General features: G+C 72.8%; 172 protein-coding genes, 7 tRNA genes, 1 other RNA gene and 3 pseudogenes (1 of these 183 running past the window's edge). 72 read left to right on the top strand and 111 right to left on the bottom strand.

Translation table 11 applies throughout. The features are described 5' to 3' along the window. The 22 genes from ACYVJE_RS07030 to dacB all read right to left on the bottom strand — a co-directional run. Nucleotides 1–1,587 (bottom strand): Clp protease N-terminal domain-containing protein (locus ACYVJE_RS07030; protein WP_461143780.1); only part of this gene is annotated, 1,587 nt, incomplete at its 3' end. 451 nt (nucleotides 1,588–2,038) lie between these two features. Continuing rightward, a complete protein-coding gene (locus ACYVJE_RS07025; protein ID WP_459158038.1) occupies nucleotides 2,039–2,872 on the bottom strand; it encodes an ABC transporter ATP-binding protein in 834 nt (277 codons plus the stop codon). 8 nt (nucleotides 2,873–2,880) lie between these two features. Further along, nucleotides 2,881–3,960 carry a FecCD family ABC transporter permease gene (locus ACYVJE_RS07020; protein WP_461143800.1) on the bottom strand — a complete coding sequence of 360 codons (1,080 nt, stop codon included), beginning with the start codon at nucleotides 3,958–3,960 and terminating at the stop codon, nucleotides 2,881–2,883. Nucleotides 3,961–3,965: 5 nt separating this feature from the next. Then, complete coding sequence (locus ACYVJE_RS07015; RefSeq protein WP_461143779.1) at nucleotides 3,966–5,087, bottom strand: FecCD family ABC transporter permease; 1,122 nt, start codon at nucleotides 5,085–5,087, stop codon at nucleotides 3,966–3,968. A 596-nt stretch (nucleotides 5,088–5,683) separates the two neighbouring features. Next, entirely contained in the window at nucleotides 5,684–6,043 is a 360-nt protein-coding gene (locus ACYVJE_RS07010) for a histone-like nucleoid-structuring protein Lsr2 (RefSeq protein ID WP_459158036.1), read from the bottom strand. A 553-nt stretch (nucleotides 6,044–6,596) separates the two neighbouring features. After that, complete coding sequence (gene lysS / locus ACYVJE_RS07005) at nucleotides 6,597–8,051, bottom strand: lysine--tRNA ligase (RefSeq protein ID WP_461143799.1); 1,455 nt, start codon at nucleotides 8,049–8,051, stop codon at nucleotides 6,597–6,599. 179 nt (nucleotides 8,052–8,230) lie between these two features. Continuing rightward, nucleotides 8,231–9,124, bottom strand: a complete 894-nt coding sequence (locus tag ACYVJE_RS07000) for a type III pantothenate kinase (protein WP_461143778.1) — start codon at nucleotides 9,122–9,124, stop codon at nucleotides 8,231–8,233. 93 nt (nucleotides 9,125–9,217) lie between these two features. After that, complete coding sequence (gene panD, locus ACYVJE_RS06995; RefSeq protein WP_461143777.1) at nucleotides 9,218–9,736, bottom strand: aspartate 1-decarboxylase; 519 nt, start codon at nucleotides 9,734–9,736, stop codon at nucleotides 9,218–9,220. Nucleotides 9,737–9,767: 31 nt separating this feature from the next. Continuing rightward, complete coding sequence (gene panC / locus ACYVJE_RS06990; protein WP_461143776.1) at nucleotides 9,768–10,667, bottom strand: pantoate--beta-alanine ligase; 900 nt, start codon at nucleotides 10,665–10,667, stop codon at nucleotides 9,768–9,770. A gap of 45 nt (nucleotides 10,668–10,712) precedes the next feature. Continuing rightward, nucleotides 10,713–11,648 carry a Rossmann-like and DUF2520 domain-containing protein gene (locus ACYVJE_RS06985; RefSeq protein ID WP_459158032.1) on the bottom strand — a complete coding sequence of 312 codons (936 nt, stop codon included), beginning with the start codon at nucleotides 11,646–11,648 and terminating at the stop codon, nucleotides 10,713–10,715. Between the two features lie 122 nt (nucleotides 11,649–11,770). After that, the gene (locus ACYVJE_RS06980) at nucleotides 11,771–13,105 is read right to left on the bottom strand and encodes a PrsW family intramembrane metalloprotease (RefSeq protein WP_459158031.1); all 1,335 of its coding nucleotides are present in this window, start codon (nucleotides 13,103–13,105) and stop codon (nucleotides 11,771–11,773) included. 147 nt (nucleotides 13,106–13,252) lie between these two features. Continuing rightward, entirely contained in the window at nucleotides 13,253–14,389 is a 1,137-nt protein-coding gene (locus tag ACYVJE_RS06975) for a DUF6779 domain-containing protein (RefSeq protein WP_461143775.1), read from the bottom strand. A 135-nt stretch (nucleotides 14,390–14,524) separates the two neighbouring features. Next, complete coding sequence (locus tag ACYVJE_RS06970) at nucleotides 14,525–15,034, bottom strand: DUF3180 domain-containing protein (protein WP_461143774.1); 510 nt, start codon at nucleotides 15,032–15,034, stop codon at nucleotides 14,525–14,527. A gap of 216 nt (nucleotides 15,035–15,250) precedes the next feature. Further along, complete coding sequence (folK, locus tag ACYVJE_RS06965; protein WP_459158028.1) at nucleotides 15,251–15,745, bottom strand: 2-amino-4-hydroxy-6-hydroxymethyldihydropteridine diphosphokinase; 495 nt, start codon at nucleotides 15,743–15,745, stop codon at nucleotides 15,251–15,253. Between the two features lie 13 nt (nucleotides 15,746–15,758). Then, the gene (gene folB / locus ACYVJE_RS06960; protein WP_459158027.1) at nucleotides 15,759–16,145 is read right to left on the bottom strand and encodes a dihydroneopterin aldolase; all 387 of its coding nucleotides are present in this window, start codon (nucleotides 16,143–16,145) and stop codon (nucleotides 15,759–15,761) included. Between the two features lie 100 nt (nucleotides 16,146–16,245). Further along, on the bottom strand, nucleotides 16,246–17,088 hold the full coding sequence (folP, locus tag ACYVJE_RS06955; RefSeq protein WP_461143773.1) for a dihydropteroate synthase: 843 nt from the start codon (nucleotides 17,086–17,088) through the stop codon (nucleotides 16,246–16,248). A gap of 1 nt (nucleotide 17,089) precedes the next feature. Then, nucleotides 17,090–17,710 (bottom strand): GTP cyclohydrolase I FolE, encoded by a 621-nt coding sequence (gene folE / locus ACYVJE_RS06950; RefSeq protein WP_461143798.1) that lies wholly within the window; start codon nucleotides 17,708–17,710, stop codon nucleotides 17,090–17,092. A 122-nt stretch (nucleotides 17,711–17,832) separates the two neighbouring features. Then, nucleotides 17,833–20,223: an ATP-dependent zinc metalloprotease FtsH gene (gene ftsH / locus ACYVJE_RS06945; protein WP_461143772.1), complete on the bottom strand. Its 2,391-nt coding sequence runs from the start codon at nucleotides 20,221–20,223 to the stop codon at nucleotides 17,833–17,835. Nucleotides 20,224–20,476: 253 nt separating this feature from the next. Further along, nucleotides 20,477–21,031 (bottom strand): hypoxanthine phosphoribosyltransferase, encoded by a 555-nt coding sequence (gene hpt / locus ACYVJE_RS06940; protein ID WP_461143771.1) that lies wholly within the window; start codon nucleotides 21,029–21,031, stop codon nucleotides 20,477–20,479. 80 nt (nucleotides 21,032–21,111) lie between these two features. Then, the gene (gene tilS / locus ACYVJE_RS06935) at nucleotides 21,112–22,101 is read right to left on the bottom strand and encodes a tRNA lysidine(34) synthetase TilS (protein ID WP_461143770.1); all 990 of its coding nucleotides are present in this window, start codon (nucleotides 22,099–22,101) and stop codon (nucleotides 21,112–21,114) included. Nucleotides 22,102–22,157: 56 nt separating this feature from the next. Then, entirely contained in the window at nucleotides 22,158–23,216 is a 1,059-nt protein-coding gene (locus tag ACYVJE_RS06930; RefSeq protein WP_459159881.1) for a zinc-dependent metalloprotease, read from the bottom strand. A gap of 97 nt (nucleotides 23,217–23,313) precedes the next feature. Beyond that, nucleotides 23,314–25,842, bottom strand: coding sequence for a D-alanyl-D-alanine carboxypeptidase/D-alanyl-D-alanine endopeptidase (dacB, locus tag ACYVJE_RS06925; RefSeq protein ID WP_461143769.1), 2,529 nt, complete (start codon nucleotides 25,840–25,842; stop codon nucleotides 23,314–23,316). Nucleotides 25,843–25,990: 148 nt separating this feature from the next. Between dacB and ACYVJE_RS06920 the strand changes: the two genes are divergently transcribed. After that, entirely contained in the window at nucleotides 25,991–26,482 is a 492-nt protein-coding gene (locus tag ACYVJE_RS06920; RefSeq protein ID WP_459158020.1) for an inorganic diphosphatase, read from the top strand. A 105-nt stretch (nucleotides 26,483–26,587) separates the two neighbouring features. Here ACYVJE_RS06920 and ACYVJE_RS06915 read toward each other — a convergent pair whose 3' ends face one another. Further along, entirely contained in the window at nucleotides 26,588–27,592 is a 1,005-nt protein-coding gene (locus ACYVJE_RS06915) for a hypothetical protein (protein ID WP_461143768.1), read from the bottom strand. A gap of 227 nt (nucleotides 27,593–27,819) precedes the next feature. Then, nucleotides 27,820–28,623, bottom strand: a complete 804-nt coding sequence (locus tag ACYVJE_RS06910) for an SLATT domain-containing protein (RefSeq protein WP_461143767.1) — start codon at nucleotides 28,621–28,623, stop codon at nucleotides 27,820–27,822. A 1,365-nt stretch (nucleotides 28,624–29,988) separates the two neighbouring features. Here ACYVJE_RS06910 and ACYVJE_RS06905 point away from each other — a divergent pair. The 4 genes from ACYVJE_RS06905 to ACYVJE_RS06890 are packed head-to-tail and all read left to right on the top strand — an operon-like array spanning nucleotide 29,989 to nucleotide 32,523. Then, entirely contained in the window at nucleotides 29,989–30,438 is a 450-nt protein-coding gene (locus ACYVJE_RS06905) for a YbaB/EbfC family nucleoid-associated protein (RefSeq protein WP_461143766.1), read from the top strand. Nucleotides 30,439–30,441: 3 nt separating this feature from the next. After that, nucleotides 30,442–30,756 carry a type VII secretion target gene (locus ACYVJE_RS06900; protein WP_461143765.1) on the top strand — a complete coding sequence of 105 codons (315 nt, stop codon included), beginning with the start codon at nucleotides 30,442–30,444 and terminating at the stop codon, nucleotides 30,754–30,756. 1 nt (nucleotide 30,757) lies between these two features. Further along, the gene (locus ACYVJE_RS06895; protein ID WP_461143764.1) at nucleotides 30,758–31,852 is read left to right on the top strand and encodes a WXG100 family type VII secretion target; all 1,095 of its coding nucleotides are present in this window, start codon (nucleotides 30,758–30,760) and stop codon (nucleotides 31,850–31,852) included. After that, on the top strand, nucleotides 31,849–32,523 hold the full coding sequence (locus ACYVJE_RS06890; protein ID WP_461143763.1) for a hypothetical protein: 675 nt from the start codon (nucleotides 31,849–31,851) through the stop codon (nucleotides 32,521–32,523). The genes ACYVJE_RS06895 and ACYVJE_RS06890 overlap by 4 nt, the downstream gene beginning before the upstream one ends. A gap of 336 nt (nucleotides 32,524–32,859) precedes the next feature. Here the strand turns inward: ACYVJE_RS06890 and ACYVJE_RS06885 are convergent. Then, a tRNA-Thr gene (locus ACYVJE_RS06885) sits at nucleotides 32,860–32,933 on the bottom strand. A 132-nt stretch (nucleotides 32,934–33,065) separates the two neighbouring features. On the opposite strand from ACYVJE_RS06885, the gene ACYVJE_RS06880 reads away from it, so the two are divergent. Then, nucleotides 33,066–34,745 (top strand): hypothetical protein, encoded by a 1,680-nt coding sequence (locus ACYVJE_RS06880; protein ID WP_461143762.1) that lies wholly within the window; start codon nucleotides 33,066–33,068, stop codon nucleotides 34,743–34,745. A gap of 213 nt (nucleotides 34,746–34,958) precedes the next feature. On the opposite strand, the gene ACYVJE_RS06875 is transcribed toward ACYVJE_RS06880, so the two are convergent. The 3 genes from ACYVJE_RS06875 to ACYVJE_RS06865 form a co-directional block, all read right to left on the bottom strand. Next, nucleotides 34,959–36,176, bottom strand: a complete 1,218-nt coding sequence (locus ACYVJE_RS06875; RefSeq protein ID WP_461143761.1) for a DNA polymerase III subunit delta' — start codon at nucleotides 36,174–36,176, stop codon at nucleotides 34,959–34,961. 59 nt (nucleotides 36,177–36,235) lie between these two features. After that, nucleotides 36,236–39,187, bottom strand: coding sequence for a type I DNA topoisomerase (gene topA, locus ACYVJE_RS06870; RefSeq protein WP_461143760.1), 2,952 nt, complete (start codon nucleotides 39,185–39,187; stop codon nucleotides 36,236–36,238). Nucleotides 39,188–39,772: 585 nt separating this feature from the next. Then, nucleotides 39,773–42,070, bottom strand: coding sequence for a sodium-translocating pyrophosphatase (locus ACYVJE_RS06865; RefSeq protein ID WP_461143797.1), 2,298 nt, complete (start codon nucleotides 42,068–42,070; stop codon nucleotides 39,773–39,775). A gap of 546 nt (nucleotides 42,071–42,616) precedes the next feature. Between ACYVJE_RS06865 and ACYVJE_RS06860 the strand changes: the two genes are divergently transcribed. After that, a complete protein-coding gene (locus ACYVJE_RS06860) occupies nucleotides 42,617–45,121 on the top strand; it encodes a DEAD/DEAH box helicase (protein WP_461143759.1) in 2,505 nt (834 codons plus the stop codon). Between the two features lie 138 nt (nucleotides 45,122–45,259). Here the strand turns inward: ACYVJE_RS06860 and ACYVJE_RS06855 are convergent, their stop codons facing one another. From ACYVJE_RS06855 to ssd, 8 genes are all read right to left on the bottom strand, one after another. Further along, a complete protein-coding gene (locus ACYVJE_RS06855; RefSeq protein WP_461143758.1) occupies nucleotides 45,260–45,958 on the bottom strand; it encodes a bifunctional DNA primase/polymerase in 699 nt (232 codons plus the stop codon). Nucleotides 45,959–46,224: 266 nt separating this feature from the next. After that, a complete protein-coding gene (locus tag ACYVJE_RS06850) occupies nucleotides 46,225–46,698 on the bottom strand; it encodes an Rv3654c family TadE-like protein (RefSeq protein WP_461143757.1) in 474 nt (157 codons plus the stop codon). Nucleotides 46,699–46,839: 141 nt separating this feature from the next. After that, nucleotides 46,840–47,199 carry a TadE family type IV pilus minor pilin gene (locus tag ACYVJE_RS06845; RefSeq protein ID WP_461143756.1) on the bottom strand — a complete coding sequence of 120 codons (360 nt, stop codon included), beginning with the start codon at nucleotides 47,197–47,199 and terminating at the stop codon, nucleotides 46,840–46,842. Next, nucleotides 47,196–47,474: a DUF4244 domain-containing protein gene (locus tag ACYVJE_RS06840; protein ID WP_461143755.1), complete on the bottom strand. Its 279-nt coding sequence runs from the start codon at nucleotides 47,472–47,474 to the stop codon at nucleotides 47,196–47,198. Before ACYVJE_RS06840 ends, ACYVJE_RS06845 begins: the two co-directional genes overlap by 4 nt. A gap of 75 nt (nucleotides 47,475–47,549) precedes the next feature. Next, complete coding sequence (locus ACYVJE_RS06835) at nucleotides 47,550–48,260, bottom strand: type II secretion system F family protein (protein ID WP_461143754.1); 711 nt, start codon at nucleotides 48,258–48,260, stop codon at nucleotides 47,550–47,552. Then, on the bottom strand, nucleotides 48,257–49,105 hold the full coding sequence (locus ACYVJE_RS06830; protein ID WP_459158003.1) for a type II secretion system F family protein: 849 nt from the start codon (nucleotides 49,103–49,105) through the stop codon (nucleotides 48,257–48,259). Before ACYVJE_RS06830 ends, ACYVJE_RS06835 begins: the two co-directional genes overlap by 4 nt. Then, nucleotides 49,099–50,346, bottom strand: a complete 1,248-nt coding sequence (locus tag ACYVJE_RS06825; protein WP_461143753.1) for a TadA family conjugal transfer-associated ATPase — start codon at nucleotides 50,344–50,346, stop codon at nucleotides 49,099–49,101. The genes ACYVJE_RS06830 and ACYVJE_RS06825 overlap by 7 nt, the downstream gene beginning before the upstream one ends. Nucleotides 50,347–50,567: 221 nt before the next feature. Then, the gene (gene ssd, locus ACYVJE_RS06820; protein WP_461143752.1) at nucleotides 50,568–51,674 is read right to left on the bottom strand and encodes a septum site-determining protein Ssd; all 1,107 of its coding nucleotides are present in this window, start codon (nucleotides 51,672–51,674) and stop codon (nucleotides 50,568–50,570) included. A 273-nt stretch (nucleotides 51,675–51,947) separates the two neighbouring features. Between ssd and ACYVJE_RS06815 the strand changes: the two genes are divergently transcribed. The 5 genes from ACYVJE_RS06815 to ACYVJE_RS06795 all read left to right on the top strand — a co-directional run bounded on the left by ACYVJE_RS06815 (nucleotide 51,948) and on the right by ACYVJE_RS06795 (nucleotide 59,370). Beyond that, nucleotides 51,948–52,775 (top strand): HAD-IB family hydrolase, encoded by an 828-nt coding sequence (locus ACYVJE_RS06815; RefSeq protein WP_459158000.1) that lies wholly within the window; start codon nucleotides 51,948–51,950, stop codon nucleotides 52,773–52,775. Between the two features lie 828 nt (nucleotides 52,776–53,603). After that, on the top strand, nucleotides 53,604–55,373 hold the full coding sequence (locus ACYVJE_RS06810; protein WP_461143751.1) for a glycoside hydrolase family 3 protein: 1,770 nt from the start codon (nucleotides 53,604–53,606) through the stop codon (nucleotides 55,371–55,373). 5 nt (nucleotides 55,374–55,378) lie between these two features. Then, nucleotides 55,379–56,614, top strand: a complete 1,236-nt coding sequence (locus tag ACYVJE_RS06805) for an exo-beta-N-acetylmuramidase NamZ family protein (RefSeq protein ID WP_461143796.1) — start codon at nucleotides 55,379–55,381, stop codon at nucleotides 56,612–56,614. 9 nt (nucleotides 56,615–56,623) lie between these two features. Then, on the top strand, nucleotides 56,624–58,348 hold the full coding sequence (locus tag ACYVJE_RS06800) for a serine hydrolase domain-containing protein (protein ID WP_461143750.1): 1,725 nt from the start codon (nucleotides 56,624–56,626) through the stop codon (nucleotides 58,346–58,348). A 107-nt stretch (nucleotides 58,349–58,455) separates the two neighbouring features. Beyond that, on the top strand, nucleotides 58,456–59,370 hold the full coding sequence (locus ACYVJE_RS06795) for an N-acetylmuramic acid 6-phosphate etherase (RefSeq protein WP_459157997.1): 915 nt from the start codon (nucleotides 58,456–58,458) through the stop codon (nucleotides 59,368–59,370). 15 nt (nucleotides 59,371–59,385) lie between these two features. Here the strand turns inward: ACYVJE_RS06795 and ACYVJE_RS06790 are convergent, their stop codons facing one another. Together ACYVJE_RS06790 and ACYVJE_RS06785 are read right to left on the bottom strand one after the other, a co-directional pair. Beyond that, complete coding sequence (locus tag ACYVJE_RS06790; protein WP_459157996.1) at nucleotides 59,386–60,339, bottom strand: nucleoside hydrolase; 954 nt, start codon at nucleotides 60,337–60,339, stop codon at nucleotides 59,386–59,388. Nucleotides 60,340–60,528: 189 nt separating this feature from the next. Then, a complete protein-coding gene (locus ACYVJE_RS06785) occupies nucleotides 60,529–61,272 on the bottom strand; it encodes a Fic family protein (protein ID WP_461143749.1) in 744 nt (247 codons plus the stop codon). A 330-nt stretch (nucleotides 61,273–61,602) separates the two neighbouring features. Between ACYVJE_RS06785 and acs the strand changes: the two genes are divergently transcribed. From acs to ACYVJE_RS06770, 3 genes and pseudogenes are all read left to right on the top strand, one after another. Beyond that, nucleotides 61,603–63,588 (top strand): acetate--CoA ligase, encoded by a 1,986-nt coding sequence (acs, locus tag ACYVJE_RS06780; protein WP_461143748.1) that lies wholly within the window; start codon nucleotides 61,603–61,605, stop codon nucleotides 63,586–63,588. A gap of 621 nt (nucleotides 63,589–64,209) precedes the next feature. After that, nucleotides 64,210–65,436, top strand: a pseudogene (gene nhaA, locus ACYVJE_RS06775) (Na+/H+ antiporter NhaA); the annotation flags it as partial. A 264-nt stretch (nucleotides 65,437–65,700) separates the two neighbouring features. Further along, nucleotides 65,701–66,213 carry a phage holin family protein gene (locus tag ACYVJE_RS06770; RefSeq protein WP_459157993.1) on the top strand — a complete coding sequence of 171 codons (513 nt, stop codon included), beginning with the start codon at nucleotides 65,701–65,703 and terminating at the stop codon, nucleotides 66,211–66,213. A 202-nt stretch (nucleotides 66,214–66,415) separates the two neighbouring features. Here ACYVJE_RS06770 and ACYVJE_RS06765 read toward each other — a convergent pair whose 3' ends face one another. From ACYVJE_RS06765 to nth, 4 genes are all read right to left on the bottom strand, one after another. After that, entirely contained in the window at nucleotides 66,416–67,603 is a 1,188-nt protein-coding gene (locus ACYVJE_RS06765) for a MarP family serine protease (RefSeq protein ID WP_461143747.1), read from the bottom strand. A gap of 107 nt (nucleotides 67,604–67,710) precedes the next feature. Further along, on the bottom strand, nucleotides 67,711–68,427 hold the full coding sequence (locus tag ACYVJE_RS06760; RefSeq protein WP_459157991.1) for an NUDIX hydrolase: 717 nt from the start codon (nucleotides 68,425–68,427) through the stop codon (nucleotides 67,711–67,713). A gap of 161 nt (nucleotides 68,428–68,588) precedes the next feature. Then, nucleotides 68,589–69,260, bottom strand: coding sequence for a TlpA family protein disulfide reductase (locus tag ACYVJE_RS06755; protein ID WP_459157990.1), 672 nt, complete (start codon nucleotides 69,258–69,260; stop codon nucleotides 68,589–68,591). After that, nucleotides 69,257–70,012, bottom strand: coding sequence for an endonuclease III (nth, locus tag ACYVJE_RS06750; protein ID WP_459159878.1), 756 nt, complete (start codon nucleotides 70,010–70,012; stop codon nucleotides 69,257–69,259). The genes ACYVJE_RS06755 and nth overlap by 4 nt, the downstream gene beginning before the upstream one ends. A gap of 222 nt (nucleotides 70,013–70,234) precedes the next feature. Here nth and ACYVJE_RS06745 point away from each other — a divergent pair, with 222 nt between their 5' ends. Both ACYVJE_RS06745 and ACYVJE_RS06740 read left to right on the top strand, forming a co-directional pair. Further along, complete coding sequence (locus ACYVJE_RS06745; RefSeq protein ID WP_459157989.1) at nucleotides 70,235–70,489, top strand: hypothetical protein; 255 nt, start codon at nucleotides 70,235–70,237, stop codon at nucleotides 70,487–70,489. A 93-nt stretch (nucleotides 70,490–70,582) separates the two neighbouring features. Continuing rightward, the gene (locus ACYVJE_RS06740) at nucleotides 70,583–71,257 is read left to right on the top strand and encodes a Crp/Fnr family transcriptional regulator (RefSeq protein ID WP_184725400.1); all 675 of its coding nucleotides are present in this window, start codon (nucleotides 70,583–70,585) and stop codon (nucleotides 71,255–71,257) included. A 910-nt stretch (nucleotides 71,258–72,167) separates the two neighbouring features. On the opposite strand, the gene ACYVJE_RS06735 is transcribed toward ACYVJE_RS06740, so the two are convergent. From ACYVJE_RS06735 to ACYVJE_RS06710, 6 genes are all read right to left on the bottom strand, one after another. Further along, on the bottom strand, nucleotides 72,168–72,974 hold the full coding sequence (locus ACYVJE_RS06735) for an MBL fold metallo-hydrolase (protein WP_459157988.1): 807 nt from the start codon (nucleotides 72,972–72,974) through the stop codon (nucleotides 72,168–72,170). A 48-nt stretch (nucleotides 72,975–73,022) separates the two neighbouring features. Next, entirely contained in the window at nucleotides 73,023–73,985 is a 963-nt protein-coding gene (locus tag ACYVJE_RS06730; protein ID WP_459157987.1) for an NUDIX hydrolase, read from the bottom strand. A 74-nt stretch (nucleotides 73,986–74,059) separates the two neighbouring features. After that, on the bottom strand, nucleotides 74,060–75,433 hold the full coding sequence (locus ACYVJE_RS06725) for a hypothetical protein (RefSeq protein WP_461143746.1): 1,374 nt from the start codon (nucleotides 75,431–75,433) through the stop codon (nucleotides 74,060–74,062). A 44-nt stretch (nucleotides 75,434–75,477) separates the two neighbouring features. After that, the gene (locus tag ACYVJE_RS06720) at nucleotides 75,478–76,173 is read right to left on the bottom strand and encodes a hypothetical protein (RefSeq protein ID WP_461143745.1); all 696 of its coding nucleotides are present in this window, start codon (nucleotides 76,171–76,173) and stop codon (nucleotides 75,478–75,480) included. Nucleotides 76,174–76,467: 294 nt separating this feature from the next. Next, nucleotides 76,468–76,926, bottom strand: coding sequence for a RidA family protein (locus ACYVJE_RS06715; RefSeq protein ID WP_459157984.1), 459 nt, complete (start codon nucleotides 76,924–76,926; stop codon nucleotides 76,468–76,470). A 3-nt stretch (nucleotides 76,927–76,929) separates the two neighbouring features. Then, nucleotides 76,930–77,088: a DUF4177 domain-containing protein gene (locus ACYVJE_RS06710; RefSeq protein WP_152528303.1), complete on the bottom strand. Its 159-nt coding sequence runs from the start codon at nucleotides 77,086–77,088 to the stop codon at nucleotides 76,930–76,932. A gap of 117 nt (nucleotides 77,089–77,205) precedes the next feature. Between ACYVJE_RS06710 and ACYVJE_RS06705 the strand changes: the two genes are divergently transcribed. Further along, entirely contained in the window at nucleotides 77,206–78,207 is a 1,002-nt protein-coding gene (locus ACYVJE_RS06705; protein ID WP_461143744.1) for an ArsA-related P-loop ATPase, read from the top strand. 16 nt (nucleotides 78,208–78,223) lie between these two features. Next, the gene (locus ACYVJE_RS06700) at nucleotides 78,224–79,360 is read left to right on the top strand and encodes an ArsA family ATPase (protein WP_461143743.1); all 1,137 of its coding nucleotides are present in this window, start codon (nucleotides 78,224–78,226) and stop codon (nucleotides 79,358–79,360) included. A 19-nt stretch (nucleotides 79,361–79,379) separates the two neighbouring features. Here ACYVJE_RS06700 and ACYVJE_RS06695 read toward each other — a convergent pair whose 3' ends face one another. Next, nucleotides 79,380–79,694 (bottom strand): WhiB family transcriptional regulator, encoded by a 315-nt coding sequence (locus ACYVJE_RS06695; protein WP_461143742.1) that lies wholly within the window; start codon nucleotides 79,692–79,694, stop codon nucleotides 79,380–79,382. Between the two features lie 261 nt (nucleotides 79,695–79,955). On the opposite strand from ACYVJE_RS06695, the gene ACYVJE_RS06690 reads away from it, so the two are divergent. Next, on the top strand, nucleotides 79,956–82,274 hold the full coding sequence (locus tag ACYVJE_RS06690) for a transglycosylase domain-containing protein (protein WP_461143741.1): 2,319 nt from the start codon (nucleotides 79,956–79,958) through the stop codon (nucleotides 82,272–82,274). A gap of 10 nt (nucleotides 82,275–82,284) precedes the next feature. Here ACYVJE_RS06690 and ACYVJE_RS06685 read toward each other — a convergent pair whose 3' ends face one another. Then, the gene (locus ACYVJE_RS06685; RefSeq protein ID WP_459157979.1) at nucleotides 82,285–82,755 is read right to left on the bottom strand and encodes a GatB/YqeY domain-containing protein; all 471 of its coding nucleotides are present in this window, start codon (nucleotides 82,753–82,755) and stop codon (nucleotides 82,285–82,287) included. Nucleotides 82,756–82,871: 116 nt separating this feature from the next. Here ACYVJE_RS06685 and ACYVJE_RS06680 point away from each other — a divergent pair, with 116 nt between their 5' ends. From ACYVJE_RS06680 to ACYVJE_RS06670, 3 genes are all read left to right on the top strand, one after another. After that, nucleotides 82,872–83,759, top strand: coding sequence for a metallophosphoesterase (locus ACYVJE_RS06680; RefSeq protein ID WP_461143795.1), 888 nt, complete (start codon nucleotides 82,872–82,874; stop codon nucleotides 83,757–83,759). A gap of 241 nt (nucleotides 83,760–84,000) precedes the next feature. After that, nucleotides 84,001–84,074: transfer RNA gene (locus ACYVJE_RS06675), tRNA-Pro, on the top strand. Nucleotides 84,075–84,251: 177 nt separating this feature from the next. Next, the gene (locus ACYVJE_RS06670) at nucleotides 84,252–86,096 is read left to right on the top strand and encodes a prolyl oligopeptidase family serine peptidase (RefSeq protein WP_461143740.1); all 1,845 of its coding nucleotides are present in this window, start codon (nucleotides 84,252–84,254) and stop codon (nucleotides 86,094–86,096) included. 258 nt (nucleotides 86,097–86,354) lie between these two features. Here ACYVJE_RS06670 and ACYVJE_RS06665 read toward each other — a convergent pair whose 3' ends face one another. Continuing rightward, the gene (locus tag ACYVJE_RS06665; RefSeq protein WP_461143739.1) at nucleotides 86,355–86,714 is read right to left on the bottom strand and encodes a hypothetical protein; all 360 of its coding nucleotides are present in this window, start codon (nucleotides 86,712–86,714) and stop codon (nucleotides 86,355–86,357) included. A 46-nt stretch (nucleotides 86,715–86,760) separates the two neighbouring features. Then, complete coding sequence (locus ACYVJE_RS06660) at nucleotides 86,761–86,892, bottom strand: hypothetical protein (RefSeq protein WP_461143738.1); 132 nt, start codon at nucleotides 86,890–86,892, stop codon at nucleotides 86,761–86,763. A 198-nt stretch (nucleotides 86,893–87,090) separates the two neighbouring features. Between ACYVJE_RS06660 and ACYVJE_RS06655 the strand changes: the two genes are divergently transcribed. Next, nucleotides 87,091–88,155: an NADH:flavin oxidoreductase/NADH oxidase gene (locus ACYVJE_RS06655; RefSeq protein WP_461143737.1), complete on the top strand. Its 1,065-nt coding sequence runs from the start codon at nucleotides 87,091–87,093 to the stop codon at nucleotides 88,153–88,155. Nucleotides 88,156–88,183: 28 nt separating this feature from the next. On the opposite strand, the gene ACYVJE_RS06650 is transcribed toward ACYVJE_RS06655, so the two are convergent. Both ACYVJE_RS06650 and ACYVJE_RS06645 read right to left on the bottom strand, forming a co-directional pair. Next, nucleotides 88,184–88,678, bottom strand: a complete 495-nt coding sequence (locus ACYVJE_RS06650) for a Dps family protein (RefSeq protein ID WP_459157975.1) — start codon at nucleotides 88,676–88,678, stop codon at nucleotides 88,184–88,186. A 213-nt stretch (nucleotides 88,679–88,891) separates the two neighbouring features. Then, a complete protein-coding gene (locus ACYVJE_RS06645) occupies nucleotides 88,892–89,449 on the bottom strand; it encodes an NADPH-dependent FMN reductase (protein WP_461143736.1) in 558 nt (185 codons plus the stop codon). A 163-nt stretch (nucleotides 89,450–89,612) separates the two neighbouring features. Between ACYVJE_RS06645 and ACYVJE_RS06640 the strand changes: the two genes are divergently transcribed. Beyond that, on the top strand, nucleotides 89,613–90,689 hold the full coding sequence (locus ACYVJE_RS06640) for an alpha/beta hydrolase (RefSeq protein ID WP_461143735.1): 1,077 nt from the start codon (nucleotides 89,613–89,615) through the stop codon (nucleotides 90,687–90,689). A 150-nt stretch (nucleotides 90,690–90,839) separates the two neighbouring features. Here ACYVJE_RS06640 and ACYVJE_RS06635 read toward each other — a convergent pair whose 3' ends face one another. Together ACYVJE_RS06635 and ACYVJE_RS06630 are read right to left on the bottom strand one after the other, a co-directional pair. Then, a complete protein-coding gene (locus ACYVJE_RS06635; RefSeq protein ID WP_461143734.1) occupies nucleotides 90,840–93,446 on the bottom strand; it encodes a helix-turn-helix transcriptional regulator in 2,607 nt (868 codons plus the stop codon). 40 nt (nucleotides 93,447–93,486) lie between these two features. Continuing rightward, the gene (locus ACYVJE_RS06630; RefSeq protein ID WP_461143733.1) at nucleotides 93,487–94,917 is read right to left on the bottom strand and encodes an Hsp70 family protein; all 1,431 of its coding nucleotides are present in this window, start codon (nucleotides 94,915–94,917) and stop codon (nucleotides 93,487–93,489) included. A 326-nt stretch (nucleotides 94,918–95,243) separates the two neighbouring features. Here ACYVJE_RS06630 and ACYVJE_RS06625 point away from each other — a divergent pair, with 326 nt between their 5' ends. From ACYVJE_RS06625 to ACYVJE_RS06615, 3 genes are all read left to right on the top strand, one after another. Next, the gene (locus ACYVJE_RS06625; protein WP_461143732.1) at nucleotides 95,244–97,505 is read left to right on the top strand and encodes an IniB N-terminal domain-containing protein; all 2,262 of its coding nucleotides are present in this window, start codon (nucleotides 95,244–95,246) and stop codon (nucleotides 97,503–97,505) included. Nucleotides 97,506–97,645: 140 nt separating this feature from the next. After that, the gene (locus ACYVJE_RS06620) at nucleotides 97,646–99,457 is read left to right on the top strand and encodes a dynamin family protein (protein ID WP_461143731.1); all 1,812 of its coding nucleotides are present in this window, start codon (nucleotides 97,646–97,648) and stop codon (nucleotides 99,455–99,457) included. After that, nucleotides 99,454–100,911, top strand: coding sequence for a dynamin family protein (locus ACYVJE_RS06615; protein WP_461143730.1), 1,458 nt, complete (start codon nucleotides 99,454–99,456; stop codon nucleotides 100,909–100,911). Before ACYVJE_RS06620 ends, ACYVJE_RS06615 begins: the two co-directional genes overlap by 4 nt. Here ACYVJE_RS06615 and ACYVJE_RS06610 read toward each other — a convergent pair. The 11 genes from ACYVJE_RS06610 to ACYVJE_RS06560 all read right to left on the bottom strand — a co-directional run bounded on the left by ACYVJE_RS06610 (nucleotide 100,886) and on the right by ACYVJE_RS06560 (nucleotide 113,856). After that, nucleotides 100,886–101,011 (bottom strand): hypothetical protein, encoded by a 126-nt coding sequence (locus tag ACYVJE_RS06610; protein WP_461143729.1) that lies wholly within the window; start codon nucleotides 101,009–101,011, stop codon nucleotides 100,886–100,888. The two genes, ACYVJE_RS06615 and ACYVJE_RS06610, sit on opposite strands and share 26 nt — an antisense overlap. A gap of 97 nt (nucleotides 101,012–101,108) precedes the next feature. Next, nucleotides 101,109–101,510 (bottom strand): type II toxin-antitoxin system VapC family toxin, encoded by a 402-nt coding sequence (locus ACYVJE_RS06605; protein ID WP_461143728.1) that lies wholly within the window; start codon nucleotides 101,508–101,510, stop codon nucleotides 101,109–101,111. Continuing rightward, complete coding sequence (locus ACYVJE_RS06600; RefSeq protein ID WP_461143727.1) at nucleotides 101,507–101,737, bottom strand: hypothetical protein; 231 nt, start codon at nucleotides 101,735–101,737, stop codon at nucleotides 101,507–101,509. Before ACYVJE_RS06600 ends, ACYVJE_RS06605 begins: the two co-directional genes overlap by 4 nt. A 238-nt stretch (nucleotides 101,738–101,975) precedes the next feature. Next, the gene (locus tag ACYVJE_RS06595; protein WP_461143794.1) at nucleotides 101,976–103,430 is read right to left on the bottom strand and encodes a catalase; all 1,455 of its coding nucleotides are present in this window, start codon (nucleotides 103,428–103,430) and stop codon (nucleotides 101,976–101,978) included. Continuing rightward, nucleotides 103,424–103,918: a Fur family transcriptional regulator gene (locus tag ACYVJE_RS06590; protein ID WP_459157967.1), complete on the bottom strand. Its 495-nt coding sequence runs from the start codon at nucleotides 103,916–103,918 to the stop codon at nucleotides 103,424–103,426. Before ACYVJE_RS06590 ends, ACYVJE_RS06595 begins: the two co-directional genes overlap by 7 nt. 270 nt (nucleotides 103,919–104,188) lie before the next feature. Next, nucleotides 104,189–105,634, bottom strand: a complete 1,446-nt coding sequence (locus ACYVJE_RS06585; RefSeq protein ID WP_461143726.1) for a GntP family permease — start codon at nucleotides 105,632–105,634, stop codon at nucleotides 104,189–104,191. A 266-nt stretch (nucleotides 105,635–105,900) separates the two neighbouring features. Next, entirely contained in the window at nucleotides 105,901–107,298 is a 1,398-nt protein-coding gene (locus ACYVJE_RS06580) for a GntP family permease (protein WP_461143725.1), read from the bottom strand. A 168-nt stretch (nucleotides 107,299–107,466) separates the two neighbouring features. Then, the gene (locus ACYVJE_RS06575; RefSeq protein ID WP_461143724.1) at nucleotides 107,467–108,954 is read right to left on the bottom strand and encodes a gluconokinase; all 1,488 of its coding nucleotides are present in this window, start codon (nucleotides 108,952–108,954) and stop codon (nucleotides 107,467–107,469) included. A 210-nt stretch (nucleotides 108,955–109,164) separates the two neighbouring features. Then, nucleotides 109,165–111,213 carry an OPT family oligopeptide transporter gene (locus ACYVJE_RS06570; RefSeq protein ID WP_461143723.1) on the bottom strand — a complete coding sequence of 683 codons (2,049 nt, stop codon included), beginning with the start codon at nucleotides 111,211–111,213 and terminating at the stop codon, nucleotides 109,165–109,167. A gap of 325 nt (nucleotides 111,214–111,538) precedes the next feature. Beyond that, nucleotides 111,539–112,591, bottom strand: coding sequence for an aspartate-semialdehyde dehydrogenase (locus ACYVJE_RS06565; protein ID WP_461143722.1), 1,053 nt, complete (start codon nucleotides 112,589–112,591; stop codon nucleotides 111,539–111,541). Continuing rightward, the gene (locus ACYVJE_RS06560) at nucleotides 112,591–113,856 is read right to left on the bottom strand and encodes an aspartate kinase (RefSeq protein WP_461143721.1); all 1,266 of its coding nucleotides are present in this window, start codon (nucleotides 113,854–113,856) and stop codon (nucleotides 112,591–112,593) included. The genes ACYVJE_RS06565 and ACYVJE_RS06560 overlap by 1 nt, the downstream gene beginning before the upstream one ends. Nucleotides 113,857–114,159: 303 nt before the next feature. On the opposite strand from ACYVJE_RS06560, the gene ACYVJE_RS06555 reads away from it, so the two are divergent. Both ACYVJE_RS06555 and ACYVJE_RS06550 read left to right on the top strand, forming a co-directional pair. After that, nucleotides 114,160–115,401, top strand: a complete 1,242-nt coding sequence (locus tag ACYVJE_RS06555) for a mannosyltransferase family protein (RefSeq protein ID WP_461143720.1) — start codon at nucleotides 114,160–114,162, stop codon at nucleotides 115,399–115,401. Between the two features lie 254 nt (nucleotides 115,402–115,655). Then, nucleotides 115,656–116,279, top strand: coding sequence for a nitroreductase family protein (locus ACYVJE_RS06550; RefSeq protein WP_459157959.1), 624 nt, complete (start codon nucleotides 115,656–115,658; stop codon nucleotides 116,277–116,279). Nucleotides 116,280–116,472: 193 nt separating this feature from the next. Here the strand turns inward: ACYVJE_RS06550 and ACYVJE_RS06545 are convergent, their stop codons facing one another. Further along, entirely contained in the window at nucleotides 116,473–116,823 is a 351-nt protein-coding gene (locus ACYVJE_RS06545) for a hypothetical protein (protein ID WP_461143719.1), read from the bottom strand. A gap of 290 nt (nucleotides 116,824–117,113) precedes the next feature. Between ACYVJE_RS06545 and ACYVJE_RS06540 the strand changes: the two genes are divergently transcribed. From ACYVJE_RS06540 to ACYVJE_RS06525, 4 genes are read left to right on the top strand one after another with little or no spacing between them, the layout of a single operon-like run. Beyond that, entirely contained in the window at nucleotides 117,114–117,509 is a 396-nt protein-coding gene (locus ACYVJE_RS06540) for an SAV_915 family protein (protein WP_461143718.1), read from the top strand. Between the two features lie 10 nt (nucleotides 117,510–117,519). Continuing rightward, a complete protein-coding gene (locus ACYVJE_RS06535) occupies nucleotides 117,520–117,801 on the top strand; it encodes a hypothetical protein (protein ID WP_461143717.1) in 282 nt (93 codons plus the stop codon). 8 nt (nucleotides 117,802–117,809) lie between these two features. Then, nucleotides 117,810–118,958 carry a hypothetical protein gene (locus tag ACYVJE_RS06530; protein WP_461143716.1) on the top strand — a complete coding sequence of 383 codons (1,149 nt, stop codon included), beginning with the start codon at nucleotides 117,810–117,812 and terminating at the stop codon, nucleotides 118,956–118,958. Between the two features lie 11 nt (nucleotides 118,959–118,969). Beyond that, nucleotides 118,970–119,833, top strand: a complete 864-nt coding sequence (locus ACYVJE_RS06525) for a hypothetical protein (protein WP_461143715.1) — start codon at nucleotides 118,970–118,972, stop codon at nucleotides 119,831–119,833. Nucleotides 119,834–120,044: 211 nt separating this feature from the next. Here ACYVJE_RS06525 and ACYVJE_RS06520 read toward each other — a convergent pair. The 3 genes and pseudogenes from ACYVJE_RS06520 to ACYVJE_RS06510 all read right to left on the bottom strand — a co-directional run. Next, nucleotides 120,045–120,161 (bottom strand): annotated as a pseudogene (locus ACYVJE_RS06520) (DUF397 domain-containing protein); the annotation flags it as partial. Next, entirely contained in the window at nucleotides 120,158–120,727 is a 570-nt protein-coding gene (locus ACYVJE_RS06515; protein ID WP_461143793.1) for a DUF5753 domain-containing protein, read from the bottom strand. The pseudogene ACYVJE_RS06520 and the gene ACYVJE_RS06515, both read right to left, overlap by 4 nt. A 72-nt stretch (nucleotides 120,728–120,799) precedes the next feature. Further along, nucleotides 120,800–121,012: pseudogene (locus ACYVJE_RS06510) on the bottom strand (helix-turn-helix domain-containing protein); the annotation flags it as partial. 132 nt (nucleotides 121,013–121,144) lie between these two features. Between ACYVJE_RS06510 and ACYVJE_RS06505 the strand changes: the two are divergent. The 3 genes from ACYVJE_RS06505 (at nucleotide 121,145) to leuA (ending at nucleotide 124,709) form a co-directional block, all read left to right on the top strand. Further along, entirely contained in the window at nucleotides 121,145–121,468 is a 324-nt protein-coding gene (locus ACYVJE_RS06505; RefSeq protein WP_461143792.1) for a zinc finger protein, read from the top strand. After that, complete coding sequence (locus tag ACYVJE_RS06500) at nucleotides 121,465–121,833, top strand: hypothetical protein (protein WP_461143714.1); 369 nt, start codon at nucleotides 121,465–121,467, stop codon at nucleotides 121,831–121,833. The genes ACYVJE_RS06505 and ACYVJE_RS06500 overlap by 4 nt, the downstream gene beginning before the upstream one ends. 1,085 nt (nucleotides 121,834–122,918) lie before the next feature. Continuing rightward, nucleotides 122,919–124,709, top strand: coding sequence for a 2-isopropylmalate synthase (leuA, locus tag ACYVJE_RS06495; protein ID WP_461143713.1), 1,791 nt, complete (start codon nucleotides 122,919–122,921; stop codon nucleotides 124,707–124,709). A gap of 217 nt (nucleotides 124,710–124,926) precedes the next feature. On the opposite strand, the gene ACYVJE_RS06490 is transcribed toward leuA, so the two are convergent. The 4 genes from ACYVJE_RS06490 to ACYVJE_RS06475 all read right to left on the bottom strand — a co-directional run bounded on the left by ACYVJE_RS06490 (nucleotide 124,927) and on the right by ACYVJE_RS06475 (nucleotide 127,294). Next, nucleotides 124,927–125,823: a LysR family transcriptional regulator gene (locus tag ACYVJE_RS06490; RefSeq protein WP_461143712.1), complete on the bottom strand. Its 897-nt coding sequence runs from the start codon at nucleotides 125,821–125,823 to the stop codon at nucleotides 124,927–124,929. A gap of 59 nt (nucleotides 125,824–125,882) precedes the next feature. Beyond that, nucleotides 125,883–126,074 (bottom strand): hypothetical protein, encoded by a 192-nt coding sequence (locus ACYVJE_RS06485; protein ID WP_459157943.1) that lies wholly within the window; start codon nucleotides 126,072–126,074, stop codon nucleotides 125,883–125,885. A gap of 202 nt (nucleotides 126,075–126,276) precedes the next feature. Then, a complete protein-coding gene (gene recR / locus ACYVJE_RS06480) occupies nucleotides 126,277–126,876 on the bottom strand; it encodes a recombination mediator RecR (protein ID WP_459157942.1) in 600 nt (199 codons plus the stop codon). A 19-nt stretch (nucleotides 126,877–126,895) separates the two neighbouring features. After that, on the bottom strand, nucleotides 126,896–127,294 hold the full coding sequence (locus ACYVJE_RS06475; protein ID WP_461143711.1) for a YbaB/EbfC family nucleoid-associated protein: 399 nt from the start codon (nucleotides 127,292–127,294) through the stop codon (nucleotides 126,896–126,898). A 145-nt stretch (nucleotides 127,295–127,439) separates the two neighbouring features. On the opposite strand from ACYVJE_RS06475, the gene ACYVJE_RS06470 reads away from it, so the two are divergent. After that, nucleotides 127,440–129,302 (top strand): S9 family peptidase, encoded by a 1,863-nt coding sequence (locus ACYVJE_RS06470; protein WP_461143710.1) that lies wholly within the window; start codon nucleotides 127,440–127,442, stop codon nucleotides 129,300–129,302. 8 nt (nucleotides 129,303–129,310) lie between these two features. Here the strand turns inward: ACYVJE_RS06470 and ACYVJE_RS06465 are convergent, their stop codons facing one another. After that, a complete protein-coding gene (locus ACYVJE_RS06465) occupies nucleotides 129,311–130,807 on the bottom strand; it encodes a GAF domain-containing protein (RefSeq protein ID WP_461143709.1) in 1,497 nt (498 codons plus the stop codon). Nucleotides 130,808–131,077: 270 nt separating this feature from the next. Between ACYVJE_RS06465 and exaC the strand changes: the two genes are divergently transcribed. Both exaC and ACYVJE_RS06455 read left to right on the top strand, forming a co-directional pair. Continuing rightward, a complete protein-coding gene (gene exaC / locus ACYVJE_RS06460) occupies nucleotides 131,078–132,601 on the top strand; it encodes an acetaldehyde dehydrogenase ExaC (protein ID WP_459157938.1) in 1,524 nt (507 codons plus the stop codon). After that, the gene (locus ACYVJE_RS06455) at nucleotides 132,601–132,978 is read left to right on the top strand and encodes a DUF779 domain-containing protein (RefSeq protein ID WP_459157937.1); all 378 of its coding nucleotides are present in this window, start codon (nucleotides 132,601–132,603) and stop codon (nucleotides 132,976–132,978) included. Before exaC ends, ACYVJE_RS06455 begins: the two co-directional genes overlap by 1 nt. Nucleotides 132,979–133,141: 163 nt before the next feature. Here the strand turns inward: ACYVJE_RS06455 and ACYVJE_RS06450 are convergent. From ACYVJE_RS06450 to ACYVJE_RS06430, 5 genes are all read right to left on the bottom strand, one after another. Further along, a tRNA-Ser gene (locus ACYVJE_RS06450) sits at nucleotides 133,142–133,227 on the bottom strand. 219 nt (nucleotides 133,228–133,446) lie between these two features. Next, complete coding sequence (locus tag ACYVJE_RS06445; RefSeq protein ID WP_461143708.1) at nucleotides 133,447–134,001, bottom strand: DUF6346 domain-containing protein; 555 nt, start codon at nucleotides 133,999–134,001, stop codon at nucleotides 133,447–133,449. After that, on the bottom strand, nucleotides 133,998–134,930 hold the full coding sequence (locus tag ACYVJE_RS06440) for a WXG100 family type VII secretion target (protein ID WP_461143707.1): 933 nt from the start codon (nucleotides 134,928–134,930) through the stop codon (nucleotides 133,998–134,000). Before ACYVJE_RS06440 ends, ACYVJE_RS06445 begins: the two co-directional genes overlap by 4 nt. After that, nucleotides 134,923–135,264, bottom strand: coding sequence for a type VII secretion target (locus tag ACYVJE_RS06435; RefSeq protein ID WP_461143706.1), 342 nt, complete (start codon nucleotides 135,262–135,264; stop codon nucleotides 134,923–134,925). Before ACYVJE_RS06435 ends, ACYVJE_RS06440 begins: the two co-directional genes overlap by 8 nt. Next, nucleotides 135,264–135,713: a YbaB/EbfC family nucleoid-associated protein gene (locus ACYVJE_RS06430; RefSeq protein ID WP_461143705.1), complete on the bottom strand. Its 450-nt coding sequence runs from the start codon at nucleotides 135,711–135,713 to the stop codon at nucleotides 135,264–135,266. Before ACYVJE_RS06430 ends, ACYVJE_RS06435 begins: the two co-directional genes overlap by 1 nt. A 140-nt stretch (nucleotides 135,714–135,853) precedes the next feature. On the opposite strand from ACYVJE_RS06430, the gene ffs reads away from it, so the two are divergent. The 4 genes from ffs (at nucleotide 135,854) to ACYVJE_RS06410 (ending at nucleotide 140,107) form a co-directional block, all read left to right on the top strand. Beyond that, nucleotides 135,854–135,947: signal recognition particle sRNA small type (gene ffs / locus ACYVJE_RS06425), an RNA gene on the top strand. Nucleotides 135,948–136,057: 110 nt separating this feature from the next. Then, nucleotides 136,058–138,376, top strand: a complete 2,319-nt coding sequence (locus tag ACYVJE_RS06420) for a DNA polymerase III subunit gamma and tau (protein ID WP_461143704.1) — start codon at nucleotides 136,058–136,060, stop codon at nucleotides 138,374–138,376. Between the two features lie 339 nt (nucleotides 138,377–138,715). Further along, nucleotides 138,716–138,931, top strand: a complete 216-nt coding sequence (locus ACYVJE_RS06415; RefSeq protein ID WP_459157931.1) for a hypothetical protein — start codon at nucleotides 138,716–138,718, stop codon at nucleotides 138,929–138,931. Nucleotides 138,932–139,153: 222 nt separating this feature from the next. Then, nucleotides 139,154–140,107 carry an alpha/beta fold hydrolase gene (locus ACYVJE_RS06410; RefSeq protein ID WP_461143703.1) on the top strand — a complete coding sequence of 318 codons (954 nt, stop codon included), beginning with the start codon at nucleotides 139,154–139,156 and terminating at the stop codon, nucleotides 140,105–140,107. On the opposite strand, the gene ACYVJE_RS06405 is transcribed toward ACYVJE_RS06410, so the two are convergent. The 5 genes from ACYVJE_RS06405 to ACYVJE_RS06385 all read right to left on the bottom strand — a co-directional run bounded on the left by ACYVJE_RS06405 (nucleotide 140,102) and on the right by ACYVJE_RS06385 (nucleotide 142,405). Next, nucleotides 140,102–140,186: transfer RNA gene (locus ACYVJE_RS06405), tRNA-Ser, on the bottom strand. The genes ACYVJE_RS06410 and ACYVJE_RS06405 overlap by 6 nt on opposite strands. Nucleotides 140,187–140,308: 122 nt before the next feature. Beyond that, the gene (locus tag ACYVJE_RS06400; protein WP_461143702.1) at nucleotides 140,309–140,869 is read right to left on the bottom strand and encodes an RNA polymerase sigma factor; all 561 of its coding nucleotides are present in this window, start codon (nucleotides 140,867–140,869) and stop codon (nucleotides 140,309–140,311) included. A gap of 172 nt (nucleotides 140,870–141,041) precedes the next feature. Beyond that, entirely contained in the window at nucleotides 141,042–141,269 is a 228-nt protein-coding gene (locus tag ACYVJE_RS06395; protein ID WP_459157928.1) for a CsbD family protein, read from the bottom strand. A 180-nt stretch (nucleotides 141,270–141,449) separates the two neighbouring features. Further along, on the bottom strand, nucleotides 141,450–141,920 hold the full coding sequence (locus tag ACYVJE_RS06390) for a nucleoside deaminase (RefSeq protein ID WP_459157927.1): 471 nt from the start codon (nucleotides 141,918–141,920) through the stop codon (nucleotides 141,450–141,452). Then, nucleotides 141,917–142,405 carry a tRNA adenosine deaminase-associated protein gene (locus ACYVJE_RS06385; RefSeq protein WP_461143701.1) on the bottom strand — a complete coding sequence of 163 codons (489 nt, stop codon included), beginning with the start codon at nucleotides 142,403–142,405 and terminating at the stop codon, nucleotides 141,917–141,919. The genes ACYVJE_RS06390 and ACYVJE_RS06385 overlap by 4 nt, the downstream gene beginning before the upstream one ends. 114 nt (nucleotides 142,406–142,519) lie before the next feature. Here ACYVJE_RS06385 and ACYVJE_RS06380 point away from each other — a divergent pair, with 114 nt between their 5' ends. Next, the gene (locus tag ACYVJE_RS06380) at nucleotides 142,520–143,488 is read left to right on the top strand and encodes a prephenate dehydrogenase (protein WP_461143700.1); all 969 of its coding nucleotides are present in this window, start codon (nucleotides 142,520–142,522) and stop codon (nucleotides 143,486–143,488) included. Between the two features lie 61 nt (nucleotides 143,489–143,549). On the opposite strand, the gene ACYVJE_RS06375 is transcribed toward ACYVJE_RS06380, so the two are convergent. Then, nucleotides 143,550–144,872 (bottom strand): MFS transporter, encoded by a 1,323-nt coding sequence (locus ACYVJE_RS06375; protein ID WP_461143699.1) that lies wholly within the window; start codon nucleotides 144,870–144,872, stop codon nucleotides 143,550–143,552. A 777-nt stretch (nucleotides 144,873–145,649) separates the two neighbouring features. On the opposite strand from ACYVJE_RS06375, the gene ACYVJE_RS06370 reads away from it, so the two are divergent. Together ACYVJE_RS06370 and ACYVJE_RS06365 are read left to right on the top strand one after the other, a co-directional pair. Further along, nucleotides 145,650–145,862, top strand: coding sequence for a hypothetical protein (locus ACYVJE_RS06370; RefSeq protein ID WP_459157923.1), 213 nt, complete (start codon nucleotides 145,650–145,652; stop codon nucleotides 145,860–145,862). 303 nt (nucleotides 145,863–146,165) lie between these two features. Next, the gene (locus tag ACYVJE_RS06365) at nucleotides 146,166–146,762 is read left to right on the top strand and encodes an NPCBM/NEW2 domain-containing protein (RefSeq protein WP_461143698.1); all 597 of its coding nucleotides are present in this window, start codon (nucleotides 146,166–146,168) and stop codon (nucleotides 146,760–146,762) included. Nucleotides 146,763–146,810: 48 nt separating this feature from the next. Here ACYVJE_RS06365 and ACYVJE_RS06360 read toward each other — a convergent pair whose 3' ends face one another. Both ACYVJE_RS06360 and ACYVJE_RS06355 read right to left on the bottom strand, forming a co-directional pair. Beyond that, nucleotides 146,811–146,939 carry a hypothetical protein gene (locus tag ACYVJE_RS06360; protein ID WP_461143697.1) on the bottom strand — a complete coding sequence of 43 codons (129 nt, stop codon included), beginning with the start codon at nucleotides 146,937–146,939 and terminating at the stop codon, nucleotides 146,811–146,813. 152 nt (nucleotides 146,940–147,091) lie between these two features. Next, nucleotides 147,092–147,724 carry a DUF5313 family protein gene (locus tag ACYVJE_RS06355; RefSeq protein ID WP_461143696.1) on the bottom strand — a complete coding sequence of 211 codons (633 nt, stop codon included), beginning with the start codon at nucleotides 147,722–147,724 and terminating at the stop codon, nucleotides 147,092–147,094. 99 nt (nucleotides 147,725–147,823) lie between these two features. On the opposite strand from ACYVJE_RS06355, the gene ACYVJE_RS06350 reads away from it, so the two are divergent. Then, nucleotides 147,824–148,291: a MarR family winged helix-turn-helix transcriptional regulator gene (locus ACYVJE_RS06350; RefSeq protein WP_461143695.1), complete on the top strand. Its 468-nt coding sequence runs from the start codon at nucleotides 147,824–147,826 to the stop codon at nucleotides 148,289–148,291. A gap of 741 nt (nucleotides 148,292–149,032) precedes the next feature. Here the strand turns inward: ACYVJE_RS06350 and erm are convergent. Continuing rightward, entirely contained in the window at nucleotides 149,033–149,851 is an 819-nt protein-coding gene (erm, locus tag ACYVJE_RS06345) for a 23S ribosomal RNA methyltransferase Erm (protein WP_461143694.1), read from the bottom strand. A 327-nt stretch (nucleotides 149,852–150,178) separates the two neighbouring features. Here erm and ACYVJE_RS06340 point away from each other — a divergent pair, with 327 nt between their 5' ends. Next, nucleotides 150,179–150,994, top strand: coding sequence for a ZIP family metal transporter (locus tag ACYVJE_RS06340; protein WP_461143693.1), 816 nt, complete (start codon nucleotides 150,179–150,181; stop codon nucleotides 150,992–150,994). A gap of 159 nt (nucleotides 150,995–151,153) precedes the next feature. On the opposite strand, the gene ACYVJE_RS06335 is transcribed toward ACYVJE_RS06340, so the two are convergent. The 5 genes from ACYVJE_RS06335 to ACYVJE_RS06315 all read right to left on the bottom strand — a co-directional run bounded on the left by ACYVJE_RS06335 (nucleotide 151,154) and on the right by ACYVJE_RS06315 (nucleotide 155,517). Further along, nucleotides 151,154–151,600, bottom strand: coding sequence for a VOC family protein (locus ACYVJE_RS06335; protein ID WP_461143692.1), 447 nt, complete (start codon nucleotides 151,598–151,600; stop codon nucleotides 151,154–151,156). Between the two features lie 387 nt (nucleotides 151,601–151,987). Then, nucleotides 151,988–152,060 (bottom strand) — tRNA-Arg (locus tag ACYVJE_RS06330). Nucleotides 152,061–152,091: 31 nt separating this feature from the next. Continuing rightward, a tRNA-Ser gene (locus ACYVJE_RS06325) sits at nucleotides 152,092–152,180 on the bottom strand. Nucleotides 152,181–152,769: 589 nt separating this feature from the next. Beyond that, entirely contained in the window at nucleotides 152,770–154,767 is a 1,998-nt protein-coding gene (locus ACYVJE_RS06320) for an acetoacetate--CoA ligase (protein WP_461143691.1), read from the bottom strand. A gap of 57 nt (nucleotides 154,768–154,824) precedes the next feature. Continuing rightward, complete coding sequence (locus ACYVJE_RS06315) at nucleotides 154,825–155,517, bottom strand: dienelactone hydrolase family protein (RefSeq protein ID WP_459157898.1); 693 nt, start codon at nucleotides 155,515–155,517, stop codon at nucleotides 154,825–154,827. A gap of 181 nt (nucleotides 155,518–155,698) precedes the next feature. Here ACYVJE_RS06315 and hisC point away from each other — a divergent pair, with 181 nt between their 5' ends. Further along, nucleotides 155,699–156,751, top strand: a complete 1,053-nt coding sequence (gene hisC, locus ACYVJE_RS06310; RefSeq protein ID WP_461143690.1) for a histidinol-phosphate transaminase — start codon at nucleotides 155,699–155,701, stop codon at nucleotides 156,749–156,751. A 218-nt stretch (nucleotides 156,752–156,969) separates the two neighbouring features. On the opposite strand, the gene ACYVJE_RS06305 is transcribed toward hisC, so the two are convergent. Next, nucleotides 156,970–157,461 carry a hypothetical protein gene (locus tag ACYVJE_RS06305; protein ID WP_461143689.1) on the bottom strand — a complete coding sequence of 164 codons (492 nt, stop codon included), beginning with the start codon at nucleotides 157,459–157,461 and terminating at the stop codon, nucleotides 156,970–156,972. Nucleotides 157,462–157,526: 65 nt separating this feature from the next. Further along, nucleotides 157,527–158,351, bottom strand: a complete 825-nt coding sequence (locus ACYVJE_RS06300; protein ID WP_459157895.1) for a L,D-transpeptidase — start codon at nucleotides 158,349–158,351, stop codon at nucleotides 157,527–157,529. Nucleotides 158,352–158,725: 374 nt separating this feature from the next. Between ACYVJE_RS06300 and ACYVJE_RS06295 the strand changes: the two genes are divergently transcribed. After that, nucleotides 158,726–159,823, top strand: a complete 1,098-nt coding sequence (locus ACYVJE_RS06295) for a hypothetical protein (protein ID WP_461143688.1) — start codon at nucleotides 158,726–158,728, stop codon at nucleotides 159,821–159,823. A gap of 55 nt (nucleotides 159,824–159,878) precedes the next feature. Here ACYVJE_RS06295 and ACYVJE_RS06290 read toward each other — a convergent pair whose 3' ends face one another. The 4 genes from ACYVJE_RS06290 to ACYVJE_RS06275 form a co-directional block, all read right to left on the bottom strand. Then, nucleotides 159,879–160,649 (bottom strand): hypothetical protein, encoded by a 771-nt coding sequence (locus ACYVJE_RS06290; RefSeq protein ID WP_461143687.1) that lies wholly within the window; start codon nucleotides 160,647–160,649, stop codon nucleotides 159,879–159,881. Then, on the bottom strand, nucleotides 160,646–161,158 hold the full coding sequence (locus ACYVJE_RS06285) for a DUF6114 domain-containing protein (protein ID WP_461143686.1): 513 nt from the start codon (nucleotides 161,156–161,158) through the stop codon (nucleotides 160,646–160,648). The genes ACYVJE_RS06290 and ACYVJE_RS06285 overlap by 4 nt, the downstream gene beginning before the upstream one ends. Nucleotides 161,159–161,179: 21 nt before the next feature. Further along, the gene (locus ACYVJE_RS06280) at nucleotides 161,180–161,791 is read right to left on the bottom strand and encodes a DUF6230 family protein (RefSeq protein ID WP_459157891.1); all 612 of its coding nucleotides are present in this window, start codon (nucleotides 161,789–161,791) and stop codon (nucleotides 161,180–161,182) included. A 189-nt stretch (nucleotides 161,792–161,980) separates the two neighbouring features. Continuing rightward, nucleotides 161,981–162,448, bottom strand: coding sequence for a hypothetical protein (locus ACYVJE_RS06275; RefSeq protein WP_461143791.1), 468 nt, complete (start codon nucleotides 162,446–162,448; stop codon nucleotides 161,981–161,983). 325 nt (nucleotides 162,449–162,773) lie between these two features. Between ACYVJE_RS06275 and ACYVJE_RS06270 the strand changes: the two genes are divergently transcribed. After that, complete coding sequence (locus ACYVJE_RS06270; RefSeq protein ID WP_461143685.1) at nucleotides 162,774–164,420, top strand: cation:proton antiporter; 1,647 nt, start codon at nucleotides 162,774–162,776, stop codon at nucleotides 164,418–164,420. 99 nt (nucleotides 164,421–164,519) lie between these two features. Here the strand turns inward: ACYVJE_RS06270 and ACYVJE_RS06265 are convergent. Then, a tRNA-Ser gene (locus ACYVJE_RS06265) sits at nucleotides 164,520–164,604 on the bottom strand. 71 nt (nucleotides 164,605–164,675) lie between these two features. After that, complete coding sequence (locus ACYVJE_RS06260; protein ID WP_461143684.1) at nucleotides 164,676–165,188, bottom strand: MarR family winged helix-turn-helix transcriptional regulator; 513 nt, start codon at nucleotides 165,186–165,188, stop codon at nucleotides 164,676–164,678. 223 nt (nucleotides 165,189–165,411) lie between these two features. Here ACYVJE_RS06260 and ACYVJE_RS06255 point away from each other — a divergent pair, with 223 nt between their 5' ends. The 9 genes from ACYVJE_RS06255 (at nucleotide 165,412) to ACYVJE_RS06215 (ending at nucleotide 176,661) form a co-directional block, all read left to right on the top strand. Then, nucleotides 165,412–166,386: an ABC transporter ATP-binding protein gene (locus ACYVJE_RS06255; RefSeq protein ID WP_461143683.1), complete on the top strand. Its 975-nt coding sequence runs from the start codon at nucleotides 165,412–165,414 to the stop codon at nucleotides 166,384–166,386. Beyond that, nucleotides 166,383–167,156, top strand: a complete 774-nt coding sequence (locus tag ACYVJE_RS06250; RefSeq protein ID WP_459157886.1) for an ABC transporter permease — start codon at nucleotides 166,383–166,385, stop codon at nucleotides 167,154–167,156. The genes ACYVJE_RS06255 and ACYVJE_RS06250 overlap by 4 nt, the downstream gene beginning before the upstream one ends. Before the next feature lie 174 nt (nucleotides 167,157–167,330). After that, nucleotides 167,331–168,311: an NAD(P)H-quinone oxidoreductase gene (locus ACYVJE_RS06245; RefSeq protein ID WP_461143682.1), complete on the top strand. Its 981-nt coding sequence runs from the start codon at nucleotides 167,331–167,333 to the stop codon at nucleotides 168,309–168,311. Between the two features lie 236 nt (nucleotides 168,312–168,547). Then, nucleotides 168,548–169,090, top strand: a complete 543-nt coding sequence (locus tag ACYVJE_RS06240) for a bacterial proteasome activator family protein (RefSeq protein ID WP_459157884.1) — start codon at nucleotides 168,548–168,550, stop codon at nucleotides 169,088–169,090. 333 nt (nucleotides 169,091–169,423) lie between these two features. Beyond that, nucleotides 169,424–170,275 carry a galactan export ABC transporter permease subunit Wzm/RfbD gene (gene wzm, locus ACYVJE_RS06235; RefSeq protein WP_461143681.1) on the top strand — a complete coding sequence of 284 codons (852 nt, stop codon included), beginning with the start codon at nucleotides 169,424–169,426 and terminating at the stop codon, nucleotides 170,273–170,275. Nucleotides 170,276–170,288: 13 nt separating this feature from the next. Continuing rightward, nucleotides 170,289–171,197: a galactan export ABC transporter ATP-binding subunit Wzt/RfbE gene (wzt, locus tag ACYVJE_RS06230; protein WP_461143680.1), complete on the top strand. Its 909-nt coding sequence runs from the start codon at nucleotides 170,289–170,291 to the stop codon at nucleotides 171,195–171,197. Nucleotides 171,198–171,313: 116 nt separating this feature from the next. Next, complete coding sequence (gene glfT1, locus ACYVJE_RS06225; RefSeq protein ID WP_461143679.1) at nucleotides 171,314–172,246, top strand: galactofuranosyltransferase GlfT1; 933 nt, start codon at nucleotides 171,314–171,316, stop codon at nucleotides 172,244–172,246. A 671-nt stretch (nucleotides 172,247–172,917) separates the two neighbouring features. After that, nucleotides 172,918–176,271, top strand: coding sequence for an arabinosyltransferase domain-containing protein (locus ACYVJE_RS06220; RefSeq protein ID WP_461143678.1), 3,354 nt, complete (start codon nucleotides 172,918–172,920; stop codon nucleotides 176,269–176,271). A gap of 129 nt (nucleotides 176,272–176,400) precedes the next feature. After that, nucleotides 176,401–176,661 (top strand): hypothetical protein, encoded by a 261-nt coding sequence (locus tag ACYVJE_RS06215; RefSeq protein ID WP_459157879.1) that lies wholly within the window; start codon nucleotides 176,401–176,403, stop codon nucleotides 176,659–176,661. Between the two features lie 388 nt (nucleotides 176,662–177,049). On the opposite strand, the gene ACYVJE_RS06210 is transcribed toward ACYVJE_RS06215, so the two are convergent. Then, on the bottom strand, nucleotides 177,050–177,481 hold the full coding sequence (locus tag ACYVJE_RS06210; RefSeq protein WP_459157878.1) for a GtrA family protein: 432 nt from the start codon (nucleotides 177,479–177,481) through the stop codon (nucleotides 177,050–177,052). A 254-nt stretch (nucleotides 177,482–177,735) separates the two neighbouring features. Here ACYVJE_RS06210 and ACYVJE_RS06205 point away from each other — a divergent pair, with 254 nt between their 5' ends. After that, on the top strand, nucleotides 177,736–179,100 hold the full coding sequence (locus ACYVJE_RS06205) for an FAD-binding oxidoreductase (RefSeq protein WP_459157877.1): 1,365 nt from the start codon (nucleotides 177,736–177,738) through the stop codon (nucleotides 179,098–179,100). 68 nt (nucleotides 179,101–179,168) lie between these two features. Beyond that, nucleotides 179,169–179,924: a decaprenylphospho-beta-D-erythro-pentofuranosid-2-ulose 2-reductase gene (locus ACYVJE_RS06200; protein ID WP_459157876.1), complete on the top strand. Its 756-nt coding sequence runs from the start codon at nucleotides 179,169–179,171 to the stop codon at nucleotides 179,922–179,924. A gap of 410 nt (nucleotides 179,925–180,334) precedes the next feature. Here the strand turns inward: ACYVJE_RS06200 and ACYVJE_RS06195 are convergent, their stop codons facing one another. Next, a complete protein-coding gene (locus ACYVJE_RS06195; protein WP_461143677.1) occupies nucleotides 180,335–181,921 on the bottom strand; it encodes an alkaline phosphatase D family protein in 1,587 nt (528 codons plus the stop codon). A gap of 415 nt (nucleotides 181,922–182,336) precedes the next feature. Here ACYVJE_RS06195 and ACYVJE_RS06190 point away from each other — a divergent pair, with 415 nt between their 5' ends. After that, on the top strand, nucleotides 182,337–182,798 hold the full coding sequence (locus tag ACYVJE_RS06190) for a YbaK/EbsC family protein (protein ID WP_461143676.1): 462 nt from the start codon (nucleotides 182,337–182,339) through the stop codon (nucleotides 182,796–182,798). A 375-nt stretch (nucleotides 182,799–183,173) separates the two neighbouring features. Here ACYVJE_RS06190 and ACYVJE_RS06185 read toward each other — a convergent pair whose 3' ends face one another. The 4 genes from ACYVJE_RS06185 to glf form a co-directional block, all read right to left on the bottom strand. Then, the gene (locus ACYVJE_RS06185; RefSeq protein WP_461143790.1) at nucleotides 183,174–184,130 is read right to left on the bottom strand and encodes a decaprenyl-phosphate phosphoribosyltransferase; all 957 of its coding nucleotides are present in this window, start codon (nucleotides 184,128–184,130) and stop codon (nucleotides 183,174–183,176) included. A 196-nt stretch (nucleotides 184,131–184,326) separates the two neighbouring features. Then, nucleotides 184,327–184,794 carry a phosphatase PAP2 family protein gene (locus ACYVJE_RS06180; RefSeq protein ID WP_461143675.1) on the bottom strand — a complete coding sequence of 156 codons (468 nt, stop codon included), beginning with the start codon at nucleotides 184,792–184,794 and terminating at the stop codon, nucleotides 184,327–184,329. Between the two features lie 162 nt (nucleotides 184,795–184,956). Beyond that, nucleotides 184,957–186,852 carry a glycosyltransferase gene (locus ACYVJE_RS06175; protein ID WP_459160121.1) on the bottom strand — a complete coding sequence of 632 codons (1,896 nt, stop codon included), beginning with the start codon at nucleotides 186,850–186,852 and terminating at the stop codon, nucleotides 184,957–184,959. Between the two features lie 64 nt (nucleotides 186,853–186,916). Next, on the bottom strand, nucleotides 186,917–188,104 hold the full coding sequence (gene glf / locus ACYVJE_RS06170; protein WP_459157872.1) for a UDP-galactopyranose mutase: 1,188 nt from the start codon (nucleotides 188,102–188,104) through the stop codon (nucleotides 186,917–186,919). A 436-nt stretch (nucleotides 188,105–188,540) separates the two neighbouring features. On the opposite strand from glf, the gene ACYVJE_RS06165 reads away from it, so the two are divergent. The 4 genes from ACYVJE_RS06165 to ACYVJE_RS06150 all read left to right on the top strand — a co-directional run bounded on the left by ACYVJE_RS06165 (nucleotide 188,541) and on the right by ACYVJE_RS06150 (nucleotide 194,243). Continuing rightward, nucleotides 188,541–189,893, top strand: coding sequence for a glycosyltransferase 87 family protein (locus ACYVJE_RS06165; RefSeq protein WP_461143674.1), 1,353 nt, complete (start codon nucleotides 188,541–188,543; stop codon nucleotides 189,891–189,893). 472 nt (nucleotides 189,894–190,365) lie between these two features. After that, entirely contained in the window at nucleotides 190,366–191,628 is a 1,263-nt protein-coding gene (locus ACYVJE_RS06160) for an MFS transporter (RefSeq protein ID WP_461143673.1), read from the top strand. After that, entirely contained in the window at nucleotides 191,625–192,488 is an 864-nt protein-coding gene (locus ACYVJE_RS06155; RefSeq protein ID WP_461143672.1) for a sugar phosphate isomerase/epimerase family protein, read from the top strand. The genes ACYVJE_RS06160 and ACYVJE_RS06155 overlap by 4 nt, the downstream gene beginning before the upstream one ends. 876 nt (nucleotides 192,489–193,364) lie before the next feature. Then, nucleotides 193,365–194,243, top strand: a complete 879-nt coding sequence (locus tag ACYVJE_RS06150) for an LLM class flavin-dependent oxidoreductase (protein ID WP_461143671.1) — start codon at nucleotides 193,365–193,367, stop codon at nucleotides 194,241–194,243. Nucleotides 194,244–194,309: 66 nt separating this feature from the next. On the opposite strand, the gene serS is transcribed toward ACYVJE_RS06150, so the two are convergent. Further along, entirely contained in the window at nucleotides 194,310–195,575 is a 1,266-nt protein-coding gene (serS, locus tag ACYVJE_RS06145) for a serine--tRNA ligase (protein ID WP_461143670.1), read from the bottom strand. Nucleotides 195,576–195,708: 133 nt separating this feature from the next. Here serS and ACYVJE_RS06140 point away from each other — a divergent pair, with 133 nt between their 5' ends. Both ACYVJE_RS06140 and ACYVJE_RS06135 read left to right on the top strand, forming a co-directional pair. Then, nucleotides 195,709–196,710, top strand: a complete 1,002-nt coding sequence (locus ACYVJE_RS06140) for a septum formation family protein (RefSeq protein ID WP_459157866.1) — start codon at nucleotides 195,709–195,711, stop codon at nucleotides 196,708–196,710. Between the two features lie 78 nt (nucleotides 196,711–196,788). Next, nucleotides 196,789–197,139 (top strand): metallopeptidase family protein, encoded by a 351-nt coding sequence (locus ACYVJE_RS06135; protein ID WP_461143669.1) that lies wholly within the window; start codon nucleotides 196,789–196,791, stop codon nucleotides 197,137–197,139. 16 nt (nucleotides 197,140–197,155) lie between these two features. On the opposite strand, the gene pheA is transcribed toward ACYVJE_RS06135, so the two are convergent. Beyond that, the gene (pheA, locus tag ACYVJE_RS06130; RefSeq protein ID WP_461143668.1) at nucleotides 197,156–198,091 is read right to left on the bottom strand and encodes a prephenate dehydratase; all 936 of its coding nucleotides are present in this window, start codon (nucleotides 198,089–198,091) and stop codon (nucleotides 197,156–197,158) included. A gap of 266 nt (nucleotides 198,092–198,357) precedes the next feature. Between pheA and ACYVJE_RS06125 the strand changes: the two genes are divergently transcribed. Together ACYVJE_RS06125 and ACYVJE_RS06120 are read left to right on the top strand one after the other, a co-directional pair. Beyond that, entirely contained in the window at nucleotides 198,358–198,978 is a 621-nt protein-coding gene (locus tag ACYVJE_RS06125) for a macro domain-containing protein (protein WP_459157863.1), read from the top strand. 67 nt (nucleotides 198,979–199,045) lie between these two features. Continuing rightward, nucleotides 199,046–199,302: the 5' portion of a DoxX family protein gene (locus tag ACYVJE_RS06120; RefSeq protein WP_461143667.1), read on the top strand. It continues 334 nt past the right edge of the window; the window shows 257 of its 591 coding nt (coding positions 1–257); its start codon is at nucleotides 199,046–199,048; its stop codon lies beyond the right edge, outside the window.

Below are 199,302 nucleotides of genomic sequence, written 5' to 3'. Positions count from 1 at the left end.
GATCGCCTGCGACACGGCCTTGACCGCGTCGTCCTGGCCGATGACCCGCTTGTGCAGCTCGTCCTCCATCCGCAGCAGCCGGGAGGTCTCCTCCTCGGTCAACTTGAACACCGGGATGCCGGTCCAGCTGGCCAGCACCTCCGCGATCTGCTCCTCGTCGACCTCGGCGACGACGTCGAGGTCACCGGCCTTCCACTGCTGCTCCCGCTCCTCCTTCTGCGTGATGAGCTGCTTCTCCTCGTCACGCAGGCGAGCGGCGCGCTCGAAGTCCTGACCGTCGATCGAGGACTCCTTCTCGCGGCGGACCTCGGCGATCTTCTCGTCGTACTCGCGCAGGTCCGGCGGAGCGGTCATCCGGCGGATGCGCATCCGCGCACCGGCCTCGTCGATGAGGTCGATCGCCTTGTCCGGCAGGTACCGGTCGTTGATGTAGCGGTCGGCCAGGCTCGCCGCCGAAGCCAGCGCCCCGTCGGTGATGGACACGCGGTGGTGCGCCTCGTAGCGGTCGCGCAGCCCCTTGAGGATCTCCACCGAGTGCTCCAGGGACGGCTCGCCGACCTGGATCGGCTGGAAGCGGCGCTCCAGCGCCGGGTCCTTCTCGACGTACTTGCGGTACTCCTCCATCGTGGTGGCGCCGATGGTCTGCAGCTCACCCCGCGCGAGCATCGGCTTGAGGATGCTGGCCGCGTCGATCGCGCCCTCGGCCGCACCGGCACCGACGAGCGTGTGGATCTCGTCGATGAACAGGATGATGTCCCCGCGGGTCTTGATCTCCTTGAGCACCTTCTTCAGGCGCTCCTCGAAGTCGCCGCGGTAGCGCGACCCGGCCACCAGCGAGCCGAGGTCCAGCGTGTACAGCTGCTTTTCCTTGAGCGTCTCGGGAACGTCGCCCTTGACGACCTGCGCGGCCAGGCCCTCCACGACGGCGGTCTTGCCGACGCCGGCCTCACCGATGAGCACCGGGTTGTTCTTCGTGCGCCGCGAGAGCACCTGCATGATGCGCTCGACTTCCTTCTCCCGGCCGATGACCGGGTCGAGCTTGCCCTCGCGCGCGTTCTGGGTGAGGTTGCGGCCGAACTGGTCCAGCACCAGCGACGAGGACGGGGTGCCCTCGCTGCGGCTGCTGCCGGACTCCGCCGGCTCCTTGCCCTGGTAACCGGACAGCAGCTGCAGCACCTGCTGCCGCACCCGGTTGAGGTCGGCGCCGAGCTTGACCAGCACCTGCGCGGCCACGCCCTCGCCCTCGCGGATCAGGCCGAGCAGGATGTGCTCGGTGCCGATGTAGTTGTGGCCGAGCTGCAACGCCTCCCGCAGCGACAGCTCGAGGACCTTCTTCGCCCGCGGGGTGAACGGGATGTGCCCGCTCGGTGCCTGCTGGCCCTGGCCGATGATCTCCTCGACCTGCTGGCGCACGCCCTCCAGCGCGATTCCCAGCGACTCCAGCGCCTTGGCGGCGACACCCTCACCCTCGTGGATCAAGCCCAGGAGAATGTGCTCGGTGCCGATGTAGTTGTGGTTGAGCATCCTGGCCTCCTCCTGGGCCAGGACGACCACCCGCCTCGCGCGGTCGGTGAACCTTTCGAACATTCGCACTCCCTGACTGCTGCGCCGGCGGTCTCGTACCGGGACACGGCCACCGCCTCCCGGGGTCGACTACCGAAGGTCGACGAGCCGATGTCCACGACGGGTATCAGCGTTTCCTGCGACCACTGTAGTAGGCCGGCCCGGTAGCGGTCCGTGCCCGACGGCGGCTGACAGCACACATTCTGCTACGACGACGCGAACAACGGCCCACTGACCAGCGGCATTCCCGCAGGTTCCAGGAGCGGACCGCGATGTCCGCCCAGCGCGAACAGCACCCGCGTCGCGGACGTGCCGTCCGCCCGCTCACCCGCCGCACCGCACGGCCCCGACCGCGGCCCGACCCGGGCGGGTGCGGGGACTCCGAAGAGGGCAGCTCTCCGCCGAGACTACGCGCGCACCCCCGCCGGAGGCCCGCGCATCGCCCGATCGGAGCAGTCCCGAGCGCCGGGCGCGATCACCCGCTCGCGGACCGGCGCCCCGCGACGGGCACCACCAGCGGGCCGCCCGCGACCGGATCGGTGATCACCCTGGCCTCCAGCCCGAACACCTCGGCCAGCAGCGGCTCGGTGATGACCTCCTCCGGAGCGCCGGCGGCGACGACCTCCCCGTCGGCCATGGCCACGAGCCGCTGCGCGTAGCGCGCGGCGAGGTTCAGGTCGTGCAGCACCATCGCCACCGTCCGCCCGCTCCCGGCGTGCAACGACTCGATCAGCTCGAGCACGTCCACCTGGTGCGACAGGTCCAGGTACGTCGTCGGCTCGTCGAGCATGAGCAGATCCGTGCCCTGGGCCAGCACCATGGACAACCAGGCGCGCTGGCGCTGCCCGCCGGAGAGCTCGTCCAGCGGGCGGTCGGCCAGCTCCGCGATGCCGGTCAGCTCCAGCGCCTCGGCCACCGCCCCCTCGTCGTCGGAGGACCACTGCCGGTACCACGCCTGGTGCGGGTGCCGGCCGCGCGCCACCAGGTCCGCCACCGTCAGACCCTCCGGGGCCACCGGCGACTGCGGCAGCATGCCCAGCACCTTCGCCACCTGCTTGGTGGACATGCCGTGGATCTGCGCGCCGTCCAGCAGCACCTGCCCCGACCGGGGCCGCAGCAGCCGCCCCAGGGCGCGCAGCAGCGTGGACTTGCCGCACCCGTTCGGCCCGATGATCGCGGTGATCGCCCCGTCGAGGACGTCGAGGTCGAGCCCGTCGACGACGACCCGCTCGCCGTAGGCCAGCTGCAGGTCGCGGGCGCGCAGCCGCGCGTCGGTGGTCGTGGCCGCGGCCACCTGTTCGGATGCCATCGAACTCGTCATACTCGGGCCTCCCGGTACCGGCGAACGAGCAGGTAGATCAGGTACGGCGCGCCGAGGACCGCGGTGACGACCCCCACCGGCAGTTCGATCACGCCGAAGGCGGTGCGGGCGATGAGGTCGGAACCGACCACCAGCACCGCACCGAGCACCGCCGAGGTCAGCAGCGGCGGCCGGGGTGTGCGCGCCAGCCGCAGCGCGATCTGCGGCGTGGCCAGCGCGACGAACACGATCGGGCCCGCCGCGGCCGTGGCCACCGAGGCCAGCGCCACCGCGCCGAGCAGCAGCGCCCCGCGCGCGGTGTTCATCCGCACGCCGAGACCGCGGATGGTGTCGTCGTCGAACTGCAGCGCACCGAGCACGTGCGCGCCGACGAGGCTCAGCGGGACGATCACCGCGAGCGCCAGCGCGACCGGCCCCACGTCCTCCCAGCCGCGCGCGTTGAGGCTGCCGGTCAGCCACACCATCGCGCGGCCGGCGTCGTTGACGTCGCCGAGCGAGAGCAGCCAGAACGTGGCGTTGCCGGTGAACGCGCTGGCGCCGACGCCGACGAGGACGAGCCGGTAGGAGTCCACCCCGCGGCGGTAGGCCAGCAGGTACACCGCCAGCCCGGTGCCGAGGCCGCCGAGCAGCGCCACCGCGGGCAGGCCGAACGTGGCCACCAGGCCGGTGGCGGTGCCCGCGCTGCCGCCGAAGACGATCACCGCGGTCGCGGCGGTTCCCGCCCCCCAGGTGATGCCCAGCATGTCGGGGCTGGCCAGCGGGTTGCGCAGCAGCGCCTGCATGATCGCGCCGGACAGGCCCAGCGCCGCGCCGACGAGCAGCCCCACCAGCGACCGCGGCAGGCGCAGCTCGGTCACGATGACCTGCGAGGCCGGGTCTCCCCCGCCGAACAGCGCGAGGAACACCCGCCCCGGACCGAGGGGGTAGTCACCGAGGCCCACGTTGAGCAGGAACATCAGCAGCAGCACCGCGGCCGAACCGAGCAGCGCCAGCAGCGGGCGCCAGCGCAGCACCCCGGACAGCGCGCCGAAGCGCACCGGGCGCCGCCCGGGCACGCGCGCGGCCTCCTGCACCATCCGGGTCACAACCGCACCAACTTCCTGCGCCGAACCAGGGCGATGAAGAACGGGGCGCCGACCATCGCCAGCATCACGCCGACCTGCACCTCGGCGGGCCGGGCGACCACGCGGCCCACCACGTCGGCCAGCAGCACCACCGCCCCGCCGAGCAGCGCGGAGAACGGCAGCACCCACCGGTAGTCGGCGCCGGTGAAGAACCGCGCGACGTGCGGCACGATCAGCCCGACGAAGCCGATCGGCCCGCACAGGGCCACGGCCCCGCCCACGAGCACCGCGATCGCCAGGATGCCGAGGCGGCGGGCCCAGGCGATCCGGTGTCCGAGCGAGCGGGCGACGTCCTCGCCGAGGGACAGCGCGTTCAGGGCGGGGGCGTTGCCGAGGGCGATCACGATGCCCACGAGCAGCAGCGGCAGCACCTGCAGCGCCACCTCGGGGTTGTCGATCGCGATGGAGCCGACCTTCCAGAACCGGTAGGCGTTGAGGCTCTCCTGGTCGGTGAGCACCAGCCCCGAGGTGATGCCCTGCAGCAAGTAGCTGATCGCCATGCCCGCCAGCGCGAGGGTGACGGGGCTGGGCGCGCCGCGACCGCCGAGCGTGCCGATGACGAACACCGCCACGGATCCGAGCAGCGCCCCGGCGAAGGCGAACCACACCGAGCCGAGCAGCGAGCTGATGCCGAAGACGTAGGTGGCGAGCACGACGCCGACCGCGGCGCCGTGGGTGATGCCGAGGATGCCGGGGTCGGCGATCGGGTTGCGCGTGTGGCCCTGCATGAGCGCACCGGCCAGCCCCAGGCACGCCCCGACGAGCGCGCCGAGGAGCGTGCGCGGGACGCGGAGCTCCCGCACGATCAGCACGTTCTCCGCGGAGACGCCGGCGCCGCCGGTCAGCGCGCGCCACACCTCGGCGACCGGGATCGTCTTCGCGCCGATGGCGATGCTGAGCACCGCGCCGAACGCGAGCAGCAGGGCGAGGACGCCGAGGCCGGTGAGCCGTCGCCGCCGCCGCTGCTGCACCCCCGACCGGTCCGGTTCCGGTCGCGCGCGCCGCTGCTCCGGTTCCGGTTCCGGCGGGGAGTCCACCGGCCCTCGTTGGTGCGCGCCGGCGGCCACGCTGCGCTTCACATCCGTCTCCTGACCACTCACCGAACTCGCCCCGGTTAGGTTAGGCCCACCTAACGGACACCCGACAGGGTGGGTGAGGATGTCGGAGATCACACCCCGGTCACGGGATCCGCGGGAGCCGGATGCGAGCACACCGCCGGCACCTGCGGCCCGCCCCGCCTGAGCCACGGAGCGCCCGGAACGCCCCCGCGGGAGCACCCGGAACACCCGGGGCGGGGAGCGCGGAAAGCAGCGGGGTCCGGGCGTGCAGCCCACCACGCGCGGAGAGATCACCGGATCGGGTGGTGCGTGCATTTCTCGAGAAATGCACGCACCGCTGGTCAGCGGGCACTGAGCGCGACCGCGGAGGCGGGAGAACGGGATCGGATCACGCGGTGGAGGAGCGGGCGCGGCCGACCGGGTGCGACTGGCCGGGTGCGACTGGGCGGGTGCCGGCCGGAGGGACGTGCGGCGCGCACGTTTCGCGGGTAGGAGGCGCCCCGGAGGATCCCGGAACGCCTCCCACCCGCCGGTGGCCCGCCGGGGAAAATGGCGTGACGACGAGCGGACCGCGGCGGAGACGGCCGCGGCCCGCTGTTCGATTCAGCGCACCGCGCTCAGTGCGCCTTGTGGTACTGCTCCACGATGTCGGCGGGAATCCGGCCGCGATCCGAGACCTTCAAACCGCGCTTGCGCGCCCATTCCCGAATCGCCTGATTCTGCTCCCGGTCGGCCGTGGTGGCCGAGCCGCTGGACTTGGAGCGGGAAGGAGTCGACGGCTTCGGCCCCGGCTTCTTCCGCCCGCCGGCGCGCCGCGCATTGGAGACGTAGTTCGCCAGGGCGTCCCGCAACTCGGCGGCGTTGTCCTCGGACAGATCAATCTGGTAAGAGACACCGTCCAAACCGAACTCCACGGTTTCCACGGCCTCGCCGCCGTCCATGTCGTCCACCAGCTGGACCGTGACCTTCTGTGCCATCCTCGAAGTCCTCCCCGGGTTATTTCAGCAATAGCGGGACAGCGACCATCTCCTCGGGACATCTCCGCGGGAAGGCGCTCCCGGAGATGCGCGCCCGAGGCAGATCTCCCTCGCAGGGGTGGCAAAGCCGTCGCCGACGATTATTCGTACGGCTAGGCTAGCGCAAGAACTCCGATTACGCACTCACCCGGGGCGGATTCCCCGCCCGCAGGCTCCGTTCCCATTCCGCCGCCGCGGCGGCCGCGGTGTTTCCCGCCGCGTTTTCGCCCGCACCTTTCCTCCCGCGCGGGCGGCATCCCGCCCGCGGGCCCCTTCCCGCACCCGGTCCTGCCGCGCCGCAGAACCGGCGGCGGAGCACGCGCACTCCGCCGGGGATCTCGCAGTTCCGCCGGGCCGGCGCGGATGCGCCGGCCCGGCGGTGCGCGTGCCGACCCGGTGCAGCCGAAACCCGGTGCAGCTGAAACCCCGTGCAGCTGAAAGCCCGCGCGGGCGAAACCGGCGCGGAACCCGGAAAACCGCGGAACGGCCCGTCCCGCCCGCGCCGAGGGGACCGCTACTCCGGCCGCACCAGCGGGAACAGGATCGTCTCGCGAATCCCGAGTCCGGTCAGCGCCATCAACAACCGGTCGATGCCCATGCCGACACCACCGCTCGGCGGCATCCCGTACTCCAGCGCGCGGAGGAAATCCTCGTCCACCGGCATCGCTTCCTCGTCACCCGCGGCCGCCAGCCGCGCCTGCTCCTGGAGGCGCTGCCGCTCCACGACCGGGTCGACGAGTTCGGAATACCCGGTGGCGAGCTCGACCCCGTGCACGTAGAGGTCCCATTTCTCCGCGACGCCCGACCGCTGCCGGTGCTGCCGCGTCAGCGGGGAGGTCTCCACCGGGAAGTCGCGGACGAACGTCGGCACCGTGATGTGGTCACCGATGAGGTGCTCCCACAACTCCTCGACGAGTTTGCCGTGCCCGTGCTGCGGATCGACCGACATTCCCCGCGCCGAGGCGTGCTCGCGCAGCTCCTGCACGGAGGTTTCCGGGGTGATTTCGGTTCCGAGCTCTTCTGACAACGATCCGTACATGGTCAGCCACGGCCACTCCCCGGAAAGGTCCACCTCGGTGCCGTCGAACCACGTCACCCGCTGACCGCCGGTGACCGATTCGGCGGCCTCCTGGATGAGTTCCCGGGTGAGCCGGGCCATGTCCCAGTAATCGCTGTAGGCCTCGTAGAACTCCAGCATCGCGAACTCCGGGGAGTGGGAAGAATCACTCCCCTCGTTGCGGAAGTTCCTGTTGATCTCGAAAACCTTCTCGATACCGCCGACGACGCACCGCTTCAGATACAACTCCGGCGCGATGCGCAGGTACAGGTCCATGTCGAACGCATTTGAATGCGTCACGAACGGGCGCGCGGCCGCACCCCCCTGCAACGTCTGCAACATCGGGGTTTCCACTTCGAGGTAGCCGCGGCTGTGGAACGAATCGCGCAGCGCCCGCTGGGTCGCGGCCCGGATGCGCACGGTGTCGGCGGCCTGCTGCCGCACGATCAGGTCGACGTAGCGCTGCCGCACCCGGGTCTGCTCCCCCAGGTCCTTGTGCATCACCGGCAGCGGCCGCAGCGCCTTGGCGGCCATCCGCCACTCGCCGACCAGCACCGACAGCTCCCCGCGGCGGGAGGTGATGACCTCGCCGTGCGCGAAGACGTGGTCGCCCAGGTCGACATCGCTCTTGAACGCCTCGAGGTCCTCCTGGCCGACCTGCTGCAGGCTGAGCATGGCCTGCAGCTCGGTGCCGTCCCCGGCGCGGAGCGTGGCGAAGCACAGCTTGCCGGTGTTGCGCATGAAGATGACCCGGCCCGCCACGCCGACGAAGTCGCCGGTGGAGGTGTCCGCCGGCAGATCCGCGTGGGCGGCGCGCACGTCCGCGAGATCGTGGGTGATCGGCAGTTTCACCGGGTACGGGTCGACCCCGGAATCCAGCAGTCGCTGGCGCTTCTCCTGCCGGACGCGCATCTGCTCCGGCGTGGTGTCGGCGGCTTCCGCGGCGGCCTCGTTCGCGGGCTCCTCGGCGGTGGGACGGTCCTGGTCAGTCACGCCCCAAGGGTACGTTTCGGCTCGCGCACGGCCGTAACCAGGAGGGCCCTCCCCGCCGGCCCCGACCACCCGCCCGCAACGGCCGATCCGCAGACCCCTCACGCACCGAAGTTGCGCTCGTAGACCAGACGCAGCCCCAGCAGTGTCAGCTCCGGCACGTTCGCCGAAATCGTGCGCGATTCCGACACGACCAGCGGGGCCAGGCCGCCGGTGGCGAGCACGGACGTCGAGCCGCCGTAGGTGCGCTCCAGCTCCGCCACGATGCGCTGCACCAGCCCGTCGACCTGGCCGGTGAACCCGTAGAGGATGCCGGACTGCAGCGCCTCCACCGTGTTCTTGCCGATGACCGACCGCGGCGGCTGCAGTTCCACCTTGCGCAGCTGGGCGGCGCGCGCGGCCAGCGCGTCCAGGGAGATCTCCACACCGGGCGCGAACGCACCGCCGAGGAACTCGCCCTTGGCCGAGATCGCGTCGATGTTCGTCGACGTGCCGAAGTCGACGACGACGCAGTTGACGTGGTGCAGGTGGTGCGCGGCCAGCGTGTTGATCACGCGGTCGGCGCCGACCTCCTTCGGGTTGTCCACCAGCAGCGGAACGCCGGTGCGCACACCCGGTTCCACGACGACCCGCGGCAGGTCGGGCCAGTACCGGTCGAGCATCACGCGCAGCTCGCGCAGCAGCGCGGGCACTGTGGACAGCGCGGCCACGCCGGTGATCCGCTCGGCGTACTCGCCGAGCAGGCCGCGCATCGTCAGCGCCAGCTCGTCGGCGGTCATCCGCGGCTCGGTGCGCATGCGCCAGGTGCGCACCGGCCACCCGGACGGTTCCGGACCGGCCGGGCTCCCGCCCGCGGTGCTGCGAACCCCGACGTCCCGGCCCGCGGTGCCGCGGTCCACACCGGATGCCCCCGACCCGGCGGGGTGTTCCGCCTCGCCGTCGGCGAACGCCCCGAGCATGATGTTCGTGTTGCCCACGTCGATGGTCAGCAGCACCCGTGTCCTCCCGCTCCTGCCGCGGTCCTCCGCCCGCGGGAGCCTCCGGCCGGCGGCGGCTCCCGCGGATGATCTCGTCGTCCGAGGTCCTGCTTACTGCTCGCGCGGCAGCGCGTCCAACCGGGCGGCGCCCCCGGCCGGGCCGTCCGCCTCCGGACCGGTGGCACCGGGCGGCGCGACGGCCTCGCCGGACTCGGTGCGAGCACCGCTGCGCAGGCCGGACTCCACCGCTCCCGCCGGCACCGCGGAGGGGTCCCCGCCGCGGTCGACGATCCTGTTGTCCGCGTCGACGAACAGCACGCGCGGGCTGCGCGTGCGCGCCTGCTGCTCGTCCATGACACCGAACGCCAGCAGGATCACCAGGTCACCGGGGTGGATCAGGTGCGCAGCGGCCCCGTTGATGCCGAGCACGCCGGAACCGGCCTCGCCGGTGATCACGTAGGTCTCCAGCCGCGCCCCGTTGGTGACGTCGACGATCTGCACGAGCTCGCCCTCGAGCAGGTCGGCCTCGCGCATCAGGTCGGCGTCGATGGTCACCGAACCGACGTAGTGCAGATCCGCCTGGGTCACCGTCGCCCGGTGGATCTTGGATTTCAGCATGGTCCGCCACATGACCGGCACCTCCCAGCCGAGCCCCGCGGGCTCACTCCATCCCGCCGCCGAGGGTCGCGCCCACGTTGTCGATCAGGCGCGTCCCGCCCGCGCGCACCGCGGCGAGCAACCGCGCTTCGCCCTCCTCCGGGGCGGGGCCGAGATCGCGGGAGCGCAGTTCGACGTACTCCACCTCGAGCCGCGGCTCCTCGGCCAGCACCTCCCGCACGGCCGAGAGCACCGCCGCGGCACCGCCCGACCCGGCGTGCGAGCCGGCCGCCAGCGCCGCCGAGAGCACCGCCGCGGCGGAGCGGTGCTCCGCGTCCAGGTAGGCGTTGCGCGAGGACAGCGCCAGGCCGTCGGACTCGCGCACCACCGGCACGCCGAGCACCTGCACGTCCAGGTTGAACTCGCGCGCCATGCGGTTGATCAGCACCAGCTGCTGGTAGTCCTTCTCCCCGAAGAACGCCTGGTCGGGGCGGACGATGTTGAGCAGCTTGAGCACCGCGGTCAGCACACCGGCGAAGTGCCCGGGCCGCGCCGCGCCCTCCAGCTCCTCGCCGAGCGGTCCCGGGTGGACGGACAGCTGCGGGTCCGACCCGTACATCGCCTCGGTGTCCGGGGCGAACACCAGCTCCACGCCCGCTTCGCGGCAGGCCTCGACGTCGGACTCGAACGTGCGCGGGTAGCGCTCGTAGTCCTCGCCCTCGCCGAACTGCAGCGGGTTGACGAAGATCGACACCACGGTGATGTTGCCGGGCACCGCGCGTGCGGCGCGGATGAGCTCCATGTGCCCCTCGTGCAGCGCCCCCATGGTGGGCACGAGGGTGATCGTGCGGCCGGTGGACCGCAGCGCCCGGGTCACCTTCGCCAGCTCCTCCGGCCGGCGGTGCACCGTCACGTCGTTCGGGGTGTACCCGGGACCGGCACCGACCTGGTGCGACGCCTTCATTTCTCGCTCCTGCTCATCGGGTGTCAGCGGGGATCGGGGACGTCCTCACTCCGGATCTGCTCCGGTGCCGGGCGCCGCGCCCGGCCCGTCGAGCACCGCCCGCACCGCGTCGGCGTCCTCCGCGCGCAGGATCCCGGCGCGCTCGGTCCGCCGGGCGGTGCGCCGGGCCAGTTCCCGGTACCCGGCGAGGACCTCCGGATCGGCCTCGCCCAGCGCGTCCAGGTGCGCGGCCACGGTGCCCGCGTCGCCCCGCACCACCGGACCGGTGGTCGCGCGGTCGCCCAGCCGCAGGGAGTTGTCCAGCGCGGCCGACAGCAGCGGGCCGAGCAGCTGCTCCGCCGGCTCCACCCCGGCGGTGCGCAGCAGTTCGACGCACTCGTTGACCAGCGTGACCAGGTGGTTCGCGCCGTGGGTGAGCGCGGCGTGGTACAGCCCGCGGGCGTGCTCGGGCACGCGCACGGGTTCCATGCCGGTTTCCAGGGCGAGGGCCTCGGCGACCGGCCAGCCCGGTGCGTCCTCCTCCGCCCCGGCGTCCGCGGCGGTGATCGCCATGCACGCCGACGGCAGGCGCTGCACGTCCTCGGCGCGACCGGTGAACGTCATCGCGGGGTGCATCGCCACGGGCAGCGCGCCCGCCTCCGCCGCGGGGTCGAGCACGTGCACGCCGTGCGCACCGGAGGTGTGCGCGACGATCTGCCCCGGCCGCAGCGAGCCGGTCGCGGCCAGACCGCGCACCAGCCCGGGCAGGGCGTCGTCGGGCACCGCCAGCAGCACCAGGTCGGCCGCGCCGACGACCTCGTCGGGCGAGCGCACGGGCACGCCGTCGAGCAGTTCCGCGGCGCGCCGCAGGGAAGCGTCCGAGACCCCCGACACGCCGGTGATCTCGTGACCCGCCCGGCGCAGCGCCGCACCGAGCACGCTGCCCACGCGTCCCGCGGACACGATGCCGACCCGCAGGCGGGGTCGCTGCGCGTGACCCACGTCGTCCTCCTCAGCCGTTCCAGTCCCATCCGGGTACCGGACGTCCACTGCGAGCGTAGAGCGCACCCGGCGGTGCACCGGGCCGGGGGTGTCGCATCACACTGATCGGCGGTGCCCGCGGGTCACTGCGGGCGGCGCGGCTGGCGCGGTCGCTGCACCCGCATCTGGGTCAGCTCGTCCAGCTTGAGCTTGGCCGTCCGGATGGCCTGCTGCGTGCCGGCGGCGGAGCGCCGCGCCTGCTTCAGCTCGGCGACGAGCTGCTCGCGCCGTTCGCGGCGTGCCGTGCTCGTCGTCCACCCCTGCTGGGCGCGGTGCTGCAGGAACGCCAGCTCGGTGACGGCGATCTGGTAGTCCCGCACCCCCTTGGCGGCCTCCTTGCCGGCGCTGCGCCGGACCGTGCGCAGCCACCCGCGGCGGGCGGCGAGCGTGACCAGCAGCTCGCGCTCGTTCTCCACGATCAGCCCGGCGCGCTGCAGCACCGGCAGCTGCTCGACGACGATGCGCTGCTCGCGCTTGCGCTGCCACCACACGAGCCACCCGGTACCGGCGAAGACCGGCACCATGATGAGGAAGTAGATCACGAGGAAGCGCTCCCCGCCGAGCGTGGTGGAGGCGTTCCACACCGCGTGCAGCGCGACCGCCAACAGGTAGCCGGCCGCGGGCCAGAGCACCCGCGGGGCCCGCGCGCGGCTGCGGGCCGCCAACCCGATCCCGATGCCCACCATCGCCGTGAACAGCGGGTGGGAGAACGGGGCGAGCACGCCCCGGAGGATGAACACGGCGACCACCCCGCCGCTGACGCTGCCGAAACCGCCCTCGGCGAAGGCCTTTCCGAAGTACAGGATGTTCTCGATGAACGCGAAACCGGCTGCGGTCAGCGCGGCGTAGACGATGCCGTCGACCATGCCGTTGAACTCGGAGCGGCGGCGGAACCACAGGGCCACGACGAACAGCGCCTTCGCCCCTTCCTCCACGACCGGCGCGGTGAGCACGAGGGCGAAGAACCGCTGGTCGCTCCGCGCGAAGAGCATGTCGCCGAGGTCGGTGACGGCGTCGTTGAGCAGCAGCGCCGAGGCGGTCGCCCCGCCCGCGCCCCAGAGGAACGCGCCGAGCAGCAGCTTCGGCGGCTCCGGTTCCCACCGGTCGATCCAGATGGTCGCGGCGAAGACCGCGCCGACCGGCAGCAGCGCAGCGGTCGCGCCCACGAGTCCGGGCAGCAGGCCGACGCGGGAGGTGGTGACGCCGAGCATCGCCAGCCCGCACAGGGACAGGACGAGCAGCCCGGCGACCGGCCAGCCGACCTGGTGGTGCTTGCGCTGCTGCAACCGGCGCGCGGCGGAGACGTCGTGCTGGGCAACGCCGAGATCCCCGGAACCGCCGGCGGAATGCGCCGGGCCCGCCGGGTGGGGATCGTGGGCGTTCCCGCCTCCGGGAACGTGACGATCACGGTGTGGCACGTCCCAAACCCTAGATTGCTCCCCCCGCAACGGGACGTGCACCCGCGCGGGGACGCCGCGGTGCCGCGCCGAGGTGGTGAGCACTCCCCGCGCGATGTCCACCCCGGAACCGCGGGAGCGGCGCGCGTCCCTCCGGGGAGGCGGGTCTCAGCCGCGCCGGCGTCGGCGGCCGGGGCGCGTGCCCGTGTCGCCGTAGGCGGCGAGGAGCTCGGTCACCGAGGTGCCCGCCGTGTGCGCGCCGGCCTCCGGATCGTCGGCGGAGTTCCCACCACCGCTCGCCTGCGCCTCGACGTCGTCCGTCCCGGTACTGCTCGAAGGGGCCGCGGTGCCGCTCGGCTGCGCCCCGGGCGACTCCGCGCCCGGACCGCGGGCGCCCGTGCCCGCCGGGAAAGCCCCGGCAGCGGACGCGCCGGCAGCGGCACCGTCGTGACCGGGTGCCGCGATCCCCGGGTACGACCACTCGTTGCCGACCGCCTGGCGCGGCGGCTCCGGCACCCGCCCCGGACGCCCCGGAGCCGGGTGCGCCGGGGGCGCCGCTGCCTGCCCCCGCGCCCCCCGGTCCGGGGGCGGCGCGACCGGGACCATCCCGCTCCCCGAGGCCTCCGCGCTGCGCGCGCGGCCCTCCGCTCCCGGGCGCGCCTCGGCGAACGGGGGTGCCTCCGCCCGCGGGGCCGCCTGCGCCCGCGGGGCCGCGTCCGCGCGCCCCGGCACAACGGCCGGCAGTTCGTGCGTGTCCGCGGCGCGCACGACGAGCGCGTGCCGGTCGGCGGCCGCACCGTCACCGCTGCGCTGCCCATCCGCCTCGGCGGGCAGCGCCAGCCGCACCCGGTCGTCCCCGCCGACGTGGTGCGCGGCCTCCCGGAACCGCTGCAGCTCGCGCAACTCCTCCTCGTACTCGGCCGCGACCTCCCTGCGGGCCTCCTCGGCCACGCGGGACTCGAACTCGCGGCGCGCGGCGGTCTCCCGCTCCAGCTCGCGCTCGTAGGCGCGGCGCTGCTCCGCCACCCGGCGTTCCTGCGCGGACAACCGGTGGCGCGCACGCGCCACGGCGAACGCGCAGAGCAGTGCGGCCCACAGCGCGGTGACCACCCCGAGCCGCAGCAGCCGCACGTCATCGCTGAGGATCAGCACCCCCGCGGCCGCCGCCGCGAGGAACACGGCGGCCGCCTTCGGCGCCTGACGGCCCCTCGGCGTCTGGCGACGCAGCCCCGGTCCCGGATCGGGATCGCCGCCCGCGGCTGATCCCGCCCCGGATTCCGCAGGGGGGTGATCACGCTTCGCCATGGCCTCACGATACCCGCGCGGCCTCGGCACGAGGACCCGCATGACCCGTCCGAACCGTCCGCGAGCGCGGTGAAACCGGCAACAACGCCCGGTCTCCGCAGGGCACACTCACCACTTCGGACGAGTGGAATTCGATCACTCGCGGTAACCCTCCGGGTCGGACTCCGCCTCGTCGCGGTCCTGCGGTTCGTCCGGGTTGCGCAGTCGGCGTTCCAGGAACAACCCGGCACCGAGCAGCAGCAGCGCGCTGATCAGCCCGACCACCGCCGCGCCGCTGTCCGAACGCGCCTCGGCCACGCTGGAGGCCTGCGGCACGAGGTAGCCGAGCATGCCGACCCACACGCCGCTCATGATCGCGCCCGCCGCGGACGACGCCTTCGCCAGCGCGAGCGCCCGCGCGGCCGTGAGCGCGTCCTCCGGGCCCCGGGCCTCGCGCCGCTGGATCCGCCCGCCCAGGGTGAACGCCACGCCCAGGTCGACGGCCGCGACGACGAGCAGCGTCGCCCCGGCGAACAGGGGCAGCGGCGGGAGCGAGCCGTAGGACACCCGGACGAGCCCGAAGACGACGATCGCGGCGATGGCTCCGACGAGGACCAGGTGCCGCGCCTGGGTGTAGGTCATGCCGTTGTGCTGCCGAGGTGCCACGCGCCCAGGATCGCACCCGCGGCCGCCTCCGCCCAGGCCGGCCGCGGGAGGCGGCGTCTCCCGGCGGCACCGACGACCGGAGCGGCCACGGGTGCAGGCGCTACCGGGTCGCTGAGCACCGCCACCAGTCACTCGCCTGGTCCGGCTCGTCGATCTGTTCGCTGCGAACCCGTCGGCTCGGACGCCGACGGCGGCGAGCACCAGCCACCGCGAGTGCTAGACCAACGCCAGGTCGTCGCGGCGGTGCACCCCGGCGCGCTCCTCCTCCGACAACCGCTCCAGCAGCTCGGCCACCGGCCCGTGCCCCGGCAGGTGCGCCTGCGGATCCGCGGCCAGCCACGGGACGAGCACCGTCGCCCGCTGCGGTGTGCCCGGGTGCGGCAGCAGCAGCTGCGGGTCATCGCTGCGCACGTCGTCCACGGTGACCACGTCGACGTCGAGGGTGCGCGGGCCCCACCGCTGCTCGCGCTCGCGCTCGGCCCGCTGCTCCAGCTCCTGACCGCGGCGCAGCCAGTCCCACGGGCCGAAGTCCGGCGAGGACACCAGCAGCACCGCGTTGAGGAAGTCCGGCTGGTCGGTCACCCCCCACGGCGCGGTCTCGTACACCGGTGAGGCGGTGCGCAGCTCACCGGCGAACCCGTCCGCGGCGAGCTGCAGGAAACCCAACCGGTCGCCCAGGTTGGACCCCAGCGACAGGACCGCTGCGCTCATCGGCAGCCCCCTCTCAGCACTGCCCGCCGCGGCCGCCGCGGCGGGAACGCCGGATCGTCACCGCGACATCGCCGAACGGCACCTCGATCGGCGCCTGCGGTTTGTGGATCGTCACCTCGGCGGCGTGCACCTGCCCGTGCGTGGCGAGGACGTCGTCGGCCGCCTCGGCCGCCACCGACTCGATGAGATCGCGCGGCTTCCCCCCGACGATCCCGGTGACCCGGTTGGCCAGCTCGCCGTAGTGCACCGTGCTGCGCACGTCGTCGGTCGCGGCCGCCTCACCGAGGTCGACCCACAGCGTCACGTCGACGAGGAACTCCTGCCCGTCACGCCTCTCGTGCTCGTGCACCCCGTGCCGGGCCCACACCCGCAGGCCGGTCAGTGCGATCCGGTCGGCCACCTGTCCTCCTCGTCCTCGGCTGTCACGGCTCTCGGAGCCCTCGGATCCGACGGACCCGCGAGGCACCCCGGCCTCGGACACCACGCCGCGGTCGCGGCGGTCACGCCACCCCGCCCGCGTTCCACGCCGCGGTCACGGCGATCGCGTCCCGGGAGGCCCGCACGTCGTGCACCCGCACGCCCCAGGCCCCGCGGTCGGCCGAGAGCGCCGAGATCACCGCGGTCGCCGTCTCCCGCCCGGCCGGCGGCCGCGGGTTGCCCTCCGCGTCCGCCAGCAGGCGCCCCAGGAACCGCTTGCGGGAGGCGCCGACGAGCACCGGGTACCCCAGGTCCAGCAGCACGTCCAGCCGGTTGAGCAGCTGCCAGTCGTGCTCGCCCGTCTTGGCGAACCCCAGACCGGGGTCGAGCACGATGCCGCTCTCGTCCACGCCCGCCTTCACCGCGGCCTCGACGCGCTCGGCGAGCTCGGCGCGCACCTCGCCGACCACGTCCTCGTAGCGGGCGAGCTCGTTCATGTCGCGGCTGTGCCCGCGCCAGTGCATGAGCACGAACGGCGCGCCGGCCTCGGCCACGACCCGCACCATGTCCGGGTCGGCCAGCCCGCCGGAGACGTCGTTGACGATGGCGGCACCGGCCTCGAGCGTCTCCTCGGCGACCCGCGCCCGCATCGTGTCGACGCTGACCGGGATGCCGCGGTCGACGAGCTCGCGCACCACCGGCAGCACGCGGTCCAGCTCCACCTCGGCGTCCACGCGCTCCGCGCCCGGGCGGGTCGACTCGCCGCCCACGTCGACGATGTCCGCACCGGCCTCGACGAGCTCCTCGGCGTGCCGCACCGCGGCCCCGTGGTCCAGGTAGAGCCCGCCGTCGGAGAACGAGTCCGCGGTCACGTTGAGCACGCCCAGCACGGCGCACCGGCCCGGCGTGGCCAGTCGGGAATGCATGTCAGTTGCCCCTTATCAGTGACAGAGCCTCGGAGCGCGAGGACGCCGAGCTGCGGAAGATGCCGCGCACCGCGGAGGTCGTCGTCGTGGAACCGGCCTTGCGCACGCCGCGCATGCCCATGCACAGGTGCTCGGCCTCGATCACGACGATCACCCCGCGCGGTTCCAGCCTGCGCGCCAGCGCATCGGCCACCTGCGAGGTCAACCGCTCCTGCACCTGGGGGCGCCGCCCGTAGAGGTCCACCAGCCTGGCCAGTTTGGACAGACCGGTGACGCGGCCCTGCTCGTTCGGGATGTAGCCGACGTGCGCGTAGCCGTGGAACGGCAGCAGGTGGTGCTCGCAGAAGCTGTACACGGGGATCTCGCGCACCAGCACGAGCTCCTCGTGCGCCTCGTCGAAGGTCTTGTCCAGCACTTCGTCCGGGTCGGTGTAGAGCCCGGCGAACAGCTCCTGGTAGGCGCGCGCCACCCGCGCCGGGGTCTCCTGCAAGCCCTCGCGGTCCGGGTCCTCACCCGCGGCGAGCAGCAGTTCGCGGATCGCCGCCTGCGCCCGCGCGTGGTCGAACCGCGGAGCGGCGGCACCCTCCTCCGCGAACCCGTCCGGGTCCGCGCTGCCCGAGATGGGCTCCGGAGCACCCGGGTCCGGCGGGCCGTCGATCGTGGACACTCGCTCTTTCCTCCACCCCTGGCCCCGCCCCCGGCCGAGGAGCGTGCTCGGTCACCGGGTGCGGGGCTCGCCGCGGGTCAACGGTTCGCGGAACCGTTCCCGTTCTCCTGGCCGCCCTCGGCGCCGGAGGTACCGTCCGAATCGGACCCGCCGTCCGCGGAGTCCTGCCCCGGCGTCCCGTCCGGGCCCGGTGCGGACCCGCGCTCGGCCGGCGCCGGGCCCTGCTGGCCGCGCTCCCACGAGGGCAGCCAGTTGTACTGCTGGGACTGGCCGCTCGACGGGTAGTTCGCCCCCGGCGAGGTGGCCGGGGTCCACCCCGGCGGCGCGCCGTAGTTCGGCGGGACCGCCGACGCCGGCCCGCCGGACTGGCCGGAACCGTCGGACTGGCCCGACTGCTGACCCGGCGCGGGGAACTGCACCGTCCCCTGCGTCGCGCCCGCGCCGGCCGGCTGCTGCTCCTGCTGCGGGCCGGAACCGTTCGTCGGCTGCCACACCTGGTCCGGCGCGGGACCCTGCGGCTGCTCCTGCGCGGGCTGCTGGTCCGGATCGTGCTGCTTGGACAGCTCGCTCGGGATCGTCACCGGCGGCTTCTCCGAGGGGGTGCGGCCGCCGAAGTCGTTGAACGCCGTGATGCGCGGGCGCTTGGTGACGTCGGCGAAGATGCGCTCCAGGTCGCGCCGGACCAGGGTCTCCTTCTCCACCACCTCGAGGACGAGGTCGTCCAGCACGTCCCGGTAGGTGTTCAGGATCTCCCACGCCTCGGTGTGCGCGGCCTCGATGAGCTTGCGCACCTCCTCGTCGATCTCGTGGGCCACCTCGAGCGAGTAGTTCGGCTGCTGCCCCGCGGTGCGGCCGAGGAACGGGTCGCCCTCCTCCTTGCCGTACTTGACCGCGCCGAGCCGCGCCGTCATGCCGTACTCGGTGACCATCGACCGCGCGATCTTCGTGGCCTGCTCGATGTCGCTGGACGCGCCGGTCGTGGGCTCGTGGAAGACCAGCTCCTCCGCGGCTCGGCCGCCCAGGGCGAACACCAGCCGGGCGATCATCTCCGAGCGGGTGAGCATGTCCTTGTCGTCCTCGGGCACGGTCAGGGCGTGCCCGCCGGTGCGCCCGCGCGGCAGGATCGTCAGCTTGTACACCGGGTCCAGGTCGGGCATGGCCCACGCGGCCAGCGCGTGCCCGCCCTCGTGGTAGGCGGTGATCTTCTTGTCCTGGTCGGAGATGACCTTGGTCTTGCGGCGCGGTCCGCCGATCACGCGGTCGACCGCCTCCTCCAGCGCGGGGCCGGTGATCTGCTGCTGGCCCTCGCGGGCGGTGAGCAGCGCGGCCTCGTTGACCACGTTCTCCAGGTCGGCACCGGAGAAGCCGACCGTGCGCTTGGCCAGGCCCTCCATGTCCGCGCCCGGGGCGATCGGCTTGCCCTTGGCGTGCACGTTCAGGATCGCGCGGCGGCCGCGCAGGTCCGGCGCCGGGATCGGGATCTGCCGGTCGAACCGGCCCGGGCGCAGCAGCGCCGGGTCGAGGATGTCCGGTCGGTTCGTCGCGGCGATGAGGATGATGCCGCCGTGCGAGTCGAAACCGTCCATCTCCACCAGCAGCTGGTTCAGCGTCTGCTCGCGCTCGTCGTGGCCGCCGCCCATGCCCGCGCCGCGCTGGCGGCCGACCGCGTCGATCTCGTCGACGAAGACGATGCAGGGCGCGTTCTGCTTGGCCTGCTCGAACAGGTCCCGCACGCGGGAGGCGCCGACACCGACGAACATCTCGACGAAGTCCGAACCGGAGATCGAGTAGAACGGCACGCCGGCCTCGCCCGCCACGGCCCGGGCCAGGAGGGTCTTGCCCGTACCCGGGGCGCCGTAGAGCAGCACGCCCTTCGGGATCTTCGCGCCCAGCTGCTGGTACCGGCCGGGCTGCTGCAGGAAGTCCTTGACCTCGTGCAGCTCCTCGACGGCCTCGTCCGCACCCGCGACGTCCGGGAACAGCGTCTGCGGCATGTCCTTGGTGAACTGCTTCGCCTTGGACTTGCTGAAGTTCAGGATGCGGTTACCGCCGCCCTGCATGTTGCTCATCATGAACCACAGCAGCAGCAGCACCAGGCCCAGCGGCAGCAGGTAGATGAGCAGCGTCGACCAGATGGACTCCTGGGTGACCTTGGTGTTCCAGTTGTTCAGGTCGCCGTCCTGGATGGCGCTGACCAACTGGTTCGTCTCACCGGCCGGGTACTCGGCGATGAGCATGTTGTTGCCGTTGAACTCCTGCCCCTCCTTGAGGGTCAGGCGAACCCGCTGCTCCTTGTCCTCGATCGTGGCCTCGGCCACCTTGCCCTGGCGAATCTGGCTCAGGGCGTCCGAAGTGGAGACGTCCTCGTAGGCGCGGGTCTCGTCCATGAGCATGCTGACGCCGGTGACCAGCAGCACGACGACGAGTATCCACAGCAGCGGGTTGCGGAGCAGGCGCTTTCGGTCCATTCACTTGCGGCCGGCGAGCGGCCTCGACCCTCCCTGACTGTCACTTGGGCAACGGCACGCTCGGCTGACACGGACATTCGGGTGGCCGTCGACCCTTCCGACCAGCGTACCGGCAGACGCGACCGCGCCACCACGCCGAGCACGACGCGGGACGACCAGCCTACTCCCGGCGAGACGCCGGTCACGCGGTCAGCCCCCGAGCGCTCGCGCACGAGATCCACGCGAGCACGCTCCGCGGTCAACCGTGACCGCCTCACACACCCGACGTATACACCTTCGGGTCCAACGTGCCGATGTACGGCAGATCGCGGTAGCGCTCCGCGAAGTCGAGGCCGTAGCCGACCACGAACTCGTTCGGGATGTCGAAGCCGACGTACTCGACGGGCACGTCCACCCGCACCGCGTCCGGTTTGCGCAGCAGCGTGCACACCCCCAGCGAGGCCGGGTCGCGCGCCTGGAGGTTCTTCAGCAGCCAGGACAGCGTCAGCCCCGAGTCGATGATGTCCTCCAGGACGAGCACGTGCTGGCCCGCGATGTCCCGGTCCAGGTCCTTGAGGATGCGCACCACCCCGGACGAGGACGTCGACGATCCGTACGAGCTGACCGCCATGAACTCCAGCTGCGACGGTCGCGGGAACGCGCGCGCGAAGTCCGTCATGAACAGGACCGCGCCCTTGAGCACACCGACCAGCACCAGATCCCCCTGGGCGCCCTGGTAGTCCGCGGCCACCCGCCCGGCCAGCTCGGACACCTTCTCGCGGATCTGCTGCTCGCTGATGAGCTCGGACGCAATATCGCCGTCGTACACGGCCCGGGTTCCCCTCTTGTCTTGATTCGCTCTCTGCACCCCGCACCCGCGCGAGCGCCGCGGCCGCACCACCGCGATGATCACCCGTTCGGCGGCTTGCGGTCCGCTCCTTCCACGAAGAGCGTGCCATGTTCCCTGCGGACGACCAAGCCGCCGGGGAGGAGGTGGCCCCCCTGGCCCCGCCAGTCTCCCACCAGCCGGTCCGCCGCGCGCAGGTGTGCGTCCGTCAACGCGCCCGCACCGCGCCCGCGGAGCCAGTCCCGCAACACCCTGCGCCGCAACGCCGCTGGACAGCGCGCCAGAGCGGAGGCGTCGAGGCCGTCGTCCGTCGCCACCCGCCCGAGCGTCTCGGCCGCCCAGGCGTCCAGCGCGTCGGCGTCCTCGCGCAGCTGCTCCGCGGTGCGCCCCAGCGCCGCGTGCACCCCGCCGCGGAGGATCCCGTCCAGCAGCGGCAGTGCCTCTGTGCGCAATCGCACTCGGGCGAAACGGGCGTCGGCGTTGTGCGGGTCCTGCCACGGCCGGAGCCCCAGCGCCGCGCACGCCGCCGCCGTCGTCTCCCGGCGCACCCCCAGCAGCGGCCGCACCCACGGCGGGTCCCACGCGCGCATGCCCGCCAGCGACCGGGCCCCGGAGCCGCGCCCGAGCCCCAGCAGCACCGACTCCGCCTGGTCGTCCAGCGTGTGCCCCAGCAGCACCAGCGAGCCCTCCGGCCGGGCCCGCCGCAGCGCCGCGTACCGGGCGCGCCGCGCCGCCGCCTCCAGCCCGCCGGAGCCGGTCACCTCCACCGGCAGCACCCGCACCGCGGTGCACCCCGACTCGCGCAGCTGCTCGGCGGCGCGCTCGGCCACCGCGGCCGAACCGGACTGCAGGCCGTGGTCCACGACCAGGCCGTGCACCTCGCGGCCGCGCGCCTCGTGCACCGCAGCGGCCGCCAAGGCCAGCGAGTCCGCACCGCCGGAGCAGGCCACCGCCAGCGGGGCGGTGCGGTACTCCGCCGGGACGCGGGAGCGGCCGAGCAGGCGGCGCACGGCCGTGCGGATCGCGCTGACGGACGCGGCTGGAGCAGGCACGCGACCATTCTGGCGCGGCGGTCCGGCGCGGATGCGCTGGGCGGCGCGGTCCGCACTCAGCCGTGGACCCGGCTGATCCACCGCTCCGGCGCGACGATCTCGGCCCGCGTGGGCAGGTTCTCCGGCCCCTGCCACACCGCGTTGAAACCCGCCATGCCCACGCGGTCCACCACGTTGCGGGTGAACTCGGCGCCCCGGGCGTACTGCTGGATCTTGGCGTCCATCCCGAGCAGGCTGCGCAGCAGGCGGTCGAGCACCCCGCCGCCTTCCCGGCGGCGCGTGAACCGCTCGCGGATCGTGGCCACGCTCGGGATCACGCGCGGCCCGACCGCATCCATGACGTGGTCGGCGTGCCCCTCCAGCAGGGTGGACAGGGCGATGATGCGGTCCAGCGCGGCCCGCTGCTCGGGGGTCTGCAGCACTTCCAGCACGCCGAGCACGCCCGGGCTGGCGCCCGCGGAGTGGCGGCCGGAACGCAGCTCGCGCACCGCCGAGGGCAGGCGGCTGAGCACCTGGGAGGCGGAGTCGGTCATCTCGGACAGCAGCTCGCCGAGGCTCGTCGCGAAGTGGTCGCGCAGCCACGGCACCGCGTTGAACTGCAACCGGTGCGTCGACTCGTGCAGGCAGACCCACATGCGGAAGTCCTCCACCGGCACGGCGAGGGCGCGCTCGGCGGCGACGACGTTCGGCGCCACCAGCATCAGCCGCCCGTGCTGGCCGGGCACGCCGGACTGCCCGAACGGGTCGAACTGCCCCAGCACCTTGCCGCCGAGGTAGGCCAGCACCACGCCGGTCTGCACACCGGCGCTGCGCGCGCTCCACCCGGGCAGCAGGCGGTCCTGGGAAGCACCGCGGGCCTCCGCGATCGCGGCCGCGGTCCCGGTCAGCTCGTTCAGCCCCTGCGCTGCGGCGCGCACCCAGTCCGGCCGGTCCAGCACGGCGCCCTCCAGCACGGGGAGCTCGCGCCCGAGCCCGGTGATCTCGCGGACGTGGGCCTCCGCCTCGGTGCTGAACCGCCGGAGGTCGCGCACGGCGCGCTCGGCCTCGTCCCGCGGTACTTCCGGACCCGGTTTGAGCAGCCGGGTCCCCGTGGCCACCGCCGTGTTCCAGTCCATGGTGGCGGGGCCGGTGCGCGTGTCTACCGGATGAGCCTGCACACAGCCGACCGTACGCCGTCAGCAGCCCGCGCGGGCACCTCACCGTTCGGGTGTTTCACCGGCAGCCGCAGCCGCGCAGCCCCGCCGCCACCGCGTCCAGCGCGGGGCGCGCCTCGGCCGGGCTGGGGCCGTTCGACATGAGGGCGAACACGAGCACGCGCCCGTCCGCGGTGAGCACCGTGCCCGCCAGGCTGTTCACCCCGCTGAGCGTGCCGGTCTTCGCGCGCACCCAGCCGCGGCCGTCGCTGCCCTGGTAGCGGTCCTCGAGGCTGCCGCTGCCGCCGGCCACGGGCAGCCCCGGAAGCAACCCGCGCAGCTTCGCCGTGTCGGCGGGCACCGAGCCGTTCCGCCCCGGCCGGGCGAGCAGGTGCAGCACGCTGCCCAGCGTCCGCGGGGTGATGCGGTTCTGCGTGGACATGCCGCTGCCGTCGGCGAGGTCGGTCCCGCCGAGGTCGACGCCGTGCCGGGCGAGCACCGAGCGCACCGCCTGCGTCGCCCCCTCGAAGGAGGGCTCGTGCCCCGTGGCGATCGCGACCTCGTGGGCCATGACCTCGGCCATGATGTTGTCCGAGTGCTGGAGCATGTTCTCCACCAGCTCGCGCACCGTCGGCGAGCGCACCTCGCCCAGCACGCGGGCGTTCTCCGGCGCCTCCCCCTCGCTGACCTGCAGCCCGTGCAGGCCCAGGCGGGAGGCCAGGCCGTGCGCCACCTGCAGGGCGGGCTGCTGGGTGCGCCTGCTGCTCTCCGCGGTCGGGTCGGCGCGCCCGCCGTCGAGCATCATCGGCTCGATCGGGGTGATGTAGCCACCGGCGATGTCCGCCGGGTCCCAGGCGGGCCCCATCGGATCTCCCGCGTAGCGCGAGGTGTCGAACCGCACCGACTCGACGTCGCCGCCGGCGGCCCGCTCGACCTGCGCGGCCAGGTCGTCGAGGTGTGCGACCTCGCCGTAGACCGACTCGCGGCCCGCGGGCAGCTTGCTCAGCGTCGGATCGCCGCCGCCGACGAGCACCACGCTGCCCGGCTCGCCGCCCTGCACGACCTTCGTGGTGAAGCGGTGGTCCGGGTCGAGCGTGAGCAGCGCCGCCGCGGCGGTGAGCACCTTGGCGGTGGAGCCGGGCACCATCCCGCGCCCCGGTTCCCGCGCCCACAGCGTCTCGCCCGTGCGGGCGTCGACCACGGTGCCGGAGAAGGTCCCGAGCGCGGGGTTGCGCAGCTCCCCGGACAGCTGCGCCTCGATGCCCTGCCTGGTCGGCGTGGGCGCTCCGGCGCCGTCGACGGGGTTGACCGCCGGGTTCAGCTGCACCGGCGCCGGAGGTGGTGCCGCCGGGCCGGAGCCGAACAGCCCGGGCAGGAAGGCCGCACCCAGCACGAGGACCGCCACGAGCGCCGCCGCGCCGACCAGCAGGACGGGGCGCCGCTTGCCCGCGGCGGGCTCGCCCTGCGCTGGTGCGGTCTGCGCCGGTGCGGCCTGGGGCGGCTCGTTCTGGGGCGGCTCGACCGGGTCAGGCGCGCCCGTTCCGGGACCCGCCGCTTCGCCCGCGGGCCGGGAGGCCGGTCCGGCCGGGGAGTGCGCCGCGCGCTCCGGCGGGCTCGCGGGCTCCGCGGGCGGGGTGCCCCGCTCGCCGGTGCGGACCTGGGCGCCGGTGTCGTCCCGGGGGGTCTCGCCCCGGGCCGCGGGACCGGCCGGCGGAGCGCTCGCGCCGAAGCCGAAGTCCTCCGGGCGCGCCGCGGCGGGCGCGGCACCGGGGTCGAGGCGCGGAATGTACTGCGTCGGCTGCGCATCGCCCGGGGGCTGCTGGTCCTGCTGCTGGGGATGGTTCCGGGGCTGCGACGCGGGAGGTCGGACGGCGTGCGGCTGGGTGCCCCCGGATCCCGGCTGCTCACCCGGCACGACCGGGATGTTCGCCGTGCGCTCGGCGTCCGACTCCTCCCCGGCCGGTCCTCCCCCGACCGCGCTCCCGCCCGCCTGCGGGGCGGCCGTACCGGGGGCGGCCGCCTCCGGCGGCACGACGGGGAGGCGCCGGGTCTGCTCGGACGAGCTCTCGTCCTCCACGCCCGCCCCGGTCTCGCGCGCCGCGTCCTCGACGGGCGCGATGCTCCGGGTGCTCTCCGCCGCCGCCTCGGCGGGCGCCCCCGGCGCACCTGGCGCGTCCGTCCCCGGGGTTCCGCCCGCCCCGGCGGAACCGGCCACCGCACCGCCGGAGCGTCCTGTGGCGTTCGTCTCACCCGCGCCCGTCCCGGCGGCGTCGATGGGGAGGCGATCCGTCCCGGCGGTCAGGCCGCTCGCATCTGGTCCGGTCTCGGCCGCGCGGGCGGTGTCCTCCTCCGTCGGCCACACCACGCCCTCATCGGCGGCCCCCGCGGTGCCGTCCTCCGAACCGGCGCCGGTCGGGGTCGCGCCCCCGGGAGCCGCACCCGCCTCACGCGTCCCGCCGGAGTCCTCGCCGCCCTGCTCGGCCCGCTGCTCCCCGGAATCGTTCGAGACCTCGTTGACCTGCTCGGACGCTTCGCCGCGGGCTGCTTCCCCCGTGTCCGGAACGCTGCCGTCGGGCCCGTCGCCCCCGGGGACCTGGGGTTCGGCCACGTGCTCCTCCTTGCCCGGTCGCCACCCTGCCGGATTGCGAGCTGTCACACTGCGGTGGCGCCCACGGCGCCACCGTGGTCCACACTAGACGTGGCCGCGCGCGGGAAGACCGCGCCCGCATTGCACACCGAGGACTAGTGAGGAACGCGTGGACTTCGACGTCGTGATCGAGATACCCAAGGGGTATCGGAACAAGTACGAGGTGGACCACGAGTCCGGGCGGATCCGCCTGGACCGGACCCTGTTCACGGCCACCCAGTACCCGGCGGACTACGGGTTCATCGAGCACACGCTGGGCGAGGACGGCGACCCGCTGGACGCCCTGGTGCTCATCCAGGAACCCACGTTCCCGGGCTGCCTGGTCACCGCCCGCCCCATCGGCATGTTCCGCATGCGGGACGAGAAGGGCGGCGACGACAAGATCATCGCGGTGCCCTCCGACGACCCGCGTCAGGAGCACCTGCGGGACATCCACCACGTGCCCGAGTTCGACAAGCTGGAGATCCAGCACTTCTTCGAGGTGTACAAGGACCTCGAGCCGGGCAAGAGCGTGGAAGGCGCCACCTGGGCCGGCCGCGCCGAGGCCGAGGAGGAGATCAACGCCTCCTACAAGCGCGCCAAGGACCAGGGCGCGCACTGACGCCGACGGCGCACGCCCGGGAGCTCGCTCCCGGCACGAACAAGACCCCGGCCAGCTGGCCGGGGTCTTGTTCGTCCGGACCCGAACGAGTAGCGCGGTGGTTCGTCAGCCGAGGCTGTTCAGCGGGCCGTTCTGCACGACGTCGCCGACCGCGCCGACCGCGTCGGTGTGCAGCGGGCTCTCGCTCTTCGGGGCGTCCACCGGCAGTTCACCGGTGAGCCGCTGCGGGACCTCGCTGACGTTCTCCGGCGTCGGGTTGTCCACCGGGATCTCGCCGGTGACCCCGCCCACCAGGCCGTCCTCGCTGGTCAGACCGTTGAGCGGACCGACCTGCGGCTGCTCCGCGCCGTCGGTCTCCGAGGCCTGCGCGGGCGCGGGCACGCTCTCGGCGCTGTGCTGCGCGGTGTCGGCGGCCTGCTGCGCGGTTTCGGTACCGGGCACCGACCGGGGAGCGGAGCGCTCGCCCTGCTCGGCGGGCAGGGTCGGGCCGACCGGAGCGAGGTCCTCGACCGGCAGGTCACCGGTGATCTGGTCGGTGGGCAGGCCCGGGCTGCCGAGGCTGCGGCTGTCGCTGCCACCGAGCGCCTCGGTGAGGCCGGTGACGGGGCTGTGCCCCTCGCCGAGCAGGCCGTTGACCTCACCGAGGGGGTTGCCGAGGGGGTTGCCGAGGGGGTTGCCGAGGCCGCTGCGGGGCGCGGAGTCGCCGGTCAGCTGGCCGGCCACCTGGTCCACCGCCGGTACCTGCGAGGTGGCCGAGTCCAGCGTGCCCGTCACCTCGTCGGGCAGCGCGTCGGCGGACTTCTGCTGCTGTTGCTGCGCGAGGCCGGTGACGGTGCCGACGACCTTCTCGAGCAGGCTGGTCACGGGGGCCAGCGGGTCCTGCGCCTTGGCGCCGGTGGCCAGCTCCTCCGGAGCCGAGACGACGTCTCCGACGGTCTGCGTCGCGGAGTGCACGGCACCTGCCGTGTGCAGCGCCGCTCCGGTGGCGTTCTGGGCGGCGACCTCTTCAGCGGACTGGTCGGCCGGTGCGGCGAGGGCCGCGGCGGGGAAAGCGACCGCGCCCGCGCCGCCGACCACCACCGACGTCGCCGCGCTCAGCGTGCGTTTCATCGCCTAGCTCCTTCCTGCAGGCGGTTAGGTGTGCGCGGCGCCGAAGATTACGGAAACTCGCTCGGACACCATTCAGCGATCACGTACTCGGCGAATTCGCACGCACCGTCACGAATCGCGCGGGAAGCGCATCGCACTTTCGGGGACATGCGGCGGATTTCACCGTTCAGCCACTCCGCTGCGTCATGTCCCCTGTCGCCGCCCCCGTCGCTGCCACCGCGTCGCCGTCACGTGACGTCGACATCGGCACCCGGCGAGCGCAGCGCCGGACCGCGCAGCGCGAGGACCGCGTCGGCGAACTCGGCGTAGGCGTCGCGCTCGTCCCCGAACCGGCGGTAACGCCCGACCCGCAGTTCCACGGCCTCGTACTCGCGCTCCAGCGCGTCGGCCGTGCGCTGCCACGTGGACGCGCGCTCGCGGAACTGGCCGTGCCCCGCGAAGGCCGCCGCCACGGCGACCAGCAGGCTCAGCACCACTGCCCCCCAGTGCGCCCCGGCCAGCGACAGGGACAACCCGCTCGTGGTGGCCGCGATGATCGAACCACCGATCACCACGCTCTGCAACAGGGCGTCCTTGCGCCGGTCCTCGCGGGCGGCCGCGCGGTACCGGCCGATGATCTCGGGCAGTTCCGCGCGGTAGCGCTTCTGCGTGCCGAGCAGGTCGTCGGAGTCCACCTCGGCCAGGCGCTGCTCGCGGTAGGCCGTCTCCAGCGTGCGCAGCTCCGCCCGCACCGAGCGCACCCGCAGGTGCTGCAGGTAGGCCAACCGCCCACCGATCGCGCCCGAGACGACCAGCACCGTGAACCCGGCGACCGGCAGGAGTGGCGAGGGCCAGGTCATCACCGTGCCGACCAGCGTGCACAGCACCAGCAACGCGTTGCCCGGGTACACCCAGAGCAGGAGGAACCGGCGCAGCAAGCGTGCGCGGTACAAGCGCTCGGAGCGCTCGGCGATCCGCCGTTCCCAGTCCTGCGTCGTGACGTCCTCGGTGATTAAGCCACCACCGACGATTCCCGCGTCCACTCGCTCCATGGAGTTCGATCCTTCCGGCATCACTGCGATCGAAATGGTCCCCGAGCACGGCGACAATCGGCCATGGGGGTGATGCCCGGGTAGGCCACACGGGGGCTGGTCCGCGTGCCGCGGATGAAACGGACACGGCAGACGAGACCGCAACACCGCCAGCGCTCGGTCGGACACGGCCACACGCCGCTCGATTCGGGGGCTGCCACTGTGACAGCACGCCGGATCCGGCTCGCAACTGGGTGCATCCGCCCTGCGAGTGATCGCTGACACGGAGTAAGTGGAATATTCCGCGGGCATGATCGTTCCGCGGAGCTCGCGGGGTTGACACGCACGGTGACCGAACCCGCCCGCGGATGCCGTGCGGACGCGGGCGCGGAGGCGCCGCGAGCGCCGTCGCGCGGGCGTGCGGCGGCTCGGCGGACCGGGAGGGCGCGGAGTGGCGCGCACGCGCCGGGCCGGGGAGGCCGGCCCCGGGGGTCAGGCCGGGGGAGAACGCCGCCGCGCGGCGGGGGACGAGGCGCCTCCCCCGCGGCGCTTCCGCACTGCGCCGACCGCCAGCCGCGGCTCTGCGTTGTCCACTGTAGTCGATCAGGGACGTTCGTCTCCCCGCTGCTCGCGGGTGTTCACGCCTCCGCCGGCCCGAGCAGTACCGCCGGTTGACCGGACACAGTGGAAGGAATCGTTCGACACCCCGGAATTGCGGATCCGGAATCCCCGGGGCAGACGACGGTGGAGAGCACGGACCGCTGCACGTGCTGTTCCGACGTGGACGGAGGTAACTCGACAGCGGCGAACCGCAAGGCGATCAGCGGCCACGCGATCGCAGCTCCGATGCCGCACAGCAGCACGATCACCGCCGATGCGGCCAGCGCACCGAGCACTCTCTTCCGCTTTTCCGCCATCGTGGAGTTCACTCCTCGGGCGTCGAACGGGTCTTCGTCCCGCGACGGGAGGGACGTTGCCGCGGCCGCTCCAGCGACCACAGTGGACCTTAGGGACGCCCGCGACGGCGCGCACTTCGATCGCGCGCCGAACGGGCCGGATCCGGCGCGCCACCCCTTCCGCGGGGGAGCGAGCGCTCGCCCACAGGAACACGCCGTTTCCCGGTGCGGACACGCTACGCGCACGACGAGCCGCAGCGTCAGCCGCCGGAACCAGACCGCGCAGCGGCGGGCGGACATTTCGCCCTACGGCGCGTCACTGCCCCATCGTGTGATGACGCAGCACTGGCGCGAAAACGAGCGCTCCTCCCTCCCCGAGTCGGACGCGTGACCCGCGCCACTCGCGCACCCGGTGCGCGCGAACCCGTCCAACCGGCCTCCCCGATCCCTTAGAGTCCCCGGAAGAACGACCCGGAACCCCGGAGGCACGATGTCCGATCCGACCGATCCCGACCAGTTGCTGGCGGACTACCAGAACAAACTGCGCGAAGCGGAAGCGAAGAGCCAGCGCATCAACGAGGCGATCGGGGGCGTGCAGGTGACCGAGCGCAGCGGCGACCGCGAGGTCTCGGTCACCGTCAACAGCTCGGGCAACCTCGTCGACCTCTCCTTCGGCAGCGGCATCAAGCGCCGCGACCCGGAGGGACTGGCCCAGGAGGTCCTCGACTGCGTCAACCGCGCGCAGACGCGGGCGAGCGAGCAGCTCCGCGAGGCCGTCCAGCCGGAGATGGGCGACGGCGCGGCGTTCGACTTCATGCTGAACAGCGTCACCAGCGCCCCCTCCGGCAGCGACCAGGGTGCCCAGCAGGACACCCGCCCCGGTCCGGAGGACCCGGACGAGGACGAGGACTTCGGCGACGGCACGTGGCTGCGGGGGTGACCGGTGGGCGAGAACGGATTCCAGGCCTCCCCGGAACAGCTGCGGCGGCACGCGGGGGCCGTCGACGACGTCGCCGGCACGTTCGACGCCGCGGCGCAGGCAGCTGGGCAGACCACGCTCAACACCGACGCCTTCGGCGTGATCGGCCAGTTCCTCGCCTCGGCCGTCATCGCCAAGGAGGCCCAGGTGACGGGCATGGTCCAGCAGCTCGCGGAGTCCACGAAGTCCCTCGCGGACGACGTGCGCAGCACCGCCGACGACTACGAGAACTCCGACGGCGCGGCCGTCGACGCGCTCAACCAGGTCCGGCAGGGGTGACATGAGCGAGAACGACCTGATCGAACAGCCGCGCAGCAAGGGTGACGGGCCTTGGATCGGCAAGGAATCCATAACCAACGGGGCCGGTCCCATCGACTCGGCGTCGAAGACCGTCGACGCCTTCGGCAGCGGCGACTGGGCGGAGGGACTCGCCCAGGGCGCCGGCACGGCCCTCGACGGGGTCGCCGGACTCGCCGATCCCCTCGCCATGCTCGCGTCCGCCGGCGTCGGCTGGGCGATGGAGCACGTGTCCTTCCTGCGCGAACCGTTGGACTGGCTCGCCGGGGATCCCCCCGCGATCGACGCGATGAGCCAGACGTGGAAGAACATCGGCCAGGAGATCGACGACGGCTCCCAGCAGTTCCAGAACGCGGTCAAACAGGCCACCGGCGACTGGGCCGGCCCGGCGGGCGAGGCCTACCGGGCCACGGCCGATCAGCAGAAGCAGCTGCACGCAGCCGTGGGCGCGGCGTGCTCCTCGATGGCCGCGGGTGTGAAGACCATCGGCACGGTCATCTCCGTGGTCCGCGGAATCGTGCGGGACATGATCGCCCAGGCCGTCGGCGAGATCATCGCGGCCGCAGCAGAATGGGCGATCGCAGGCCTCGTCAGCGCCGGTCTCGCCGCACCCGCCGCCATCGCCGACATCGTGCGCCGGGCCACGAAATGGGCCGGCAAGATCAGCGAGTGGATCTCGAAGATCGTCTCCGCCTTCAAGAAGGCCTGGAACGCGCTCGAGGAGTTCGGGCACGGCATCGGCCAACTTGCCACCGGCATGCGCAAGGGAGCCGCTGCTGTAACCGGGACGACGGGAATGCACCGCGGCCAACTCACCAAGACGGGTGTTCCTGGGTATCACGGACAAGGGTCTCTCGATGAGAGTGCCGCAGTCGGGAAGTTCTCACTTCCCACTCCGTTGCGCGAGCAACAGAGCTTCGGCTGGCACGTGGACACGGGCAACGACGCGGCCAAGCTCGGCTGGGAAGGCGTGAAGAAGACGACCGAGCTGGACAACGCCCCACCGGACGAAACGGGCCAGCACGACGGGACGAAGCGCCCGGAGAACAAACCGACGGGTTGGAGCGGAACACTGTGACGGACCCCCAACAGCAGAACACGCCCTCGCTCGCCGCACGGCAGAACGCGGTCACCATCACCTTCGGCGGACCCCCATCGACGTTCATCAAGGCAGGTCTGGGTCTCTCCCTCCTCCTGGGAACGGCGCTCATCGTCACCGCCGTCTACGGCTTCGCCACCGGTGACGGACAAGGGTTCCCGCCCACCCCGATGCAGACGGGCGCGGCGATCGTCACGCTGCTCATCGGCCTGTTCCTCGGAGCTCCGGGCTACATCACCGTGATCTTCTGGAAGGCGATGACCGGCAAACGTCACCTCACCTTCGACCGCACCGGCGTGCGGTTCCAACCCCCGACGAGGCCGGGTTTCGCCGTGCGCTGGGAGGAGCTCTCCGCCGCTCGTCTCCGCGTGAGCACCCCGCTGCGCGTCAGCAACGTCGAGCACCCCATCTACTTCAAAGCCGACCGCACCAGCATCTCACTGGAACTCCAAGCACACAGTCCCGAACCCTTCGGCCAGGCCCACCCGAACATGAGGGGCTACTGGTCGCTGAAGGAAGAACCCGGCCTATACCGGCTACCGCTGCCCGTAGCCAGCCAGCAACTGCCGCACATGGCCGATGCCATCTTCACCTACGCACCCCAGACCTACGGCGGCGTCGTCTCCGGGAAGCGAGGGCCCCTCTCGTGACTCCGGAACTCGTCCCCGCCACACAGCACCACGCATAACACCGCGTTCAACGCGGCAGAAACGAGCAGTCCGAACAGGACGGACTTCGGGAACGCGCGGTTGCCCGCCGCACCTGTCCGCGCCCCGGAGAAACGACCGCCGGCCGCTGCGGACGTCGCTGCGGACACCAGCAGCGGCGGGCACCCGCCACACCGGGGAGACGCTCGGGACGCGCACCGGTCGGGCGCGGGGTCGAGCGGGCCGATCAGCCGCGAGACCCCGGACGCACCGGGCGAGCGGTGCCCGAAACGCGAGCAGGCCCCTCCCGACTCGCGGAAGGGGCCTGCTCGGCACCGGAGCCGCCGAGGGGATTCGAACCCCTGACCTACGCATTACGAGTGCGTCGCTCTGACCGTCTGAGCTACGGCGGCGTTGCGCGCACGAGTCTACCCGGCCGCCCCGCGGCGCCGCGCACCACCCCCTCGCGTCACCCGCACGCCCCCGGCTCGTTGTGAGATCACGTGACGCTCGTCACCGTGCCGTCCGTCATGGAGGGGAGCCGGATGAGCGCAAACCGGTCCGCGCGGAGCCATCGCACCACCGCACGTCACCTCGTCGCCCTCATCGCCGTCCCGGTGGTGTGCGCCGCGCTCGGCGCACCAGCCGCTGCGGCCCAGTCCGCCCCGCCGACGACCCCCGTGCCGGAGCCGGCCGATCCCGACCAGCCACCGGCCTCCGAGCCGCGGACGCAGCCACCGGTGCTCGGCGAGGCGGGCGCGATGCTCGGCGGGGTGCGGATCCTGCCGCGCACGGTCACGCCGGACACGATCATGAACGACCCGGAGTTCGAGGGGACGCTGCCGAAGCAGTCCGTCGCCGCAGTCGGGTTCGGCATCACCAGCGCCACGGCCAACTCGGAGGCCTTCCTCGCGAGCGAACGCGCCAAGGCCCGCGCGGCACCGGTCGCGGTCGGGCTGGGCGGCAGAGCCCCGCGGCTGCCCGGCACGGTCCTGCAGGCGGCGGTTCCCGACAACGCGCAGCCGGAAGTCACCGGGCTGCGGATGCCGGAGCAGGCCCGCGGCGAGGTCGATGCGGCCGGGTTGTCCGGCAGGGCGCACGCGCGCTGGAGCGAGCAGCGCGGGCCGTGCGTCGACCCGATCGCCGACGCTCGGTTCTCCCTGGGCCAGGCGGCGGCGGTGAACGAGCTGCCCGCGACGCAGGGCGTCGATCCGCGGTTGCAGGACCTCGGCGGGCTGCTGGGCGCGCCGTCCGGATCGCTGGTGCGCATCCCCGACGTCGCGCACAGCCACTCCACGGTGCGCCTCGTCGACAACCCGGCGGGGCCCGGCAAGGCCGTGCGGTCCACCTCGCGGATCAGCCTGGGCAGCGTCCGCCTGTTCGCCGGCACGGACCGGGAGATCGGCGTGGACGTCGTGCACCGGCCGGTGCTGTCGGTGACCGCCACCGGCGACCCGGAAGAATCCACAGTGGACTACGAGGCACCGGTGCTGCGGATCACCCGCGGTGGCGAGGAGGTCGCCACGCTCGACGCGGCGAACCCGAGCGCCGAGCTGCCGATCGGCCCCGCGCCGCGCAGCGGCCCCGGCCTCCCGCCGCTCGACCTCGGGGTGCTCCGGTTGAGCATCGGCGAGCTGCGCGAGGGCGCGCTGGGCGACGGGCAGACGGGCGCCGCGGCGAAGCTGCTCGACCTGCGCGTGCTGCCGCACCTGCCCGCGGACCGCGCCGCGCTCGCGCAGGTCACCATCGGCGAGCAGACCGTCCGCGCGAAGGCCCCGGAAGGCGGCGTGCGCTGCGGAGAACCCGGGACCGCGACGGGCTCGCGTTCCGGCGGCGGTGCGCCCACCCCCGGCCCCACCGCGGATCCGGACCCCGGTCCCGGCGGGGGCGCTGTGAACCGGCCCGCCGAGGAGCGGAGCAGCACACCGCCCGGTGCCGCGCCGGAGCCCGGCGGCATCGGCGGCGCCGAGCGGGCCGACGGCGGGGCGACCGAGGGCGCCGCCGATGCGGCCGGTGGCACGAACCCGAGCGGTGCGCACCGGAACATCGAGGCGCAGGGCGAGCTGCGCCCCGGGGCCTTCACCGACGAGGGTGCCCAGCAGCGCAACGCGGTTTCGCCCGCCGCCAGCAGCGGCCTCTCCCCCACCCCGCTGTTCTGCGCCGGCGCCGCCCTGCTCGTGCTGAGCACCGCCCTCGTCCTCGCCCTGCGCCCCCGCCGCGGGTGACCCGTGCCCGCGTGGTGACAGCTCCTGCTGCAAACGTGTGGGGACAGTTCGCAATTTTCATGAAAATTGCGAGCTGTCCCCACGCTGGCGGGTGGAAAACGCACCGCTCACCGATTCGTCCGCGGGGCGGTGCATCACCCCCGGCGGCTCCTCGGGGCATCAAGCGGGCCGCCGAGGGGCGCGGTGGTCGCGAGCACGGGGCCGCCGGAGGGCTCAGCCGCGGTGGAGGGCGGCCACCATGGCCTCGACGGCCACGGCGGGTTTGACGTTGCGCCCCAGCGCGCCGCGGCACTCCAGCACGGCCTCCAGCCGCCGCAGCGCCGACTCCGAGGTCCACTCGTGCGCCGCGCGTTCCGCGTCCCCGCGGAAGTCCGGGTGGTTCAACGGCACGTCCGCACCGGCCCGCAGCACGAGCACGTCGCGGAAGAAACCCGCCAGATCCACCAGCGCCAGGTCCAGCGCGTCCCGCTGCGAACGCGTCGCCCGCGACTTCTGCTTCTTCTCCAGCTCCTTCAGCGCCGCGTTCGCGCCCTTGGTCGCCTGCGCCGTGCCCTTGCCGGTACCGCCGGCACCCATCGCGGTGCGCAGCTGCTCCTTCTCCTCCTCGTCGCGCTCGGCGTTCGCCGCCTGCGCCTCGGCCTCGGCCGAGCTCACCAGCTCACCGGAGGCGGCGAACACCTCGGAGAAGCGGTTCAACCGCGCCGGGACCCGCAGCACCCGCTCGCGGCGCTCCCGCGCGTCCGCGTCCGTGGCGAGCCGCCGGGCGCGCCCGATGTGCCCGCCGCACACCGACGCCGCCCACCGCGCGCGCTCCGCGTCCACCCCGTCGCGCTCGCGCAGCACCTCGGCGATCGCCCCCGGCAGCGGGGTGCGCAGGTGCACCACGCGGCAGCGGGAGCGGATCGTCACCGACACGTCCTCGGGGTGGTCGGACGGGGCGCACAGCAGGAACACCGTCCGCGCCGGCGGTTCCTCCACGACCTTGAGCAGCGCGTTCGCCGCTCCTTCGGTGAGCCGGTCGGCGTCCTCGATGAGCACCACGCGCCACTGGCCGGTGGACGGCCTGCGCGCCGAGGCCTGCACGAGCGAGCGCATCTCCGAGACCGAGATGGACAGTCCTTCGGGCACGACGACGCGCACGTCCGCGTGCGTGCCGCCCTCCGTCGTGCGGCAGGCGGAGCACTCCCCGCACCCGGGCCGCTCCGGATCCGTGCACTGCAGCGCGGCGGCGAACGCGCGCGCCACCACCGAGCGGCCGGAGCCGGGCGGCCCGGTGAACAACCACGCGTGCGTCATCGCACCGCCGACGTCCGGTTCACCCGCAGCGGCGCGCCGCGCGGCCCGCACGGCGGAGGTCAGCGTCGCCACCGCGTCCGGTTGGCCGACGACCTCCGCCCACACGCCACCGGCCACGTCCGTGCCGGTCGTCATAGGTTCGCGCTCCCTCCGCTCCGGCACCCCGCGCGGCTGTCACCACGCGCACCCGACCGTCAGGCCGACTGCGCGGTGCCGGTCCTCGCTGAGCCGGAACTCTTCGACGACTTCCCGCTCGACGACTTCCCGTTCGGGGACTTCCCGCTCGCCGACTTCGACGAGCTGCCCGTGCTCTTGGCAGAGCCACCGCCGCTCTTGGTCGAGCCGCTCTTGGTCGAGCCACCGCCGCTCTTGGTCGACCCGCTCGCCGACTTCGACGACCCGGACTTGGCGGAGGACGAGGACGACTTCGACGACGTGCTCTTCTTGCCGGCGGACTTCTTCTTCGGCGGCGCCTTCGCCCGCCGCTCCTGGACCAGCTCCACCGCGCGCTCGAGCGTCAGCGACTCCACGTCATCGCCCTTGCGCAGCGAGGCGTTCGTCTCCCCGTCGGTGACGTACGGGCCGAACCGGCCGTCCTTGACGACGAGCTGCTTGGACGTGTCCGGTTCCTCGCCCATCTCCCGGAGCGGGGCCGCCGGGGCGCGCCGCCCGCGCTGCTTCGGCTGCTGGTACAGCTTCTTGGCCTCGTCCAGGGTGACCGTGAAGATCTGCTCCTCGGACTCCAGCGACCGCGAATCGGAGCCGCGCTTGAGGTACGGGCCGTACCGGCCGTTCTGCGCGGTGATCTCCTCCCCGGAGTCCGGGTCGGTGCCCACCACGCGCGGCAGCGACAGCAGCCGCAGCGCGTCCTCGAGCGTCACGGTGTCCAGCGACATCGACTTGAACAGGCTGCCCGTTCGGGGTTTGCTCCTGTCGCCCTCCGGCAGGACCTCCGTGACGTACGGGCCGAAGCGGCCCTCCTTGGCCACCACCTCGTGCCCTGTCTCCGGGTCGGTGCCGAGGCTGCGGCCCTCCATCGGCGTGGCGAACAGCTTCTCCGCCACCTGGGCGGTGAGCTCGTCCGGCGGCAGGTCCTCCGGCAGGTTCGCCCGCTGCGCGGAACCGTCGGCCAGCGGCCGCTCCAGGTACGGCCCGTAGCGGCCCACCCGGACGTAGACCGTGCGGTCCTCCTCGTCGGTGAACATGGGGATCGAGTTGACCTCGCGGGCGTCGATCTCCTCCACGCCGGAGCCGACGAGCTTCTTCAGCCCGCCCGCGCGGCCGATGGACCCCTCCGGGCCCACGTCGCCGCCGAAGTAGAACCCGTTCAACCAGCGGCTGCGCTCCTGCGCGCCCTCGGCGATGCGGTCGAGCTCGTCCTCCAGCGCGGCGGTGAAGTGGTAGTCCACGAGCCGGCCGAAGTGCTTCTCCAGCAGGCCGACCACGGCGAAGGCGATCCACGAGGGCACCAGGGCCGAGCCCTTGCGCCACACGTAACCGCGCTCCTGGACCGTGCTGATGATCGACGCGTACGTCGACGGACGGCCGATGCCCAGCTCCTCCAGCGCCTTGACCAGGCTCGCCTCGGTGTACCGGGCGGGCGGGCTGGTCGAGTGCCCGTCCGGGTCCATCCCCGCCGCGGTGATGGCCTGGTCCTGCACCAGCGCGGGCAGGCGGGACTCCTGGTCATCGGCGACACCGCCGGCCTCCGAGTCCACCGACTCCACGTAGGCCTTGAGGAACCCGGGGAAGGTGATCGTGCGGCCCGAGGAGGCGAAGGTGCACTCCTCCCCGCTGGAGGCGGTGCCGGTGACCCGCACCGACAGCGTGGTGCCCTTCGCGTCGGCCATCTGCGAAGCGATCGTGCGCTGCCACACCAGCTCGTACAGCTTGTACTCGTCGGTGTCCAGCTCGGCGGCGACCTCCCCCGGCGTGCGGAAGGTGTCCCCCGCCGGGCGGATCGCCTCGTGCGCTTCCTGCGCGTTCTTGACCTTGCGGTTGTACTGCCGCGGCTGCCCCGACAGGTAGCTGTCGCCGTAGAGGTCGCGCGCCTGGTTGCGGGCCGCCGCGAGCGCCGTCTCGGACAGCGTCGTCGAGTCGGTCCGCATGTAGGTGATGTAGCCGTTCTCGTACAGCCGCTGCGCGGTGCGCATCGTCCGGTCCGCGGAGAACCGCAGCTTCCGGCTCGCCTCCTGCTGCAGCGTGGAGGTCATGAACGGCGCGTACGGCTTGCGGGTGTAGGGCTTCTCCTCGACCCGCGAGACGTGCAGGTCGGCCTCGGCGAGCGCCCCGGCGATCCGGCCGGCCTCCGCCTCGGTGAGCACGACCGCGTCGTCGCTCTTGAGCTGCCCGTCCGGGCCGAAGTCGCGTCCCGCGGCGAGCTTGCGGCCGTCCACGGAGACGAGGCGGGCGCTGAAGCGCCGCGGGTCGGCCTGCGCGCCCGCGTCCAGGGTGGCGGCGATGTCCCAGTACTCGGCGGGGACGAAGCTGATCCGCTCCCGCTCCCGCTGCACCACGATGCGCGTGGCCACGGACTGCACCCGGCCCGCCGAGAGCTTCGGCATGACCTTCTTCCACAGCACCGGGCTGACCTCGTAGCCGTACAGGCGGTCGAGGATGCGGCGGGTCTCCTGCGCGTCGACCATGTTCTGGTCCAGTTCGCGCGGGTTGGCCGCGGCGGCCCGGATGGCCGACTCGGTGATCTCGTGGAACACCATCCGGTGCACCGGGACGTTCGGCTGCAGCGTCTCCAGCAGGTGCCAGGCGATCGCCTCGCCCTCGCGGTCGCCGTCCGTGGCGAGGTAGAGCTCCTCGGCGCCGTCCAGCGCCTCGGACAGCTCCGAGACCGTGCCCTTCTTGTCGGCCGTGACCAGGTAGAGCGGTTCGAAGTCGTTGTCCACGTCCACGCCCAGCCGCGCCCAGGACTGGCCCTTGTACTCGGCGGGGACGTCCGCGGCTCCGCGCGGCAGGTCGCGGATGTGCCCGCGCGAGGACTCAACGACGAAGTCCGACCCGAGATAGGACGCGATCTTGCGCGCCTTCGCCGGGGACTCGACGATCACCAGCCGGTGACCGCCCGCCCCGTTCTGGGATGCGGAGGTCCTCGGAGTACCCCCGTTCTTCTTCGTCCGTGTCGACCCAGCCACGCTTACCTGCTCTCTTCTCGCGGAGGCGTTCGATCCTCCCTGTACTCAGCGGCATCATCGCCCGTCGGAGTGCGAGGCCCCCGGCTGCGGGGAGCGGTGCACCGGCGCATCCGTCGAATACCGCATGTCCCTTCCGTTCACTCGAGCGCACACCCGAACCACGAGTGCCGCGCGACCACGCGGGCGCCTCGACGGTCCTCAGTGTGCCCTCGCCAGGTGTGCCCCACTCTGCCGGGAACGCACAGGGTTGCACACAACACGACCCACGTCGCGCCCCGTACGAACGTAACGGGACACGTTCGGATTCCGATGCGTGACCCAGCGTGATGTGCGTCAAAGCGCGCCGGCCGCGGCCGGGTGCACCGCGGCGGTCGTGCAGCGCGGTGCTGCCGCCCGCCCCGCCGGGCCGCAACCGCGCGAGCGGGACGCGCCCGCCGGCTACCGCAGCGGGCCGGCGCCGAAACGCGCGAACCCGCCGCGGCACGGCGCGCGTGAGCATCCGCGCAGCGCAGTCGTACCACTGCACCACGCGGCGGCCCCGCGTGCGGGACACGCGGGGCCGCCGGGAGCGCTGCTCGCAGGACGTTACGCCGCCCCGTCGGGGAGCCGGTTCGGTGACTCCTCGTCGATCGCGGTGCTGCGCCGCTTCGACACGACGATGGCGGCGAGGATGACGAGCACGGCGACGACGGCGATGCTCACCCGCAGCGGGACCGAGGCCGCGTCACCGACGGTGACGGCCACCACGGCCGGCGCCACGAGCACCGAGACGAGGTTCATCACCTTCAGCAGCGGGTTGATCGACGGACCCGCGGTGTCCTTGAACGGGTCCCCGACGGTGTCGCCGATGACGGTCGCGGCGTGGGCCTCGGAGCCCTTGCCGCCGTGGTGGCCGTCCTCGACGAGCTTCTTCGAGTTGTCCCAGGCGCCGCCCGAGTTCGCCAGGAAGATCGCCATGAGCGTGCCGGTCGCGATCGCACCGGCGAGGTAGCCGGCCAGGGGCCCGACGCCGAGGCCGAAGCCCACGGCCACGGGGGCGAGCACGGCCAGCAGGCCCGGGGTGGCGAGTTCGCGCAGCGAATCGCGGGTGCAGATGTCCACCACCCGGCCGTACTCGGGGCGCTCGGTGCCGTCCATGATCCCGGGCTTGGCGTGGAACTGCCGCCGCACCTCGTAGACGACCGCCCCGGCCGCGCGGGACACGGCGTTGATCGCCAGACCGGCGAACAGGAACACCACGCCGGCGCCGATCACCACGCCGACGAGCACGTTCGGCGCGTACACGAGGTACTCGCCGGGGCTGAGCGCACCGCCGATGCCGGCCAGCGCCTGCCCGATCGCGTCGGTGTAGGAGCCGAACAGCGCGGTCGCGGCGAGCACGGCCGTGGCGATCGCGATGCCCTTGGTGATCGCCTTGGTCGTGTTGCCGACGGCGTCGAGCTCGGTCAGCACCTGCTCCCCCTCGCCCTCGAGCTCGCCGGACATCTCGGCGATGCCCTGGGCGTTGTCGGCGACCGGGCCGAAGGTGTCCATGGCGACGATGACGCCCACCGTGGTGAGCAGGCCGGTACCGGCGAGCGCCACGGCGAACAGCGCCACCGCCAGCGACCCGGACAGCAGGAACGCGGCGAACACGGCCGCGGCGATCACCAGCGCGGTGTACACGGCCGACTCGAAGCCGACGGAGATGCCGGAGAGGATGACGGTCGCCGGCCCCGTGCGGGAAGCCCGACCGACGTCCCGCACCGGCCGCGTCTCGGTGGCGGTGAAGTAGCCGGTGAGCTTGAGGATGACGACGGCGAGCACGATGCCGATGACCACGGCGCTCAGCGCCACCACCGCGGGGTTGCCGGCGGTGGCGGTGATCTCCGGGGGCACGCCGGTCAGCCCGGAGAAGGAGTGCGGCAGGTAGATCAGCGCCGCCGCGGCCGAGGCCACCGCCGCGATCGCAGCGGAGATGTAGAAGGAGCGGTTGATCGCGGTCAGCGCTCCCTCGTCCCGGCGCGCCCGGGTGATGTACACGCCGAGCACGGCGGTGACGACGCCGATCGCCGGCACGATCAGCGGGAACAGCAGCCCGTGCATCCCGAAGGCCGCGGTGCCGAGGATCAGCGCGGCCACCAGCGTCACCGCGTAGGACTCGAACAGGTCGGCGGCCATGCCGGCGCAGTCACCGACGTTGTCGCCCACGTTGTCGGCGATCGTGGCCGCGTTGCGCGGGTCGTCCTCGGGGATGTTGTGCTCCACCTTGCCGACGAGGTCGGCACCGACGTCGGCGGCCTTGGTGAAGATCCCGCCACCGACACGCATGAACATGGCCAGCAGGGCGGCGCCGAAGCCGAACCCTTCCAGCACGCGCGGCGCGTCGCCGGCGTAGACCAGCACCACCAGCGCCGCGCCGAACAGCCCGAGCCCGACGGTGGTCATGCCGACGACACCGCCGGTGCGGAAGGCGATCCGCATGGCGCGCTCCCGCGCCCCCGCGGACTCGCGGGCCGCCGCGGCCACGCGCAGGTTCGCGCGGGTGGACAGCCACATGCCGAGGTAGCCGATGAGCGCGGAGAAGGCCGCACCGGCGAGGAAGAACAGCGAGCGGCCGATGCTCTCGGCCACGCTTTCGGCGGGCAGCGCGAACAGCGCGAAGAACACGATGACGGCGAAGACCGCCAGGGTGCGGAACTGCCGGTTGAGGTAGGCCGAGGCGCCTTCCTGGACGGCCGTGGCGATGTCCTGCATCCGCGGGGTGCCCTGGCCGGCGGCGAGGACTTCGCGGATGAGCAGGTACCCGAGGGCGAGGGCGCCCAGCGCGATGACCATGACCACGCCGACGATCGTGTAGTCGGCGCCGCCGAGGGCGATCGGTGCGTGCTGGGCGAGATCCATCCGGGGGTGCGAACTCGGTGGTGCAGCGCCCTGAGCCCAGCCATCGAGGCCCGCAGCGGGGCCCGGCCGCGGCTCGGCCGGCATCAGCAGGGACATCCGTCCTCCTGGTTCGTGCTCGGTTCGGTGCCGGTGTCGCACGTGCGCGGCGCCCGCCGGCGCGTGCGAGACGCCCTCGCCCGGTGCGACCGCAGGTCGACCGCGGCGACGTCGTGATCGCGCAGTCTATGCCGGAATCAAGTGTCATACCTCACCGTGTGATAGCTCACTCGCCCTGACGTGGGCATTCAACCGCAATTGATCGATTCAGCACCGCCGCTTATCCCTCGAAAGCAGTGCTCGTGATTTGGTCCGAACGGGTGTCATGAGGTATCGAGGGCCGCTCCGCGTGTCCGCGGAGGCTCGGACAGCGCGTCCGCACCCCCGCAGCGCCGGCCCGCACCGATCCCGCCGCGGCGCGAACAATGCCGGATCGAGTGAGTTCCCGCGGCCCGCACCGGCCGCCCGGCGCCGCACACCGCGCACCCCCGCTGTGCGAGGCTGCTGACCGTGCGCACAACCAGCGACGAACACGGCCGGCGGTTACTGGACCGCGTCCTCGCGGGGGCCCGCGCCGAGGACACCGCCGAGGCGGAGGGCCCGCTGCGCCACGTCGCCGACCTCCCCCCGCGCCCCGCCCGCCACGCCGACTGGCCGGACTGGGCGCCCGCCGAACTCGTCGACGCGCTGAACGCCCGCGGCACCGCACGCCCCTGGACCCACCAGCGCGCCGGCGCGGACACCGCCCGGGCCGGGCAGCACGCCGTCATCGCCACCGGGACCGCGTCCGGCAAATCCCTCGCGTACCAGCTGCCGATCCTCTCCGCCCTGCACGACGACGAGGCGGCCACGGCGCTGTACCTGGCCCCCACCAAGGCCCTCGCCGCCGACCAGCTGCGCGGCGCCCGCGAACTCGACCTGCCCGGAACCCGGCCCGCCGCCTACGACGGGGACACCCCGCGCGGCGAGCGCGACTGGGCCCGGGCGCACGGGCGGTGGATCTTCACCAACCCCGACATGCTGCACCACGGCGTCCTCCCGGGGCACCAGCGCTGGGCGCGGTTCCTGCGCAACCTGCGCTACGTCGTCATCGACGAGTGCCACGGCTACCGCGGCGTGTTCGGCTCCCACGTGGCGCTGCTGCTGCGCCGCCTGCGCCGCGTGGCCCGGCACTACGGCGCCGAACCGGTGTTCGTGCTCGCCTCGGCCACCGTGGCCCGGCCCGAGGAGATGGCCGCGCGGCTGACCGGCGTCGACTGCACCGCGATCACCGAGGACGGATCACCCCGGGGACAGCGGACCGTGGCCTTCTGGGAACCCCCGCTGCTGCCCGACGTCACCGGGGAGAACGGCGCACCGGTGCGCCGCGGGTCCGGCACCGAGGCCGCGCGGCTGATGACCGATCTCGTCGTCGAGGACGCGCGGACCCTCGCGTTCGTGCGCTCCCGGCGCGGCGTGGAGACCGCCGCGCTCACCGCGCGCCGCGCGCTGGGCGAGGTGGCACCGGAACTGCCCGAACGCGTCGCCTCCTACCGCGGCGGCTACCTGCCGGAGGAGCGCCGCGCGCTCGAGCAGGCGCTCGTCTCCGGCGAGCTCCGCGCCGTGGCCACGACGAACGCGCTCGAGCTCGGCGTGGACATCGCCGGGCTCGACGCCGTGCTCATCGCCGGCTACCCCGGAACGCTCGCCTCCTTCTGGCAGCAGGCCGGACGCGCCGGCCGCGAAGGGGCCGGGGCGCTGGTCGTCTTCATCGCCCGGGACGAACCGCTGGACACCTACCTCGTCGGCAATCCGGGCGCGATCCTGGACCGCCCGGTGGAAACCACCGTGCTCGACCCGACCAACCCGTACGTCCTCGAACCGCACGTGGTCTGCGCCGCCGCGGAGCTGCCGCTCGGGCGGGAGGACCTGGCCGTCCTCGGCGGGGAGGCCGCGGAGTCCGCGGTGTCCGCGCTCACCGCCGACGGGGTGCTGCGCGCCCGCCCCCGCGGGTGGTTCTGGACCAGCCGGAAACGACCGCACGGCGACGTCGAACTGCGCGGCACCGGTGGGCAGCCCGTCGCCGTCGTGGAAGCCGACACGGGGCGGATGCTCGGCACCGTCGACCCCGGATCGGCCTGCTCCACGGTGCACGAGGGCGCGGTCTACCTGCACCGCGGCGAGTCCTTCGTCGTCGACGAGCTCGACCTCGACGAGGGCATCGCCCTGGTGCACGCGGAGAATCCGGAGTGGACCACCTCGCCGCGGGAGACCACCGACATCTCCGTGCTGCGCACCGTGGACAGCCGCGTCCCCCGCCGCGATGCGCGCGCGGGGGCGAGCGCCGGGGAGGGCGCCCGCAGCGCGGCCGCGCCGGAGGGCAGCGCCGGTGGGGGCGGTGCCGCCGCGGACAGCGTCACCGAGGAGGGCGCCGCCGGGAGGAGCGCCGCCGGGGAGGGCGCGGTCGCGGTGAGCCTCGGCGAGGTCGACGTCACCTCGCAGGTGGTGGGCTACTTGCGGAAGCTGCCGTCCGGCGAGGTGCTCGACCAGGTGGCGCTCGACCTGCCGGAGCAGACCCTGCGCACCCGAGCCGTCTGGTACAGCGTTCCCCAGGAGCTGTTGATGAGCAGCGCGCCGGGGGGCGCCGGTCTGGAACCGGCGCGCCTCCCCGGCGCGCTGCATGCCGCCGAGCACGCGGCGATCGGCCTGCTACCGCTGTTCGCGACCTGTGACCGCTGGGACATCGGCGGAGTGTCCACCGCCGTGCATCCGGACACCGGGGAGGCAACGGTGTTCGTGCACGACGGGCATCCGGGCGGTGCCGGATTCGCCGATCGCGCTTACGCAGCGATCGTCCCGTGGTTGGCCGCGACGCGGGAGGCGATCGCCTCCTGCGAGTGCCCGGCCGGCTGCCCGTCCTGCGTTCAGTCGCCGAAGTGCGGAAACGGCAACGAACCGCTGGACAAGGCAGGGGCAGTGGCCGTCCTCGACACGGTGCTGGCCGCTTGGGGAGAGCCGGTCGCGTCCGGGGGTTGAGTCACCGGTGTGCGGCTCCGTGGCCGTTGCGGCGGAATGAGCACGGGAGGGGAAGCGCGTTCATCCCGCATCGGCCACGTCGGGGGTGAGCCGGGTGCGCGGTGTCATCGGCGACTCACGCGACCGACCGGCCCCCCGTCAGCGACCTGCCATGAGGAGGTCGACCACATCGGTGGCCTGTTCTGTTGTGGATGGGTTCATGGCCGCGCACAGCGCGTTGCGCACGTACTCCGCGGAGGGCAGCTGCCACCCGCACAGCTCCGGCTGGACGCGCCAGTGCACGACCCCGTGCGGGAAAGCACTGGGAGGCAGGGGGATCCAGCTGCCGCCCCCGTGGATGCCGATCCGCTCATCCCGTTCCTCGGCCAGCTCGTCCAGCAGGTGCCCGACGAGCTCCTCGTCGCGGGTGAGGAAGTACCACCGGCCCAGCGGGTTCGCCGCGATCGGCGCCGGCGAACCGGCGGCGCGCAGGTACCCCGCGGCGCGGCGGCCGAGATCGGCGTCGACCTCGAACGCGTTGGCCCCCCGCCCGGTGGCCAGCAGCAGGCTGTACGGACGTTCCGCCCACCACTCGGCCAGTTCGGTCGCGGACAGCTCGGGGAAACCCGCCCAGTCCGCGTGCACCGGCTCCGGGAGGCCGGCCCGGCTGCTTCCCGCCGGGGAACCGGGGTTCCCGCGCCGCTCGCCGTGCTGCGGGAGGGTTCCCGGCCGGATCGCCCAACCGCGCGTCGCCAGTTCGATGGCCTGGACGCGCAGCTCGATCCGGTCCGAGGTCAGCCCGGCCGGGGATGCCGGGACGCTGCGGACGGCGTGCTGCCACTCCGCCGACGAATCCATGTCTTCCAGCCTCCTTGCGCGAAAGCGCACCCCGCCGGTGGTTCGACGCCCCGCGTGGTGCCGGGGCGGCGTCGGGGAACCACCTCGCTGCGACGTCGTTGTCGCACCTTCCAACGGCGTGCCCACACCCTTACTGAACGGCATCGGCCCCGGGCCTGTGTAGAGGCCCATCGACGACCGGTCGGGTTCCCGCGACGAATGCGCCCGGCCGCTCAGACGCGCCGAAGAGGCGCACCGCGGTTCAGCGGCGGAGCACTCACCGCTCATCACGGCCTCCTCGGCGTCCGCGACCGTTCATCGTCGTCACCCGCCCGCTCGTCGTGGCCGCGGCGGTGCCCGCCCGGTCTGCCGTGCGGTGCACCTTCGGGCCCTCCGATCGGCTGCGCCCGCACCGGTCCGGCTCGCGCTCGCGCGCCGATCAGGCCCCAGTCTCCACCCGAGGAGCCCCGCCCACCGCGCACGTGCACCCGCGCGTCCCGAGAGGACACCGAGCACTCGGTGAGCACTCCGCCCATCCGGTCCACCACCCCCGCCGCCCGCGCGCAGGCCAGTTCGGGCCCGAACGGGGCGTGCGCCGCCGCGGCGATCGCGGCCAGGTCGGCCGCCCCCGCGATGCGGTGGCGCTGCCACAGCGCCGCGGCCGCGTGCAGCACGAGCACGAGAACACCCGCCATCGCGAGGGCGAGCACCGCGGCGACGACCGTGGCCGCGCCGCGGTCCCCGCGCAGCGTCACCTTCACCTGCAGCACACTCCTTCCGTTGCAGTACGCGTGGCACCGCGCCCGCGCCGACGCGAGCGCGGTGCGGGCCTGCGGTGCGGGGCTGCCGTGCAGGCCCCGTGGTGCGGGGCCGCAACTGCCCGGACGGGCCCGCCCGCCGCGCTACGGGGAGGGCGCACCCGGTTCCCGGGCCGCCACGGCCTCGGCGGTCACGCGCAGGTCCAGCACCCCGGTGGGCGCTGGTACCACCACCTCGGCCCGCACGTACTCGACATCGCCGGAGAAGCGGAGGCTCGCCCCTTCCGGAGCGAGCTGCGCGAGCGCCGCGTGCGCGCGCTCGCGGTCCCCGCGCGCCGCCATCCGCGCCGCCTCGACGGCGGCGTCGGTGCACCGCAGCTGGGCGACGGCGGCGCCGACGCCCAGCAGGAGCAGCGCGAAAACCGCCACGACGGCGCAGATTCCCACCGCCGCTTCGACGGTGACCGCGCCGCGGTCGGAGCCCGCTGCTGCGCGGCGCGTCATACCGGCACGTCCTGCAAGCCGCGCTCGATCAGGGAGGTCACCGCATCCCGCACGCCGTCGCTGGTGACAACCGCGTAGAGCACGGAGGCGAAGGCCGCCGCGGCGATGGTCCCCATCGCGTACTCCGCGGTGCTCATGCCCGCGTCCCCGCGCAGCGCACCCGCCGCGGCGCGCACCGCGGACCGCCACCCGGCGATGATCGTCCACAGCGGACGGATGCGTGCCTCCGCCGCGGAGCGGTGGATCCACCTCGCGCTGCGCGAACGCGCGCGCACAACGCGCACTCCACGCACATCCCGAACGTTCACCTCGTCCTCCTCTTCGGACTCCTCGTCACGACCTTCGAGCTCTCACAGCTCACCCACGCGTCGAAGCATGCCCAGCACCGTGGGAGCGATGCCGAGGCAGAAGAAGCTCGGCAGGAAGCACAGCCCCAGCGGGGCAGAGACCCACACGGCGGCGCGCCGCGCGCGGGCGTGCTCGCCGTCGTGCGCACGCGCCCGGGCGCGTGCGGCGAGCTCGGTGACCACCGCGGCCAGCGGACTCCCGGTGCGCGCGGTGCGCCGCGCCGCGCGGGCGATCTCCGCCGTGTCGCGGCACCGCAACGCCGGTTCCCACGCCTCGGCCGCGTCCGCTCCCAGCGCGATCCGCTCGGCCACGGCACCCAGCGCCCGGCGGGCGGGCCCGGCGAACTCCCGGGCCACCGCGGTCAGCGCCGCGGGCGCGCTCAGCCCCGCCCGCAGCGCGGCCGCGAACAACTCGTACCCCGTGGCCAGGTCCATCGGGCCGGTGCCCTCCTGCCGCCGCCGGGCCCTGCGGACCAGCGCGGCGCACGTCCCGCCGGCGACGAGCACCGCGAGCCCGACCGCGGGTCCCGCCGCCAGGGCCACCGCACCGAAGGAACCCCCCGCCGCGACCCCCAGCACGCGGCGGGGTGGAACCCCCGGTGCGCCCCGTCGCCTCCGCCCGGCCGGCGCCAGGCGCACCACCCGCCTGCGCACCGGCGCCTCCGGCACGAGCAGCAGGCCCACGCCCACCAGGGCTGCGCAGGCGGCGATCACGAGGCACCCGCCTCGGTCAGGCGCAGCGTCCACGCGGCACCGCAGCCGGCCAGCGCCACTCCGAGCACGAGCAGCAGCTGGCCCCAGGGCGTATCGCGGAGGACGGCGAGCGGCTCGGCGCCGGAGGCCTCGCCGAGCGCGAGGCCGAACACCGGCAGCACGGCCAGGACGAGCGCCGTCGCGCGCGGGCCCGCCATGTCCGCCTGCGCCCGGTGCTGGAACGCAGCGCGGTTCTCCAGGTCGCACCGCACCGCGTCGAGCAGTTCCGCCAGCCCCGCTCCGTGCCGTTCCGCCAACCGCCACGCCCGCGCCATGCTCGAGCACGGACCGCCGAGGGAGCCGGTGCGGTGCTCGGCGGCCAGGGCGGTGGGGACGTCCCCGCCGAGCCGCGCGGTCATCGCGATCTCGCGGAACAGCGCACCGGTGCGACCCGGGGACTCGGCCGCGACCCCTTCGGCCGCTCGGGCGGGGTGCGCGCCCGCCCGCAGCTGCGCGACGAACAGGTGCAGTCCCGCGGCCAGCTCCTCCCACCCGCGGCCTCGCCGGCGCTGCCGATCCCACGCGCGGTAGCAGTGCCCTCCGGCGCCGGCGGCGAGGAGCGCGGCGACCGCTCCACCTGCCCCCGCGGCCCAACCGCCGAGGAGCACCAGGGCAGCGGCGAGCGCGGCCGCCCCGCTCCGACGAGGACTGCCGCGGAACCACCGCAGCACCGGGAGACCCGCGCTGCGGGGAGGAGCGCCACCGGCCGCGCCCCGGCGGCGGAGAGCGGCGAGGCGCGAACGCGGTCCCCGGCCGGGCCAGCCGAGCAGCGCGAGCGCGGCGAGCGCGCAGGCCGCGGTCACCACCCCGCCTCCTCCGCCGTCGCCCCGGTGAAGGACGCCCGCTCACCGCCGAGCAGGTGCACCAGGTGCTCGCGCCCGGGCTGCCACCCGTCGTCGTGGCGCCACGCGGGTTGCACCTGCACCTGCCCACCGGTGCGCCGCACCACGCCGATCTCGGACAGGCAGCGCCCCGGTCGGGCAGCGCTGCCCTTCCGGACGTGCAGCACGAGGTGCACGGCGGGGCCGAGCTGGCTGTGCAGCGCCTCGCGGGAGAGCCCGCCGAGCGCGGCGAGCGCTTCCATCCGGGCGGGCACCTCGGCGGGGGAGTTGGCGTGCAGCGTTCCCGCGCCGCCCTCGTGGCCGGTGTTCAACGCGGCGAGCAGCTCGCACACCTCCGACCCGCGCACTTCCCCGACCACCACCCGGTCGGGCCGCATCCGCAGGGCCTGGCGCACGAGGTCGTGCAGGTGCACCCCGCCGACGCCCTCGACGTTCGCCGGGCGCGTCAGCAACCGCACCACGTGCGGGTGGCGCGGGTGGAGTTCGGCGGCCTCCTCCACGCTCACGATGCGCTCGTCCGCCGGAACCTCCCCGAGCATCGCGGCCAGCAGCGTGGTCTTGCCCGCCGCCGTGCCACCGACGACGAGGAAGGCCAGGCGTGCGGCGATGATGCGGCGCAGCACGCCGGTGATCACAGGGGGGAACATGCCCGCCGCGGCGAGCGCGTCGAGGTCGTGGTCCGCGGCGCGCAGCACCCGCAGCGACACGCAGGTCCCGGCGGCGGCCACGGGAGGCAGCACGGCGTGCAGACGCACGGGGCTGTCCGCGCGGCCCCGCGGCAACCAGGCGTCCACCCACGGCTGGGCGTCGTCGAGCCGGCGTCCGCTGGCGAGCGCCAGCCGCTGCGCCAGGCGCCGCACGCTCTCCTCGTCACCGAAGGCCACGTCCGCGCGCACGAGGCCGTGGCCGCGGTCGACCCAGACCTCGTCGGGGGCGGTGACGAGCACGTCGGTGACCGCGGGATCGCGCAGCAGCGGTTCGAGCGCACCGGCACCGAGGAACTCCTGGTGCACCCTCCGCAGCGCGGTGAGCACGTCGCCGTCGGCGACGAGACCGCGGGTCTCGGCCCGCACGGCCTCGGCGACCGAGTCGGGGGTCACCTCCTCTCCGCTGTCGACGATCCGGTTGCGCACGCGCTCCAGCAGCGCCTCGTCGATCGGCCCGGTCGTCGGGCCCGCTGCGGCGGTGGAAGGGATGGGGGACATGCCGTGCTCCGTGGAGGTCGCCACCGGCTGCCCGCGGCCTGGGCGGCCGCGGGCGGTACCGGCGGGGCGGGGGTGGACTCGGGGTTCGGAGTGGACTCGGGGTTCGGGGTGGGCTCGGGGACTGGGGAGGACCTCGCAGCCGGAACGCACCGGACCCGGTGGGGCCCGGAGCGGTGCCGGACGGCTCGGGCAGTGCCGACGGCTCGGGCGCCGCGGGCGACTCAGGCGGTCTGCCCGTCGACCTCGGCGTCGAGCAGGTCGAGCACCGCGGCCGCGCTGCGTGGTAACGGCCCGCGGGTGGACGCGGAGGAGGTGCCGATGCCGCGCCGGTCGGCGGCGGCCGCGAGTTCCGGCTGGTCGCGGATCACCGCGAGCGGCTCCACCCCCACCACCTGCCGCACGTCCCCGGCGCGCATCCCCGCGGCCGGCCCGGAGCGCACGAGCAGGCACGCGGGCGCGGAAGCGGCGCCGCGCACGCGCCCGAGCACCGCGGCCGCGGCCGCGCACGCGCGCAGCTCGGCCCGCGCGACGAGGCAGACCAGGTCGGCGTGCCGCAGCACGGCCTCCGCCGCGTCCGCGAGGTGGCGGGAGACGTCGCAGACGACGGTGTCGCCGGCCTGCCGCGCCGCGCCGAGCACGGACCGCGCGGCCGCGGCGGTGAACCCGGAGTCCGGGTTCTCGCGGTCGCAGGCGAGCACGGCCAGCGTGCCGGCCCCGAGCTGCTGCGCGGGCAGCGCCTCGTGCAGGGTCCCCGCGGTGACGCGTCCGCTGCCGATGCTGACGTCGCCCCAGCGCAGTCCGGGCACGTCCTCCCAGCCGAGGACGACGTCGAGGCCGCCGCCGACGGGGTCGCCGTCGAGGAGCAGCACCCGGCCGCCCCGCCGCGCCGCGGTCGCGGCGGTCTCCGCCGCCAGCAACGAGGCCCCGGCCCCGCCGGACCCCCCGAGCACGGCCAGCACGCGGCCGACTGCCGCGGGGCCGGCGGAGCCGTCCGCCTCCGGTGGCGCGGTGAGCAGGTCGACGACGCGGTGCTCCTCGCTCGCCAGGTCGACCACGTCCTGCGCGCCGAGGGCGAAGGCCGCCTGCCACGTCCCCTCCGCCGGTGCCCGGACCAGGAGGTAGACCTCGCGCCTGCAGGGCAGCCCCGACTCCAGCGCGGCCCGTGCGGCCGGCTCGTCCAGCAGCACGCGTGGCGCGGTCGCCCAGGAGCCCTCCACTGTGGCGGGTTCGGCGGCGGTGCGCGCGGCGGTGCCGCAGGCCGCGGCGATCCGTTCGAGCTCGCAGCGCAGCTCGTCGTCGGCGGCGATGATGAGCGGGGTGGGCGTCATGGTGTCGGCCTTTCGGTGTTCGCCGGTGGCTCGGTTCCGCGAGCGCTGCGATCACCGTGACCGGGTTTTCCCGCTGCGCCAAGCACCCTCAGCGCTACTTGTGGACAACTCGGACCCCTGTGGACGAGGTGCCGGTTCCAGCCCGGATTGTTCCCCCGTTCCGGGGTTCAGCACACCGGTGAACCACACCCCTCGGACGGGCGAACGAGCGGCATCGGCGGCACGGCGGCGCAGTGCGGCACGTTCGCGCCCGCCGGCCCGTATGCTGTCCGCGTGACGGAGTCCGCGAACCCCCCGCCCGCACCGGAAAGCCACGTGGCGGCCTTCTTCGACCTGGACAAGACCGTGATCGCGAAGTCGAGCACGCTCGCGTTCAGCCGCCCGTTCTTCCAGGAAGGACTCATCAACCGCCGCGCGGTGCTCAAGAGCGCCTACGCCCAGTTCGTGTTCATGCTGGCCGGTGCGGACGCCGACCAGATGGACCGGATGCGCGCGCACATCACGTCGCTGTGCGCCGGCTGGGAGGTGGAGCAGGTCAGCGCGATCGTGGAGGAAACGCTCAACGACATCGTCGACCCGCTGGTCTACAAGGAGGCGACCCAGCTGATCGACGAGCACCACGAGGCCGGTCACGCGGTGGTCGTGCTCTCAGCCTCCGGCCAGGAGGTCGTCGCACCGGTGGCCACGATGCTCGGCGCCGACCACTGGGCGGGCACGCGCATGGTCGTGGCGGACGGCCGCTACACCGGGGAGATCGAGTTCTACTGCTCCGGGGAGAACAAGGCCCGCGCGGCGCGGGAGCTCGCCCGGCAGCAGGGCTACGACCTCGACGCCTGCCACGCCTACAGCGACTCGATCAGCGACATGCCGCTGCTCGAGGCGGTGGGGCACCCGACCGTGGTGAATCCGGACCGGGCGCTGCGCCGCGAAGGGGTGCAGCGCGGCTGGCCCTCGCTCACGTTCGACCACCCGGTGTCGCTGCGCGCCCGCCTGCCCACCCCGTCCCGCACCGCGGTGACCGCCGCGGGCGTCGGCATGGGCGCGGTCGCCGCGGCGGGCGCGGCCTGGTGGGGGCTGCGCCAGTGGCGCAAGCGCCGCTGACCACCCCGGACGGGCTCTCCCGGACGAGCATTCCCGGACGAGCACGAACACCACCGGAGGAGCCCTACCGGGTGATCACGACACGTGCGCGCGCGAACTCTTGCAGTAACCGCTGCGGGCGCTCCACAATGAGGGTGCGGACCCTGCAGGCCAGGGACGTTACGGAGGAGAAGTGACGTCTCCCCCTCGCAGGCTCCGCACGCGAGCAGCCGGTGAACCCACGCGCTGCCCCCACAAGGAGGCGAGTCGTTCAACGGGGTTGCGTACCGGGACGCCGGACGCCTAGCCCACAACGGTACGACCGAGTCAGCAGCTTGGTAACCCGGTTCCTCGCGTGGAGGTGGCGCCCGTCCCCGGGACGGGCGCCACCGCATGTCGGCCCCCGTTCGGGGCACCCTTCCGGGCACCGCGCCCCGATCCCACCGGAGCCCGGCCCCCGAACCCGGCCTCCGGGAAGCCTCCGCCCTCCGCGACCCGACCCCGCGCGTCCCGGTGCGGCCGCGTCGGGACGGCACCGCCGAGGCCGAGCGGGACCGCCCGCGTGGCGCGTTGTCGCCACGTCCGCCGTGTCGCGTTGACCGACTTCCGCGCGGTGGGTAGTTTTTCGGATCCGCAGAGTGATCGTTCGTGCACACCGGGTTCGCACGCCCCGGGTTCGTGCACGGCGGGTCTCCGCGGCACCGGCAGGGCGGCCCCGCCGCCCGACCCCCGGAGCGGGAACCCGGCGGCACTCCGCACCTGCTGCCCGCTCCGGTCGTTGACCAGCCCCGTCGTTGGCCAACCCGGTTGTTGACCGGCCCGGTCGTTGACCAGCGCAAGGAGGCCGCCGTGCCCCGGACCATCGGCCGCCGCACCATCGTGCTCGGAGCAGCCGCAGCAGCGGGCTCAGCCGTCACGGCCTCCACCTACCCCCGATCGCAGGCCGCCCGATCGAGTGCCGCGGATCTGGTGCGGGACATGACCCTGGACGAGAAGATCGGGCAGCTGTTCGTCGTCCCCGCCTACGGGCGGGACGCGCACGGCCCGCACCCGGACAACCGCGCGGAGTTCGGTGTGGACACACCCGCCGAGGTCGTCCGCACCTACCACCCGGGCGGGCTGGTCCACTTCTCGTGGACCGACAGCCTGCGCACCCCGCGGCAGATCGCCGAGCTGTCCAACGGCACGCAACGGGCCGCGCTCGACTCCGGCGCCGGGATCGCCCTGCTGGCCTGCCTCGACCAGGAGCAGGGCGCGGTCACCCGGATCGGCCCGCCCGCGGCGCAGTTCCCCGGCAACATGGCCCTCGGGGCCTCGCGCAGCGCGGCGGACGCGACGCGCGCCGCCGAGGTGACCGGGGAGGAGCTGCGGGCGATGGGCTTCAACCTGAACCTCGCCCCCAGCGGCGACGTCAACGTCAACCCGGCGAACCCCGTGATCGGGGTGCGCTCGTTCTCCGCCGACCCGGGCCTGGCCGCCGAGCTCACCGCCGCGCAGGTGCGCGGTTTCCACCGCGCCGGGATCGCCGACTCGGTCAAGCACTTCCCCGGGCACGGGGACACCGATGTGGACAGTCACACCGGGCTGCCGGTCATCGAGCACGACCGGCAGCAGTGGGAGGAGCTCGACGCACCGCCGTTCCGCCGCGCCATCGCCGCCGGTTCGGACTCGGTGATGAGCGGGCACCTGCTCGTGCCGAAGCTGGACGACTCGGGCGAACCCGCGACGCTCTCACCCGCGGTGCTGACCGGGATGCTGCGCGAGGAGCTCGGTTTCGGCGGAGTGGTGGTCACCGACTCGCTGCGGATGGACGGGGTGCGGCAGCAGCACCCGGACGCCGAGATCCCGGTCCTGGCGCTGCAGGCAGGTGCGGACGTGCTGCTGATGCCGATCGACCTGCGCCTGGCGATCGACGCGGTGCGCGCCGCCGTCCGCGACGGACGCCTGTCCGAGCAGCGCATCGACCGCAGCGTGCGCCGCGTGCTCGAGCTGAAACGGCGGCGCGGCGCGCTCGGCGACCCGTTCACCGATCCCGACCGCGCGGAGCGGTTCGTCGGAGCCGCGGAGCACGTGCGCACCGCGCAGGAGGTCACCGACCGCACGACGACGCTGCTGCGCAACGACGGCCTGGTGCTGCCGCTGGACCCGGTGCCGGGCAGCGTGCTGGTCACCGGGGCCGGCGGGTCGGCCACGCGCGCCCTCGCCGACCGGATCGCCGCCCGCGGGCCGCGCACCCGCGCGCAGGGCACCGGCCGCAACCCCGATCAGCAGCGCATCGACGCCGCCGCGCGGGCGGCGCGGCAGCACGAGGTGACCGTGGTGCTCACCAGCGGCGCCTGGGAGGACGACAACGCCGGGCAGCGTGACCTGCTGGCCGCGCTGGCCCGCACCTCGCGACCGGTGATCGCCGCCGCGGTCGAGGACCCGTACGACGCGGGCCACGACGAGCAGCTGCCCGCGTGGCTGGCGACCTTCTCGGACAAGGACGTGGCCGTGGAGGCGCTGACGCGCGTGCTGTTCGGTGAGCGCACCCCGCGGGGGCGGCTGCCCGTGGCCGTGCCGGACCCGCGGCGGCCCGGTGCGGACCGCTACCCGTTCGGCCACGGCCTGGGCTGGTGAGCGCCGTGGACGTCAACCGCAGGCACTTCGTCACCACCGCCGCGCTGGCCCCGGCCCTGCTCCCGGCCGCGAGCGGCGCGTCCGGGACCGCCTCCGCCGGCGCCGGGCCGGTGCGCACCGGGGCCGACGTGCTCGCGGCGCAGCACTGGCGCCCGCTGCGCGGGAACCGCGTCGGGGTGCTGACGAACCCCACCGGTGTGCTGTCCTCGCTGCAGCACGTCGTCGACGCGATGCACGAGCAGGACGTGCCCGTCGTCGCCGCGTTCGGCCCCGAGCACGGGTTCCGCGGCACCGGGCAGGCCGGGGAGTCGGAAGGCGACGCGCGGGATCCGCGCACGGGCCTGCCCGTCTACGACACCTACGGCTCCGACGCCGACGCGATGGCCCGGATGCTGCGCGAGGCGCGGGTGGAGCACCTCGTGTTCGACATCGCCGATGTCGGCGCCCGCTTCTACACCTACATCTGGACGATGTACACGGCCATGCGGGCGGCGAGCCGCGTGGGCGCGGCGTTCACCGTGCTCGACCGGCCGAACCCGATCGGCGACCGGGTCGCGGGGCCGCTGCTGGACCCGGCGTTCTCCTCCGGGGTGGGTCTGCTGCCGATCGCGCAGCAGCACGGCATGACCGCGGGCGAGCTGGCGCTGCTGTTCGACCGGGAGCACCTGCCGCGGCGCCTGGACCGGTTGGAGGTGGTGCGCGTTACCGGCTGGCACGGCCGCACCGCGGACACCGGCCTGCCGTGGGTCCCGCCGAGCCCGAACATGCCGGCCCGGAGCACCGCGGCGGTCTACCCGGGTACCGGGCTGTTCGAGGGCACGCTCCTGTCGGAGGGGCGCGGCACCACGACCCCGTTCGAGCTCGTCGGAGCCCCCGGCATCGACTGGCGCTGGGCGGAGGAGCTGAACGCCGCCGCCCCGCCCGGGGTGCGCTTCCAGGAGGCCTTCTTCGCGCCCGCGTTCTCCAAGCACGCCGACCGCACGTGCGGCGGGGTGCGGGTGCACCACGAGGGCGAGCCGCCCGCGGTGGACGCGGCCGTGGCCATGCTCGTGACCGCCCGGCGGCTCTACCCCGACGTGTTCGGCTGGCGCCCGGACCTGATGATCGACCTGCTGGCCGGGACCGACCGGCTGCGCCGCATGATCGACGCCGGTGCCGATGCGGCCGAGGTGGTCGGCTCGTGGCGCGAGGAGGAACGGCGGTTCCGCGACCAGCGGCGCCCGCACCTGCTGTACGACTGAGGAGGGGGCATGGCCGGAAGGCTGCGCGGGCTGCTCGTGCTGTCGGTGGCCGCGGTGGTGGTGTGCACGTCCGCGGCCGCACCCGGTGGCAGCGGCCGGTTCGACCGGCCCCGCCCGGGGTTCAGCCCGCCGACGACGGAGCTGCGGCCGGCGGAGCCAGCCGACGTGGGCATGGCCGCCGAGCCGCTGGACCGGGCCTTCGAGCGGCTGCGCGCGTGGACCGGCCCCACGCCGGACCGGCAGCACCCGATGTACGCGGGCGCGGTGGGGCTGGTGGCGCACGACGGGAGGATCGTGCGCCACGAGGCCAGCGGGTACGAGCTGCGCTACGCCGACGGCACGGGCAGGGAGCTGCCCCGCGGGCAGTGGGAGCCCGCCCGCCGCGGCACGATCTTCGACATCGCCTCGCTGACGAAGCTGTTCACCTCCATCACCGCGCTGCAGGAGGTGGAGCGCGGGAACATCCGGCTGGACGCCCCGGTGGCCGACTACCTGCCCGCGTTCGCCGAGCACGGCAAGCAGGACATCACCGTGCGGCAGCTGATGACGCACACCTCCGGGCTGCCCGCCGAGGTGCGGCTGTGGACGCTGCCACCGGAGGAGCGGGTCCCGGCGGTGCTGGGCATCCGGCCGGAGCACGAACCGGGCACGCACTACACCTACTCCGACCCGAACATGATCACGCTCGGGCTGCTGGTGGAACGGGTCTCGGGGCGTTCGCTCGACGAGGTGGTCGCCGAGCGCATCACCGGGCCGCTGGGCATGTCCGACACCGGCTACCGCCCCCCGGAACGGCTGCGGCACCGCATCGCCGCCACCGAGTACCAGCGCAACCCCGACCGGGGAATGGTGCGCGGCCGGGTGCACGACGAGAACGCCTGGTCGCTCGGCGGGGTCGCCGGGCACGCGGGCGTCTTCGCCAGCGCCCGCGACCTCGCCGTGCTCGGGCAGGCGCTGCTCAACGGGGGCACCTACGGCGGCCACCGCATCCTGTCCGAGGCCGGCGTCGAGGGCATGCTCGCCAACGAGAACACCGAGTTCCCCGGTTCGGCCCACGGCCTCGGGTTCGAGCTCGACCAGCGCTTCTACATGGGCGGGCTGAGCGGCCCGCGCACCGCCGGGCACACCGGTTTCACCGGCACCTCGCTCGTGCTCGACCGCGACTCGCGGACGGTGGCCGTGCTGCTGAGCAACCGCGTGCACCCCACCCGCGAGTGGGGATCGAACAGCCCGGCGCGGCGCGCCCTCGCGAGCGGGGTCGCCGAAGCGCTGGCCGTGCGCCCGCGGCACGGCGCGGACTCGTGGTTCGCCCGCCGGGACGGCGTGCTGCGCACCGCCGAGCTCGGGCCCGTGCGCGGCGACGTGGCGGTGCGGTTCGACGCGTTCGTGGACACCCAGCAGGACCCGGACGGCACCGATGCCCTGCGGCTCGAGGCCTCCGCGGACGGTCGGGACTGGCGGCCCGTGCCGCTGCGGGCGCGCGGCGGGGGCGCGCCGGCGGGGCCGACCGAGCAGCTGGCCGGCGCGGGCCACCGCTCCTGGTGGGAGGTGACCGGCCGGGTGCCCGCCGAGCGGGGCGAGAGGGTTCGGCTGCGCTGGCGCTACGTCACCGACGAGTCGTACTTCGGCCGGGGTGTCAACCTGGACGGGGTGCGGGTGCGCGACCGCGACCGGGTGCTCCTCGACTCCCCGGAGGAGCTGCGGCCGCAGGGCTGGATCCGCACGCCGCGCTGACCGCCGCGGCGGGCGGAGGCGGCTTGCGCTGCGCGGATCCCACCGGACAGAGTGGATCTCGCGGACGCGGGCGGCGCGTTTGCGAACGCGACGAGGAGGACCTGGCGATGAGCCAACGCGCACGGCTCGACATCCCGACCGAACGCGTCAATCCCCGGACCACCGACATCGACCTGCTGCCCACGCTGGAGGTCCTCCGACTGCTCAACTCCGAGGACCGCACCGTGCCCGAAGCCGTGGGCCACGCGCTGCCGGAGCTGGCGCACGCCGTGGACCGGGCGGTGGAGGCGCTGCGCGCCGGCGGGCGAGTGCACTACGTCGGTGCCGGCACCTCCGGCCGGCTGGCCGCGCTGGACGCGGCGGAGCTCGTGCCGACGTTCAACATCTCCCCGGACTGGTTCGTCGTGCACCAGGCGGGCGGTGCGCAGGCGCTGCACCGCCCGGTGGAGAACGCCGAGGACGACGAGGACGCGGGTGCGGCGAGCCTCCGCGAGGCCGCGGGCACCGGGGACTTCGTGCTCGGCCTGGCCGCCTCCGGGCGCACGCCGTTCGTGCTCGGGGCGTTGCGCGCGGCACGGGACCTCTCGCTGCGCACCGCGCTGGTCACGTCCAACCCGGACAGCCCGGGCCACGACATCGCCGAGACGGCGGTGGTCACCGCGACGGGTCCGGAGCCGATCGCCGGGTCGACCCGCATGAAGGCGGGCACCGCGCAGAAGCTCGTGCTCACTGCGTTCTCCACGGCGACGCTGATCCGCCTGGGTTACACGTACTCGAACCTCATGGTGAGCCTGCTGGCGACGAACGCGAAGCTGCGCGGCCGCACGCTGAGCATCCTGCGGGAGACCACCGACGCCTCGGAGCAGGAGTGCGCGGCCGCGCTGGACGCCGCCGAGGGTGACGTGAAGACCGCGCTGGTGCACCTGCTCGGGGACGTCGAGGTCACCCGCGCGGCCGAGCTGCTCGCCGAGCACGACGGGCACGTGCGCCACGCGCTCGCCGCGGCGGTCCGCGAGGACTGAGCCGGCCGGCACCGGTCAGGGCAGCTGCTGGGCCACCCGCGCGTAGGCGTCGGTGACGAGCTTCCAGAAGCGCGCCACGTCGATGCCGGTGGCCACGACGGCGTTGTGCCGTTCCGGCGGTTGCCCGGCGGAGCCGGCGTCCGGGTCGCGGAAGTCGACCACGGTCATGCCCGAGGTGTACCTGCCCTGGGTCTCCACGGCGACGTGGGCCGGCGCGGTCTCCAGCAGCCCCGGGTCGATCGCGTAGGCCACGGCGCACACGTCGTGCACCGGCGGCCCGCCGTCCCGGTACTCCTCGGCCGTGCCGTACAGGTCGAGGCTCGGGGTGATCAGCTCCGCGTCCAGCCGTCCGAGTTCGGCGAGCCCGGCGCGCACCTCGCCGGTGGCGCGGGCCTGCAGGGTCAGGTCGAGCCCGATCATGACCGGCTGCCAGGGCGCGTTGAACACCGCGGCGGCCGCTTCCGGGTCGGCGGCGATGTTGAACTCGGCGGCGGGCGTGTTGTTGCCGCGGGTGTAGGAGCCACCCATGAGCACGAACTCCCGCGCCCACTCGGCCACGCGCGGCTCCTTGGCCAGGGCCAGCGCGATGTTCGTCAGCGGGCCGACGGCCACGAGGCTGATCTCGCCGGGCGCGGCGGCGAGCGTGTCGATGATGAGGTCGACCGCGTGCTGCCCCACCGGGGCCGTGGTGGGCTCCGGCAGCACGGCGCCACCCAGGCCGGAGGTGCCGTGCACCTCCGAGGCGGTGCGCGGCGGCCGCACGAGCGGTACGCCCGCGCCGCGGGCGACGGGGGCGCCGCTGCCGAGGAAGTCGACCAGGCGCAGCGCGTTGTCCGTGGTGACCTCGATCGGCACGTTGCCGCCGACGGAGGTCACCCCGACGAGTTCCAGGTCGGGACTGCCGTGCGCCAGGGCCAGCGCCAGCGCGTCGTCGACCCCGGGGTCGCAGTCGATCAGGATCTTCTTCACCGTCGCGTCCTCCCTCGCCCCACCGGGGCCGTCTCTCCTCCCGCCGGCGCTTCCCACCTGCTCTTCCCACCGCGGGGTGGGGCCGTCGCCGCCGTCGTTCCGGGAACGTCCGTTCCGCGGTGCCGGTTCCTCGCCGGCACCCGGTCCCTCGCCGGCACCCGGTCCCTCGCCGTCATTCCGGGGTCGCCGTCATTCCGGGGTCGCCGCGTCCGCGATGGACCGCGCTTCGCGCGCACCGCTTTCCAGGGCGCTGCAGCAGTGCTCGATCCACGCGGCGACCTTGTCCGGCTCGCCGGTGGTGAAGCCCTGCGCGGCGTCGCCGTATTCCCGCTGCCGCCGGAAGTGGGCGACCTCGGGAACGACGAGCCCCTTCGGGTCGAGGCCGCTGCCGATCACGCACAGCCGCGCGGCCGCGCGGGCGATGACACCGGTGGTCGCGCCGAACGCGTCGAGCGCGAGCAGCTCCCCGTGCACCACCGCGGCGAACACGGGGCCGGGGCCCTGCGTCTCGGTGTCGGTGACGATCTCGGAGAGCAGGTCGAGCCGTTCGGAGACCTCCGGGTCGACCCGGGGCCGCCCGAGCTGGTCCGGGTCGCTGACGAGGTCCGCGGCGGCGAGCACGTGCATCCGGGCCAGCGCCTGCAGCGGGGCGCGCTGCCAGGTCGGCAGCAGCGTGCCGAGCGCTTCGGCCACGCGCAGGGACCCGGCCAGCAGCGGCTCGTCGACCGATCCGCTGTCCGGGATCTCGGCGGCGCCGCCGGCGACGGCGGCCGAGGCGCGCGCGGCGCGCACGGAGGCCTCGGCCGCCGTGGTGGGCCAGCCGCGCCGGTTCATCGGGTGCTCGTGCACCTCGTCGACGGCCGCGCGGGCGCGGGTGACGGCCTCGGCGACTCCGGGGAGCTCCGCGAGCGGAGCCAGCGATGGCTTGGGCACGTCCCTGCACGCTACCGGGCGGTGTTCGCACGACCGAGCTCCCCCGGTGAGCTCGTCCCCGGCCGAACGCGCCGGCTGACCGGTTCTGCGGCCCGTCCTGCCGGGTGGGTGCCCCGCGCGGACCGCCCCCGATGCCGCACCCGGGGCCGGGGCGGGCGGTGATATACACGCACCGCACCGCGGGCGCAGCGGGTCCCGCGGTGCGCCGATTGTCGGCTACGAGAAATTGGTCTGTACCAATTTTGGCTCGCCCCCTGTCGCCGTGCGCTCCATCGCATTACGGTGCTCATTGAACGAGGTGTCCCACCAGCCAGGGAGGTCTTGAAGGAGATGAGCCAACCCGACGGGCAGTCCAACAAGTTGGACAACCTGCTCTCCGAGAGCAGGACGTTTCCGCCACCGGCGGAGTTCGCGGCCCAGGCGAACCTCTCCGCGGAGGCCTACGCCGAGGCCGCCGCGGACCGGGAGGCGTTCTGGGCGAAGCAGGCCGAGCGGCTGCACTGGGACACGAAGTGGGAGCAGGTCCTCGACTGGTCCGGCGCGCCGTTCGCGAAGTGGTTCGCCGGCGGGCGGCTCAACGTCGCCTACAACTGCGTCGACCGCCACGTGGAGGCGGGCAACGGCGACCGCGTGGCCCTGTACTGGGAGGGCGAGCCGGGCGACTCCCGCACCGTGACCTACGCCGAGCTGCAGCGCGAGGTCTCCCGCGCGGCCAACGCCCTGGCCTCCCTCGGCATCGGCGCCGGCGACCGGGTCGCGATCTACCTGCCGATGCTGCCCGAGGCCGTGATCTCGATGCTGGCCTGCGCCCGCCTCGGCGCGCTGCACAGCGTCGTCTTCGGCGGCTTCTCCTCGGAGGCGCTGCGCACGCGCATCGACGACGCCTCGGCCAAGGTCGTCATCACCTGCGACGGGCAGTACCGGCGCGGCAAGCCCATGGCGTTGAAGCAGAACGTGGACGAGGCCGTGGCCGGCGCGGAGAGCGTCGAGCACGTGCTCGTGGTGCAGCGCACCGGCGAGGAAGTCGACTGGCAGGACGGCCGCGACCTGTGGTGGCACGACGTCGTGCCGCGCCAGTCGGAGCAGCACATCCCGGAGGCGTTCGACTCCGAGCACCCGTTGTTCATCCTCTACACCTCGGGCACCACCGGCAAGCCCAAGGGCATCCTGCACACCTCGGGCGGCTACCTCACGCAGGCCGCGTACACCCACCACGCGGTGTTCGACATCAAGCCCGACTCGGACGTGTACTGGTGCACCGCCGACATCGGCTGGGTCACCGGGCACACCTACATCGTCTACGGGCCGATGGCCAACGGCGCCACCCAGGTGCTCTACGAGGGCACGCCGAACACGCCGCACGAGGGCCGCCACTGGGAGGTCGTGGCCAAGTACGGCGTCTCGATCTACTACACCGCGCCGACGACGATCCGCACCTTCATGAAGTGGGGATCGGACATCCCCGAGCAGTACGACATGTCCTCGCTGCGGCTGCTGGGCACGGTCGGCGAACCCATCAACCCCGAGGCGTGGATGTGGTTCCGCCAGCACATCGGCGGCAACCGCTGCCCGATCGTGGACACCTGGTGGCAGACCGAGACCGGCGCGATCATGGTCTCGCCGCTGCCCGGGGTGACCGCGACGAAGCCGGGGTCGGCGCAGCAGCCGCTGCCGGGGATCTCCGCCGCGGTCGTCGACGAGTCCGGCAACAAGCTCGGCAACGGCGAGGGCGGCCTGCTCGTGCTGGACGAGCCGTGGCCGGGGATGCTGCGCGGCATCTGGGGCGACGACCAGCGGTTCCGCGACACCTACTGGTCCCGCTTCGCCGAGCAGGGCTACTACTTCGCCGGCGACGGCGCCAAGTACGACGAGGAAGGCGACCTGTGGCTGCTCGGTCGCGTGGACGACGTCATGAACGTCTCCGGCCACCGGATCTCCACCACCGAGGTCGAGTCGGCCCTGGTGTCGCACTCGAACGTGGCCGAGGCCGCCGTGGTCGGCGCCTCCGACGCCACCACCGGCCAGGGCATCGTGGCCTTCGTGATCCTGCGCGGCGGTGCCGACGACTCCGCCGCGGGCGACGCGGCCCTGGCGGAGCTGCGCGAGCACGTCTCCCGCGAGATCGGCCCGATCGCCAAGCCGCGGCAGATCATGGTCGTGCCGGAACTGCCCAAGACGCGCTCCGGCAAGATCATGCGGCGACTGCTGCGGGACGTGGCCGAGAACCGCGAGGTCGGCGACGTGTCCACGCTGGCCGACTCCTCGGTCATGGACCTCATCACCCAGGGGATGCAGTCCTCCTCGTCCGACGAGTGAGTCCGCACGGACGACCGCGGCGGGCCGATCGCACGGGTCGGCCCGCCGCGGTGCGCGTGCACCCGTCCGGCACCCCGGCGAGCACGTCCCCGCTCAGCGGGTCTCCGGCCAGCAGGTCCCCATCGCCGGGGTCCTGACCGCCGGGCCGGGGTCGCGGTCGCCAGGGCTGGACCCCACCGCGGGGCCGGGTCTCGCGGGGTCGGGTCTCACCGCGGCGCAAGCCCGCACCGCGAGCCCGCAACGGGCGGAAGCGGATTGCAGCAGGCAGCCCCGGGCACGCAGTGCTGGCGACGCTCCGTGGTCAACCGCACCCGGTCACGGCACCCCGGAGGCGCTCAGCCGGATCGGGAGCGGCGAGCCCCCGCTGCGAAGAGAACTCGATCCGAACGGAAATCCCTGCGCACGAGCTCCGCTTCGCGCCGCTCGCCGCGCGCGGCGCACCCCGCCGGCGGAGCGTTCGCACCCCGCCCGCGAGTCACGTGGAGTGACTCACGGAACGCCCGGCCTATGAGCGAAGCGACAGCTCGTGCACCGATTGAGTGTTAAGCTTCAACGAATGGTGTGCCGGGAAGTCTGGTCGGCGTTCGCAAGCACGAATTGAATCGCATCGGGGGAACTCGCGTGTCCAATGCCGCTCGGAACCAGGCCGGGACCGAGGAGACCGAACCCGAACCGGGTACCGCGATCGGGAACTTCTTCCGCAAGGACGTCGTCGGCGGTCTCATGCTCATCCTCGCCGCGGCCCTGGCGCTGGTGCTGGCGAACTCGCCCCTGCAGGAGGCCTTCACCTGGCTGCGGGAGTTCGAGGTCGGACCGCACGTCCTCCACCTGGACCTGAGCCTGGCGGAATGGGCCAAGGACGGCCTGCTGGCCATCTTCTTCCTCTACGTCGGGCTCGAGCTCAAACGCGAAATCGTCACCGGCGAACTGGCCCACTGGAAGAGCGCCACGCTCCCGATCATCGCCGCGGCCGGCGGGATGATCCTGCCGGCGATCATCGCCTACGGCATCGGGCACACCGAGCCGCACGCCGGCAGCGCCTGGGCCATCCCGATGGCCACCGACATCGCCTTCGCGGTCGGCGTGCTGTCGCTGTTCGGCTCGTGGATGCCGCTGGCCGGACGCGTGTTCCTGCTCAGCCTCGCCGTGGTCGACGACCTCGGCGCGATCGCGATGATCGTCGTGCTGTTCACCGACGGGCTGAACCTGGTCGCGCTGGCCGCGGCCGTGCTGCTCGCCGTCGCCTACTGGTACCTGCAGCACCGGCGCGTGACCACGTCGTGGCTGTACATCCCGCTGGGCGTGGCCCTGTGGGTCGCGGTGCACACGACAGGTGTGCACGCCACGATCGCCGGCGTCATCCTCGGCCTGCTCACGCGGGTCAAGCGGGACGCGCACGAGACGAGCTCCCCGGAGGAGCGCCTGGAGCACCGGCTCTCCCCCTGGTCAGCGAGCCTCGTGGTGCCGATCTTCGCGTTCTTCGCCGCGGGCGTCCCGGTCAACGGCGAGGCGCTGCGGGAGATCGCGCACGACCCGGTCGCCATCGGCGTCATCGTCGGGCTCGTGGTCGGCAAGCTGATCGGCGTGGCGGGCGTGTCCTGGTTGGCGATCAAGGTCGGCCTGGCCCACAAGCCGCGCGGGGTCACCTGGCCGGACATGCTGGGCCTGGCCATGCTCGCCGGCATCGGCTTCACCGTGAGCCTGCTGATCGCCGAGCTGTCGCTCACCGGCGCCGCGGCCGAGCGCGCCAAGGCCGCGGTGCTCATCGCCTCGGCCATCGCCACGGTGCTGGCGGGGGTGACGCTGTCGCTGCGCGGCAAGCTCGTGCGGGGTCAGCGCGCCGCCGCAGCTGCCGGCGCCGGGCCGGGTGCGGAGGAGGCGACCGGTGCGGAGGCCGCGGTGGCGCCGGCCGAGCCGGGTGCGGAACCGGATCCCGCTGCGGGGCCGGACTCGGCGCCGGGGTCGAGCGCGGTCGAGGCGGACGCCGAGCAGGACACGAGGCACGACACCGGGCGGGAGTGAACAGGCGGTCCGCGCCGGGCGCCTGCGCGGATCCCGACGCATCGGCGAGTCCGACGTTCGCCCGGAGATCGCGCGTGGCACGATGGGCCCGTGAACAGCGCCCGGGAGAGCAACGGTCAGCACACCAACGGCAAGGACGACGTCGCGGGGCAGTCCGCGGTCCCGTCCCTCCCGCTGTCCGAGGAGGGAACGGACTCCGGTCAATCGATCGGAGCGCTCGCCCGCGACGTGACGGCCCACCTGTCCACCCTGGTGCGCGCCGAGGTGGAACTGGCCAAGTCCGAGATCACCAGCGAGGTCAAGAAGGGCCTCAAGGGCAGCGTCTTCTTCATCCTCGCCCTGGCCGTGCTCGTGTTCAGCACGTTCTTCCTCTTCTTCGCGCTCGCGGAGGGGCTGGCCCAGCTCGGCCTGTGGCGGTGGGCGGCGTTCGGGATCGTGTTCCTGCTGATGCTCCTCGTGGCCGGCCTGTTCGCGCTGCTCGGCTTCCTGCGGGTGCGCAAGATCCGCGCGCCGAAGAGGACGATGGCCACGTTGCGCGACACCAAGCAGATCACCCGGCGGCACTCCGCGGAGACGGCGGAGGCCTCGCAGAGCTCCGCGTGAGATCCTCCGCTCGACGGCCCCGGCACACCCGATCAGGGGGCGCACCCGGCGAGGTGGGCCCGGGGCGCGCCGACGCGGTACCGCGCGGACTGGTGATCGCGTGCTCGGCCGCACGGGCCGCCCGGCCAGCGGCGCAGCCGCTCCCCGGTCACGCGCGCAGACCGGCCCGCTGCACCAGCCGGCCCGCTGACCCCTCGGTCGGCTACTCCGCGGCGCACTTCCCGGTCGGCACCGGCTGCGACAGGGAGGGCGCGGTCTGCACCTCGTCGGCGACCTCCTGAGCGGTGAGCGCGAACCCGGTCTCCGGGTCGTCGACGGCGGCGCCGAAGACCACCCCGACCACGTCGCCCTCGGGATCGATGAGCGGACCGCCGGAGTTCCCGCTGCGCACGTCACCGCGCACGGTGTAGACGTCCCGCTCGACACCGCTCTCGCCGTAGATGTCCGGGCCGTTGAGGGCCACGCGCTCGCGCACGCGCCCCGGGGAGGCGTGGTACGGCCCGTCCAGCGGGTAGCCCAGCGCGATCACGTCGTCGCCGGAACGGGCGGGCTGCTGCTCGAACGACATGGCCTCGGCGTCCAGGTCGGGCACGGACAGCACGGCCAGATCCGTCCGCGGGTCGAACATCACCACCTCGGCCTGGAACTCGCCGCTGCCCATCTCGATGGCGACCTGGTCGGTGCCCGCCACCACGTGCGCGTTCGTCATCACGCGGTGCTCGGAGACGACGAACCCGGTGCCCTCCAGGGACCGCCCGCAGGAGTAGGCCCGACCGCGCACCTTGACCACGCTCTGCTGCGCCTCGCGCACCACGGGGCTGCGCGCGAGCTGCCCGTTCGGCGGCTGCGTGCTGGTGACCGGGGTTTCCGAGAACGGTTCCAGGGCCTGCGGGAACTGGTCGAAGCCGATGATGCGGCGCAGTTCGGCCGGGATCTGCTTGGCCTGCGGCGGCATCACCTCGTCGACCGCGCTGAGCACGTTCGACCGGTTCAACGCCGCGGCGAGGCCGGGGGTGGCGGTGGCCGAGGTGAACGGCAGGGCGACGAGCCAGGCCACCACGAACACTGCCACGCCCTGCAGGACCGCCCCCAGCACGTTGTCCACCCCGGTCAGGCCGGTCGCGGTGATCCGCTCCCGCAGTTCGCGCCCGGCCCACATGCCGCAGGTCTCGCCGAGGGCCACCAGCAGCACGACGATGCCGACGCCGAAGGCGATCCGCGCCAGCGGGTCGTCCAACCGTTCCAGCAACAGCGGCGCGAGCTTGAGACCCACGATCGCGCCGACGAACACCCCGACCAGGGAGAACAGGGCGGTGACCAGCCCGTTGCGCGCCCCGGACGCGGCGCCGAGCAGCGCGAGCAGCACCACCAGCAGGTCGACCCAGTTCACGGCTCACCCCGATCCGCGCGGCATGCGAACTCGTCCTCCGGCTCGGCACCGGACCGGGCCGGCCCGCCGAACACCAGCCTATTGTCCCGACCCGCCCGGGCGATGCTTCAGCCCTCCGCGTGGTCGACGGCCCCTGCGCGTTCGGCCTGGTGCCACGCCTCCGTGAGCTCCCACACGTCTCCGCTGTCCCACGGCCGCGTCCAGCCCGCGAGGTCCAGCACCCCCGCCAGCACGCCCGCGGTGAACCCCCAGACCAGCATGCCCGGCACGAGGAACGCCGGTCCGGCCGGAGCGCCGGCACGTCCCACGCGCACCCGGTACGCCGGATCGGTGAGCCGGGCGATGGACACCCGCGCCACCGCCGCGGTCTCCCCCGGGTCGACCGGCCGCACCTCGGACGGTTCCTCCCAGTGCGCCACGACCGGACTCACGCGGAAACCGCTGTGCGGCACGTGCAGTTCCGGCAGCAGTGCCAGGGGGCGCACGCCCGCGGGACGCAGCCCCACCTCCTCCGCCGCCTCGCGCAGCGCCGCGTCGACCGGGCCGCGGTCGGTGGGGTCGATCCCGCCTCCGGGGAAGGCGACCTGCCCGGGGTGCGAGTTCAACCCGTCGGCGCGGCGCAGCAGCACGATGTCCGGCCCGCGCGTACCCGCGCCGAACAGCAGCAGCACCGCGGCGGGGCGCGCGTGCGCGGGCGGACGGCTCCGGGGCCAGCCGAAGGCGGTGGCCTCGATCTCCGCGCTGTCGACCACCAGCGGGTGCAGCCAGTGCGGCACGTCCTCCAGCGGGCACAGCGGACCGGGCCGCCAATCCACGTCGTTCACTCCGACCCCCTTCGCGGGTTCGACAGCGGGCGGCGCCGCGCCTGCGGGTCACCCACCTGGAGTGTGCCTACTCCGCCGCACCCGGGCTGTCCAGCACCGGCCTCGACGCCTTCCCGCAGTGCGGGAATCCGCGGGGCCGGGCCGGCGAACCGCGGAACGGATCAGGAGCTCCGCCTGGCCTCGTCCACGGCCGCGCGCACCTCATCGACCGAGCGGAACACGGTCACGTCGAGGCGGTGCACCGCGCCGTCCTCTGTGACCAGGTAGCTCACGGGCAGCACGTTCGGGGCGGACAGCGCGGAGCGGAGCTCGCCGCGCGGGTCGTGCACGTTGGGGAAGTGCACGCCGAGCTCGCGCAGCATCCCGAGGCCGGCGGACTCCCCGCTGCGCACCTGCACGCCGAGCACGTCGACCTCGTCCTGCGCGCGGGCGTACTCGGCGAGCACCGGCAGCTCCTCGCGGCACGGCGCGCACCAGGTGGCCCACACGTTGATCACCGCGGGCCCGTCCCCGACCGCTTCGCCGAGACCCACCGGGCTGCCGTCGGCCATGCAGGTGCCGCGGGCCCCGGACAGCTGCCCAGGACCGGACCGCTGCCCGGCAGCGGGGCCCTGCTCGCGGCAGGACCGCAGGTCGGCGGCCGCGCGCTGCGCCGGGTCCACCTCGGTGCTGGCGGGCGGCCGATCCCGCTGCGGGGCGTCCGCGTCCGGCGCGGGCTCCTGCCCCCCGCGGGGCCACAGGGCGATCACGCCCGCCGCGGCCAGCACGAGCACCACGGCGGTCCAGCGGATCTCCGTGCCGTACTCCCGCCACCCGCTCGTCCGCCGGCTCACGCCGTCGGCTCCTTCGCGGCGGCCTGCTCGACAGCGGCTTCCGGGACCTCCTCGCGCACCCCGGCCAGGGACAGCAGGTGCGGCGCCTCGGGCCCGCGCACGAGCTTCGCCGCGGTCACCGGGTCGGTCGGGCCCGCGCCGTAGGAGGGGCAATCCGCGGCGAGCAGGCAGGCACCGCACGCGGGCTTGCGGGAGTGGCACACGCGCCGCCCGTGGAAGATCACGCGGTGCGAGAGCATGGTCCAGTCCTTGCGGGGGATCAGCTCGCCGACGACCTGCTCGACCTTGTCCGGGTCCTCCTCGGCGGTCCAGCCCCAGCGCCGGACGAGGCGGCCGAAGTGCGTGTCGACGGTGAGGCCCGGGACGTCGAAGGCGTTGCCGAGGATCACGTTGGCGGTCTTGCGCCCGACCCCGGGCAGCTTGACGAGCTCGTCGAGCGAGCCGGGCACCTCGCCGTCGTGCCTGTGGACGAGCTCGGCGCCGAGGCGCTGCAGCGAGCTCGCCTTGTTCCGGTAGAAGCCGGTGGAGCGGATCATCTCCTCCAGCTCGGTGCGGTCCGCACCGGCGTAGTCCGCGGCCGTCGGGTACTGTGCGAACAGCGCGGGTGTGACCGCGTTCACGCGTTTGTCCGTGCACTGCGCGGACAGGATGGTGGCCACGGTGAGTTGCAGCGGTGTCTCGAAGTTCAGCTCGCAGTGCGCGTCCGGGTACGCCTCGGTGAGCGCGCGCAGGATGCGCCGCGCCCTGCGCACGAGCCCGAGGTGGGTCTCCGCGCGCCGCTTGCGCGAACGCCCGGCGCCGCTGCGGCGCGCGGGCGCGCCGGCACTGCCCGCCGCGTCGGCTCCGCTTCCAGCTTGGTCGGCCACCCCTCCAGAGTACGGGCCCGGTCACCACGGCAGGTGACCACCGGTACGCACCGCACACCGACCCCCGGTTGCAACGACCACGAAGGGATGAGCGAGGATTTCACCGTTATGACTGCCTGGTTCGTGATCCTCGTGCCGCTCGTGATCATGTTCTTCACGCTGTTCATGGAACGCGTGGAGGCCCGTCTGCGGCATGTGGCCGTGCAGGAGAACGAGGTGGAAGAACTGCTGGAGAACGCCCGTCCGGACGAGGTGCGGGCGCTGTTCCGGCAGGGCATTGGACGCGCGTTGGAGCTGTTCAGACTTCGCAGAGTGGGACGCGCCGGCAGGCTGCGTACACGCCGTTCCCCGGACCAGTCGTAGAATTACTGGTAGTAACGGCGGCGTACCGCCAGACGCGCAAACGCGGGTCCGGCATGAACAGACCAGCCGCCGCGTCTCAGCAGGAGGGACGAGGTGGACGAGACCCTGGCCCGGGCCGGCATCTTCCAAGGGGTGGAGCCGGCTGCGGCGGAGGCACTAGCACAGTCGCTGGAACCGGTCGAGTTCCCGCGGGGACACGTGATCTTCGCCGAGGGCGAGCCGGGAGACCGGCTCTACATCATTCAGTCCGGCAAGGTGAAACTCGGGCGCAAGTCGCCGGACGGCAGGGAGAACCTGCTGGCGATCATGGGCCCATCGGACATGTTCGGTGAACTGTCGATCTTCGATCCGGGTCCGCGGACCTCGACGGCGACGACGGTCACCGAGGTGCGCGCGCTCAGCATGGACCGCGCCGCGCTGCGGCAGTGGATCGCCACGCGACCGGAGATCGCGGAGCAGCTGCTGCGGGTGGTCGCGCGCCGCCTGCGCCGCACCAACGGCATGCTCGCCGACCTGATCTTCACCGACGTTCCTGGCCGTGTCGCCAAGGCGCTGCTGCAGCTGGCGCAGCGGTTCGGCAGCCAGGAGGCGGGCCTGCTCCGGGTCACGCACGACCTGACGCAGGAGGAGATCGCCCAGTACGTCGGCGCTTCCCGGGAGACCGTCAACAAGGCGCTGGCGGACTTCGCGCACCGGGGTTGGCTCCGGCTGGAGGGCAAGAGCGTGCTCATTCTCGATCCGGAGCGGCTGGCGCGCCGCGCCCGCTGAGCGGATCGGGGTACCCCGAGAGGCAGGACGACGCGCGTCGGCCGACGGCTCCAGGGAGTCCCTGGGGCCCTCAGTCGACGCGCGCGTCGTGCCATTTAGTTCGCACACTTACTTTTGCTCGCGGCAAACTCCGCTTGCCGCCGCGCGCTTCTCCCCCGTGCACTTCTCCCCTGCGCAGTCCCCGCGAGCCGGGCACCTGCGCCGCGCTGTCCTCCGATCGCGTGGGGATGCTCTGTACTGCACTCGTGTGGGGACAGCTTCCAATTTTCATGAAAATTGCGCTCTCTGGAAAAGGTCCAGATTGACGGGCGAAGGGACGAAGCAGCGCAGGGGAGCCGGGCAGTGCGGGAAGTCGGGCCGCGCGGAGGGGGCGGGCAGAGTGAAGGGGCTGAGACGCCACCCCCGACGCGGCATCGCAGCCCCTTCACCTTCGCGTGGTTCGTCCCCCGACGACCAACCACGCTCCCCCGATCCTCCGATGCGTGGCCCCGAATCCATTGCACCGGAGGGCTGTTGTCGCGGTAGCCGGTCGGCGACCGGCCCCGGAAGTCCTTCAGTCCGGAAGTCCTTCACTTTCCGACGATGCGGCACGTTCGCTCGTGCCTTCAAGACCTCTCACCTGACAGGACGCGGCACTGGGCGTTCTGGTTGCATCTTTCACCCGAATTAGTGAACCCCATTCGGGCCGTCCGCAGACTGCCCCGGCGCCGGTCCAATCCAGTATGCGTCACGGACCCGGCTTGAGCGCCAGTCCCGGAATCACCAACAACGGGGTGATTCAGCGCACGCTCCCGCCCAGCGCACCACCGGTCATCCGCGGACGCCGGAGAACGCGGGCGGCACCCCGGCCGCAGCGGACCCGCGTTGCCCAGCGCGCACCCCGGAGCTGCCCAGCGCACAGCCCCGCTCCTCACCACCGGTCCGCGGCCAGCTCCCCCCGCTCGGCCAGGTAGGTCAGCTGCGCCCGCACCGTCTGCTCCGCAGCAGGCCACACCGCCGGATCCACGTCGGCGTAGACGACCTCCACGACCTGCCGCGCGGTCGGCGTCGCGGCGTGCTCCGCCACCGCGGCGCGCACCTGGTCGAGGCGCTGCTCGCGGTGGCGCAGGTAGCCCGCCGCGGCTTCGGCCACGTCCGGCAGCTCCGGCCCGTGACCCGGCAGAGCCCAGGTGCCCTCCGCGAACCCCGCCAGCTCGCGCAGCGAGGACAGGTACGAACCGAGGTGCCCGTCCGGGGACGCGACGACCGTGGTGCCCCGGCCGAGCACGCTGTCCCCGGTGAGCACGGCCGGTTCCTCGCCCGCGATGTGCAGGCACAGCGAATCAGCGGTGTGCCCGGGAGTGGCGAGCACCCGCAGCGGCACGCCGGCCGCCTCGAGCACCTCCCCGTCGCGCAGCGGCGCAGCGGAGCGGCACAGGTCCGCGTCGAGCGCGCGCACCGGCGCGCCCGTGCGGGCGGCCAGTTCCGCGACGCCCTCGGTGTGGTCCGGGTGGTGGTGGGTGAGCAGGATGAGTGCGACGGGCCCGTGCGCGCGGACCCGTTCCAGGTGCTCGGGATCGCCGGGACCGGGATCGACGACCGCGCACTCCCGCACCCCCGGGGCGCGCACGATCCACGTGTTCGTGCCCTCCAGCGTCATGCCCGACGGGTTGTTCGCCAGCAGCACCGAGGCGCACGCCGTGACCGCGCGCAGCTCGCCGTAGGCCGGGTGGGACATGCCGTTCCTCCTCCTCGTCGCGTGTCACCGGTCCTCAGGTGTCACCGGTCATCGCGCGTCCGCCGGACCGGCGCCCTCGTCCGCGCCGCCCTCCGCACCCGCCGTCCCGGACGGCCCCGCCCATCCCGACGGCTCCGCCAGCCCCGACGAGCCCTCCCCGGACAGGTCCACTCCCGAGAAGCCCTCCTCCGCCGCGCCGCGCAGCACCACGTGCCACCGCCCGTCGCGGAACTCCATGCGCGGCACGACCTTGGTGAGGCGTTCGCGCATGCGATTGGAGCGGCTGGCCAGCGCCTCGGGTGCGCTCGCGTACTCGGCCACCTCCGCCAAGGTCGCCCAGGTCGGCGGCATCAGAGCGCTGCGCCCCCGCTCTGCGTCGTCGAGCGCCGCAGCCGGGGCGCGCCAGTAGGCGTCCGCGGCCTCCGAGGTGACCGCGTCGGCGCGCTGCCCCTCGGGGATGGCGGCGAGGAAGAACCGCGTGTCGTAGCGCCGCGGCTCCCGCTCCGGTGTCACCCAGTTCGCCCAGGGACGCAGCAGGTCGGCGCGCAGGACCAGCTCCTCGTCCGCCAGGAACTCGGCCAGCGAGAGCTCGCGGGAGACCAGGGACGAGCGGGCTTCGGCGAAGCCCGCGGTGTCACCGACCACGGTGTCCGCGTCGGCCCCGGCGAGCAGCACGCCGGATTCTTCGAAGGTCTCGCGCACCGCCGCGCACACGAGCGCGCGGGCGGTCGCGGTCGTGCAGGAGAACCGCCGCGCCCACCACTCGGGCGGCGGGCCGGCCCAGGGAACGGTCGCCTCGGCGTCGCGCGCATCGACGCCGCCGCCGGGGAAGACGGTCATGCCGGCGGCGAAGGCCATGGCCGTCACCCGCCGCTGCAGGAACACCTCCAGCCCGGACGCCCCGTCGCGCAGCAGGACCACGGTGGCCGCGTCCTTCGGCGTCGCGGGCACGTCCGGGGGCGGGTCCGGCACGAACCCCTCGGGCAGCGACATGTCAGGGGGCAGGCGCATACGCGCCACCCTATGCACCGCGGAGCCGCGCGGAAACCGAACGGTCGGCGCCAACCCGCACGAGCGGGCGGTGCTCAGCGCGGGTTGATCGGCGGGAAGCCGCCCGTGCCGCCGGCCGATCCCTGCGACCACCCCTCGGCGCGGCCGGGCTGGGCACCGCCGGCCGCGACGGGGGCCCCGCCCTCCTCACCGGTGCGGTCCTGCTCCCGCTGCGCGAGCTCCTCGTGCAGCTTGCGCAGGAGGTTGCGCTCCCGGTCGGTCAGCTTGGCGTCGACGGCCGCCGGCACGCCCACGGAGGCATCGTCGTCGGGGTCCGCGGATTCCTGCTGCGCAGCGGGGTCCGCGGAGACCTCAGCCGGGGCCTCCGCGGAGGCATCCGGGGAGGTATCCACCGGGGTCTCCGCGGGGAGGTCCGCGGGGACCTCCGCCGGCGCAGCCGCAGCGGCGGGGGTCTCGGCAGGAGCCGGCTCCTGCACCGCAGCGATGTCCACCGCAGCTGCGTCCGCACCGGCAGCGGGGTGCTCGGCGAGCGCCGCGGGCGCGGGTGCCACCTCGGCCCGCGGGGACTCCGGTTCGGCTTCGGCGGCGGGAAACTCCTCCGGCGAGATCCGCGGGAAGACGGGTTCCGGCACGGACCCCCCGGCGGCCGCGCTCACGTCCGGGTCTGGCGCGGCGTGCTGGGGTTCGGAAGCGACCTCAACGCGGTGTGGAGCACCCTCCGCATCCGACTCGCGGGAGGTCGAACGCGGCATCCGCTCCCGCGGCGTCGCTTCGGGCACCGCGGCGGGCATCGTGACCGCCTCGGTGCCGACGGCCGGAACCCCGGTCTCCACCGGGGTCTCCAGGTGCACCCGGTGCGCGGCGGCGAGCGCTCCGCGGTGGTACTCGGGCAGCTCGGCGCCGCTGGCGAACACGTCCACCGAGCAGTCGAGGCCGGCCTGCCGCAGCGCTTCGAGCAGCTGGTAGCCGAGAGCGGCCGGCGAGCCGTCGGCGCCGACCTCGGCGAGCAGCACGCGGCGGGGCAGCGCTCCGGAGTTGTCCCCGGCCGGGGTGGTGCGCCAGGTCGTCCACAGCCCGCGCAGCCCGGTGAGCCGGTGCGCCACGGGGGCGAGGGCGCCGGTGAGGGCGTGCTCGGGCTCGGAGTTCGCGTCGAACCGGTGCGCGGCGGGCTCCTCGGGCTGGTCCACCACGGACAGCCGTTCGGCGAGTTCGGCGTCCAGGTGCAGGTCGGACAGCGTGCGCCGCAGCTGGTGCTGCTCGGTGGCGCTGACGCGGATGCGCCCCGCCAGCAGGCATCCGGTGAGGAAGTGCGCGGCGGTGTCGGCCTGCGCCGCTCCGAGCAGTTCCCGAGTGCTGTTGACGGCGTCGTCGTCGACCCTCCCGGTCATCGCCAGCAGGAGCGTGTGCAACCGCTCCCCGGGACCGGCTGTTTCGGCCACATCCAGCACGCGTGCCCTCCTTCGACGTGTTCCGCGGACAGTGGCGGCCGAGCTCAGCCGCGCGCGTCCGCGATGGATCCAGCGGTCTGCTCTCCGTGCTCGTGCGCTGCGCGGGCCGCTTCAGGGCCCGTGCAGACGAGTTCCGCGGCCGCCAGCGCGGCCCGGTGGTGGGCCCCGACCGCGGCCTCGGTGGGCAGCACTTCCACGCGGGGCGCGGAGTCCCCGAGCGCGCGCAGCACGCGCTGCACCTCACCGGCGAGCTCGATGTGGTCCGCGGTGGCGGTGATCAGCACGACGCGCTTCGGCTCCGGCCCGTGCCGCCAGCTGGTGCGCACCTCGCGCACCCCGGCGCGGCCGCGCAGCGTCGCGGCGAGGACGAGGACGTCGGAGTGGCCCGCGCCCGCGGTGCCCGCCGGGGGCTGCGCGCTGAAGTGCACGTCCGGTTCCGCGGCGACCGACCGCGGCAGGATCGCGTTGACCAGCGCCGGGTCGGCCCCCAGCGGGATCAGGGCTTCGGCGAGGAGGCGCTGCTCGTCGTCGGGCAGGCTGATGCGCTCGCGCACGAGCGCCGCCGGCAGCACGCGGGCCAGCACGTCGGCCGCCCCGCCGGCGAGCCAGTCGCGGTAGCGCCACAGGTACCGGTCCGGCAACCGGTCGGCCAGCCGCAACAGCAGCTCGTGACACCGCACTTCCGTTTCGCGCACCGCCACGTCGCCCCTCCCCAGGCTCGACTCCCTCGGCGCGGGCATCCGCTCCACCACTCCTCCAGGCGAAGCCTGGCCGTATCAGCCCGTGCTCATCAACCCCGAACGATGAACACTGCGGATACAGTCGGCCGAACGATTGCTCGCTGTATCACCCGTTCGAACCACACCAGGAAGCACCTCCGAACAGGTGGTGACCGCAGCCTACTGGTTGGTCATCGCGCACACCGGTGCGGGCGCGAAATTTCCCGGCACATGCGAAAGCGGGCCCGCCCGAATCGGACGGACCCGCTGCAACACGACACCCCGCTCGCAGCGGAGGGGGCGAGGAACAGGTGCTCAGCCGACCTCGGCGATCAGCTCCACCTCGACGGGCGCGCCCAGCGGCAGCTCGGCCACGCCCACGGCGGAGCGGGCGTGCCGGCCCGCGTCGCCGAAGACCTCACCGAGCAGTTCGGAAGCGCCGTTGAGCACCGCCGGTTGGCCGCCGAAGCCCTCGGCCGAGGCGACGAAGCCGACCACCTTCACCACCCCGGTCACCGCGTCCAGGCCCACGACCGAGTCGACCGCGGCCAGCGCGTTGAGCGCGCAGGTGCGGGCGCACTCGGCGGCGCGCTCCGGGTCCACCTCGCCACCGACCTTGCCGGTGGCCGCGAGCTTGCCCTCCACCAGCGGCAGCTGGCCCGCCGTGTACACGTGGGACCCGGTGCGCACCGCGGGCTGGTACGCAGCGACGGGCGCGGCCACCTCCGGCAGCCGCAGCCCCAGCTCAGCGAGGCGATCAGTCCACCGTCCCATGGCTCAGCCTTCCTTCGGCCGCTTCATGTAGGCCACCATCTGCTCGCCGGTCGGGCCGGGCAGCACGGCCACGAGCTCCCAGCCGTCCTCGCCCCACTGGTCCAGAATCTGCTTGGTCGCGTGGCTCAACAGCGGAACCGTCGCGTACTCCCACTTCTGCATACGCGACACCCTAGTAGTGCCGCCCCGGCGCGGAAGGGCAGGCGCGGGCTCCCGCCCCGGGTGCGCCTCCCCACCGGCCGGGGAGTCCACCGCCCCCAGGTCTCCTAAGCTGGCCGCGTGACTGAATGGGACCGGGAGCTCAACCGGGCTCGACTGCACGTCGTCAGCGGCAAGGGCGGCACGGGCAAGACCACCGTGGCCGCCGCGCTGGCACTGGCCCTGGCCACCGGAGGCCGACGCGTGCTGCTGATCGAGGTCGAGGGGCGCCAGGGCATCGCCCACCTCTTCGACACCGCACCGCTGCCGTACTCCGAGGAGCGGATCGCCGCCGCACCGGGCGGCGGGGAGGTGCGCGCGCTCGCCATCGACGCCGAGGCGGCGCTGCTCGAATACCTGTCGATGTTCTACAGCCTCGGCTTCGCCGGCCGCACGCTGCGCAGGATGGGCGCGATCGACTTCGCCACCACCCTGGCGCCCGGGATCCGGGACGTGCTGTTCACCGGCAAGATCAAGGAGTGCGTCGGGCGCACCGACGACCGCGGGCGCCACCTGTACGACGCGGTCGTGGTGGACGCTCCACCGACCGGGCGCGTGGTGAAGTTCCTCGACGTCACCCGCGCCATGGCCGACCTCGCGAAGGTCGGCCCGGTGCGCGAGCACAGCGACGGCGTGGTGCGCCTGGTGCACTCGCAGGACACCGTCGTGCACCTGGTGACGGTGCTCGAGGAGCTGCCGGTGCGGGAGACGCTGGAGACCGTCTCCGAGCTCAACGCCGCCGAGATCCGCCCCGGCGGGGTGGTGCTCAACCGGGTGCGGCCGGACCGGCTGCCGAACCGCTCGGTCGACCCCGCCGCGGACGGGCGGCTGGACACCGAGCGCGTGCGCGCGGGGCTGCGGACCGCCGGGCTGGACGTGGACGAGGACACGCTGGCCGGGCTCGTGCAGGAAACGACCGAGCACGCCGTGCGCGCCCGCGTCGAGCGGCGCGCCCGCGAGCAGCTCGACGCGTCGGAGCTGCCCACCGTCACCCTGCCGCACGTCACCGAGGGCATCGACGTGACCGCCGTGTACGAACTGGCGCAGGACCTGGCCGACCGCGGCGTGCGGAGCGCCCGGTGACCCCGAGGGAGGAGCGTTGACCGACGCACCGCTGCGCCCGCCCCGGCTCGACGTCGACGGACTCGTCGACGACCCCGAAACGCGGATCGTCGTCTGCTGCGGATCCGGCGGCGTCGGCAAGACGACCTCCGCGGCCTCCGTGGCGCTGCGCGCCGCCGAACGCGGCCGGCGCGCCGTCGTGCTCACCATCGACCCCGCGCACCGGCTGGCGCAGGCGCTCGGCATCCGGGAGCTCGAGAACCACCCGAAGAAGGTGGCGCTTCCGCAGCAGCGCGGTGAGCTCTCGGCGATGATGCTCGACATGCGCCGCACGTTCGACGACATGGTGCTGGCGCACGCCGGGCACCAGCGCGCCGAGCAGATCCTGAACAACCCCTTCTACCAGACGATCTCCACGTCGTTCTCGGGCACGCAGGAGTACATGGCCATGGAGAAGCTGGGCCAGCTGGCGGCGTCCGAGCAGTGGGACCTCATCGTCGTGGACACGCCGCCGAGCCGCTCCGCCCTGGACTTCCTCGACGCCCCGCAGCGCCTGTCGGCCGCGCTGGACGGGCGGGTGATCCGCATGCTGTCCAGTCCCGCGCGCGCGAGCGGCAAAGGGCTGCGCAAGCTCGTCGGCACGAGCTTCGGCATGTTCACCAAGGCGATCTCCACCATCGTCGGCAGCCAGATGCTCACCGACGCCTCGGCCTTCGTGCAGGCCTTCGACTCCACCTTCGGCGGGTTCCGGGAACGCGCCGAGCACACCTACCGGCTGCTGCGCTCGCCCGGCACGGCGTTCGTCGTGGTCGCCGCACCCGAGGCCGACGCGCTGCGCGAGGCCTCCTACTTCGTGGAGCGGCTCTCCGGCGAGCGGATGCCGCTGGTGGGCATGATCGCCAACCGCACGCACCCCGTGCACGCGGACCTGTCGGACACGCGCGCCCGCGCCGCCGCCGAGGAGCTCGAACGCACCGGTTCGGCACCGCTGGCCACCGCGGTGCTGCGGGTGCACGCCGACCGGGTGGCGCTCGCGGAGCGGGAGAAGCGCCTGCTCGGGCGGTTCACCCGCGCGCACCCCGAGGTGCCGCTGATCGGCGTGCCCGCCCTGCCCGCGGACGTGCACGACCTGCCGGGCCTGCGGGAGATCGGGCGGCGGCTCGCCGGCGAATGACCGGCGAACGCGGCCGCCGTCAGCCCGCCTGGTAGTGCCGCGAGGCGTACTCGCCCGGTTCGACGTGCTCCTGCCGCGCGGCCTCCAGCAGTTCGCGCCAGTTCCGGACATCGGGGCGCCGCCGCAGCAGCGCGCGGCGTTCCCGCTCGGTCATTCCGCCCCAGACCCCGAACTCGATGCGGTTGTCGAGCGCTTCGCTCAAGCACTCGGTGCGGACGGGGCAGCCGAAGCACACCCGGCGCGCCTTGCGCTGCTCGGCCCCCCGAACGAACAGCTGATCGGGATTCTCGTCCCGACAAGCGGCGCGAACGCGCCAATCCCCCTGCTCGGACATCAAGCTTCCCCCCAGCTCCTCACTGGCATCGTCGGCGACGTACTCGTCCGGAGGCCCCCCGGCACCGGATGCCGCGCCCCGGACGACCGCGGGTCGACGGGGACGCGACTGTGCTGTCGCTGGACGTGGACGCACTGTAGAGGGTGTTGGTTCCAGCAACCAACCTGCATTTATCAATCGGTTGCCTTGAGGCTCATCACATCGAGCGGCAGCGCCGAACGACGCGCTGTGAGGCGTCGCACGCGAACTTACTCTGGTCCGGTGCGCGCTCGACACGGGTTGTTCAAGCTCTTCGGCCTCTGCGTACTGGCCGGCGTCCTCGTCGCCGGCATGCTGTTCCCCGTGGTGGGGTCGCTCGGCGTGGTCTCGAACCGCGCCAGCGACGCGGTGAACAGCCTCACCCGCGACATCCTCACCCAGCAGGCCCCGCTGGTGACGACCATCACCGACCGCAACGGCGAGCCGATCGCCCACTTCTACGACCAGGACCGCACCCCCGTCGCGCCGCAGCAGATCTCGGACGCGATGAAAGCGGCGATCATCTCCATCGAGGACCGCCGCTTCTTCGAGCACGAGGGCGTCGACTGGGCCGGCACCGCCCGGGCCGCCGTCACCAACCAGGCGTCCGGCGAGGTCACCCAGGGCGGTTCCACGGTGACGCAGCAGTTCGTCAAGAACTACCTCATGCACGTCGTCGCCGGCGAGGACCCGGTCAAGCAGGCCGAGGCCGTCGAGCAGACGCCGGCGCGCAAGCTCCGCGAGATCCGCATCGCCCTGCAGCTCGAGCAGCGCATGGGCAAGGAGGAGATCCTCGCGCGCTACCTCAACGTCGTCCCGTTCGGGAACCGGTCCTACGGCGTGAGCTCGGCGGCCCGGACCTACTTCGGCACCACCCCCGGCGAGCTGACCATCGCGCAGTCGGCGCTGCTGGCGGGCATGGTCAACATGCCCAGCGCGCTCGACCCGGTGACGAACCCGGAGGACGCCGAGCACCGGCGCAACACGGTCATCGACGCGATGGAGCAGCAGGGCCGCATCAGCCGCGAGGCCGCCGAGCGGGCGCGGCAGGCGCCGCTGGGGGTGGTCAGCCCGCTGCAGCAGATCCCGAACGGCTGCGTCGGCGCGGGTCCGGAGCACGGGTTCTTCTGCCAGTACGTGCTCGACTACCTGCAGCGCCGCGGTTTCACCGAGGAGCAGCTGAAGAAGGGCGGGTACACCATCCGCACCACGCTGGACAAGGAGGTCAGCTCCGAGGCGAAGCGGGCGGCCGAGGAGCAGGTGCCCAAGGACACCAAGGGCATCGCCAACGTGATGAGCGTGGTCGAGCCGGGCGAGGACAAGCACCCCGTGCGCGCGCTGGTGGCCAACCGCGACTACGGCTTCGACTCCGAGGAGGGCCAGACCGCCTACTCGCTGCCCAGCAGCGTGGCCATGTTCGGCGCGGGCTCGGTGTACAAGGTGTTCACCGCAGCCGCGGCGCTGGAAGAGGGCATGGGGATCGGCACGCAGATCCCCGCGCCCGGGTCGTACACCTCGCAGACGTACAAGAACGGCACGGCGCCCTACACCGTCAGCAACGCCGAAGGCGTCTCCCCCGGCCCGCGCAGCATCCAGGAGGCGCTGAAGACCTCGCCGAACACCGCGTTCGTCGCGCTGCAGGAGCGCGTGGGGCTGGACGAGACGGTGAACATGGCCAGCCGCCTGGGCATGCGGCAGACGCTGAACCAGCACAGCGCCACCGGGAAGAAGATCTCGCCGAACGGCTCGGACGGCATTCCCCAGGCCAAGGAGGTCAAGCAGAAGCAGATCGGCGCGTTCACCCTCGGCTACGCGCCGACGAACCCGCTGGAGATCAGCAACGTGGGCGCGACGATCTTCAGCGGCGGCACCTGGTGCCCGCCGACACCGGTGAGCAAGGTCGTGGACCGCAACGGCGATCCGGTCCAGTTCACGGAGAAACCCTGCGAGCAGGCGGTCCCGAGCGGACTGGCCGACGCGCTGGCCGTGGGGATGAGCAAGGACGACCAGGCCGGCGGCACGGCGCACCAGGCCGCGCAGAGCGCGGGCTGGACCCGCCCGCTCGCGGCCAAGACGGGGACCACCGAGGCGCACCAGTCGGCCGGGTTCCTCGGGGCGACGCCGCACCTGTCCGGAGCGGTGCTCACCTTCAGCGACGGCGACTCGCCGCAGGGGATCTGCGACACGACGCCGCCGACGCTGTGCGGTGTCAACGGCGGCAACATCTACGGCGGCAAGGTGCCCGCGCGCACCTGGTTCGGGGCGATGAAGCCGCTGCACGAGGGCCTGCCCCAGCAGCCGCTGCCGGACGTGAACGGCCGGTACTCCAGCGGCGGCGAGGAGGAGCACGTGCCGTACCTCGTGGGCACGCCCGGTGACCAGGCGGAGAAGGCGCTCACCGAGGCCGGCTACCGCGTGGAGCGCAAGGCGACGCACAGCGAGCGCGAGCAGGGAACGGTGGTTTCGCAGTCCCGCTACGGCGCCGTGCCGCCCGGGGAGACCATCGAACTCCGGGTCAGCACCGGCTACATCCCCTCGCCCGGCGGGGCCGGCAGGAAGTGAGCGGCCCCGATCAGCCGCCGAGCCGGCCCTTGACCAGCGCGGCCACCTGCGAGCCCTCGGCGCGTCCGGCCACCTTGGCGTTGACGGCCTTCATGACCTGCCCCATCTGCTTCATGCCGGGCTCTTCGCCCAGCTCCGCGGCGACTTCGTCGACCGCCTGCCGCACCAGCTGCTGGAGTTCCTCCTCCGACAGCGGCTGCGGCAGGTAGCGGCGGAGGACCTCGGCCTCGGCGCGTTCCGAGGCGGCCTGCTCCGCGCGCCCAGCCTCGTCGAAGGCGGTGGCCGACTCGTCGCGCTTCTTGGCCTCCTTGCTCAGCACCCGCTGCACTTCCTCGTCGCTGAGCTCCCGGGACTGCTTGCCGGAGACCTCTTCGTTGTTCACCGCGCTCAACGCCATCCGGAGCACGCCGGTGGTGGCGGTGTCGCGCTGCTTCATCGCCGCGGACAGGTCCGCGCGCAGTTGCTCTTTGAGATGCGCCATGCCGTCGATTGTCCCGCGCCTCCTCCGGACCGGGCAGGCAGCACACCGATCGGGGCCGCAGCGGCACGCCGGCGCGCGGCGTTCCGCGCGACTCCTACCCTGGTGGGGTGAAGACTCTGGGCAGGACCGTACTGGCAGGGGGCGCGCTGAGCGCCGGGATGATCGCCTACGCGGCCACCGTCGAGCGGCGGCGCTGGACCCTCCGGGAAGCGACGTTGCCGGTGCTCGCGTCGGATGCGCAACCGCTGCGCGTGCTGCACGTCTCCGACCTGCACCTCACCCCGAACCAGCGCGACAAGCAGGAGTGGGTGGCCGCGCTCGACGCGCTCGAGCCCGACCTCGTGGTCGACACCGGCGACAACCTCGCCCACCCCAGGGCGGTCCCGGGAGTGCTGCGGGCGCTGGGGCCGCTGCTGGACCGCCCGGGGACCTTCGTGTTCGGCAGCAACGACTACTACGCGCCGAAGCCCAAGAACCCCGCGCGCTACCTGCTGCCCGCCCACCGCGCCAAGCGGGTGCACGGCGAGCCGCTGCCCTGGCAGGACCTGCGCGCCGCGCTGACCGAGCACGGGTGGGTCGACGCGACGCACCGGCGGCGCACCCTCAGCGCCGGCGGCAACGAGGTGCACGTCGCCGGGGTGGACGACCCGCACCTGCAGCTCGACGACTACTCCGCGATCGCCGCCCCGGCCCCGCAGGAGGCCGACCTGCGCCTGGGGGTGACGCACTCGCCGGAGCCGCGGCTGCTCGACCGCTTCGCCGCCGATGGTTACGACCTGGTCGTGGCCGGCCACACGCACGGCGGCCAGTTGTGCGTGCCGGGTTTCGGCGCGCTGGTGACCAACTGCGGGCTCGACCGCACCCGGGCGAGCGGCGCCTCCACCTGGGGCGAGCACATGCGGCTGCACGTCTCCGCGGGGCTGGGCACCTCGCCGTACGCGCCGGTGCGGTTCGCCTGCCCGCCGGAGGCGACGCTGCTGACGCTCATGCCGCGCGAGCCGTGACCGCAGGCCCGGCGGGCGGGTGGTCACCACACGAGCCGGTGCCCGCAGCAGGGGCCGGCGCAGCGGCCGATGGCTGCGGCAGCGAGCCGGTGATCAGCGCGGGCGTCGGTGACCGGCGAAAACGTCGGCACCACCCCCGGTTCCCGAGCCGCTGCGCGGGTTCGCTAGACTGTTCATCAGCGGTCGGCAGCGACCCGATGTCCGGTTCACCGGTGGTGATCGGAGCCGACCGCGGAACGATCGGGGTGTAGCGCAGTTTGGGAGCGCGCGTCGTTCGGGTCGACGAGGTCGTGGGTTCAAATCCCGCCACCCCGACAGCCGAGGGCCAGGCCAGCACAGCTGACCTGGCCCTTCTGCATGCTCCCGGCTCCCCCGACCGGGCGGCCTGGTGGACACTTCGCGGGAAATGCCCACCGGCCCGCCCCGACGCGCGCCGCCGCGTCGGGCCTTCCCGCGCGGCGGGTGCTCGGGCGAATCAGGCACGATCGCATCGTGAGCACCTATCCAGAGGCGAAGGTTCCCGCGAAGCTGTTCGACGACCCGCAGGTCCAAGCGCGGTGGCAGGCGCGCTTCCGGGCACCGCGGGTGTCGTTGCCCAGCTGGGCGCGGGACGCACCGCAACGCAACGTCTACATCTCGAACGCCAGCGGCACCTGGGAGATCTACGCCTGGGACCGCGGCAGCGCCGAGCACCAGCGCGTCACTGACCGTCCACAGGGGACTTTCCACGCGGCGCTGCCCCCCGACGGCGGGAACATCTGGTGGTTCGACGACACCGACGGCGACGAGTTCGGCCGCTGGAAGGTGCAACCGTTCCGCACCGCCGGTGCCGGGCCGCAGGCCGCCGACGCCGTCGCCGGGGTGCACAGCGGCTACCCGGCCGGCCTCGAACTGGGTGCGCACGTCACCGCGCTGGGCATGTCCACCGACGAGGGCGTGACGATCTGGGTCCGCGAGGACGGCGGCGAACCGCGCGTGCTGTACCAGCACGAGCAGGACGGCGGTCTGGCGGCCCTGTCCTGGGACGAGTCGCTGGCGGCCGTGTCGCACTCGGAGCACGGCGACAGCCGGCACCCCGCGCTGCGCGTGCTGCGCGTGGACGGGACGCCGGTCGCGGAGAAGTGGGACGGCCCCGGCAAGGGCCTCGACGCGCTGGAGTTCGCCCCCGTGCACGGGGATCCGCGGCTGCTGGTGGTGCACGAGCGGCGCGGCCGCGAAGAACTGCTCGTCTGGGACGTGCTCGCCGACACCGAGACCGAGCTGCGGCTCGACCTGCCGGGCGAGGTCTCCGCCGACTGGTACCCGGACGGCAAGGCGCTGCTCATCGCGCACACGCACCACGCGCGCACCGAGGTGTACCGCTACGACCTCGAAACCGGCGAGCTGTCCGCGCTGCCCACCCCCGCCGGCACGGTCGGCGGCGCCTCGGTGCGCCCGGACAGCGCGGTGGAGTACGTCTGGTCCTCGGCGGCGAGCCCGTCGATGGTGCGGGCGCTGTCCGCCGACGGGTCGGACGAGGTGCTGCTCACCCCGCCCGGCGATCGCGCCCCGGAGTCCGAACCGGTCTCCGACGTGTTCGTACCGGCCCCCCACGGCCCGAACGACACCGTGCACGCGCTGGTCTCCCGGCCGCCGCAGGCCGGCGACGGGCCGCTCCCCGCCGTGTTCAACCTGCACGGCGGGCCGCACGCGGCCGACGAGGACCGGTTCTCCTCCTACCGCGCGGCGTGGTTGGACGCCGGGTTCGCCGTCGTCGAGATCAACTACCGCGGGTCGACCGGGTACGGCTCGGCCTGGCGCGACGCGATGGAGGGCCGCCCCGGCCGCACGGAGCTGGAGGACGTGGCGGCGGTGCACGACTGGGCGATCGAGCAGGGGCTGACCACGCCCGAGCTCAGCGTCGTCGCCGGCGCCTCGTGGGGCGGGTACCTCACCCTGCTCGCGCTGGGGACCCAGCCGGAGCGGTGGGCCGCCGGCGTCTCCGGCGTGCCCGTGGCCGACTACGTCACCGCCTACGCCGACGAGATGGAACCGCTGCGCGCGTTCGACCGGTCGGTGTTCGGCGGGTCGCCGGAGGAGGTGCCGGAGACCTACCGGGACTCCTCGCCGATCACGCACGTCGACCAGGTGCGCGCGCCGGTGCTCGTGCTGGCCGGGGACAACGATCCGCGCTGCCCGATCCAGCAGGTGCTGAACTACCTGGACCAGCTGGCGCGGCGGGACGTGTGGTTCGAGTTCTACCGCTACGACGCGGGGCACGGCTCGCTGGTCGTCGCCGAGACGCTGCGGCAGGTCGCCACCGAGATCCACTTCGCGCAGCGCGTCCTCGGCGTGTGACGGGGTTTTCGCGCCCTCGGGCTGTTCCGGGCGGGCCGCTGCGCGGTCCGCCCGGGCCCGCGCGGTGGCCGATCCGCCGCGGGCGGTGGAGCACCGCGGGCAGCGCCCCGGCGCTCGGCGCCGGGTCGACTGCTGCGGCGCTCCGCCCGGACCACCGCGGCTTCCGGCTCAACTGCTGCTGCTCGTCCGGAGTGCCGTTGACGAGTCACGGCTTCACCGCCGGGCGCCACGTCCACCCGGCACCCGTGGCGGCGTTCTTCAAGGGTTTTTCAGCTCGCCGGTGTTGAACCGGTAGTTGTACACCTCACCGAACTGGCCGTGCTCGGTGAACGCGTGCTCGCCGCTCCAGGAGGACTCCCACTTCCTCCCCCGGAGGGCTTCGGTCTTCACCGACAGATGCGGAACACCTGAAACCCAGTCGACGCTCCGCTCGTCGTCCACGGCGCGCACCTCGCGGTTCTCCGGGTCCAAGCGCATGCTGACGCGGAATGCCTTGCTCAGCCCCGCTTTCGCGAACACCTGGCGCCACTGGGCGTCGACGATGCGCCACTCCGCGACGAGGTCGGGCTCGCCATCCCCGCCCTCGCGGACCACGAACGGCGCGGTGGGGCGGTTCACCCCCAGAAGCGCCGAACGGACCTGGTCCGGCGGCAAAACCGGGACGTCACCGTCCGGCCTTGATGCCGCGGAAGAAATCCAACAAGCCCATCGCCGAGCTCCTCTCGAGCGGTCCGCAATGATCGCGGCGGACCGTGGCAGCAGCCGCGTGGAACTCGGTCCCGTTCTGCGGGAACATCTCGCTGAGGTCAGGGCGATCTCAACGGGTTGGAACACGCGCTCCGGGCGGTCGAACTGCTTCCGGGGCGCGTCCGACCACCGGCCGCAGCAGCGAGGATCCCTGCGACGCCGCCCGTTTCGCCGCTTTCGCCGCCGCGCCCTGTGAGGTACCTGACGCGGCGGAATCTTGCGCGCGAGCGGGTTGTTGCGAGGGGACGTGAGCCGACTATTCGAACCGTTCAAGCTGCGAGACGTCGAGATCCGCAACCGCGCCTGGGTCTCCCCGATGTGCCAGTACTCGGCGACCGACGGCGTGCCGAACGACTGGCACCTCGTCCACCTCGGCCAGTTCGCCCTCGGCGGCGCCGGTCTGGTCATCGCCGAGGCCTCCGGTGTCGTGCCGGAAGGGCGCATCAGCCCGGCCGACACCGGCATCCACAACGCCGAGCAGGTCGCCGCGTGGCAGCGCATCACCGGTTTCCTGCGGGAGCACGGCGCCACCCCGGGCATCCAGCTCGCCCACGCGGGTCGCAAGGCCTCGACCACGGCCCCGTGGGGCGGCGAGCGCAGCGTCTCCCCCGCCGACGGCGGCTGGGAGGCGGTGAGCTCGACAGCGCAGCCGTTCGGCGAGCTCGCCGCACCGCGCGCGCTCACCACCGAGGAGGTCGCCGCGGTCCCGGAGCAGTTCGCCGACGCCGCACGCCGGGCCGACGAAGCCGGCTTCGACGTGGTCGAGCTGCACTTCGCGCACGGATACCTGGCGCACCAGTTCTACTCGCCGCTGGTCAACGACCGCACCGACCGCTACGGCGGCGACTTCGACGGCCGCGTGCGGCTGCTGCTGGAGATCACCGAGGCGGTCCGCGCGGTGTGGCCGGAGGGCAAACCCGTGCTCGCGCGCATCTCCGCGACCGACTGGGTCGACGGCGGCTGGACCGGGGACGACTCGGCGCGCCTGGCCCGGATGCTCGCCGAGCGCGGTGTTGACCTCGTGGACGCCTCCACCGGCGGTGCCGTGCCGAACGCGTCGATCCCGGTGAAGTCCGGCTACCAGGTGCCGTTCGCGCGCCAGATCCGGATGGACTCCGACGTGCCGACGGGCGCGGTCGGGCTGATCACCTCGCCGGAGCAGGCCGAGGAGATCATCTCCGCGGGTTCGGCCGACGCCGTGCTGCTGGCGCGTGAACTGCTGCGCGATCCGCACTGGCCGATGCGCGCCGCCGACGCGCTCCGCGCCGACGGCCTCTGGCCGAAGCAGTACGAGCGCGCACGCCCGAAGTGACGCGCGCAGCGCTGCGCTGAGACCCACTTCAGTCCGCGAGCTTGGCCTCCCACATCCAGTGGGCCTTCTCCAGCTGCTGCGCAACGGCGATCAGCAGGTCCTGGGTGACCTGGTCGGTCCTGTCGGTCTCCTCGATCCGCGGGCGCAGGCGGCCGATCAGGTCGGCCAGGATCTGCACCACGGCTTCCTTCACCTCGCGCGTGGTGCGCCACCCGGACTCGAAGCGGGTCACCCCCGAGGTCTCGGCGAGCGTGGCCGAGCGCCCGTCCGGCGGGTAGCCGATCGTGGCGGCGCGTTCGGCGACGTCGTCGGCCAGCGAGCGGGCCGTGGTCACCAGCTCGTCGAGGTGCAGGTGCACGTCCCGGAAGAACTCGCCGACCACGTTCCAGTGCGCCTGCTTCGCGGTGAGGTGCAGGTCCACCAGGTCCACGAGCGTCGCCTGCAGCGCCTTGCCCGTCGCGTCCCGGTCGGAGTCCTTGAGCGGTCCGGTGATCGGAGTTTTCGCAGCCGTCCTCTGGGCCATGAGCAGGTCCCTTCCTCGTACCCGAGCGGTCGGTGACGAGGATGCGCGCTCACCGCAGCGCCCGCACGGTGAACCACCGCCCACCGCTTGTGGACAACTCCTCGTCCATCCACAAGCAGTTGTCCACAGGGGTTGTACACAACTCCCCTGCGCTGCGGATTTCAGAGTCGAACGGATGATCGGTCCGCGCACAGGGGCGCCGGCGGCGCGTGTTCAGGAATCGTTCCCGGCGAACTCCACGACCTGCTGGCCGATGGTGCGCAGGGTCGTGGTCACCTTCTGGTCGGCGCACTCGCCGCCGGGGCCGAACCGCGTCTCGGCGGAGTTCACCGCCCCGCCCAGCGGGGTCGGCCAGCCGCGCAGCGCGTGCGCGACCGAGCGCAGCGACTGCAGCGTGAGCACCGTGGCCTGCCAGCCGTAGGCGATGCCGATGCAGCCGACGGCGCGCCCGGTCAGGTAGGGGCGGCTGTCGTCGCGGAGGTCCTCGACGTAGTCGAGGGCGTTCTTCACCAGGCCCGAGATCGTGCCGTGGTAGCCCGGGGAGGCCAGCACCACGCCGTCGGCCGCGCGCAGCGCCGAGACCAGCTCCACCGCCGCGTCCGTGCGCTCGGCCAGGTCGGTGTCGTAGAACGGCAGGGACAGGTCCGCGCCGGTGATCGCCTGCACCTTCGCACCGGCGTCGGCGGCGCCGCTCAGGGCCACCTGCATCGCCCGCTCAGACTGGGAGTCCGGGCGGACCGATCCACCGACCCCGACCACGGTCACCGTCATGCGTCGCTGGCTCCTCACTCGTCGTCCGGTTCGCCCGGACCCGAAACGGCTACCGGCTCACGCTACGACTTCGAGCGCACTCCAGGTCAAAGTTCCGTGTCCCGTTCCACACCTACTTAGCGGTAACCTGCGGGCACCAACCGTCCCTGGAGGTCAAGGTCACATGCCGAAGGCACTGGAACGCGCGCAGCCCGCGGTGGAAGCGGGCGCGCTGCGCGGCGTCATCTCGCTGCCCCGGACCGCCCGCCGCTGGATCGCGGGGGCGCCCGTGCGCCTCGACGGGCAGGAGCTCGCCCTGGACGCGCAACTGCTGCTGCGGATGCAGCGGCTGGCCGGCAAGGACCAGCTCAGCGCCGACACCCCCGAGCTGGCGCGCGCCGCCATGCGCCAGGCGATCGGCCTGCTCGGCACCGGCGCCGTTCCGGGCGTCGTCGCGGCCGAGCGTCGGATCGACACGCCCGACGGTCCGCTGCCCGCGCGGCTGTACCGGCCGCGCGAGGTCACCGGGACCGGGCCGCTGCTGGTGTTCTACCACGGCGGCGGCTGGGTGATCGGCGATCTGGACACGCACGACGACCTGTGCCGGTTCCTGGCCAAGCACGTCGGGATCCGCGTGCTGTCCGTCGACTACCGCCTCGCCCCGGAGCACCCGTTCCCCGCCGCCTACGACGACGCGCTGGCCGCCTACCGGTTCGCCGTGGAGCAGGCCGCTGAGCTGGGCACCACGCGGGACGCGATCGCCGTCGGCGGCGACAGCGCCGGCGGCAACCTCGCCGCCGCGGTCGCGCTGCACGCCCCCGGAGCGGGGCTGCCGCACCCGCGGATGCAGTTCCTGCTCTACCCCGCGGTCGACGCGACGGAGCGGCGGGCCTCGCGGCAGATGTTCGCCGAGGGCTTCCTGCTCACCGACGCCGACATGGACTGGTTCATGGACTCGTACGTGCCGGCGGAGCAGCAGCGGAAGGACCCCCGGTTGTCGGTGCTGCTGGCCGAGGACCTCGGCGGTCTCGCCCCGGCCTACGTGGTCACCGCGGGGTTCGACCCGCTGCGGGACGAGGGCGAGGCCTACGTCGAGCGCCTGACCGAAGCCGGGGTCTCCGTGGTGCACCGCCGCTTCGACGACCTGATCCACGGTTTCGCCACGCTGCGCGGTGCGGGCGCGCGCTTCGAGCAGGCCCTGTTCGAGATGGTCGGGTCGCTGCGCGCCGGGCTGGCCACCGCGCCCACCTCCCCGGTGTGAAAGATCTCGTTCCCGGACCTCGCTCGCAACGGGGAATCCGGGAACAGGACCCGGCCGCCCGCGGGGGTCGGCCTCCTGCCGGCTCCCGCGGCGGGGCCTCGCCCGAGGTTCCCCCACCGACCCGCTACGCCAACCGATCCGCGGAATTCCTCAGGAGAGCAGCTCGCGCAGCCGGTCGAGCAGTTCCTGCCGCGAGCTGCACCCGAGGCGCTGCTTCATCCGCCCCACGTGGTGCTCCACGGTCTTGGCGGAGATGAACAGCCGCGTCCCGATCTCCTTGTAGGTCCTGCCCGCCAGCACCAGGTCGGCCACCTCGCGCTCGCGCGCGGACAGCACGTGCTCCTCGGACGCGGCAGGCCCGGTGACCGCGCGCGGGCGCGGTGGTTTTCCCTGCAGCGTGCGCGCCGTTTCCAACAGCTGGAGCATGTCCCGCCGGTCGGCGGTGTGCAGCGCGACCTGCCCCGCCAGTCGCGCGCCTTCCCAGGCGAATCCGGCCGCGTGCAGCGACATCGCCGCCTGCCGGGCTTCTTCGGCTGCGACCTCACCCTCCAGCGCGCGCAGCCACACCTCGGCGCCGGCGGCCATGGCGGTGGCCAGCGGGTTGTGCCCGGAGGCCGCCCGCAGCGCAGCGGCGTGCTGCCAGGCTTCGTCGTGCTCGCGCACGACGATCGCCGCCTGCAGGCACTTCCACCGCAGCGGAGCTGACCACAGTGGAGGGTCATCCAGGCGTTGCAGCAGGCGCAGGGCCTCCTGCTGGTAGGGGGCGATCCACGTGCGGTCGCCGAGCCGCGCGGCGGCCACGATCGCCTCGCCGAGCGGAACGAGGCTGAACAGGTCGACGGGGTGCTCGGCGACCGCCTGCCGCAGCGCCCCGCGGACGGAGCCGAGCGCGGTCGTGTCGTTGTCCCGACCGGCGGCGCCGGCGCGCAGCGCGGCCGACCACAACCGGTCGCGCCCGCGCAGGAAACCGCGCTCCAGCACGTCCAGTTCACTGTGGACCATAGCGGTGTCGCCGCGGGAGAGCACCAGGAAGGTCGACAGCAAGCGCATCCGAGTCCACAGCGGATCGTCCCTGCCGGTGATCTCGCCGCCCCGCTGCAGCACGCCGTGCGCCACGTCCGGCTCCCCCGCGTGCAGCGCCACGAGGGCAGCGATCCCGGAGGGGCTGTCGGGCAGGGTGTCCGGGACGTCCGCATCGGCCAGCGACGCCGCGCGCGCGGTCGCGGACACGGCCGCCGCGGCCGAGCCGGCAGCGGACTCCCACACGCCCGCGGCCAGCTGCTCGAACACCCCCGCGCGCAGCGACGGCGGCCCGTCGCCGCCGGCGGGTTCCCACATGCCCCGCGCGCGTTCGCGCTCGCCGGTGCCGAGCAGCGCCACCGCGGCGAAGGCCCAGTCACCCGGCCAGCGCGGACCGCGCACCGACCACGCGCACATCTCCGCGCAGCGGTCCAGCAGGCCGCGGTGGGCCAGGGCGGTCGCGGCGATGCGCGCCGCGTCGGCGCGCCCCGCTGCCGCCTCGTCGGCCAGCACCCGTTCGGCGTGCCGCAGCGCGGTGTCGAAGTCCCCGGCCGCACCCGCCGCCCGGACCCGCAGCGCGGCCGTTTCCGATTCGGCGGCACCGCAGTGCGCCGCCGCGTCGCACAGTTGACCGGCCAGGGTGGACGCCCCGGAGATCAGCGCCTCGGTTGCGGCCCGCGCGAAACCGCGCGCCAGGGAGGCGTCCGGCGCGGTGACGTGGTGCTCGGCCACCACGCGCATCACCGGCAGCAGCGCCGCCTCGCCGTCGAGCCGCTGCTCGATCAGCCGCCGCGCGATCCACAACCACGCCTCGCGTGGCAGGATCCGGGTGACCGCGCAGCGCACGACCGGAACCGGCGCGTCACCGGCGGTCAGGAGGCCGCTGGCGCGCACGTGCGCCAACGATTCGTCTGCAGTGGATTCATCGGTGGTGAGCAGCCGCGCGAGCGGAGCAGCGCCCGAGCTCGCGCCGAGGGACAGCGCGACGAGCAGGTCCCGCCCCACCGGGCCGAGCCGGTCCAGCTCCGGGTGGAACCGCTCCAGCACCGCGTCCGGAACCGCTCCCCCCGCGACGACCCCCCGCCCGGCGGCCTGGAACAGGCGCACCGCCAGCCGCGGCACGCCGCCGCTGTGCTCCACGGCCCACCGCAGGCGCTCGTCATCGGCCGGGCCCGCCGCCTCGCGCCCCGCGCAGGCGGCGAGCTCGGCCGCGCCCCACCCGGGCAGCGTCAGCGCCGTGCGCACCTCCGCCAGCAGCGCGTCGAGCTCGGGCGGGCGCGGATGCGGCCGGTAGGTGAGGACCACCCGCGCACCGGCCTCGCGCGCCCGCTCGCGCAGGTGCCGCAGCGCGTCCTCGTCGAGTCGGTGGGCGTCGTCGACCAGCACGGCCGCGTCGCGCCACTGCTCGACCGGGTGCCCGACGTCGCGCACCGCGACCCCGGCAGCGGTGTAGGCCTGCGCGATGCAGGACAGCACCGTGCTCTTGCCGAACCCGCCCGCGCCGCGCACCGCCACGGTGCGCCCGCTGTCCGGGGCGTCGCCGATCGCGCGGCACAGCGCCGCGATCTCCCCGCCGAGCAGCTGCTCCAGCACGCGGCCGACCCCCGCGCGGCCGACCTCCGCGGGGCCGGCCTTCGCGGGTCCGGCCTCCGCGTCGGCGGAGGCGCGGCCGAGCACGGCACCTCGCGCCGCGGCGCCGCCGCTGACGGAGCGCGGCAGGGGCACTTCTCGGTTCACGACTTCTCCCACCCTGGACGGACGGTGCGGCGCGGGATGTTCATCGGGGGCTCCCGAGCGCACCCAGCACCCCGCCGAGCGGGCTGTTCGGCGGGAAGACGAACATCAGCACGATGCCGACGATGATCAGAACCGCCGCGGCGGACAATTTCAACACCTTGATCCTACGAGCGCGCGCTTCGTCCGGTGGATCCAAGGGCATCGGGTCGACCGCGACCGGCGGGCGCTCCGGCGCCGCTTCCTCCGCCGCCGGTTCGGGTTCGGCGTGCGCGGCCTCGGGGATGACCACGTCCGGGTCGGAGGGCGGGTCCGGGCGCGGCGCCGGCGGCGCGCGGTGCTCCGCCTCGGGTGCCACGGTGCGCACGGCGGCCACCGCGGCACCGCTCGCGGCGACGAGCTCCGGATGCCGGTCGACCAGCGGCGTGCGCCCCATGCGGTCCCCGACGAGGCGCCGCAGCAGCGGGGTGTGCGCGGTACCGCCCGCCAGCAGCACCGTGCCGAGCTCCTCCACGGGCACCGGACTGGACTGCACGGCCTGGTGCAGCACCTCCGGCACGCGTTCCAGCCGCGGGCGCGCGCGCCACTCGTAGCGGTTGCGGGAGAGCCCCACCTCGGTCGTGGTGCTCGGCGAGCGCACCGGCACGCGGGTTTCCGCGTGGTAGGACAGGGCTTCCTTCGCGCGGGCGCAGGACTCGCGGAACCCGAGCAGCGCCGCGCGCGCCGCGGGGTCGCCGGTGTCCTCCGGCAGCCCGGTTCCCTCCGGCAGCTCCGCGTCGAGCTCCTCGCGCACGAGGTCGGCGACGACGTCGTCCAGGTCCCACCCTCCGGGGTGGGCGGCCTCCAGCGGCGGTGCGACGAGGTCGAAGGCGAGCTCACCGGGCCGGCGGCGCAGCACGGTGACGTCGAACCCGCTGCCCCCCGCGTTGCCCACCGCCAGGGAGAGGTTCTCGGAGAGCTCCTGCTTGGACGCGTAGTCCAGCGCCACGGCGAGGGGTTCCGGCACAGCGGTCACATCGGACAGACCGATCCGGGCGAGCTCGGCCAGCACGAGCCGCACCCGGTGCGGCCCCCAGGTGGCGCGGTGCGCGAGCGCGATGTGCTCGGGCGGGTGCCCCTGCCGCTGCGCGGCGAGGTCGGCGACCCACTCGACGACGGCCGCGGCGAGCCGCTGCGGGGAGGTGAAGTCGTTGCCGAGGGCGATCGGCGCGTCCTCGCCGATCCGGTGCGGGAAGTCCCGGCTGACCCACTCGTGGTGCGCGGCCTGCTGGTGCAGGGCGGCGTCCCCGGCGAGGAAGCTCCCGTCGGCGGTGCGGCAGACCGCGGTGGGCGTGGTCAGGCCGGGCGGCCCGGCGGGCCCTCCCCGGCCGAGCGGCAGCGGAGTCGCCGTGCTCGCCCAATCACCACCGTCGCGCCGCACGATGGCCGCCGAGGTCATCGTGGCGCCGAGGTGGACGCCCAGGACGTATGGCATGGCTCCTCTTCGCGTTGCGCGGCTGCGGCTTCGTACCGATCACACAGCTCACACGGAGCGGCGCCAGGTGTCGCCCGCACAGGGCGCACCCTCCGGTGTGAAGTGACCACAATTTAGCGTCTGGTTAGTTACGCAGAGACCTCTGTTGCCATATCCCACCCCCTAATGAGCTACCAGATCGACCCCCTAATAGGTGCACCCCTGACTAGGAGTCGCTCCCGATGTCCCGGACGGCCCCCGCTGCCTAGGCTGCAGCACGAGCAAGTGCGGGAGACCGGGAAGCCGTCCCGGGCGCCGAGCGAATCGCCGAGCGAGGGAGCTGGAGCATGACGAACCCTCAGCACACGCAGCATTCGGCGTTCCCCACTGGCGACTCCGAGGCCCAGTCCGGCGCAGCGTCCGAACCGACGGTGCACGAGTTCCTGACCCGGCTCGCCACCGACCCGGCAGCCCGCTCCGCGTTCGACAGCGACCCCCGTGGCGCACTGGACCGAGCAGGCCTCGGAGACATGAGCGCGGCAGATGTGTCCGATGCCACATCGCTGGTCCTCGACTACGCACCGGTCGAAGCCGTGGCCGAGTACCGCACGGTGCAGAGCAGCGTCGACCAGTTCGTGACGAACACCCAGCACGCCGTGCTCCAACTGCACTCCCCGTACTCAACCGAGCAGGAAGAACTGAGCATGCTGCAGAACAGCCCCGAGCAGAACCAGGACTTCTCCCAGGAGAGCGACGTCGACGTCGACATCGAGCAGAACGACTCGCACAACGTCGTCAACGCCCACGACGTGCTCAACGGCAACGAGGTCCTGAGCGGCAACACCGTCGTGGGCGGTGACGCCGCCGCAGGCGTCGGCAACGTGGTGAACTCGACCGTCGGCGCCGTCGGCGAGGCCGTCTCCGGCGCGGTCGGCGCTGTCACCAGCACCGTGGACAACACCGTCGACGCGAGCACCAACCTGGTCGGCAGCGCGGGCGCGACCGTGCACCAGGACGTCGGCAACCTCGCGCAGGGCGTCGGTGTCGGTGACGTGGCCGGCAACGTCGGCGGCCTCGCGGGCGGCGACGTGACCAGCACCGTCAGCGGTGTCGCCGGCGGCGACGCGAGCGGCGTGCTCGGTGACGTGACCGGCCTCGCGGGCGGCGTGGCCGGCGGCGACGCCAAGGCCGGCGCGCTCGCCGAAGGCCCCGTCTCCGAGGTCGCCAGCACCGCGACCGGCCTGGCCGGCGGCTTGACCGGCGGCTTGACCGGCGGCTTGACCGGCGGTCTCACCGGCGACGTGACCAGCACCGTCGGCGACCTCGGCAGCGGTGACGTCACCGGCGTCGTGGGCGAGGTGACCGGCACCGCCAGCAGCACCGTCAGCGGCGTGGCCAGCACCGCGACCGGCCTGGCCGGCGGCCTGGCGACCGGCGACGTGACCAGCACCGTCGGCGACCTCGCGGGCGGTGACGCCACCAAGACCATCAGCGGTGTCGGCGGCGGCGACGCGCTCGGCGGCGTGACCGGCCTCGTGGGCGGCGTGACCGGCGGTCAGGCGACCAGCGCGGTCGGCGAGGTCACCAGCACGGTCGGCGACCTGACCGGTGGCGACGTGAACGGCGCGCTGGGCGGCGCCACGGGCGCCGTGGGCGGCGCGGCCGAGGGCGATGTGGCCGGCGACCTGACCGGCGACCTCACCGGCGGCCTGACCGGCGACCTCACCGGCGAGGTCACGGGCACCGTGAGCGGTGCCGTCAGCGGCGTGGCCGGCGGCGAGGTGAACGGCCTGCTCGGCGGCGTGACCGGCTCGCTGAACGGTGAGGCCGGCGGCGGCGCCTCCGCCAAGTCGGACGCCTCCGCCGAGGGCCCGGTCGGCGACCTCACCGGTGGCCTGCCGCTCAACGGCGTCACCGGCCTCGCCGGCGACGCGACGGCCCCGGTGGACGGTCTGGCGGGCAATGCCACGGCCCCGGTCGAGGACGTCGCGGGCACCGCGACGCAGCCGGTGGGCAACCTCGCCGGCGACGCCACCGCCCCGGTCGACGACCTGGCGGGCAACGCCACCGCCCCGGTCGGCGACGTGGCCGGCAACGCCACGGCCCCGGTCGAGGGCGTCACGGGCGACCTGCCGGTCGACGACGTGACCGGCACCGTCGGCGACGCCGCGGCCCCGGTCGGCGACGTGGCCGGCGGCGCGACCAAGACGGCCACCGACGTCGCGGGCGACGCCCCGGTCGTCGGCGACCTGCCGGCCAACCTCGAGAACCCGACCGACGCGGTCCCCGCCGCCGAGCAGGCCACCGCTCCGGTGGAGGACACGGTCGACAACGTCGAGGACACCGCGGGCAACGCCACCGCCCCGGTCGAGGACGCGGCGAGCAACCTGCCGGTCGACGACGTGAGCAACACCGTCGGCGACGTGGCCGGCAACGCGCCGGTCGCCGGCGAGGCCGCCGAAGCGCTGCCCACCGAGGAGGCCACGGCCCCGGTCGAGGACGCGGCCAACCACCTGCCGGCGCCGAGCGACGTGCCGGTCGCGGGCGACGCCGTCGGCGGCACCGTCGAGCAGGTCAGCGGCGACCTCGGCGCGGAGGGTCTGCTCTGACCGCTGCGCGCTGAACGCTCGCCCACGGGGGCGCGGGGCCACGCTCCGCGCCCCCGTTCGCGCGTGCGCGCGTTCCGGACATTCCGCGGGAAACCCAGTGGGGTGGTCGGCACGGAGAGCGAGACGACACAATCACCCGTGTGATTGACACGGCGCTGGTTGAACTCATCGACCGCGCGAGCGCGGAATGTGCCGAGCAGGACCGCTCCGACCTGCACGGACGGCTCCGGCAGATCCGCACGCGCGTGCTCGACCCCAGTCAGCTCGTGCTGCTCATCGGTGAACCCGCCCAGGGCAAGAGCGCGCTGCTCAACGCGATCGTCAACGCACCGGTGTGCGCCGCCGGGGAAACCACCAGCACGCGCGTGCCCACGCTCGTGCGGCACGCGGACACGCCGAGCGCGCACCTGGTGGAGCAGGAGGCGGCCGACGGCCCGCCCGCGCTGGAGCGCGTGCCCGTTCCCCTCGAGGAGCTCACCACGCGCCTGCAGGAGGCCGTCGACCGCGGACGGCCGGTGCGGCGCGGCGAGGTCGCCGTCCCGCGGGGGGTGCTGCGCAACGGACTCGCGCTGATGGACACCCCCGCGTTCGGCGGCCCCTCCTCCGCGGGCACGGACACGACCCTCGCCATCGCCGCGGAAGCGGACGCGCTGCTGATGATCTCCGATGCCACCCAGGAGCTGACCACCAACGAGATCGGCTTCCTCAAGCAGGTCGCCGACCTGTGCCCGAACATCGCCCTGGTGCAGCCGAAGATCGACCGCACCCCGCACTGGCGCCAGGTCGTCGAGGTCAACCGCAAGCACCTGAACAACGCGGGCGTGTCCGCGAAGATCTTCCCGGTCTCGTGTACCGTGCGCGCGCACGCGATGCGCACCAAGAGCAGCAACCTGAACAAGGAATCGGGGTTCAGCCCGCTGCTGGAATACCTCAAGTCCGAGCTCGCCGGGCAGCACGACCAGCTCACCCGCCGCCTCGTCTCGCACAACCTCGGCGAGGCGATCACCCAGATCAGCAACGACCTGCGCGCCGAACTGGCCGCGCAGAACCCGCGCACCGCCGCGGAAACGCTCGTGGAGCTGGAGAGCGCGCAGCGGCGCGCGGAAGAGCTGCGCCGCATCGCGAGCCGCTGGCAGAAGACGCTCAACGACGGCGTCCAGGACCTCAACGCCGACGTCGAGTTCGACTTCCGCGAACGCTGCTGGGCCGTCCAGCACCAGGTCAACGAGATCTTCGAGCAGGCCGATCCGCTCGAGGTCTGGGACGACTTCCGGTCCTGGTTGGACGAGCAGATCACCGCCGCCATCGACACCACGTTCGACTGGATCGAGCAGCGGCGGCAGCACCTGGTGCGGCGCGTTTCCGAGCAGATGCCGGACGAGGCCCGCGGGGAGGAGCCCGACCTGGAGCGCCTCGAACCGCCGCGGCCGCTCGACGCCGTCCCGGAACCCGCGCTGCCGCGCGGCAGCGACTTCCGCCGCTTCGACCGGCTCCTCACCGGACTGCGCGGTTCCTACGGCGGCGTGCTCATGTTCGGCCTCGTCACCAAGATGGCGGGCCTGCCGCTGCTGAACGTCCTGTCGCTGTCGGCGGGCATCCTGCTGGGCAGCAAGAGCCTCCGCGAGGAGAAGGACACCCGGTTGCGCCGCCGCCAGACCGAGGCGAAGAACGCCGCGCAGCGCTACATCGACCAGGTCGTGTTCCAGGTGAACAAGGAGTCCAAGGACGCGATCCGCGCGATGCACCGCTCGATCCACGCCCACTTCAACGGAATCACCGAACAGGCCCAGGTGGACGTCAACTCGTCCATCCAGGACATCAAGCGGGCCGCCGAGCGCAGCGCGGTGGACCGGGACCAGCGCGCGCGGGAGATCAAGCAGAAGCTGGAGGACCTGTCCGTGCTGCGCAAACGCGTCGGCATGCTCACGCAGAACCGGATCGCGGCATCATGAGCACGCTGCTGGAACGCGCCCGCGAACTGCTCATCCGCACCATCACGTGCTACCGCGACGACCCGCGCACCGCCGCCTGGTTGCGCGGCCGCCTGGAACGCATCGAGCAGCCGCTGCGCATCGCCGTCACCGGACGCGTGCAGTCCGGCAAGTCGACGCTGATCAACGCGTTCGTCGGCGAACCGCTGGCACCGACCGCGACCGAGGAGAACACCCAGGTCAACACGCTCTACCAGTACGGTCCCGAGCCGAAGGTCCTGGTGCACACGCCGCACGGCTCGGTGCAGACCATCCCGATGAGCACAGTGGACGACGAGACCATCCGGCGGCTGCAGCACTGGCGCCCCGACGAGGTCTCCCGGCTGGTCGTCGAAGCGCCCTCACCGGGGTTGCGCGCGGTCAGCCTGCTCGAAACACCGGGCGTGGCCTCCACGGCCGTGCGCGAAACGGGACAGACCGCGCTGGCGCAGGTGCTGGCCGAGGCGGACGCCGTGCTGTACCTGACGCGGCACCCCCACGAAGCGGACCTGCAGTTCCTGCAGGCCGCCCACGAGCTGCGCACCGCGCGGCGCGCCCCGATCAACACGCTGGTGGCGATCTCCCGCGCCGACGAGGCCGGGGCGAGCGGCTCGGAGGCGCTGACCGCTGCGGAGGGCGTCGCCGAGCAGCACCGCACCGATCCCGCGCTGCAGTCCTACGCGCAGCACGTGGTTCCCGTGATCGGGCTGCTCGGGCAGGCGGTGCACACGATGACCGAGCAGGACATCGCCACGCTGCGGGAACTGCTGAAGCTGTCCGAGGAGGACCTGCAGTCGCTGCTGCTGTCCGCCGACCGGTTCGCGCACGGCAAGGCCCCGGATTCGCTGCCCACCGAGCACCGGCAGGCGCTGCTCGTCCGCTTCGGGCACTACGGGGTGCAGCGCGCCCTCGTGGCGCTGCGGGAGGGAGCCGAGGACGCGGCGCAGCTGCGCGCGGAGATGCTCGAGGCGAGCGGGATGAACGCGCTGCAGGGAGCCGTGCACCAGCAGTTCGTGGAGCGGCAGGACGCGCTGCGGGCCCGTTCTGCGCTGCTGGCGGTGGACATGGTGCTGCGGGCGAACCCGAAACCCGCGGCGCAGCGGCTGCACGGCGAGTTCGAGTGGGTCCTGGCCAACGCCCACGAGTGGGACGAGCTCCGCCTGCTGTCCGCATTGGACTCCGGGCAGCTGCGGTTCGCCCGCCCGCTGCAGGCGGCGGCCAAGCGCCTGCTCGGGGCCGGCGGGTCCGACCCGGCCAGCAGGCTGGGGTGCGACGAGGACGCGCCGGCCGACGAGCTCGCGCAGGCGGCCGCGCGGGCGCTGGCGCAGTGGCGGGAGCAGCACGCGCACCCGCTGCACGACCGCGCGCACCGGGAAGCGGCGCGCACCGTGCTGCGGACGTGCGAGCACCTCACCACCGAGCTCGCCGCGGGTTGAGCTCGGCGCGTCCGACGAGGTCGTCACCGGTGGCGCGAGCACCCGGCACCGGGCGGGCGAGCCGATCGAGTTCCGGGACGACGAGCACGCTGCTGGTCAACGTTTCACCGTGCTCGCCACTCGCCGTCCGCCCAGGATCGCGGTGCCAGGTCGGGTCCGGCTTGCGGGCACCTGAACGGCGAGCTCGGCCAGTGGAGTCAGGTGATGACGTCGAAGGTGCAGTGGGCCCCGCTGGCCGCAGCGAGCTTGCCGTCGGCGGTGATCAGCGGACCGTCCAGCCGTTCGGCCAACGCGACGTACGCGGCGTCGTACGGGGTGGTGTTGTCTCGGAGCTCCCAGATGCGCTGCAACAGCGGAGCCAGCGGCATGCGCCGAACGGGAAAACCCGCCAGATGCCGCAGCGCGGCGGGCACCGCGGCGTGCAGGACGGGGCTGCGTCGAGCCATGCCCCGCAACGCGGAGACGACCTCAGCATCCACGTGGGCGGGGGCGAACAGGGCGTCACCGGTGGCCAGGCGTGCCGCGATCGCATCACGGCGGGGATCGTCGGCGGCGTAGAAGGCGGTCAGGACGGAAGCGTCGATCACGGCCAGGCTCACGACGTTTCCCGCACCTCCCGCACCGCAGCGGTCGCGTCGTCAACGGTGAGGCCGCTGCCCTGCGGCGGCCGGTAGGAGGCCAGGTAGCCCTCCAGGCGGGCCACCTGGGCGACCTCGGTGAGCCGGTCCACGACGAAGGCCGACAGCGACTGCCGGTTCGCCTCGGCGGCCTCGGCGAGCGCGGCGTACACGTCGTCAGGCACGTCCCGCAGATTCATCCGCTTCATGGTGCCATGATGGCACCAAACGACGTTCACGACAACGCCCGCACACCGTTGGTCAGTGAAGCCCGCGGGCACGCGAAAGGGCCCGGAACGGCGGGGTTCCGGGCCCTTCGCATGTGGTGGTCGCCGCAGTCAGCAGGTGCCCCGCCGCGGAGCGGCGAACCGCGGCGGAGGGGAACAGCGCGACGCCCGGGCCGCGCGGCGGCCCCGGCGCAGCGCGCCGGGGCCCACGGCGAGGAGGTCAGCCCTGGGAGCCCTTGACCTTCTCGGCGATCTTGTCGCCGGTGTCCTTGTCGACGTTGCGCCAGTAATCGAGCGCGCGGTCCAGGACCGGCTGCTCGACGCCGTCGAGCAGGTGGCCGGAGACGTTGTTGACGAAGCGCTCGCGCTCGGCGTCGCTGAAGACCTCGCGCACCATCGTGCCGGGCTGGCCGAAGTCGTCGTCCTCCGCGTGCTTGGCGTAGGCGGAGCGGATGACCTCCTGCTCGACGCCGGTCGCCGAGTCGTCGCCGTCCGTGCTCGCGTCGGCGTGCGGACCGCCGTAGGAGTTCGGCGCGTACACCGGGTCCTGGCCGTAGCTGTACCGCATCGGACCGTCCTTGGCGTAGCTGTTCACCTCGGAGACCGGGCGGTTCACCGGCAGGTCGGCGTAGTTGGCGCCGATGCGGTAGCGGTGGGCGTCCGGGTAGGCGAACAGCCGGCCCTGCAGCATCTTGTCCGGCGAGGCACCGATGCCCGGGGGCATGTTCGTCGGCTCGAAGGCGGCCTGCTCGATCTGGGCGAAGTAGTTCTCCGGGTTGCGGTTGAGGACGAACCGGCCGACCTTGATCAGCGGGTAGTCGCCGTGCGGCCACACCTTGGTCAGGTCGAACGGGTTGAACCGGTAGTCGGCCGCTTCCTCGAAGGGCATGATCTGGACGTAGACGGTCCAGCTCGGGTCCTCGCCCTTCTTGATGGCGTTCCACAGGTCGCGGATGTGGAAGTTGGAGTCCGCACCGGCCATCCGGTCGCCCTCGTCCTGGGAGAGGAAGTCGTGGCCCTGGTCGGACTTGAAGTGGTACTTGACCCAGAACTTCTCGCCGGAGTGGTTGATCCAGCTGAAGGTGTGCGAACCGTAGAGGTTCATGTGCCGCCAGGTCTTCGGCAGCCCGCGGTCACCCATCAGCCAGGTCACCTGGTGCGCGGACTCGGGGCACTGGGTCCAGAAGTCCCACTGCATGTTGTTGTCGCGCAGGTGGTTGTCGGCGCGGCGCTTCTGCGAGCGGATGAAGTCGGGGAACTTGATCGCGTCGCGGATGAAGAACACCGGGGTGTTGTTGCCGACGAGGTCGTAGTTGCCCTCGCTGGTGTAGAACTTCATGGCCGTGCCGCGGGGGTCGCGCCAGGTGTCGGGGGAGCCCAGCTCGCCGGCGACCGTGGAGAAGCGGATCAGCGCGTCGGTGCGGGTTCCGGGCTGGAACAGCTTGGCCTTGGTGTACTGGCTGACGTCCTCGGTGACCTCGAGGTAACCGAACGCGCCGCCGCCCTTGGCGTGCACCACGCGCTCCGGAACGCGCTCGCGGTTGAACTGCGCGTTCTTCTCGATCAGGTACTGGTCCTGCAGCAGGACCGGGCCGTTCGGGCCGGCGGTCAGGGAGTGGTCGTCACTGGCGACCGGGATGCCGGTGTTGGTCGTCGTGGGTCGAGAACTCACGATCGTCCCTCCTCGTGGTGGTTTGCGTCCTCGGGCTGCGCGGCCGAGGACCGACAGTCTGGGCAGTAGCCCCAGAAGACGACTTCCGCTTCGTCGACCGCGAAGCCTTCCACACTCGCCGGGGCCAGGCAGGGTGCGGCTCCGTGCACGCAGTCCACATCAGCCGTCCTGCCGCAGGCACGGCACACCAGGTGGTGGTGGTTGTCCGCGGTTCGGGTCTCGAACCGGGCCGGGTGCCCGGCCGGCTCGATGCGGCGGAGCAGGCCCACGCGCGTGCAGGAGTTGAGCACGTCGTAGACGGCCTGTGTGGACACGGACCCCAGCTGGCCGCGCACGGCACCGGCCACCTGCTCGGCGGTCGAGTGCGGGTGCCCGGTCAGCCACTCCAGCACGGCGAGCCGCGGTTTCGTCGCTCGCAAACCGGCGGCCCGCAGCTGCTCGGCCGGGGCGAGCCCCTCGGTACCGCTGGCGGAGGTTGCGCTGAGGTTCATGATGCCCCGAGTATGCCACACCCAGATTGGAACGAGTCAAGAAAACTTCTCGCGGTTCGCCGGAGCGCCGCCCGCAGCAGCGTGCCCAGCAGGAAGGCGCTCACCGCGAGGACCACGGCGAGCGCCGCGGGAGCGAGCAGCACGACCACGTCCGCGGCGAGCACCGCCCGGTTCCCGCTGCTGATCACCCGCCCGGAGGCGGCACCGCGCGGGTCGGCGGGACTGATCGGGGGCCGCTGGTGACGCGGGCGCGAGGCGTGCGCCCCCTCCTCAGAACACCACCCACAGCAGCGCGGCCAGCAGGAACCCGATCGTGCCGATCAGCGTCTGCATCACGGTATACGTGCGCAGCGCGGTCGGGACATCCATGCCGAGCAGCCGGCTGGTCATCCAGAACCCCGAGTCGTTGACGTGCGACAGCGTCGTCGCACCGGCCGCGATGGCGATCACGACCAGGCACAGCTGCAGCTCCGACAGCCCGGGCGTCGCCTGCACGACGGGAGCGATGAATCCGCCCGCGGTGGTCAGCGCCACCGTCGCCGAGCCCTGCGCCACGCGCATCACCATCGCGATGAGGAACGCGGCCAGCAGCAGCGGAACGCCCAGGCTCTGCAGCATGCCCGCCAGCGCCTGGCCGACACCGCCCTCGTTGAGCACGGCGCCGAACATGCCGCCCGCACCGGTGACGAGGATGACCACGGCGATCGGGCCGAGGCAGTCCGACAGGTGCCGCTCGATCTCGCCCAGCCGCATCCCGCGACGCACGCCGAGCACCACCACGGCCGCCAGCACGGCGATGACCAGCGCAATCGGGCTCTCACCGATCAACTGCACCGCCTGCACCGCGGTGCTGTCCGTGTTCACCGCGCCGGCTTCGCCGAGCGTTTCCAGCCCGGTGTTGGACAGGATCAGCAGCAGCGGCAGCACCAGCATGGACAGCACGGCCAGCAGTCCCGGCGGATTCGCGGGTTCCTGCGCGGAGTCCTCCCGCGCGGCCAGCGACACCTCCGGCACGGGCAGCCGCACCCGGTCGCCGACGCGCCGGCCGAACACGTACCCGGCCAGCAGCCAGGTGGGCACGGTGACCACGAGGCCCACCACCACGAGCAGGCCCATGTCCGCGCCGAGCATGCTGCCCGCGGCCACGGGGCCCGGGTGCGGTGGGACGAAGACGTGGATCGCGGCGAACGCCCCGGCCACCGGCAGTCCGTAGCGCAGCACCGAGCCGCCGAGCGCCTTGGCCACGGAGAAGACCACCGGCAGGAAGATGATCAGCGCGGCGTCGTAGAAGATCGGGAAACCGAACAGCAGCGCGGCCACGCCGAGCGCGAACGGGGCGCGCCGCTCGCCGAAGGCGCGCACCAGCGAGTGCGCCAGCACGCTCGCCCCGCCGGAGACCTCCAGCATCCGGCCGAGCATCGCGCCCAGGGCCACCAGCAGGGCCACTTCGGCGAGCGTGTCACCGATCCCCTCGTAGAGGGTGTCCATGACCTCGCCGACCGGCACGCCGAGCAGCAGCGCGCTCGCCAGGCTCACCAGCAGCAACGCCACGACCGGCTGCATCTTCGCGCCGATGATCAGCGCCAGCAGCGCGGTGATCGCCCCCACGGCGATGGTCAGGGCGGGCCCCGTCCCCACTGCCGGGGACTGGGCCTGCGCGAGTTGCTCTGCGAGGACGAGGCGCTCCGGAGGCAGCGACACGGGAAACGGCGACACGGGCGGATCCCCTCCCAACGGGTGCGCTCGGCGCACCGCCGCGGATTCGACGCACGGGACAGCGGCGGACGCACGAGTGCGACCGCCTGAACAGCGTTCGAAATCCTGGCAAGGAGATCCACGTCACGGCCAGACGTGCGATCGGCAGCGCCGGCAACGAGACCGAAAAGCAACGGGCCGGGGGTACGCGCGCACGCCCGTTCGGACCAGCAGGTTCCGCACATCGGCCGGGTGCGCCGGCGCACGCCGGAGCTCGAGGAACGACCTCAGAGCACCGTCCAGAGCCCGCAGGCGATGAGGAAGCCGACCACGCCGATGAGCGTCTCCTGCACCGTCCACGTGCGCAGCGTCGTGCCCACGTCCATCCCGAACAGCCGGCTGACCAGCCAGAAACCCGAGTCGTTGACGTGCGACAGGACCGTGGCACCGGCCGCGACGGCGATCACGACCAGGCACGTCTGCGCCGGGGAGATGTCGCCCGCCGCCTGCACCGCCGGGGCGATGAACCCGCCGGCCGTGGTGATCGCGACCGTGGCCGAGCCCTGCGCCACGCGCATCACCACGGCGATGAGGAACGCGGCCAGGATCAGCGGCACCCCGAGGTCCTGCAGCGTGCCCGCGAGCGCCTGCCCGACACCGCCGGTCTCCAGCACCGCGCCGAACATGCCGCCGGCACCGGTGACCAGGATGACCGCCGCGATCGGGGCCAGCGCCCCGGTGAGGTTCTTCTCGATGTCCTTGCCGGTCATGCCGCGCGCCTTGCCCAGCACGAGCGAGGCCAGCAGCACGGCGATCGCCAGCGCGATCGGGCTCTCGCCGACGAGCATCAGCGCCTGCACGACGCCGTTGTCCTCGCCGACCACCCCGGCCTCGGACAGCGTGCTCAACCCGGTGTTGAGCAGGATCAGCACCACCGGCAGCAGCAGCATCGACAGCACGGTGGCCATGGACGGACGCGCGCCGCCCTCGCCGGTGGAGCCGCACCCCCCGGTCGTGCCGGGCGCGCCGGAGGTCAGCGACATGTCCGGGATCGGCAGGTGGACCCGGCGCCCGGTGAAGGAGCCGAAGGCCAGCGCGGCGACGAGCCACGTCGGGATCGCCACGACCAGTCCGATCAGCAGCAGCAGGCCGATGTCCGCTCCGAGCATGCCGGCCGCGGCCACCGGACCCGGGTGCGGCGGGACGAACGCGTGCATCACCGCGAAAGAACCGGCCACGGGCAGCCCGTAGCGCAGCACCGAGCCGCCGAGCTGCTTGGCGACGGAGAACACGATCGGCAGGAAGATGATGATGCCGACGTCCAGGAAGATCGGGATGCCGAACAGCAGCGCCCCGACACCGAGCGCGAACGGGGCGCGCTTTTCGCCGAACCGCCGCACCATGGCCTCGGCGAGCACGCCGGCACCGCCGGAGACCTCCAGCATCCGGCCGAGCATCGCGCCCAGGGCCACGAGCAGGGCCACTTCGGCGAGCGTCTCACCGATCCCGTCGTAGAGCGTGTCCATCACGTCGCCGACCGGCACGCCCAGCAGCAGCGCGCTCGCCAGGCTCACCACCAGCAGCGCGATCACGGGCTGCATCTTCAGCCCCATGATGAGGACCAGCAGCACCGCGATCGCACCACCGGCGACCGACAACGCCACTGCCGGTGAATTGTGGATCATCGGATTGTCCGCCGCCAGCACTCCTCCGGCGGCGAGATTGATCGCAGTGGACACAGGTCCGCCCCTAACGTTCACCTCGTTGTGCCACGGTTAGCGGGAAACCATGCCGCAGAATTCCGCGATTCACGCGCACTCCGCGGTATGGATCACAGTGGACGGTGCAGCGGGTCACGACCCGTGCAACCCGAGCAACGCCTCGTGCAGCGCTTCGACACGAGGCCGGTGCCGTTCGTAGAACTCGGCGCTCGAGGGGTCCGCTTCGGCCGTTTCCTCGACGCGCACCAGGTCGGCCGCGCTGTCCAACGTGCTCAGCTCGCCGAGCGCGTACCACGCGAGCAGCGCAGCACCCACGCCCGAACCACCGCTGGATCCGGGAAGCTGCAGATCGCACCCCAGGGCCGCAGCGACCGTGCTGCGCCAGACCTCGCTGCGGAACCCGCCGCCGGTGGCGCGCACCGCGTCCACCCGCGCCCCCGAGTCGACCACCGCGTCGCGCACCAGCGCCAGCTGCTGCGCGACCCCCTCGATGACGGCGCGCGTGATCTCGGCGCGCCCGTGCGAACGGCGCAGCCCCAGCAGCGCACCGGTCAGCCCCGACCGCCACCACGGAGCGCGCTCCCCCAGCAGGTACGGCAGCGCGACCAGGCCGTCGGCCCCGGGCTGCACGGCCAGCGCCTCGTCGAGCACCGCGGACATCTCCACGCCGAACGTCTCGGCGGCCCACTGCCCCACGACCGCCCCGTTGCTCACCGCGCCGCCGAGCACCCACATGTCCTCGGTGAGGGCGTAGCTGAACGTGCGGCACCGCTCGTCCACGCTCCCGACGCCGCTCACCACGCGCAGCGCCCCGCTCGTCCCGAGCGAAACCGCCGCCGCGCCGGGGCGCACCGCGCCGACGCCGAGGTTGGCCAGCGGTCCGTCACCGCCGCCGAGCACCACCGGGGTGCCGGACGGCAGCCCCACGCGGGAGGCCGCGCTCCGCGACAGGCCGAGAACGTCCGTGGGCGCGGCGATGCGCGGCAGCTGTTCGGCGCGCACGCCGGCGACCGAGAGCGCGGGAGCGTGCCAGTCCCGGGTGCGCATGTCCTGCAGACCGCTGCCGGAGTTCAGCGAGAAGTCGGTGACGAAGTCGTCGACGAGCGCGCCGACGACGTAGTCCTTCAGCGCGCACCAGCGGGACGCGGCGCGGGCGAGGTCGGGGCGCTGCTCGGTCAGCCAGGCGAGCTTGACCATCACCGACTGCGTGTGCACCGGGGTGCCGGTCTCGCGGTGCAGCTGCCGGCTCCGCGGGTCCTCGCGCAGCCGCGCGGCCACGTCCTGGGCCCGGGAGTCGCCCCAGGTGAACGCCGGCGTCACCGCGGACCCGGAGCCGTCCACGCCGACCAGCGTGTGCATCGCGGTGCTGAACGACAGCGCGGCGACCGCGCACCCCTGCTGCTGCGCCCAGCGGACCCCGTCAGCGAGCGCCGCGATCACCGTCTCGCGCACTTCGTCCGCGTCGTGCACGGCGGCACCGCTGTCGTCGGAGTACAGCGGGTACTCGCGTTCGAGCCGGTGCAGCATCCGCGCATCGCGTGCCGTCACGACGATCTTCACGGCCGTGGTTCCGGCGTCGATGCCGAGGACCACATCGGTCGCGCTCGCAAGTGCGCTCATGCCGCACAACTTAAACCCGGCTGAATCGGATCACGGGACGTGGTCTAGTCCACGCGCGGTCCGGAACCGGCGATGTGCCCAGAAATCATCGCCCTGCGCGCACGCGCGGTCGCGCTGCGTCGACGGCGAGCTCGAAAGGTCGAACTGTGAGATATCTGTCCGCGGCGCATGACCCGACCAGGTGCTCCCCGCCCTCCGGGCGGCACGCGGTCAGCCGCGACCCCGGGCCGCCACGCGGTACAGCCAGAGCACGAAGAACACGAACGCGGCGATGCCGAGCACGTTGCTGCCGGCGGTGAACGCCCCCTCGGACACGCCCAGGGCCTGCGGACCGATCATGAACACCTCGGCGCTCTGCGCCGCGGCGAACGGGATCGCCAGCAGGATGCCGACCAGCGCCTCGCCGGTGATCAGCCCGGAGGCGAACAGCACCCCGCGGCGTTCGGAACCCTCGGCACCGCGGCGGCGGCGCGCCCGCGCCGTGGCCACGGCCAGCAACCCGCCGATGAAGATCGGCACGGACAGCTCCAGCGGCAGGTACAGCCCGACCGCCACGGCCAGCACCGGGGTGCGGAACGACGCCCCGCGGCGCGCGAGGAGCTGGTCCAGCGCGATGAGCGCGACCGCCACCAGCGCGCCGAGGCCGATCACCGTCCACGGCAGACCGCCGAGGAACACGCCCTCGGAGACCGAGCTCATCAACGTCGCCTGCGGTGCCTGCAGCGCCTGCGACGGGTCCATGTCCGGCCGCGGCAGCGAGTCGCCCAGCCCGTAGGCGGTGTAGAGCACCGACAAGGTCGGCGCGAGGCACACCGCCGCCGAGACCACGCCGATGATCTGCATGATCTGCTGCTTCCACGGGGTGGCGCCGACGATGTAGCCGGCCTTGAGGTCCTGCATGTTGTCCCCGGCGATGGCGGCGGCGCTGGCCACCACCGCGGAGATGATGACGGCGGTCGCCGCCCCGACGGTCGCCTTGGCCTCGTTGCCGGTGAAGTCGATCTGCGTGCCCAGGATCCCCAGCAGCACCAGCGAGCTCGTCAGCAGCGTCAGGATGGACACCCCGGAGATGGGGTTGTTCGACGAGCCGACCAGACCGGCCATGTACCCGGCGACCGAGGAGAAGACGAACCCGGCGACCAGCGCGAACAGCAGCCCGAAGGTGATCGTGGCGAGGAACACCCCGCCGCCGATCTGGAGCCGCTCGGCGTCCACGTTGAACAGGAACACCAGGAACACCGGAACGGCCAGCACGAGCGTGCCGTAGCCGAGGAAGTTCGCCGGGATGTCGCGCTCGGTGCGCGCCAGCCCGCCGGACTTCCCGGAGCGGCTGTCGCGCAGGGCCTGCACCGAGGAGACGATGCTGTCGCGGATCGGCCGCAGCACCGCCAGCAGCGCCCAGATGCCGCCGACGGCCATCGCCCCGACGCCGAGGTAGCGCACCCGCTCCTCCCAGATCGCCTCGGCCGCGGCGTACCCGCTGGCGCCCCCGGTCAGGCTCGTCAGCTGCGCCGGGTCGGTCAGCAGCATGTACAGCGGGATCGCCACGAACCAGGCCAGCGCGCCGCCGGCGAACACGAGCACGGCGATGTTGATGCCGACGATGTAGCCCACGCCCAGCAGCGCGACGCCGAGTTCGCTGCCCAGGCCGATGACCGCGCCGCCGGCCTTGACCGCTGTGGACACCGAGGAGGCCGCCACGCCCAGGCCGGTCTGGCAGAACTTCAGCAGCCCGCCGGCGACACCGGCGATCGCGATGGAGCGGGCCTCGCCGCCACCGGACTTGCCCGCCTTGAGCACCTCACCGGTGGCCACGCCCTCCGGGAACCGCAGCGGCTTCTCGACGATCAGCGCCCGCCGCAGCGGAACGGTGAACAGCACCCCGAGCACGCCGCCGCACAGGGTGATCGCCATGACCGGCAGGTACGGGAAGTCCGCCCAGTAGCCCAGCAGGATCAGCGCGGGCAGCGTGAAGATCATGCCCGCGGCCAGCGACTCGCCCGCCGAGGCGGCGGTCTGCACGATGTTGTTCTCCACGATGCTGGACCGGCGGAAGAACCGGAAGATCCCCATGGAGATGACCGCTGCCGGGATGGACGCCGACACGGTCATGCCGACCTTGAGCCCGAGGTAGGCGTTCGCGGCGGAGAGCACGACGGCCAGCAGCACCGCCAGGACCACCGCCTTGAGCGTGATCTCCCGGGGGCGGGAGCTCGCCGGTGCCGCGACCGCGTCGACGTCCTCGTTGCGCGTGCTCATCAGGACCTTCTTCTCGGGTGCTCCGGACGCCGCACCGCCGGCGCGGCGCGCAACAACGTATCCCGCTGCGAAAACCGTGGCCAGTCCCCGCGCGTGGCGGGAACCAGACAGACTGCGGCCCCGCCCGGAGCGGTGCGGCAGGCGCCGAGGAGAGGGACGGGCGCGGTCGCGCCCCGTTCAGCGCCCGCACGACGACGGGCTCCCCGCCGGCCGAGAGCCGGCGGGGAGCCCGTGCCGAGTTCCGCGCGCCGAGGCGTCAGCCCGCGAGGGCCTCAGCGCCTCAGCGCCTCAGCGCAGCAGCGCGGAACGACCCGATGAAGTCCTACTACCCCGCGAGGGTCTCCGCGATCTCGTAGGTGTTCAGCGCGGCCCCCTTCCGGAGGTTGTCCCCGCAGACGAAGAAGTCGAGCGTGTTCGGGAAGTCCATCGCCTGCCGCAGGCGGCCGACGTAGGTGGGCTCCTCGCCGACGACCGCGGCCGGGGTGGGCCACACCCCGCCTTCCGGGTCGTCCTGCAGCACGACCGTGGACTGCCCGCCGAAGACCTCGCGGGCGCGCGCCACGTCCACGTCGGAGGCGAACGTCGCGTGCACCGCCAGCGAGTGCGTGGTCAGCACCGGCACCCGCGCGCACGTCGCCGAGACCTTCAGCTCCGGGATGCCGAGGATCTTGCGGGACTCGTTGCGGACCTTCAGCTCCTCCGAGGACCAGCCGTCCTCCTTCAGCGAGCCGGCCCACGGCACCACGTTCATCGCCAGCGGCGCCTTGAACGGCGTCTCCGGCGACAGCCCGGCCGCGCCCAGCGCCTCGGCCACGTCCCCGGACCGCACGCCGACCTGCTTGCCGCCCACGGCTTCCAGCTCCGCGTACAGCCGGTCCACGCCTTCCTGCCCGGCGCCCGAGGCCGCCTGGTAGGAGGCGACGACGAGCTCGCGCAGCCCGAACTCGTGGTGCAGCGCCCCCAGCGCGGCCATCATCGACAGCGTCGTGCAGTTCGGGTTGGCGATGACGCCCTTCGGGCGGTCGTGCACCTTCTCGGCGTTGACCTCCGGCACCACCAGCGGCACCTCGGGGTCCATGCGGAACGAGCCCGAGTTGTCCACGGCGACGGCGCCGCGCTCCACCGCGACCGGCGCCCACTCCGCGGAGACCGCGTCGGGCACGTCGAACAGCGCGACGTCCACCCCGTCGAAGGCCTCCGGCGCCAGCTCGACGATCGTCGTCTCGCGGCCGCGCACGGTGACCTTCCTGCCCGCCGAGCGGGCCGAGGCGATGAGGCGGATCTCGCCCCACGGCACGGACCCGCGCGCGTTGATGATCTCGGTCATGACGGTGCCCACCGCTCCGGTGGCACCCACGATCGCCAGCGTCGGCGCCATCAGCGACCACTCCCCGCGTACACGACGGCCTCCTCGTCGCCACCGAGCTCGAACGCGCGGTGCAGGGCGGCGACGGCGTCGTCCAGCTGCGACTCGGCGATCAGCACGGAAATCCGGATCTCGGAGGTGTTGATGATGTCGATGTTCACACCCGCGTCGTACAGCGCCTCGCAGAAGGTCGCCGTCACGCCCGGGTGCGAACGCATGCCGGCGCCGACCAGGGACACCTTGCCGACCTGGTCGTCGTAGACGACCTCGGAGAAGCCCATCTCGGACTGGATCTCCTCCAGCTCCGCGACGGCGCGCGGGCCGTTGCTGCGGGAGACGGTGAAGGTGATGTCGGTGCGCGCCGAAGCGGTGCTGGACACGTTCTGCAGCACCATGTCGATGTCGATGCCGGCATCGGCGACGACGCGGAAGATGCGTCCCGCGATCCCCGGGTTGTCCGGTACTTCCCGCACCGTGACCTTCGCCTCCGACCGGTCGTGCGAGACGCCGGTGATCATCGCCTGTTCCACGGAAAGGTCCTCCACTGAGCCGGAAACCAGCGTTCCCGTCTTGGCCGAATAGGACGAGCGGACGTGCAGCGGAACGCCGTACCGGCGGGCGTACTCGACGGCGCGCAGGTGCAGCACCTTCGCCCCGGTGGCGGCCAGTTCCAGCATCTCCTCGTAGGTGACGTTGTCCAGGTGCCGGGCGTCGGGCGCGATGCGCGGGTCGGCGGTGTAGACGCCGTCGACGTCGGTGTAGATCTCGCAGACGTCGGCTTCCATCGCCGCGGCGACCGCCACCGCCGTCGTGTCCGACCCGCCCCGGCCGAGCGTGGTGATGTCGTGCGTGTCCTGCGCCACTCCCTGGAAGCCCGCGACCAGCACGATCTGCCCCTGGTCCAGCGCCTCGCGGACGCGGCCGGGGGTGACGTCGATGATGCGGGCGTTCTGGTGCGCCGCCGTGGTCAGCACGCCGGCCTGCGAGCCCGAGAAGGACCGGGCCTCCGCGCCGAGCGCCTCGATCGCCATGGCCACGAGCGCGTTGGAGATCCGCTCACCGGCGGTGAGCAGCATGTCCAGTTCCCGCTCCGGCGGCGCCGGGTTGACCTGCTGGGCGAGGTCCAGCAGCTCGTCGGTCGCGTCGCCCATCGCGGAGCAGACCACGACCACGTCGTTGCCGGCTTTCCGGGTCTCCACGATGCGCTCGGCGACGCGTTTGATCCGGTCGGCACTCTCGAGCGAGGAACCGCCGTATTTCTGGACGACGAGCGCCACGTGAACAAACCTCCTCGAGCCGTGCGGTCACTCCCGTTGCGACCCCGCACCGCACCGGCCCGGCAGTCAGCCCCGCGGGGTCCGCGGACCCTGCTCGGTGCCCCCAGTTCCGGTGGACCGAAGCGCCGCGCGCCCGCCAACGCCGCGGGGGTCGCCTCCGGGAACCGGCCGTCACCCAGCCGGGTCGCTGGCCGACCGGTTCACTGTGAGCACAGCGTACCGAACGAGGACCGGCGAACCCCAATCCACCGCTCGTCACTACCCTGGTCAACACCGGTTGCGCCGACGGTTGGAAGGAGCGGGGTGCCCACCACTGCGCGCACGCTCGGCCCGCGCCGGGACGACGGGTCCGCACCCGCGGATGCGCAGCGGAAACCGCTGCTGGACGGACTGCGCGCGATCCTCGCCGAACGGTTCGACCGGCACCGCCGCGCCGCGCTGGTGCTCGCGCCGGCTGTGGTGTACCTCGCAGTCCGCGGAGTGGGACTGCTGCTGCTGGGCTGGCTCTCCGCCGCCAACGACCAGTCCGCCGGCGAGAACCTCGCCTCCTGGGACGGCGAGTGGTACCTGGAGATCGCCGCCCACGGTTACGGCGGGGTCGACCCGGCCATGGTCGACGGCCGCGGCGAGCGGCACCCCGAAACCCCGCTGGCGTTCTTCCCCGGGTTCCCGCTGCTGGTGCGGCTCGTCTCGGTGCTGCCCGGGCTCGGCGTGCTCGGCGCGGGCATCGCGGTCAGCCTCGCCGCGGGCGTCGCCGGTGCCTGGGGGCTGGTCCGCATCGGGCGGGCCGTGAGCGGCAGCCGCGCCGTGGGCCTGCTGCTCGTGGCGCTGTTCGCCGCAGCGCCCATGTCGATCGTGCTGTCCATGGCCTACTCCGAGGCGCTGTTCTGCGCGCTGGCGATCTGGGCCATGGTCGGCGTGCTCGAGCGCGACTGGCTGCTGGCGGGCCTGTGCTGCACCGCGGCCGGGCTCGTGCGCCCCACCGCGGCGGCGCTGATCGGCGTGGTCGCGCTCGCCGCGATCACCGCCCTGCTGCGCGGACGCGACTCCTGGCGCCCCTGGCAGGCGGTCGTCCTCGCACCGCTCGGGATGCTCGCCTACGTCTGCTGGGTCGGCCTGCAGACCGGCAACCCCACCGGGTACTTCGCGCTGCAGCGGCAGGGGTGGTCCTCCGAGTTCGACTTCGGCGCCGCCACCGGCTCCTTCGCGCTGGACACGCTCAGCACCGAGAGCTCGGTGCTGGAGACGCTCACCGTGTGGATCCTGCTGGTGGCGCTCACCCTGCTCGTGCTGTGCCTGCGGACGCGCATCCCGTGGCCGCTGGTGCTGTTCGCCGCCGCCGTGCTCGTGCTCGACCTCGGCACGGACGGGCTGATGTACTCCAAGGTGCGGCTGATGCTGCCCGCGTTCCCGCTGCTCATCCCGGTGGCGATCGGGCTGGCCCACCGGCGGCGGACCACCGCGGCCGCCACGATCGCGTTCGTGGTGCTGTTCGGCTCCTGGTTCGGCGCCTACTCCCTGACCGCCTGGTCCTACGCGATCTAGCCGGACCCGACACCGGCAGCCCCGCTCCAGCAGCCCGATCCGGCGGAACCCGCTCTGACTGAATCCGATCCGGCAGCGCCCGATCCGACGCGACGTCTCACCCACCTGCACGAACTTCCCGGGAGGGTGGTGGGCATTTCCCGCGAAGTGTTCACCACCGCAGCCGCGGTTCCGACCGGACCTCGCCCGCGCACCGCGTGCCAGACTGGGCCGACGAGATTCAGACCGGGCCGAGGAAATTCACAGGAGGTGCCGTGACCACGCAGGAATCCGAAAGCACCGGACCACTGGCGAAGCCGGCCGAAACCGCCGTGCCGCTGCACCCGCTGCTGGCCGGGCGCTGGAGCCCGCGCTCGTTCGACCGCTCCGCCGAGCTGAGCGACGAGCAGTTCAAGGCGCTCTTCGAAGCCGCGCGCTGGGCCCCCTCGTGGGGCAACACCCAGCCCGCCCGGTTCATCGCGGGGCGGCGCGGCGAAGACGCCTACAAGCGCATCTACGACACCCTCGCCCGCGGCAACCGGTCCTGGGCCGATGCCGCCGCGGCCCTGGTGCTCGGCGTCGCGCGCAGCGCGGGCGACGAGGGCGATCCCATGCCGTACGGCGAGTACGGCCTCGGCCTGGCCGCGCAGAACCTCGTGCTGCAGGCCGAGGCCGAAGGCCTGGTGGCGCACCAGATGGCCGGTTTCGACCGGGAGGCCGCGCGCGCGGCCTTCGCCGTGCCGGACGACCACGAGCCGCTCGTCGCGATCGCGGTCGGTCCGCAGGGCCCGGTCGAACAGCTCGACGACCGGCTGCGGGAGAAGGAGGCCGCGCCCCGCTCGCGCAAGGAGCTCGGTGAGATCGTCTTCGACGGGACCTGGAACTCCCCGCGCTGGTGATCCGGTCCGGTGGCCTGGTGATCCGGGACCCGGTTCCCGCCGTCCGCGCCCGCCGGGCGACACCCCGGCGGGCGCGGCGCGTCCGCGGGGAGCCGCCGCACCGCGCGGCTTTTCGCTCCTGCTGCTGCGCGGTCCTGCTGTTCCCGGCCCGGCGGCGGGAACGACCCCGGCGGGTTCGCTCGCCGCGGGCGGGTCACGCGAGGGAGCGGAGGATGCGCAGGGCGATCGAGGTGATCAGCAACCAGAACAGCGCGGCGATGCCGTAGTTGAGCAGCACGGCCAGCTGCGGGTCCGCTGGCGTGAACAGGTTCTGCAGCCCCAGCGCGAGCGGATCGGCGCAGGAGGCGACGAACCTGGTCACGGCGTGGTCCGGGTTGGCGCCGCCGAGCACGAGCACCACGTGCAGGGCGAGCAGCGCCGCGAACACCGATCCGACGACGCGCACGAGCGTGCTGAGGACGCCGACGAACCGCGTCCACGCGTGCTTGCGGTCGAAACGCGGCCTCCCGGTCGACCTCGCGGTCTCACCACGCGGCTCCGTCATGAGTCCGCCTCCCTTCCCGTGCACCGCGATTTTCGCACGGGCGGGGTCCCGGTTCCTAGCGGCGAACGGACGAACTTCGTCCGTTGTGCGCAGGTCGGGGATCCGGCCGAGCATCCCGGGCAGCAAGATCACCAGTGTTGAGGGCTCTTGCCCGGCTCACGAGCACGTTGCTCACGTTCGTTCGCGCAGATCGCCCCACGCTCACTCGGCCGTGTGCAAGACTTCGATGTTGCACAGGTAGCCGTGGATCGCTCGCGCTGCTCGCGAGGACGTGCACAGGGGGACGTGGGTTGAGCGGGAACGACGAGTTCTTCGCCCCTCCGCAGTCGGCGGCCGAGGCCGTCCTGGGAGGGCGGAGCACCGGGATCGGCGACTCACCCCAGTCGCCCGGACCTGCGGTTTCCGCTGCTGCTGACGGGGTGCAGTTCCCGCCCGTGGTGTACGTGCCGTGCAACGTCTCCAGCCCGGACGAGGGGGAGTTGTCGTTGGACATGCGCACGATGCGCGATGGGCGGACCGCACTGCTCGTCTACTCCGCGCTCGACCGGCTCGTGCACTGCTGCGGCCGGCAGCAGCCGTGGGTCGTCGTGTGGACCGCGCAGCTGGAGGAGTTCGACGAGGCGCAGCCGTTCGACGTGATCCTGCTGGACGTGGAGATCCCGCCGGAGCACCAGCGCGGAGCGTGATGGAGGGACCATGGGTTACGAAGTCGACCACGGGACTTTGCAGGGTATTGCATCGTCGCTGCGCAGCGGCAGTCAGTCCGTTGCCGATCTCGAAGGCTCCGTGCCTTCAGCGCCCGACGCCGGCGCGGTCAGCGGGCCGCTGGGGCAGCTGCTCAGCCACTTCGTGGATCAGGCGGGAGAGCTCGCGACCGGTGCCGCAGCTGCCGCTGATGCTGTCGAGGACAGCGGCCGCACCTACGCGAGCACGGACGACGAGAACAGCCAGCGCTTCCAGCGCGTCAATCCGTCCTAGGGGGATCGGTGTCGGTCAACGTCCGATTCGAGGGCAACCCGGCGAGCATTCGCGCATCCGGCGAGTGGATGCGCACGAAGCTCGCTTCCGGAGTGCACGACTGCGTCAGCCAGATCCACAAGGGCCGTACCAGCGCTGAAGCCGGCTGGACGGGCGCCGCCAGCGAGGGCTTCCGCGGCACGATGCGGTCCGGAGCTCCCAAGGGGGATGACCTCGCCACCGAGGCGGAAGAGATGGGCCGCTCGGTCGAGCAGTACGCCGACCAGCTGCACACGGCTCAAAAGGGGGCGGAGCGGGCGAAGCAGATCGCTCGTGACGGTGGGCTGACGGTCACGGACACGCAGATCCTCTCCCCCGGGCCCGCGCCGTCGCAGCCGGCCGGCCTCCCCGCGGACGCGACGCCCCAGGCACGTGAGGCGCACGGCAACGCGATGGCGGCCGTGCAGGCCCACGAGAAGAAAGCGGCGGCCTACGCCGCTGCCAAGCAGGAGGCCGACCGCGCGAACTCCATACACGAGCAGGCGAAGAAGCGGGCCCTCAACGCGTGGCAAACTGCTCAACAAAAGTGGCATGTGCATGCTGGCGAGTTCGTTCAAGGATCCGGCGGCGGACTCATCAAGTTCCACCAAAAGATCCTTAGAGCTGAGGCTGACCGCCTGCTCCAGGAAAGCAGGAACGCACACGCGCGCTACCTCAAATCCCCCGGCGGAAGCACTGAAGCGCAGTTTCATGCGCAGCAACAGCAGACCAAGGTGATGCAGGCCGAAGAGGCCAAGGCCCGAGCTGCTCATGCTGAACGCGGCGCTGCAGGAATTGCAGTGAGAGCCGCAGGACGTGGCCTCGCGGTGGGCGGCGTCGCCTGGGACATCAGCCATGGAAAACCCCCTGGCAAAGCCATCTTCTCCGGGGCTTTGGCCTATGGCGGCGGGGTTGCCGCGACCGCCGGAGTCACCATGCTCGTCTCAAACCCGGTCGGTTGGGCCGCTGTGGGGATCGGAGCGGCCGGTGTTGGCGGTGGAATTCTTGTCGGAATGGCTGGCGATGCGCTTTGGGACGCTATGCCAGACGGCGTCACGAACAAGATCAATGAAGGTGTCGAAGCCGCGGGTAGTGCCATCGGAGACGCGGCAAAGTCAACATGGGACGCTCTCTTCTAAAACATCGACCCGTGCTCGTGCGTGAGGAGTACAAGCCAGTGGCGCAAACAAGCGGGGAGGAAGCAGGACTTCCTCCGTGGCCGTCCGAGTGGGACGCACCGGGTGGAGTTAAGCCAACGGCAGTTGTCATTGCGTTTGGGATTTTCGGTTTGGCCGCCGGGATAGTGGGGGCTTTTCAGGTTGGCACCGGCGCCATCGACGGTTCCACCATCATCCTGCTATCCGGGGGAATATTCGCGATAGCCCTTTCGTCGGGGACGGCGCTGCTGCGTCTGCGCGTGCGTCGGCGCAGTGTTGCAGCCGTCCACATCAGTCAGACCGAGCACGGCTCAGCCACAGTCGTCCCGAACTCGCGCGGCGTGTGGGCAGTGGTCGTCGCAGCACTTTCCGCGGGATTGCTCGGCTTCGGCTTCATCGCCTTGATGTCCTGGGGTTTAGTGCTCTTCGGTGGCGACACGGGCGGATGGATAATTTTCCAGACCCTTCTTTCGACCGCGTTCGTCGCGGGGATCATCTGGTTCCTCTGGCGGACGCAGCGAGAACCCACCGCACAGGGGTCCCTGCGACTCACGCCCACTGGAGTCGCCTACAAGTCACTGGGACCTGAAGAATCGGCACCTTGGGATGCCCTGGCCCACATCTTCCCCTCGTACGGAGATTCGCCCGATATTGCTATGGGGATCGACTCGAGCCGAGCTTCCTCCACCTCCATCAAGAAGGGCAACGTTCTACGAATATCGGGAGCCTTCCTGTCCGTCGACCCGGCGTTGGCCTACCACGCGCTGGTGTACTACCTGGATCATCCGGAGGCGCGGTCGGAGCTGGGAACCGAGCGCAGTGTTGAGCGCATCCGCCGGGCCGACTTCCCCGAATAGCCCCCGGTCCGCGCGGGCGCGTGCTTGGGGCGACGTGCGCTCGCGGGCTCGCGCGCACGTCGGGGCGTACCGAGCGGACGGGACGGGCCATGCCCACCGGACCCGTGAGCACGGCCCGCGGCACTACCGCTCAGCGGTCGAACGTCCCCGACTTCAACGAAGCTAAGAAGCTCGACCACTGCGCCGTGCCCACCGTGATGTAGCCAGCGCCCCGATCCTTCGTGTCCCGCACGGCCGCGCCGCCAACGATGCGACCGACTTCGACGCACGAAGTCTGATGGTGCGAGCGCGTGGACTTGCGCCACCCGACGACAGATTTCGATTTCATAGATACTCCTCCACCTCATTTTTCGTCGCGGCTATGAGCTGCCGCGAGGAATTTTCGTCCAGCGCCAAGCCGCGCAGCTTTTCGGTCGCTGAAACGTACGCACGAACATCTTGTTGGTCGTGCAGGAATACCGACAAGCTGTACTGCTCGATGTGAACTATCGGTGCGGCTTTGGGGAACTCGAAAAGGATGTAGGAACCGACATGCGCAGGGTGCCAAACGGCAAGGGTCGACGGCAGGACGCGAATCGTCACGTTCGACCACTCGGAAGCCTTCAACAGATGAGCAAGTTGCCCGCTGAGGACTTCCCAGCCACCAACGGGGTTGCGTAGCGCGCTTTCAACCACCAGGGCGGTGAACTCCGGGGCGTCCTCACCGGTCAACCTTTCATGACGCCCCATACGCAGGGCCACTCGGGCTTCCACATCATCACGTTCAGCACCGAGCATGACAGCCCGTGCGTAGGCGGATGTCTGAAGCAGGCCGGGAATCACCATGTTCGCGATCTCAGAAATGGCACTCGCATCGCGCTCGAACTCGATCAGAGTCGTGAGTTCGTGTTGCACGCCCGGCACTCCCGGCGTGAGCCAAGTCGACTCATTGGCACCACGCGCCATCTCGACGATCCGGTCTCGCTCGTCCTCTGACGCGCCAAGAGCCGTCAGGACGCTCGCGACGTACTCAGGCGTCGGAGCCGCGGCCTGCCCGCTCTCGTACCGAGACAGCTTGGAGTGATCACTCCCCAACCTCCGAGCCAACTCTCGGACACCCACCCCACGTTCTTCACGTGCTTGTCGTAGTTCGGCTCCGAGAGCGCGAGCGCGAGGCGTTCCTCCATTGGTGCGGGCCATACGCAGATCCTATGTCCGAGGCACCGGCTTCAATGTCGACCTTCCGGGGCATTGCAAGGGTGGTGCGCTCAAAGCAATCTGGTGTGCACCAGTTAACACCAGATGCACCAGCAACATGGAGGTGATGTGTCGATGTGGCCGCGTCCGTTCACGTGGGTGCCTGCCGAGGGGCACCGGCACGCCAGCCGGGACGAGGTGCCGCCGCCGGGACGGGAGTTCCCGCCGGACATGTCGGTGACGACCCTGTGCGGCCGGCAGCTGACCACGGCCACCGGCGAGGTGGCCTGGTTCTGGCCGACCTGCTTCGACTGCGACGAACGCGTCCGCCCACTCGCCGGCGTGCCCGCTCGCACCACGCGCACACCCGACCGCAGCGCCCGCGAGGAACACGCACCCGCGCAGAGCCGCACCCGGCCCAGCACGAGCAGCGAGCACAACACGGGAGGTGGCGCATGAGCCGACGCACGGCCATGGCACTACTGCTGCGCCGCGGGCAGTGGCTGCTGGACGAGGCGGCCTTCGAAATCGGCGGCGACCGCTACACCCCCGAGTGCTGCCGCGACACGGCCCACGCCCTCACCGAACTCGCCGCCGCCCTCGACGAGTACTCCCACGAGATCACCCCCACCGGCGAGACCACCGCACCGACCAGCGCAGACGCGGAACCGGACGCAGCCCCCGAAACGGCGCCGCACACCGCGGCGACGGCACGCGCTGCAGCAGCGCCGCGCCCCGCGACCGCCCCCGGCGCGCGACCAACCCCGCCCGCACCGCACCAGCTGCCGCGAACTCCGCACACCCCGGGAGGCGCCCCGTGCTGACACCGCTGCTCGAACCGAGCCTGCACCTCGGCCTCGTCCTCGGCGCCGGCCTGTCGACACTGCTGCGCATGCCCGCACTCCTGGGCCTGGCCACCCCGCAACGCCCGCGGGCACGACACGCCCGGCACACCAGGCACCGCCCCTTCAGCGCGCGGCAACGCAGCAGCGAGTCCGAGCGCCCACGAACGAACGAGTCCGAGCGCCCACGCGCCAGCGCGCCCGGAGTCGCCCGAACCGCGCAGCGCTCTCCCCAGCTCCCTCCGGAACGACCCCCGCAGCAACCCGCGCAGCACCCTCCGGAACAACCTCCGGCCACGCCCGCACCGACCGCGGCGCAGCGAGCCGAGCACGAGCAGCACCGCTGGCCGAGAGCGTCGGAGCCGCCACTCCGCCGCACCGCGCACCAGCCGCTCGGACGGCCCGGCCGCCCGAGCCGCCACCCCGGCACCGGAGCCTGGCCAGCACCGCCCGTCTCGACGCCGCCCTCCCCGGCCCCGGCCGCTCCGGCACCGCCCGCCCCGACACCGGCCGCCTCGACACAGGCCACACCGTCACCGCCCGGGCCGGCACCCCGCGGCGCGGCGCACGAGGGCGCCCCGCGTCCCACCAGCCGGAACACCTCCGCCACCGCGCACCGCGCCGCAGCAGCACCGGCCACCGCGGCCCCGGCGGGCACCCGCACCACCGCGGCCGCCGCCGCGAACACGCCCCACCGCACGCGCGTGCGCTCGCGCGCGCCCGCGGAAGCACCGTCCGCGCAGCGCACAGAGGTAGAGCCACATCCGGAGATGCCGTTCGACCGCGCACTGCTGGAACGCGTCCTCGCCGGACTGCACCGGCTGTGACCCGCCGACGCGGCGCCCTCCGCACGGGTGATCACCCCTTCCTCTCCACCAGCGCCTTCCCAGAATGCGAGAAGACGGGTTTGCCAAGCGGGCGCGGCGTGTGGTTACTCTTGAGCACCATGGCGCGCTTCCTCCTGCTTATTCGCCGCGACGGGGTCCACTGAGACCGGCCCCTCGTCGCGGGGAACCAACGCGCCGGTCGTTCCGAACCGGCAACGCAGAGCAGGAGCTTCCTTTCCGATGACCTTCCCGGAACAGCCGCAGTCCCCGACCTCCGGACGCATCAGCACGCCCGCCAAGCCCGCACCGGCCGGCCAGCCCGCGTGGAACCCGCAGCGCGGCAGCTCGATGCCGGTGCACCGCTACCGGCCGTTCTCCGAACTGGTCGAGGACATCTCGCTGCCCGACCGCACCTGGCCGGACCAGCGCATCACCCGGGCGCCGCTGTGGTGCGCGGTGGACCTGCGCGACGGCAACCAGGCGCTGATCGACCCGATGTCGCCCGCGCGCAAGCGCCGCATGTTCGACCTGCTCGTGGCCATGGGCTACAAGGAGATCGAGGTCGGGTTCCCCGCCGCGAGCCAGACCGACTACGACTTCATCCGCGAGATCATCGAGGACGACGCGATCCCGGGTGACGTGCGCGTCCAGGTGCTGACCCAGTGCCGCGCCGACCTGATCGAGCGCACGTTCGCAGCGCTGGAGGGCGCGCCGCAGGCGGTCGTGCACTTCTACAACTCCACCTCGATCGCCCAGCGCCGCGTCGTGTTCGGCGAGGAGCGCGAGGGCATCAAGAAGATCGCCACGTCCGCGGCCGAGCTGGTCAAGGAGTACGCGGCGAAGTACCCGGACACCGACTTCCGCTTCCAGTACTCGCCGGAGTCCTACACCGGCACCGAGCTCGACTTCGCCGTGGAGATCAGCGACGCGGTCTCGGAGATCATCCAGCCGACACCGGAACGGCCGATGATCATCAACCTGCCCGCCACGGTCGAGATGGCCACGCCGAACGTCTACGCCGACTCGATCGAGTGGATGCACCGCAACCTGGCGCGGCGCGACTCGATCATCCTGTCGCTGCACCCGCACAACGACCGGGGCACGGCCATCGCCGCGGCCGAGCTCGGCTACCAGGCCGGCGGCGACCGCATCGAGGGCTGCCTGTTCGGCAACGGCGAGCGCACCGGCAACGTCGACCTGGTCGCGCTGGGCATGAACCTGTTCAGCCAGGGCGTGGACCCGCAGATCGACTTCTCCGACATCGACTACGTCAAGCGCACCGTCGAGCACTGCAACCAGCTGCCCGTGCACGAGCGCCACCCGTGGGGCGGCGAGCTGGTCTACACCGCGTTCTCCGGCAGCCACCAGGACGCGATCAACAAGGGCCTGGATGCGCTGCGCAAGGACGCGGAGGACGAGGGCGGCCCCTTCGAGGACTACCCGTGGGAGGTGCCGTACCTGCCGATCGACCCGAAGGACGTGGGCCGCAACTACGAGGCGGTCATCCGGGTCAACTCGCAGTCCGGCAAGGGCGGCGTCGCCTACGTGATGAAGACCGAGCACCAGCTGGACCTGCCGCGCAAGCTGCAGATCGAGTTCTCCAAGGCGGTGCAGCAGCGCACCGACGGCGGGGGCGGCGAGGTCGCCCCGGAGGAGATGTGGCAGGTGTTCTCCGAGGAGTACCTGCCGGAGCAGCACCCGCTGAGCGTCGTGCGCCAGCAGGTCTCCGGTGACGGCGGCGAGGAGTCGATCAGCGCGACGGTGCTCGTGGACGGCGCCGAGCGCGAGATCACCGGCGCCGGCAACGGCCCGGTCTCGGCGTTCGTGGACGCGCTGTCGACGATCGGCTACGACGTGCGCGTCCTGGACTACCACCAGCACGCGATGACCGCCGGGGACGACGCGCGCGCCGCGGCGTACCTGGAGTGCTCCATCGACGGCGAGGTCCACTGGGGCGTGGGCATCGACGCCTCGACCGTCGCGGCCTCGCTGCGGGCCGTCGTGTCCGCGGTGAACCGCGCGCAGCGGTGAGGCGCCCGGCGGCGTGACCCCGGCCCAGCGTCCCCGGTGCGGGGTGAGCCGGGGGCGCTCCCGCACCGCGGTGAACTGCCCGCAACGGCGATCACCGGCGCACCCGCCCCGCGCGGGTGCGCCGGGCACGACCACCGGGGCGCGGGTCACTTCCCGCACCCGTCCCCGCCGTGGGCGGTTCACATTTCCCGCGAAACGCACACCCCGGCCGGGTGCCTCAGGTGGCGAGCGCGGCGGCCTCGGCGGAGAGCTCCTGCAGCACGGGGCGCACGGCGGCGCGCTGCACGGCACCGCGACGCGAGACCACCTCCAGCTGACGCCCCGCGCGCACGCCGGCCAGCGGCCGCAGCACCACCGCGGACCGGTCCACCGTGTACCGCGGGAGCAGGGCGATGCCGTGCCCGTCGGTCACGAGCCGCTCGATCACGCGGAAATCGTTGACGCGCTGCACCACGTGCGGGCGCACCCCGGTGCGCACCGCCAGCGACCGCAGCACGTCGTCCACCGGGAACCCCACGTCCACGCTGATCCACGACTCACCGGCCAGCTCCCCGGGGGCCACGCGCTCCCGCCGCACCAGCGGGTGCTCCGGCGGCAGCGCCACGTCCAGCGGCTCGCGCAGCAGCGGCGCCACGTCCCACCGCGCCTCGTCGAACGGCGCGGCGTGGTCGTCGCGGTGCGTCACCACCAGGTCGAAGTCCGCCACGAGCCCCGCCAGCACCGACGGCGAGCTCTCCAGATCGCGGCACTCCACCCGCACCTGCGGGTACTCCGCGAGGCGCCGCAGCAGCCCGGGGAACAGCAGCGCCGCTCCGGAGGGGAAGGCCGCCACGCGCACGGTCCCGCGCGGGGTGCGGCGGTAGGCGTCCATCTCCGCCTCGGCCGCGTCCAGCGCGGCCAGCACGTCGTCGGCCCGCGCGGCCAGCGCCCGCCCCGCGTCGGTGAGCCGCAGCCCGCGGCCCGCCGCCTCCGTCAGCTGCACCCCCGCCTCCGCCTGCAGGGCGCGCAGCTGCTGCGACACGGCCGACGGCGTGTACGACAGCGCCCGCGCCACCGCGTGCACCGTGCCGCGGTCCGCGAACTCGCGCAGCAGGCGCAACCGCTGAACGTCCATGCGGGAATGCTAACGGGGGTGCGCAGGGGCGTCCGTGCTGACAACCCGGCCGCACCGGTTCAGGGCGAGTCCACCCCGGGGACCATGAGCCGCTCGAAGTCCGGGTTCCAGACGTGCACCCCGTAGCCCGCGGGGCACTCGTAGCCCACGAGCAGCCCGGCGGACTCGGCAGTCAGGCGCTCCGCGGTCCGCCGGTCCAGAATCGCCCGGTTGTCGCAGTTCGTGCACCGGGGCGCACCGCTGTAACTCACGTCTCCACTGCCTCCGACTGGGTTCCGCGCACGGCCTCGGGGACGACACCGCGCCGGTGCGCGCGGGTGTCCGCGCACCCAACCGCCGTCGAACCGCACCTGAGCCGACCGGTCCCCAGGATAAACGCCGCGCCCCACCGCCCCGGCACCGGCGCACCGCGCGGCCCGGGCGCCGCGGACCGCCCGGGCCGCACCGGTGACCTCAGCTGGCGTCGCGCCGACCGGACAGCGCGCGCCCCAGGGTGAGCTCGTCGGCGAACTCCAGGTCGCCACCCATCGGCAGCCCGGAGGCCAGCCGGGTGACGTTCAGGCCCGGGAACTCCTTGAGCATCCGCGTCAGGTAGGTCGCCGTGGCCTCGCCCTCGGTGTTCGGATCGGTCGCGATGATCACCTCGGTGATCCCGTCCGCGCCGATGCGCCGCATCAGCTCGCGCACCCGCAGCTGGTCCGGGCCGACGCCGGACAACGGGTCCAGCGCACCCCCGAGCACGTGGTAGCGGCCGCGGAACTCACCGGTCCGCTCGACCGCCAGCACGTCCTTCGGCTCCTCCACGACGCACACCAGCGCCGGATCGCGGCGCGCGTCCTGGCAGATGCGGCAGCGCTCCTGCTCGGAGACGTTGCCGCACACCTCGCAGAACTGCACCCCGTCGGAGACCTTCTGCAGCGCCTCCTGCAGGCGGTTCACATCCGCCGGTTCCGACGCGAGCAGGTGGAAGGCGATGCGCTGCGCGCTCTTCGGACCGACCCCCGGCAACCTGCCGAGCTCGTCGATCAAGTCCTGGACGGGCCCCTCGTACACGGCTGTCTCGCCTCACCTCTCAGCCCAGGCCGGGCAGTCCCAGACCACCCAGGTCGGCCGGGCCCTGGCCACCGCCCTGACCGCCGAGGCCACCGGCCAGCGGTCCCATCTTCTCGGCCTGCATCTCCTGCGCGGCCCGGTTGGCGTCGCGCACCGCCGCCACGACCATGTCCGAGAGGGTCTCGGTGTCCTCCGGGTCGACGGCCTTCGGGTCGATCGTCATCGACTGCAGCTCACCGGTGCCGTTGACCACGGCCTGGACCAGGCCACCGCCCGCGCTGCCGGTCACCTCCGCGTCCGCGAGCTCCTGCTGCGCGCTCATCAGCTTCTGCTGCATCTCCTGCGCCTGCTGCAGGATCTCCTGCATGTTGGGCTGACCGCCCGACGTCCCTCCGGGCTGCCCCGCTCCAGGTTGCACTTGGTCCTCCTCGCCGAGTCCGCTGGCGCGAAGCGGTGTCCGCGCGGCTACGCCTCCAGCGTAGACGGGAAGGGCCACCCGCACGGCACCCGCCGCGCACGCGCGCGTCCTTCGCAGACCGCCTCGCCCGTGCCATGGTGATCGCATGCCCCTGGACATCGCGGAGCTGCTGCGCCTGGTCAGCCGGCGCGCCCTCGACCTCGACGCGGCCGGCCGGGTGCTGGCCGGGTCGGACGAGTCCGGGTCGGTGCAGCTCGTCGAGATCGACGCGGGCGGCGGGGCCGCCGCGTCCCGGCGGTTGACCGCGCTGCCCGGAGCCGTCACCGGCCGCTACCTGCCCGACCGGCGGGCCGTGGTCGTGCAGCACGACGCCGACGGGGACGAGCGGACGCAGCTGTCGCTGCTGCCCGTCGAACCGGGCGCGCCGCCGGCCACCAGCGGCGACCTGGCACCGCTGGTGCGGGACGCGCGGTACGTGCACCGGCTGGTGGACGTGCTGCCCGGCCGCGTGGTGTACGCGACGAACCGGCGCAACGGCGTGGACTTCGACGTGGTCGTGCACGAGGTCGACACCGGCGCGGAGCACGTCGTCTACGCCGGCGGCGGCATGGTCGCCGAGGCGGCCGCCGCGCCGGACGGCCGCCGCGTGGCGGTGACCGTGCCCGCCGAGCCCGCGCTGTCCGAGCAGCTGCTGCTCGTCGACACCGCACCCGCCGGGACCTTCCGCGCGGTCACCGGTGCCCGCGAGCACGCGCGGCACACCAGGCCGGGGTGGACCCGCAGCGGCGAGCTGCTGGTGACCTCGAACGCCGGGCGCGACCGCACGGGCATCGCCCGGACGGCCCCGCGCGGCGGCGAGCACCGGTGGCTCGTGCCCGACGCGGACGGCGCCGCCGACGCCGCGGCGGGCCCCGCCGCGGAGCACGACCTGACCGGCTGGGTCTCGCCGGACGGCTCGACGCTGCTGGTGCACGACAACGCCGGCGGCACCTCGCGGCTGACGCTGCACGACGCCGACGACGGGCGGTTCCTGCGCGCCGTGCAGCTGCCCGGCGCGGGGTGGTGCGCGCACCCGCTGCCGGAGCCGGCGTTCTCCCCGGACGGGCGGCAGTTCGCGCTGTCCTGGAGCTCCGCGTCGTCCCCCGGGGACGTGCTGCTGGTGGACACCGCGACCGGGCGCTGCCGCGCGCTGACCGACTCGGCCGGTGAGCGCGCGGCGGCGCTGGCCGAACCGGTGCAGCACCGCGTCCCGGCGCGCGACGGCCTGCACATCCCGTGCCTGGTGTACCGGGGCAGTACCGCCGGAACCGCGGGCCCCGCCGTGCGCGGTTCCGCCGTCGTCATCGTCCACGGTGGACCGGAAGGGCAGTCGGTGCGGACGTTCAACCCGATCGCGCAGGCGCTCGCCGCGCGCGGCCACACCGTCGTCCTGCCGAACGTGCGGGGCTCCACCGGTTACGGCAAGCAGTGGTACTCCGCGGACGACGGGCGCGCGCGGATGTCCGCTGTGGACGACCTGGCCGACGTGCACGCGTGGCTGCCGCAGCTCGGCTGCGATCCCGGGCGCGCCGCGCTGTGGGGCGGGTCCTACGGCGGCTACATGGTGCTCGCCGGCCTCGCCTTCCAACCCGAGCTCTGGGCCGCGGGCGTGGACGTCGTCGGGATCTCCTCGCTGCTGACGTTCCTGGCGAACACCGCCCCCTACCGACGCGCGCACCGGGAGCGCGAGTACGGATCAGCGCACGAGGACGCCGAGTTCCTCCGCTCCATCTCACCGCTGCACCACGCCGAGAAGATCCGCGCGCCGCTGTTCGTGCTGCACGGGGCCAACGATCCGCGCGTGCCGCTGTCCGAGGCCGAGCAGATCACCACCTCGGTGCGCCGCAACGGGGTGGAGTGCGAACTCGTCGTCTACGGCGACGAGGGGCACGGCCTGGCCCGGCGCGGCAACCGGCTCGACGCCTACCCCCGCGCGCTGGACTTCCTCGCCCGCCACCTGGCGGTGTGAGCGCCGCTTCAGGCCTCGGCGCCCTCGGCCCGGGCGAGCCGCGCGCGCACGCTGCCACCGCGCCAGTCGCCCGCCGGCAGCAGCCGCCGCAACCGCTCCAGGGCCTCCACGTCCTCGGCACCGGACTCGCCGGTGACGTAGTCCCACAGCAGGTCCGGGTCCTCGCTGTGCAGCACCGCCGTGCGCACGCCCACCGCCAGGTCCTCGCGTTCGGCCACGATGCCCGGGGCCTCGGAGTCCGGCAGCAGCCCCGCTCCGTGCAGCTCGAACGCCTCCCGCACCTCTCCGCGCCGCAGCGCCTCCCGCACCTGCTGGAAGTCCGCCCGCACCTGGGCATCGAGCCGGTACGGCTTCGTCCGCACCAGGTCGCCGCCGAGGTGCGCGCGCAACCGGTGGATCTCGGCGCGCACGGTCACCGGGTTGCCGCGCTCGCCGTGCACCAGCAGCGCCAGCCGTTCGGCGTTGACCCCGTCCTGCCGCACCGCCAGCGCGGTCAGCAGCTCGGCGTGCCGCATGCCCAGCGGGACCGCGCGTCCGTCCAGCTCCGCGGCCGGCCGACCGCGCCCGAGCAGCCGCAGCCGCAGCACGGGGTGTTCCCCGCCCTGCCTGCGGCTGCGCTGCGGCACCCGCAGCAGGTACCCCTCGTCGAGGGGCTCCACCACCGCCTCGCGGCCGTCGGCCAGCACCACCGCCCCCGAGGAGCCGTCCGGCAGCACCCGCTCCGGCAGGGCGAGGTCGCCGGGCGCGGACTCGATCACCCGGCCGGTGGAGCTCAGCAGCGCCGCGGGCTCCCCGGGCTGCGCGCGCAGCACGTCCCGGTGGCGCTCGCGGATGCGCTCGTCGCGCAACCGGACGTCCTGCTCGATGCGGCCTTCGGCCAGCCGCGCGCTCGCGGTCACCAGCGCCCGCAGCGCCGGGTGGGCCGTGTGCGCGGGGCCGCTGATGTCGAGCACGCCGAGCAGCCGCCCGGTCTCCGGGTCGCGGATCGGGCTGGCCGCGCAGGTCCACGCGTGGTACGTGCGCACCAGGTGCTCCGCCGAGTGGATCTGCACGGCGTCCCCGGTGGCCAGGGCCGTGCCCATCGCGTTCGTGCCGATCACGTTCTCCGACCACCGCGTGCCCTCGGACAGCAGCACCCGGTCGGCGGCGCGGCACACCCGCGAATGCCCCTCGCGCCACAGGATCGTGCCCTGCTCGTCGGTGACGATCATGATGTAGGGCATGTCGCCGACCGAGTCGAACAGCATCTGCCGGAACGTCGGCACGCTCCGCGACAGCGGGTGCCGGTCGCGGACGCCGAGGAGCTGATCGGTGTTCAGCGCGACCGGGGGCTCCTCCGCGTCCGGATCCACCTCGGCGGCCAGGGAGCGCTGCCACGAGGCGTGGACGAGATCGCGCGGCCGCGCGGCGGCGCGCCGGCCCGACAGCACGTCGTCGTGCACCTGCCGGAGCAGGTGCCCCTGCCCCGGCCGCTCACCCGTGCCGCCCTGGTCCGTTCCTCGCATCGCCGCGCGCACCTCGGTCGATCAACGCGCCCTTCGCCGCGAACCATCGCGCGGAGCGCGATCGCGGAGCTGACCACATCGCCGTCGTTGATCCGGTCAAGGATGCGCGTGATCGACCTCGCGAACAACCCCCACCGCGCTGCGCCGCGTTTGCGCAGCGCACGCGATGCAACGCGGATGCAACGCAGGTGTTCGCAGGATGTGCGCCACATGTGAACGCCGACACGTCGCCGCGCGGCGGCGTGCCGATGCCCGCGAGGAGGCACATCCATGACGGTGTACACGGCACCGGGCACCACCGGTTCGATCGTCGACTACGCCACCCGCTACGACCACTTCATCGGCGGCGAGTACGTGCCCCCGGCCAAGGGCCGCTACTTCAGCAACCCCACACCGATCACCGGGCAGAACTTCACCGAGGTCGCCCGCGGTACGAGCGAGGACGTCGACCGAGCGCTGGAGGCCGCCGAGGCCGCCGCGCCGCGGTGGGCGAAGACCTCGACGACCGAGCGCGCGAACACGCTGCTGGCGATCGCCGACCGCATCGAGCAGAACCTGGAGAAACTGGCCGTCGCCGAAACCTGGGAGAACGGCAAGCCGGTGCGGGAGGCGCTGGCCGCCGACCTGCCGCTGGCCGTCGACCACTTCCGCTACTTCGCCGGAGCCCTGCGCGCGCAGGAGGGCTCGATCTCGCAGATCGACGAGGACACGGTCGCCTACCACTTCCAGGAGCCGCTCGGCGTCGTCGGGCAGATCATCCCGTGGAACTTCCCGCTGCTCATGGCCATCTGGAAGCTCGCCCCGGCGCTCGCCGGCGGCAACGCCGTGATCCTCAAGCCCGCCGAGCAGACCCCGGCGTCGATCCACGTGCTGCTCTCGGTGATCTCGGACCTCGTCCCGGCCGGCGTGCTCAACGTCGTCAACGGGTTCGGTGCCGAGGCGGGCAAGCCGCTGGCGGCGAGCCCGCGGATCGCCAAGGTCGCCTTCACCGGTGAGACCACCACCGGCCGGCTGATCCTGCAGTACGCCAGCGAGAACATCACCCCGGTCACCGTGGAGCTCGGCGGCAAGAGCCCGAACATCTTCTTCGACGACGTCGCCGCGAAGAACGACGCGTTCTACTCCAAGGCGCTCGAAGGCTTCGCGCTGTTCGCCCTCAACCAGGGCGAGGTGTGCACCTGCCCGTCCCGGGCGCTGGTGCAGGCGTCCGTCTACGAGGACTTCCTCGCCGACGCCGTGGCGCGCACCGAGCGCATCCAGCCGGGCAACCCGCTGGACACGAGCACGGAAATCGGTGCGCAGGCCAGCAACGACCAGCTGGAGAAGGTCCTGGCCTACATCGACATCGGCAAGCAGGAAGGCGCCAAGGTCCGCACCGGCGGTGAGCGCCTCGACCTGGGCGGCGAGCTCGCGGGCGGCTACTACGTCGCGCCGACGGTCTTCGAGGGGCACAACAAGCAGCGGATCTTCCAGGAGGAGATCTTCGGACCGGTCGTGTCCGTGGCGAGCTTCGACGACTACGACGACGCGGTGAAGATCGCCAACGACACGCTCTACGGCCTGGGCGCCGGCGTGTGGTCCCGCAACGGCAACACCGCCTACCGCGCGGGCCGGGACATCCAGGCCGGTCGGGTGTGGGTGAACAACTACCACAGCTACCCGGCGCACGCGGCCTTCGGCGGCTACAAGCAGTCCGGCATCGGCCGCGAGACGCACAAGATGATGCTGGACCACTACCAGCAGACGAAGAACCTGCTGGTGAGCTACTCGGAGAACCCCCTGGGGCTGTTCTGATGGCCGAACCGGAGCGCGTGGACGTGACCGACGAGGCGGTGGAGATGCTCCGCTTCCTGCGGTCGGAGCACGGACCGTTGATGTTCCACCAGTCCGGCGGGTGCTGCGACGGGAGCTCGCCCATGTGCTACCCGCGCGGGGAGTTCCGCACCGGTGACTCGGACGTGCTGCTGGGCAGCCTGGGCGTGCCCGGGGTCGACGAGCCGATCCCGGTGTGGATGTCCGGCGCGCAGTTCGAGTACTGGAAGCACACCCACCTGACGATCGACCTCGTCCCCGGGCGCGGCAGCGGGTTCTCGCTGGAAGCCCCGGAGGGGGTCCGGTTCGTCATCCGCTCGCGGCTGCTGACCGACGAGGAGTACCGGCGGGCGGTGTGAGCCCGCGTGATCCGCGGTGGGGGCGGCCGGTCGGCGCGCTCGGTGCGCCGCGGTCCCGCGGCGCACCGAGCCGCAAGGCCCCGGCCGACACGGGCGCTCCCGGGACAGTTGGCCGCGAACGCACGACGGCCCCGGAGCTCGCGAGCTCCGGGGCCGTTCCGAGCGGAGGATACGGGATTCGAACCCGTGAGGGCTGTTAACCCAACACGATTTCCAATCGTGCGCCTTAGGCCGCTCGGCCAATCCTCCGCGCAGAAGCGTAGCAGCGCCGCCCCTTCCGCCGGTCAGGGGGTCGGGCGCCGGACTCGGGCCGTCGGTGCCCCGCCGACCGGCGGCGAGGCCGGGCGTGCGCGGGGAGCTCGCGCCGAGGAGCTCGGCGCGCACGCCGCGAGCGGCCCGAGCGAGGCCGAGGGCAACGACCCCGCACCGGGGCGGGAGGGTCCCGGACGGGAGCCCGCTCGCTCGCCGTCACTGCGCTCTCTCGCGCCTGCGGTGCTTGTACAGCATCCAGAGGTAGCTCGGGAAAGCCAGTACCAGTGGCGTACCCGCCAAGATGCAGGCGACCATCAAAACGCCACCCAGCACCGGCGACGGCTCGTAGTCCGCGCGGAACACCTCCGCACGGCGGCCGCCGACGGACGAAGTCTTCACCTCTCGTGCCACGACCTGCACGGATTGACCGACGTCCTTCGGCCGCAACTGAGACCGTTCGACCTCGTGCACTCCCACCTGGCCGTCGTCCCAGGTCACCTTCGCCCAGCACACCCAGCCGTTGCCCACGTTCCGACCGGGGTCTTCTCCGGAAGCGGAAAGCACTGCGGAATAGCGGCACCGCTGCGCCTCGGCAACTCCGCTGTTGATCACTCCGGAGCCAGCGACATCCGTTCCGAACCGCGGCGAAATCACGAGAAGCCCTGCGAGCACAAGCACCACACCGACCACTGAGAAAACGAGGCTGGTGACTCCTGCGACGAGGCCGGGCTTCGATTCGGGGACCTTCCGCTTCCCCTCGGTGGCCGTCACCTCGCATCCTCCTGATCCGTGGTGTACTCCTGATCGTCGTAGGTCGCACCGACGGACGCGGAGTCCCGCACCGTGTGGAACACGGCCTCTTCCGTGCGCGAGAGGTTCGTCAGCGGCTTGCCCACGCTGTTCGCGCCAGAGACAAGCTTGCCGCCCCCGCTCTTCAGCGGCTGCATCGCCTCGTCGACCTTGGACAGCGCCGGTTTCACGCGTTCGACGATCTGCGCCAGGTTCCGGAAGCTCTTGACGATCTTCTCCAGCCACTCGGAGACCCGGTTGGCCCACTTCGCCACCACGCGGATGCCGTCGGCGACGAGCAGGGGCGTCGCGGCGCCCAGCGTCACCCCGGCCGCGATCGCCGAGCGCCCGAGGTACTGCACCAGGTCCGACATCGCCGAGGCGATGAGGTCCCGCACGATGGTGCGCACGGCGTGCACCGCCACGCCAGCCCCGGACACGGCAGCGCCCACGGCGTCCGCCGCGGTTCCCGCGCCCTCAATCAGTTTCGCCTCACCGAGGCCGACCTTCCGGTAGACGTCGCTGGCCGCCCCGGACCACCCGGCCGTGTCCGACTGCACGACCTGCTGCATGTCGGCGGCCGCGTCGGAGAGGTGCCGGGAGATGTTGCCCCAGGTCTTGGCGTTCGACTGCACCGCGTCCGGGTCGCCGGCCAGCGCGTCGAGCATCTCCGGCAGCGGCGAGACGTGCTCCATCATCCAGGCGAACACCGAGGACAGCAGCGTGCCGAACGGATCTGCCACGGCCATCGCTCCATCGAGCGCAGCGGCCCCGGTGTTGATCCCGGCCTCGCACCAATCGCCTCTGTACGCAGCGCTCACAGCATCGTTCGCGAAGTCGTAGACGGCGATGCCGTCCTCCTCGCTGACGACCGGATCCACCTGCTCGACCAGCGGATTCCCCTCAGCCATGCCCGATCCCCCGCAGTTCCTCCAGGATCGCCTCCAGCGATGCCACGACCTCTTCGTCGACGGAGTCGTACTCCTCCGCCGCAGCTTCGAGCCCCGCGGCCGTGCCCTCCACGGCCGCCTGCGACGTGCCGATCGCCGCGCTGCCCATCGTCTCGATCATCCCCATCAGCGGGATCAGGACCGGGCTGCACAGGATGCCGTAGGCCTCGCCGCCGTTGAGCGAGATCTCGCCCGCCGCGTCTTTCGCCGTGCCGATCCGCTCGGCGACTCCGCGGACGCGCTGCGCGTGCGAGCGCATCTCGTCGGTGTGGATCGCGAAACCGTCCTGCGCCATCAGCGACCACCGCCCTCGAGCCAGCTGTCCCCGCTGAAGTCCTCGTCGTCCGCTGCGGGCTCAGCGGAGGGCCGGGCCTGCGCGGACTCCTCGGGGAAGCGCTCGCGGGTGCCCTGCAGCACGGCCTCCAGCGTCTCCGCGTCCGAGCCGAGCAGCGGCTCCACGGCCGCGCGCATCTGCTCGGTCAGCGTGCTCTGCGCCGACCGCACGGTGCCGAGGATCGCGGCGGAGAGCTCCTCCGGGCGTTGCCGCATGGCGCGGTCGGTGAGGTCCAGCTGGGTGAGGCACCCGCCCTGGTCCACGGCGACCGTCACACCGCCGTCCTCGCTGGAAGCGGTGCCGCGGATCTCGGAGGCCGCCTGCTTCAGCTGGTCGGCTCGCTGCAGCTTGTCCTCGATCTGCTGCCGGAACCCGGCGAGCATCGCGTCCGGGTCGCGGGGTGCGGTCACGGGTCTGCTTCCTTCCATCAGGTGATCACGGGTGCGCGGAGCAGTCTGGCACGCGCTCGGGGGACACCACCCCGGTTTCCGGGGGATCGCCCGGCTCGCCACCCCCGTTTCCGCGGCGTCGGTCGGCCCGTTACACTGTCCGTGGACCTCGTGCGGCGTCATCCTGCGAACTCCCCCAGGGCCGGAAGGCAGCAAGGGTAAGCGGGCTCTGGCGGGTGCACGAGGTCCCCTTTGCGTTCGGGGCCGTTCCGGAGAGCGCGGGGCGCGGACGACCGCCGCCGGCTCGCCGTCCGGCCCGCCAGGTCGCACCCGCACCGTCAGTCCCACCGCGTAGGGTTGCCACCGTGGCGCTCGCCCTCTACCGCAAGTACCGGCCGGCGACCTTCGCCGAGGTCGTCGGGCAGGAACACGTCACCGCACCGCTGCGCACCGCGCTGGCCTCGGGCCGGATCAACCACGCCTACCTGTTCTCCGGGCCCCGGGGGTGCGGCAAGACCACGAGCGCGCGCATCCTCGCCCGCTCGCTGAACTGCGCGCAGGGCCCCACGCCCGATCCGTGCGGCGAGTGCGACTCCTGCGCGGCCCTGGCCCCGGAGGGCGGCGGCAGCGTCGACGTCGTCGAGCTCGACGCGGCCAGCCACGGCGGTGTGGACGACACGCGCGAGCTGCGCGACCGCGCCTTCTACGCGCCGGCCCAGTCGCGCTACCGCATCTTCGTCATCGACGAGGCCCACATGGTCACCCCGCAGGGCTTCAACGCCCTGCTGAAGATCGTGGAGGAGCCCCCCGAACACCTCGTGTTCATCTTCGCCACCACGGAACCGGACAAGGTGCTGACCACGATCCGGTCGCGCACCCACCACTACCCCTTCCGGCTGCTGCCGCCCTCGACGATGCGCGAACTGGCCGAGCGCATCTGCGCCGAGGAGGGCGTGGTCGTGGAACCGGCCGTCTACCCGCTGGCGATCCAGGCGGGCAGCGGTTCGCCGCGGGACACGCTCAGCGTGCTCGACCAGCTGCTGGCCGGTGCCAGCGAGCGCGGCATCACCTACGACCGCGCCGTCGCACTGCTCGGCGTCACCGACGTCGCCCTGATCGACGACGTGGTGGACGCGCTCGCGGCGGGCGACTCGGCCACGGTCTACGGCACGATCGACCGGCTCGTCGAAGCCGGCCACGACCCGCGGCGCTTCGCCTCGGACCTGCTCGGGCGGCTGCGCGATCTGGTGCTGCTCAACTCGGTTCCCGACGCGGCCGACCGCGGCCTCGTGCAGGCCGGCCCGGACGAGATCGCCAAGATGCGCACGCAGTCCGAACAGCTCGGCGCCGCGACGCTGTCCCGGTTCGCCGACATCGTGCACACCGGGCTGTCCGAGATGCGCGGGGCGACGGCCCCGCGGCTGCTGCTGGAACTGCTGTGCGCGCGGATGCTGCTGCCCGCCGTGTCCGATGCGGACACCGCCCTGCTGCAGCGGCTGGAACGGGTCGAGCGGCGCATGACCATCGCCCCGGTCCGGGGGGAACCGACCGCGGCGGAGCAGGAACACGCTGCCCCGTCCGCGCCGGCGACTCCGTCCGCGCCGGCGGCGGAGCCCGCGCGGGAGTCCGCGCCGCAGCCCCCGGCGGACGAACCGGCCGCCGCAGCGGCGGCCCCCGCGAAGGCCTCCGGCGCTCCGCCCGCGGAGGAGGCGTCCGCACCGGCGGAGTCCGGAACCGCGCCGCACGCGGGTTCTCCGGCGCCGGAACCACCTGCGACCCCGGCGGAATCGGCACCGGTGGAATCGACCCCGGCCGAACCCGCTCCGGCGGAACCGGCCACGAAGGGCGGTTACGACGCCGCCGTGGTGCGCCGCGTGTGGGAGGACCTGCTGCGCGCCGTGTCGCAGCGCAACCGCCCCACGCAGGCGCTGCTGCTCAACGCCAAGGTGCACGACCTCGCCCAGGGCACGCTCGTGCTGACGATGCCGACCGCGCCGCTGGTCAAACAACTGGCCCAGCAGCGGCGGCTGGACTTCGTGCACGACGCGCTGCGGGAGGTCCTCGGCGGCGAGTGGGAGGTCCACTGCGTGGAGGAGGGCTCGGCGGCGACCCCGCCGAACGGTGCGAAGCAGGGCGGCTCCGCGGCGCAGCCGCAGAGCGCTCCCGGCCGGCAGAGCACCGCGAGCGCACCGGGCACCGCGAGCGCACCGGGCAGCGCCTCGGGCACTGAGGACGCCTCCGCTGCGCAGCAAGGCCCCGCGGCCTCCGGAACGCGCACCGCGTCCGCGGAACCGCCCACCCCTGCCGCGAACGACGGCGCGGCACCGCGAACGTCCGCGGATCCCGCTCCGGCGGAACGGCAGGCGGCACCTCAGCAGTCCCCGCAGGAGGGGGCCTCGCGGACCTCCACCGCCGATGCCGACCGCTCCGCGGCCGCGTCCGTGCCCGCGCCGCCCGAGCCGGACACGGCGCCACCCCCACCCGAACCGCCGGACGAGCCCGAACCGGACGACGTCCCCCCGCCGCCGGAAGAGCCCGACGAGGTGCCGGAGGACGCCGCGGAGACGCTGCGCGGATCGTCCCCTGTGGACGGATCGGAGGCGGCTCCGGTCGACCCCGACGAGCGCGCCGAGCAGCTGTTCACGCGGGAACTCGGCGCGCAGCGCGTGGACGACCCGCGGTGAGCCGCGCTCCCGCCCGGCAGCACCGCGGTCCTGCGGCACCGTTCGCGCGCGGATCCGCGGAGAGCTCCGGGCGGCTCCCCGCGCTCCCCGCCGCGGCCGGTACGTTGCCGTGCGGGCACGACACGAGGAGGGCGCCGCGTGGCGGAGACGGCCGACCGGTCCGGACAGCACGAGTGCGCAGGTTGCGACGGGACCGGAATGGTGCGGCAATCGCGCGTGTACCGGTCGTTGGCGACGGGCGAAACATCGACCATGATCGGGTTGACGCGGTGCGCGCACTGCCGTTCCGACCCGGGGCGGCAACGGCACCCCGGACCACCGATGTGAGGGAACCGCACGATGTCGGAGAACGAGGACGTCACGCCGCCGAGCGCCGGTCAGGGGCCGAACAGCGTGTGCCACTCCTGCGGTGGTCTGCGCTCGCTGAGCGAACCGCGGCTGTACGTCATCCAGGCCACCGAGGACCTGTGCACCGGCATGACCATGGCCCAGTGGCGCACCTGCCCGCACTGCTCGGGGAAGGGGTACGTGCCCGGCATTTCCCCGCCCGGCTGAGGGCGCGCCCCGCCCCGCCCGGCTGAGGGCGCCCTGCGGCGGACGGCTCCGGAGGCACGCCCCCGCCTGCGCCGCCCCGGCCCGGGCACCTCACCCGAGCGGGGGTGGCGGCACCTCCCGGAGAGGTTCCGCCCCTGGGCACGCCGCGCAGGCCGAACGCGCGTCCACCCGTCCCGGCACAACCCGTTGAGCACGGGGCCCGAGCCGCGCATCCTCGATCACATGCAGTCCACGCCGCGTTGCGCATTCGTGCCCCTGGCGGACGGTCGACGGCTGGCCTACTACGAGTTCGGCGATCGCGCGGGGGTCCCCTGCGTCTACACTCCGGGCTGGCCCGCTTCCGGCCTCTCCGGCGCCTTCCACACCACCGCCGCGCAGCACGCGGGCGTGCGGTGGATCGCCGTGGACAAACCGGGAACCGGCGCGTCCGACCCGGACCCGCGGCGTTCGCTGTCCCGCTACGCCGCCGACGTGCGCGGGCTCGCCGACCACCTGGAGCTGGAGCGGTTCGCCGTGGTGGGCGAGTCCGCGGGCGGCCCGCACGCGCTGGCCGCGGCGCACGAACTGCCGCACCGGATCACCACCGCGGTCGCGCTCGCGAGCGCGGGAGCCCCGGACACCCCGGGAGGCCGCCGGGCCGTGACGCCGACCGCGCGCCTGCTGCTGCGGATGGCGCGGCGCTGCCCGTGGCCGGCGCGCCTGCGCGCCGCGCAGCTGCAGCGCGCGCTGCACCACCCGGCCCGGGCGCGGCGCTGGGTGGCGGGGCTGCGGCACGCGGCCTCCGAAGCTGATCAGCAGGCCTGGGAGCGGCTCGACGTGACGACGCTGCTGTCCTCGGCGAGGGGCGCCTTCACCCAGGGCAGCCGCTGGGTGGCGCAGGAGCTGGTGGTGCTCTCCCGCCCGTGGGGGTTCTCGCTGTCCGGCATCGAAGCCCCGGTGGAGGTGTGGCACGGCACGCAGGACACCGCGGTGCCGCTGTCGGCGGCGCGGGCGCTGGCCGCGCGGATCCCGGGGTGCACCACGCGGATCTTCGACGGCGAGGGGCGCTGCCTGGGCGTGAGCCGTCCGCACGAGCTGATGCGGGCGATCCGCAACGCGGCCTCGGACGACGCGACCGCCCCCGGCGAGAAGACGGGCACCCCGCGCCGAACGCGGGGTGCCCCGTCTGCGCGGTAGCGGTGGGATTCGAACCCACGGAGGGTCGCCCCTCACACGATTTCGAGTCGCGCTCCTTAGGCCGCTCGGACACGCTACCGCCCGCTAGGGTAGCGAACCCCGTTCCGGCTTCCCGACGGGGGCCCCGCTCCGGTTGCCGGCCGGGCAACCCGGCCGCTCGGTCCCTCGAGGGTCCCGCCGCTCGGGGCCGACGAGCGGTGCTCAGGCCCAGTCGCGCAGCTCGTCGGCCAGGGCGGCTCGCGCGCGGGAGAGCCGCCCGCGCACCGCCTGCTCCCCGGCGCCGACGCGGCGGCCGATCTCCCCGCAGGAGAGGCCGTCCACTTCGGCCAGCACCCACGCGTCGCGCTGCCCTCGGGGCAACCCGGCCAGCGCCCGGCGCAGTTCCAGCGCGGCCGCACCGGCCAGGGCGAGCCGCTGCGGGTCGAGCACGCACCCCGCCCCGGGGACGGAGCGACGGTGCTCGGGCACCCGCCCGACCGGATCGGTGCGGCGGATGCGCCGGCGGCGCAGCACGATCAGGCAGTTGCGCCGGGCGATCTGGAACAGCCACCCGCGCAGCGCGGCGGGTTCGACCAGCTCGGCGATGCGCCGCCACGCGGCGACGAACACGTCCTGGGTGACGTCCTCGGCCTCGATGCGGTCGTCGAGCATGCGCAGCGCCAGCGCGCGCACGCCTGGGGCGTAGCGGTGCACGATGAGTTCGAACGCGGCCGCGTCACCTGCCGCGATGCGGCGCGCCAGTGCCGCGTCGGTCGCCTCCACGCTGCTCCTCCCGCGCTCGGGTCGTCCTCACCCGGCCCTTCGCCGGAGCCGCACCGCGGCGACGGCGGTGGCGCGCAGAGCCGGGTCCGCCCCGAAGCGCTCGGGACGGACCCATGGTCACAGCCGGCGATCCCGCCCGCGGGGCGAACAGATCGCCGGATCAGGCGTTCTTCTACTTCTGCTGGTCGCCCTGCCCGCCCTGGAAGCGGTCCTTCACGTTCTCCGCAGCGCCGGCGGCCTTGTCCTTGATGTCCTGGCCGGCCTCCTTGACCTTGCCGCCCATCTCGTCGCGCTTGCCGGCGTCGCGCATCTCCTCGTTGCCGGTGGCCTGGCCGGTGGCCTGCTTTGCCTTGCCGACCAACTGCTGCGCCTGTTCCTTCGCCTTGTCGAAAACGCCCATGGCGGACTCCTTCGCTGCTTTCGCTCCGGCGCTCGCGGCACCGGGTCCGCTCGGGACGTACCCGACACGCGCGCAGGCAAACGGAACCCCGACCACGTTGTGACGTGTGTCACTCCGAAGATCCGCGGACTCGCCCCCGCGGCGGGTGGCTGACCAGCGGACAGCGGGTGGTTGGCCCGCTCAGTCGCGCTGCTCGGTGAAGAAGCCCTCGAGCAGCGCGGCGCACTCCTCGGCCAGCACCCCGCCGACGACCTCCGGCCGGTGGTTGACCCGCCGGTCGCGCACCACGTCCCACAGCGAGCCGACCGCGCCGGTGCGCGGTTCCCACACGCCGAACACCACCCGGTCGATCCGGGAGAGCACCAGCGCGCCGGCGCACATGGTGCACGGCTCGACGGTGACGGCCAGGGTGCAGCCGGTCAGTCGCCAGCCGTCGCCGTGCTCGGCAGCCGCGGCCCGCAGCGCGAGGACCTCGGCGTGCGCGGTCGGGTCGAGCCGGGCCTCGCGCTGGTTGTGCGTGCGGGCGAGCACGCGTCCGTCCGGGCCGGCCACCACCGCGCCGATGGGCACGTCGCCGGTCGCCAGCGCGCCGGGGGCCACGTCCAGCGCGGCCCGGACGAGACCGACGTCCGCCCGGGAGTGACCGGTCACTGCTCGAGCTTCTCCAGCACGTTGCCGAACTCCTGACCGAACCCGCAGCGCCGGGCGATCATCTCCAGCTGCTCGTCGGGGTAGAGGTCGACCTCCTCGATGATGACCAGCATCTCGCCCTCCGGCAGCCCCAGGTCCGACAGGATCGACAGGCTGCCCTCCGGCCAGACCTCCTCGTCGTCCTCGTCCGGCGTCTCCGCCCGGAGCAGGTCCAGCACATCGGCGGCGATGTCGTAGTCCAGCGCCGCCGCCGCGTCCGACAGCAGCAGCTCCACCCCGTCGGGCACCGGGCGGAGCAGCACGAAGAACTCGTCGTCCACATTGCACATGCCGAACAACGCGCCGGTGGAACGCAGTTCGCGCAACGCGGTGATGGCCGAGTCGAGACTGCTGAGCACCGAGCTCGCCAGCGGGCTGCAACGCCACCGCCCGTCCTCACGTACGACGGCGACGGCGAACCCCTCCACCGGGTCCTGGACCGTCATGGGGACACCGTAGAGCGTGTGGAAGCCACCCGAAAGCACCATTGCCCCTTCGTGACCTTCGCGAGTCGGCTTCCCGCCCGACCGGGTGCCGACCGCGTGGGGCAGGATGGGCCCATGCGCGGCGTGTGCGTCATCGGACTGGGACTCATCGGCGGATCGATCCTGCGCGCGGCCGGCCGGGCCGGCCGCGCGGCGTGGGGGGCGACCACATCCGAAGCGGACGCCGCCGCGGCCGAGCGCGACGGGTTCACCGTGCTCGAGGCGGAAGCGGCGCTGCAGCGCGCCGCCGAGCAGGACGCCCTGGTCGTGCTGGCCACGCCGATGGGCGCCCTGCGGCAGGTGGGCCGCCTGATCGCCTGGCACTCCCCGGAGGTGCTGGTCACCGACGTGTGCAGCGTCCGCGAACCCGTCACGCAGGAGCTGCGCTCGCTGCTGCCCGGCGCGAAGCACGCGGGGAGCCACCCGATGGCGGGCACCGCCGAGTCGGGCTACGCGGCGGGCAGCGCCGAGCTGTTCGACGGTGCGGCGTGGGCGGTGACCACCGAGGACGACACGGACACCGCGGCGTGGCGCGCGGCGGCCGAGCTCGCCCTGGACTGCGGCGCGCGGGTGGTGCCCGCCTCGGACGCGGCGCACGACGCGGCCGTGGCGCGGGTGTCGCACCTGTCGCACCTCTTCGCCGCGGCGCTGGCCGCGACCGCCGCCGACGGCGGTCCGCTGGCGCTGTCGCTGGCCGGCGGGTCGTTCCGCGACGGCACCCGCGTGGCCGGCAGCGACCCGGCGTTCGTCGCCGCCATGACCGAGGGCAACCGGACGGCGCTGCTGGACGCGCTGGACGACGCGCTCGGCAGGCTGGGCGCGGCGCGCGGCGCGCTCGCCTCCACCGGATCGCTGAAGTCCACTGTGGACGCCGGGCACGCCGCCCGGCAGAGCTGGCACGACCTGCTCACCAGCGAGCACGCCCGCCGCAGCGTCTCCCTGGCCTCCCCCGGCGCCCTCGGGCGGTTGCGCGATCTCGGCGAGCGGGGCGCCCGCGTGGTGGGCGTGGACGCCGACGAGGCCGTCGTCGAGGTGCCTGAGTAGCCCGCGACCGCACGCCGAGCGCGGACCCGGGCTCGTGCAGCCGCCCGGGCCGCGGTGCTCGTCAGGACTGCCGCACGGAGCTCGCGAAGGCCACGTCCTCCGGTGCCGGGCACGCCCGTTCCGGCTCCCGCGGGGCCGAGGCCGGGGGCGTGGCAGCCCCCGCCTGCCCGACATCCGCGGGCTCGGCGTCCGCGGCCCGCGCACCGGCTCCCGCCACCGGGGCGGCGGTTTCCGCCGGGGCTGCGGGGTGCAGCGTGGCGCGGCGCGTGGCGTGGAACAGCAGCAGCGCCACGACGGCCACAACAGCCGAGGCCGGTCCGAGCGCTCCCCAGCCCCACCGGGCCACGACCGCGCCGCCGGTGATTCCGCCGAAACCCATCCCCAGGTACAGCGCGGAGGAGTTGAACGCGACGACCACGCTCGCCATCGCGGGCCCCAGCGTGATCAACCGGTGCTGCACCGCGGGCATGATGCCCCAGCCGCCGAAGCCCCACAGCACCAGCAGCACGGCCATCCCCGGCAGCGAGGCCCCGGCCAGCGGCAGCAGCGCCAGCCCCGCGGCCAGCACGACGAGCGAACCGGCGATGCCGAGGGTGGAACCGAACCGGTCGGTGACCCGTCCGACGACGACGTTGCCCGCGGCGCCGGCGACGCCGTAGACGAACAGCAGCACGCCGAGCGCGCCCGCTCCCACCCCGGTCAGCGCGCCCAGCATCGGTGCCGCGTAGGTGTAGGCGGCGAAGTCGGCCAGCGAAGCCAGCGCGGAGACGGTCAGCACGATCACGATCGGGCGATCGCGCAGCACGCCGACGCGTTCGCGCAGCCGCACCGCCGGCGGCGCCGGCACGGCGGGCAGCACGCGTAGCGCCGCGGCCGCCCCCGCGGCCAGCACGGCGACCAGCCAGAACAGGCCCTGGTACCCGAGCCACCCTTCCAGCAGCACCCCGAGCGGCACGCCGATCACGGTGGCCAGGGTCAGCCCGGACAGCACCACCGAGACGGCCCGCCCGCGCTTGTCGAGCGGCACGAGATCGGTGGCGATGACCACGGCGGTCGGCGTGAACAGGCTCGCGCCGACGGCGCCGAACACGCGCGCGGCGGTGAGCGTGGCGAACTCGGGTGCCAGCGCGGTGGCGACGTTGCTGGCGACGAACAGCGCCAGCGACAGCCACAGCAGTCGCCGCCGCTCCCAACGGGCCACCGCTGTGGACAGCACGGGAGCGCTGATCGCGTAGGTCAGCGCGTGCACTGTGACCAGCTGCCCGGCGGTGGTCACCGACACCCCCACGTTGTCGGCGATCGCGGGGAGCACTCCGGCCACGAGGTACGAGCCGGTGTTGATGACGAAGGTGCCGACGGCGAGCACCAACAGCCGGAAAGACATGGGCATCCTTCGCAGCGTTGCGACGTGGGCGGGGCAGCACGTGCCGCGCGGTCCGCCCGGGGCGGCCGCGGAGCACGACAGGACTGTGCCCACCGGGGCGGGCACGGGATCCGCTCCCGGCACTCGCCGGTGCCGGTTGCGGTGACGGGACGTTCGGGGCGAGGAGCCCGCAACCGCGACCGGCCCCGAGGGCCGGACCCGTTCTCGGATCAGCTCGCCGGCGCGGTCCGCACGGGACCGCACCCCGCATTTCGTCACACGCCCGGATGGCGTTACGCCGCGTGCTCCGGATCACAGGAAGCAGCGCACCAACCCCGGGGAAACCTCATCGCGAACTCCGCTCGCATTCCTCAGTGGATTGATCGCAACTCCCGAGCGCGCGAATCATCCGATCAGATGGAAAATCTTGCGCTCCGCAATGGCCGAAACCCGTTCGTGAAGCCGGTTCGCGCACCTCTAAACCCCACGTTCGGTGCATCAACTCCGGATCTCGCGCACGGACCAGCGCGTTGCGCAGCGCAATCCACACAGGACGCACCCGTGCGCGGGACGCCGCAGCACGACGAACTCCGATTGGAAATCAGTGCGTGTCCACCGGACCCGCACGGACGCACGGCCAGAGCAGCGCCGGAACACCTTGTGGTGAAACCCGGCCGCGCCACTCGGCGAACTCCAGGACGAATCGGTAGACAAGGGGCTGCGCCGCGATGCGGTCTCGGAGCGGTTTCCGACAATCCGCCGGCGCGGTCGAACCCAGTGACACAGAAAGGAACCCCCATGCGTTCTCTGGTTCGCGGAGCCGTAGCGACCACCTTCGGACTGGCCCTCGCGCTCGGTGGCGCCGGTGTGGCCGCCGCCGGCGGCGGTGGCGGACACCACGAGCACGTCGACGTCGACGCCTGCCAGGTGTTCAGCTGCAACACCTGGAACTGGAACTTCTCCGACGACGACAACCAGGGCATGAACTTCGGTTCGGTCCTCAAGAGCTGAGCACGCTCCCCGCGGCGGCCCTGCCCGAACGGATCCTGCCCGAACGGATCCAGGTTCGAGCAGGGCCGCCGGTGCGCGCACGCACCACCACCGCGGGCTCCGAGCGCTCCGCACCACCACCGCGGCACGTTCGATCGATCCGCGTTCCCGCCGCACCACCGGCGCGCGACCGATCAATCCGCCCCACGCGTGCGCGGGCGCGCCGTACGATCACGCGCGCGAGGAACGCGCGAGACAGCCGCACCCCCCGACGGCGCCCGGGACAGCGGCACGCACGACGAGGACGCCACGATCAAGGCGGCCGTGATCAGCCGCCGCGGAGCGATCCTCGCCGCCGCCATCACCGGCGTCTGCTCCCTGATCGTCGGCTTGACCACCACCTACGTCACCACGCGCCCCGAGCAGTCGCCGCCCCCGGCGACGGAAACGGTCACGCGCACCGCGACCGAGACCGTCACCCCCTCCGGAAGCGCCTCGCCCGGCGGTGAACCGGCGAGCCCGCCACCCGCAGGCGCGGTGCACCTCGCCGACAGGGAGCCCGTGGAAGGCGCTTCCGGCTGGGAACGCGGCAAAGCGACCGTGCGCAACCGCGAACACGAGCGAGCGCTGGTTTCTGACGACGAAATCTGCAGCGTCGTCACGGCCGCCTACAACATCGACCCCGGCACGAGCACCTTCCACAGCCGGGTGGGGCTCGCCGACGACGCGGAATCGGGAGAACCCGTCACCTTCACCGTGCTCGTCGACGGCGAGCCCGCGGGCAATTCCGCGACCGTGGAGGTCGGCGAGGTCGCCGAGCTGACCGCCCAGGTCGACGGGGCTTTCCGCGTCACCGTGCAGGCCGAGCCGAAAAGCTGCATGGATTACCCCGTGCTCATCGACCCGACGCTGCGCCCGTAGCGGCTGCTGCCCGGCCGGCCGCACCACCCCTCCGCGGCAGGAACCGCATCACCCCTCGGAGGGCGGCAGCAGCCGCGGCACGAGGCGGATGCAGACGAGCACACCGAGCAGCCCGACCAGCACCATGACCACGAGGAACGCGGTGCGCAGCGGCACGACCCGCACCACCTCGCCCATCTCGTGGCGCGCGGCGGGACCTGGCCTGCCACGACGACGAACACCGCGGCCGCCAGCAGCACCATCGCGGCCTGCACCCCGGAACTGACCCGCGCCCGCACGGCTCCGGCGGGGCGCTCCGCGGCCGCCGCACCCGGTGCGGGCCGGAGCGCTCACCCGCCAGCGGCATCCCGGGACATCCCGTCCTCGGCGGCGTGCTCGTGCGCCGCGGTCTCCGCGGACCGCGCACCACCCGGGGCGTTCCCGTCCGCTCGCCCGCCCGCGGGGCCGGCCGTCGAACCGCCCGCGGTCGCCGCCTCGCCCTCGGCCGCGGGACCGCTCTCCTCGCCCGCGTGACCCGCGGTACCGCCACTCGCTCGGGCGTCCTCGCCGCCCGCCGTGGGCTCCGACGCGGGCGCGCCCGAGTTCCGCGGGCCCGCGCCCTTGCGCGCGGCTTCCCGCTCCGCCGCGAGCCGATCCCGCACCGCGCGGGCCGTGCCGATGCCGTAGCCGTGCTTGTGGACGCGGTGCTCGATCGTGTGCTCCATGTACGCCGCGGAGAACCACAGGGCGAGGATGACCCCGCCGAGCAGGGCCATGCCCTTGATCCACAGCGGTCCGGGCACGAGCAGGAACAGCAGGCCGGGGCTGAGCTGCACGAGGCCGCGGCCGAGGTGGCGCAGCACCCAGGTGCGGCACGTGACGTCGTGCAGCACCCACTCGTGGAAGCGCTCGGGCAGGCGCCCGCCGAACGCGTACCAGACCCACAGGGCAGGATTCGGCCGAGGCGCTCGGCTGTCTCGCACGTCGGCTCCTTCACCGTACTGAGTTCTCCCTGTGGAGACCGGCGGGAGAGAGCGTAACGTATTAATGTTTAGTGCACTAATGAAGTCGGGAGGTTCGCGTTGGAGCACGTCGACCTGGGTGACGACCCCCTCAAACTGGACCGCCAAGTGTGCTTCGCACTCTCCGTGGCCTCGCGCAACGTCATCTCGATCTACCGCCCGCTGCTGGCACCGCTGGGGCTGACGCACCCGCAGTACCTGGTGATGCTGGCTCTGTGGGAACGCTCACCGCGCTCGGCGAAGGAGCTCAGCGAGATCCTGCACGCCGAGCCCGCCACGCTCTCACCGCTGCTCAAACGCCTCGAGACGATCGGCTACGTCGTCCGCGCCCGCGGGCGGCGGGACGAACGCTCCCTCGACGTGGACCTCACCGAGACCGGGGCGGCGCTGCGCGCGGAAGCCGAGAAGATCCCCTACAAGGTCGTGGAGCTGCTCGGGCTCGACGTCGCGGAGCTGGAGCACCTCAACGAGGTGCTGGGGCGGCTCATCACCAGCAGCGCGCAGGTCCTCGACGAGGGGCACGGCTGACGCGGCACCCCTCCACGCGCTCGGAGCTCAGCCGGACCCGACCGCGAAATGTTCGCCCCCTCGTTTCGGTGAGGAGTTCGACAACGGCGCCGGAGCCGGTCCGAGCACCAACCCCGCATCCGACCGCCTCACCGCCCCGGACGCGGAACCACCGGGGTGCCCGGGCAGGAAGACCGCGGGGCACCTACCGTGCGGGTGTGGAGCTCCTGGCCGGCGAAGGACGGCCCGCGAAGCGGCGGCCCGCGGGCCGCACGGGGCAGCGCGCTGCGAGCACGACGGGGGCCGGTGCTCCGGCCCTGCTGCACGCGGTCGCCGACGGCAGAGCGCTCTGCGGCGCCGAAATCACCGCGGTCCGCAGGGAACCCTGGGACGCGAACGCCCCGCGGGCCTGCCCCGACTGCGTTGCCCGCGCCCCGGCCGGAGCGGAGTGATCGGCACGGCGCGCAGGCGCCGAGGACCCCGCGGCATCACCGCGGTGACCAGACCGCGCAGCCGCACCCCCGAGGACGCACCTCCTGCCGCTCCGCTGCTGACCGGCAGGAGGTGCGGCTGCGGCACCTGCCGCGTGGTGGGGACGAGCGGTGCCTCCTGCGTGGTGGGGACGAGCGGCACCTGCCGCCGTCGGCGGCGAGTCCCCGGTCGCTGGGGGTGAGCTCGCCGCCGACCAGCACCGGCGGTGTCCACGAACGACGGTCCCGGGCCCCGGAAACCCGGCGAGCGACCGGAAGCGCGTCCCCGGGATCACCACCGCCCGCTGCGAGGGCCCCGCCTGCGCGCAGCCGCGCGAGAGCCCGGGGCCGGTTCGCGGGTCTGCCCCCACAGAGCTGCCCACTGCTCGGCGGTCAAGTCCTTGGGCAGCGCCCGCGGGGACACGCGCTCGGCGCGCAGCCACGCGTCGAGCGCGCCGCGGTGGATCCGCCCCGTCCGCTCCAGGACCTCCCGCAGTCCGCGCCCGCGGCCGGTGAAGACCTCCCGGACGAACGCCTGGTACGCCGCTCGATCGGTCACCAGCGGACGAGGGCGGCGGCGCACCGCCAGCAACCCACCGTCGACAGCGGGCACCGGCCGGAACGAGCGTGCCGGGATGCGCCGGTGCAACGTGAACTCGTACCACGGCCACCAGGAGGCGGTGAGCATCGTGGCGCCGCCGACACCCGCTCGCCGGCGGGCCACTTCCCACTGCACCACGAGAACCGCCGCGTGCCAGCGCATCTCGGGAAGCAGGCGTTTCAGCACGGCCGTGGTGATGTGGAACGGCAGGTTCCCGACGAGCACGTGCGGCTGCTCCGGCAGCCGGAACCGCAGGATGTCGCCGTTGACGACCGCGACGTGTTCCGGAGTTCGACGCCGCAGGCGCCCGGCCCGCTTCGGGTCGAGCTCCACGGCGGTGATCGGCCGCTGCGAGCGGCTCAACCGCGTCGTGAGGGCGCCGTCGCCGGCCGCGAGTTCCACGATCGGGCCGTCCGTTGCGGCGACGAGGTCCTGGATCGCATCTGCGACCGCGGGATCGACGAGGAAGTTCTGGCCGAGCTCGTGCGGCCCGCCCGCGTATGAGGACATGAGTGCGCTCCGCGCTGAGAGATCGTCGAGCCGGCGCGGCGACACCGCGCCGGCGATTGCCCCGAAGCGCGGCGGAGTTGACGACGTGCGCTCACCTCCGCCGCTACGCGCGGCGGATGCGGATGTAGAACGCGGCACTCATGAGACCCATCGCTCGCGACAGTAGCAGCGCGCAGTCGCGGGTCGAACCGATTTTTCGGGGCGGAGGCGCTGGAGCGATCGCGTTTCCGCCCCCGGAGGTCCCAGCCAATTGAAAATGATTGTCTTTTTCTGTAAGGTCCGGGCGGATCTGCCGAACGAGCCCGGGAAAGCGCGCTGGTGGGAGACATGACGCTGACGTCAACGGAGGGGCGGCTCCGGTCGGGCGAGCACGCGGTGACGATCGGAGTGATCGGCCTGTTCGCCGGGGCGTGCATCGCTGCGGGGGTGGCCGACCTGCGGAAACTGCTGATCATCGCAGCGGTTTCCTGCATGGCCATGGTCGCCGGCGCCGCGCTCGCCCCGCGGAGGATCGTGAACAGCAGCACGCTGACTTGGGCGCACGGCCTCGCCGCCGGAGCGATGGTGGCCAGTGCGTGCGGGTTCCTGCTGCCCACTGCGATGGAGCGGAACTCGACGCTCGGGGGCTTCGGCATCGCAGCTGGTGTGCTCGCAGGATTCGCGGTCCACGTCGGAGGCGCCTGGTTCGGTTCCCGCGCTGCACTGCTGGACGACTACGTGGTTCGCCTCACCGCGCACTCCGTGGCCGCGGGACTCGTCATGGGAGCGATCTACGCCAGCATGCCGAGCATCGGGCTGCTGCTGGGTCTGGCGATCATCTCGCACAAGGCCCCCGCCGGGTACGTAGCGGCGCGGTCGCTGCACGAGTCCGGTCGATCGGTGGTTCCGGTGATACTGCCCGCCTGCGGTGTCGGCATCGCGGCGATCGTGGTCGGATTGCTGGGCTGGCCCCTGTCCCCACCCGTGACAGCCTCGGCGTTCGGCGCATCAGCGGGACTCTTCCTGCACGTCGCGCTGGACTTCCTGGCACACCTGGAGAGGAACCGCGCAGCAGGAAGCCCGCGGCTGGCCGCGCACGCGACCGCGAGCGCGCTGACCGGTGCCGCCGTCGTCGTGTGCGCCTGGACGATCACCGGAGTTTAGCGCGGGGAGCTGACCGGGCCGGCGCGAAAAGTGGCAACGAGGTGGCAACGCGAGCCGCCGGGGTGGCCTTGAACTGGTCCGCCTCCGGCGATGCCTGCGCTCGGGCTCCGTCGTCAGGGCTGCTCGCCTCGAGGCCGCGGGCCGGTCATCACGAGCCAGCTAGCTCGTTTGCCGATCGGCAAAGATCCCTTCCAGCATGCCGGTGGCCTGGCCGATCTCGATCAAGTATCCATCAGGGTCACGCATGTAGCAGCGGATCTCGGCCTTGCGGTCGAGGGGCTCGGTGAGGAACTCAGCCCCCTTGCTCCGCGCCTGATCGTAGAACGCGGCGATGTCCCCGACGCGCACGTTCATGAAGGTCGAAACGCTCTCGGATTGCTCGGGCGGCTGCAAGGTGACACCCGGCTTGTCCGGGGTAGGGCCCCCGCCGGGGTTCATGATGATCCAGGTGTTGGCCACTTTAACGATGCAGGGGTTATCCTCGAGGACAACCTTCCCGCCGAAGACGTCCACGTAAAACGCGCGAGAACGCGCCACGTCCCGCACCGTCAGGAAGTGCGTGAAGATCAGACCTTCCTCTGGTACAGGCCACTCGTCTCCTTGCATCGTTCACCTCCCGGCCTCACACGGGGCGTACCGGACACGAGGAGGGTAGTGCCGCCTTCGTCCGCTACGCATGCCGAGACGGGACGGTGGGCCCCGAGAAAACAGCCAGCTAGCGCAGCCCCACGCATCCACAAGCTGGCGAGCCAGCACGCCCGGATCAGCGTGACCGCCCGTCGGTCGTGGTCCCGGTGACCCAGCTGCGCAGCGCAACCACACTTTCCTCGGGACGGCGCGCCCAGGTCAGGAGTCGCGGGCCAGCGCGGAGGCCCTGGACGCCCTGAACCCGTCGAGCAGTTCACGCGAAAAGTGGCAACGGGCTCGAGCCGCGGGCCGCGCAGGAGGTGGTCGACGAACGAAAACCCCCTGCTTACACAGGGGGTCTCGGAGTGCGCCCGGAAGGATTCGAACCCTCAACCTTCTGATCCGTAGTCAGACGCTCTATCCGTTGAGCTACGGGCGCGTGTTCAGTTGTGACTCCCGGGGGAGTCTAGCGGAGGCTCCGGGATTTGAACCCGGGAGGGGCGTAAACCCCTACCGCATTAGCAGTGCGGCGCCATAGACCAGACTAGGCGAAGCCTCCCGGTAGTCCTTCTCGCTGCCACCGGAGATAAGACTACACGCCCGCTCGATCGTCTCCGAAAGGGGGGTCCCCTTCCGCGACCTCGGCGCTCCCGGCAGGCGGTGGGGCGCCGCTGCCCAGCGCGCACGAGCGCCCTCCTCCCGCCCTCCACCTGGAACCGGGGAGCGGGAGGCGGACGGAGCCGGGAACCGGACCCGCCGGGCGGAGGCGGAGGCGGGGACACCGCGCGGAGCCGCCCCGGAACGTCGCGAGGCGGATGCGGGACCCGGAGACCGAAGCACCGCGGGCCGGGTGCGGGCCGGGCGCGGGAACCTGGCCCGGGTGCGGGGTCGGTGCCCGCCGGTGACCGCAGACCGCCAGGCGGGCACCGGCCAGGCCTCCTCCCGGCGCCGACCCGCCCCCGCGGGGCACCCCGACCAGCTCCCGCCGACCGCGGCCCCGTCAGGCGCCCAGTGGACCCGCACCCAGCCGCAGCACAGCCTGGAACGATTCCAGTTTATTCAATTTTCATGAAAATTGTGAGCTGTCCCCACGCGGATGGAGCACAAGTTGTCCACAAGGCGGCGAGTTGTCCACAGGTGCGGAGCCCTCACCGCACCCACTCGTCGCGCAGGCCGATGAACTCGTCCAGCGCCTCCGGGTGCTGCAGCGACTCCCGGCTCACCGCCTTCTCCGGCTGCGTGCCGGCGAAGATCTTCTTCACCGGCACCTCGAGCTTCTTGCCGTTGAGCGTGCGCGGGACCTCGGCCACCGGGATGTAGCGGTTCGGCACGTGCCGCGGCGACAGCTGCTCGCGCAGCTGCTCGGTCAGCCGCGGCCGCACCTCCTCGAGGCTCGCGCCCTCGGCCAGCACCAGGAAGCACAGCAGCTCCCCGTCCGGCCGCTGCGTGCTGGAGGTGTCGATGACCAGCGAATCCAGCACCTCGCCGAAGCCCTCGACCACCCGGTAGAACTCGGCGGTGCCCATCCGGATGCCGCCGCGGTTCAGCGTCGAATCGCTGCGCCCGTGGATCACGAACGTGCCCCGCGACGTGCGGGTGACCCAGTCGCCGTGCCGCCACACGCCCGGGAAGGTGTCGAAGTAGGACTCGCGCATCCGCGAACCGTCCGGGTCGTTCCAGAACTTCACGGGCATGCTCGGCATCGGCCGGGTCAGCACCAACTCCCCGACCTCGTCGCGCACCGGCTTGCCGTCCTCGTCGAACGCGTCGGCCGCGGCACCGAGCATCGGGCAGGACAGCTCCCCGAGCCACACCGGCACGTCCGGCGAGGCCCCGAGGAACGCGGTGCACAGGTCGGTGCCACCGGAGACGCTGGCGACCTGCACCCGCGGACCGATCGCCTCGGCCACCCAGCGGAACCCGTCCGAGGTCAGCGGCGCTCCGGTCGATCCCACGGTGCGCAGCGCCGAGAGGTCCAGCTCCGCGCCGGGGCGCAGCTCCTGCTTGCGGCAAGTCTGGATGAACGGCGCCGAGGTGCCGAAGTAGCTCACCCGCCACTCGGCGGCCAGCCGCCACAGCGCACCCGCGTCCGGGTAGGCCGGGTGGCCGTCGTAGAGCACCAGCGGCGAACCCACCAGCAGGCCTCCGACGAGGAAGTTCCACATCATCCAGCCGGTGGTGGTGAACCAGAAGAACCGCTCGCCCGGTCCGAGGTCGCAGTGCAGGCCGATCGCCTTGAGGTGCTCCAGCAGCATGCCCCCGTGCCCGTGCACGATGCCCTTCGGCAGCCCCGTGGTCCCCGAGGAGTACAGCACCCACAGCGGGTGGTCGAACGGCACCGCGTCGAACTCGAGCGGCGCGTCGGCGTGCCGGTCCAGCTCCTGCTCCCACGAGTCGGTCCCGGGCAGGTCCGCCCCCGTGCCGAGGTGGTCGACCAGCAGCGTGCCCCGCAGCGTGGGCAGCTCCGCGCACAGCTGCTGCACCGTGTCCCGCACGTCGAACCACCGCCCGCCGTACGGGTAGCCGTTCACCGCCACGAGCACGCTCGGCTCGATCTGGGCGAACCGGTCGGTGATCGCCCGCAGCCCGAAGTCCGGCGAGCAGGACGACCAGACCGCGCCGAGGCTCGCCGCCGCGAGGAACGCGACGATCGCGTCCGGGCTGTTCGGCACCAGCGCCACCACCCGGTCGCCGCGGCCCACACCGCGGGCCGCGAGCGCGGCGCGCGCCGCCGCGACCCGGCCGCGCAGCTCGCCGAACGTGATCTGCTCGCGGTGCCCGTCCTCGCGGGCGAACAGCACGGCCACGTCCTCGTCACCGCGGCCGTCGAGGTGGCGCAGCGCGTGCTCGGCGTAGTTCACCGTCGCCCCGGGGAACCACTCCGCACCGGGCATGACCTCGGCCCCGAGCACCTCGCGCGGCCGCTCGTGGAAGTCGACGGCGAAGAAGTCGGCGACGGCCTGCCAGAACCCCGCCAGGTCCGCGGTGGACCACTCCCACAGGGCCTGGTAGTCGGCCACGTCGTGGCCGCGCTCGGTGCGCAGCCAGGAGCGGAAGGCGGCGATGCGGGTGCGCTGCACCTGGTCGGGATCGGGCTGCCAGAGCAGTTCGGGGGTCTCGGTGTTGCCGGACGTGTTCGCGGTCATGGCCCGTTCTTAGCGCACGAACACCGGTCGCGGCCATCCCCCCTGCGGGAACGCGCGTCAGCGCAGGTGCATGTCGAACCAGCTGCGCACACGGCGCCACGCGTCGGTGGCCGCCTCCGGGTCGTGGTCGAACCGGTGCCCCACTCCGGAGAAGCGGACGACGTCGGTGACCGCGGGCGCGCGGTCCGCCACCTCGGCCAGCTTGTCGACGTCCGCGCGCGGGTCGTCCGAGCCGTACAACCCGAGCCACGGGCAGGACAGCTCCCCGACGACCTCCACCAGCGAGGGCAGCGTGGTCGACAGCTGCTCGTGGATGCCGGACGCGCCGACGCTGACCGCGGCGCCGAGCCGGCGGTTGGCCGCCACCACGGCCGCGGCGGTACCGCCCACGTCGAAACCGATGATGCCGAGCTGGTCGGTGCGCACCCCGCGTTCGGTCAGCCACAGGAACGAGGCGTCGGTGTCGTCGAGCACGGACTCGCCGGACAGCTGCCGGACCTGCGCGTGCACGGCTTCCGCGGAGTCCGCGAGGACGTCCTCGGCGCCGTCCCGGTGGTACAGGTGGGGCGCGACGGCCAGCCAGCCCTCCTCCGCGAGGGAGGACACGAGCTGGCGCACCCGCTCCGTGACACCCCGTGCTTCGTGGAGCACGACGATTCCACCCCGCACCACGCTGTCCGGTTCGGCGACCGTCACCCGGAGCCGGTTCCCGTCGGTCAGCGCGAGTGTTTCGGTTCGGGGTTTCGTCATGCATGCAGGGAACACGCCGCGATCAGCGCAGTCAACACGCTCACCGGGGCGTGCGGGCAAGTGTGCGCGAGGACTCACTGGATCGACGCAGCACCCCCCGGTGGTACCGGTGGCCGTCCGGTGATCACCGCGGGCGAGCTACCGTCCGCGCAGGGGACTCGACCACAGCAAGGAGCCAGGCATGACCGTGCGTCCGCGCGCAGATCTCGACCAACTCCCGGCGTACGTCGCCGGCCGCAGCATTCCCGGTTCGATCAAGCTCGCCAGCAACGAGGTGTCCGCGGGCCCGCTGCCGACCGTGCTGGAGGCGATCAACCGGCACGCGGCGCAGGTCCACCGCTACCCCGACATGGGCGCTTCGGAGCTGACCGCGCGGCTGGCCGACTGGCTCGGCGCCGCCCCGGAGCGGATCGCCGTGGGGTGCGGCTCGGTCTCCCTGTGCGAGCAGCTGGTGCAGGCCATGTGCGCGCCGGAGGACGAGGTCGTGTTCCCGTGGCGCTCGTTCGAGGCCTACCCGATCCTGACCCAGATCGCGGGTGCTCGGCAGGTGCGCGTGCCGCTGACCGCCGAGCACGAGCTGGACCTGGAGGCGATCCTGTCCGCGATCACGCCGCGCACGCGCGTGGTGTTCGTCTGCACCCCGAACAACCCGACCGGCACCGCGCTCTCGCCCGGCGCGCTGGAGGCGTTCCTCGACCGCGTGCCCGAGCACGTGCTGGTGGCCCTGGACGAGGCGTACTTCGAGTTCGACGACGCCACCGACGCGATCGACGGGGTGGCGCTGGCGCTGCGGCGCGACAACGTGCTGGCGCTGCGCACCTTCTCCAAGGCGTACGGGCTGGCGGGGCTGCGCGTGGGCTACGCCGTCGGTCCGGAGCGCGTGGTCGAGGCGGTGCGCAAGGTCTGCATCCCGTTCAGCGTCAACGCGCTGGCCCAGGCCGCGGCACTGGCCTGTGTGGACGCCGGGGAGGAACTCGGCGCGCGCTGCGGCGAAGTCGTCGGGGAGCGCTCGCGCGTGCTGCACGCGCTGCGGGAGACCGGTTACACCGTGCCCGAGTCGCGGGCGAACTTCGTGTGGCTGCCGCTGGGCGAGCGCACGGAGGCGTTCAACGAGCACTGCATGCAGCACCGCGTCGTGGTGCGCGCGTTCCAGGGCGACGGCGCGCGGGTGACGATCGGCGCGACGGCGGAGAACGACGCGTTCCTCACCGCGGCGCGGTCGTTCGCGGGCTGAGCGCGCGCCGGTGAAGCGCGGGAGGCCGACGCGGCGCTCCCGGGCTGCACCGGATGAGTGGTGTCCGGCGAAGCGAGGGGGAGCACTTCGCCGGACACCGCACATGTGCGGGCTGGTGCGGAACCGGACCCGCGGAGCGCGTAGTGATCTACGCGCTCGTGAACCTATCCAAGATCAATTGCTCGGGCCAAGGGGCCCGGCACCCGGCGGGCGTGCCGTCAGCCCGTGACGGGGAGGTGCCCCTCCATCACGGTGGGCGCGGGAGCCGAGGGCAGGTCCTCGTCCGGAGCGCCGCCCTGACCGCCCGGCTCGGGCGACTGCGGCTCCTCCGGCCGGGGGTTCTCCGGCACGTCGGGAACGTCGGGCTCGGGCACGTCGGGAACGTCGGGCTCCGGCACGTCGGGCACCTCGGGCTCCTCCGGTTCGTCGACCGGGGGCTCCTCCTCAGCCGGCGGCTGCTCCTGCTCCGGGTGGTCGGCCACCGGCGCGTTGGTGCACGAGGCCTCCTGCGGCGAGCCCACCGGCAGCACGGCGCCGGCGACGGCGATGTTGTTGTTGCACAGCTGCACCTGCAGCACCTGGATGTTCGCGTCGTTGAGGACCGTGACGCCGTCGTTGCCCTCGCTGTCGGCGAGCGCGGCGGAACTGCCCGCGGCCATCATCCCGGCCGTCGTGGCAGCGACACCGAGCACGGATGCTGTCTTCTGCATGTCTCCTACCTCCCGAATTCGCATTTCGGTGTTCCGTGTGCTGGACACGCCTGTCGGCCGCGGGGTCAGCGGAGCATGACCGTGGTTCCCAGCGGCAAGTTCCGCAGCAGCTGCAGTGCGTCGGCAGGCACCCGCACGCACCCGTCGCTGCTGGCTCGTCCGAACACCTGCGGATCCGGCCACCCGTGCAGCGCCACTGTGCCCGGTCCGCCGCCGTAGGTGCTGTAGGTGTCCGAATGCACCCCGAGCGGCAGCACGATGGGGCTGTAGTCGATGACCTGGTCGTCGATCGCAGCCATGATGAACGTGCGCCCGCGCGGGGTCGGGCTTCCGGAAGCGCCGACACCGACCTCCCACGAGGCGATCTGCTCCCCGTTCTCCCGCACCAGCAGGGTGCGGTCGTCGACGTCGACCTCGACCTCGTAAGGCGAGTGCGCCTTCTCCACGCGCGCGGAGCTCGAAACCGGGACCCACCCGGTCGAGCCGTTGGGGCGCGAGGGCAGCATCACGTGCGCCCAGTCGCCCTGCTCCGCGATGACCGGCACCCACGTCGGCGATTCCATCTGCTCGGCGGGCAGTCGGGCGAAGACCTGACCACCGGGCGAGTCGTACACCGGCAGGTCCTCCTTGGCCCGCAGCACGACGCCCGACGTGCGCTCCTGCGGGGCGGGGTCGTGCGGGGCGCCGGAGATGTCGGTGTACGTCGTCGATTCGGGGTACTGCGCGAGGTCCACGGCGTAGGCGTTCTGCACCGCCTGCGGTTCCGACGGCCCGCCGGGCGGCTCGGCACCGGAACCGCCGCAGGCGGTGAGCCCCAGCAGCAACGCACCGCAGGCTGCGAGCAGGCGCCCGCGCGGCGCGCGGCGCGGGGAAGCGGCGACTGACCGCATCGCGTCTCCTGACTGCAGCTCGGCGTTTCGGTGGTCACGCGTCCTCGCCGACCGCGGGACTCCGTCCGCCCGCACGGCAGCGGCCACCGCAGCGGCGACAACGCTGCGTGCGAACGCGAACACGCGGGGCGGACAGTAGCCCGGACAAATCACCGCGATGAGCTGAGTCGACAGCGGGTCCTGCCGCCGGAAACGGCGTTGATCAGGGGAAACGCCTCGCGTTACAGGAACAGCTGGGGAACTCCCGATCGAAAGTTCACACTTTCGTGTTGATCAAAACGTTCGATCAGGTGATACCGCAGATCTCGGATCGATCGCGGCGGACCTGCCGTTCCGGGTGTCCCCACCGGGTGAGCGGACGGCACAGTGGGGGCATGCTGATCCGCATCCCGACGCCCGGCGCGGTGGTCGGCTTGGCCAGAACCACGGCGAACCGGGCGGTGGACTCCGCCGCGGCACTCGCCACCGCCCCGATCCGCGTGCTCGGACTCATCGGGGAAGCGGAAGCGCTGCTCGCACGCGTGCGCGGCGCCGTCGAGCGCGCCGAGGGCATCATCGAGCGTGCCGAGGACCTCACCCGGGACGCGCGTTCGACCGTGGACACGGCCGGCGACGCCGTCGACCGGGCCCAGCGCATCGTGGAGCGCGCGGACGCCCTGATCGCGCGCGTGGACGCGGTGTCGGACTCGGCCGAGACGACGGTCCTCGAGGTCCGCGACATCATGGCGAACGCGGAAGCGCTCATCACGCGGGTCGGCTCCGTGTGCGAGCGGGCCGAGCGGACCGTGGACGCGGCCGGCGGCGCGGTCGACTCGGCCGACGGCCTCGTCTCCCGGGTCGGCGTGGTCGCCGACGACGCCTCCGCGATCGTCACCAACGCGCGCAACGTCGCCGCGGGCGCGGAAGAGCTCGTCGGCACGGCCAGCGGTGTGGCCGGCGACGCCTCCCGCACCGTGGCCGACGCCCGGCGCATCGCCGAATCCGCCGAGACCCTCGTCAACCGCGCCGGCGGAGTGGCCGACGAGGCGGCGCGGACGGTCGAGAGCACGCAGAAGACGGCGGCCACCGCCGACGAGCTGCTCGCGGCCTACGAACCGGCGCTGCGCCGCGGCGCTCCGTTCCTGCAGCACTTCGTGGCGGAACTGTCCGAGGAGGAGGTCACCGCCGCCATCCGCATGGTCGACGAGGTGCCCGTGCTCACCGAGCACCTGCTCTCGGACATCCTGCCGATCCTGCGCACGCTCGACCACGTCGGCCCGGAGCTGCACGCGCTGCTCGAGGTCACGCAGGACCTGCGCCAGGCCATCGTGGGCATCCCCGGATTCACGTTCTTCCGCCGCCGCGGCGAGCGGAGCGAGTCGCGCGCCCGCGACGACGCCGCGGACGGCGCGGAAGCCGCGGGAACCGTGGAAGCCGCGAGAACCGCGGACCGCCCGGCGGCGGGCCCGCCGCCGCACGAACACCGCACCTGAGCGGCGGGGAGCATTCCCCGGCAGGGTTCACGGGGTCGGGCGCTCGGGCAGCGGGTCAGCCGGCGGGCCGGAGACCGGTCCGGGCGTCGGGGACGTGCAGCTGAGCTGCGCTCAGCTCGACGGTGCGCACGGTGACGTCGTCGAAGGTGAGCGCGGGAAGGCGCAGGAAGCTCAGGTCCACGTCCGGCGGGGCGAGCGCCCCGGCCGACAACACCACCGGAACGAGCGGGAACCCGGCCACGTCGAGCGTGCCGCTGAGCTCGCGCACCTGCATCTCGACCGGTCCGGACACCGTGGACACCGCACCGGGGGCGCTGGCCACCCGCAGTTCGCGGCCGTTGCCCAGGTTCGAGCGCTGCACGAGGCCCGTCACCTCCAACCTGTCCGCGGTGAAGTGCAGCGTGGTCACCGTCCGGCCGGCGACCTGCTCCTGCGAGGTCCCGTGGAACCGGGAGCCCACCAGGGTCAGCTGCTCGGCCGTCATCGTCCAGGTCCGCCCGGGGCCCGGTGCGGCACCGGCGGAGTCGCCGGTGGGCAGCTTCCCGGGGGAACCGCCCCCGCCGGGAGCCCGCTCAGGCGGGGGCTCGGACGCCGGATCCCCCTGCGGTGGCTCCTCCCGCGGCGTTTTCCCCGGCGCGGGCTCCTCCGACGGGTCCGGCGCCGCGTCCCCGGAGCCCGGGGAGGGGTTCTGCGCGCCGCCGTCCGGGGCCGATTCCTCCTCGGAGCCGCCGAAGAGCGGCCCGAGCACGGGGAGCTCCGCCTGCGCCGAGGCCGCCGGCGCGAGCAGCAGCAGCACGACCACCAGCGGCAGCAGCGCGCGTCTCACGACTCACCCCGCCCGCTGGACGCGGAGGCCTCCGCGGGCCGGGGCGGACCGGTGCGCTCCTCGGCGGAGGGCTCGGCCTCGGGTCCCGCGCGCCGCTCGGCCGCGCGCCCGCGGCGGCGCTGCTCGGCCGCCCGGGCGCGCGGCGTCGGCGACCAGGAAATCCCGAGCGCAGCACCGGTGATCCCGAGCATCGTGGCGATGAGGAACGTGCCCAGGTTGGCCGCGGAGATCGCGGCCAGCGACAGCAGCAGCGTGACGATCCCCGCCGCCAGGCGGAACTGCGGCCGCGCCAGGAACGCGCCGCCGCACACGAGCAGCACCACGCCGATCACGCTCGCCGAGACCCCGCCGACGGTGTTCAGCGTGATGACCGCATCGCCCAGCCGCAGCGAGGCGAACGGCGGGAACAGCACCGCCAGGCCGGCCAGCAGCGTGCACACCCCGGCCCCGAACGGCCGGGCGCGGCGCCAGTTCCGGAATGCGCGCCAGGTGTTCTTCACCGCAGCCATGGGAACCTCCCGGACGAGGGGTCAGAAGCACTCGTTGCGGCCGGGTTCCGCCGTGATCTGCACCTGGTTCATGCGCAGGGTGGAGGCGGTGGTCGACCACGCCTGCTGCTTGAGGTCGGACAGGTGCATGGCGCCGGCCTGGATGCCGAAGTTGCCGGTGGTGGCGTGCTCGCCGCCGCTCGGACCGACGTCGAACGTCCCCGCGTCGCGGCCGATCTGCACGTCGTCGAGCGTGAGGTCACCGTTGACCTGCTCGACGCCGAGGACCATGTTCTTCGCGGTCATCCCGTCCTCGCCCGGCGCTTCGATGCGCAGGGTCATCTGGCCGACGCCGGGCATGTCGTCGAGCAGGATCGACTGGCAGAAGTTGTCCAACCGCGCCTCGCTGAAACCGTTGACCATCACCGGGTGCGCCTGGTCGGCGCTCTGGTCGACCGATCCGTACTGGACCACCCCGCTCGCGTCCAGCTGGTCGGCCGTGGCCTTGTAGGTCGTGCCCGACACGGCGAAGGACGCGGCGAGCGCGCCGCTGGACAGCCCGGCGAACATCACTCCGATCCCGGCGAGACCGAGCACGAACACGAGCGCGAAGATCAGCCACCGAGTCCGCCCGGAAGACACCTCACCCGCCATGACGCCTCCCCGCGAGTGCTGGTGAGCCACCCAACCCCAGAAGTGACCCGCATTACCGTACTGGCGAGTAACTCTAGGAGACGCAAGACACTGAACGCTGTGAACTGGTTCACCAATTCAGATTAATTCCGTGATCAATTCGCATGTAGATCACTACCGCCCGTGCACAATCCCGCAGCGGTCGTACCCTCAACCGCCCGCTCCCGGACCCGCCTCGGACCCCGGCCCCGCCTCGTGCCCGGGCAGCGGGTTCCCGTCGGCGTCCACGCTGCGCTCGCGCTCCTTGAGCTCGGCCTCGTGCACGTGCCGCTGCCCCGCGCACAGGTGCTGCCGGACGCGCCTCTCCTCGGCGCGGAAGCTCTCCCAGTACCCGTCGTCGAACTCCTCGACCACCTGGAACGTCCACCGCCCCGGCAGCACGTTGCGCCCGACGAGCACGCTCTCCAACCGCTCGGCGGCCTCCTCCTGGCCCGCGCGGCGCAGCTGCGCCACGGCCTCGCAGAGCTGCTCGTCCGCGGAGCCGATGAGCTGGTGGAAGTCGTACAGCCGCCCGCGGGCGCGCTCCACCTTCTCCAGCGCCTCGGTGACCTTGCCGACCGCGGCGGCCGTGTCCTCGTCCACTCCCTCGGGGCGCCGGCGCAGCGCAGCCGAGTCCACCGCTCTCCACGGCCGCGCGGGGCCACCGCTCGACTGCTCGGGCACGGGCACCTCACCGGCAGCTCGGCCTTCGACCTCGGTCACCCCCGCAGTCTGCCGCACGCGTCCGCGGCGCGCCGCCGGGCGGCGGGGTGGGACGCGGCTCGGTGCGGTCCGTTCGCCGGGCCCGCGCACTCCCGTTCGAGTTCACGGCCAACTGCAACACCAGCTACCGTCTGAGCACGGACGTCCGTTTTGCCTAGTGAGCGGGGTTCGTGCACCGTGTGCTCGCACGGGCGCGGGGCCTCGTTGCTCATGTGGAACTGGAGCTGGAGCGGAGTCACCGATGAGCGTGCACGACTTCTACACGTTCGCGGTGATACTCGCCGTGGCCGCAGCCGTGGGCCTGCTGGCGACCCGCCTGCGCCAACCCCTGATCGTCGCGTTCATCGCGGTGGGCATCCTCGCCGGTCCGGTCGGCGCCGGATGGCTCCCCGGAGGCGAGCGGATCGACCTGCTCGCCCAGCTGGGGATCGCGGTCCTGCTGTTCCTGGTGGGGCTGCGGCTCGATCTGCACCTGATCCGCACGACCGGCCCCGTCGCACTGGCCACCGGCCTGGGGCAGGTGCTGTTCACCTCGATCGTCGGGTTCCTCATCGCCCTCGGACTCGGCATGGACCCGGTGACCGCGCTCTACGTCGCGGTCGCCCTGACGTTCTCGTCCACGATCATCATCGTCAAACTGCTCTCCGACAAGCGCGAACTGGACGAGCTGCACGGCCGCATCGCCGTGGGTTTCCTCATCGTCCAGGACCTGGTCGTCGTGCTGGCGATGATCGGTCTGACGGCGTTCGAACGGCAAACCGGCTCCACGATCGCCGTCAACGTGGCGACCACCGTCGGCAAGGGGCTCCTCCTGCTGGCGGGCCTCGCGATCGTGATGCGCTACGTCCTCCCCCGGCTGCTGCAGCACGTCGCCCGTTCGCAGGAACTGCTCGTCCTCTTCGGAGTCGCCTGGGCGGTTGCCCTGGCCGCGCTCAGCGACCGGCTCGGGTTCGGGACCGAGGTGGGTGCGTTCCTGGCCGGAGTGGCGCTGGCCTCCACCCCCTACCGCGAGGCCATCGGCGCCAGGCTGGTCAGCCTGCGGGACTTCCTCCTGCTGTTCTTCTTCCTCAACCTCGGCGCCCAACTCGAATTCGCGAACGCCGCTCGCCAGCTCGCCGAAGCGGTGGTGTTCTCGGCGTTCGTGCTGATCGGCAATCCGCTGATCGTCGTGCTCATCATGTGCACCATGCGCTACCCGGTGCGCGTGGGATTCCTCGCCGGTCTCACCGTGGCCCAGATCAGCGAGTTCTCGTTGATCCTGGCCGCGCTGGGTCTGAGCCTCGGCCACATCGGCACGGCGACGGTCAGCCTGATCACGATCGTCGGGCTGATCACCATCACCGCCTCGACCTACCTGATCCTGTACTCCAAGCCGCTCTACGAACGGCTCAAGCGGTGGCTCGTTCCGCTGGACCGCTCCCACACGCGCACCGCCGAAGCCGGCGAACTCCCCGCCGACATCGACGTGATCCTCTACGGGCTCGGCCGTTTCGGCAGCAGAGTCGCCCACCAGCTCACCGACGCCGGATACCGCGTCCTCGGCGTCGACTTCGATCCCAAAGCGGTGGCCGTCTGGAACAACGACCGGACCACAGCCGTGTTCGGCAGCGGCGAAGATCCCGACTTCCTGCACTCCCTGCCGCTGCACCAAGCCCGGTGGGTCATCAGCACGATCCCCGGCATCGACACGAACCTCGCGCTCATCCACGGGCTCCGGAACCACCAGTACCGAGGTCGCATCGCGCTGACCGCCCACACCCAGCACGAGGCCCGCCGCCTCGACCGCGCCCAGCCCGACATCGTCCTGGAACCGTTCACCTCCGCCGCGAGCGCCACCCTGTCCTTCGTCACCGACGACCTCGACCCACCAGGAGCCGGTCGACCATGAGGGCGCCTCGTGGTCCCGCAGCGTCTCCGATCCTGCCGACGCCCGCGGCGCCGGTCGGTCCGCGCCCGGCCCGACCGGCGCCGCGGCTGCGCACGGCGGCGGAGGCGGAGGGATTCGAACCCCCGGAACCTCGCGGTTCGCTCGCTTTCAAGGCGAGTGCATTCGGCCGCTCTGCCACACCTCCTCGGCACCGCCAGCCTAGCGGGCGCGCCCGCGCGGAAGGCCGCCCGGGCCGGAACGGGCACGCCGCGGGGGTCAGTCGACGGTCGCAGCGGCCCGGGCACCCCCGGCGGAGTCCGTCGCCCGCTCGTGCTCGATCAACCGGCCGAACACGCGCGCCAGCACCTCCTGCTCCTCCTCGGTCAGCAGGTCGATCATGTGCTCGCGCACCCCGGCCACGTGCCACGACGCAGCGCTGCGCAGCTTGTCCCACCCGGCCTCGGTGAGGATCGCGAACACGCCCCGGCCGTCCTCCGGGGAGTCGCGGCGGACGACCCAGCCGGCGCGCTCCAGCCGCCGCACCTCGTGCGAGATCCGGCTCTTCGAGTGCGCCACGTCGTCGGCGAGGTCGCGCATGCGCATGCGCCAGTCGGACTGCTCGGAGAGCCGGACGAGGATCTCGTACTCCGCGATGGAGAGGTCGTGCTCGGCCTGCAGCTCGCGGTTGAGCCGGTGCTCCAGCAGCGCGCTGCCGACGATGTACGAGCGCCACGCCGCCATCTCGCGCTCGTCGAGCCACTCGGCCCGCCGCTCGTTCCCGTACCTCACCCGGCCAGGCTACCGTTACGCGCGCATCGCCCGGACGAACGGAGCTTTTCGCGCGCGGGGCCTCGCGGCGCCCGTGCAACGCGGTGCACCGGCACGGCTGCCGCGGTGCACCGGCCGCGAACGCGCGGCACCCCGCGCACGCGGTGCGCTGCCCCTGCCACCTCGGCGGCATTAGGCTCGACCGCAGCACCCGCATCCCGGAGCGCCCCGGAAAGAAGGAACTGTGACCGCCGCGGTTGAGATCGTCGACCTGGTCAAGCGCTACCCGAAGAGCGGCACCACCGCCGTGGACGGCCTGACCTGCACCGTGCACCACGGCGAGATCTTCGGCCTGCTCGGCCCGAACGGCGCCGGCAAGACGACCACGGTCGGCATCCTCACCACGCGCGTCGTCCCCACCAGCGGCGTGGCCCGGGTGGCCGACGTCGACGTGGCCCGCGATCCGGTGGGCACGCGCCGGCACGTGGCCGTCGTGCCGCAGCGGGTCAACCTCGACCGCTCGCTGAACGTGCGGCAGAACCTGCTCTGGCACGCGATCTACCACGGCGTGGACCGGCGCACTCGGCGCCGCCGCGCCGACGAGCTGCTCGACCGCCTCGGCATCGCCGAGAAGGCCACCTCCCGCGTCGACCACCTCTCCGGCGGGCAGTCCCAGCGGGTGATGATCGCCCGCGCGCTGATGCACTGGCCCGCGGTGCTGTTCCTCGACGAACCCTCCACCGGACTCGACCCGCAGGCCCGGCTGTTCGTCCACGAGCGCATCGCCGAGCTCCGCCAGGCGGGGGTCACGGTCGTGCTCACCACGCACGACATGGACGAGGCCGAGAAGCTCTCCGACCGGGTCGGCATCGTCGACCACGGCAAGCTGCTCACCCTCGACACGCCGCGCGCGCTGATCAAATCGCTGCCCGGCAGCGGAGCAGTGCACGCGAGCCTGCGGGCGGACGGGCACGACGCCGCGGAGATCTGCGCCCGGCTCGGCGAGGTGGACGGCGTGCACCGGTGGGAGCGGATCGACGACGGCGACGGCGCCGAGGACCTGCGGCTGCGCCTGTACGTGGCCGAGGAGCCGGCGACGATGCTCGCCCCCATCGCGCGCACGCTCACCGCGCACGACGTGGACATCCTCGAGCTGTCCCCGGCCAGCGCCACCCTCGAGGACGTGTTCATCGAGCACACCGGAAGGGAGCTGCGTTGACCTCGGTCCGCGCGTTCTTCGCCGTCCTCGGCCGCGACGTCGTGGTCACCGGGCGGGAACTGCCCAGCTTCCTCGCGCAGGTCATGATCCAGCCGGTGTTCATGCTGTTCATCTTCGGCAACGTGCTCGGCCAGCTCGGCTACGTGCAGCCGGAGTACGCGCGCATCCTGCTGCCGGGCATGATCGCGCTGAACTCGTTCCTCGTCGCGCTGCAGACCACGTCGTTCCCGCTGGTCGTCGACTTCTCCTACACGCGCGAGATCGACGACCGGCTGATGGCGCCGCTGCCGACGCCGTGGGTGGCGCTGGAGAAGATCCTCTTCGGCGCCACGCGCGGGTTGTTCGCCGCGGTGCTCATGGTGCCCATCGGATTCCTCATGCTCGGGCCGATGCACTGGGAGTTCGGCGTCGCCACGCTGCCCGCCGCGGTGTGCCTGCTGCTCGGCGCGGTCACCGGTGGAGCGACCGGGCTGACCTTCGGCACCGCCGTGCCGCCGCACCGCATCAACATCATGTTCGCCGTGCTGCTGGCCCCGCTGATGTTCACCGGGTCCACGCAGTTCCCCTGGGCGCAGCTGCACGACCTGCGGTGGTTCCAGGTGGTGTGCGCGGTCAACCCGCTCACCTACGTCAGCGAGGGCCTGCGCGGCGCGCTCGTGCCCGGGATCCCGCACATGCCGCCGTGGATCTGCGTGCTCGCGCTCGTGCTCGCCTGCGCGGTGTTCACCTACGCGGGGATCCGGTTCTTCCTCCGCCGCGCGCTGGACTAGCAGGACCTCGTTGAGCCATTTCGCGTGCTGATCTCCGCAGCGGAGCAGGCGGCGGAACCTCCGATGTCGCTCCGCGCGGGGGGAGGAAGCGGCCTCGCCGCTCGCCCGGCGGACCGCTGCCCCTCCGGCGGCCTCCCCGGCGCACCTCCCCGGAGCAGTCCTAGTGTCGGGGACATGTACGCGATCGCGATCCGCGAACCGGGTTCCCCGGACGTGCTGGAATGGACCGAACACCCGGATCCGCGCCCCGGCGCGGGCGAAGTCCTCATCGAGGTGACCGCCAGCGCGGTCAACCGCGCCGACCTGGTGCAGCGCCAGGGCTCGTACCCGCCGCCGCAGGGCGCCAGCGAGATCCTCGGTCTGGAGTGCTCGGGCACGATCGCCGAGCTCGGCGAGGGCGTGACCGGCTGGTCCGTCGGCGACGAGGTGTGCGCGCTGCTCGCCGGCGGCGGCTACGCCGAGAAGGTCACCGCACCGGCCGAGCAGGTGCTGCCCAAACCCGACGGGGTCGGGCTGACCGGCGCGGCCGGGATCCCCGAGGTCGCCTGCACCGTGTGGTCCAACGTGGTCATGCACGCCGGACTGCGGCAGGGCCAGCTGCTGCTGGTGCACGGCGGTTCCGGCGGGATCGGCAGCATCGCCGTCCAGATCGGCGTCGCCCTCGGCGCGCGCGTGGCCACCACCGCCGGTTCCCCGGAGGGCCTGCGCCACTGCCGCGAGCTCGGCGCGGAACTCGCCGTGAACTACCGCGAGGAGGACTTCGCCGCGGCGGTGAAGGAGCTCGGCGGCGCCGACGTCGTCCTCGACAACATGGGCGCGTCCTACTTGGACAGCAACCTGGCGGCGCTCGCGCCGGACGGGCACCTGGCCGTCATCGGCATGCAGGGCGGCAGCACCGCCGAGTTGAACATGGGCAAGATGCTGCTCAAACGCCTCAGCCTCTCCGTGCTCGGGCTGCGCGGACGCCCGGTGCACGGCCCGCACGGCAAGGCGGCCATCGTCGCCGACGTGCGCGAACGCCTGTGGCCGCTGATCGGCTCCGGGCAGGTGCGCGTGCACGAGCACGCCCGCGTGCCGATGCCCGAGGCCGCGCGCGCCCACGAGATGCTCGAGGCCGGCGGGGTGCGCGGCAAGGTGCTGCTCGAGCGCCCCTGAACGCGAGTACCTCACCCGCCCGAGGGGTGTGTACCTCTCGCGCGAAATGCGCACAACCCCTCGGGAGGGCAGCAGGTCCGCAGCGCCTGCCCGCGGGCCTGCCCGCAGCTCCCGCCAACGGTCTGCCCGTGGTCCCGCGGGAACGCGCGTCGGGAGCACGGCGGGCTGGCGAGCCGGGCACAATGGTGCGCGGGAAGGAACCGCGCACCGGCGGGACCGCCGGACCGGGAGGAACGATGTCGCAGTTTTTCCTCAGCCAGGACGAGCAGGGTGAGCCCGAGCACCGTTCGTCCGTCTTCGTCGTCGGGGACGACGCGCAGGCCGGCGGCGGGGACGCCGAGGAGCCCGAGCACCAGGGCGAGGACCTGCGCGGCATGGTCGAGCAACCGGCGAAGGTCATGCGGATCGGCACGATGATCAAGCAGCTGCTCGAGGAGGTGCGGGCGGCACCGCTGGACGAGGCCAGCCGCGGTCGTCTCAAGGAGATCCACCGCAGCTCCATCCAGGAGCTCGAGCAGGGCCTGGCTCCGGAGCTGGTCGAGGAGCTGCGGCGGCTGTCACTGCCGTTCACCCAGGAGGAGACGCCGTCCGAGCCGGAGCTGCGGATCGCCCAGGCCCAGCTCGTCGGCTGGCTGGAGGGGCTGTTCCAAGGGCTGCAGACGGCGCTGTACGCCCAGCAGATGGCCGCGCGGGCCCAGCTGGAGCAGATGCGCCGCGGCCTGCCCGCCGGTCAGGAGCAGCAGCAGGAGTCGGGGCCGCGCACCGGCCAGTACCTGTGACTCCGGCACCCCGGGAAGCCCGGGACCTGCGAAACCCGGCCCCTGTGCAGCGCCACCAGCCGGGACCGCGTTCCCGGCTGGTGGCGGCCCAGCACGCGGCCCCGCGGCACCGCGGCCCCGCGGCACCGCGGTCGTGCGGACTCGTGCAGCGCGGCCGCGGGACAGCGGACACCGGGTGGCCCAGCGGACACCGGGGACAGCACGGCGGACATCGAGGGCGAGATCGGGCGCACCGGGCGGGGATCTCCCCACCGGTGCCGGAAAAGTACGATCACCGGAGGTGGGCGACGCCCCGAGCAGGCGCCGCGCCGACGGTCGGTAGTCTGACGCATTGTGCAGGCGACAAGCACGCAGGAACACGTTCCGGCTCCCCCCGCGAGCTCGCCGCGCTCCTGGCGCAAGGGCATCGGCGACGTCACCAGTGCGCTGCAGCAGCGCGAGCTGTGGGCGCACCTCGGCTGGCAGGACATCAAGCAGCGGTACCGCCGCTCCGTGCTCGGTCCGCTGTGGATCAGCTTCGGCATGGGCGTCACCGCCGCCGGTCTCGGGGTGATGTACTCCACCATCTTCGGTCAGGACCCCTCCGAGTACGTGCCGTACATGGCCATCGGGTTCATGATCTGGTACTTCATCCTCGGCTCGCTGACCTCGGGCTGCGAGGTGTTCATCCAGAACGAGGGGTTGATCAAGCAGCTGCCCGCGCCGGTCACCGTGCACGTGCTCCGCACGGTCTGGCGGGAGTTCCTGCTCTTCCTGCACAACTTCGTCGTCTACTTCGCGATCCTCGCCATCTTCCGGCCGCCGATCGACTGGACGATCATCACGGCGGTGCCCGCGCTGGGGCTGCTGCTGCTCAACGGCGGCTGGGTCGTGCTCCTGTTCGGCGTGGCCAGCACCCGCTTCCGGGACATCCCGCCGGTGGTCAACAGCCTCACCCAGCTGCTGTTCTTCATGTCGCCGATCGTCTGGCCCATCGAGGTGCTCAAGGAGAACGCCGGCCCGCGGGCGTGGCTGGCGCAGCTCAACCCGGTCTACCACTACGTGGAGATCCTCCGGGCCCCGCTGCTGGGACAGCAGCAGGTCTGGCACCACTGGTTCGTGGTGCTGTGCCTGACGGCGGCGGGGTGGCTGCTCGCGCTGCTCGTCCTCCGCAACTACCGCTCGCGCGTGCCGTACTGGGTCTGATCGGGAGGAAACCGTGGTCAGCATCGACGTCTGGAACGCGGCGGTCGACTTCCCGATCTTCGACGCGAAGTCCCGCTCGCTGAAGAAGGCCGTCCTCGGCAAGACCGGGGGCAAGATCGGCACGGACAGCAAGGTGCCGATCATCGAGGCCCTGCACGACATCAACCTGTCCCTGCGGCACGGCGACCGGGTCGCGCTGGTCGGGCACAACGGCGCGGGCAAGTCCACGCTGCTGCGGCTGCTGTCCGGCATATACGAACCCACCCGGGGCAGCGCCCGCGTCGTCGGCCGCGTGGCCCCCGTGTTCGACCTCGGCGTGGGCATGGACCCGGAGATCTCCGGTTACGAGAACATGCTCATCCGCGGGCTGTTCCTCGGCATGAGCCGCAAGGAGATGCTCAAGCGGGTCGACGAGATCGCCGAGTTCACCGAGCTCGGCGACTACCTGGAGATGCCGCTGCGCACCTACTCCACCGGCATGCGGGTGCGCCTGGCGCTGGGCGTGGTCACCTCGATCGACCCGGAGATCCTCATCCTCGACGAGGGGCTCGGCGCGGTCGACGCGGAGTTCATGGAGAAGGCCCGCAACCGGCTGCACGCCCTGGTCAAGCGCTCCGGGATCCTGGTGTTCGCCTCGCACTCCGACGAGTTCCTCGTCGAGATGTGCGACACGGCCCTGTGGATGGACCAGGGGGGGATCAAGGAGCGCGGCGACCTGCGCCACGTGCTCACCCACTACAAGGGCTACGACCCGTTCCCCTACCTCAGCAAGGAGGCCCAGCAGCGCCTGGGCAGCGCCGAGACCGCGACCAACGGCGCGAACCGCTCCGACCTGGAGTCGGCGGCGCGCGCCAGCTCGGCCGGAGCCGCGGCCGAGGGGGCGTGCGCGCAGTCGAGTTCGGAGAACGACGCGAGCGCGTGAGCACCGACCCCGCCCGGAGCGAGCCGACCCAGCCGGAGCCCACCTTGTCCGAGCCCGCCACCCCGGATCCCACCCAGCCGGAGCCCGCCTTGCCCGAGCCAGCGCATCCCGAGCCAGTGCAGCCCGAGTCAGCGCAGCCCGAGCGCACGCTGCCGGACGACGCCGTCGTCGCGGTCGTGGTCACCCGGCACCGGCGCGAGCTGCTCGCGGAGTCGCTGAAGGTGATCGCCGGGCAGACCCGCGCGCCCGACCACCTCGTCGTCGTGGACAACGGGCCGGACCAGCCGGCCGCGGACGTGGTGGCCGAGGCGCCGATCCCGGCGACGTACCTGCCCGCGCACCGCAACCTGGGCGGCGCCGGCGGCTTCGCGCTGGGCATGCTGCACGCGCTGGCGCTCGGCGCCGCGTGGGTGTGGCTGGGCGACGACGACGGCCGCCCCGCCGACGAGCACGCGCTGCGCACGCTGCTGGACGAGGCCGAAGGGCGCGGGCTGGCCGCGGTGTCGCCGGTGGTGGTCAACATCGACACCCCGGACAGGCTCGCGTTCCCGCTGCGGCGCGGTCTGACGTGGAAGCGGCGCCCGGAGGAGCTGCGCGGCCCCGACGGCGCGGACTTCCTGCCGGGCATCGCCTCGTTCTTCAACGGCGCGCTGTTCCGCGCGGGCACGCTCGACGTGATCGGCGTGCCGGACTACCGGTTGTTCTTCCGCGGGGACGAGGTGGAGATGCACCGGCGCGTGGTGCGCTCCGGGCTGCCGTTCGGCACCTCCCTGCGCACCCGCTTCGTGCACCCGGACGGCTCTGCCGAGTTCAAGCCGATGCTCGGCGGCCGGCTGCACGCGCAGGACCCGGCGGACGCGAACAAGCGCTACTACACCTACCGCAACCGGGGCTACCTGCTCTCCCAGCCGGGGATGCGCAAGATCGGCGCCCTGGAGGTGCTGCGCTTCGGCCTGTACTTCGTGGGGCACCGGCGCGATCCGAAGGCGTTCCGCGACTGGCTGCGGCTGGTGCGCCAGGGGCAGCGGGAGCACTTCTTCCGCCGCTGAGGGAGTCCGCGTATTGGCCGTTGAGGGCGAGCGGATGGGGGAACCTCCGGCGAGACCTCGCTGCGGCACCCCCGGCATCGGGTAGCCACGCGCGGCCACTGAGCAGGTCCTGCGCGGCCGGAGCCCCCGCGCAGGACCTCCGCCGCGCGGAGCCCCGCGCGGTGCTCCGGCCCTGCTGCACCGCGGCCCCGCGGTCCTTCCGGGGCGCGCGGATCCGAGGGAACGTTGCGGCCCCGCTCCCCGCTGGGCGCGCTCCGGCCGAGGTGCTCCCGCCCACGGGGTTGTTCCGACCGCGGGGCTCGCCCCCGCTGGGCGCTCCCGATCGCGGCGCTACCGCCCAGGTCTTTCGAGAACACCGTCCGGACCGCGGAACCCTCGCGCGAAACCGACGATCCGCGCACCGCCCGGTCGCATGAGGACAATTCGTGTTTCCGCGAGAATGCCGCGCACTCGGCGCCGATCCGACATTCCGCGGGCGCGCTCCGCGCGGAAGAGCCGCCGAAACCCTGTGTCATTCCGGGGGAAAACAGATCACCGACCGGTCACGGAACGCTGAGACGGAACTGAGAGCGCGCTGAGATCCCAGCGCACGGCGTTACAGGACGTGGCAGCTCGCACAAGCACCGCACTCGGGGGAAGGGCCCGCGCACCCGGCTACTATTCTCGCTTCCGTGTTCACCGGGCATGATCAGCAGCAGCACTCGGACGGGCAGGAACCGTCCGCCACACCCCGCGGCGGCCCCGGGGCGTCGCCGCGACGGGTCACGCTCCTGGCGACGCTGCTCGGCCTGCTCGGCGCGCTGCTCTCGCTCGCCGTGCCGTTCATGCCGGTCAACCACGAGATCACCACGCTGAAGTGGCCCACGGCCGAGGGCACCAAGGCCGTCTCCGCACCGCTGGTGTCCTACCAACCGGTGTGGCTGAAGTTCGACATGTCGTGCGAAACCGCGCGGAGCCTGGACGCGCGGACCCCCGGCACCGGCACGCTGCTGGCCACGAACCCGCCGAACTCCGATTACGGCAAGCTCACCGGGCTGAACCTGGAGATCAGCAACGGGCAGCTCTCCCTGCTGACCGCCGGTGAACGCGTCGGCAGCGCGGACCTGCCCGCGGGCGACTGCGCGATCTCGATCGACTCGGACGGCAGCAGCACCACGGCCAGCGTCGGCGACGCGCAGCTGGCCCAGCTCAACGGCGACCAGCGCCCGCAGGTGACCGGGGTCTACTCCGACCTGGACGAGAACCAGGACCCCGTGTCCGGCACCTCGTTCCAGGCCCGCGTGGACGACCGGTACGAGAGCTCCCCCACCGTCCTCAAGATCGCGGTGATGCTGCTCGCCGTGGCCTGCTTCATCGGCTCGATCGTGTGCGTGCGCCGGCTCGACGTGCGCGCGGGCAGGAGACCGCCGCGGCTCGTGCCGCGCGGGTGGTGGCGGCCCACCTTCCGGGACACCTCCGTCATCGGCGTGCTCGCGCTCTGGTGGATCGGCGGCGCGATGACCTCCGACGACGGTTACATCCTGTCGATCGCGCGAGCACGCGAGTCCGCCGGCTACGTGATGAACTACTACCGGTGGCTCGGCTCGCCCGAGGCGCCGTTCGGCTGGTTCTACGAGCTCTACGCCTTCTGGGTGCAGATCTCCACGGCCACGCCGTGGGTGCGCCTGCCCGCCCTGATCATGGGCATCCTCAGCTGGATGCTCATCAGCCGCGAAGTGCTGCCGCGGCTGGGGCAGCAGGTCCGCCGCAGCCACGCCGCCGGCTGGGCCGCAGCGGCCGTGTTCCTCGCGTTCTGGCTGCCCTACAACAACGGGCTGCGCCCGGAACCGGTCGTCGTGCTGTTCTCCCTGCTGGCGCTGTGCGCGGTGGAGCGCTCGGTGGCCACCGCGCGGCTCATGCCGGCCACCCTCGGCCTCGTCGTGGCCGCGCTGTCGGTGGCGGCCAACCCGCACGGGCTCGTGTCCGTGCTGCCCTACATCGCCGCGGCGAAACCGCTGGTGCGCCTGCTGCGCAAGCGCATCAACGCCTACGGCTGGCTGCCCGTGCTCGCGCCGATCGCGGCCTCCGGCTTCGTCATCCTCGCGCTGATCTACGTCGACCAGACCTGGCAGTCGGTGCTGGACGCGACCTCGATCCGCACCGAGATCGGCCCGAGCCAGAGCTGGTTCGAGGAGTTCAACCGGTACGTCCTGCTGTTCAGCTCCTCCTCCGACGGGTCGATGACCCGCCGCTTCCCCGTGCTGCTGGTGATCCTGTGCATCGCCACCTGCCTGGTGATGCTGCTGCGGCGCGGGCGGATCCGCGGGGCGTCGCTGGGGCCGAGCCGGCGCCTGCTGGCGATCACCGCGATGTACTTCGTGGTGCTCATGCTCACCCCCACCAAGCACACCCACCACTTCGGCATCTACGCCGCGGTGGGCGGCGCGCTCGCCGCCCTGACCGCGCTGGCGACCAGCAGCACCGTGCTGCGCTCGAAGCGCAACCGGGCCGTGTTCATCGCCGGGCTGCTGCTGATCCTGGCGTTCTCCACGACCGGCCCGAACGCCTGGTGGTACGTCTCCGGGTGGGGCGTGCCCTGGTTCGACAAACCGCCGCAGCTGTTCGGCAACGGCGTGAGCACGTACCTGCTCGTCGCCGCCGGCATCGCGCTGGTCGTCGCCTTCATCGAGCACCTGCGCATCGACGAGAACAACCCGAAGGTCGTCGACGAGAGCTTCACCAGCTACGAGAAGCGCAGCCGCGCGCTGCGGCTGGGCACGGCTCCGCTGTCGATCCTGTGCGCGCTGCTCGTGCTGTTCGAGGTCGCCAACTTCGCCAAGGTCATCCAGAAGCAGTGGGGCAGCTACTCGGTGGGCGCGGACAACGTCCAGCAGGTCGCCGGGGCGAGCTGCGGCCTGTCCGACTACGTCTACGTCGAGACGAACCCGAAGAACAGCATGCTGCCGGTCTCCGACAGCCAGCCGGCGCGGGCGGCGCCGCTGGAGGAGGACTCGAAGCTCGACATGCCCCCCTCGCGGCTCGAGGAGCAGGAGAGCCCGGACGAGTACCTGCAGGCCAAGATCACCGGGTTCGACCGCGGCCGGCTCCCCGACGGCGACGGCACCGACCCGACCGAGCCCGACTGGACCCCGCCGCACAGGTTCGGCACCGACGACGCACCGGTGTGGGGCAGCTACGACAAGCAGGGCCTGAGCACCGGCGAACTGCGCACCCAGTGGTACGACCTGCCCGAGCGCGCCGCGCAGGGCGAGGTGCCCGTGGTCGTCTCGCTCGCCGGCAACGAGGTCGGGGCGAACTCGCTGTACCTGGAGTTCGGCCGGGAGACCGAGGACGGCTTCGAGGTGCTCGACCGCCAGGGCATCGCGCAGAAGGGCGCGCCCAGGTGGCGCGACCACCGCTACACGATCTCCGGGGACGCCGAGAAGGCCACGAAGGTCCGCGTCGTCGGCGTCGACCAGGCGATCGGGCCGAACGGGTGGCTGGCGTTCAGCGCACCGCGAGTGCCGCAGCTGGTCAACATGACCGACTTCGTGCACGACCAGCGCACGTTCGTGGAGTGGCCGGCGGCGCTGGTGAACCCGTGCCTGGACTTCCCGGGCAGCCACAACGGCGTCGCGGAGATCCCGCGGTTCCGCGTGGCCGGGGGAGCCGAAGTGCGGGAGATCGGCCAGGGCTGGTCCTCCCCGGACGCGGGCGGGCAGTTCGGCTGGCTGAACGTGGTCGCGAGCATGCGGGAACTGCCCACGTACCTGCGCAACAACATCCACCGCGACTGGGGATCGCTCTACGCGGTGGACCCGTACCAACCGGACGCGCTGCCGGCGCAGGCGGCGATGCAGGTGCACTCGGAGACGCACTGGGGCACCTGGCGGCCCGGCCCGCTGCCGAACCCGGTGCACCTGCCGGGCGACGTTCCCAACTCGAACGACCGCAACAACATCCGCGTGTTCAACGAGAACGACAAGGACCGGAACTCCCAGTCGGACGACGACCAGGATTCGAACAGCCCGGCCGGCGGGCAGTAGGGGCGGCGCGCGGCGGCCCTCCCGCCGTGCGGGGACCACCCCGCACGTTCCGCGCGTCCGCCCGCGGCGAACTCCGCCGACAGCGGACAGCGGTGTCGCTGCCCGGGTCCGGTGTGCTGCGCTCGAGGCATGACCACGAACACGCGCCCGTGCCTCGTCCTGCACCTCACCGGTGGGAGCTCGCCGATCCGCATCGCCCTGGACGGTGACGAAGCCGACCTGCTCGCCGACGCGCTCGAAGACGTCGTCACGTCCGGGCAGACGCGCTCGCTGACCATGGCCGACGGGAACCGGTTCCTCGTGAACTTCGGGCACGTCGCCACGGCGCACATCGAGGCGTCCCGCCCCGACGGGGCCTACGGCGCACCGAGCGGCACGACGGGGTTCTGAGGGACGTTCCAAGCGCGAGTCGCCCACGACCCCTGCAGCGGAACCTCCTGCACGTCCCAGCTGCCCCGGACAGCGGACATCGAGCAGTCACTGCGCACCGTCTCGCCGTCCTCGCGAGAGCCGCGCAGGAGAACCCGCCGATGGAAGCGCTGCTCAGGTGGCCCCTCGGCGCTGCGCCGGGGAGAGACGGGCGACATCGAACCGCCCCGCCAGCTCCCCGGCGGTAGCTCCGCGGAGACCGCCGGCGGGTCGGTCCGCGCAGGCGGGGGGAAGCGGCCGCGCCGTTCGCCCGACGGGGCACCGCGGCCGGGCACGCGGCCGGGCCACCGGTCCGCGCGGGCTCCGGCGCGGGGGCACGAGGGGGCGGGGGCGCGGCGGGCTCACCTGCTCAGTCGCGGAAGACGACCCACTTGAGCATCACGAAGTTGATGAGCGTGCCCAGGCCCTGGCCGATGACCCAGCACAGCCCGAGCAGCACCGCGCTGCCCTCGGCGTTCAGCAGGATCACCGAGGCCTGGTTCGTGCCGATGTTCACGAAGAACGTCGCCACGTAGACGACGACGAACCCGCCGGCCTTCAGCGCGGTGTTGCCGGTGTTCGCCCCCCGGAAGGTGAGCCTGCGGTTGAGCAGGTACGAGGTGCCCGTGCCCAGGACGAAGCTGGTCGAGCGGGCCAGCCAGATGGGCAGGCCCAGCGAGAGCAGGAGGGCGTAGCTGCCGATGTCGATGAGCGCGCAGCCCCCACCGATGACGATGAAGCGGAAGAACTGGCGGAACAGCCCCAGCTTTCGCCGGCCGGCTTCGACTGCTGATTCGGCCACGGCCACGATTCACCTCAGCGCTCGGTACGACGGGAGGCCGGCCTCCGCGCACACGAGCGGTGGCGGTGACCGCCTGCGGGCGGTGAGACCCGCTTCCGGACACGGCGTGTCCCACGGGAGTGTACCGGCGTCCCCGCGGGGTGCATCGCACCGCCGACCTGCGATGCCGTCTTTCGTCCCCGCCGGGTGTTCTGCCCGGATCCGCGCACGAGCCCCGCGTGGCGGGCACCTCTGCCGTGGCTAGACTCGGCGAGGTGGAACCGGCAACAGATGAGCTACGCACGCTGACCGGCTGGGGACGCACCGCGCCGACCCAGTCCCGCGTGATCAGCACCCCGGACGTCGAGGTCCTCTCCCGCGCGGTGCGCGAAGCCGGGGAGCGCGGCGTCATCGCCCGCGGCCTCGGCCGCAGCTACGGCGACCCCGCGCAGAACGCGGGCGGCACGGTCATCGACATGACCGCGCTGAACCGGATTCACCGCGTCGACGCGGACGAGGCGGTCGTGGTCGTCGACGCCGGGGTGTCACTGGACACCCTGATGCGCCGGCTGCTGCCGTTCGGCCTGTGGATCCCGGTGCTGCCGGGCACCCGCCAGGTCACCGTCGGCGGCGCCGTCGGCGCCGACATCCACGGCAAGAACCACCACTCGCAGGGCTCGTTCGGCAGCCACGTGCTGGCCGTGGACCTGCTCACCGCCGACGGCGAGGTCCGCACGCTCACCCCGGACGGCGAGGGCAGCGAGCTGTTCTGGGCCACGGTCGGCGGCATGGGGCTGACCGGGATCATCCTCAACGCCACGATCCGGCTCAAGCGCGTCGAGACGGCCTACTTCCTGGTGGACAACGTCCAGACGAAGAACCTGGACGAGCTGCTGGAGCTGTTCACCGACGGCTCGGACGACAACTACACCTACTCGGTCGCCTGGTTCGACTCGCTCGCCCGCGGCGAGAAGATGGGCCGGGCGCTGCTCACCCGCGGCAACCCGGCGAAGGTCGAGGACCTGCCGAAGAAGCTCCGCGCCGAGCCGCTCAAGTTCGACGCCCCGCAGCTGGCCTCGCTGCCCGACGTGTTCCCGAACGGGCTGCTGAACCAGTTGACGATCAGCGCGTTCAACGAGGTGTGGTGGCGCAAGGCACCGACCAAGTACGGCATCGTCCAGAACATCACCCAGTTCTTCCACCCGCTGGACCTCGTGGGCGAGTGGAACCGGGTGTACGGGTCGAACGGGTTCCTGCAGTACCAGTTCATGGTCCCGTTCGGGCAGGAGGACGCCTTCCGGCGGTCGATCGACAGGATCTCCGCCTCGGGCCACGTGTCGTTCCTCAACGTGCTCAAGACGTTCGGCGAGGCCAACCCGGCGCCGATGTCCTTCCCGCGCAAGGGCTGGACGCTGACCGTCGACATCCCGATCACACCGGGCCTGGACCGGCTGTGCCAGCAGCTCGACGAGATGGTGCTGGAGGCGGGCGGCCGGCTGTACCTGGCCAAGGAGTCGCGCACCTCGGCCGAGATGATCGAGCAGATGTACCCGCGCATCGACGAGTGGCGCAAGATCCGCGCCTCCGTCGACCCGGAGGGCGTGTTCCGCTCGGACCAGGCGCGGAGGCTCGGCCTGTGACAGCCGCGCCGCCGATCCGTTGACCCCGAAGGCATTTTCGCCTCAGACATGAGCCGGAGGCTTGACCTGTGATTGACGCGGTAGGTAACCCCCAGTCCCTGCTCGTGCTCGGCGGCACGTCGGACATCGCGCTGACGACCGCGGAGAAGTACGCGCAGAAGCGCCCGCTGCGGATCGTGCTGGCCGCGCGGGAGGGCGAGCGCCTCGAGGCCGCCGCCGAGCGGCTGCGCGCCACCGGCAGCACCGTGACCACAGTGGACTTCGACGCGCGCAGGGAGGACACGCACGCCGAGGTCGTCGACAAGGCCTTCGCCGACGGCGACATCGACATCACGCTGGTCGCCTTCGGCGTGCAGGGCGACAACGAGCAGGGCTGGACCGATGTGGACGCCGCCCGCGAGGTCGCCGAGGTCAACTACGTGGCGCCGATGACGCTGGGCGTGCGGTTGGCGGAGAAGCTGCGCAAGCAGGGCCACGGCCACCTGGTCGCCATGTCCTCGCCCGCCGCCGAGCGCGCCCGCAGGTCCAACTTCGTCTACGGCTCGTCGAAGGCCGGCATGGACGCCTTCTACACGGGGCTGACCTACGCGCTGGCGGACTCGGGCGTGAAGGTCACCGTGGTGCGGCCGAACTTCGTGCACACCAAGCTCACCGAAGGCCTCAAGCCCGCCCCGATGGCGCAGAAGCCCGAGCAGGTCGCCGACGTGATCGTCGACGCGGTGCGCAAGGGCAAGGAGCAGGTGTGGGCCCCGGCGCAGATGCGCTGGGTGATGTCCGCGCTGCGACACGTGCCGCGCGTGCTGTTCCGCCGCCTGTCGTTCTGAGAAGAACTTCCGCAACGTTGTGCTGAGGTGGTTGCTCGGCAGAACCTCCAGCGCCGCTCATGCCCCGGGGTGCTCGACATCGGGTAGCCACCTGCACGACGTCGAGCCTTCCCCGCATGAGCCGCCCCGGAGAACCTGCGGCGGGCCCGATTGCGATGAGGCCCCTTCAGCGCTGGCGCACCGAAACGAGAAGACGGGGTTCACGCTGGTCAGCGCGCCAACTGCGGTAGCCACCGCTCCACGTGGAACAGGCCGCCGATCCGGTTGCTGATGGACGATTCGGTCGGTGCCGACCCGACCGACCTGAGGCCGACCACTCCCGTGGGAGGCGGTGTGCCGCCGCCGCCCACCGCCGGAGGGTCCGGTGCGGTGCGCGGGAGGCGCCGCGCACCGCCGCGGGACCTGCCCGCTCAGGCCTCGTTCAGCCCCGGCGTGCCGTCGGAGATGACGAACGAGGCGTGCGTTTCCACGTCCGCGCCCCGCTCCGTCACGTACGGCACGATCCGGTAGTCGGCGCGGATCTCCTCGGCGCTGATGCGGGTGCGCACGTACCCGCGCTGGTTGTTGTACATCTGCACGTGCGGGTTCTCCCGCAGGTAGCCCTTCTCCTCGTCGGTCAGCTCGTCCGAACCGTCACCACCGCTGGTGATCGACGTGGTGACCAGCTCGCTGCCGACGGTGCGGGAGCGCTCGGCGTCCGGGATGTTGTTCGCCCAGTTGGCGTGCACGTCGCCGGTGAGCACCACCGGGTTGCGCACCTGCGCCTGCTGCCACCCCTGCTTCACGCGCTTCCGCGAGCCGACGTAGCCGTCCCAGCCGTCCGGGTTGTAACCCTCGTCCGACCCGTTGACGTAGTCGATCTCCGAGAACATGACCTGCTGGCCGAGGAGGTCCCAGCGCGCCTGCGACTGGCGGAAGCCCTGCAGCAGCCAGCGCTCCTGCTCCGCACCGGTGATGCTGCGCTCCGGGTCGTGGCGCTTCGGGTCGTCGGTGCCGAACTCGTCGCCGCCGACCTGGTCGTCGCGGTACTGGCGCGTGTCGAGCATGTGCAGCGTGGCCAACCCGCCCCAGTGGATCCGCCGGTACAGCCGCATGTCGATGCCGGAGGGCACGGAGCGGCGGCGCAGCGGCATGTTCTCGTAGTAGGCGCGGAACGCGGCCTTGCGCCGCTCGAGGAAGGCCGGTCCGGGCTTGCCGGGTTCCTCGGGGATCTCGTCGGCCCAGTTGTTCTCCAGCTCGTGGTCGTCCCACACGACCACCCACGGGGCGGCGGCGTGCGCGAACTGCAGGTCCTGGTCCGCCTTGTACTGGGCGTGCCGCTGGCGGTAGTTGGCCAGCGTCTTCGTCTCCGGGCCGACGTGCTCGCGCGGGTTGCCGCCCGGGATCTCGTAGTCGCCCGCCTTGTACTCGTACTGGTAGTCGCCGAGGTGCAGCACCAGGTCCGGCTCCTCCTCGCCCAGGTGCCGGTAGGCGGTGAAGTAGCCGTGCTCGTACTGCGCGCAGGAGGCGAACGCCATGGTCAGCGGGCTCATCGCGCCGGGCAGCGGGGCGGTGCGGGCGCGGCCGGTGCGCGACAGCGATCCGAGCGCGCGGAACCGGTAGAAGTACTCGCGGTCCGGCCGCAGGTCGGAGAGCTCCACGTGAACGCTGTGCCCCATCTCGGGAGCGGCTTCGGTGCGCCCGCGGCGGATCACGCGGGTGAACCGCTCGTCCTCGGCGAGCTCCCACTGCACCGGGATGGTCTTGTCGGGCATGCCGCCCGTGCCGTCCTCGGCGAGGGGTTCGACGGCCAGCCGGGTCCACAGCACGAACCCGTCCGGCGCCGGGTCGCCGGAGGCGACCCCGAGGGTGAACACGTCCCCGCGGCGGGGGGAACCGGCTCCCGGGGTGGACGCGGCGGCAGTCCCGGACAGGGCGATGACACCGGCGGTCGCCGTACCGCCGATGAGCACACCGCGGCGGGTCACCGCGGAAGACGGCGTGGTGGGGTGGGACACGTCAACCTCCCAAATCGGTTCGGGCCGCGAATCACTCTCGCGGGGACCTGTGAAGATCCACCGGCGTGCACGTGAGCACAAGATGAACACGCCGAAGAAGTCTTTTCGGGCATCATCGCCACTCGTGCGGCGGATCCCGGCTCGTCCGGTGCGCGGAGAGTAGGAGGCGAGACGGCCTGTCGCGGCGTCCTGCCGCGCGGACCTCCGGTGCGGGCGCGCTCTCCCGGCCCCGGAACTGGGGTCTTCGGGTGCTGGGGTCTTCGGGTGCTGGGGTCTTCGGGTGCTGGGGTCTCCGGGGCGGGTTGCGCGGAAGGCGGGAAGGGCGCGCGGGAGGATGGGCCCGCGGGGCGGGGCGTGCGGGGCAACCGCACCGCGCCCGGCCCGCGTGCCGGAGACCGGAGCGGAGGAGGACCGCATGGGCGAACTACCGGAACGCAGTCGACTGGTGGCGAAGGCCCTCGCAGCGGCAGGTGTCGGCGGCGAGGTCCGCGAGATGCCGGATTCGACGCGCACGGCCGCGGACGCGGCGGACGCGCTCGGCGCGATCGCGAACAGCCTGGTCTTCGGCACCGAGCGCGGTCCGGTGCTCGTGCTCGCCAGCGGTGCGCACCGGGTGGACACGTCCGTCGTGGCCGAGCGCATGGGGTGGGCCCCGCTGCAGCGGGCCGCACCGGAGCAGGTGCGGGCCGCGACCGGGCAGGCGATCGGCGGTGTGGCCCCGCTCGGCCATCCGGAACCGCTGCCCACCGCGATCGACGCGAGCCTGGCCGAACACCCCGTGGTGTGGGCCGCAGCGGGCACGCCGCGCACCGTGTTCCCCACGAGCTACGAGGAGCTGCTGCGGATCACCGCGGGCACCGGCGTGGCCGTGCGCTGAGTGGTCGCGGGCCCGGCCGCGTGCCGACTCGGCGGTCCCCGCCGCGGAGTCAGCACCCACCCGGTCACCACCCGCCCCAGTCTGGACTCATTCCAGATTATTCAATTTTCATGAAAATTGGAAGCCATCCCCACGCGAATGGAGCACAAACCATCCACAGGGGGGCGAGTTGTCCACAGGTGGGGGTGCCGGGGTTGCGCAGCGACTCCGCGCATGGCAGGCCCCGGCGCGCATGGCAGGCCCCGCGGTGCGCAGAGCTGGCTCCCCAGTCGCATGATCGTGCGCATGACAACGCCCCCGCCGCGGGGGCGGGGGCGTTGGGCCTCCGGGGTCGGTGCCCGGCCGTGCGCCGGGCGGACGTCGCGCGGGAAGCGGCTACAGGTAGAACGCCAGGAACAGGCACCCGGCGAGCATGACGCCGAGGACCATGAGGACCTTGTCCTTGAGCACCACTTCCTCGGGCTCGCCGGCCACGCCCTTGTCGATGTCCACCGCGTACCGCAGGATCGCGATCACCATCGGGATGATCGCCAACGTGCCCCAGCGGGACTGCTCGTACTCGCCGATGTCGTAGGCCCACAGCGCGAACGACATGATCGAGATGGCAGCCGAGATGGCCCAGACGAACCGCAGGTAGGACGGCGAGTACGCCTTCAGCGACTTGCGGATCTTGGCGCCGGTCTCGGTGGCGAGCTTCACCTCGGCGTAGCGCTTGCCCGCCACCATGAACAGCGATCCGAACGAGACGACCAGGTAGAACCAGGACGTGATCGCCAGGCCGGCCGCGGCACCGCCCGCCAGCGAGCGCAGCAGGAAGCCCGAGGCCACGATGCACAGGTCGATCACCGGCTGGTGCTTCAGCCCGAAGCAGTACCCCAGCTGCACCGCGATGTAGACGGCCATCACCGCCAGCAGCATCGGGTGTGTGACCGCGGAGATGACCAGCGAACCGACCAGCAGCAGCGCGCACACCGCGTAGGCCACGGGCACCGGGATGAGCCCGGCGGCGATGGGCCGGTTGCGCTTCGTCGGGTGCGCGCGGTCGGACTCGACGTCGATCGCGTCGTTGACGAAGTAGATGCCGGAGGCCGCCATCGAGAAGGTGATGAACGCGACCACCGCGTCCAGCAGCACCGGCACGTTGAGGATCTGGCCCGCCGCGAAGGGGGCGGCCAGCACCAGGACGTTCTTGACCCACTGCTTCGGCCGGAGCTCCTTGACCAGTCCGCTGGCCAGGCCGGAAAGGGTTCCCGCCTTGGCGGTGACCTTCGCGTGGTACTCGTCCGAGGCCTTCGGGTCTTCGGTGGCCGTGCTCTCGGCACCGTTGAGCACCTCGTCGCCGAACTCGGCGCCGATGCTGCCTTCCCCGTCGGTTTCGAGTTCTTCCTGCGCTTCCGCGTCCGCCGCGGTGCGCTCCGCGCCGTCCGACCCGTCATGCCCGGATGCGGTCGCGTCCTGCTCCACATCCGCGGACGAGGACGCGCCGGCGTCCACGTCCGGGCTGACAGCCGCGGCGCTCTCCTTCTTGTCAGCCACGGTTCCTCCGCCGTTTCACGAATCGCCGAAAGCCCCACGCCACGGCGCCGCCGAGCGCGGAACCGGCGAGCACGTCGCTGGGGTAGTGCACCCCCAGAACCACGCGACTGACCAGCATCGGCGGCACCAGCACCGGGGTCAGTCGCCGACCCGTCAGCCCACCGTAGAGCACCGCAGCTGCGGTGGTGGACGTCGCGTGGGAGGACGGGAAGCTCAACCTGCTGGGTGTTCCCACCAGTACGCGCACCTCGGGATCGGTGGGCCGCTGCCGCCGCACCACGCGCTTCACCGCGATCGAGGCGGCGTGCGCTGCGGCCACACCCGCGGACGCGGCGACCCACTCGCCGCGGTGCTCGCGGTCGACCAGGGCGCCGAGCGCGCCCGCGGCCAACCACCCGGCGGCGTGCTCGCCGAACAGCGACATGGTCTGCGCGGTCTTCACCACCGGGGGTGTGGCCATGACACCTTGCACACGTCGCAGGGCGACGGTCTCGTACGTGACCCTGCTCGCGTCCGGCTCGCCGCCGGACGCCTCCTCGCCTGTGGCCGGCTGCTCAGCCGGCACGCTCACATCAGCAGCCACATCTTCTCCGGGGATCGGGGTTTGCGGCGCGGCAGCGGACTACCGCTGTTCGAAGACCTGCTTCCACGACTCGGGGCTGGTCAGGTCGGGCAGCGCCGCCCGGTACCGCTCCCGCAGGCCGGACCACGACTGGCCCAGCTTGCGGTACAGCGCCAGCGCCCGGGTCCCCAACCTACGGAACTCGGCGGGGTCGCGGCGGCGGAACGCCACGCCGCTGCCGTCGGCTGTGGACACGGTGGCGCTGTCGAGGTTGCCGAGGAGGAACCAGCGCGCGCTCGCGGCCGGGACGTTCAGCTGCGGACGCTGCTCCGCCTCGTCGTCCGGTTCGGTCAGGTTGTGCAGCAGCGCCCTGGCGGCGCGCTTGGCCATCGCCGGCGTGCCCACGGGCGGGTTGAGCAGGCCTTCGGCCATGATCGGGTCGGCCGTCGGCGGCGGGACCTCGCGCGCGGAGGACAGCGTCGTGGCGTCGTCGTAGCCCTCGCGCAGCGCGCGCACCTCCGGCAGCGCCGTGCGCAGGCTGTCGAACAGCCCCTCGGGACCGGCCATGAAGTCCTCGACGGCCTTGAGCTGCACCGCGACCGTGGAGTACTCCATCGACAGCAGGTGCCGCAGGGTGAGCTTGAGCTGCTGCTTGACGATGCTGTGCTTGACGTCGTCCGGGCTGTGCAGCGCCGCGAGGATCAACCGGTTGCGCACGTGGAAGTACGCGGTCCAGTCGGTGGCGTCGTTCTTGTCGGTCCACGGCATGTGCCAGATCGCCGCGCCCGGCAGCGTCACCGTCGGGTAGCCGTGACCCGCCGCGCGCAGCGAGTACTCCGAGTCGTCGTGCTTGAGGAACAGCGGCAGCGGCAGCCCCGTGTTCTCGACGACCTCCCGCGGGAACAGGCACATCCACCAGCCGTTGTAGGTGGCGTGCACGCGCTGGTGCAGCTTCGGCGACTTGCGCAGCGGTTTCTTGGCGAAGTCGTGGTCGGTGGCCGCACCGGGCGCGGCGCGCCACATCGCGGCGCCCAGGTCGACGACCTCGCCCATCGTGTGCAGTCGCGAGCGCGCCTGCAGGTTGAGCATCTGACCGCCGACGATGAGCGGCTGCGCGGCGGCGCGGGAGAACGCGTTGACCCGCAGCACGCTGTCCGGTTCCAGCGCGATGTCGTCGTCGAGCAGCAGCACCTGCGCGGCGCTGGAGTTGTGCACCCCCTCGTACATGATCCGGCCGAACCCGCCGGAGCCGCCGAGGTTGGGCTGCTCGATCACGCGCAGGCGGTCGCCGAGCACGGCGGCGGCCTCGTCGAAGCCCTCGGTGTCGCGGATGCGCTGCTGCCCCTGGTCGGCCACGACCACGGTGTCGACGAGGTTCATGACCTCGGCGTCCTCGCCCAGCGCGCGGAGGGTGAGCACGCAGTCCTGCGGGCGCATCGTGGTGGTGCCGACGACGACGTCCTGCCGGGGCAGCTCGGTGTCGGTGGTCCAGGCGGCCTGGTCGACCTCCAGCTCGGCGTCCTCGGTGGACACGTCGAACCAGATCCAGCCGCCGTCCTCGAACGGCGTGAGCGCGACCCGGAACTCCAGCGCGCTGGTCTCCTCACCGGAGGAGATCGGCGTGCCCTGCAGGTGCACGCTGTCACCGTTGGGCTTGGAGCGGTACAGGTCGAGGCGGCCGGTGCCCCGCACCCGCAGGCGCAGCACGACCTCGTCGACCGTGGTCCACCGCTTCCAGTAGCTGGCGGGGAAGGCGTTGAAGTACGAGGCGAACGACAGCGAGGCGTGCTCGGCGACCCGCAGGCCCCGGCGCGAGGTGATCGTCGCCGCACGCCCCTGCCCGGCGGGTTCGTCGAGGTAGAGCACCCGCACGTCCAGCGGGTCCTCGCGCCGGGGCAGGACCACGCGCTGCAGCACCTGCTCGGGGCGCACGTCGCTCGTCCCCACCGAGCTCATCGAGGTCACGTCGCTGAGCTTGCTCTCACCCGCGGTCGCGGAGCGCGGAGTCCGGTCGGTCACGTCAGTCCTCCAGGGAGCCGTCCAGCGAACGGCCCTCGGTGAAATACGGGGCGATCTTGTTGTCGAACATGCTCAGCGCCGAACCGATCGCCATGTGCATGTCGAGGTACTTGTAGGTCCCCAGCCGACCACCGAAGATAACCTTGCGCTCCTTGGCCTCGCGCTTGGCCAGTTCCCGGTACGCGGTGAGCTTGGCGCGGTCCTCGGCGGTGTTGATCGGGTAGTAGGGCTCGTCGCCGCTCTCGGCCGCGCGGGAGTATTCGCGGACGATCACGGTTTTGTCGTCCGGGTAGTAGTCCCGCTCCGGGTGAAAATGCCGGAATTCATGAATCCGGGTGTGCGGGACGTCCTCGTCCGCGTAGTTCAGCACGGGCGTGCCCTGGAAGTCGCCGGTGCCGACGACCTCGGTGACGAAGTCCAGCGTGCGCCACCCGAGCTCGCCCTCGCGGTAGTCGAAGTAGCGGTCGAGCGGGCCCGTGTAGACGACCGGGACCTGCGGCAGCTGGTCCCGCACCGCGAAGTAGTCCGTGCCCAGCACGACGTCGATGTTCGGGTGCTCGGCCATGCGCTGCAGCCAGGCGGTGTAGCCGTCGACCGGCAGGCCCTCGTAGGTGTCGCTGAAGTAGCGGTTGTTGAACGTGTACCGAACCGGCAGCCGCGTGATGATCGACGCGGGCAGCTCCTTCGGGTCCGTCTGCCACTGCTTGGCCGTGTACCCGCGGACGAACGCCTCGTACAGCGGCCGCCCCACCAGGGAGATCGCCTTCTCCTCGAGGTTCTGCGCGTCCGCGGTGTCGATCTCCGAGGCCTGCTCGGCCACCAGGGCGCGCGCCTCGTCCGGGCTGAACGCCCTGCCGAAGAACTGGCACAGCAGCCCCAGGTTCATCGGGAAGGAGTAGATCTGGTCCTGGTACTTGGTGAACACCCGGTGCTGGTAGTCCGTGAAATCGGTGAACTGGTTCACGTACTCCCACACCCGCCGGTTCGACGTGTGGAACAGGTGCGCGCCGTAGCGGTGCACCTCGATCCCCGTTTCCGGTTCGGGCTCGGAGTACGCGTTCCCCCCGATGTGTTCCCGGCGGTCCAGCACCAGCACGCGTTGGTCCAACTGGCTGGCGGCGCGTTCAGCGATCGTCAGTCCGAAGAATCCGGATCCCACAACGATCAGGTCATAGCCTGCGAAGCTCACACACGCGAGGGTAGCGGGCTCGCGCGGGGCGCCCGAAACCGCGGTGCGCCGAACCACGCAGCGCTCTGCACGCCGTGTCAGCAGCGCCTCCTCCGCCGAGGGCGGACGGCTTTCCGAATCACCGCACCGGGTGTCGATTCCGGCACGATATGCATTCGATTCCCGGATGAAATCCGAGCTCGGCGATCTCGATCGTCCGACCCCGCCGGCGTGTCGGGTTTCGCTATGATCCCACGGTGCCGCGCCCGAGGATCCACCGCGGAGGAAAACGGTAATTCGAACACTTTTCGCGCGGATGGGCCGGACCCGGACGGTCCGAGCCGAACGGGACGCGCCCGGGGCGGGCACGACCACGGCCGACCCGGCCAGGAACCGGCGCGGCCGGGACAGGCACGACCCAGGACAGGGACGCAGGGACAGGGACGCAGGCGGACAGATGGCGACGAGCGGCACGAACCCCGGCACCGCGCGCACCCCGGCTCGGCGGTCCAGCAGCGCGGGACCCGCCCGCGACTGGCGCCCGCTGCTGATCGTGGCGATCGTGCTCGAGATCTTCGCCGTGTGGCTCGTGCACTGGATCGACACCCGCGGCTACGTCGACACGCAGGTCTACCAGCTCGGCGGCCGCGCCTGGCTCAGCGGTTTCGACCTCTACGGCGACCTCACCCCGGAGAGCCCGGACTCCAGCACGCTGCCGTTCATCTACCCGCCGTTCGCCGCGCTGCTGTTCGCCCCGCTGAGCCTGGTGCCGACGAGCGCGGCCGTGCTGGTGGTCTCGCTCACCTCGCACCTGTCGATCCTGGTGACCGCCTACGCGCTGGCGCGCCGCTCGCCGTACTTCGCCGCCCGGGCACCGTTCGTCGCCGCGGGCGCGGCGGCGCTCATGCCGTGGCTGACGCTGATCGAACCCGCGCGCGAGACGCTGAACTACGGGCAGATCAACCTGCTGCTCATGGCGCTGGTCGCGGCCGACTGCCTGCTGGGGCGCACCCGCTGGCCGCGCGGACTGCTCGTCGGCCTGGCCGGGGCGATCAAGCTGACCCCGCTGGGCTTCCTGCTGTTCTTCCTCCTGCGCCGGGACCACCGCGCGCTCGGCACCGCGCTGGCCACGTTCAGCGGCACCGTCCTGCTCGGCGTGCTCGCCGCGCCGCGCGACTCGGCCACCTGGTGGCTGGAGCAGATGTTCGACACCGGCGGTTCGATGGGCTCGGTCTACGCCGGCAACCTGTCGCTGCGCAGCCTCATCGCCAAGCAGGACATCTCCGGGGCCGGCCTGAACCTGCTGTGGATCGCCGGGGCCATCGCCCTGGTCGGCATCGCGGTGTGGGCGATGCGCTACGCCCAGCAGCAGGCCAACACCGCGCTGATGCTCGCGTTCAACGCGGTGCTCGTCGTGCTCGTCTCCCCCATCTCCTGGTCGCACCACTGGGTCTGGGCCGGACCGACCCTGGCGCTGCTGCTGACCATGGCCGTGCGGCACCGCTGGTACGGGATCCTCGCCGCGGTGCTGCTGGCAGGGGCGACCGTGCTGTACGGGCCGCAGTGGCACCTGCCCTACACCGAGAACCGGGAACTCGACTGGACACCGCTGCAGCAGGTCATCGGCAACGCCTACACGCTCTGGGGCATCGCGCTGCTCATCGGCGGTGCGGTGGCGTACTGGCGCTGGACCGCACCCGCCGAGGACGCCGCCGGAACGCGCGGGAGCCCCGCCGCGCGGAACGGCGCTGCGGCCGCGCGCTCCGGGCCCGCCGCGCGGAACGGCTCGGCGGCCGCGCGCAGCAGATGAGCAGCGCCCGCGACGCTCACGAGCGTGCGGTGCGGCACCTGCCGTTCCAGCCCCGACACGTCGGTGCGCCCGGCGCGAGTCCGCAACCCCGTCGGAGCGGGCGCGCTCCGGTGCTTGACCCGACGTCGCCGCGTTGGCATGGTGATCCACAACACCGGCGGACGACGAGGGGAGCGAGGATGCGCCGTCACGGCACGACATCGCCGCTCGCCCGCGTCCGCCGCAGCGCGCCGCTGCCGCAGGATCCGAGCCTGCTCGGCCGCGTGAACCGCGCGCACCCGTTCTGCCGCATCCGCACCGGCCCATCCGCCTGAGGCCTCCGGCCCAGGCGAGTGTGTCCGCGGCGCCCGCGCGCCACCGATTCCACCGCTCCTCTCCGCCGGGAGGCCACCCCGCGGCGTGATCCCGGCGAGCACGCGTGCCCGGCCGATCCGCGCCGCCGCCGTGCCCGCCGCGTCCGAGGAGACCAACCGTGCCGCTCACGTCGCTGCACCACCGCATCGGAATTCCGTTCTCCCTGCGCTGGGGATTCGTTGGCCTGTTCGTGTTCATGGTCGGCGACGGCGTGGAGACCGGGTACCTGTCGAAGTTCCTGCACGAGCAGCAGGGGTTCCCGGAGAACCAGGTGGCCCTGGTCTTCACCATCTACGGGGTCACGGCCGCCGTGTCGTACTGGCTGTCCGCAGCGCTCTCGGACATCTGGGGCCCGCGCCGCGTCATGTACGCCGGAGCGGCGATCTGGGTGGTGTTCCACGTCCTGTTCGTCGCCGGCGGCATCATGGCGCACAACTACCCGGTCCTGCTGCTCAGCTACGCCGTCCGCGGGTTCGGCTACCCGCTCTTCGCCTACGCGTTCCTGGTGTGGATCACGTCGAGCACCGCCGCGCCACGCCTCGGCACGGCGGTGGGCTGGTTCTGGTTCGCCTACAGCGCCGGGTTCGCCGCGCTGGGGCCGCAGTTGGCGAACCTGTCCATCCCGCTGCTCGGCGAGTTGAACACGCTGTGGCTGAGCCTCGGGGTGATCGCGGTCGGCGCGCTGCTCATGCTGCTCGTCCGCGACCCGTACGGCGACCGCCCCACCGGCCACGCCGATGAACACCCGCTGCGCAGCCTGCTGTCCAGCATCACCGTGCTGTGGCACCGGCCGCCGCTGTTCGCCGGGCTGGTCGTGCGGATGATCAACAGCATCCCGCAGTACGGCTTCATCGTGTTCATGCCGATCTTCTACACCCGGCAGCTGGGGTTCGAGCTGTCGCAGTGGCTGACGGTCTCCTCGGCGATGTTCATCAGCAACATCTTCTTCAACCTGGTCAGCGGCGCGCTCGGCGACCGGCTCGGGTTCGCCGTCGTGGTCCGTTGGATGGGCGGGGTGGGCTGCGCCGCGACCGTGCTGCTCTTCCACCACGTCCCAGCTGCCACGCACAGCTACGCGCTCGCGCTGGTGACCTCCGTGCTTTTCGGCGCCACGCTCGCCGGATTCGTGCCCATGTCCGCGCTGATGCCGACGATGGCTCCCGACCGGCGCGGTGCGGCGATGGCCGCGTTGAACCTCGGCGCCGGACTGGCCACGGCGGTCGGCCCGGCCATCGTCGGCGTGGTGCTGCCGCTGTTCGGCGCCGCCGGGGTCATGTGGGTGTTCGCCGTGCTGTACCTGCTCGCAGCCGCGCTGACCTTCGTGCTGCGCATCCCCGCACCCGCCGCGGAAACCCGGCAACAGGAAGGAGTTCTGGAATGAACCCGATCGGCATCCACGCGGGAGTTTGGATCGGCGACTGGAGCCCCGAACGGACGCGGTTCGCGATGCGGCGCACGGCCGAAGCCGGCTACGACCTCATCGAGCTCAGCGCCAGCGACGTCACCGCGATCGACCCGGCGCTCGTGCGCGAGCAGCTCGTCGAGCACGGCCTGCGCGCCGCCGCGTCGCTCGGGCTGAGCTTCGACGCCGACGTCAACAGCGAGGACACCGCCGTGGTCCGGCGCGGGCAGGACAAGCTCGCCACGGCCCTCGACCTCGTGACGGACATCGGTGCGCACCACCTCGTCGGCGCGCTGTACTCCGCGCTCGGCAAGTACCCCGGTCAGCCCACGCGGGCGGCTCGGGCGAACGCCGTCGCCGCGATCCGCGAACTGGCCGCGCACGCGGAGCAGCGCGGTGTGCTGCTCGGCCTGGAGATCGTCAACCGGTACGAATCGAACCTGCTGAACACCACGCGGCAGGCGTTGGAGTTCCTCGACGACGTGGGCGCGGACAACGTGACCGCGCACCTGGACACGTATCACATGAACATCGAGGAACCGGACTTCACGCGTCCCGTCCGCGAGGCCGGTGACCGGCTGGGGTACGTGCACGTCGGGGAGAGCCACCGCGGCTACCTCGGCTCGGGCACGGTCGACTTCCGCCGGTTCTTCCAGTCCCTCGCCGACGCGGGCTACGCGGGTCCGATCACGTTCGAGAGCTTCTCCTCCGCGGTGGTCGACCCCGTCCTGTCGGACACCTTGGCGGTCTGGCGCAACCTCTGGGACGACAACGTCGACCTGGCCCGCCACGCGCACCGGTTCATCACCGATGAACTGCACGCGGCTCGGCAGCGGTGACCGCCGCCTGCGGAGCCCGGTCGGTGCCCTCCACCGATCGGGCTCACCCGAGTGCGCACTCGGCAGAACCACAACCGATGCCCGGCCGGTGTTCCCCGGGCGTGCTCCAAGCCTGGTCGAGGTGCATGAAGCAACCGGACGACCTGGTGGCCTCTCGCGCGCAGCGCTTCCAAGGGCGGTAGCGGGGTGCTCCGAGAACCACACGGCTGCGCGCTCCGGCTGCACCGGCTCCGACCCGGGTACGCGGCGCTGTGAGCGTCGGCCAGGACTCGACCCCCGCCCGCGGCCTGCCTGGAACAGCCGTGGAGGGAGCGCACGTCCGGGAGTTGCGCTGATCCTGTTAATCGAACCTTGGCGGTAGTAGATTGACAGCGGCCTCCGATCCGAGCGGTCGGGGGCCGTTTCACGCCCGTCCCAGCGCACGCCCGCACCAGCGGGCTCGCGCGGGAACGAGCACCCGCGCGAAGGTTGCATCCACTGTGGACGCACAGGGGCCAGGCCGGACCCACGTGGACAGATCAGAGCTCCCCGGTCGCCAGGCCTCCGGTCGCCAACCCCGTCGCCCTGATTCCCGAGATCCGGAACGCGGAGGGTCGCGCCCTGCCCCTCGCGCTGGCGACGCTCCCGCAGCTCTCGGGTGACGTCCTCCAGGCGGAATCGAGCCCGCCCCCAACCGTCACCGTCGCCAGTGTGATCCACCCGTCCCGCACCCGCGCGCTCGGGCGCGAACGCGCGGGCAGCACCCGTTCGGGCGCGTGCGGGACGCGTCCGCGCGGAGCACCGCCACCACTCCATCCGGTCGCCGGGCGCACCGCGTCCGCCACGCGCGGGCAGATCGGGTCGATACCGGGGGATCCGGACCGATACGGTCACGGTGTGCGCATCGGGATCGTGATTCTGCCGGAACATCGGTGGTGGGCGGCCGAACCGCTGTGGCGGATGGCCGAGGAGTACGGCTTCGCCCACGCCTGGACCTACGACCACATCGGCTGGCGGTCCCTTGTGGACAAGCCGTGGTTCGACGCGGTGCCGACGCTCACCGCCGCGGCGACCGCGACGTCCACGATCCGCCTGGGCACGCTGGTCACCTCGCCGAACTTCCGCCACCCGGTGCACTACGCCCGCGAAGTCACCGCGCTCGACGACGTCTCCGACGGCAGGCTCATCACCGGCCTCGGCGCCGGCGGCCCCGGTTTCGACGAGAGCGTCCTCGGTGCCGAGGAGCTCACCCCCGGGCAGCGCGCCGACCGGTTCGGCGAGTTCCTCGCACTGCTCGACCGCATCCTGCGGCAGGACACCACCGACTACTCCGGCGAGTACTACACCGCCGCGGGAGCGCGCCGCAGCCCCGGCTGCGTGCAGCAGCCGCGCGCACCGTTCCTCGTCGCCGCCAACGGACCGCGGACGATGCGCCTGGCCGCCCGCTACGGCGACGCGTGGCTGACCAACGGCATCCGCGACGCCGCCGACGACGAGAGCTGGTGGCGCTCCATCGCCGAGAAGTCGCTGCAGTTCGACGACGCGCTCGCCTTCGAGGACCGCGACGGGCCGCTGCCCCGCTACCTGTCCGTCGACGCCGCGCCCACGTACTCGATGTCCAGCATCGAGCACTTCCGCGACGTGGTCGGCCGCGCCAGCGAGCTCGGCTTCACCGACGTGATCACCCACTGGCCGCGCTCCGACGAGGGCCCGTACGCCGGGTCGGAGGCGATCGTCGAGCAGATCGCCTCCGAGGTGCTGCCCGAGCTGAATTGACGGAAAACGGCTCCGCCGCTTGCCTGACGGGCCGGTGCGGCCAAAACCTCGCCGCCTCGGCCCGCATCACTCGGCCGGTTCGAGCACCTCGCGGCCGCCGAGGAACGGGCGCAGCGCCTCCGGCACCCGCACGGAGCCGTCCGACTGCTGGTGGTTCTCCAGGACGGCCACGATCCAGCGGGTCGTGGCCAGCGTCCCGTTCAACGTCGCGGCGGTGCGCGGCTTGCCGTCCGCGTCCCGGTGCCGCGTGTTCAACCGCCGCGCCTGGAACGTCGTGCAGTTCGACGTGGAGGTCATCTCCCGGTAGGTGCCCTGGCTGGGCACCCACGCCTCGCAGTCGAACTTGCGGGCCGCGCTGGCCCCCAGGTCGCCGGCCGCCGTGTCGATCACCCGGTACGGCAGCTCGAGCTTGCCCAGCATCTCCTCCTCCCAGGCCAGCAGCCGCTCGTGCTCGGCGCGCGAGTCCTCCTCGGCGCAGTAGACGAACATCTCGAGCTTGTTGAACTGGTGCACGCGGATGATGCCGCGGGTGTCCTTGCCGTACGAACCCGCCTCGCGGCGGAAGCACGTCGACCAGCCGGCGTAGCGCAGCGGGCCGCGGGAGAGGTCCACGATCTCGCCGGAGTGGTACCCGGCCAGCGGCACCTCCGAGGTGCCCACGAGGTACAGGTCGTCCTCGGCCAGGTGGTAGATCTCGTCGGAGTGGGCGCCGAGGAAACCGGTGCCGTCCATGACCTCCGGCCGCACCAGCACCGGCGGCACGACCAGGGTGAACCCGGACGCGGTGGCCTGGGCGGCGGCCATGTTCAGCAGCGCCATCTCCAGCTGCGCGCCGACGCCGGTGAGGAAGTAGAACCGGGCGCCGGAGACCTTCGCGCCGCGCTCCACGTCGAGCGCGCCGAGATCCGTGCCCAGCTGCAGGTGGTCGCGCACCGCGAAGTCGAACTCGCGCGGCTCGCCGACGTGCCGCAGCACGGCGTAGTCGTCCTCCCCGCCGTGCGGCACCTCGGGTTCGACGAGGTTCGACAGCTGCCGCTGCAGGCGCTGCAACTCCTGCTCGGCCTCGTCCTGCCCGACCTCGGCCTGCTTCACCCGCGCGGCCAGCTCCTTGGCCTGCGCGAGCAGGGTCTCGCGCTGCTCGCCGCTGGCCCCGCCGACCTGCTTGCCGAGCTGCTTCTGCTCCGCGCGCAGGTCGTCGGCACTGGACACGGCGGACCTGCGACGCTCGTCGGCGGACAGCAGCGCGTCCACCAGGTCGGGGTCCTCCCCCCGGGCGCGCTGGGACACGCGCACGGCTTCCGGGTCCTCGCGTAGCGTCTTCAGGTCGATCACAGCTGGTCAGCCTAGCGTCAGCGGCGGTGCTCGACCGCGCGGGGGTTGCGGCGCGCCGCCCACCCGCGCGGTCGCGGTGCGGGATCGGCACGGTGCGGGCGCACTTCCGGCGGACACGGCATGATAGACGGCGATGGCCGAAACCGACTCCCCCCGATCGCAGCAGCGGCGCAGCCGCAACACGCGGCTGATCATGGTGTCCGCAGCGATCGGCGCCCTGCTGATCCTGCTCATCTCCACCCTGCTGAACTGGCCGACCGGTGAGGACGAGGGCTCCGGCGGCGGCCCGGGCGGGATCGGTGCGGCCCCCACGCCGCAGGAGTTCAACGCCCCGCGCGGCGCGTGCCTGAACTGGACCCAGGTCAACGCCTCCGACCTGGAACAGGTGCGCTGCGACCAGCCGCACCTGTTCGAGATCACCGGCAAGGCCGACATCGGCGGCGACTTCCCCCCGAACGCGCCCTACCCGAGCACCGAGCAGTGGCAGCAGCTCAAGCAGCAGCGCTGCGCCGAGGTCTCCACCGCGTACCTGCAGGGCGCGTTCGACCCGGACGGGCGGTTGGCGGTCGGCGCGTTCACCCCCAGCGAGGAGGGGTGGGGCAACGGCGACCGGACCCTGCACTGCGGGCTGCAGCAGCCCGGGCCCTCCGGGGAGCTGTACCGGATGAGCGAGCGGGCGGCCGACATGGACCAGTCCAACGTCTACGACGTGGGCCGCTGCCTGGGGATCAACGGCACGGCCGTGTGGGACCCGGTCGACTGCTCCCGCCCGCACGCCGCGGAGATCACCGGAACGGTGAACCTGGGCGACGAGTTCTCCGGCGAGTACCCGCCCGCGGAGGAGCAGGACAACTACCTCGCCACCCGCTGCCGGGAGATCACCGCGGAGTACGCCGGCGGTCCGCAAGTGGTCGAGGACAAGGGCCTGGTGACGTACTGGGACACGCTGTCCGAGGAGAGCTGGGCCGCCGGTTCGCGCCTGGTCAACTGCAAGGTGAGCGCCCAGCTGCCGGACGGCAGCGGACTGGCGCCGGTCACCGGCGGCGTGCGCGGCGAGGTCAGCATCGGCGACGAGCCGGCGCCGAAGAAGACCGGCCAGGCGCGGCCCGGTGCCCCGGCCGAAGGGCAGCGGTGATCCCCCCTTCGAGAAGCCGGTGGCCCCGCGCCCGCCGCGTCCTTTTCGCGCGGAACCCCGCTCGGGTACAACGGCGGCATGCCCGTGGAGATGCCCCGCGCCCGGTTCGAGGAGCTCGTCTCGGACGCGCTCGACCGCGTCCCGGAGGAGTTCGCCTCCGCGATGAGCAACGTGGTGGTGCTCGTCGAGGAGCACGACCCCGAGGACCCCTCGCTGCTCGGGCTATACGAGGGCGTCGCGCTGACCGAGCGCGATCACACCTACGCGGGCGTGCTGCCGGACACGATCACGATCTACCGGGAACCGCTGCTGGACATGTGCGACAGCGAGGAGCACCTCGTCCAGGAGATCGCGGTGACCGTGGTGCACGAGATCGCGCACCACTTCGGCATCGACGACGCCAGGCTGCACGCGCTCGGCTGGGGGTGAGCGGCGGTCGAGCGCCTCACGCCCGGCGGCCGGCGCGCACCTCCTCGAGCCACTGGCGGGACTGGCGGAAGGCCTGCTCCGAGTCGGCCGGCCGCACGCTCGTCGGTTCCCGGTCGGCCCGCGGGTAGGAGCCGAGGAAGCGGACCTCGCTGCAGCGGCGGCGCAGCGCGGTCAGCACGTCGCCGATGCGCGCGTCGGCGACGTGCCCGTCGAAGTCGAGGAAGAACCGGTACTCGCCGAGCCGGTCCTTGGTGGGGCGCGACTCGATGCGGCTGAGGTTGATGCCGCGCAGCGCGAACTCGGCGAGCATCTCGGCGAGCGAGCCGACCTCGTCGCCGATCACGGCCGCCACCGAGGTGCGGTCGGCCCCCGTGGGCTCCGGGAGCGAACCGGGCCGCCGCACGAGCAGGAACCGCGTGAGCGCGTCCTGGACGTCGGCGACGCCCTCGGCCAGCCGCTCGACGCCGGAGTAGTGCTGCGCGGCCAGCGGGGCGGAGATCGCCGCGTCCACCTCGCCGGCCTGGACCGAGGCGGCCGCGGCTGCCGTCGACGCCGCCGGGCGCACTTCGGCGTCGGGCAGGTTCTCGCCCAACCACCCGCGCACCTGGGCGAGCGCGTGCGGGTGGCTCGCCACGGACCGCACGGTGCCCAGCTCGAGCCCGGGGCGTGCGAGCACGTCGAACCGCACCGGCAGCGTGACCTCCGCGACGGAGACCACCGGCTCCCCGGTGACCAGCGAGTCCAGCGTCGCCGGAACGGCGCCTTCCACCGAGTTCTCCACCGGCACGCCCGCTGCGGAAACCTCGCCCGCGCGCACCGCCCGCAGCGCCAGCGGCACGGTCTCGTAGGGCACGAGCTCCGTGTCGAATCCGGTGGGGAACCGCTCGGTCATCGCGTGCACGGCTTGTTCGCTGAACGTGGCCCACGGCCCGAGAAACCCGATCTGTGGCACGAGCCCACCCCAATCGCCGTCCGGTTCCGTCCGAGCGTCACCGTACGCAACCGGTGGGACCGGCCGACGCGCCCCGACGCAGCCGACCACTCCGGCGCGGCTCGCCCGACCTGATTACACGCGGCGAGCAAAGTCGATCAACAACTGGGAGGATTCGGAAGATGCAGGAGGCAATATCACCCGAATGCGCTTCGGTTCTCGATCAGCGCCACGTTGGGACATCGCGGTGTGACCTACTCAATCCCACGGTCGAGAATGTTCCTGCGATGCTGTGGGGCGTGACTGCGCACGCGGAGCATTCACCGGAAGGAGCGGAACCGCATCAGCTGCGGCTGGTGCTGTGCGCGTTGGACGACGACCTCGCCGCGGCCTGGCAGGAGGTCGCCGAAGGTCGGCCGGGGGTGCACGTGCACCCCGGGTCGGTGCTGGACGTGCCGGCGGACGCGGCCGTGAGCCCGGCGAACTCGTACGGCTGGATGCGCGGCGGCGTCGACGAGCGCTACGCCCGCGCGTTCCCGGGCATCGAGGAGCAGGTCCGCAGCGCGGTGCTCGCCTACCACGGCGGTGAGCTCCCGATCGGCGAGGCGCTGCTCGTCCCCACCGGATCGCGCACCCCCATCTGGCTGATCAGCGCGCCGACGGTGCGGGACCCCGCGGAACGCCTCCCGGAGGACACGGTCCACCCGTACCTCGCCGCGCGGGCCGTGCTCCGGCTGTGGGCCGAGGGCGTGCTCGAGGACGGCGAACCGGTCCGCAACGTCGTGCGGTCGATCGCCATGCCCGGCCTCGGCACCGGCGTCGCCGGTCTCGACCCGCGGCTGTGCGCGCGGCAGGTCGCCGCGGCGTGGGACGAGGCGTTCGCCCCCGCGGACCACCCGCAGCGTTGAACGAGCGCGAGCGGCGGCTTATCAGTACGGTCAGGAGCAGGGACGATCACTGCGAGGAGGCCCACTCATGCTCATGCGCCGTTTGGCTCGTCCGCTGCTCGCGAGCATCTTCATCTACGGCGGGATCCAGGAACTGCGCAACGTTTCCGCCCACGCCCCGGCCGCGTCGCACCTGCTGCAGCAGACCGCCGGCCAGATCGACGAAACGCTGCCCGACCAGGTGCCCACCGACGCCGAAACGCTGGCCCGCATCGACGGATCGGTGAAGGTCGGCGCGGGCGCGCTGCTGGCCCTGGGCAAGTTCCCCCGGCTGTCCTCGCTGCT

It is taken from the genome of Salinifilum aidingensis (genome assembly GCF_054782015.1).
This window is presented reverse-complemented; position numbering and strand designations above follow the sequence as displayed.

Excerpts from the sequence above, each read along its gene's own strand:
- ACYVJE_RS07025 (WP_459158038.1), bottom strand. The coding sequence starts at position 2,872 with ATGGCATCCGAACAGGTGGCCGCGGCCACGACCACCGACGCGCGGCTG.
- ACYVJE_RS07020 (WP_461143800.1), bottom strand. The coding sequence starts at position 3,960 with ATGGTGCAGGAGGCCGCGCGCGTGCCCGGGCGGCGCCCGGTGCGCTTC.
- ACYVJE_RS07010 (WP_459158036.1), bottom strand. The coding sequence starts at position 6,043 with ATGGCACAGAAGGTCACGGTCCAGCTGGTGGACGACATGGACGGCGGC.
- lysS (WP_461143799.1), bottom strand. The coding sequence starts at position 8,051 with ATGCGCGTCCGGCAGGAGAAGCGCCAGCGACTGCTGGATTCCGGGGTC.
- panD (WP_461143777.1), bottom strand. The coding sequence starts at position 9,736 with ATGTGGCGGACCATGCTGAAATCCAAGATCCACCGGGCGACGGTGACC.
- panC (WP_461143776.1), bottom strand. The coding sequence starts at position 10,667 with ATGAAGGCGTCGCACCAGGTCGGTGCCGGTCCCGGGTACACCCCGAAC.
- ACYVJE_RS06975 (WP_461143775.1), bottom strand. The coding sequence starts at position 14,389 with ATGGCGAAGCGTGATCACCCCCCTGCGGAATCCGGGGCGGGATCAGCC.
- folK (WP_459158028.1), bottom strand. The coding sequence starts at position 15,745 with ATGAGCGCAGCGGTCCTGTCGCTGGGGTCCAACCTGGGCGACCGGTTG.
- folP (WP_461143773.1), bottom strand. The coding sequence starts at position 17,088 with ATGCATTCCCGACTGGCCACGCCGGGCCGGTGCGCCGTGCTGGGCGTG.
- ftsH (WP_461143772.1), bottom strand. The coding sequence starts at position 20,223 with ATGGACCGAAAGCGCCTGCTCCGCAACCCGCTGCTGTGGATACTCGTC.
- ACYVJE_RS06930 (WP_459159881.1), bottom strand. The coding sequence starts at position 23,216 with ATGGACTGGAACACGGCGGTGGCCACGGGGACCCGGCTGCTCAAACCG.
- ACYVJE_RS06915 (WP_461143768.1), bottom strand. The coding sequence starts at position 27,592 with ATGAAACGCACGCTGAGCGCGGCGACGTCGGTGGTGGTCGGCGGCGCG.
- ACYVJE_RS06910 (WP_461143767.1), bottom strand. The coding sequence starts at position 28,623 with ATGGAGCGAGTGGACGCGGGAATCGTCGGTGGTGGCTTAATCACCGAG.
- ACYVJE_RS06905 (WP_461143766.1), top strand. The coding sequence starts at position 29,989 with ATGTCCGATCCGACCGATCCCGACCAGTTGCTGGCGGACTACCAGAAC.
- ACYVJE_RS06895 (WP_461143764.1), top strand. The coding sequence starts at position 30,758 with ATGAGCGAGAACGACCTGATCGAACAGCCGCGCAGCAAGGGTGACGGG.
- ACYVJE_RS06880 (WP_461143762.1), top strand. The coding sequence starts at position 33,066 with ATGAGCGCAAACCGGTCCGCGCGGAGCCATCGCACCACCGCACGTCAC.
- ACYVJE_RS06875 (WP_461143761.1), bottom strand. The coding sequence starts at position 36,176 with ATGACGACCGGCACGGACGTGGCCGGTGGCGTGTGGGCGGAGGTCGTC.
- ACYVJE_RS06865 (WP_461143797.1), bottom strand. The coding sequence starts at position 42,070 with ATGGATCTCGCCCAGCACGCACCGATCGCCCTCGGCGGCGCCGACTAC.
- ACYVJE_RS06855 (WP_461143758.1), bottom strand. The coding sequence starts at position 45,958 with ATGGATTCGTCGGCGGAGTGGCAGCACGCCGTCCGCAGCGTCCCGGCA.
- ACYVJE_RS06845 (WP_461143756.1), bottom strand. The coding sequence starts at position 47,199 with ATGACGCGCCGCGCAGCAGCGGGCTCCGACCGCGGCGCGGTCACCGTC.
- ACYVJE_RS06825 (WP_461143753.1), bottom strand. The coding sequence starts at position 50,346 with ATGTCCCCCATCCCTTCCACCGCCGCAGCGGGCCCGACGACCGGGCCG.
- ssd (WP_461143752.1), bottom strand. The coding sequence starts at position 51,674 with ATGACGCCCACCCCGCTCATCATCGCCGCCGACGACGAGCTGCGCTGC.
- ACYVJE_RS06800 (WP_461143750.1), top strand. The coding sequence starts at position 56,624 with ATGGCCGGAAGGCTGCGCGGGCTGCTCGTGCTGTCGGTGGCCGCGGTG.
- ACYVJE_RS06795 (WP_459157997.1), top strand. The coding sequence starts at position 58,456 with ATGAGCCAACGCGCACGGCTCGACATCCCGACCGAACGCGTCAATCCC.
- acs (WP_461143748.1), top strand. The coding sequence starts at position 61,603 with ATGAGCCAACCCGACGGGCAGTCCAACAAGTTGGACAACCTGCTCTCC.
- ACYVJE_RS06745 (WP_459157989.1), top strand. The coding sequence starts at position 70,235 with ATGACTGCCTGGTTCGTGATCCTCGTGCCGCTCGTGATCATGTTCTTC.
- ACYVJE_RS06735 (WP_459157988.1), bottom strand. The coding sequence starts at position 72,974 with ATGTCCCACCCGGCCTACGGCGAGCTGCGCGCGGTCACGGCGTGCGCC.
- ACYVJE_RS06730 (WP_459157987.1), bottom strand. The coding sequence starts at position 73,985 with ATGCGCCTGCCCCCTGACATGTCGCTGCCCGAGGGGTTCGTGCCGGAC.
- ACYVJE_RS06720 (WP_461143745.1), bottom strand. The coding sequence starts at position 76,173 with ATGCCCGCGCCGAGGGAGTCGAGCCTGGGGAGGGGCGACGTGGCGGTG.
- ACYVJE_RS06715 (WP_459157984.1), bottom strand. The coding sequence starts at position 76,926 with ATGGGACGGTGGACTGATCGCCTCGCTGAGCTGGGGCTGCGGCTGCCG.
- ACYVJE_RS06710 (WP_152528303.1), bottom strand. The coding sequence starts at position 77,088 with ATGCAGAAGTGGGAGTACGCGACGGTTCCGCTGTTGAGCCACGCGACC.
- ACYVJE_RS06695 (WP_461143742.1), bottom strand. The coding sequence starts at position 79,694 with ATGTCCGAGCAGGGGGATTGGCGCGTTCGCGCCGCTTGTCGGGACGAG.
- ACYVJE_RS06685 (WP_459157979.1), bottom strand. The coding sequence starts at position 82,755 with ATGGCGCATCTCAAAGAGCAACTGCGCGCGGACCTGTCCGCGGCGATG.
- ACYVJE_RS06660 (WP_461143738.1), bottom strand. The coding sequence starts at position 86,892 with ATGTTCCCGCAGAACGGGACCGAGTTCCACGCGGCTGCTGCCACGGTC.
- ACYVJE_RS06650 (WP_459157975.1), bottom strand. The coding sequence starts at position 88,678 with ATGGCCCAGAGGACGGCTGCGAAAACTCCGATCACCGGACCGCTCAAG.
- ACYVJE_RS06645 (WP_461143736.1), bottom strand. The coding sequence starts at position 89,449 with ATGACGGTGACCGTGGTCGGGGTCGGTGGATCGGTCCGCCCGGACTCC.
- ACYVJE_RS06640 (WP_461143735.1), top strand. The coding sequence starts at position 89,613 with ATGCCGAAGGCACTGGAACGCGCGCAGCCCGCGGTGGAAGCGGGCGCG.
- ACYVJE_RS06630 (WP_461143733.1), bottom strand. The coding sequence starts at position 94,917 with ATGCCATACGTCCTGGGCGTCCACCTCGGCGCCACGATGACCTCGGCG.
- ACYVJE_RS06625 (WP_461143732.1), top strand. The coding sequence starts at position 95,244 with ATGACGAACCCTCAGCACACGCAGCATTCGGCGTTCCCCACTGGCGAC.
- ACYVJE_RS06615 (WP_461143730.1), top strand. The coding sequence starts at position 99,454 with ATGAGCACGCTGCTGGAACGCGCCCGCGAACTGCTCATCCGCACCATC.
- ACYVJE_RS06600 (WP_461143727.1), bottom strand. The coding sequence starts at position 101,737 with ATGAAGCGGATGAATCTGCGGGACGTGCCTGACGACGTGTACGCCGCG.
- ACYVJE_RS06590 (WP_459157967.1), bottom strand. The coding sequence starts at position 103,918 with ATGAACCTCAGCGCAACCTCCGCCAGCGGTACCGAGGGGCTCGCCCCG.
- ACYVJE_RS06580 (WP_461143725.1), bottom strand. The coding sequence starts at position 107,298 with ATGATCCACAATTCACCGGCAGTGGCGTTGTCGGTCGCCGGTGGTGCG.
- ACYVJE_RS06575 (WP_461143724.1), bottom strand. The coding sequence starts at position 108,954 with ATGAGCGCACTTGCGAGCGCGACCGATGTGGTCCTCGGCATCGACGCC.
- ACYVJE_RS06570 (WP_461143723.1), bottom strand. The coding sequence starts at position 111,213 with ATGAGCACGCGCAACGAGGACGTCGACGCGGTCGCGGCACCGGCGAGC.
- ACYVJE_RS06565 (WP_461143722.1), bottom strand. The coding sequence starts at position 112,591 with ATGGCGCCGACGCTGGCGATCGTGGGTGCCACCGGAGCGGTGGGCACC.
- ACYVJE_RS06545 (WP_461143719.1), bottom strand. The coding sequence starts at position 116,823 with ATGACGGAGCCGCGTGGTGAGACCGCGAGGTCGACCGGGAGGCCGCGT.
- ACYVJE_RS06535 (WP_461143717.1), top strand. The coding sequence starts at position 117,520 with ATGGGTTACGAAGTCGACCACGGGACTTTGCAGGGTATTGCATCGTCG.
- ACYVJE_RS06505 (WP_461143792.1), top strand. The coding sequence starts at position 121,145 with ATGTGGCCGCGTCCGTTCACGTGGGTGCCTGCCGAGGGGCACCGGCAC.
- ACYVJE_RS06500 (WP_461143714.1), top strand. The coding sequence starts at position 121,465 with ATGAGCCGACGCACGGCCATGGCACTACTGCTGCGCCGCGGGCAGTGG.
- leuA (WP_461143713.1), top strand. The coding sequence starts at position 122,919 with ATGACCTTCCCGGAACAGCCGCAGTCCCCGACCTCCGGACGCATCAGC.
- ACYVJE_RS06490 (WP_461143712.1), bottom strand. The coding sequence starts at position 125,823 with ATGGACGTTCAGCGGTTGCGCCTGCTGCGCGAGTTCGCGGACCGCGGC.
- ACYVJE_RS06470 (WP_461143710.1), top strand. The coding sequence starts at position 127,440 with ATGCCCCTGGACATCGCGGAGCTGCTGCGCCTGGTCAGCCGGCGCGCC.
- ACYVJE_RS06465 (WP_461143709.1), bottom strand. The coding sequence starts at position 130,807 with ATGCGAGGAACGGACCAGGGCGGCACGGGTGAGCGGCCGGGGCAGGGG.
- exaC (WP_459157938.1), top strand. The coding sequence starts at position 131,078 with ATGACGGTGTACACGGCACCGGGCACCACCGGTTCGATCGTCGACTAC.
- ACYVJE_RS06455 (WP_459157937.1), top strand. The coding sequence starts at position 132,601 with ATGGCCGAACCGGAGCGCGTGGACGTGACCGACGAGGCGGTGGAGATG.
- ACYVJE_RS06440 (WP_461143707.1), bottom strand. The coding sequence starts at position 134,930 with ATGGCTGAGGGGAATCCGCTGGTCGAGCAGGTGGATCCGGTCGTCAGC.
- ACYVJE_RS06435 (WP_461143706.1), bottom strand. The coding sequence starts at position 135,264 with ATGGCGCAGGACGGTTTCGCGATCCACACCGACGAGATGCGCTCGCAC.
- ACYVJE_RS06415 (WP_459157931.1), top strand. The coding sequence starts at position 138,716 with ATGTCGGAGAACGAGGACGTCACGCCGCCGAGCGCCGGTCAGGGGCCG.
- ACYVJE_RS06410 (WP_461143703.1), top strand. The coding sequence starts at position 139,154 with ATGCAGTCCACGCCGCGTTGCGCATTCGTGCCCCTGGCGGACGGTCGA.
- ACYVJE_RS06395 (WP_459157928.1), bottom strand. The coding sequence starts at position 141,269 with ATGGGCGTTTTCGACAAGGCGAAGGAACAGGCGCAGCAGTTGGTCGGC.
- ACYVJE_RS06385 (WP_461143701.1), bottom strand. The coding sequence starts at position 142,405 with ATGACGGTCCAGGACCCGGTGGAGGGGTTCGCCGTCGCCGTCGTACGT.
- ACYVJE_RS06380 (WP_461143700.1), top strand. The coding sequence starts at position 142,520 with ATGCGCGGCGTGTGCGTCATCGGACTGGGACTCATCGGCGGATCGATC.
- ACYVJE_RS06375 (WP_461143699.1), bottom strand. The coding sequence starts at position 144,872 with ATGTCTTTCCGGCTGTTGGTGCTCGCCGTCGGCACCTTCGTCATCAAC.
- ACYVJE_RS06370 (WP_459157923.1), top strand. The coding sequence starts at position 145,650 with ATGCGTTCTCTGGTTCGCGGAGCCGTAGCGACCACCTTCGGACTGGCC.
- ACYVJE_RS06360 (WP_461143697.1), bottom strand. The coding sequence starts at position 146,939 with ATGGGCGAGGTGGTGCGGGTCGTGCCGCTGCGCACCGCGTTCCTCGTG.
- erm (WP_461143694.1), bottom strand. The coding sequence starts at position 149,851 with ATGTCCTCATACGCGGGCGGGCCGCACGAGCTCGGCCAGAACTTCCTC.
- ACYVJE_RS06340 (WP_461143693.1), top strand. The coding sequence starts at position 150,179 with ATGACGCTGACGTCAACGGAGGGGCGGCTCCGGTCGGGCGAGCACGCG.
- ACYVJE_RS06335 (WP_461143692.1), bottom strand. The coding sequence starts at position 151,600 with ATGCAAGGAGACGAGTGGCCTGTACCAGAGGAAGGTCTGATCTTCACG.
- ACYVJE_RS06320 (WP_461143691.1), bottom strand. The coding sequence starts at position 154,767 with ATGACCGCGAACACGTCCGGCAACACCGAGACCCCCGAACTGCTCTGG.
- ACYVJE_RS06315 (WP_459157898.1), bottom strand. The coding sequence starts at position 155,517 with ATGACGAAACCCCGAACCGAAACACTCGCGCTGACCGACGGGAACCGG.
- hisC (WP_461143690.1), top strand. The coding sequence starts at position 155,699 with ATGACCGTGCGTCCGCGCGCAGATCTCGACCAACTCCCGGCGTACGTC.
- ACYVJE_RS06305 (WP_461143689.1), bottom strand. The coding sequence starts at position 157,461 with ATGCAGAAGACAGCATCCGTGCTCGGTGTCGCTGCCACGACGGCCGGG.
- ACYVJE_RS06300 (WP_459157895.1), bottom strand. The coding sequence starts at position 158,351 with ATGCGGTCAGTCGCCGCTTCCCCGCGCCGCGCGCCGCGCGGGCGCCTG.
- ACYVJE_RS06295 (WP_461143688.1), top strand. The coding sequence starts at position 158,726 with ATGCTGATCCGCATCCCGACGCCCGGCGCGGTGGTCGGCTTGGCCAGA.
- ACYVJE_RS06285 (WP_461143686.1), bottom strand. The coding sequence starts at position 161,158 with ATGGCTGCGGTGAAGAACACCTGGCGCGCATTCCGGAACTGGCGCCGC.
- ACYVJE_RS06280 (WP_459157891.1), bottom strand. The coding sequence starts at position 161,791 with ATGGCGGGTGAGGTGTCTTCCGGGCGGACTCGGTGGCTGATCTTCGCG.
- ACYVJE_RS06270 (WP_461143685.1), top strand. The coding sequence starts at position 162,774 with ATGAGCGTGCACGACTTCTACACGTTCGCGGTGATACTCGCCGTGGCC.
- ACYVJE_RS06245 (WP_461143682.1), top strand. The coding sequence starts at position 167,331 with ATGTACGCGATCGCGATCCGCGAACCGGGTTCCCCGGACGTGCTGGAA.
- ACYVJE_RS06240 (WP_459157884.1), top strand. The coding sequence starts at position 168,548 with ATGTCGCAGTTTTTCCTCAGCCAGGACGAGCAGGGTGAGCCCGAGCAC.
- ACYVJE_RS06215 (WP_459157879.1), top strand. The coding sequence starts at position 176,401 with ATGACCACGAACACGCGCCCGTGCCTCGTCCTGCACCTCACCGGTGGG.
- ACYVJE_RS06190 (WP_461143676.1), top strand. The coding sequence starts at position 182,337 with ATGGGCGAACTACCGGAACGCAGTCGACTGGTGGCGAAGGCCCTCGCA.
- ACYVJE_RS06180 (WP_461143675.1), bottom strand. The coding sequence starts at position 184,794 with ATGGCCACACCCCCGGTGGTGAAGACCGCGCAGACCATGTCGCTGTTC.
- ACYVJE_RS06175 (WP_459160121.1), bottom strand. The coding sequence starts at position 186,852 with ATGAGCTCGGTGGGGACGAGCGACGTGCGCCCCGAGCAGGTGCTGCAG.
- ACYVJE_RS06165 (WP_461143674.1), top strand. The coding sequence starts at position 188,541 with ATGGCGACGAGCGGCACGAACCCCGGCACCGCGCGCACCCCGGCTCGG.
- ACYVJE_RS06155 (WP_461143672.1), top strand. The coding sequence starts at position 191,625 with ATGAACCCGATCGGCATCCACGCGGGAGTTTGGATCGGCGACTGGAGC.
- ACYVJE_RS06140 (WP_459157866.1), top strand. The coding sequence starts at position 195,709 with ATGGCCGAAACCGACTCCCCCCGATCGCAGCAGCGGCGCAGCCGCAAC.
- ACYVJE_RS06135 (WP_461143669.1), top strand. The coding sequence starts at position 196,789 with ATGCCCGTGGAGATGCCCCGCGCCCGGTTCGAGGAGCTCGTCTCGGAC.
- ACYVJE_RS06125 (WP_459157863.1), top strand. The coding sequence starts at position 198,358 with ATGCTGTGGGGCGTGACTGCGCACGCGGAGCATTCACCGGAAGGAGCG.